154 protein-coding genes, 1 tRNA gene, 1 other RNA gene and 1 pseudogene are annotated in these 162265 nt (G+C 34.6%); 42 read left to right on the plus strand and 115 right to left on the minus strand.

All coding sequences use genetic code 11. The features are described from left to right. The first annotated feature begins 139 nt into the window (after positions 1-139). Complete coding sequence (locus tag AC000W_RS09190) at positions 140-808, plus strand: hypothetical protein (RefSeq protein ID WP_474747767.1); 669 nt, start codon at positions 140-142, stop codon at positions 806-808. 1517 nt (positions 809-2325) lie between these two features. Here AC000W_RS09190 and rpsT read toward each other — a convergent pair. The 3 genes from rpsT to proS all read right to left on the minus strand — a co-directional run bounded on the left by rpsT (position 2326) and on the right by proS (position 4249). Then, entirely contained in the window at positions 2326-2577 is a 252-nt protein-coding gene (gene rpsT / locus AC000W_RS09195) for a 30S ribosomal protein S20 (RefSeq protein ID WP_474747768.1), read from the minus strand. 46 nt (positions 2578-2623) lie between these two features. Further along, positions 2624-2695 (minus strand) — tRNA-Glu (locus AC000W_RS09200). Positions 2696-2773: 78 nt separating this feature from the next. Then, positions 2774-4249 (minus strand): proline--tRNA ligase, encoded by a 1476-nt coding sequence (proS, locus tag AC000W_RS09205; protein WP_474747770.1) that lies wholly within the window; start codon positions 4247-4249, stop codon positions 2774-2776. A gap of 95 nt (positions 4250-4344) precedes the next feature. Between proS and AC000W_RS09210 the strand changes: the two genes are divergently transcribed. After that, complete coding sequence (locus tag AC000W_RS09210; protein ID WP_474747771.1) at positions 4345-5670, plus strand: hypothetical protein; 1326 nt, start codon at positions 4345-4347, stop codon at positions 5668-5670. Between the two features lie 33 nt (positions 5671-5703). Then, the gene (locus tag AC000W_RS09215; RefSeq protein WP_474747773.1) at positions 5704-7209 is read left to right on the plus strand and encodes an OmpP1/FadL family transporter; all 1506 of its coding nucleotides are present in this window, start codon (positions 5704-5706) and stop codon (positions 7207-7209) included. Positions 7210-7261: 52 nt separating this feature from the next. On the opposite strand, the gene AC000W_RS09220 is transcribed toward AC000W_RS09215, so the two are convergent. Both AC000W_RS09220 and AC000W_RS09225 read right to left on the minus strand, forming a co-directional pair. Beyond that, entirely contained in the window at positions 7262-8680 is a 1419-nt protein-coding gene (locus tag AC000W_RS09220) for a T9SS type B sorting domain-containing protein (RefSeq protein ID WP_474747774.1), read from the minus strand. A gap of 125 nt (positions 8681-8805) precedes the next feature. Continuing rightward, on the minus strand, positions 8806-10614 hold the full coding sequence (locus tag AC000W_RS09225; protein WP_474747776.1) for a T9SS type B sorting domain-containing protein: 1809 nt from the start codon (positions 10612-10614) through the stop codon (positions 8806-8808). 143 nt (positions 10615-10757) lie between these two features. Here AC000W_RS09225 and folE point away from each other — a divergent pair, with 143 nt between their 5' ends. The 9 genes from folE (at position 10758) to AC000W_RS09270 (ending at position 18462) form a co-directional block, all read left to right on the plus strand. Beyond that, complete coding sequence (folE, locus tag AC000W_RS09230) at positions 10758-11438, plus strand: GTP cyclohydrolase I FolE (RefSeq protein WP_474747777.1); 681 nt, start codon at positions 10758-10760, stop codon at positions 11436-11438. A 15-nt stretch (positions 11439-11453) separates the two neighbouring features. Next, positions 11454-12935 (plus strand): cysteine--tRNA ligase, encoded by a 1482-nt coding sequence (gene cysS, locus AC000W_RS09235; RefSeq protein ID WP_474747778.1) that lies wholly within the window; start codon positions 11454-11456, stop codon positions 12933-12935. Between the two features lie 23 nt (positions 12936-12958). Beyond that, on the plus strand, positions 12959-13180 hold the full coding sequence (gene yidD, locus AC000W_RS09240) for a membrane protein insertion efficiency factor YidD (RefSeq protein ID WP_474747780.1): 222 nt from the start codon (positions 12959-12961) through the stop codon (positions 13178-13180). Positions 13181-13268: 88 nt separating this feature from the next. Next, a complete protein-coding gene (gene lgt, locus AC000W_RS09245) occupies positions 13269-14231 on the plus strand; it encodes a prolipoprotein diacylglyceryl transferase (RefSeq protein WP_474747781.1) in 963 nt (320 codons plus the stop codon). A 6-nt stretch (positions 14232-14237) separates the two neighbouring features. Next, positions 14238-14726 (plus strand): DUF192 domain-containing protein, encoded by a 489-nt coding sequence (locus AC000W_RS09250; protein ID WP_474747783.1) that lies wholly within the window; start codon positions 14238-14240, stop codon positions 14724-14726. Positions 14727-14737: 11 nt separating this feature from the next. Continuing rightward, entirely contained in the window at positions 14738-15259 is a 522-nt protein-coding gene (locus tag AC000W_RS09255) for a GNAT family N-acetyltransferase (RefSeq protein ID WP_474747784.1), read from the plus strand. 217 nt (positions 15260-15476) lie between these two features. Beyond that, positions 15477-16727, plus strand: a complete 1251-nt coding sequence (locus AC000W_RS09260; RefSeq protein ID WP_474747786.1) for an ATP-binding cassette domain-containing protein — start codon at positions 15477-15479, stop codon at positions 16725-16727. Between the two features lie 58 nt (positions 16728-16785). Continuing rightward, positions 16786-17220: a hypothetical protein gene (locus AC000W_RS09265; RefSeq protein WP_474747787.1), complete on the plus strand. Its 435-nt coding sequence runs from the start codon at positions 16786-16788 to the stop codon at positions 17218-17220. Positions 17221-17367: 147 nt separating this feature from the next. Continuing rightward, positions 17368-18462 (plus strand): nickel-binding protein, encoded by a 1095-nt coding sequence (locus AC000W_RS09270; protein ID WP_474747788.1) that lies wholly within the window; start codon positions 17368-17370, stop codon positions 18460-18462. Between the two features lie 1472 nt (positions 18463-19934). Here the strand turns inward: AC000W_RS09270 and AC000W_RS09275 are convergent. The 3 genes from AC000W_RS09275 to AC000W_RS09285 all read right to left on the minus strand — a co-directional run bounded on the left by AC000W_RS09275 (position 19935) and on the right by AC000W_RS09285 (position 25232). Beyond that, positions 19935-21056 carry a YncE family protein gene (locus AC000W_RS09275; protein WP_474747790.1) on the minus strand — a complete coding sequence of 374 codons (1122 nt, stop codon included), beginning with the start codon at positions 21054-21056 and terminating at the stop codon, positions 19935-19937. Between the two features lie 132 nt (positions 21057-21188). Beyond that, positions 21189-24161, minus strand: coding sequence for a protein translocase subunit SecDF (gene secDF / locus AC000W_RS09280; RefSeq protein WP_474747791.1), 2973 nt, complete (start codon positions 24159-24161; stop codon positions 21189-21191). Between the two features lie 144 nt (positions 24162-24305). Beyond that, positions 24306-25232, minus strand: coding sequence for a malate dehydrogenase (locus AC000W_RS09285; RefSeq protein WP_474747793.1), 927 nt, complete (start codon positions 25230-25232; stop codon positions 24306-24308). A 259-nt stretch (positions 25233-25491) separates the two neighbouring features. Here AC000W_RS09285 and AC000W_RS09290 point away from each other — a divergent pair, with 259 nt between their 5' ends. Then, positions 25492-25863, plus strand: coding sequence for a hypothetical protein (locus AC000W_RS09290; RefSeq protein WP_474747794.1), 372 nt, complete (start codon positions 25492-25494; stop codon positions 25861-25863). Positions 25864-25943: 80 nt separating this feature from the next. On the opposite strand, the gene AC000W_RS09295 is transcribed toward AC000W_RS09290, so the two are convergent. From AC000W_RS09295 to asnB, 3 genes are all read right to left on the minus strand, one after another. Further along, positions 25944-26957, minus strand: a complete 1014-nt coding sequence (locus tag AC000W_RS09295; protein WP_474747795.1) for a DUF6588 family protein — start codon at positions 26955-26957, stop codon at positions 25944-25946. A 70-nt stretch (positions 26958-27027) separates the two neighbouring features. Then, a complete protein-coding gene (gyrB, locus tag AC000W_RS09300) occupies positions 27028-28974 on the minus strand; it encodes a DNA topoisomerase (ATP-hydrolyzing) subunit B (RefSeq protein ID WP_474747797.1) in 1947 nt (648 codons plus the stop codon). 275 nt (positions 28975-29249) lie between these two features. Further along, complete coding sequence (asnB, locus tag AC000W_RS09305) at positions 29250-30920, minus strand: asparagine synthase B (RefSeq protein WP_474747798.1); 1671 nt, start codon at positions 30918-30920, stop codon at positions 29250-29252. 241 nt (positions 30921-31161) lie between these two features. Here asnB and AC000W_RS09310 point away from each other — a divergent pair, with 241 nt between their 5' ends. Next, positions 31162-31692 carry a DUF2911 domain-containing protein gene (locus AC000W_RS09310; RefSeq protein ID WP_474747799.1) on the plus strand — a complete coding sequence of 177 codons (531 nt, stop codon included), beginning with the start codon at positions 31162-31164 and terminating at the stop codon, positions 31690-31692. 106 nt (positions 31693-31798) lie between these two features. On the opposite strand, the gene AC000W_RS09315 is transcribed toward AC000W_RS09310, so the two are convergent. The 7 genes from AC000W_RS09315 to AC000W_RS09345 form a co-directional block, all read right to left on the minus strand. Continuing rightward, positions 31799-33439: an amidohydrolase gene (locus AC000W_RS09315; RefSeq protein WP_474747801.1), complete on the minus strand. Its 1641-nt coding sequence runs from the start codon at positions 33437-33439 to the stop codon at positions 31799-31801. Further along, positions 33432-35255 carry a DUF885 domain-containing protein gene (locus tag AC000W_RS09320; RefSeq protein ID WP_474747802.1) on the minus strand — a complete coding sequence of 608 codons (1824 nt, stop codon included), beginning with the start codon at positions 35253-35255 and terminating at the stop codon, positions 33432-33434. The genes AC000W_RS09315 and AC000W_RS09320 overlap by 8 nt, the downstream gene beginning before the upstream one ends. A 144-nt stretch (positions 35256-35399) precedes the next feature. Further along, the gene (locus tag AC000W_RS09325; RefSeq protein ID WP_474747803.1) at positions 35400-35903 is read right to left on the minus strand and encodes a DinB family protein; all 504 of its coding nucleotides are present in this window, start codon (positions 35901-35903) and stop codon (positions 35400-35402) included. Between the two features lies 1 nt (position 35904). Beyond that, positions 35905-37473, minus strand: a complete 1569-nt coding sequence (locus AC000W_RS09330; RefSeq protein WP_474747805.1) for a serine hydrolase domain-containing protein — start codon at positions 37471-37473, stop codon at positions 35905-35907. Positions 37474-37642: 169 nt separating this feature from the next. After that, positions 37643-38536, minus strand: coding sequence for a hypothetical protein (locus AC000W_RS09335; protein WP_474747806.1), 894 nt, complete (start codon positions 38534-38536; stop codon positions 37643-37645). 220 nt (positions 38537-38756) lie between these two features. Further along, on the minus strand, positions 38757-39581 hold the full coding sequence (locus AC000W_RS09340; RefSeq protein WP_474747807.1) for a sterol desaturase family protein: 825 nt from the start codon (positions 39579-39581) through the stop codon (positions 38757-38759). An 88-nt stretch (positions 39582-39669) separates the two neighbouring features. Next, positions 39670-40755, minus strand: a complete 1086-nt coding sequence (locus AC000W_RS09345; RefSeq protein WP_476658674.1) for an OmpA family protein — start codon at positions 40753-40755, stop codon at positions 39670-39672. Positions 40756-40880: 125 nt separating this feature from the next. Here AC000W_RS09345 and AC000W_RS09350 point away from each other — a divergent pair, with 125 nt between their 5' ends. Then, the gene (locus AC000W_RS09350; protein WP_474747810.1) at positions 40881-41672 is read left to right on the plus strand and encodes an NIPSNAP family protein; all 792 of its coding nucleotides are present in this window, start codon (positions 40881-40883) and stop codon (positions 41670-41672) included. Here the strand turns inward: AC000W_RS09350 and AC000W_RS09355 are convergent. Together AC000W_RS09355 and AC000W_RS09360 are read right to left on the minus strand one after the other, a co-directional pair. Beyond that, entirely contained in the window at positions 41669-43417 is a 1749-nt protein-coding gene (locus AC000W_RS09355) for a TonB-dependent receptor (protein WP_474747811.1), read from the minus strand. The two genes, AC000W_RS09350 and AC000W_RS09355, sit on opposite strands and share 4 nt — an antisense overlap. A gap of 16 nt (positions 43418-43433) precedes the next feature. Further along, positions 43434-46454: a tetratricopeptide repeat protein gene (locus tag AC000W_RS09360; protein WP_474747812.1), complete on the minus strand. Its 3021-nt coding sequence runs from the start codon at positions 46452-46454 to the stop codon at positions 43434-43436. A gap of 152 nt (positions 46455-46606) precedes the next feature. Between AC000W_RS09360 and AC000W_RS09365 the strand changes: the two genes are divergently transcribed. From AC000W_RS09365 to ppgK, 3 genes are read left to right on the plus strand one after another with little or no spacing between them, the layout of a single operon-like run. Next, entirely contained in the window at positions 46607-47290 is a 684-nt protein-coding gene (locus AC000W_RS09365) for a cell division ATP-binding protein FtsE (RefSeq protein ID WP_474747813.1), read from the plus strand. Then, positions 47287-47724, plus strand: coding sequence for a hypothetical protein (locus AC000W_RS09370; protein WP_474747815.1), 438 nt, complete (start codon positions 47287-47289; stop codon positions 47722-47724). The genes AC000W_RS09365 and AC000W_RS09370 overlap by 4 nt, the downstream gene beginning before the upstream one ends. Positions 47725-47779: 55 nt before the next feature. Next, complete coding sequence (ppgK, locus tag AC000W_RS09375) at positions 47780-48529, plus strand: polyphosphate--glucose phosphotransferase (RefSeq protein WP_474747817.1); 750 nt, start codon at positions 47780-47782, stop codon at positions 48527-48529. Between the two features lie 73 nt (positions 48530-48602). On the opposite strand, the gene typA is transcribed toward ppgK, so the two are convergent. Beyond that, positions 48603-50402: a translational GTPase TypA gene (gene typA, locus AC000W_RS09380; RefSeq protein ID WP_474747818.1), complete on the minus strand. Its 1800-nt coding sequence runs from the start codon at positions 50400-50402 to the stop codon at positions 48603-48605. A 149-nt stretch (positions 50403-50551) separates the two neighbouring features. Here typA and kdsA point away from each other — a divergent pair, with 149 nt between their 5' ends. Both kdsA and AC000W_RS09390 read left to right on the plus strand, forming a co-directional pair. Next, positions 50552-51370: a 3-deoxy-8-phosphooctulonate synthase gene (kdsA, locus tag AC000W_RS09385; protein WP_474747820.1), complete on the plus strand. Its 819-nt coding sequence runs from the start codon at positions 50552-50554 to the stop codon at positions 51368-51370. A gap of 46 nt (positions 51371-51416) precedes the next feature. Beyond that, positions 51417-53387 (plus strand): DUF3857 domain-containing protein, encoded by a 1971-nt coding sequence (locus tag AC000W_RS09390; protein WP_474747821.1) that lies wholly within the window; start codon positions 51417-51419, stop codon positions 53385-53387. A gap of 5 nt (positions 53388-53392) precedes the next feature. Here the strand turns inward: AC000W_RS09390 and AC000W_RS09395 are convergent, their stop codons facing one another. Next, positions 53393-53770: a DUF1801 domain-containing protein gene (locus tag AC000W_RS09395; protein WP_474747822.1), complete on the minus strand. Its 378-nt coding sequence runs from the start codon at positions 53768-53770 to the stop codon at positions 53393-53395. An 86-nt stretch (positions 53771-53856) separates the two neighbouring features. Here AC000W_RS09395 and AC000W_RS09400 point away from each other — a divergent pair, with 86 nt between their 5' ends. Further along, entirely contained in the window at positions 53857-54969 is a 1113-nt protein-coding gene (locus tag AC000W_RS09400; protein ID WP_474747824.1) for an Sb-PDE family phosphodiesterase, read from the plus strand. Positions 54970-55073: 104 nt separating this feature from the next. On the opposite strand, the gene AC000W_RS09405 is transcribed toward AC000W_RS09400, so the two are convergent. Further along, positions 55074-56279, minus strand: coding sequence for an NAD(P)-dependent oxidoreductase (locus AC000W_RS09405; RefSeq protein ID WP_474747825.1), 1206 nt, complete (start codon positions 56277-56279; stop codon positions 55074-55076). Between the two features lie 294 nt (positions 56280-56573). On the opposite strand from AC000W_RS09405, the gene ssrA reads away from it, so the two are divergent. Both ssrA and AC000W_RS09415 read left to right on the plus strand, forming a co-directional pair. Continuing rightward, positions 56574-56969, plus strand: a transfer-messenger RNA (tmRNA) gene (ssrA, locus tag AC000W_RS09410). Positions 56970-57206: 237 nt separating this feature from the next. Next, a complete protein-coding gene (locus AC000W_RS09415) occupies positions 57207-58451 on the plus strand; it encodes a site-specific integrase (RefSeq protein WP_474747826.1) in 1245 nt (414 codons plus the stop codon). 20 nt (positions 58452-58471) lie between these two features. On the opposite strand, the gene AC000W_RS09420 is transcribed toward AC000W_RS09415, so the two are convergent. From AC000W_RS09420 to AC000W_RS09450, 7 genes are all read right to left on the minus strand, one after another. After that, positions 58472-61018 (minus strand): DEAD/DEAH box helicase, encoded by a 2547-nt coding sequence (locus AC000W_RS09420; RefSeq protein WP_474747828.1) that lies wholly within the window; start codon positions 61016-61018, stop codon positions 58472-58474. Beyond that, positions 60999-61760 carry a DEAD/DEAH box helicase family protein gene (locus AC000W_RS09425; protein ID WP_474747829.1) on the minus strand — a complete coding sequence of 254 codons (762 nt, stop codon included), beginning with the start codon at positions 61758-61760 and terminating at the stop codon, positions 60999-61001. The genes AC000W_RS09420 and AC000W_RS09425 overlap by 20 nt, the downstream gene beginning before the upstream one ends. Positions 61761-62755: 995 nt before the next feature. Continuing rightward, the gene (locus AC000W_RS09430; RefSeq protein ID WP_474747830.1) at positions 62756-64012 is read right to left on the minus strand and encodes a hypothetical protein; all 1257 of its coding nucleotides are present in this window, start codon (positions 64010-64012) and stop codon (positions 62756-62758) included. A 143-nt stretch (positions 64013-64155) separates the two neighbouring features. After that, positions 64156-65067 carry a hypothetical protein gene (locus tag AC000W_RS09435; protein ID WP_474747832.1) on the minus strand — a complete coding sequence of 304 codons (912 nt, stop codon included), beginning with the start codon at positions 65065-65067 and terminating at the stop codon, positions 64156-64158. A gap of 108 nt (positions 65068-65175) precedes the next feature. Next, positions 65176-65793 (minus strand): response regulator, encoded by a 618-nt coding sequence (locus tag AC000W_RS09440; RefSeq protein WP_474747833.1) that lies wholly within the window; start codon positions 65791-65793, stop codon positions 65176-65178. Further along, on the minus strand, positions 65790-67622 hold the full coding sequence (locus AC000W_RS09445; RefSeq protein WP_474747834.1) for a sensor histidine kinase: 1833 nt from the start codon (positions 67620-67622) through the stop codon (positions 65790-65792). Before AC000W_RS09445 ends, AC000W_RS09440 begins: the two co-directional genes overlap by 4 nt. Before the next feature lie 37 nt (positions 67623-67659). After that, positions 67660-68166 carry a hypothetical protein gene (locus tag AC000W_RS09450; protein ID WP_476658675.1) on the minus strand — a complete coding sequence of 169 codons (507 nt, stop codon included), beginning with the start codon at positions 68164-68166 and terminating at the stop codon, positions 67660-67662. A 774-nt stretch (positions 68167-68940) separates the two neighbouring features. Between AC000W_RS09450 and AC000W_RS09455 the strand changes: the two genes are divergently transcribed. Both AC000W_RS09455 and AC000W_RS09460 read left to right on the plus strand, forming a co-directional pair. Next, positions 68941-69330 (plus strand): hypothetical protein, encoded by a 390-nt coding sequence (locus AC000W_RS09455; RefSeq protein ID WP_474747837.1) that lies wholly within the window; start codon positions 68941-68943, stop codon positions 69328-69330. Then, positions 69327-70016, plus strand: coding sequence for a nucleotidyl transferase AbiEii/AbiGii toxin family protein (locus AC000W_RS09460; protein WP_474747839.1), 690 nt, complete (start codon positions 69327-69329; stop codon positions 70014-70016). Before AC000W_RS09455 ends, AC000W_RS09460 begins: the two co-directional genes overlap by 4 nt. Positions 70017-70307: 291 nt before the next feature. Here AC000W_RS09460 and AC000W_RS09465 read toward each other — a convergent pair whose 3' ends face one another. The 11 genes from AC000W_RS09465 to AC000W_RS09515 form a co-directional block, all read right to left on the minus strand. Continuing rightward, positions 70308-72644 (minus strand): GumC family protein, encoded by a 2337-nt coding sequence (locus tag AC000W_RS09465; RefSeq protein WP_474747840.1) that lies wholly within the window; start codon positions 72642-72644, stop codon positions 70308-70310. Between the two features lie 162 nt (positions 72645-72806). Continuing rightward, complete coding sequence (locus AC000W_RS09470; protein WP_474747841.1) at positions 72807-73877, minus strand: DUF1972 domain-containing protein; 1071 nt, start codon at positions 73875-73877, stop codon at positions 72807-72809. Beyond that, the gene (locus AC000W_RS09475; protein ID WP_474747843.1) at positions 73874-74851 is read right to left on the minus strand and encodes a glycosyltransferase family 4 protein; all 978 of its coding nucleotides are present in this window, start codon (positions 74849-74851) and stop codon (positions 73874-73876) included. Before AC000W_RS09475 ends, AC000W_RS09470 begins: the two co-directional genes overlap by 4 nt. A 13-nt stretch (positions 74852-74864) precedes the next feature. Continuing rightward, complete coding sequence (locus tag AC000W_RS09480; RefSeq protein ID WP_474747844.1) at positions 74865-76187, minus strand: phenylacetate--CoA ligase family protein; 1323 nt, start codon at positions 76185-76187, stop codon at positions 74865-74867. Between the two features lie 58 nt (positions 76188-76245). Continuing rightward, the gene (locus tag AC000W_RS09485) at positions 76246-77568 is read right to left on the minus strand and encodes a phenylacetate--CoA ligase family protein (RefSeq protein WP_474747845.1); all 1323 of its coding nucleotides are present in this window, start codon (positions 77566-77568) and stop codon (positions 76246-76248) included. Further along, a complete protein-coding gene (locus AC000W_RS09490) occupies positions 77561-78679 on the minus strand; it encodes a glycosyltransferase family 4 protein (RefSeq protein ID WP_474747847.1) in 1119 nt (372 codons plus the stop codon). Before AC000W_RS09490 ends, AC000W_RS09485 begins: the two co-directional genes overlap by 8 nt. Then, a complete protein-coding gene (locus AC000W_RS09495) occupies positions 78660-79838 on the minus strand; it encodes a glycosyltransferase family 4 protein (RefSeq protein ID WP_474747848.1) in 1179 nt (392 codons plus the stop codon). The genes AC000W_RS09490 and AC000W_RS09495 overlap by 20 nt, the downstream gene beginning before the upstream one ends. A gap of 3 nt (positions 79839-79841) precedes the next feature. Continuing rightward, the gene (locus AC000W_RS09500; protein WP_474747850.1) at positions 79842-80828 is read right to left on the minus strand and encodes a hypothetical protein; all 987 of its coding nucleotides are present in this window, start codon (positions 80826-80828) and stop codon (positions 79842-79844) included. A 217-nt stretch (positions 80829-81045) separates the two neighbouring features. Beyond that, positions 81046-82464 (minus strand): oligosaccharide flippase family protein, encoded by a 1419-nt coding sequence (locus AC000W_RS09505; RefSeq protein WP_474747851.1) that lies wholly within the window; start codon positions 82462-82464, stop codon positions 81046-81048. Then, on the minus strand, positions 82465-83421 hold the full coding sequence (locus tag AC000W_RS09510; protein ID WP_474747852.1) for a glycosyltransferase family 2 protein: 957 nt from the start codon (positions 83419-83421) through the stop codon (positions 82465-82467). 179 nt (positions 83422-83600) lie between these two features. Beyond that, on the minus strand, positions 83601-84668 hold the full coding sequence (locus AC000W_RS09515) for an MraY family glycosyltransferase (protein ID WP_474747854.1): 1068 nt from the start codon (positions 84666-84668) through the stop codon (positions 83601-83603). Positions 84669-85343: 675 nt separating this feature from the next. On the opposite strand from AC000W_RS09515, the gene AC000W_RS09520 reads away from it, so the two are divergent. Then, on the plus strand, positions 85344-85514 hold the full coding sequence (locus AC000W_RS09520) for a DUF6747 family protein (protein ID WP_474747855.1): 171 nt from the start codon (positions 85344-85346) through the stop codon (positions 85512-85514). 59 nt (positions 85515-85573) lie between these two features. Here AC000W_RS09520 and AC000W_RS09525 read toward each other — a convergent pair whose 3' ends face one another. The 20 genes and pseudogenes from AC000W_RS09525 to AC000W_RS09620 form a co-directional block, all read right to left on the minus strand. Next, complete coding sequence (locus AC000W_RS09525; protein WP_474747856.1) at positions 85574-87865, minus strand: FdhF/YdeP family oxidoreductase; 2292 nt, start codon at positions 87863-87865, stop codon at positions 85574-85576. A gap of 9 nt (positions 87866-87874) precedes the next feature. After that, positions 87875-89002 carry a lactonase family protein gene (locus AC000W_RS09530; protein ID WP_474747858.1) on the minus strand — a complete coding sequence of 376 codons (1128 nt, stop codon included), beginning with the start codon at positions 89000-89002 and terminating at the stop codon, positions 87875-87877. A 34-nt stretch (positions 89003-89036) separates the two neighbouring features. After that, positions 89037-89204 (minus strand): annotated as a pseudogene (locus AC000W_RS09535) (alpha-hydroxy-acid oxidizing protein); the annotation flags it as partial. Positions 89205-89216: 12 nt separating this feature from the next. Next, positions 89217-89552 (minus strand): L-rhamnose mutarotase, encoded by a 336-nt coding sequence (locus tag AC000W_RS09540; RefSeq protein WP_474747859.1) that lies wholly within the window; start codon positions 89550-89552, stop codon positions 89217-89219. Positions 89553-89560: 8 nt separating this feature from the next. After that, positions 89561-90880 carry an L-fucose:H+ symporter permease gene (gene fucP / locus AC000W_RS09545; protein WP_474747861.1) on the minus strand — a complete coding sequence of 440 codons (1320 nt, stop codon included), beginning with the start codon at positions 90878-90880 and terminating at the stop codon, positions 89561-89563. Between the two features lie 21 nt (positions 90881-90901). Then, positions 90902-91681: an L-fucose dehydrogenase gene (locus tag AC000W_RS09550; protein WP_474747862.1), complete on the minus strand. Its 780-nt coding sequence runs from the start codon at positions 91679-91681 to the stop codon at positions 90902-90904. Then, positions 91682-92509 (minus strand): amidohydrolase family protein, encoded by an 828-nt coding sequence (locus tag AC000W_RS09555; protein ID WP_474747863.1) that lies wholly within the window; start codon positions 92507-92509, stop codon positions 91682-91684. Positions 92510-92511: 2 nt separating this feature from the next. Beyond that, positions 92512-93366 (minus strand): fumarylacetoacetate hydrolase family protein, encoded by an 855-nt coding sequence (locus AC000W_RS09560; RefSeq protein WP_474747865.1) that lies wholly within the window; start codon positions 93364-93366, stop codon positions 92512-92514. 69 nt (positions 93367-93435) lie between these two features. Then, positions 93436-94203: an SDR family NAD(P)-dependent oxidoreductase gene (locus AC000W_RS09565; protein ID WP_474747866.1), complete on the minus strand. Its 768-nt coding sequence runs from the start codon at positions 94201-94203 to the stop codon at positions 93436-93438. 4 nt (positions 94204-94207) lie between these two features. Beyond that, positions 94208-95536 (minus strand): alpha-L-fucosidase, encoded by a 1329-nt coding sequence (locus tag AC000W_RS09570; RefSeq protein WP_474747868.1) that lies wholly within the window; start codon positions 95534-95536, stop codon positions 94208-94210. Between the two features lie 12 nt (positions 95537-95548). Further along, the gene (locus AC000W_RS09575) at positions 95549-96847 is read right to left on the minus strand and encodes an L-fuconate dehydratase (protein ID WP_474747869.1); all 1299 of its coding nucleotides are present in this window, start codon (positions 96845-96847) and stop codon (positions 95549-95551) included. 221 nt (positions 96848-97068) lie between these two features. Next, positions 97069-97275 (minus strand): YgaP family membrane protein, encoded by a 207-nt coding sequence (locus AC000W_RS09580; protein WP_474747871.1) that lies wholly within the window; start codon positions 97273-97275, stop codon positions 97069-97071. A gap of 169 nt (positions 97276-97444) precedes the next feature. Beyond that, complete coding sequence (locus AC000W_RS09585; protein ID WP_474747873.1) at positions 97445-98854, minus strand: MBL fold metallo-hydrolase; 1410 nt, start codon at positions 98852-98854, stop codon at positions 97445-97447. Between the two features lie 67 nt (positions 98855-98921). Then, positions 98922-100652, minus strand: a complete 1731-nt coding sequence (locus AC000W_RS09590; protein WP_474747874.1) for a SulP family inorganic anion transporter — start codon at positions 100650-100652, stop codon at positions 98922-98924. Between the two features lie 56 nt (positions 100653-100708). Beyond that, positions 100709-101851 (minus strand): MBL fold metallo-hydrolase, encoded by a 1143-nt coding sequence (locus AC000W_RS09595; protein ID WP_474747875.1) that lies wholly within the window; start codon positions 101849-101851, stop codon positions 100709-100711. Continuing rightward, a complete protein-coding gene (locus AC000W_RS09600) occupies positions 101848-102303 on the minus strand; it encodes a tRNA (cytidine(34)-2'-O)-methyltransferase (protein ID WP_474747877.1) in 456 nt (151 codons plus the stop codon). Before AC000W_RS09600 ends, AC000W_RS09595 begins: the two co-directional genes overlap by 4 nt. Before the next feature lie 20 nt (positions 102304-102323). Next, positions 102324-102965, minus strand: a complete 642-nt coding sequence (locus AC000W_RS09605) for a Crp/Fnr family transcriptional regulator (protein ID WP_474747878.1) — start codon at positions 102963-102965, stop codon at positions 102324-102326. 2 nt (positions 102966-102967) lie between these two features. Continuing rightward, positions 102968-103747, minus strand: a complete 780-nt coding sequence (locus AC000W_RS09610) for an aldose 1-epimerase (protein WP_474747880.1) — start codon at positions 103745-103747, stop codon at positions 102968-102970. A 3-nt stretch (positions 103748-103750) separates the two neighbouring features. Beyond that, positions 103751-105043, minus strand: a complete 1293-nt coding sequence (locus tag AC000W_RS09615; RefSeq protein ID WP_474747881.1) for a M20/M25/M40 family metallo-hydrolase — start codon at positions 105041-105043, stop codon at positions 103751-103753. Positions 105044-105062: 19 nt separating this feature from the next. Then, positions 105063-106304, minus strand: coding sequence for an ABC transporter permease (locus AC000W_RS09620; protein WP_474747882.1), 1242 nt, complete (start codon positions 106302-106304; stop codon positions 105063-105065). Positions 106305-106307: 3 nt separating this feature from the next. Between AC000W_RS09620 and AC000W_RS09625 the strand changes: the two genes are divergently transcribed. Continuing rightward, a complete protein-coding gene (locus AC000W_RS09625; protein ID WP_474747884.1) occupies positions 106308-107546 on the plus strand; it encodes an exo-beta-N-acetylmuramidase NamZ family protein in 1239 nt (412 codons plus the stop codon). 3 nt (positions 107547-107549) lie between these two features. Here AC000W_RS09625 and AC000W_RS09630 read toward each other — a convergent pair whose 3' ends face one another. The 4 genes from AC000W_RS09630 to AC000W_RS09645 form a co-directional block, all read right to left on the minus strand. Continuing rightward, positions 107550-108311: a DUF1828 domain-containing protein gene (locus AC000W_RS09630; protein WP_474747885.1), complete on the minus strand. Its 762-nt coding sequence runs from the start codon at positions 108309-108311 to the stop codon at positions 107550-107552. A 17-nt stretch (positions 108312-108328) separates the two neighbouring features. Further along, positions 108329-108826, minus strand: coding sequence for a DUF6978 family protein (locus tag AC000W_RS09635; RefSeq protein WP_474747887.1), 498 nt, complete (start codon positions 108824-108826; stop codon positions 108329-108331). Between the two features lie 74 nt (positions 108827-108900). Continuing rightward, a complete protein-coding gene (locus AC000W_RS09640) occupies positions 108901-109731 on the minus strand; it encodes a sterol desaturase family protein (RefSeq protein ID WP_474747888.1) in 831 nt (276 codons plus the stop codon). Positions 109732-109754: 23 nt separating this feature from the next. Then, positions 109755-110246, minus strand: a complete 492-nt coding sequence (locus tag AC000W_RS09645) for a YkgJ family cysteine cluster protein (RefSeq protein ID WP_474747889.1) — start codon at positions 110244-110246, stop codon at positions 109755-109757. Positions 110247-110286: 40 nt separating this feature from the next. Between AC000W_RS09645 and AC000W_RS09650 the strand changes: the two genes are divergently transcribed. Continuing rightward, positions 110287-111003: a class I SAM-dependent methyltransferase gene (locus AC000W_RS09650; protein ID WP_474747891.1), complete on the plus strand. Its 717-nt coding sequence runs from the start codon at positions 110287-110289 to the stop codon at positions 111001-111003. Between the two features lie 44 nt (positions 111004-111047). After that, on the plus strand, positions 111048-111932 hold the full coding sequence (locus tag AC000W_RS09655; RefSeq protein WP_474747892.1) for a hypothetical protein: 885 nt from the start codon (positions 111048-111050) through the stop codon (positions 111930-111932). A 24-nt stretch (positions 111933-111956) separates the two neighbouring features. Here the strand turns inward: AC000W_RS09655 and AC000W_RS09660 are convergent, their stop codons facing one another. Beyond that, positions 111957-112589 (minus strand): 7-carboxy-7-deazaguanine synthase QueE, encoded by a 633-nt coding sequence (locus tag AC000W_RS09660; protein WP_474747894.1) that lies wholly within the window; start codon positions 112587-112589, stop codon positions 111957-111959. 113 nt (positions 112590-112702) lie between these two features. Here AC000W_RS09660 and AC000W_RS09665 point away from each other — a divergent pair, with 113 nt between their 5' ends. From AC000W_RS09665 to AC000W_RS09690, 6 genes are all read left to right on the plus strand, one after another. Beyond that, entirely contained in the window at positions 112703-112897 is a 195-nt protein-coding gene (locus tag AC000W_RS09665) for a cold-shock protein (RefSeq protein ID WP_474747895.1), read from the plus strand. 125 nt (positions 112898-113022) lie between these two features. After that, a complete protein-coding gene (locus AC000W_RS09670) occupies positions 113023-114531 on the plus strand; it encodes a helicase HerA-like domain-containing protein (protein WP_474747897.1) in 1509 nt (502 codons plus the stop codon). An 8-nt stretch (positions 114532-114539) separates the two neighbouring features. Continuing rightward, a complete protein-coding gene (locus AC000W_RS09675; protein WP_474747898.1) occupies positions 114540-115091 on the plus strand; it encodes a hypothetical protein in 552 nt (183 codons plus the stop codon). A 13-nt stretch (positions 115092-115104) separates the two neighbouring features. Continuing rightward, entirely contained in the window at positions 115105-115917 is an 813-nt protein-coding gene (locus AC000W_RS09680; protein WP_474747899.1) for a tetratricopeptide repeat protein, read from the plus strand. 73 nt (positions 115918-115990) lie between these two features. Beyond that, positions 115991-116947, plus strand: coding sequence for a YybH family protein (locus AC000W_RS09685; RefSeq protein WP_474747901.1), 957 nt, complete (start codon positions 115991-115993; stop codon positions 116945-116947). A gap of 110 nt (positions 116948-117057) precedes the next feature. Then, positions 117058-118575 (plus strand): TolB family protein, encoded by a 1518-nt coding sequence (locus tag AC000W_RS09690; protein ID WP_474747902.1) that lies wholly within the window; start codon positions 117058-117060, stop codon positions 118573-118575. A gap of 48 nt (positions 118576-118623) precedes the next feature. Here the strand turns inward: AC000W_RS09690 and AC000W_RS09695 are convergent, their stop codons facing one another. Continuing rightward, positions 118624-119052, minus strand: coding sequence for a winged helix-turn-helix transcriptional regulator (locus AC000W_RS09695; protein WP_474747904.1), 429 nt, complete (start codon positions 119050-119052; stop codon positions 118624-118626). Positions 119053-119151: 99 nt separating this feature from the next. On the opposite strand from AC000W_RS09695, the gene AC000W_RS09700 reads away from it, so the two are divergent. Continuing rightward, positions 119152-119991: an alpha/beta fold hydrolase gene (locus tag AC000W_RS09700; RefSeq protein ID WP_474747905.1), complete on the plus strand. Its 840-nt coding sequence runs from the start codon at positions 119152-119154 to the stop codon at positions 119989-119991. Positions 119992-120021: 30 nt separating this feature from the next. Next, positions 120022-120450: a VOC family protein gene (locus AC000W_RS09705; protein WP_474747906.1), complete on the plus strand. Its 429-nt coding sequence runs from the start codon at positions 120022-120024 to the stop codon at positions 120448-120450. A 5-nt stretch (positions 120451-120455) separates the two neighbouring features. Here the strand turns inward: AC000W_RS09705 and AC000W_RS09710 are convergent, their stop codons facing one another. The 3 genes from AC000W_RS09710 to AC000W_RS09720 form a co-directional block, all read right to left on the minus strand. After that, positions 120456-121493 carry a glycoside hydrolase family 43 protein gene (locus AC000W_RS09710; protein WP_474747907.1) on the minus strand — a complete coding sequence of 346 codons (1038 nt, stop codon included), beginning with the start codon at positions 121491-121493 and terminating at the stop codon, positions 120456-120458. A 36-nt stretch (positions 121494-121529) separates the two neighbouring features. Beyond that, on the minus strand, positions 121530-122966 hold the full coding sequence (locus AC000W_RS09715) for an MFS transporter (protein ID WP_474747909.1): 1437 nt from the start codon (positions 122964-122966) through the stop codon (positions 121530-121532). 346 nt (positions 122967-123312) lie between these two features. Beyond that, on the minus strand, positions 123313-123678 hold the full coding sequence (locus tag AC000W_RS09720) for a VOC family protein (protein WP_474747910.1): 366 nt from the start codon (positions 123676-123678) through the stop codon (positions 123313-123315). A gap of 83 nt (positions 123679-123761) precedes the next feature. On the opposite strand from AC000W_RS09720, the gene AC000W_RS09725 reads away from it, so the two are divergent. Next, positions 123762-123902 carry a hypothetical protein gene (locus AC000W_RS09725; RefSeq protein ID WP_474747911.1) on the plus strand — a complete coding sequence of 47 codons (141 nt, stop codon included), beginning with the start codon at positions 123762-123764 and terminating at the stop codon, positions 123900-123902. A gap of 6 nt (positions 123903-123908) precedes the next feature. Here the strand turns inward: AC000W_RS09725 and AC000W_RS09730 are convergent, their stop codons facing one another. The 3 genes from AC000W_RS09730 to AC000W_RS09740 form a co-directional block, all read right to left on the minus strand. After that, complete coding sequence (locus AC000W_RS09730) at positions 123909-124793, minus strand: bifunctional 5,10-methylenetetrahydrofolate dehydrogenase/5,10-methenyltetrahydrofolate cyclohydrolase (RefSeq protein WP_474747913.1); 885 nt, start codon at positions 124791-124793, stop codon at positions 123909-123911. 48 nt (positions 124794-124841) lie between these two features. After that, the gene (gene ffh, locus AC000W_RS09735) at positions 124842-126170 is read right to left on the minus strand and encodes a signal recognition particle protein (RefSeq protein WP_474747914.1); all 1329 of its coding nucleotides are present in this window, start codon (positions 126168-126170) and stop codon (positions 124842-124844) included. Between the two features lie 142 nt (positions 126171-126312). After that, positions 126313-128070: a hypothetical protein gene (locus tag AC000W_RS09740; protein ID WP_474747916.1), complete on the minus strand. Its 1758-nt coding sequence runs from the start codon at positions 128068-128070 to the stop codon at positions 126313-126315. Positions 128071-128192: 122 nt separating this feature from the next. Between AC000W_RS09740 and AC000W_RS09745 the strand changes: the two genes are divergently transcribed. The 3 genes from AC000W_RS09745 to AC000W_RS09755 all read left to right on the plus strand — a co-directional run bounded on the left by AC000W_RS09745 (position 128193) and on the right by AC000W_RS09755 (position 132231). Continuing rightward, entirely contained in the window at positions 128193-128690 is a 498-nt protein-coding gene (locus tag AC000W_RS09745; RefSeq protein ID WP_474747966.1) for an RNA polymerase sigma factor, read from the plus strand. An 87-nt stretch (positions 128691-128777) separates the two neighbouring features. Continuing rightward, positions 128778-129689 carry a FecR family protein gene (locus tag AC000W_RS09750; RefSeq protein WP_474747917.1) on the plus strand — a complete coding sequence of 304 codons (912 nt, stop codon included), beginning with the start codon at positions 128778-128780 and terminating at the stop codon, positions 129687-129689. After that, positions 129670-132231 (plus strand): TonB-dependent receptor, encoded by a 2562-nt coding sequence (locus AC000W_RS09755; RefSeq protein ID WP_474747918.1) that lies wholly within the window; start codon positions 129670-129672, stop codon positions 132229-132231. The genes AC000W_RS09750 and AC000W_RS09755 overlap by 20 nt, the downstream gene beginning before the upstream one ends. Positions 132232-132307: 76 nt before the next feature. On the opposite strand, the gene AC000W_RS09760 is transcribed toward AC000W_RS09755, so the two are convergent. From AC000W_RS09760 to argS, 3 genes are all read right to left on the minus strand, one after another. Beyond that, positions 132308-132883 carry a hypothetical protein gene (locus tag AC000W_RS09760; RefSeq protein ID WP_474747920.1) on the minus strand — a complete coding sequence of 192 codons (576 nt, stop codon included), beginning with the start codon at positions 132881-132883 and terminating at the stop codon, positions 132308-132310. Positions 132884-133005: 122 nt separating this feature from the next. Further along, positions 133006-133830, minus strand: coding sequence for a zinc-dependent peptidase (locus tag AC000W_RS09765; RefSeq protein ID WP_474747921.1), 825 nt, complete (start codon positions 133828-133830; stop codon positions 133006-133008). A gap of 40 nt (positions 133831-133870) precedes the next feature. Further along, entirely contained in the window at positions 133871-135655 is a 1785-nt protein-coding gene (argS, locus tag AC000W_RS09770) for an arginine--tRNA ligase (protein WP_474747923.1), read from the minus strand. A gap of 124 nt (positions 135656-135779) precedes the next feature. On the opposite strand from argS, the gene AC000W_RS09775 reads away from it, so the two are divergent. Continuing rightward, positions 135780-137270, plus strand: coding sequence for a BCCT family transporter (locus AC000W_RS09775; RefSeq protein WP_476658676.1), 1491 nt, complete (start codon positions 135780-135782; stop codon positions 137268-137270). An 8-nt stretch (positions 137271-137278) separates the two neighbouring features. Here AC000W_RS09775 and AC000W_RS09780 read toward each other — a convergent pair whose 3' ends face one another. From AC000W_RS09780 to rpsL, 39 genes are all read right to left on the minus strand, one after another. Then, on the minus strand, positions 137279-137674 hold the full coding sequence (locus tag AC000W_RS09780; protein WP_474747925.1) for an ACT domain-containing protein: 396 nt from the start codon (positions 137672-137674) through the stop codon (positions 137279-137281). 6 nt (positions 137675-137680) lie between these two features. Continuing rightward, positions 137681-138613, minus strand: a complete 933-nt coding sequence (gene ctlX, locus AC000W_RS09785; protein ID WP_474747927.1) for a citrulline utilization hydrolase CtlX — start codon at positions 138611-138613, stop codon at positions 137681-137683. A 1-nt stretch (position 138614) separates the two neighbouring features. Further along, complete coding sequence (locus tag AC000W_RS09790) at positions 138615-139529, minus strand: dimethylarginine dimethylaminohydrolase family protein (protein WP_474747928.1); 915 nt, start codon at positions 139527-139529, stop codon at positions 138615-138617. Positions 139530-139617: 88 nt separating this feature from the next. Next, entirely contained in the window at positions 139618-140901 is a 1284-nt protein-coding gene (locus AC000W_RS09795; RefSeq protein ID WP_474747929.1) for a citrate synthase, read from the minus strand. Between the two features lie 111 nt (positions 140902-141012). Further along, the gene (locus AC000W_RS09800) at positions 141013-142554 is read right to left on the minus strand and encodes a glycogen synthase (RefSeq protein WP_474747931.1); all 1542 of its coding nucleotides are present in this window, start codon (positions 142552-142554) and stop codon (positions 141013-141015) included. Between the two features lie 111 nt (positions 142555-142665). Further along, on the minus strand, positions 142666-143958 hold the full coding sequence (eno, locus tag AC000W_RS09805) for a phosphopyruvate hydratase (protein WP_474747932.1): 1293 nt from the start codon (positions 143956-143958) through the stop codon (positions 142666-142668). Between the two features lie 119 nt (positions 143959-144077). Next, on the minus strand, positions 144078-145190 hold the full coding sequence (gene carA / locus AC000W_RS09810; protein ID WP_474747933.1) for a glutamine-hydrolyzing carbamoyl-phosphate synthase small subunit: 1113 nt from the start codon (positions 145188-145190) through the stop codon (positions 144078-144080). Positions 145191-145287: 97 nt separating this feature from the next. Next, entirely contained in the window at positions 145288-145788 is a 501-nt protein-coding gene (rplQ, locus tag AC000W_RS09815) for a 50S ribosomal protein L17 (protein ID WP_474747934.1), read from the minus strand. A 63-nt stretch (positions 145789-145851) separates the two neighbouring features. Next, positions 145852-146844, minus strand: coding sequence for a DNA-directed RNA polymerase subunit alpha (locus tag AC000W_RS09820; protein ID WP_474747936.1), 993 nt, complete (start codon positions 146842-146844; stop codon positions 145852-145854). Positions 146845-146859: 15 nt separating this feature from the next. Next, the gene (gene rpsD, locus AC000W_RS09825) at positions 146860-147465 is read right to left on the minus strand and encodes a 30S ribosomal protein S4 (protein WP_474747937.1); all 606 of its coding nucleotides are present in this window, start codon (positions 147463-147465) and stop codon (positions 146860-146862) included. Positions 147466-147559: 94 nt separating this feature from the next. Further along, positions 147560-147952 carry a 30S ribosomal protein S11 gene (gene rpsK / locus AC000W_RS09830; RefSeq protein WP_167966068.1) on the minus strand — a complete coding sequence of 131 codons (393 nt, stop codon included), beginning with the start codon at positions 147950-147952 and terminating at the stop codon, positions 147560-147562. A 12-nt stretch (positions 147953-147964) separates the two neighbouring features. Next, positions 147965-148339 (minus strand): 30S ribosomal protein S13, encoded by a 375-nt coding sequence (gene rpsM / locus AC000W_RS09835; protein WP_167966070.1) that lies wholly within the window; start codon positions 148337-148339, stop codon positions 147965-147967. Between the two features lie 2 nt (positions 148340-148341). Next, entirely contained in the window at positions 148342-148458 is a 117-nt protein-coding gene (ykgO, locus tag AC000W_RS09840; RefSeq protein ID WP_013621733.1) for a type B 50S ribosomal protein L36, read from the minus strand. Position 148459: 1 nt separating this feature from the next. Further along, a complete protein-coding gene (gene infA / locus AC000W_RS09845; protein WP_011710675.1) occupies positions 148460-148675 on the minus strand; it encodes a translation initiation factor IF-1 in 216 nt (71 codons plus the stop codon). Positions 148676-148678: 3 nt separating this feature from the next. Further along, complete coding sequence (gene secY, locus AC000W_RS09850) at positions 148679-150022, minus strand: preprotein translocase subunit SecY (protein ID WP_474747939.1); 1344 nt, start codon at positions 150020-150022, stop codon at positions 148679-148681. A gap of 8 nt (positions 150023-150030) precedes the next feature. Next, entirely contained in the window at positions 150031-150489 is a 459-nt protein-coding gene (gene rplO, locus AC000W_RS09855; RefSeq protein WP_474747941.1) for a 50S ribosomal protein L15, read from the minus strand. A 14-nt stretch (positions 150490-150503) separates the two neighbouring features. Beyond that, entirely contained in the window at positions 150504-150683 is a 180-nt protein-coding gene (gene rpmD / locus AC000W_RS09860) for a 50S ribosomal protein L30 (protein WP_474747943.1), read from the minus strand. A gap of 6 nt (positions 150684-150689) precedes the next feature. After that, positions 150690-151214 carry a 30S ribosomal protein S5 gene (gene rpsE, locus AC000W_RS09865; RefSeq protein ID WP_474747944.1) on the minus strand — a complete coding sequence of 175 codons (525 nt, stop codon included), beginning with the start codon at positions 151212-151214 and terminating at the stop codon, positions 150690-150692. Between the two features lie 9 nt (positions 151215-151223). After that, positions 151224-151580: a 50S ribosomal protein L18 gene (gene rplR, locus AC000W_RS09870; RefSeq protein WP_474747945.1), complete on the minus strand. Its 357-nt coding sequence runs from the start codon at positions 151578-151580 to the stop codon at positions 151224-151226. Positions 151581-151590: 10 nt separating this feature from the next. Continuing rightward, complete coding sequence (rplF, locus tag AC000W_RS09875; RefSeq protein ID WP_474747947.1) at positions 151591-152133, minus strand: 50S ribosomal protein L6; 543 nt, start codon at positions 152131-152133, stop codon at positions 151591-151593. A 20-nt stretch (positions 152134-152153) separates the two neighbouring features. Next, positions 152154-152552, minus strand: a complete 399-nt coding sequence (gene rpsH / locus AC000W_RS09880; protein ID WP_474747948.1) for a 30S ribosomal protein S8 — start codon at positions 152550-152552, stop codon at positions 152154-152156. Between the two features lie 21 nt (positions 152553-152573). Then, a complete protein-coding gene (gene rpsN / locus AC000W_RS09885; RefSeq protein WP_027880200.1) occupies positions 152574-152843 on the minus strand; it encodes a 30S ribosomal protein S14 in 270 nt (89 codons plus the stop codon). A gap of 1 nt (position 152844) precedes the next feature. Further along, the gene (rplE, locus tag AC000W_RS09890) at positions 152845-153396 is read right to left on the minus strand and encodes a 50S ribosomal protein L5 (protein WP_474747949.1); all 552 of its coding nucleotides are present in this window, start codon (positions 153394-153396) and stop codon (positions 152845-152847) included. 2 nt (positions 153397-153398) lie between these two features. After that, positions 153399-153710 carry a 50S ribosomal protein L24 gene (gene rplX / locus AC000W_RS09895; protein ID WP_474747951.1) on the minus strand — a complete coding sequence of 104 codons (312 nt, stop codon included), beginning with the start codon at positions 153708-153710 and terminating at the stop codon, positions 153399-153401. 18 nt (positions 153711-153728) lie between these two features. Next, complete coding sequence (gene rplN / locus AC000W_RS09900) at positions 153729-154097, minus strand: 50S ribosomal protein L14 (protein WP_167966124.1); 369 nt, start codon at positions 154095-154097, stop codon at positions 153729-153731. A 2-nt stretch (positions 154098-154099) separates the two neighbouring features. Continuing rightward, positions 154100-154357 carry a 30S ribosomal protein S17 gene (gene rpsQ, locus AC000W_RS09905; RefSeq protein WP_167966126.1) on the minus strand — a complete coding sequence of 86 codons (258 nt, stop codon included), beginning with the start codon at positions 154355-154357 and terminating at the stop codon, positions 154100-154102. Positions 154358-154370: 13 nt separating this feature from the next. Next, a complete protein-coding gene (rpmC, locus tag AC000W_RS09910) occupies positions 154371-154562 on the minus strand; it encodes a 50S ribosomal protein L29 (protein ID WP_474747952.1) in 192 nt (63 codons plus the stop codon). Positions 154563-154581: 19 nt separating this feature from the next. Beyond that, positions 154582-155001 carry a 50S ribosomal protein L16 gene (gene rplP / locus AC000W_RS09915; RefSeq protein ID WP_167966130.1) on the minus strand — a complete coding sequence of 140 codons (420 nt, stop codon included), beginning with the start codon at positions 154999-155001 and terminating at the stop codon, positions 154582-154584. Between the two features lie 19 nt (positions 155002-155020). Then, complete coding sequence (rpsC, locus tag AC000W_RS09920; RefSeq protein WP_474747954.1) at positions 155021-155740, minus strand: 30S ribosomal protein S3; 720 nt, start codon at positions 155738-155740, stop codon at positions 155021-155023. 9 nt (positions 155741-155749) lie between these two features. Continuing rightward, positions 155750-156157 carry a 50S ribosomal protein L22 gene (gene rplV, locus AC000W_RS09925; RefSeq protein ID WP_474747955.1) on the minus strand — a complete coding sequence of 136 codons (408 nt, stop codon included), beginning with the start codon at positions 156155-156157 and terminating at the stop codon, positions 155750-155752. A 3-nt stretch (positions 156158-156160) separates the two neighbouring features. After that, on the minus strand, positions 156161-156439 hold the full coding sequence (rpsS, locus tag AC000W_RS09930) for a 30S ribosomal protein S19 (RefSeq protein ID WP_474747956.1): 279 nt from the start codon (positions 156437-156439) through the stop codon (positions 156161-156163). Positions 156440-156453: 14 nt separating this feature from the next. Then, complete coding sequence (gene rplB / locus AC000W_RS09935) at positions 156454-157278, minus strand: 50S ribosomal protein L2 (RefSeq protein WP_474747957.1); 825 nt, start codon at positions 157276-157278, stop codon at positions 156454-156456. Between the two features lie 9 nt (positions 157279-157287). After that, entirely contained in the window at positions 157288-157578 is a 291-nt protein-coding gene (rplW, locus tag AC000W_RS09940; RefSeq protein ID WP_167966151.1) for a 50S ribosomal protein L23, read from the minus strand. A 7-nt stretch (positions 157579-157585) separates the two neighbouring features. Next, complete coding sequence (gene rplD / locus AC000W_RS09945; RefSeq protein ID WP_474747959.1) at positions 157586-158215, minus strand: 50S ribosomal protein L4; 630 nt, start codon at positions 158213-158215, stop codon at positions 157586-157588. Further along, positions 158215-158832 (minus strand): 50S ribosomal protein L3, encoded by a 618-nt coding sequence (rplC, locus tag AC000W_RS09950; RefSeq protein WP_474747960.1) that lies wholly within the window; start codon positions 158830-158832, stop codon positions 158215-158217. The genes rplD and rplC overlap by 1 nt, the downstream gene beginning before the upstream one ends. 162 nt (positions 158833-158994) lie before the next feature. After that, positions 158995-159300: a 30S ribosomal protein S10 gene (rpsJ, locus tag AC000W_RS09955; protein ID WP_007094989.1), complete on the minus strand. Its 306-nt coding sequence runs from the start codon at positions 159298-159300 to the stop codon at positions 158995-158997. Positions 159301-159313: 13 nt separating this feature from the next. Next, positions 159314-161440 (minus strand): elongation factor G, encoded by a 2127-nt coding sequence (fusA, locus tag AC000W_RS09960; RefSeq protein ID WP_474747962.1) that lies wholly within the window; start codon positions 161438-161440, stop codon positions 159314-159316. A gap of 12 nt (positions 161441-161452) precedes the next feature. Beyond that, on the minus strand, positions 161453-161929 hold the full coding sequence (gene rpsG, locus AC000W_RS09965; RefSeq protein ID WP_474747963.1) for a 30S ribosomal protein S7: 477 nt from the start codon (positions 161927-161929) through the stop codon (positions 161453-161455). Between the two features lie 22 nt (positions 161930-161951). After that, positions 161952-162265 (minus strand): 30S ribosomal protein S12 (rpsL, locus tag AC000W_RS09970; protein WP_474747964.1); only part of this gene is annotated, 314 nt, incomplete at its 5' end.

Genomic DNA, 162265 nt, shown 5'->3' on the forward strand with positions numbered 1-162265 from the left:
CCAATGGATAACCATTGGGGCTTTTTTCATCGTTTTTAGTTAAAAAAATTTTTTTAACAGCCTTATAATAGGTAATTTAATTACCTGAAATCCCCCATTTCATAAAGAACAATTATTATAAACCATTAAAACCACACCTATGAAAAGAGTAAAAAAAATAGCCCTTTCCTTTTTATGCATATCTATCTTAAGTTTTAGTATGATTGGCTGCAAAGAAGTAAAAGACCCTAAAGATGAGGAGATTCCCATGGAGGAAGAAATTGCTGAAGTTGACCCTCCAAAACAAATAATCACCAACCAAGAAGCCAAAGATTTATATGATGATTACGACAGAAAAGTTATTCCATTATTAGAAGGCATTGAAGATGCTGTAAAACCAGCAGCGCGTTTTGTAGAATATGATTTGGATGCTATTAAGCAGTATATTGCTTATGTTGAACAAGAGGCTGCCTTAGCCGATAGTACCGATGTTAAAACCTTACGTTTTTATTTTGGAAAATATAAAAAATCCAAAAAAGATGGTAAAAATACCATGTTCATTGTTCCTACAACGCAGTTTGCTGGAGTTGATTATAACCAAGGTTTTTATATAGAAGTATCTGAAGATGGCAAAAAAACTGCTGCTCCAATCATTAATTCTATTAAAGAAAATGAAAAGGGCATGGGGAGCAATGGCAATACAGTTTCAAAAAAATCGTATGCATCCATGTTACCAATTACAAATACTAAACCCACATATTTTGCCTCACAAAGTTTAACTATGAATCGCGGTACTGAAGGTCCTCCTCCAGATTCGGATTATCAATAATTACAAACTTTTGAACATAGACCAAATTATATCATTCTTTAAAGAGTTTCCTTTTTTATTGTTCTATTTATCTGCCTTTGTACTTTCGGTATATAGGTATCCTAAATACTATAATAGTCCCCTAAAGTTTTTCCCTATCATATTACTATATACATTGGTAACGGAAACACTAGGGGGTTTTATTTTGAGTTTTAAGGAGTTTAGCTTCTATTTAAATGACTTCTACCACAATAATAATCATCTGATTTTCAATATTTATGGTATTATCACTTCTCTTTATCTATTCTATATCTTCTATAAATTTATTCACTCTAAGGCCTATAAGAAATATATTATTTACGGAACTATTTTGTATTTAATTGGAAGTATAATTAATGCATTATATTCTAGCTTTATATATGAATTGCAAATTTTGGCTGATTCTATCGGAGGCGGTATTTTAATAATTTGTATCGGACTTTATTTTAAGCACAGAAAAAAACAAAATCTCCCATATTTTGGTAGTCGTGATATTTTATCTTGGATAGGATTAGGTTATGCGACTTTTTTTGTTGGATATTTACCATTGACCTTTTGCAGATATAACATATATAATTTTGGAAGAGCTTCCGAGCCTACATTCTTCAAACCACTACATTTTGCATTGATAATGATTATGTATAGTTGCATAATTATTGGTTTTCTCAGAATGAGAAGATTAAAACCACCTTCATACTAAAATTATTTGCCCAATTAAATCATGTATTTCCAATATTGATTATGATTCTGGATTTAGGAACTTTTTTAGTGTATACAATGTTGGCTTGCTATGCTATAACTTTTATAGCTTCCATGGTTTATCTGCCAAAATACCATGATACACCATTAAAGTTTCTTCCTTTTATCTTTCTATATACTTTTCTTAATGAAACCTTGGGATATATAATTTTCACCTACCCTGAATTTAAATTGATAGATAAATTAGGCTTTGAACACTATAATATCATCATTTTTAACATATATGACCTTATATTCTTTCCCTACTTTTATTATATATATTGGTCTTACATTAACTACGAAAAGTATAAGAAGATTATTTTATTGGGAGGGATATTTTTCTTTTTTATAAGTATTGTAAATATGTTCATTCAGAACCCAATGCTATCAGCACAAAATTTGACATATGGATATGGAGGTCTTTTTTTAATCTATTGTATTTTTTTATATTTTTCAAAACTGCGGTATTCAACAAAAAAAGGAATAAGACAAGATTTATTGTTTTGGATAAGCTGTGGTTTACTTATCTTTTTTATGGGATACCTTCCAATTGAAATAAAACGTTATTTCAACAAAATCAACAACATTTATGAGAGCCCATATGTTAGATATATTCATCACATAGTAATTATTATCATGTATGTTCTTATAACAATTGGTTTTACAAAAATGAAGCGTAGAAAATCATTCTCAGAAACCTTATAAAAACAAAAACGCCCTTCTAACGAAGAGCGTTTTTAAATATTTTCTAGAACAAGAGCTTAAAGAGCAGCTACTTTTCTTGTCAATTTACTTTTAAGGTTAGCAGCTTTATTAGCATGTATTATATTACGTTTTGCCAATTTATCAATCATACCAACAACATCTGGTAATAAAGCCTCAGCAGCTTTTTTGTCTTCTTCACCACGTAATTTTTTAATTGCGTTACGAGTTGTCTTGTGCTGATACCTATTACGTACACGTACAGCTTCGTTTCTTCTAATCCTCTTTAATGCTGACTTATGATTTGCCATACTTTTCTTTTGTTACTTTTTTAAATGGGGCTTTTCCCATGTTTTGTAGCCCGTAGGGGAATCGAACCCCTGTTACCAGGATGAAAACCTGGCGTCCTAACCCCTAGACGAACGGGCCATTATTTACATAATTGCGGATGCAAAAATACAACTATTTTTTACTATTGCAACTTCTATATATATTTTTTTGCTCTATTTAGTATGCCTTGGCAAACAACACCCGTCTATTTGAAGATTTTCCTGTCACCATACAGCTTCCGCTCTCTTCTTTTATATTCAATGGAATACATCTAATTGTGGCTTTTGTTTCTTCTTTTATACGATTCTCTGTCTCAATGGTACCATCCCAATGTGCTGAAACAAATCCTCCTTTGCTTTCTAAAACCGATTTAAACTCGTCATAAGAATTCACCTCTGTAATATGTTCTTTGCGGTAATCTAGTGCTTTTTGATAAATATTCCTCTGGATATCCCCCATCAAAAATTCAATTTTAGATACAACTTCATCAGCATTTACTATTTCCTTTTCCAAAGTATCTCTACGGGCAACCTCAAAAGTACTATTATCCATATCCCTTTGACCTATGGCCAAACGCACAGGAACACCTTTTAATTCATATTCATTGAATTTAAATCCAGGTTTATGTGTATCCCTATTATCATATTTAACAGAAATACCTTTAGAGCGTAATTCTTTTACCAAAGGATTCACTTTTTCAGATATAGCATTCAACTGCTCTTCCCCTCTATAAATTGGCACAATTACAACCTGAATTGGAGCCAATTTTGGCGGCAGAACCAAGCCGTTATCATCACTATGTGTCATTACCAAAGCCCCCATCAATCTAGTGGAAACTCCCCAAGAAGTTGCCCATACATATTCTTGCTTTCCTTCCTTTGTTGCAAACTTAACATCAAAGGCTTTTGCAAAATTCTGACCCAAAAAATGAGATGTTCCTGCTTGTAGTGCTTTACCATCTTGCATTAAAGCCTCAATACAATAGGTCTCAACAGCCCCAGCAAAACGTTCACTTTCAGTCTTCACCCCTTTAATCACTGGTACTGCCATATGTTCTTCGGCAAACTCAGCATATATATTCATCATTTGTTCTGCTTCTTCAATAGCCTCTTTTTCTGTTGCATGGGCAGTATGCCCCTCTTGCCATAAAAACTCTGAAGTTCTAAGAAAAAGTCGGGTTCTCATTTCCCAACGTACCACATTGGCCCATTGATTAATCAACAAAGGTAAATCTCGGTAGGATTGGATCCATTTTCTATAGGTATCCCAAATAATGGTTTCCGAGGTTGGTCTAACAATAAGTTCCTCCTCCAATTTAGCATCTGGATCCACAATAATACCGCTACCATCTTCCGCATTTTTTAATCTATAATGGGTAACTACGGCACATTCTTTAGCAAAACCTGCAACATGGCTAGCTTCTTTACTTAGGTAAGATTTTGGTATGAATATTGGGAAATAAGCATTCTCATGCCCAGTCTCTTTAAACATCTTATCCAATCCCGCCTGCATCTTTTCCCAGATAGCATATCCATAGGGTTTAATAACCATACAACCCCTAACTCCCGAATTTTCAGCTAAATCTGCTTTTACGACCAATTCGTTATACCATTTGGAATAATCCTCACTTCTACTGGTTAAATTTTTACCCATTTATGTTAGTTTGGCACAAAACTTGTGACTTAATTAATAAAAATATTCGGTAAAACTAACTATTTTTAAAGTGTTCAACAATTAATTTTAATACGATGATACAATCCCACATCCCAACAAATATTAAAACTGGAGCTCTATTTGCCTTTTTAGGCATTTTAGTGGTTTCTTGCGGTTCTTACCAACAAGCTTCCTATTATGACAATGATGGAATTTATTCTAGTGGCAATAATGAAGTAGCCGTTGAGAGTAGACACAATCCTCAGAAGCAAGTTCAAAAAAATGAAACCAATGCATATGGAGATTATTTTGAACAAAGAGCAGGTGAATATGATGAAATATTGGATAGTGAAGTCTTTACAGATATTGATGAATATTATGGCGAAGCTGAAAATGATAGTTTGGCCTTGGCACAAAAAGATGATTATTTCAGCTCAGAAAATGATTATAACGGTTATGCAGGTTGGGGAGACAATGCAACATCAGTAAGTATTAATATATATAGTGGACTTGGATATGGTTTCTATAGCTTTGGAACTCCTTGGGGATGGAACAACTGGGGCTATGGTGGATACTATGGTTATGGCTTGGGATATTACAACCCCTGGAGATGGAACAACTGGGGATGGGGAGGATATTACAGTCCGTGGAATTATGGGTATGGTAATTATTACGGATATGCCTACGGTCCTTATTATAACAACTATTATAATAATTTTTATAATAATAGATATAGACGCTATGGTTTTAACAACAGTAGAAGAGGATATTATAATAGAAATGCACTAGCAGCAAATTCTTTAAGAGGAAGATCTAATATTAACTCAACAAGAAGTAATTTAAATTCTTCAAGATATAGAACTACAGGTACACGTTCTAATATAAACAGAAGAGCAACAACTGCAAGAAGTAGTACTGCATATAGAACAGGATCAACAAATAGAAGAACTGTAAGTGTTGATGGTATTGAAAGAAATACTGCATATAGAACCAGTAGAAGCACCAGAGCTGTACCAAGATATAATAGCAGTAGTAGATCTAGCCAAACATATAGAAGCACAACACCAAGAACAAGCACGTATAGAAGCGGCACATCTACGGGTGCAAGAAATGGATATTCAACTTCAAGAAGTAGTAGTACTCCAAGAACATCCACATATAGAAGTTCTAGAAGTTCCTCGGGGAACAGTGGCACCTATAGAAGTAGTAGAAGTACACAGACATATCGTAGCAGCTCTCCAAGAAGCAGTAGCTATAGAAGTTCATCTAGTGGTAGAAGTAGTTCTAGTAGTTATAGAAGCTCTTCTCCTTCACGGAGTTCATCTAGCGGAAGCTATAGAAGTTCTGGGTCATCATCTAGTGGTAGATCATCTTCTGGCAGTAGTGGTAGATCATCCAGTGGAGGAGGAAGAAGAAATTAAGAATCCATCAATCCAAATAAAAAAATTGCAAAAATGAAACTAAAAATTACTTTCATAATGGTATTGGCATGTGCGGCTATAAGCGCACAGAACATAAACGAAGTTCTCCAATACAGTACAGAAAACTTACAGGGAACAGCTCGCTTCCAAGCAATGGGTGGAGCATTTGGGGCATTGGGCGGAGACCTATCTGCATTAAATATTAATCCAGCTGGTTCCGCAGTGTTCAATTATAGTCAATTTACTATTTCTGGCACTAACTTTAATAGAAATAATGGTGTTATATATTCCAATACAACAAACAACACTCAAATCAATTCATTGGATTTAAACCAAGCTGGAGGAGTGTTTGTTTTTAATAGTAGAGGAAATTCACCTTGGAAAAAATTGGCATTTGCCATTAACTACGATATGGTGCAGACTTTTGATGATGATTATTTTATTTCTGGAAACAACACTCAGGGTATAGATAATTACTTTTTAAACTCTGCCCAAGGAGTTCCTTTTGGTTCGTTATTATTGAGAGATGGTGAATTTATAGAAGATGCATATTTGGATATTGGATCTAGTCTTGGCTTTAATCAGCAGCAAGCATTTTTAGGCTATTTTGGTGGAATTATAGACCCTGTTGATTTTGATGATGATAACAACACGGATTACATTTCCAATGCTCAATACAGCAGTGTTAATCAAGAATTTTCTCAAATCACATCTGGCTATAACAGTAAATTCACGGTAAACTTTGGTGGGCAGTATCAAGAAAACTTGTACATAGGAGCATCAATGAATTTTCATACAATATTATATGATAAAATAACTGAGTATACAGAGACAGGTTATGATGCAGCATCAGAAATTCAATTTACACATTTTGATAATCTTTTGCATACAGAAGGTGATGGTTTCTCTTTTAGCGTAGGTGGTATTGCTAAATTAAATGATAATGTTAGAATTGGTGGTAGCTATCAATCTCCTACTTGGTATCGTTTGACCGATGATACTTCACAAAGAATTAATTCTGATTTAGCGGATAGCGATATTGGTTTTATAGATTATAACATCATCAACCTATTTGAAGCATATACTATAAAAACACCTAGTAAACTTACAGGAAGTGCGGCAATTGTTTTTGGCAAAGAAGGTCTTTTAAGTTTTGACTATGGGTACCAAGATATGTCACAGGCAGAATTACGCCCAAGCAGTGACCCAAGTTTTACTTCTGAAAATACTTTTATTTCTAATGAATTAGGTGCAGTTTCCACTTATAGGATTGGTGGAGAATATAGAATAGATGCTGTGAGTTTAAGAGCTGGGTATCGTTTTGAGCAAAGCCCTTATGTTGACGGTATTACCATTGGCGATTTAACAGGGTATTCGGGTGGTATTGGTTATAGTTTTGGTGGAAGCAGGCTAGATTTATCTGTAAACAGATCCGAGCAAGACATAAACAAACAATTGTTTGATACTGGTCTTACCTCAACTGCTTTAATAAACAATATCAATACCAATGTAACTATAGGCTACACGGTGAACTTCTAGAATAGAGAGAACATAATTAGACAAAAAAACCGCCAATTGGCGGTTTTTTTGTCTATCTCAATAATGAAAAATGTTTTCGTTGTGTCTTGGCAACTATAACACCATCGTTTTGCTCGTCCTCACCATACTCAAACCTAAACCAGTAATCTGAAGAAGGCATGGGTCTACCATTAAAAGTACCGTCCCATCCTATGGTGGTATCGTCAATTTGTTTTAACAGTTTTCCATAACGGTCAAAAATAAAGACCACAGGGTTATCAAGTGTTTCTATTCCCAAAACATTCCATGCGTCATGAAATCCATCGGCATTGGGTGTAAAAAACTTGGGGTAAGCAACAACCAAAAATTCTATGGGCTCCGTTGTTCCACAACCATTTTTATCATTGATGATTACCGTATTTAAACCTGGTGGAACATCCAAAAATATTGGGTCGTCCTGAAATTCACCACCATTAATGGCATATTCATAATCTCCATCTCCAGCGACTACAAACTCTACATCATTCTGGTCAATTTCTGTTGATAAGTTGGTTTCCAAAATCTCAACACTATCCAAAACTGGAATTCCGTAAAAGGTTATTAAAATATCATCAGGGTATGTAACCCCAAAATCATCCAGCACGCTTACATAATAACGGCCAGAATTTGGGCTGCTAACCACCAATTCCGCACCATCAGGGCCAGTTCCTGTCAATGTATCATCAATAGTTCCATCATCATCATAATCAACAGTCCAAACAACACTTGCAACATCTGGTCCCGCAGGCGTACGTAATGCACTTAATACAATATCTGGATCACCTTCGCAAGCAACAATATCCAATCCTAAAAATTCGTCCCTTAAAGTACAATCCAAAGCCGTGTCTTGATCATCTTCTACAGACTGACCTGTAAATGTCAATGAAAATGGTTCTGGGTCGCCATTAAAATTGGTATTAAAATTATTTATTAGGATAAAATATATTTCACCTTGTATTACATCTATATATTCATCATAGGTATTTTGACTGCCTACTACAAAAGGTGCACCTACTCTGCCATCTTCTGGATTTACTCCAAGTCCCGTAAAAGATGTTGTATTTACCTCATAATTACAACGTATAGGTTGAGCAGTACCATTGCTAATATCTCCACAATCCACATCTGGACCGTAAACAGCAAAATCCCATTCAGCAGTATCGGACAAGGCTTCAATGTCAAAACCTACTTGACCATCGGTCCCTGCTCTAAATACATACCAAGATGTATTGTTTTCTATATTGGCAGAACTTACACTTCCTTTTTCTAAACAACCGGTTTGACGGATTACGTCTGGGTCAAAATCATCTATATCTCCACTGCCATCCGCAAATGAAAGAATGGGTGCATCTGCACAAACAGGTATGGCACTTCTACAATCTGGTGAATTTTGGGCATTTACTCCAAAGACAAAAAGGAATAAACAACACATACAACTAAGGAGTGTCCGCATAGATTTAGGGCTAACATTATACTACAATCATTAGTATAACTCACTAAGCCCTTATTTAGTATGTTTTTATCCCATAAATTGGACAGTTAATCGATGAAATGAATCTTAGAAGTAAAAAAAAGAGTCTATCTCCTCAAAGAAAAGTGATTTTCAACATATTTAGCCTCTACACGTTGACCATCTGAGTCTATATAGGTAAGCTTAAACCAATAATCGGTAGAAGGCAATTGTTTGCCATTATAAGTACCGTCCCATTCCATATTGTTTTCATCTATTTGTCCCAATAGCTTGCCAAACTTATCAAACACAAATACTATTGGATCCTGGAGTTCTGTCATTCCTATAATTTCCCATCGGTCATTAACACCGTCACCATTTGGTGAAAAATACTTTGGAAAACCAACAACCATAATGTTTTCGGAAACGGAACCACAACCATTTAAATCATTTATGCTTACTTGATGTTCCCCGGGAAAAACGTCTTCAAAAACATTTGAAGCTTGATAAGCTCCATCATCCAAGCGATATTCAAAATCTCCTTCAACATCAGTAAGTATAGTCACAGTGTTGTATTTCTGCAAATCATCTATCAATACATCTGTAATTGCAGGTGCCTTGGAAATATATACTGCTATAGAAAATGTTTCCGCACATGCTCTACCTGATTGTTCATTTGTGATGGTCAAATCATATGTTCCAGCCACTGAAACATCAATAGTAGGAGTAACTGCCCCAGTACTCCAAAAATAAGTATACCCAGCAGTTGGGGTATCATCCCCAATTGGAATAGATACAACATCATCACATAAGAAAACTTCTAATGGGAAATCCGATACTGGAGTTTCAACACTTGTCAATTCAAACTGACGAGAAGCATCATAACATATGGGGTTGGTCATAGATGTAGTCCTAACATAAATAGTCTCAGTACCAGCTTGTGTGGTATATTGTTCTGGTAATTTATTAAAACCATTCATTGCATCAGAAAGAGAACTATGATAACTAACTGTGTATTCCGATGGGCTTTGAGAACCTAAAGCTTCATTGTTTTTCTGAGATAAATCGTAAAAACTATTCATTTCCAAACAGTAGGAATCATCTGTAACCATAAAAGTGATGGGCGCATTTGAAAACTCTACCTGTACATCACTATAAATATTTCCTGTTGGCGTTACGACCTCCACTCTATATAATGCAGAAATAGTTACACTTAACGTTGGATTAGTTTGCCCAACCATTTGTTGAAAACCCGAACCCGTGTCCATAAACCAATTATAAACTGTGGCATTAGATGTGGTGGCATCCAAAACTACAGGGTCGCTATCACAAGCGGCAATAGGTGAACCCAAAAGGTTACTAATTATAGAGCAGTCTAAGGCATCGTATGGGTTGGTTTCAAAAATAGAACCTGAAAACTGAATTGAAAATCCAGAATTGTTATTACTAAAATTATTGACCAATAAATAATAATCCTCACCTGGAGCAACCTGTATCCAATCCTCATATTGTATAGAATTCGTTATGCCAGTCGGGTCATCACCAACTCCAATAAAAGAGCTATTTTCTGCATTATCAAAGAAATTACAACGAATAGGGTCGCCCAAATTGTTACAATCGTTTGTTTTGTACAATGCAAAATCCCAGTCTTCATAAGAATCAAAACCAATATTAAACCCTAACTGACCAGAAGCGTTGGTTCTAAACCTGTACCATCCAGAATTAGATTCAATTGTTCCTGCAGTAGTCGCTTGCTCCAAACATCCAGATTTGGTGGCTCCGTTAAAGTCGTCCACTCCAAAATTATATGCCCCTCCATTTACGGGCGTATTGTTACAAATTGGAATTGCACTGGAACAGTCTGGTGAGATTTGGCCAGAAACACCAAATAACCCCATAAGGAGTATTGATAAAATATGAAACACATATTTTTTCATAAGATTAGGAATCCAATTTTTTTTGAACACTAAAAATAAACCACCCATTTCCTTAACACTAATTTATGTTGTGTAACCCCTTTAAACGGATATAAAGTGCCATTTTATGTATATCTTTGCTGTTTCTATTTAAACAGTATTTAATGAAATTTGATAGTGCACTGGAAGAGCAGTTTGAAGAGCTTGGGGATGGACATGTATCATCCGCAGAGGACACTCCTTTACGAAAAGATGCTTTTTTATTAAATGATGAGGAAAAGATTGATATCATTAAGAAAAATGTAAGGGAAATTATGTTGACCCTTGGTTTGGATTTGGAAGATGATAGTCTAAAAGGAACCCCAAACCGAGTGGCAAAAATGTTCGTGAAAGAGATTTTTGGAGGTTTGCATCCAGACCGTAAGCCAAAAGCATCCACATTTGACAATAAGTACAAGTATGGCGAAATGTTGGTGGAAAAAAACATCACCTTATACTCTACTTGTGAGCACCACTTGTTACCCATTGTAGGTAGAGCACATGTGGCCTATATATCTAAAGGAACAGTGGTAGGGCTTTCTAAAATGAACCGTATTGTAGATTATTTTGCTAAGAGACCACAAGTACAGGAGCGCTTAAACATTCAAATTGTAAAAGAGCTTCAAAAAGTACTGGGGACAGAGGATGTTGCCTGCGTTATAGATGCAAAACATCTTTGTGTAAATTCCAGAGGTATTAGGGATATAGAAAGTAGTACTGTTACTGCAGAATATGGTGGCAAATTTAAGGAAGAAGCCACTCGTAGAGAGTTTTTGGATTACATCAACATAGAGACCAATTTTTAACTGTTTTTCCATAGAATGCAACTGTACAAAGACCAATCCCTAAAGCTTTACAATACCTTATCTAATAACAAAGAAGCTTTTTCTCCCATAAATGACGGCCATGTAGGTATGTACGTTTGTGGCCCTACCGTTTATAGCAATGTGCATTTAGGAAACTGTAGAACTTTTATGTCTTTTGATATGATTTTTAGGTATCTAAAACATCTGGGATATAAAGTTCGGTTTGTGCGCAATATTACGGATGCAGGGCATTTGGAGAATGATGCTGATGAAGGAGAGGATAAAATTGCAAAAAAGGCACGATTGGAACAGATAGAACCTATGGAAGTTGTTCAACGCTACACCGTAGATTTTCATAACACATTACAAAAATTCAACCTTTTACCTCCAAGCATTGAGCCTACTGCAACTGGCCATATTATTGAGCAAATTGAAATCATAAAGGATATTCTTGAAAAAGGATACGCCTATGAAATTAATGGCTCTGTTTATTTTGATGTTGTAAAATTTAATGAAACCAATGAGTATGGCAAGTTAAGCGGTAGAAAATTGGAGGATATGATTGCCAATACAAGAGAGCTTACGGCACAGAACGAGAAAAAAAATCCTCAGGATTTTGCCCTATGGAAAAAAGCAGAACCGCAACATATAATGAGATGGCCTTCTCCTTGGGGAGATGGTTTTCCAGGCTGGCATTTAGAGTGTACTGCTATGAGTACCAAGTATTTGGGAGAACATTTTGATATTCATGGGGGTGGAATGGATTTAAAATTTCCTCACCATGAGTGTGAAATTGCCCAAGCAGAAGCTAGTAATGGACAATCACCTGTAAAATATTGGTTACATGCCAATATGCTTACCCTTAATGGTAAGAAAATGGCAAAATCAACAGGGAACAATTTGTTGCCCAATGAAATATTTTCTGGTGAGAATACAATTTTAAGTAAGCCTTTTGCTCCTTCAGTTGTTCGGTTTTTTATGATGCAGGCACATTATGCAAGTATTTTAGATTTAAGCAATGATGCCTTGCTAGCATCAGAAAAAGGATATCATAAATTGATGGAATCCCTTAACACATTAGAAAATCTTGAAACAGGCGACAAATCAGATTTTGATATTGCAGCATGGAAACAAAAGTGTTACGATGCCATGAATGATGATTTTAATACCCCAATTCTCATTGCTCAGCTATTTGATGCTGTAAAACATATCAACTTAATCAAAGAAGGAAAAGAAAGTATCACTAGAGAGGATAAAACCTTATTAGAAGAATATTTGAATGCCTTTGTTTTTGATGTCTTGGGGTTGGTTAATAGTAGTGCTTCGGATAATAATTCTGAGAAGTTATCTGGTGTTGTTGAACTATTGATTGAATTACGAAATGAAGCCCGAAGCAATAAGGATTTTGCAACCTCAGATAAAATTAGAGACCAATTGGACACCATGGGTATTCAATTAAAAGATGGAAAAGATGGAACTACCTTTAGTCTTTCCTGAAATTTTTTTACCTTTTTAGGGAAATGAAAAAAATACTCATAGCTCCGTTTGTTCTTTTGGTGAAATTATACCAATATCTTATTTCCCCATTGACGCCCGCAACCTGCCGATATTCACCTACTTGTTCACATTACACACTCCACGCATTAAAAAAGCATGGTCTTTTTAAAGGCGGGTGGCTTTCAATAAAACGTATTTTTAGTTGCAACCCATGGGGAGGCAAAGGGTATGACCCTGTGCCATAATAAGATACACCCAAAAGGTGTTAATTTAACCTCAACACAAAATCCTTTTCTATCTAAATACCTATATTAGCTCTCCAAAACAACCGCTATGTACTTTTTAGGATTTAATTGGAACCCAAACGAAACCTTGTTTAATCTTGGGCCTTTACAGATAAAATATTACAATCTTTTATGGATTGCCGCCTTTGCATTGGGATGGGTCATCATGAAACGGATTTTTAACAATGAGAAAAAATCCATGGAACAATTGGATTCCCTCTTTATTTATACAGTTTTAGCGACCATGCTGGGAGCAAGATTGGGTCATGTTTTTTTCTATGATTGGCCATATTATCAAAATCATTTAATGGAAATATTATTGCCGATTAGAGAAAACTCAAACGGTTCCCTATTTGGTTTTATAAAAGGGTATGAGTTTACTGGCTTTGCTGGTTTGGCAAGTCATGGCGCGGCCATTGGTGTCATTATTGGTATGTATTTATACACTCGAAAGTTTCCAGAATTTAAATTGTTATGGGTTTTGGACCGTTTGGTAATCCCTACGGCAATTGGCGCCTTCTGTGTTCGATTGGGGAATTTCTTTAACTCCGAAATAAATGGAAAAGTAACTGAAGGAACTTTTGCACTTGCTACACGTTTTATTCGAGATTCTGATGATATGCCAGCAGCAAGAGCTATGGCAATTACCAAAGAAAAAAGCGCTAGTGCTGCTTATTCTGCCATAGAAAACAACCCAGAATTTGCTTCAATTTTAGAAGGTATTCCATATAGACATCCTGCTCAATTGTATGAAGGGGTATGTTATATTTTTGTCTTTTTAATATTATACTACCTATATTGGAAAACGGATAAGAAAAACCAATCAGGGTTCCTATTTGGGCTCTTTTTAGTTCTGCTTTGGACCATTCGCTTCTTTGTAGAATACGTAAAGAAAAGTCAAGGCGGGTTTGAAGAATCCCTTGGACTTTTATCTACCGGACAGTGGTTAAGTATTCCTTTTATATTGATTGGACTGTTCTTTATGTTCAAATCTAAAATCATAAAAAAGTAATTTTCAATGAAAATTAGATTTCTTTTTTTATTGTTTATTTTTGGGGTTCTTCTTCAAACTTCATGTAAGGAAAAATCAAAAAAAGAAGTAAAAACTGAAACTATTTCCTTCAAAAAAGAAGGAGAGCTTACCGTCTTTAAAACGCAGACTGATTCTATTTTAGCTCAAGTAAATATAGAAATTGCAGATAGCGATTATGAGACCCAAACTGGTCTTATGTATAGAGAATCCATGGAAGAAGACCAAGGCATGCTCTTTATTTTTCCAAATGAATCTATGCATTCGTTTTATATGAAAAATACCAAAATACCATTGGATATTGTTTTTATAGATTCGGACTTAAAAATTGCAAGTTTTCAGAAGAATGCGAGCCCCATGGATGAAACTGGTCTTTCCTCTCAAGTCCCTGTGCAATATGTTTTGGAACTAAATGCTGGACTTGCCGAAAAATGGTCCCTGCAAGTAGGTGATAGCATAGCCTATACCAAGAAGTAAATCGCCATTAAATGAAATTCCTTCTAGAAGGTGAAGAAACACAACGGCTTCTTTTTAGAAAGCTAGAGCCTACAGATTTTAATCTGTGGCTTCCTTTTCATAAAGAACCTTTATCCACTCAATTTTGGGAAGGGGAACAGGCTGAGCCTAAAGTTGCGTGTCAAGAATGGTTTAATAAAGTTTTTTACAGATACGAAAACAATTTGGGCGGTATGAATGCTCTTATTGATAAAAACACCAATACTCTTATTGGTCAATGCGGTCTTTTAGTACAAACAGTCGATGGCATAGAGGAATTAGAAATTGGATATTCCATCTTACCTAAATATTGGAAAAAAGGGTACGCCACAGAAGCTGCTATAAAATGTAAAACTATTGCTTTTGAAAAACAATGGGTACCTTCATTAATTTCCATAATTCATGTGGATAATATTCCTTCACAAAAAGTGGCCTTAAACAATGGGATGCATTTAGATAAAACAACAAGTTACAAAGACAATCCCGTGGGCATTTATAGGGTTTATGCCGAATAATGCATAAATTTCTCTTTCTAAAATAATGTATGTTAGATCTAAATAAAATTCAAACAATAAGCTTTATCTTATTCACTTTAAATTGCCCTTTAGCAAAGTCGAAAGGTCAGCATGTCCATATAAAAAAGGTCTCGACTCCGCTCGACCAGACAAACTGTTGTTTTGTTTAAATAGACAATAAAAGTCACGTTGAACTTATGTTAAATAGTCATATTGTATGAACTCAAAAAAGCACTGGGTCCTATTTATAAACAACCAATCCAACAAAGAGCATTTTATCCAATCGCTTTTAAAGGAAAATGTCCCAGGTTTTGAGGAATTAAGCAAATTAAAAGGGGCTTTGTTCTCAAAATTAGCATTGGTGAAATTTATAGATGAAGAAGAGCGGCACGGGTTTAAGGAAATTACCAAAGAGACTCCGCAGTTATTAAAAACCATGTCCAGTGGAGAACAGAAAAAAGCACTTCTAAAATACTTATTAGATTCCAAGCCAGACTTTTTAATTCTTGACAATCCGTTTGACAACTTGGATGTCGATTTTCAGAAAGAATTAAAACAAATTCTTAGTTCCATATCCCAAGAAATACATATTGTACAACTGGTAAGTAGAAAGATAGATGTGTTGCCCTTTATTACCCATTTTGCCAATCTGGATAACAAGAAAGTACATTTTCTTAAAGATTCATCCGCTTACTTGGATAATAAAAACGAGGGCGATATCCATTTTAAAAAGACCATTCCTCTACCCCTTAAGGTTATTCACTATTCTAATGATGTTTTGGTTGCTTTAAAAAATGTATTTGTAAGTTTTGAAGGAAAACCAGTGTTACAAAACATTAATTGGGAAATAAAACAAGGTGAGTTTTGGCAACTTATAGGAAAAAACGGAAGTGGAAAAACCACTATTCTATCCATGATTACAGGAGATAGTAGCAAAGGGTATGGGCAAGACCTCTATCTTTTTGGGCAAAAAAAAGGAAGTGGAGAAAGTGTTTGGGACATTAAAGAAAAGATAGGTTACTTTACCCCTTCCATGACCGATAAATTTACGGGGCATCATTCTTTGGAGAATATGATAATTTCTGGCATGCACGATTCTATTGGATTGTATAAAAAACCGACAGAGACCCAAACCCAGTTGGCAAAAGAGTGGTTAGAACTCATTGGCATGTGGGATTATAGAAAAACTTATTTTCATGATTTATCCATGGGACAAAAACGACTTATTATGACTGTAAGGGCCATGATAAAACATCCATTACTATTGATTTTAGATGAGCCCACTGCTGGTTTGGATGATGAGAGCGCCCTATTATTTGTACACTTGGTAAACAAAATTGCCCAAGAGAGCACAACGACCATCCTCTTTGTATCGCATAGAACAGAACCAGGGCTACAACCCCAATTTGTGTATGAATTAGAGATGAATCCAAAAGGTTCTTTAGGAAAAGTTACTAAAAACAATTAATTTGTTCCGAACAAACTGTATATAAGAACTTTAACAACTAACATAAAAACTATTAATTATGACAGCTGAACTTAAAAAAGTCCCAACTTGGTTTTGGGTAGTATCCATTATATTTTTAATATGGAACCTTATGGGCGTTACTGCATTTTTTGCAGATATCATGATGTCCGATGAAGCCATACAGGCATTGCCAGATAGTGAAAGAGAGTTATATGGTAAATATCCTCTTTGGACAAAAATTGCTTACGCACTTGCCGTAATAGGAGGATTCTTGGGTTGTGTAGGTCTTTTGCTAAAAAAGAAGTGGGCAAAACCTATTTTTATTATTTCCCTTATTGGGGTTCTTGTACAAATGGTGCACAGTCTATTTATTGCAAAGGCCATGGATGTATATGGGCCAGGTGCCGCAATAATGCCTGTCATGGTTGTTCTTTTTTCTGTCTTTCTAGTTTGGTTTGCTGGCCATTGTATTAAAAAAGGGTGGATTGGGTAATTACCAATAAATGAAGCTTTTTAACAATATAACGTGTAAGATTGAATATAATCAATGGTTATATTCCCAAGTATTGGTTATTAATTATATCCCATTGTTAGCCATAATACCTCCACAAAAATAACTGATTCAATAACTTAAAATATTATGCCAATATACATAGATAGGCATGTAATGCAAGACAAAATTACAGCTGAAGATATCGCTCGTATGCATCAAGAGGACTTAAAAATTGAACATCTCTATAACTGCAGAGGTCTTACTTATTGGTGTGATGAGGTTAGAAGGACAGCTTTTTGTTTAATTGAAGCTCCTAATGCGCAAGCTATTCATAATATGCACGCTCATTCGCATGGTTCAATGGCGCATAGTGTTATTGAGGTGGATTCTTCTGTAGTTGAGTCGTTCTTAGGAAGAATAGTAGACCCCAAAAAAGAAGTAGGTGCTAGCCTTAATATAATTGATGAGCCTGCCTATCGATTTATAGCACTTATTAAATTTCAATTTATAAAAGAAAGACTTAAAATATCATCTAAACTAAATGATGAAGCTATAGCTACCATAAAAGAATTAGTATCTATATCAAAAGGAATATTGGTAAAAAAGCATTCAAATCATTTACTGGTATCATTTAAAAGTATTTCTCATGCGGTAATGTCATTGTTAGCTATCAAGAAATATTTTAACAAGCAAAAGTTATCAAATGTTACTTTGTCTATTGGGCTTAGTTCTGGGTCTCCCATTGAACAGCATGAGAATGAAATGTTTGAAAATACGATTAAACAATGTGAGTACTTTTGCAATCTAATACCTCATAATTTTGTGGTAAGTGCCACTGTAAAAGAACTTTTTGATTCAGAAAATAACACTTTAGATGCCGCATTATTAAATGACACCAATAGTTTTTCTTTATCTAAAACACAAGAATCGTTTTTTACCTCTTGCCTTCACGTTCTAGAACAAAACTATACCGATCCGGAGTTTAAGGTATTAGATTACGCAACTAAAATAGGACTTAGTAAAGCGACACTCAACAGGCGACTTAATAATTTAATTAAAGAATCTCCAAATTCGTTTATAAGAAAATTTCGACTTATAAAGTCCTTAGAACTAATCTGTAAAACTGATTTATCTATTTCAGAAATAGCTTATAAATGCGGATTTAGTACACCTTCATTTTTCACAAAAAAATTCAAGGAATTTTATAAAATTGCGCCTTCTGCAATTCGAGTAGAAGCATAACAACTCGTGATTCAAAAATTGCATTAGTTGAGATATTACAACAAGTCTCATCTATCGGTATAGATTAATTTTGCTAAGCAACTCGGGCTCGCTTACGAGATGTTTAAACGAAAAATACAATTAAAATGCAATTATCATCAAAATTTTCAATTACATCTCGGCATGTAAGCATACTCATTATTGCTATTATGTCTTTTACTTTAGACTATAACACTTTTTCTTATAAATCGATTTTTGTAGGGCTTCTATTTTCTCATTTTTTTTACGGTGCGGTTTATTCAAAAAAGAACTTAATTCAACTTAAGAAAAAGAAAGTAGCATTAATATTGGCATCAATCATTCTTTTATCTGGCCTGTATTTTTCTTTCTACTGGATAAAATATGCACCTCATTTTTTGGTTGTCCATGCAGCCTTATCCGATGCTTATTTACTACCTTTTAAAAGTCGAAATAAAGACAATGAATATTTGAAAATAGGAAGAACTATATTCTATTCCATTTGCTTCGCCCTCTTGTTTATTCCTATGAACTCAATGGTTCTTAGCATTTTTATAGGTATTGGAATATTTAGTTTAGGGTATATTTTATATGTTACAAGCGAACTAAAAAGTCTAGTTTATTTTGAGCTACCTCTCGTCCTTATTGTAATTTATATGCTTCTAAAAAATGCCGTTTTTGATATTCATTTTTTAGGATTTTACCATATACTAACTTGGTATGTGTTTTCTTACTGGATTTTAAATGTACTGGAAAAGAACACCAAAAAAACGGCACATTTCTTTCTTAAAATTGGCTTCGTATCTCTATTGTTTGTCCTTTTATTCGTTTTTTTAGTGGATACTTCCATAACACAACCTAGCTTTAAAAAAATTATAGGGTTTTGGTCTATAATTCATATTGCAAGTAGTATTTTCTTATCAAAATTTAATCCTCGTTTTTTATTGCAATTATTTTATTCTAAAAATTGATAATAAAAAATAATACTATGGCTAACAACGACTATAAGTAATTACTCGTTCTCACTTACTTCTGAACATCCGAAAAATATATAGATGAAGGGTTATTAACCATCTTTAGTGTTTTATTTGCCTTATTGATCAATAAATTATTTGATGACTATAAAAGCAATAAGAAAAAGATAATTGCTATCGAAAGTATTCAAAAAGAGTTATTTCGGAATTCAGAAATAATTGCTAACTGGAAAGAGCAACATATAAAAATTAGAAATAGAATTACGGAAATTGTTGAAGGCAAAAGTGACAGTTTGAAAAGCAAATTATTTAAATATTAGATTATTGTTCCGATACCAATGCCCACAATATGGAAGATATTGACCAAATTCTTGTGCAATTTCAATTAAGGTTTTGGGAATTAACTGGGCAAGAAGAACTAATGACCAATTTATATAAAGAAACCATTATTGAGGTAAAGAAATAACACAGTGGTTAACGAAGATCCCTATATAGATTTAATCATTCCATCTCTTTCAACCTCCCCAATCCAAATTGGTCCCCAATTTTAGTTGCTTTTCCATCTTTCATAAAGACTTCAATCATTTTTTCACTGGAAACTGTATTGTAGTCATTGTCCTTTAGTAGATAGAGAATCTCTCTGGTTTTAACATCTATTACCTCTCCACTGGAAGGATAGGCATACTTTCCGTCCATACTAAAGGTAACCCAACCTGGCATATCGCTCAATGCAATTGTTGTCAACTGTTGGTAAGGAGCTGTTGCGCTAAAAATATGCATTCGCATATTATGCCCATCGCACACCCAAACTTCTTTTTCGTCTGGAGTAAGGCCAATACCATGAGCAGGATTTCCATGCCTTCTTACAGGGCCTTTATCCCATCCTTGAACTTCAATACTCGCCAGCTTCTCCCCAGTTTTTAAATCCCCAACTTCAAAACCCAATAACTCGTTTACATTTACAAATACAAGTGATTCATCGCTATTGATCGTAAAAGGCCTGATACCGGCACTAAATGGCCCAATCTTTTGAGTTAATGTATGTGTCTTGGTTTCTGCAACATGTACAAAAGGAGAATTAATGTCTCCCATATAAACCTTGTCCCCAGAGGAGCCATAAAGCGTATTGTGTGCCCTGTTATGTACATTGATTTTGGTTATGACCTCACCGGTCTTACAATCCACTACATTCCAAAACTCTTTTTCCAAGGAAGGTAAATACATGGTCATTCCATCTGGTGAAATCGACATGCGGTCACAACCACCTTCTATAGGAATTTCCCAAATCAATTCTTCCGTTTCTAAATCTATTCTTTGCAAGGTTTCCCATGTAGAAATATATATACTATTGAGCTGTGCACTTACAGCAATGCCTTTAACATTGGATGGCGTACCATCTTCATGAAAGCCCTTTGTCTTAATTCTTTTTACAAATTTATGGTCGTTGTCCATATCAAAGACCAAAAGCCCATGACCTCCATACCCTAAATAATCCCTAATACCAGGAGTAGCCACGTATAAATAATGTCCTGTATTTTCATTGGTAGTCGAAGTTGGTAGTATCCATGCCGTACAAAGCAATATTATAAATGCGAATAAAAAGGTTCTGGTTGGTTTTCTCATAATAGGTGCAAATAATTAAATCTGGTTTTTATTGAAACCTAAAGTTACATTATCTATTGAAAAACAGACAAGTAAGAGCATAAAAAAGCCACTTTTTTAAAGTGGCTTTAATTTATATGTGAAAGAATAAGCTTATTCTTTTCCAGATTGGATACTTTTTTTCAAAGTATCAAACATTACTGGAGTAGCAATGAACAAAGATGAGTATGTACCTACAATAACACCTATGATCATGGCGAACATAAACCCTCTTAGGGATTCACCTCCAAAAATGAAAATGGCGAGTAATACAACCAAAGTGGTCAAAGAAGTATTCAATGTTCTACTTAATGTACTGTTCAAAGCTTCATTTACATTTTCACCATTTTTCCATCCCTTGAGTCCTACAATTTCCCTAATACGGTCAAATACCACCACGGTATCGTTCAAGGAGTACCCAATTACAGTCAAAATTGCCGCAATAAAAGCTTGGTCAATCTCCATGCTAAACGGCATAATTTTGCCCAATAAAGAGAATATACCCAGTACAATTAATACATCATGGAAAACGGCCACAACTGCACCCAATGAGAATTGCCATTTACGGAAACGTAACAAAATGTACAGGAATACCACAAACAAAGAACCTATGATGGCCCAAACTGCATTCTTCTTAATATCATCGGCAATGGTTGGCCCTACTTTTGTGGACTGTAAAATTCCAATAGACTTTTCAGAGGCTCCAACAGTAAAATCAGAGAAGGATGTACCATCTGGTAAGTATTTTTGAAGTGAAGTATATAATTTATCTTGAATCTCATTATCCACTTCTATACCTTCTACATCTACCTTATACGGAGTTGTAATCTTAATCTGATTGGCATCTCCATATGTTTTCACATTGGTACCACTACCAAAAACGGTATTTAACTCAGAGGCTATTTCAGAAGGATTAACCGCATGCTCAAAACGAACTTGGTAAGAACGTCCTCCAATGAAATCTACTCCTTGTTGTAATCCTTGAGTAAATAAAGAAAACAAACCTATACCTATTAAAATAGCAGAAATAACATATGCAATCTTACGCTTGCCCAAGAAATTAATCTTCGTATTCTTAAACAGGTTCTTAGTCATAGAAGTTGAGAAATCCAACGACCTTCCTTTTTTACTAATGTACCATTCTATCAACAATCTTGTAATAAAGATGGCTGTAAAGAGTGATGTTAGTATACCTATTAATAGAGTAGTAGCGAATCCTTTAATTGGACCTGTTCCAAAAATAAATAGAATTAAAGCTGTAAGGCCCGTAGTAATGTTGGCATCTAAAATAGATGAAAGTGCATTGCTAAAACCATCTGATATGGCCAAGGCCTTTCCTTTTCCTTTTGCTAATTCTTCTTTTATACGTTCAAAAATAAGTACGTTGGCATCCACCGACATACCAATAGTTAATACAATACCAGCGATACCAGGCAATGTTAATACTGCGTTTAAGCTTGTTAACACTCCAAAAATTAAAAGAATGTTCAACAAAAGAGCTATATCCGCAAAGATTCCGGCTTTTCCATAATAGAAAATCATCCATAACAATACAAATGCCATGGCAATCATAAAGGACATAAAACCACTGTCAATAGCTTCTTGTCCTAAGGATGGTCCCACTATTTCTGATTGAATGATATCTGCTTTAGCAGGCAATTTACCTGCCCTTAATACATTCGCAATATCTTTGGTTTCGTTTACTGTGAATGTTCCTGTAATTTCTGTTCTTCCCCCAGAAATTCCACCAACAACGGAACAACCAGGAGCAGTATATACTTTATTGTCCAAAACAACTGCAATACCCGTTGCATTAACATTGGCATCACTTGTTAGTTTTTGCCATTCTTTGGCACCTCTGGTGTTCATACTCATGGTTACTGCTGGTCTACTAAACTGATCGTAATCATCTCTAGCATCGCTCACCACATCTCCACTTAATCTTGGAGCGTTATCACGATTGGATTTTAACGCATACAAATCTACCACCTCTGAATCAGTAGATGGGCGTTCCCAAGCAAACTTTACAAATTGGATTTCAGCAGGAATTAAACGCTGTATTTCCCTCATCCTAAGGTATTCTCCAACCTGCGCAGTATCCTTTATAGCAACACTGGCAATTGCAAAAGTTTTACCTGGTCCTTGTATTAATCCCAATAAAGGATTTACCTGTCCAACCAAATCCGATGCATCATCTGCAACATCGGACAATAAAGAATCTATTTCAGATTCTGGCTTAGAAATTTCTTCATCTACAACAACAGTAGAATCGGTTTCTACAACAGATTTTAAATACTCATTGGCAGCAACCAAAAAAGTACCTATACTCTGGTTATTTGGCTTATACGTTTCCCAAAACTCTAATTGAGCAGTACTGGACAATAAATCCTGTGCACGTGATATATCCCTAGCACCTGGTAATTCTACCAAAATACGACCAGAATTTCCTTCTCTTTGGATATTTGGTTGTGTAACACCAAAACCATCAATACGTTCTCTTAATACTTCAAAAGCAGATACAATGGCTTCATCAATTTTAGTTCTTATGATTGGCTTAACCTCATCATCACTCATTTGGAAGTTAACAACATCGCTCAACTCCTTATTGGCAAAAATTTCTGGGCTTGCCAATTTAGTATCGCCTTTAATGTCATCAAAAGCATCAAAAAACAATTCCAAATAGGTATCGTCGCTATTTTTAGATGCAGCATCAGCATCTGCCAAAGCTTTATTAAAAACAGGGTTTTTAGTATTGTTGGCCAAACCTTTAAGAATATCCTTAACAGATATCTGCAAGGTAACATTGATACCTCCTTTAAGGTCCAATCCTTTGTTGAGCTCCTTCTTCTTAGCCTCATTATAATCCGTAAATCCAAAAATTGGATTACTTCCTATAGAGTCCAAATATCTAGCTTCTAAAGCCTCTCTTTTGGCCACATAATCTTCTTCAGCTTCAGGAATTGAGCTGAAAGCAAAAGTTTCTGCTTCTTTTTCAACCTTATTAGTAATGAATGTATAGGAGAGTTGGTAGATACTTACAATCCCAAACAAGAAAGCAAAAAGCTTTATAAGTCCTTTATTTTGCATTGTTTAAATAAATTTATAGATGTTTTCGTAAACAGCGTGCAAATATATCATTTCCCATAGGAAATGACAATATATTTAGCAGTTTTATAAAAGGAAAGCATCTCGTAGTTTACGGGATGCTCATGAATTTTTATTAGCTTTTTCTTACAGTTCTAAAAGACCGTTTGTTTTTTTGACCCCAGCAGCACTTTCCTGCATTTTGGCTTTTTCGGCATCGCTTAGGTTAATTTCCACAATTTTTTCTATTCCATTTTTACCAAGAATTACCGGTACTCCAATGCAAATATCATCCAAACCATACTCACCATCCAAGAAGGTAGAACATGGGAACATTTTCTTTTGATCACAAGCAATAGCCTGTACAAGACCAGATACTGCAGCTCCTGGAGCATACCATGCGCTGGTTCCTAATAATTTAGTCAATGTGGCCCCACCTACTTTGGTGTCCTCGGCAACTTGTGATAATCTTTCTTCTGTTAAAAATTCAGAAACTTTTAAACTATTTCTTGTAGCATGGCTGGTTAAAGGCACCATTCCTTTATCACTATGCCCTCCAATTACCATTCCGTCTATATCAGAAATAGGTGCTTCCATTGCTTCTGCCAATCTATATTTAAAACGGGCACTGTCCAAAGCTCCACCCATTCCAATAATCCTGTTTTTAGGAAGATTTGTTGTTTTATGAACCAAATAAGTCATAGTATCCATAGGGTTACTCACAACAATAATTGTTACGTTAGGAGAGTGTTCAATTAGATTGGAAGAAACAGTTTTTACGATTCCTGCATTTATGCCTATCAACTCTTCTCTTGTCATTCCAGGTTTTCTAGGAATTCCGGAGGTAATGACTGCAATATCACTATTAGCCGTTTTAGAGTAATCACTTGTACTACCCATAATTTTGGTATCAAAACCGTTTAAAGAAGCTGTTTGCATTAAATCCATGGCTTTACCTTCGGCATAACCTTCTTTAATATCTAGCAAAACAACTTCCGATGCAAAATTCTTTATTGCAATATATTCTGCGCAGCTTGCGCCAACTGCTCCTGCTCCTACTACCGTAACTTTCATTTTATTGATTTTAAGTAAATTTTTAGCGCTTCAAAAATAGGAATTTTAAAGGGATTTTTAGACTTTATAAGTGCTTAAAATGACCGTTATCGTACTGATTTTATAATTCACATTTAAATTTATAATGAATGTAAAGTGTTAATTAAAAATGCGGTTCAACGAAGAAATTTAAAAAAGTAAGCATTACATCGAATTTTTTCAATACAGATTCCTTTTCTAGCGTTAAAACTTATACCAAAACTTTTTTAACCTACGATTGATGAAGAGGATTTTATCATTTTTGGCAATAATTGCTATTTTTTTAGTCAGTAATTGCTCTAGAATTCCGGAAAACAACGATCCAATACTTGGAGTATGGATCGATGAAGCTACAAATTTAACCAGCAGTACAAATAAAAACTCCAACCGCTTGGAATGGATTTTCAATGATGCTTATTTAGGTAGACACCATAGATACAATGGTAATGTTATTGAGATGCAAACTGATTTTAAGTGGACCCAAAAAGATGACAAATATCTTATTTCTTACCCAGGCACCAACTTACCAGATGATTTGGTTATCCTAAAAGAAAGTGATACACATACTGTTTTGGAAGATACTGCAGGTAATATTTTAGCTGTTAGAGAATAAAACCCCAAATCTTTAATACAAAAAAGCCCCATTGGAAAAATCTAGTGGGGCTTTTTTATATGTATTATTTATAAATATTTCTACCTAAAACCAAAGTTAACACCTAAAGAAAGGTTGTTAAATTGACCTATTGAGTAATCGGCATTTAATCTAAAAAAGCCTAGCTTTAATTTTGTCCCCACATTGGCCACAACACCACTTACGTCCTTGTTTATAGAAAATGGGTCCGTATATGTTTGTTGAAATGGTCCCGTTTGCACAATGTACGTTCCCAAAACATCTGTTTCTGACTTTCCTGTAAGATATCCTATGCCACCATAAAAATTGATAATGGGAAGCTTAGTTGACACTACTGCTTGAAAAATCCATGAACTCATTTTAGTATCAATCTTTTGATTTTCACCAGCTATAACATCAGAATTAGTGAAATCATATGTGCCATTTAAGTTAGTGTAACCAATAACTCCGGAAATTGCTATAGGTAATATTTTATCTGCAGGTAAATGTTTGGTAAATTCATGCTGAATACCCAAACCAAATAGCCCTACAGAAACCTCATCAGTGTTTATTTTTGGTAAAAATCTAGCTTTTACCTCCGTCCCTTTTATCAATCCAACACTTGCTTGCACATAACCAGATGGAACAAAATTAATGTTCTCTGAAGCCAATCCTGTAGGTAATTCCAATTGTTCCGAAACAGTAACACCTGGTGAAACTTCTGCTGCAATTAGAATGTCAACGCCTTCAATATCTCCTAAAGCTGTAGAAACAGTTTTAGATGTACTACCATCTAAAAATTGTATGTTTTCATAGTCGGCTGTATTTAAAACAAAGCTCTTTTTATCTTCCTTATTCTTAAATCCTGCCATATTTCCAATTATGGAAATTTCAAAACCACCAAGGGGTTTAGCATCCGCAGTATTGTACCAGCCACCAGAAAAACTATATACTGCTCCTTCTGAAACAGGGGACATGTACTCAGTGGTAAAACGTTCTGCATCATTTAAGCCAGCTGCTAATAATTCATTAATACTAGATTGGGCACAAGCATAGGAACCTAAAAATACTGCAAAGAGAAAATATATTGCTTTCATAATTTATGTTTTCCCCAAAACTAAAAAACTCGCACTGGCGGTGCGAGTTTTTGTTGTGAAACGCCGTTACTTATACATCAATGTTTGCATAAACGGCATTTTTCTCTATAAATTCCCTTCTTGGAGGTACTTCATCCCCCATAAGCATAGAGAAAACCCTATCCGTTTCAGTGGCGTTATCAATGGTGATTTGCCTCAATGTTCTAAACTCAGGATTCATAGTAGTATCCCATAATTGTTCAGCATTCATTTCACCTAAACCTTTATAGCGTTGTATCCCAACACTACCATTAAAGCTTTCAGCAATCTGATCTCGTTCTTCATCATTCCATGCATACTTCTTTTTTGCACCCTTTTTAACAAGATACAGTGGTGGAGTCGCTATATATACATGACCACCTTCTATAAGCTCTCTCATATACCTAAAGAAGAAAGTAAGAATCAATGTTTCAATATGGCTACCATCTACATCGGCATCACACATAATAACTACTTTATGGTATCTTAATTTCTCTAGGTTAAGCGCTTTGGAATCATCTTCTGTTCCAATTGTCACCCCAAGGGCAGTATAAATGTTCTTTATTTCCTCATTTTCAAAAACTTTGTGCTGCATGGCTTTTTCCACATTCAATATCTTACCACGCAAAGGAAGAATGGCTTGGAAATTTCTATCGCGTCCTTGCTTGGCAGTACCCCCTGCCGAATCTCCCTCAACCAAGAAAACTTCACACAACGTTGGATCTTGCTCAGAGCAATCTGATAATTTCCCAGGCAAACCACCAATACTCATTACTGTTTTACGCTGCACCATTTCACGTGCTTTGGTCGCTGCATGCCTTGCCTGTGCCGCCAAAATCACTTTTTGAACAATTGTCTTGGCATCATCTGGATTTTCTTCCAAATAATTGGTCAACATTTCTGATACCGCCTGGCTCACAGCCGCCGAAACCTCTCTGTTACCCAATTTTGTCTTAGTCTGGCCTTCAAATTGAGGTTCAGCAACTTTAACAGAAATAATAGCAGTTAAACCTTCACGAAAATCATCTCCTTGAATATCAAACTTTAATTTATCCAACATTCCAGAAGCATCTGCATACTTCTTTAAAGTACCAGTAAGACCTCTACGAAAACCAGATAGGTGTGTTCCTCCTTCATGTGTATTAATATTGTTAACATAGGAATGTAAATTCTCTGTATAGGAAGTATTATAAACCATGGCAACCTCAACAGGAATACCATTTTTTTCTCCTTCTATAGCAATTACATTACGTATTAATTGCTCTCTATTGCCATCCAAAAACTTAACAAATTCCTTTAAACCTTCATCGGAGTAAAAAACTTCTCCTACATATCCTGTCTCACTATCCTTATCTTTTTGGCGTTTGTCCATAATACTAATGGTAACACCTTTGTTTAAATAAGAGAGCTCACGCATTCTATTTGAAAGCGTTTCATAGCTATATTCAATGGTTTGGGTAAAGATGGTTTCATCTGGTCTAAAAGTGACCACAGTACCTCTTTCTGTTGTTTCTCCGATGCTTTTTACAGGATATAAAGACTTTCCTCTTTCATATTCTTGCTCCCAAACTTTACCATCTCTATGTACTGTAGCTCGTAAATGGCTTGATAACGCATTTACACAGGAAACACCAACACCGTGCAATCCACCTGATACTTTATACGAATCTTTATCAAATTTACCCCCGGCTCCAATTTTGGTCATTACAACCTCCAAAGCGGAAACACCTTCTTTTTTGTGCAAATCTACCGGAATACCCCTACCGTTATCCTTTGTGGTAATGGAGTTATCCTCATTGATAATAACACTAATGGTATCACAGTGCCCTCCCATTGCCTCATCAATGGAGTTATCCACCACTTCATAAACCAAGTGGTGCAGTCCTCTTACACCAACATCCCCAATGTACATGGATGGACGCATTCTTACATGCTCCATTCCTTCTAGGGCCTGAATACTATCAGCCGAATAATTCGGTTTTTTTGCTTCTTCGCTCATATAATTATTTGAGTTGTTTCAGTTAAAATTTTGCAATCTTACAAATATACGGAAAAGCCCATGAAATATAGTACTCATCCCCTTTTCGCCCTTCTAAGTTATCAACAATAATTGTGGAAAATATATTGGTATAAAAGAGCTATTTTTTGTAAAAAAAATTTGGAATTTTAAAACAGTTTTTTAAAGCAAAGAAGCACCTAACGAAAGGTGCTTCTTATCGACTAATTAAAATAAAAACTGAAAAACAGAATCTACTTTCTCTTTATAATAATTTATTACTTTTTATAGGCATCATCATGTACGTTTGCCACTGCTCTACCAGATGGGTCGTTCATGTTTTTAAATGCCTCATCCCACTCTAAAGCAATTTTTGTACTACAGGCCACAGAAGGTTCTTGTGGCACACATAATGCAGCAGCATCAGAAGGAAAATGTGATTCAAAAATAGAACGATAGTAAAATTCTTCTTTTGTTGTTGGTGTTTGTAATGGAAAACGGAATTTTGCATTTTCCAATTGCTCATCAGAAACCTCTTCGGCCACTACTTCTTTCAAAGTGTCTATCCAACTATAGCCCACACCATCCGAAAACTGCTCTTTTTGCCTCCAAACCACACTTTCTGGCAACATATCTTCAAAAGCCTTGCGAACCACCCATTTCTCCATTCTTTCACCATTAATCATTTTATCTTTTGGGTTGATGCGCATAGCGACATCCATAAATTCCTTGTCCAAGAAAGGTACACGCCCTTCTATTCCCCAAGCAGCTAAAGATTTGTTGGCTCTTAGACAATCATACATATGAAGTTTATCCAATTTACGGACTGTTTCTTCATGAAAATCTTTTGGACTTGGAGCCTTATGGAAATATAAATACCCTCCAAACAATTCATCTGCTCCTTCGCCTGACAATACCATTTTTATCCCCATGGATTTAATGACTCTGGCCATAAGGTACATGGGCGTGGAAGCCCTAATGGTTGTAATATCATAAGTTTCCAAGTTATAGACTACATCTTTAATAGCATCTAACCCTTCTTGAATGGTAAACTTTATTTCATGGTGAACGGTTCCAATATGATCGGCCACCTTTTGGGCAGCTGCCAAATCTGGTGACCCTTCTAATCCAACCGAAAAAGAGTGAAGTTGTGGCCACCAAGCATCTTTTGTATCGCCAGATTCAATTCTTTTTTGTGCATATTTCTTGGCAATTGCCGAAGTAACCGAAGAATCTAACCCTCCTGATAGCAATACGCCATAAGGAACATCAGACATTAACTGTCTGTGCACGGCAGCTTCCAATGCTTCCTTTATTTCCTGAATACTGGTTTCGTTTTCCTTAACCGCATCATACTCCATCCAATCACGGGAGTACCATTTTTTTAATTCACCATCACTGCTATGCAAATAATGTCCAGGTGGAAATAATTCAATTTTTGTGCAAGTACCTTCCAATGCTTTTAATTCTGAAGCCACATAAAAGGTGCCGTTTTGATCCCATCCCATATACAATGGAATAATACCCATATGATCTCTAGCAACAAAATATTCATCCTTTTCAGCATCATAAATGGTGAAACCAAAAATTCCGTTCATTTCATCCAAAAACTCAACACCTTTTTCTTGATACAAAGCCAAAATAACCTCACAATCAGATTCGGTTTTAAAATTATATGTTCCTTCAAACTGCTTTCTTAACTCTCTATGGTTATATATTTCACCATTAGCAGCCAAAATAAGTTTTCCATTTTCACTTAATAAAGGTTGTTTTCCTGATGCTGGATCTACAATGGCCAAACGCTCATGGGCCAAAATAGCATTGTCATCTGAATATATACCACTCCAATCCGGTCCTCTATGGCGGATTTTTTTAGACATTTCCAACAATTGAGGTCTTAATACCTCTGTACTTTCTTTCACATCAAAAGCACATACAATTCCACACATATCAATCTTTTTATATCAATTATTAAGCAAAGATGATACTTAACTTTCATATTACAAACCATAAAGAGGTATTACATTTCATATTGAAACAACGAACAACTAATTTTATTCATAATGTAATTGATTATTGCGTATTTTAAAACTGAATCATCATATTGTAAGCTTAACAAATTTTAACGACTTTTTATAAGAATTCCACAGGAATACTAATTAGATTTGACAAAAACTAAATCACAACATTATGAAAAGAGTACTTACGCTTGCCATCATAGCTTTTACTATGGTGTTTTCAACTGAAATGGTTGCACAAGAATTTAGCGGATTGGACAAAAGTCCTGCCGATATTGCCATCTACCCAGGTAGAGCTGCAGATAAAACTGTTAAGGTTACATACAGCAGACCTCAATTAAAGGGAAGATCGTTATCTGACCTAGCTCCCGCGGGAAAAGTATGGAGAACTGGTGCCAATGAATCTACCGAAATTACTTTCTTTAAGGATGTAACATTTGGTGGTACAGCTGTTAAAGCAGGCACTTATTCCTTATTTACTGTTCCTGGTGCTAACGAATGGACTATTATTTTGAACAGTAATCTAAACCAATGGGGAGCATATTCTTATGCTGAATCTGCAGATGTTGTACGAGTTACTGCTTCTGCAAGCACAGATGGAAAATCTTTAGAAGCTTTTTCCATTGCTTATAAAGAAGTTGATGGTGGTGTACATATGGTTTTAGGTTGGGGAACTACAAGAGTTGCCGTGCCAATTATGTAATCATAAAACTGAAAATTATATAATAAAAAACCCGAAGCAATTGCTTCGGGTTTTTTATTGTTTATGGATTCCTGTTTTTACAGGAAAGACAGACTAAAGACGTTATCTACTTTACTTTCTCTCCATCTATAAAAACTTGCTTGGCGGTAATTTTGGGAATTTCCTGTTCTGGCACTTCCATGATGTCATCACTAAGAATTACAAAATCTGCCAATTTACCAACTTCAATACTTCCCTTTTCATTTTCCTCAAAATTGGAATAGGCCGCCCAAATTGTCATTCCCTTTAGGGTTTCTTCTCTAGATAGGGCATCTTTCATTTGATAACCACCTTTTGGGTAATTCTCCAAATCTTTACGTGCTACCGCAGCATAAAATGTAAGGAATGGACTTACCTGTTCTACTGGAAAATCAGTTCCCAAGGCTACCAGACCAGCCTTATCCAACAAGGTTTTGTATGCATAAGCACCTTGTTCCCTTTCTTCTCCCAATCTATCCCCTGCCCAGTACATATCACTGGTAGCATGTGTGGGTTGTATGGATGGAATAATCCCGTTTTCAAAATAATCAAAATCTTGCATGGAAATTACCTGAGCATGTTCTACCCTCCATCTCCTATTCTCTTTACCATCCAATGCTTTTGTGTAGGCTCTTAAAACCGATACATTGGAAGAGTCTCCAATGGCATGCGTGTTCATTTGATAGTCTGATGATGCTATTTTTAACGCCAGCTTCTCCAACTCCTCAAATGGAGTTATCATGGCTCCATAATGACCTGCTTGGTCAGAATACGGTTGGCGCAGTGCTGCCCCTCTGGAACCTAAAGCCCCGTCTCCATATACTTTTATGGAACGTACATTTAACCTATTCGTTTTTATAATGCCTTTATCCAAAAAATAATCTACCTCAGTAGAATTATTACTCACCATGGCATACACCCGCATGGACAAGTCCCCCGTCTGTTGTAGGCTATCAATCAATTCAATTGTATTTCTACTTATACCTGCATCACTTACGGTTGTTAAACCATAATCAACACATAATTTTTCTGCATCTTTTAGAGCCTGTATTTGTGTTTCCAAAGATGGTGACGATATAATATTCCCAATAAACTGCATAGGGCTATCCACTAAAACTCCTGTTAACTCCCCGTTTTTAAGAATAACTTCTCCCCCATCTACTTTGGTCTTGTTGGTAATCCCTGCCATATCCAATGCCTTTTGGTTTACTAGGAGTGCATGGCCGTCCACTCTTCTCAGGGCAACCGGAACATCTGGAAACAAATCATCCAATTTCTCTTTGGTGGGGAATTCCTTTATTTCCCAATCATTTTGATCCCATCCCCTACCTTGAATAAAATTTGTCGGATTGTTTTCATGAAAATCCTTCACTTTTTGTAATACCTCATTATAACTTTTGGTGCCTACCAAGTCTACAATTTGTTGACTCAATCCCAGTCCATAGAAATGACAATGCGCATCAATCAGTCCTGGGACAAGGGTTTGCCCTTGAGCATCAATAATATTTTCTGAAGCAAAAGCATCTAAAATTATATCCGAACTTAAAACAGCCACAAATTTTCCATCTTTAACGGCTAATGATGTCGCCTTAGAAAACCCATCATCTACCGTATAAATATTGGCATTATGTACAATTAAATCCACTTGATTTTTTTCCTTGGAGCAGGAAAAACAAATCAACATCACCAAGCTTAGTATGCCATATTTGATATACTTTTTTCTATTCATCTTTCTTTGTATTAGCTATCCAACTATCTATTTTTTCTTCTAACAAAACCAACGGCAAACTACCGGAATTCAATACTTGATTATGAAATTCCTTAATAGAAAAGGCTTCCCCAAGTGCATCTTCGGCTCTTTTCCTAAGCTCTCTAATTTTTAACTGACCCATCTTATAGGACAAAGCTTGTCCTGGCCCCACCATATAGCGCTCAATTTCTGATGTAATTCCAGCTTCTGACTCTGCTTCATGGTCCAAAGAATATTGTATGGCCTGTTCCCGCGACCATCCCATGGCATGCATTCCAGAATCTACCACCAATCTAATGGCCCTATGCATTTCTGCACTCAACATTCCAAAATATTGATATAGGTCTGTATACAACCCCAATTCTTTTCCCAAAGATTCTGAGTATAATGCCCAACCTTCAACAAAAACACCCATGCCCTCTGCATGCTGAAAAGTTGGCAATTCTTCATTTTCTTGCTGAAGGGACAATTGATAATGGTGCCCAGGAATGGCCTCATGCAAAAACAGTGATTCATCCTGAAATTTATTATAGGCCATTACATCTGGAATGGGCACATAAAAAGTTCCTGGCCTAGAGCCATCCTTGGAGCCTGCAAAATACTCAGCAGAAGCGGAAGCCTCTCTAAATGCCTCTACCCTACGCACCTCAAAACCAGCTTTTGGTTTTAAATCAAAAAGGCGGCTTAAATTATCTTTCATCCTAGAGTGAATGTCATTAAAATTAGCAATGACCTCCTCTGCCTCTGTAAATGGCATTTGTTCTGGGCTACTTCTCACGTGGTCAAAAAAGGCCTTTAAATCTCCCTTAAAGCCAAGTTCTTCCTTTACTTTTTCCATTTCAGAAGAAATTCTTTCTACCTCCTGCAATCCAAGGGCGTGTACTTCTGCGGCGGTCATATTAGTTGTGGTATGGTATTTTATCAAATATTGATATATTTCCTGTCCGTGTGGCAAGGCACCAATTCCTGAAGTTTCAGTCCCAGCTGGCAAGTATGTTTCTGTTAGAAACTGCTTTAATTTTTTGTGGACAGGGTCCAATCTGGTAGTAATAATTTCTTTAAAAGAAGCATCCAATTGTTTTTTATCATGCTCGGAGAAATCATCAGGTAATAACTTTATAGGGCTATAAAATAGATGGTCCTCAATCGTAGTAGGCAAATAACTATCTAATTGAACAATTAATCTTTTAATAATAGCTCTTGGCATTACGACACCTTTTTCAATCCCTTCCTCCATATTGGTAATGGCAGTTTCCATCCATTCCACATAATCTACCAAACGTGCCATCCAATTTTCATAATCCTTAAAAGTCTTAAAGGGCTGAGCACCTTTTCCACTTCCCAACAGTCCCATTTCTAAATGAAAAGAGAATATTTGATTGATGGGCATCAATTCAAAATTAGGTAAATCGAACATAGGCGATGCAATGGTTACCAGCTCATTGGTGAGTCCCTCCTTCTTTATTTCACAATCCCACTTCATTACATCCAAACTTAATTTCTGTGAAGCTGACAAAGCAGATGCGTCGATTTTTGCAATACGTTCTATAAATTGGGAATATTTTTCAATCAATTTTTGTTGATGCGCATCAGAAATATAATTAGGTAAATAATCATTGTACGTAGCATCTCCAGAACGCGTTGCTTCCAAAGGGTTAATCTCTAATTTAAGGGCATGAAAATCTTCAAAAAGACTATCGACCACCATAGCCATATCCATATTTGTGGTTGATTTTTCCTCTTTACAACTTAAAATGAGGGTGAAAAATAACAGTCCGAGAATGCGTAATTTCATGTTATTGGGTTTTCATCAAATTTAGGGAAATTGGATGGATTACCACCTCCACAGGAATGACAAAAAATTACGAAATAAAGAAGTTAGAATTCCATAACAGACAGACCACCACGTTTTGCCAAAAGGCAAAGCCCATAGAGGTAATTACTCCATATTTTTCAACACGCTCATAGTCACCAGCAATTGCCCAACATGCCTTTGGCTATGCTCCGCAGCATGAAACAACAATCCAATTACGGTAGATGGCAGTTGCTTTCTCCCAACTGTTCTAGGTTCTGTGAGTATGGCTTCTGGAACGGTCTTAAAATATGCAAAGGCTTCGGCAACTTTTTCTACGAAAGCTGCTATCATTTGGTGCATGGTGGTACACATTTCAGGATTGTTTTCATTCTTTAAAAAAGTGAATTGTTCTTGGGATAAGGATTCCCCTTTGGCGTAAGTCAGCATACGGTCTATAACTCCGGTAAGGTGCTGTAAATGAAAACCTACTGATGCTCTCCCTGCTGGTTGTTTCCATAACAATTCCTCGGAAAAACCAATCGTATATGTAGCCACCTCTTCTTTAGATTGCACCAAAGCATGTGCTGCTGGTTGCAACAAAGCAGGAATTCCATCAATGGGTCCACGAAGCCATGCTTCTACATTCATGTTACTTTTTTAATTCTCCATTTAAATCTATCCTATCATCTTCTTCTCCTCTTTTTCTGGCAAGGCTATAACTGAACTTTACATTCACCGTTTCCTCATCAAAGGTGCAAATAAGTTGGTCGCCATGTGTGGTTTCCATAAAACGCCAGGTTAAAATCAAGGTGTTTTCGTCTTTCCATGTGGCACTGGCAGCCATTTTGGAATTAAAATCTATTCTACGTAGGGAAAACAGTGAATGCGCCTCTGGCTTATAATTGTCATCTCTTATCCATTCGTTAATGCCACATTCCACCACAATATCTGCCTTATTTTCAGTTTCCAAAGTAAAGAAAACTTTATCATCCTCAAATTCAAAAGAAATGGCCTGAGCATTAAATTTGTTCTCATCCAACAAATAGGTTTTTCCTGATATTTTTTCCGCCAAATCCGATATCTTGCTCAGCATTGGCGGGTCGTACTTTAGATTTTTTAATTTTGTTTGCAGTTTTGCAAAAGCTACTGGGTTTTCTGGCATAGATGCCTCCACATCTATTTTCTCTACCATATCCCACATCATTTGCATCACTTTGGCAGTATTTAAGCTTTCACTTGTTATGGCTATGACCATATCTTTTTCGGGGAACACTAAACTAAATTGACCAAATGCTCCATCGGCTCTAAAACCACCTAGCGGACACATCCAAAATTGATATCCATACCCATAACCCCAACTATGGTCATTCTCACCATTATTAATTTGTTTGGAAGTAGCTGCCGTTGCCCATTCTTCAGACAGCAATTGTTTTCCGTTCCAATTTCCTTTTTGTAGATAAAACTGTCCAAATTTGGCAATATCATTTGTGGTTAATCTTAGGTGCGATGCACCCATATTATTACCTTCATTATTTTCTGTCCATGTAACATTGGTAATGCATAAGGGGTCGTATAATTTATCTTGTATGTACTCGTGGGCTGACATTCCCGTAACTTTCCGTACAATGGCCGCCAACATATAACTGGCACCTGAATTGTACATAAACTGGGAACCAGGTTCAAAAACTACAGGCAGACTAAGAAAAGTACTGGCCCAAGTTTCTCCTTTGGGTGTAGCCTCCAAAATACGAATAGCATCTTTGGCATGACCAACGGACATGCTCAACAAGTGTTTTACTTTTAAATTGGCAAGGTTGGCACTTATAATATCTGGCACATCTTCTGGGAAGAATTTTATAATGGGGTCTTCTGGACTTAATAACCCTTCATCGGAAGCAAAACCAATGGCACTAGATGTAAAGCTTTTACTAAGAGAATATAATTGCTTTTTATCTTCTGCTTGATAAGGAGCCCATTCTGCCTGGGCAATAACATGCCCATGACGCAATACCATAAGACTGTGAAATTCTTCACCACTATTTGCTATAGTATCTAAAAGATTGATAAGCATATTTGAGGCTATGCCTTGCTCTTCTGGGCTACTTGTTGGTAATTCTGAAACACAAGGTGTCTCTATTTCTTCTACAACTTCTTTTGTCTCTTTTTTACAGCCAATAAAAGCAACTATTAGGCAAAGAGATAAAATGGTTTTTTTCATGGGCTTGATTGGTTTTTTTACTTTATAGAAGTAAAAATTTAAGGTATTATGAACAATTATTTGGATTAGTAAAATATTTACAAACACACTACAAACTGAAAATCATAACGAATTTTCAGAAGTAACAAGAGCAAACAATTACCCTTAATCTTGTAAAGCTTAGTAGTTTTTAATATTCAATTCTTTTTCCATTTTCAATTGAAGCTATAACTCTATTTACAACAGTATTAGTTGTCTTTATTTCTCCATCTTGATTTATTTTTCTGTTTTGAGTCATTTCCACTTCGATTGAAAATTTATTCGAAAAGTGTATATTTCCATTCAGAACTTGATTTTTAAACTGAAAATCATCCATTAAAAAATTGATAATTTCTTTATTAAAGAACCCTTTCCATCGAAAATTACCTCCTTTGATTGCTGGTGAAATTACATCTATAGTAGCATTTTCTAATTCTAATTTTGGCAATTCATCTGTTTTAAGGATAAATTTAGAAAAACTTTTTCTAGGCGTTTTTCTAGGTTCTCCAACAGGCTTATCATCATCATATCGCAAAATTTCGATAGAATCTACTTTTTTGTAATTATTCAATTTTTTATATAGATTAGACTTTCTCCATGATATTTTGTAATTCTTATTTACCAGTTCTACAGAATCTTTTACTGTATCTCTTTTTAGGACATCTTGTTCTTGTAAAAAGTCAAGATTTAATTTTTCTAGCTCTTTTCTTTTAATTTCATTATCCAATCTTAAGTTTTCGATTTGTAGTTTTGTCAATTCTTTATTTTCAACAGGAAAACGAGAGACTAAAATTGTAGCTACGCTTACAATTAAAGTTATCTGGACTGAGTTTTTCCCAAGAAATTTCCAAGTCTCTTTAAACCCACCTTCTTCAGGCGGTAATGTTATTATGTCTAGTTTTAATCCTAGAGTATTTGAAATTTCTTTATAAATATATAACAGTTCCTTTTCACACTCATTTCTCAAAATAGAATCAATAGAATGACTATTATCTTTAAAGAAATAGTGAAATTGTATACCATTTGATTTTTCTATTAATTCCATGGGGTGGTTTTAATTAAGAGATACAAACTAACAATACTACTTATATGTTTCACTCTCATGTTCTAAATCAATTAACAACCAGCAATTTAGAAATAATAACCCCACTTAAAAAGTTGATTTATAAACAGTTGTTAACATAGACCTCTCAACTAAGCACGAGGTGACAAAATTCATCATCATTACGAATCACTTAAAAGTATATTGGAAACAAAAAAGTGCTCTATTTCTCATCAACCTGTTCAGTCAACTTTCTTTTTATATTGATAAAAGGGCTTTTCATTAGATACAAAAACTGTTGTTTCTTGTCTTCATCAAACTCCACCAAACCATATTTCATTTTCTCAACGGGCATTATTTTATATGTTCCAAATATCCTGTCCCAAAGAAAAAAGATATCCGCATAATTAGAGTCCGTATAAAATTGGTCTTGTTGGTGGTGAACCCTATGATGGTCTGGCATTACAAAAACGAGCCCCAATGTGGTATTCAACCATTTTGGGTACTTAAGGTTCGCATGCTCAAAAAAGAAGAATATATAGAGTATAAAATAATACAGTGCCATGGACAATACATCGGTACCAAAAAGAGCCGCCGTGACCATGTTCCCCGTTTGGTAAATGAGAATGAGTTCCAAAGGATGAAACCTGAACACGGTAGAACTATCCATGGAAGTATCACTATGGTGTACCCTGTGCAATCTCCAAAGCAAGGGTATTTTATGTGATGCCCTGTGAATCCAATAAGTAGTTACATCATAAAAGGCAACACTAACAAAGAGCTTAGTCCAAAATGGTAGTTCTACCAGATATAACAGTCCTATTTTATTCGCATTCAACCATTCTATAACATTGACCAATACAGCAATAAAGAAAATATTCAAAGCCACCAGAACAATCTGAAACAATATATTTTGAAAAAGATGCTGCCATCTGTCCTTAAAATTAAAAGGGTTGTTCACAAGCTGTTCCAGAGAAAAGAAAAAGGCAATTAACCCTATTACAATATAATTTGGGTCTATACCCAATAACTGATCTAAAAAATCCATGGTGGTCTTACTTTGGTTGGTTTATAAAGGTGGGGACTTTTTGGTTCTGCTAAAGATAATCAATTGGAACGAGCTTAAGTTTTAAAATTTACTGCTTGGATATTACAAACTCTGCCCTACGGTTTTGTTGGCGCCCTTCTTCGGTATCATTTTCTGTTATGGCTTGTTCTCCACCATGGCCTTGCCAACTAACTTGGTCTTTATCCATGCCCAATCTAATTAAATAGTTAGCCACGGCTTTAGCTCTATTGTTAGACAATCGTTTGTTGTGTCCCTTAGAACCCTGGTTATCCGTATGCCCATGAATGATAATGTGTAGGGTTTCATTATTCTTTATTTCATTGTACAATTGTTGTAAGCTTTGTATAGCTTCTTCCTTAAGCTCATACTTATCAAAATCAAATAAAACTTTCTCAAAAACATTGATTTTGTCCAACTCTAAATCTGCACTAATTTTATTGGGGTTATCTGGTACCACGGAAACCAAATCCACATAGTAATACGCTCCTTTTTTTACTTTTTTCCCCATTTTTAAACGTCTTGTGGCAGAATTAGCTTTAAAATTACCTAGAATCAAAAAATTCTCTGTCCCCTTTGCTACCATTTCCGTGCTCACTATTACCCAAGTATCCTTGTTATCATAAAAATTATCATTCTCAACATCTAACATATGATAAGCATTGTCCCTTATTTTATAGCGTTGTTGACCAGAAAGTGTTTTTTTTGTGGATAGTTGCAATTTTTTTTCTGAAAACAGAACACCAAAATCTCTGATAGCCATATCGGACTCATCTGCCCAACTCACATAAAAAGAAACCGTATATTTTTCACCTGCAATCAATGTTGATTTTAATTCCGCCTGTAGATACTCGCGATATTCCTCTGGAGCATGCATATACAAACCTGCATACCCTTGTCCAAAATCTGCTGTTTGCCTGCCTTTAAAGTTTTGTGGAGCGCCCATAATAGTGCTACAAGTATTAAAATAATCGGTGGTTCCACCCGTTGGAACCGACCAATTCTTTACATCAACCCCAAAATTTCCCATTTTTTTTGGGCAGTCATTATATGCTTCAAAACTGGGATTTTTTATCAAATTTTGCCCCATGACAAGCATGCCTTGAATCATAAACAATGCAAACAAAAAACAAATTTTATTTAAAGTTTTGGGCATATGATTTTCACTTTGTTGCTACTCTAATTTACCAATTTTAAAATTGTAGGGTAAGAAATAGCTTTTTAACTGTGATTTTTGGTACAACTTGTTTAAGTTTGGTTTCAATTTAAATAGTATTTCCCATGAAATCCAAAATCCCAGCTTTATTCACTTCAATAGTTTTGCTTTTTGCTTTAATGGCAACCAATGTATCACAAGCACAACGCAATGAATTTTATCAGTTAAAAACATACATTTTTGATACGGATGAACAAATGGCAACAACCGATGCCTATCTGGAAAATGCTTATTTACCTGCATTAAAAAGATTGGGAATAGAACACGTAGGGGTATTTAAATTCCGAGCCATAGAAGGTGAAGAAACACCAAAAAAAACCTTGGTACTTATTCCTTCTCCCTCTTTGGATGTATTTAGTTCGTTGGATTATGAGTTAAGTAAGGATAAGATGCATTTGGCAGCTGGCAGTGATTATTTAGATGCTACTTATGACAATCCTCCGTATGCTCGTATAGAATCCGTTTTAATGGAAGCATTTGATGATATGCCAAACATGAAGCCTTCATCTCTTACTGGTGCGAGGGAAGATAGGGTGTATGAGTTAAGAAGTTATGAATCCGCTACAGAAGCTATTTACAGAAATAAAGTACATATGTTCAACGAAGGTGGGGAGGTAAAGTTATTTGATGATTTGGAATTCAATGCTGTTTTTTATGCCGATGTAATTTCCGGACCAAAAATGCCAAACCTTATTTACATGACCACACATGCCAATATGGAAATAAGGGATGCGAATTGGAAAGCGTTTGGAAACTCCCCAGCATGGAAAAAAATGTCATCTGATTCCAAATACCAGAACAATGTATCACACGCTGATATTTGGTTGTTGTATCCTACGGCCTATTCGGATTACTAAAAATCAAACTTGTAGGTAACCCCTCCCAATATTTGGAATCCTTGCACAGGATAATTAGACCAACGGTTATAATTATTATTGGCAATATTAGCTGCTTTTGCAAAAACAGATAATTGCTCATTAAAACGGTAGCCAATATGCGCATTGGCATCAAAGTAACTATCCAAATTAATAATTGTGTTAGGAAAATTTTCTGGCAACACATTCTGGACAAACAAGGTGGTAAAATCTTCTCTTTCGCCTACATAAAATAAATTAAGGCCCATATACCACTCTTTCCCTATTTGGTAATCCATAAAAAGAGATCCTTTTATATTTGGCAAGTTCCAAGCAGGGTTGTCGGTTTCCGTATCATAATCATATACTTCAGCATTGATACCAAAAGTAAAATTGCGGTTAACATCTATATTCAATTCTCCAAAAATGCCCAATGTTTTTACATCATCATAAAAGAGTTCAAAAGAGTTACCATAGTAATACCCCTTTTCATCTGTCCTAAATACATTTTGCGGATTTAATTTGAATAATGGTTTTCTATTTTCTGCCATATAAGAACCTTTGATGTTATAACTTACATTGGAGAACAACTGTCCTTTTAAACCAATATAGGCATCATATTGTTGGTCTGTTGGTACTATAGATAGGGTAGGTGATACATAGGGATTTTCCTCAACAAAACCATAATAGGAATTTTGTTTTAGTTCACCTTCAATTCCGCCATAAGCAATAACATTATCATCCATTAAACGATAAGATGCTGTTACAGCTGGATAAATGAAAAAGTTACTATCGCTATTTTCTAAATCTACACCATAAACAAAATTAGCTCCTAAATTCAGGGTTAAATCATCTCTAAGAATTAAAAGACTGGGATTTACACCTACTTGAAAATGGCTATAATCAATTCCTGGAATATTGGTTTCATTGGCTAGGTTAGAGTTCATAAAAGTACCGCCTACATAATCCAACTTAAAATTGATGGTTACCAATTCCTCTGTTAGAGGAAGTTCTATTGTGGGTGTCAATACTACTCTATTTTCACCAGATTCTACTCCATCCCAAAAACGTCTCAATAATAACTTACCACTTTTAAAAAAGGAATCCTCCAAGTTTACATGAGCTCCTGCCTGTACCTTATAATAATTTTGGCGCTCGTCTATTGCAGTTATTGTTGCATCATCAAAGATTCCCTCTGGAATGCCATACCAATTGTACAACTGGTGCTGCAATCTTAAATTTACGCCCCAATCATAATCCCTATCCTTTTTAGCATAGGACCCTTCTAGTTTGGTATTGTAAAATATATTATCCAAGGCAGTGCCATCTATTTCTCCTCTAGATGAGTGGTGGTTAAAACCAACATCCAACAAATCTTCTCCCCTATTAAAACTTCTACTTGTATAAAAATCCGCAAGGGCGTTATTGTAATTTCCCAAACCAATAGATGCATAAGAATTGAACAATATAGGTGGCGGTGTTTTCTCTACATTAGCTGCTTTTCCTTTTGCTGGAGTAAAAGTTGATGCCACTGGTACAGAAAAAATATTGTATTCGATTTCTTTCTTCTGAAGCACGATAGAATCATTTAAATTTGGGGTTGATTTAATTTTAAAGGCATCTGAAATAGTAGGTGTGTACGCCTTTGTAACAGTAACGGTTTCCGTACCAATGGTTTCTTCCTGAGCTTGCACCCAAACAGACAATCCCATAAAAAATGCCAGTACTATCCTTATTCTCTTCTGCATCATGTGTTCGTTTAATTTAATTTTGGTCTGGATTGATTGATGAATTACTTTCTGATTCCTTGGCTTTTATAATAGACAACTCTCCTTCAGCTTCAGCCACTAGTTCACCATAGTCTGAAAAATTGGTGATAACGCTTTCCAGAATGTAAGTAGCCTGAAAAGCATCTCCCAAGGCATAGAAATTTTTTGCCATGATAATTAAACCTTTTCCTCCCCATTCTTTGTATGCGGCATAATCCTTTGCCAATTTTTGTACAGAGGTGTTGGATGGTTCATAATCACCAGACTTATTTTTAAAATAAGCATCGTAATACCAAGCCTCAGCAGCCAATTCACCTGTTGCTATTTTTTGTACTTCTTTATAGGCACTTTCGGCTCGGTTTTCATCATTGGTCTGTATGGCAGAACGAGCAATCATAGTATGCGCATCACTCTTAATACGATTATCTATTTTTGATGATGCCAATACTTTTTCTGCATATGAAATAGTCCGGTTATAATCCTTTTGACCATAATATCCTTTCATTAAATTAGACTGTGCAAACGTAACATTCTGTTGAATTTGCGCCATATTCTCTAAACGCTCCAAAAATGAAATTGCTGTGACATAGTCCTTTTTACCAATATATATCTCGCAAACCCTTGTTAAGGCTTGCTCTTGGTATTCACTTGTTCCCCTATTTGCAACATTTTGGTAAAATGTAAGTGCTTTATCTCGCTGTTCTTTACCAAAATATAGCTGTGCCAAATTAAAATTGGCATTGAGCGCATGCAAGCCATTTGGAAATTGTTTTATATAACCTTCATATCCTTTGATGGCCGCATCATGTTTTCCCTCTACATACTGTTTATCTGCAGATTCAAAAGTGGCATTGTCCAGCTCAGTATCTGTTACTTCAACAAAATCCAATCCCCTTACCCAATCCGCATATTCGTTCACACGGCCTAAATCCACATAAATCAATTTCGCTGTTGCCACAGCTTGTACAGCCTCTTGTGTTTTTGGGTATTTATTTACTACTGTTTTAAATTTACTCAACGCCTCTTCATTTCTATTAGAGTTGTAATGTACCAGTCCTTGACGCATTAAGGCCTGCGGTGCTAAAGAACTGCCCCTGTACTCATCTACCAACCTATCATAGGCATTCATTCCCTCACTTTCTTTGTTTGCTTTTATGTACGAATTTCCAAGTTCAAACAAAGCATCATCCTTTAGACTTGATCTAGAAAACCTATCTACAAACTTGTTGAGCTCTTCAATTTTTCTAGCATTTCTATCCACAAAACCATAGCTTATTGCTTTTTGAAAAGCAGCATAATCTCGTTCAGCACCATTCATTTCCAAGGCTTTGTTATAAGCTTCAATTGCTGGCCAATATTTACTTGTCACAAAATGACTATCACCCAAACGCAAATAACTATCATTCAATCTTTCATCATCATCCCCAGATTTTGCAAAACTTGTAAAATAGGTAATGGCACTGCCATAATCTTTCATTTTAAAAAAACTATAACCTAAATTATAATCTAACTCCTTAAATTCTTCAGTGCTAGCTGCAATCGGATTTTTTTGAAATTGCACAAAATCTGCCAATGCTTCATCAAATCTGTTCAATCTATAAGCTGACTCCCCTTTCCAATAATGTGCTCTAGCTTCAAACAATCTATCCTCAGCACCTTTTAACGATTTTTCAAAGGCACCTATAGCACCTGCATAATCAGTATCCAAGAAGAGCTCCACCCCTCTGTAAAAAGCTACTTTTTGATACGTGGTTTTACTAGCATAATTTTTGTTTTCTTCCAACAAGGTCATAGCGCCTTCAAAATTTTTGGAAGTGATATAAGAATCCACCAACAATTCTTGCATCTCTTTTTGATGCTCATCGTTTGGATATTTTTTTAAATAATTAGAAAGTACTTTGGGAACAGGCTCGTAGGCATTCCCTATTTCATAACTTAATCTGGCATAGTTTAAATAGGAATCCTTTTCTATTTCTGGACTAAAATCCATCTGTGAGGAATTCCTAAAAGCATTCAATGCCTCTTGTTTTTTATCTAGTTTTAAATAGCATTCCGCCAAATGATAGTATGCATTTTGGGAAACGCTATTGGTACCCCCAATAATTTTATTGAATTGCTGAATAGCATTGGCGTAATCTCCCTGTTTATAATAACTGTATCCTATAAAGTAAAAATCTGTATTGCTCCATTTACCTCTTTTACCCTTATACTGTTCCAAATACGGAATGGCGTCCGCATACTGTTCCAAATTAAAATAACTCTCTCCTATAATTTTATTCAGTTCAGAAACTTCTCTTCTATCAGATTTAGGCAATTGTTTTTTAGCCAAAGCAATGGCTTCTTCAAAATTGCCCAGCTTAAAATTCATATCTGCCTGAAAATAGGAAAGCTTTTCATCCAAAACCGTCTGATCAGTAATTTCATCAAAACGTTCATTGGCCCCTTCATAATCATCTTGTTGATAGGCTATGTATCCCAAATAATACTTTGCTTGCGAACCATAGGTTGGTGAGTTTTCTACTTTGCTTAAGTATCTCTCTGCGTCTTTTGGCTTTTTAGAGGAAAATAGCGCATACCCATTATTAAAATTAAAACGCTCTTTATCCTTTCTGGACATGGCGCTTTGGTCCACTTTTTTATACCATTTTAAGGCATAAGGGTATTTTCCTGTTTCAAAATAATAATCTGCAACATCTATAAAAGCTGAATTTCTTTTGGTGGACGTTGGATAACGTTCCACAAAATCTTCCATAAGTCTATCTGCCCCTAATTGATTTAATCGAATAGCTGCATTGGCCATATAATATGCACTATTGGCCTCAGTCTCATAATCCTTTGTGGTAGATTTTACTCTCGCAAAAATAGTTTGCGCTGCTTGGTATTGTTCACTATTATACAATGCCAAAGCGTCTTGATATTCTTTATCAAGATGTGTGTATATTTTTGTTTCTTGGGAGGTGCTCCATAGGAAAATTCCCATAAAAATGGGAAGTAGAGCGGTGATTTTTTTATGCATAGCGTTCTCTAACTATTGTGAATTACCGATATTACTACCAATAACGTCAAATATTGTACCTAAGTATGTTTTTAAAGAAAAGAAAAGATTTTTGAGACCTATTGATTTGTTTTTATTATGAACTTCTTACATTTATGACAACAATAACAAATATGTCCGAAAGCATTTTAAAATTAGATAAAGTAGCCGTATTTCAAAAAGAAAGTTTGGTGTTGAACGATATTTCCTTGGAAGTGAACAAAGGGGAGTTTGTATACCTGATAGGAAAGACGGGTAGTGGAAAAAGTAGTTTTATGAAGACCCTTTATGGCGATCTTCCCTTAAAACAAGGTACTGGCTCTATCGTAGATTTTAATTTAAAAACACTACAAGAAAAGGATATTCCTTTTTTGAGAAGAAAACTGGGTATTGTTTTTCAGGATTTTAAACTGTTGCCAGATAGAAATATAAACAACAATCTCATTTTTGTTCTTAAAGCTACTGGGTGGAAAGACCTTGCAAAAATGAACCTTAAAGTTGAAGAGGTTCTGGATAAGGTGGGTATGAAAACCAAGGGCTTTAAATTTCCTCATGAACTTTCGGGTGGGGAGCAACAACGAATTGCCATTGCAAGAGCCTTACTTAATGATCCGGAATTGATACTTGCAGATGAACCAACAGGAAACTTAGACCCACAAACCAGCGTGGAGGTCATGAAAGTGTTACAGGATATAAATAAAACAGGGCGGACCATTCTTATGGCAACGCACGACTATGCGCTTATCTTAAAATATCCCTCCAAAACATTAAAATGTGATGGCAGCAAAGTATTTGAAGTCATACAAAAAGCGGTATGATTTTAAAAAAACAAGTTTATCAACCCAACAAAAGAACCAATCCCTTTATAGGGTTTCTGCTTTTTTTAATTTCTATTATCCTAATGATTATTACAGGTCCTTTGGGATTTGTTTATGGTATTTTTCATTCACTTTTTAAAAAAGGATTTTCAGGAGCTGGGGAATTCTTTTTGAAAATTGCCATTTCAATAGACCAATTAGGTAATGTATTGATGCAACATCTTTTAAACCTACTCTGGGTAAAAAAAGGAGGGTATAAATTTGGAAATAGGGATGAAACCATTTCCAGTGCAATTGGTAGAAACAAACAATTGGGAACCTTGACTTCCTTTGGAAAGGCCATAGATAAATTCTTGGATTTTATAGACCGAAATCATTCGTTGGATTCAATTGACTATTATATTGAACCTCTTGGCGATGAGGAAATAAAATAAGAAACCTACTCCAAAACTTTTGTTACTTTTGCTTGCTCAATTACAATTTATATAAATGGAAGTCCTAGGTATTGATATTGGTGGATCAGGAATAAAAGGAGCATTAGTGAACTCCGTAACAGGAGAAATGTTAACCAAGCGTTTTCGCATTCCCACCCCTGAATCCCGAAAGCCAAAGGCAATGGCGGAAGTTGTAGCACAGATTGTAGAGCATTTTGACCATAAAGGTCCTATTGGAGTGGGTTTCCCAACCGTTATAAAGCACGGTATATGCAAGTCTCCTGGCAATCTTCATAAATCGTGGCTCAACTGCAATGTAAAAGAGTTATTTTCTGAATATACTAAACTACCTGTAACGGTAGTAAATGATGCAGATGCAGCTGGCTATGCAACTATGAATTATGGTATTGGAAAAGGCAAAAAAGGGTTAGTGGTTATGATTACTATAGGAACTGGTCTAGGTAGTGGAGCGTTTCTAGATGGAGAACTTATTCCCAATTTTGAATTAGGGCAAATTCCTTACAAAAAATATAACAAAATAGAACTTTGGGCAGCAAATTCCGCTAAGGAACGCGAACAGCTCTCTTATAAAAAATGGGGCAAACGCTTCAATACCTTTTTAGAATATGTAGAATTAATCATTGCACCAGATTTGATTATTCTTGGAGGTGGTGCATCTAAAGATTTTAAAGAATATAAAAATTGTATAAAAATTGAAACTCCTGTAATTCCTGCAGAGCTACGCAACCAAGCTGGTATTGTGGGTGCGGCAGCAGCGGCATTACATCAAGCCCCAAAGGATTAAAAATAAAGTTGTAAAAAACAAAAGCCCCAAACTAAGTTTTAGTTTGGGGCTTTTTATTATTTAAAAGATGAACTTAAGCAATCTTATTGCGCTTACGGTCTACCTCAGTTAAATATATCTTACGCAGGCGTAAATGTTTAGGTGTAACCTCCACATATTCATCCTTTTGGATATATTCTAATGCCTCTTCCAAAGAAAATTTAATTGCCGGAACAATCTTCGCTTTATCATCAGCTCCCGAAGAACGTACATTGGAAAGCTTTTTTGTTTTGGTAATATTGATGGTCATATCATCACCACGAGAGTTTTCTCCAATTACTTGGCCTTCATAAATATCTTCTCCTGGGTCTACAAAAAACTTACCCCTATCCTGTAATTTATCAATAGAATAAGGAATAGCTTTTCCTTTTTCCATAGATACTAAAGAACCATTTTGTCTTTGTGGAATATCTCCTTTCATAGGTTGGTATTCCAAAAATCTATGTGCCATAATAGCCTCACCAGCAGTAGCGGTCAATAATTGATTTCTTAAACCTATAATACCTCTTGAAGGAATCATAAATTCACAAAGCATTCTTTCTCCTTTTGCCTCCATACTGGTCATTTCTCCTTTACGGATAGAAACCATTTCAACAGCTTTACCAGATACATCTTCTGGCAAATCGATAGTCAAATGTTCAACTGGTTCACATTTTACACCATCAATTTCTTTGATTATTACTTGCGGCTGACCAATTTGTAGTTCGTATCCTTCTCTACGCATGGTTTCAATTAAAACAGAAAGGTGTAACACCCCTCTACCAAAAACCATAAATTTATCAGCACTATCAGTTTCCTCAACTCTAAGAGCAAGGTTTTTTTCCAATTCTTTTTCTAGTCTTTCTTTAATATGACGAGACGTAACAAACTTACCATCTTGTCCAAAAAATGGACTATCATTAATAGTAAAAAGCATACTCATTGTAGGCTCATCTATGGCGATTGTTTTTAATCCCTCTGGATTTTCAATATCGGCAATGGTATCTCCTATCTCAAAACCTTCTAAACCAACTAGAGCACAAATATCCCCCGTAGCAACTTCAGTCACTTTTTTTCTTCCTAAACCTTCAAAAACAAACAGTTCCTTTACTTTAGATTTTACAATACTACCATCCCTTTTTACCAAAGAGATTTGTTGCCCTTCTTTTAAGGAACCTCTTTGCAATCTACCAATAGCAATACGTCCTGTAAAAGATGAAAAGTCAAGAGAAGTAATCAACATTTGTGTGTTTCCTTCTTCAGGCTCAAAAGTTGGAATATGCTCAATAACCATATCTAACAAAGGCTCAATAGAATCAGTTGGAACTTTCCAATCTTCTCCCATCCAGTTGTTCTTTGCAGAACCATATACTGTAGGAAAATCCAATTGCCATTCCTCAGCACCCAATTCAAACATCAAATCGAACACTTTTTCATGAACTTCTTCTGGAGTACAGTTTTCTTTATCAACTTTATTGATGACAACACAAGGTTTTAACCCTAAATCAATTGCTTTTTGCAACACAAAACGTGTCTGTGGCATAGGTCCCTCAAAGGCATCAACTAACAATAGAACTCCATCAGCCATATTTAATACGCGTTCTACTTCTCCACCAAAATCGGCGTGACCAGGAGTATCTATAATATTGATCTTAGTATCCTTATACACAACAGAAACGTTTTTAGAGGTAATAGTAATTCCTCGCTCCCGCTCCAAATCATTATTATCCAAAATTAGGTCTCCTGTATTCTCATTTTCACGAAACAAGCTACATTGGTACATAATTTTATCTACCAAAGTGGTCTTACCATGATCAACGTGTGCTATTATTGCAATGTTCTTCGTATTGGACATCATCTTTTATTTTAAGCCTGCAAAGATACTTCTATTTTTCTCTTCTCAATATAAACTTGTGTTATTTTTATCTTATTGATTATGAGGTAGTTTAACACATAACGAATCGTTCTAAAAACTAGTATCTTTGTAATGATAATTCGATTTTCATGAAACTGAATCAAATTCCGCAAATTAAACATACAAATAGTGGTAATTTTTTCCTCCTTTCTGGTCCTTGCGCCATAGAAGGAGAAGAAATGGCATTGAGAATTGCCGAAAAGATTGTCACTGTAACGGATAAACTAAATATTCCTTATGTTTTTAAGGGAAGTTTTAAAAAAGCAAATCGCAGTAGAGTTGATTCCTTTACAGGTATTGGTGATGAGAAAGCACTAAAAATATTGAGAAAAGTATCCGAAACTTTTGAGGTTCCCACAGTCACAGATATTCATGAAATCTCTGATGCAACAATGGCAGCGGAATATGTAGATGTATTGCAAATACCAGCTTTTTTAGTGCGACAAACAGATTTGGTAGTTGCTGCAGCAAAAACAGGAAAGACCATCAACCTAAAAAAAGGGCAATTTATGAGTCCAGAAAGCATGAAGCATGCTGCAAAAAAAGTAACAGATTCTGGAAATGAACAGGTTCTTATTACTGATCGCGGTACTATGTTTGGATATCAAGATATGGTGGTAGATTTTAGAGGAATCCCAACAATGAAAAAATACGCACCTGTTGTTCTAGATGTGACTCATTCGTTACAGCAGCCCAACCAAAGTACTGGAGTTACTGGTGGAAGACCGGACATGATTGAAACCATTGCCAGAGCCGGGATTGCAACTGGAGTAGATGGTATTTTTATGGAAACCCATTTTGACCCTTCCATCGCAAAAAGTGATGGTGCAAATATGTTGCATTTAGACCATTTAGAGCAGTTACTTACCAATTTGGTGGCTATTAGGAAAACTGTCAACCAATTATAATTTTATCTTTCTATTTTCGTTTTTCATTCAATAATCAACCAATATTGTGAAAAATAACATTCTAAGTTTTATTCTATTCGTTTTTGTAATTGTCCTTTCTTATGGGCAAAAAAGCGGGCATCCCTTTGGAGAACTTACTGTAAAAGAAAAAAACCTAGAAGTTTATGAAAAGGATAAGGAAGCTTATGCGGTTGTACTGTATGAGAGAGGAGATAATTATTTTCAAGTTGTTAAGAACAGAGTTACACTAATAAAAGAATACCATACTAAAATAAAAATTCTTGATGAAAGAGGTTATGATGAGGGAACAATAGAGATTCCTTTTTATCATAATGGCACATCTACCGAAATTATTTCTGGAATACAAGCGGTAACTCATAATGGTGACAAAAAAATTAATGTATTACCATCTCAAATCTATACTACAGATGTATCTGAAAGATGGAAAGAAACCACCTTTACTTTTCCTGACTTAAAAAAAGGGAGTATTATTGAATATAGATATAAAATGATTTCTCCTTATGTCTATAATTTCGAAGGTTGGCAATTCCAATCCAATATTCCAAAAATTTATAGTGAATTCAATGCTAAAATTCCGGGAAACTATATATATAATAGGGATATATATGGAACTTTAAAATTAACTACCAATGAGGCTTCCATATTAAAAGAGTGTTTTCATATAGATGGTATTATAAAGAATGCGGATTGCGAGGTACTTAAGTACATTATGGAGGATATTCCGGCCTTTAAAGCGGAAGAGGAATATATGCTATCCCAAAGCAATTATATTTCCCATATAGAATTTGAGTTATCAGAATATCGCCGCTTGGATGGAACAACAGATAAATATGCTAAAACATGGAAAGATGTTGATAGAGAATTTAGGACAGACAAGGATATTGGCACCCAGCTAACAAAAAAAGGTTTTTTTGAAAAAAATGTTCCTGAGCATTTACTATTGGAAAGTGATGAACTTACAAAGGCAAAAAACATATATTCCTTTATCCAAAAACATTATACATGGAATGGTAATTATGGAATATATTCTGATAACAGAGTAAAAAAAGCATTTGAAGAAAAAACAGGAAACATTAGTGAAATAAATATCTCATTAATTAACTTATTGAATTCTGCAGGTATTAAAACCAACTTAATGCTTCTATCAACAAGAAATAACGGGCTTCCAAAAACCAACCATCCAGTCATGTCTGACTTTAATTATATTATTGCCAAAACAACAATAAATGGACAGGAGTATCTTTTAGATGCATCGGACAAATTTATTCCTTTTGGAATGTTGCCGTATAAGTGTTTAAATTATACGGGAAGAGTAATGGATTTTAAAAATGAAAGTTATTGGCATAACATTATTCCAGCCATAAATAATAAAAAAGTGATACGGGGTAAGATGACCTTTGATATAGAGAAACAAAAGGCAATCGTAATGTCAGATGAGTTAAATACTGGATATAATGCCATTTTTAGAAGAAAGGAAATTAACACGAAAACAGAAGATGGATACATAGAAGATATTGAGAATAATACCAATGGAAGTATAAACATTATTTCATATGAACTCCTTGAAGAAAGAAGCAATGAAAGAAAAGTAACAGAAAGATTAAAGTTTGAAATTGAGGGAGCCGTAAATAATGATTTAATTTATTTTAACCCTTTTTTAATAAAATTCTTTGAAAAAAATCCCTTTTTGTTGGAGGTACGGCATTACCCAATAGATTTTGGTTTTAAAAGAAGTTATGTCTATAGTATGAGCATTGAAGTACCAGAAGGGTATGTGGTTAGTCAACTTCCAGAAAAAACCGAAATAGCACTCCCTGAAAACATGGGGTTGTTAAAATTTGAAACCTCTCAGACGGGAAAAAATATAACTGCTTACTTTAATTTGTCATTAAACAGAACCCATTATCTCCCTGAACACTATATAGCGTTAAAAGAACTATTTGCAAATGTTGTAACTGTTCAAACCAACTCCATTATCCAATTAAAAAAGGAATAATATTTTTATCCCCAAAACTTTTTATCCTTAACGGAATACGCATCTTGGAGCACATCAATAAGAACGGTGTCATTTATTTCTTCTAGGGTTTTATAACGTAAAGATTTCATTACTTTTCTACCAGCTGTGGTCATATGTTCTAGGTGAACCGTTAAATAAGAAGCTTTCCAAAAGCCTACATCTACATAATCTTTACTCTTGTTTAAGTAGCAAAAGGGTTTCCCGTTTATATAATAAAAGGGAATTTTATATTTATATTTTAGGTCCAGATTGGGAACTGTATTTTCAATGACCGCTTGCAGATGCATCAATATACTTTTAAAAGGTTCTGGTTGATTAAAAATATAGTCTTCTGCTGGATTCATGTAAACAGTTTCTGTCATAAAAATAAACATTTCTTAACCCAAAGAAATAATTGCGTAACTTTTAATGGCATTTTATCCAATACATTTGAGTAAACTTTTTTATTATGAAAAAATTAGTCCATATCCTCGTTTTTCTTTTAAGTTCCTTGACCCTTTTCTCCCAAACTCACTCTCATGTTGCCGAACCTATTACCTATCCAAATATTGAAGGTTATGTAACCCTAAAAACTGATTTGCACCAACACACCGTTTTTTCAGATGGTAATGTATGGCCTACCATTAGGGTAATGGAAGCACTAAATGAAAATATGGATGCCATTTCCTTAACCGAGCACATAGAATACCAACCCCATAAAGAAGATATTCCTCACCCAGATAGAAATAGAAGTTATCAATTGGCATTGGAAGAAGCAAAGGAGCACGACCTTTTAATTATTCATGGTTCGGAAATTACCCGTTCTGCACCAGTGGGCCATAACAATGCAATATTCATCTCAGATGCAAACAAATTATTGCTAGATAATGCCGAAGATTCATTTGCTGAGGCAAAAAGACAAAATGCCTTTGTCTTTTGGAATCACCCTGCATGGTATGCCCAAAGTTCAAAGGGAAACCCCATTTTAAGTAATTTTCAAAAAGAACGAATTAAAAATGGTGAGTTACATGGGATAGAGGTTATAAACACTGGAGATTATGCCGAAGAGTCATTGGCGATAGCTTTAGAAAACAACCTCACCATAATGAGTACCAGTGATATTCATGGCCTAATAGATTGGGACTACATAGATAAAGGCAATCATAGACCTGTAACCTTGGTCTTTGCCAAAGAAAAAAGTGTAGAAAGTTTAAGTGAGGCATTATTTGCGGGTAGAACAGTAGCGGTTTACAATTCTCTTTTAGTAGGAAAACCGGAGTTTTTAAATCCACTGATACAAGCAAGTATTCAAGTTAAAAAAGCAACGTATATTAATAAAACTGAGGTGGTGGAATTAGAATTGGAAAACGTTTCTAGTAGTGACCTTTTGTTTGAAAATGATATGTCCTATACTTTTTACAATAGTTCCCCAGTATTTGAAATACCCGCTGGAGAAACCTATACTCTTTTGGTTAAGACATTGGACAAAATAGAAATATTACCTTTAAAATTAAAAGTCTTGGGAGCCTATACCGCCCCTAAAGAACATCCTATTATTAAGTGGCAAGTAAAAATAGAATAAAGGGCAACGGCAAACCTGGTAGAATTGTAATTAAAAAATCTGTTTTGAGTATTTTTTTAGGCTTAAGCAGCAACTTTTTAGAACATATACCCGGTTTAAACTATTTACTCATTCCCATCCACATAATCCTGCAAATAACTATATCTAGCTGTAAGTTTTCCATTTTGTGTCATTCTAGCACGTTCTAAAACTCCATCTTTATCTCCATTAAAAAAAGCTGGTATTACATGCTGTCCAAAAGCATCTCCAAAGCCGACGCTTGCATCCTTGGGAAGTTCACATGGTAAATTATCCACGGCCATAACTGCTATGGCCTTAGGGTTCTTATAATCGGTTTCGGACTCCGTTTCTGGGGCATATCCATAGATGGGGTCAGCAATTGTAGATGCTCTAAGTGTTGTAGCTACAGGTCCATCAATATCACAACTGATATCTGCCACTACTTTAATATTAAAATCAGGATTTTTTACATCCTCACGAGTATATAAATAAGGTGCTCCATCACCGTAAAAATGCCCAGCGATATAAAAATCGGTTACTTTAGCAAATCTAAAAAAGTTAGACTTGTACTCCTCAGGATGGTCAAAAAAGTCCTGCATGTTACCTTTTATACCATCTTTTCTAAGATTATATTCTGACACATCTTCTTGGCAGTACACAGGCTCATCAAAATCCTTTTCCAAATAATCTTTAACACCAACCTCTCTAAGGTTCATACCATCTAACATCTCTTTGGCTCCATTACCAACCCTACCTTTTCCTGTTAAAAATATTTTGATGTTTGGAAGCTGAATTTTCTTAAGTTCAAATATTAGTGCCTGCTGATCCACCAAGGTTTCGGCTTTTGGCAAATTATATAAACCAAATTTTAATCCATAGGTTCTAAATCCATTATACGCTCCAACAATTCCTGCATACCTTCCAAAGGCCACTAGTCGTTTTCCATTTTCTGCAGTTATTACTTCATGGTCATAGAGTTCTATATTCTTATCCAAAATGGCTCTAAGTAATTCTCTATTATAGGATTGCTTTTTAATAGTATGTGAAAAGAAAAAGTATTTCTTATTTGGAATCAACGCCTCAATAGGAACTTCTTTTACACCAATAAGAACATCACACTGCCCCATATCGGAACTTAATGGTAAGCCAAAAGCTTTATACTCCTCATCCTTAAAAACACGTATTGGAGAAGATTCTACTACAATTTCGGACTGTGGATACTTATCTCTGACTTTTTGGCAAGCTTCTGGCGATAGTACTACTCGCCTATCTGGTGGATTTTTACGCTCTTTTATGATTCCGAATTTCATGTATTTAATTTGGTACAACTTTTGACCTAAAATTAAGGCGAATTGTAAGGGTGCACAAACTTTTTATGTCATTGACAGATAAATGTTAACTTTGCTGCCCCTGCTATAGAAAGTTGGGTAGGTGCGTTAGGGATTAAGGTAAGTACCGTGTACTGCCGAAAGCCCGACCCTGAACTTGTTTTAGGGTAACGCCCAAAAGAATTGTTCATTGAAAATAATAATAAGTTAGAGGAGTTCCCAAGATAAACTTGGGGTTAATTTGTTACAAAAAAACAAGTTTTTCTAACTCATTAAGGGGCCGACTGGTTTTGACAGCGAGACCAATTGGAATGTAAGCATGCCGAGCGCTGATATATAGCTCGTAAATCTCATATTTCACACTTTTAATTGGCGATAATAACTACGCTCTTGCCGCTTAATCTGAATTATAGTAAGATTAGCCTCGTCTCTACTAGGTAGGGAAGCGAGATGTCCCTGAATAGCCCTTGTTGACGGCGATTCATTTTGGGGCACCATAAAAGTCAACATAGAAACTGTGGAGCTTTGACATGGTTTTAAAACTAAAAAAGCTAAGTGTGTATTAGGCAGTTTTTAGTCAGGTACGCATCGAAAATTAAATAAAAACTAAGCGTGTAGAAAGCATTGTAATTGCTTGTTTGGACGAGGGTTCGAATCCCTCCGGCTCCACTTGTTGACCATCAAATAAACACAAAAACCTGTAAATAACTGATTTACAGGTTTTTTAATTTTATATGGTTCCAAATAATATCAAATAATACGATATAAAAAGTCACCAAATCGACACCTATTTAAAAAAAACAAAAGTGGTGTCGATTTATTTGTAATTTACTCTTTTTTAGACTATTATAAATTTATTTATTTTCTTTTTTATACCTTTATTAGGTAATAATCGACACCTAAAAAGCTATGAATTCATTTTCAACTCTTTTTTACCTTAAAGACGAACGCCGAGATAAAAACGGAAAAGCTGGCTTATACCTAAGGATTACGGTAGATGGGCGACGAACCTCTTTTAGTCTGCATCGTAAAATAGATCCGTCCAAATGGGACTCTCGAATGAATAAACTAAAGGGTAAAGGCGTTGAAGCAGAAGAATTAAATCGTTTTATGGCCACTATTCGGCATAAGGTAAATAAGATTCAACATCACCTTTTGGAAGAAGGCAGACCTTTTACAGTACATGATATCAAGAATAAGTATCTGGGTAAAGATGCGAAACTAAAAATGCTGCTGGAACTTTTTGATGAGCATAACCTGCAAATGGAAAAATTAATCGGAATTGAGTTTGCCTTGGCAACGTATAAACGATATCATACAACACGGAGTCATGTATCGGAATATATACAAACCGAATATAACAAAAAGGACATTCCTGTAAGGGATGTGAATTTGAAGTTTATAAAGGGCCTTGAATACTTCTTAAAGGTTACGAAGGCATGTAATCACAATACTGCATTAAAGTATGTCAACAACTTTAAAAAGATTGTCCGTATTGCCGTAGCCAACGATTGGATTTCCAAAGACCCCTTTTACAATTACAAGGTGCAATTTAAGACTGTTGAGCGGGAGTTTCTAAACAAAGAAGAACTCCAGCAGCTTATGGGCAAAGAAATAAATGGGGAGCGCCTAAATGTGGTTAGGGACATGTTCGTATTGTGTTGTTTCACAGGAATGGCCTACATTGATATACAAACATTGAGGCCTGATGAAATTTATGAAAATGAAGAAGGTGGTTTTTATATTAAATCCAAACGTTCTAAAACAGATACTGGTTTTACCATTCCGCTTTTGCCTACAGCAGTAGCTATTATTGAAAAATATAAAGACCATCCTAAAGTATTGAACAAAAATTGCGTGATTCCAGTATTAAGTAATCAAAAGTCCAATGCCTACCTTAAGGAAATTGCGGACCGCTGTGATATCAAAAAGAACCTCACCACTCACCTTGCCCGCCATACTTTTGCGACTACGGTTACTTTGACCAATGGTGTACCCATAGAAACCGTTGGCAAAATGTTGGGGCATAAGAATTTACGGACTACGCAACATTATGCTAAAATCATTGATCGGAAAGTGATTGATGATATGGCACTGTTAAAAACCAAATTATTGGACAAAGAAAAAGGGATGATTTCTAAAAAATCAAACTAATAATTTATCAAATTATCAATTCACTTACTACCTATTACTTTCAAATTTAGATTGCCTTCCTTTTGAAGATGATTGGCAGTTACTCCAAGTTGATAAAGTATATTATCTGAGACGTTTGCTTTGGATAATCCTGGCTGAACTATATAAATTTCAAAATTTATGGGTTTTGTTTTTTTTATCACCTCTAACATCCTATCGAGGTCATCAATAGTTCCCTTTTTAAGTCTAGTCTGTTCTTTTTTATTCTTTTTGAACTCCCTCTTTATGAGATGGTCAATGAATTCTTTTCCTTCCTTGTATTTCCAAATGAGTGATTTTTGCGCTTGTCCACAGACTTCATAAAAATTCTTGATTTTATTGGAGACCTCCCCATCTAGAGCAAACTTCAGATGATATAACTCTATTTCAACACTTTCCTCTAAGTTTTTAATTGTTAAAATATCAGCAATTTCTCCCTTGTCATCATCATTATAAATGATATCATAGTCTTTTAAAAGAAACTTCTGAAAACAATAATGCTGAATTGATTTGGTACGGATAACGTCAAAATGCTCTGATTCTTCATTTAAATTAACACCTTCCCAATCCCATACAATAATTTTTTCTTTTGATAAAGGGGTTACATCCTCGCGGAATTGAACATATTCATAACCCTCCAAATAAGACCCATCTGCAAACCAGAATTTTGGAGGATATTTATTAAAAAATTCATCTATCGATTTAAAGATTTCGCTACCAAACTTAATGGAGGCCTCAACTTGTGTTTCTTTTTTAATCTCATAATCGTACACATCATTATCACCGATTACTCTCATAGATAGTTTCTTTGTAAAAACCATTTCATGTTCTGCATTTGTTTCCAATACAAATTTCAATTCCCCGTCCAAACTAGGCTCATAAACATTCAATTCAGAATTCGATAAGTCAAATTCTTTGCCTCCCAACTTAATAAGCGTTACATGCTCCCCTTCTTTATACATCCTGTAGTTCCAATCAACAGTAATTGGGAATACTTCAGGTCTTTTACTTAGCTTCTGTGTCTTAATTGTGTTTTTAAGGATTACTTTATGGGGGTCTATATTAGGATTTGCCAATTTGTTACCAATGACCTTACACCAATCGACAAATTCATTAATTGTTCCTCTTGAATAAGACCAAATACGACCTCTTCTTGAACAACCTACTGTCGTCACATCTCCATCTTCAAATCCACTGCCAAAAAGATTATTCTTAATGCTGGACTTTTCATCTAAGTCCGATAAACCTTCGTGAACATTTTTTCCGTAGTAAGCTTGAAAAGAGATATCCTTACCTAAACCTTTGCGAAATCCTCCGTTATAGAGCTTTATTCTATCAATATTATGGAAGACTTTGAAAACATTTTCTTTGTCAATTAATATAGCATCATCTCCAATTATTGCTTTTGCCAACTCTTTATAGACCCCACTGTTTTCTGAGGAGTGAATAAATAATAGATTGTTCTTTTGTTCCCAATAGGCAATTACAAGACTCCATTCAAAGTCATATACATCTTTAAAACTCCCCCAATCAACATTTTTTTGATTTCCTGCTAAGAAAATAAGTGTGTGATTTTGAGTGTTAACATCAAAAAACTTAATATCGAAATTGTCGTAACCTTTGATGCCATTTGAAAAATTCTTTGGATACCATTCATCTGTTTGGTTTTTATAAACCACAGAACTGAATGCAGGTTTGATGTCTTGATAAGGAACATTCGATTTCTCGATATTTTGAAACCCCTTCAAAAATTCCTGTAAGTCAATCTGTTCCTGTGTTGCCTGATAACTAAGAGTTGGCAAAATACTGTTCCAATTGGACTGTTTCATGTAGAGCAAAGCCAACTCATCGTTAATATCGGGCTGGTATAAATTAGCTACAAAACTTGCATTTCCTAATTTGGAATCCCTACTTGTTCTTGTGAATCTCCCAGCAAATTGAAGAGTTATAGGAAGACTTTTTCTTACATCATGGAATGCTGCTATTTTTAATTCTGGTAAATCAAACCCTTCACCAAGCATATTAACGCATACAATTATCCTATGTTTCTTCTCTTTTACTCTACGCTTAATATCATTTTTGCCATTGACCTTAGAATGAAGAACTTCTGGATTAAGGTCAGAATACTTGGCATAAATCTTAAACACCTCGTCAGCTCGTGTACTGTTTTCACACCTAGCCATTAGAATATGGTCATACCCTTTTTCTAAATCCTCTCTTAATTTTGCAACAGCGGTTTCAGCAATTTTTAAATCAGCAGTTTGCTGTTCATATTCTCGTATAGGTAAGAAATCAATAGTCTTAAAATAACCTTGTTCTTGTGCCTCTTCAAGCGTAAAATTATATGTAGTCGTTCCATCTAATAGTTGTCCATCGTTCCTGTATGGGGTTGCAGTAAATTGGACTACCTTCTTTTTGTCAAATCTCTTTATGAATTTATCCCAACTTTTAGCTTTGGAGTGATGGGCTTCATCTACAAAAAAGTGTGAACATAAATCAGCAATCTCGTATTGCATTGAAGCATCAAAACTAGCTGCGATAAGGCGCATAGTTGTAATAATAAACATTACATCTTTCAAAAAAGTTTCTAAGTTCTTTTATATTCTTGAAGCCAGTGTTCATTATACCGACAATCGGATATTCCGCTTTCGGGTCTAAAATTGAATTACCATCTTTGTCCTTTACTTTAAGAAGTCCTAGATTATAAAATTTATCGGCAAGCTGTGTTCTCAAGGCATCAGATGGTACCGTAACCAATAATTTGTTGCATTTATTTGCCACCAGTATAGAAAGCATCGTTTCTGTCTTACCTGTACCAGTAGGGAGGACTACGGTAGCAATATCTTTTGCACTAGTTAGATGACCCAGCAAGGAGTGAATCGCTCCAAGTTGAGGTTCTCTCAAACCAAGTATCTTCTCAGCCTGATTCTCTTTTTTAAAGTTGAATGTATTTTCCCAAGTATTAATTATTTGACTAGGCTTAAACTCCTTTTCACTGGGATGTCTCAACCAGTCTTTAATCTGAATCTTTTGGTTTGAAAAATCTTGTTGGGAATATTTATCACAAAGAAGAATATATTGCTTGTTTTCTGGTATGAAATGTTTGTCGCTAGTCAACAGGTATTTAATGCCATCTTCATCCTGAACCTCAAAATTGGTCGGTTTAACCGAAATCAAATTTCCGTTGATTTCCTGTGACGGAGATACTAAATGTAAAATTTCATTTTTAGTGGAAAGGTTCCCTACTTTCTGTTCTAACTTTAGTTCAGGTAGTTTTAGTTCAATTTTCATTTAATCTAAAATTTACGATACTCGCTCATTATTCTTAAAATGATTGTATCATTCTAAACTATGGCGACAATAAAATTGTAAGGTAAAACTTAAAAGTAATGTTAAGATATCTTAATTGCAACTGATTCATTATCAGATATTGGAAATGAAAAAAAATAATAGACTTGTTACAAAAGAACAATAATCAGATTTCACAAAACCCCCAAATCTGTCCATAACTTACCCTGCGTGGGATCCTGTGTCGTTTTTATCGAGTTCCAGCAGATAATCGATCAATAAAAACGACATAGGGCGCAGTACTTGTTCAGCCAAGTTTCATTAAAGTTACTTGGTTCATTGCTGCTTCAAATTACAACAAACCGCAACAAATTTTATGTAGTGATTTTGAGGCGTCAGAATCCACCAAATCGGTATAAATAATATTTTTTACAGTAAAAATTTCCCATGTTTATTGACTTCCCAACGTTTTTACAGTAAATTGGTTTTTTGCATGGCAAATACAAAAATTCTATTTAGCTGCATATCAGTTGTTTGCAAAACTATGTTTTTTCTGTTGTGACATTTTTGTAGCAAACTTTTTCAATGTTTACTGGGGTTTCCAGAGTTTTTGCAGCAAAATTGTCACAATCACAAATTTTGATATGTTCATAATTAATTGAATATCAATTAATTAAAAATCATAACCCCGCTTTAGCGTGTTATCCTCTTGCTTTACATTTCTAACTCACAAAAGTTCGTTTAATAATGCAAACGTTCCACGCCTTAGCCTACTATCAAAATCACACAAAGGACTTTAAATTTTATTATTTCCAAATGCTCTTGAAGAAATCGTTCGCTATAAATAAATTATCATTCATATTGATATAAGTTAGTTTCAAAATGGTTAGCCAGATGGTTTTGATGTCAATTAATTAGCAAAATAAGCTAGGAAAAGACCCTTGTAAATAAGTTTTGAACAACCCCTAGCCTATTTATAATGATAAAAAAATGTAGAGTTAAATACCGGTAGGCGGCAATGATCTAATAACTATATTTCCATTATTTTTTATCACTTTTAAAACCCCATCTGAATAATCATTGGTTATTATGCGCTCTTTACCGTCGAACAATTTAACTTTAAGTTGAAACGAAGCAAGGTCATTTGGAATCTCAATAGATTGGTCTATATCCCACTTTATTGAGCCTTTTATCTTTGGAAAGGGTTCGGTAGCATCTAAAATTCGATAAACAGGGCCTTCAACTCCACAATGTATGTACCCGGCCCTATACCTTACATCTGGAAACCTAACTTGTCTTATTTGGTCACATCTAGCTTGAATGGAAATTCCATGTTCATTCGAATCATTCCAATTAATTATTTGACATCTACCTTTTTCTCCGCCGCCAGTCGTTACAACCTTAAATTCTCCTCTCGATTCTTCTCCCTTTCTCAAATCCCACTTGTAACCCTGTAATGGGCTAGCAATTTTAAATACGTTACTATTTGTCGCCTCGAATCTTCCAGCGTTTGCACGATACGACTGTCTTTCTTCTGTTTTGAAGTTTCTATTCCCTATTAGTTCGAAGCTTCCAGATTCAAATGGGAGACAACTAACTAATAATTTTCGTTTAACATCTTTATATTTTGGTATTATCCATAAATAACTACCATCTCTGGTTTCGTGCTCTAATTCTATTTCAAACCGTTTAGGCTTTTCGGCATCGAAGGTTATATCCGCCATTGGAATTTTAAAACTAGCAGTTGTTGGCCCAAGAATATCTACATCAAAATAAGTTCCATTCTTCATTTTAAATCTTGGCTCTGCTTTGTCAAGGTTTACACCTTTTATAGTTATCAATATCTCATCATTATTCGTGGGATATATAACTTTTGGAGAATAGTCAAGAATAAAGGATCTATCACCTGCCAAAGGCAAACTCTCTGAAATCTGGTTTGTCTTTATGGCTAATTCGTTCGCATTAGCGAGATGCTGCTCAAACCCAGAGTTAATTTCATTCGACAAAGTCTCCATCCGAGAAAACAGGTTCCTAGAGGCTGCATCTATTTCGGTAAATGCTTTATCTAATAGCTCAGAATTTGTTTCTTTCCATGCATCAAGAACTGACAAAGCTTGAATAGCCGCTTTGGCAACAGTATAGTCGGCCCTATTCATCGCTTCATCAATTGTTTGAGTTAAACTTTTGGAGATCTCATCTAATGCCAATTTAGTTGTAATAATTTCTCCTTGTGAATAAGTTTGGATTGATGCCATTAGCATCAAACTAAGAAGTAATTTTTTCATGATCGTATTTTAAAGTGATTAGTAATGTGACAAACATAGGACACTCGATTGCATAAAAAAATACCCATTCAATGGTATTTTTTATCGATAATCAGAGAATTAGCTCCGCCTGGCTATTGGGTTATTTTTCCGATTTTAAGTAAATCGACACCTATTGAAAGTCCAATCCAGGGTGCTCCATCGTAGTCCCAAATATTACTTCCGTTACCTACACCATGATCCCATCCTAAAAAAGCACCAAATCCAAGTGTATTATAAGTATATGTAAAACCCATTCCAAAGGAAAAAAGTCCCTTAGTAATCTCCTGACCTTCTTCCAAAGCTCGACCAGAAGGAGCGTTAGCTGTGTTTTTTGGGTTAAGTTTCAATGTAGAACCGCCTATGAAGGCACCCAATCTTAAATTATGATCTCTGATACTATTATCATTGTTTTTCAAATATGTAAATTTCGTTTTACCCCAAATAGTAGTGGATAAAAACAAATTCGCATTGAAGTCTGTCACGAATTCTTCTTTAATTTTATTGCCTTCCTTGTCTGTTAGTGGAGGCCTATATTTAATTGGAATGGTCAAAGCCGATAAATAGACGCCCTTATGGTTAAGAGAGATGGTTTCTCTGTTCTTGAGTTTAAAATAATAAGTATTATTACGGCCTTTGTCTTGGCCATTAGCATCAAACAATAGATACCTATTAACATATAGTTTATCCTCCTTGAATTTTACTGCGGCCTTATTCACTCGCCAGTTTTTAACAGGTTGGATTTTCATAACTTGGGTCTTAACATCTTTTTTAATTTTTATTTGTCTGCCAACGGAAAATTCCATTCCTTCTATTAACAATTTTTGTTGAGCATCAATTAAATCTCCTTTATTAAGGATTTTCCTTTTGGTTGGAGTTTCAACTATTATGCAATTGGAGCCATAACATTTCTTTACTTGGTATACTGTACTTAGTTTTAGATTCTCTTGAGGGTATACGAAATAGCAAAAGAAAAGAAAACAAACTGGCAAGAGAGAAAATTTCATATCAAATAGGTTTAGGTTAATAATTACCCTAAATCTATTTTGATGCGACACTTAAAGAAATACCCATTCGCAGGTATATTTTTTTAAAATCAAGGTATTACGTAAAACTTAAAAGTTGTATTTACTCTCCAGGGCGTACCGTAGTAGTTCGCCAGCGCCCTTGAGATTGAGTTTGCGGATCATGTTTTTACGGTGGGTCTCTACGGTGGCTTTTCCAATAACTAACTCGTCCGCAATTTCCTGGTTGGTTTTGCCCAGAGCTACTAATTTGAGTATTTCAAGTTGACGTTTGGTTAAAACTCCTTTCGGCCGTTTGTTAGAATCTCGATCAGGTAATACAAGATTCGGATCGTAATACGTTTTGCCATCGTATACTCTCCTTATTGCCAAAAGTAATTGGTCTAGACTGGAGTTTTTGAGAACATAACCTTTTGCTCCAGCTTCGATCATCTGGTTAACAGCTTCCTCCTGATTGAACATCGTAAAAGCGATGACCTTAATATGTTTGTCAAGGGCAAATATTTCTTTGGCAAGTGTTATCCCGTCCTTAATTGGCATCCGAATATCGGTAATCACCATATTCGGCCGTTTCAATTTTACAAGATCAAATAAATCCTGTCCATTATTAGCATAACCTACAATTTCAATATCGTCCTCGTACTTCAGGAACAGTTTAATTCCGTCAATCAAGGAATTATGGTCTTCTGCAATGGCCAAGCGTATCATGCTAAAGGTATATCTATTATGATGGATGTTCCTTTTTTCAGTATTGACTCGAAGGTAACTTGTCCATCTAGGTTTTCCACGCGTTTTTGTATGGAATAAAGCCCCATGCCCTCTTTTTTATTCATCTCATCCAGCTCAAATCCTTTACCGTTGTCTTCGACCATAATATTAAGGGTATGCTTATGATTAGTCAAATGCACCGTACATTCTGTGGCGTAGGCGTGTTTGGCTACATTGGTCACCAACTCCTGGATAATCCTAAAAATGGTAATTTCTAAGGAATTTTCTAGTCTTTCGGTCATCCCATGTTCTTCAACATTAACTGCTAATTTATCTAGAACACTAACCTTTTTTACAAAAGTATGGACAGCAGGCAGCAAACCTTGACTAGCCTTTAGCCCAGCATTTCGAACATGGGCTATACCACGTACTTTTTGGTATGCTTCTTCCATCAATGATTCTGTTTTCTTGGTGATTTCCTTTTGTTCTTTTTGGCTTAGGTCCTGTTTCAAACTTTGGAAATGCATCTTCACAGAAGTCAACAAACTTCCTAGGTTGTCATGCAAATCATTGGCTAGGCGCTGCCGTTCTTTTTCCTGTCCAGAGATCATAGCGTCTATACCGATAAGCTCTTGTTCCTTAAGCAAATTCTCTACTCGTTGTTGCTTTAAAAGCACTTCCTGCTCGGCCAATTTTCGCTTTTTGGCAGTATTTTTTTGAAACAGAATAGCTATTCCGATACCCAAGAAAAGTGCTAAAGTGGCAGCAATTAGCCAATTACGATTAGTTTCAGCCCTTTGTTGTTCTTTTAGGATTTGTTTTTCTTTTTCGGCAGTTCTGTAGAGAACATTTAAACGAGTAATTTCTAGAGAATTCCTTTTAAAATCTAGTTCATATTCCTGTTGAATTGATTTCTTTAATAAGAAATATGCGGAATCATATTTAACAAGCCTCTCGTAAGTACTCGCAGCGTATCTATTTATGTGAAACTTTCCTCTGATCGAGTCATTGGTACTTACATATTTTTTCGAAGAATCTAACTTTTTTAATGCTTCCTTATAAAACCCATCCTTAGTATCTAACTCAGATAACCTAATATATGAACCAAATCTCATGTATTTGGAAAATGGTTTATCAGAAATTTTGATTACTCTTGCATAGTATTTCCGAGCCAGGTCATTACGTCCATCAAATGCAGTATGAATCGCCTTTTCGTAAAAGTATCTGGCCTGTAAATCTTGGGATATGGACGTTGTCCTTTCCATTATTGAATCCAGCGAAATAAGATTTTCAGAAGAAAGTTGCTCCATATTAAATATGGTCTTCGATCTTAATATTGCGTCATAGAGATAGTACCAAAACCAATCACTTGAATCTTCTATTCGGCTTTTGTATAATTCCAAATAATTCAAGTACTCTTTGTTACTCTGTAATATTTCACTATGATATAGTTCTAAAATACCAAGTAAACACTGCTTTGTTAGAGGGTTATAGTTTAAATCTAAAGAGATTTTATATGCCTTTTCAAAATTTACAAACGCATTGGATTGTGTTGAGTGATAATACAAATGTCTAAATCCAGTAATGAGATGGGATAGAGCTAACTCAAAATCACCTCGGAAATCTTGTTTTAAAATGAAATCATTCTCGTCACTATTCTGTCCTGCATCGTAAAGAATATCAGACAATTTAATCATTAATTCTGATAATCTATGATTGCTTAGGTTTTCTGAAATTTCTTGTGCTTTTCCAAATTCTAGGGATTTGATATGTATAAAATATTGGTCAATATGATTCTGATCTTGGCATAGAATCGGCTGGATACCCAAAATAAGTATCAGAAAAACACAAATGAAATAATTAGAACTAGAATATGACAATCCCTTCAGATTTTGGACATCTTCCTCCCGTAGTTTTGTGCTTTTGAATAGGGTCAATATCAACCTCTTGGCCTTCAATATACTTTATCTCATCACGAACTATAAACGCAACAGCCTCTACAGCCTTAGGTTTATACCTCCTTCCAGTCCTACTATTATAGCCCCAGTCCGACCCATCATCAGGTTCTTCGTCTAATCTGAAATATCTTTTTCTATTGTACAAACCATCTCTTTCGTAAAACTCCATATCATGAGCACCATTTAACACTCCTGTTTCATTATCCATACTTAATCTATCTACATATCTTTTAAAGATAATTTTGTTGACATTGGAAATATCAACGCTTTCCTCAAAAGTATATGTTCTTAGTACTGGCGGACTCTTTAGCGCTTTTACCTTAAAATTTATAATCAAATCACTACCATCCTTCAAAGGATTGCTTACACCGGATATATCAAGATTTATGAGCCCCTTATAGTTTATTAGTCTCATATAAACCCCGGTAAGTTTAAGTTTGTTTGGATTTTGTCGGTTCAATTTAAATGAGCCGAAAACTCCAAAAAAAGTATGGTAGAGTTGTGATGCATAGAATAACTGCATTCTATCTTCATCTTCTTCTTTCAAACTAAAAGTTAACGTTAATGAGTGTGGATTTAAGTTCTGATTTACTTCCATAATAGTTATTTTTCAATAATCAAATTTTATAATCAATTTCCAGCAAAGAAATCCCCATTCATGGGTATCTTTTACTAATACTGTAAAATTGTAGGTGAAAACTTATTTAATCACTAGGGGAAAGTTGCAATTAAATTAGGAATAATTTTCTAAAATGCAAATAATAAGGAATGTAATCTAACTAGTGAGAGGGACTATATTAATTTAGGTCTGTTTATTTTTATTTGCACTTTTCTCATAACTTCGAAAGTTAATAGTCACCTATCTGGTGAGCACAAATCCCCTGCTCTCTCAAAACTATTGTACACAGGACCTTTCAACCTAAGGTTCTGGTTCCTTCGCATCTATTTTTCCTTTCGATGTATGGAAAACCGAAAAAACTTTACATTTTGGGCCTGTTTTGTGTGGATATTTTAATAATTATCGTAGATTTGCGTATCGCGATTCGCGAATTGCAAATTAATTAAAATGAAAAAGCATAGTGGAATGAGGCCGCATGATGTGGTCATTTTACTGAAAATTATAGCCAAAGGCGATGAACCGTGGTATAATAAAGACCTAGCCTATGAGCTTCACATCAGTCAGAGCGAAGTGAGTGAGTCGCTAAACCGCAGCAAATGGGCAGAACTTATCTCCTATGATAAAAAGACAGTTCATAAATTAGCATTACTCGATTTTCTTACCCATGGTCTCCGTTACGTATATCCAGAACAACCTTCTTCCTTAACACGTGGTGTACCAACATCTCATAGTGCTCCGCCCCTTAACAAATTAATACGAAGTGAGCAGAACTATGTCTGGCCATATGCCAAAGGTTCAGTTAGGGGATTTGCCGTAGAACCTCTGCATCCAAATGTCCCCAAAGCTTGTTTACAAGATTCTAAACTCCACGAGCTATTGGCCTTAACAGATGCTTTACGCTTGGGCAAAGCAAGGGAGCGTAATTTGGCCATTGAAGAACTGGAAAATCGAATCAAATGAAGAATACGCTTATCAATAAAGAGATTATCAAAAAAGTGGCGTCGGCTTTAGGCGATTTAAACAAAGAAGTTATCTATGTAGGCGGTGCCGCTGTAAGTCTCTATATCAATGATCCAGCGGCGGATGACGTTCGACCTACAAAAGACATTGACATCAGTTTACAAATTCTTTCCATTCCACAATTAGAAGAAATCAGAGAAAAGCTTGTAGGCAAAGGTTTTAAGCAATCAGCTGACCTTGGCGTGATTTGTCGTTTTAAATTGGATGACATCTTGGTTGATGTGATGAGTACTAAGGCTGTAGGATGGGCACCCGCCAATCCATGGTTTGATGATGGATTTAAACAAAGAGAGACGGTTGTCATTGATGATATCACAATCCAAATCATGCCCCTCCCTTATTTCTTGGCAAGCAAGTTTTCCGCTTTTACTGATAGGGGTGGTAATGACCCTAGACTAAGTAAGGATTTAGAAGACATCACTTATATTTTGGACAATCGGACAGACTGGCATGAACATTTGGCCCCCTCTCCTGATAAAGTGAAGGAATTTTTAAAAGCTCGTTTTCAGGAAATACAGGACAGTTCCAAATTACAAGAAGCCATGAAGGGATTTTTATTTTACGAGGGGCAATCCGAACGCTTTGAAATGATTGTGGAAAAAATTAAATCATTTCTAGAAAGCTGATATTTCAAATGTTCCTATTGGGTAAATGAAAAAGTCAAGTTATTCTACTTCAAGATATAAATGTAATGTAGTTATCTTTCCAATGTTACTCTTTGGTGTCCTATGGACCCAAAAGAACTTTGTAAAGTTGTTTTTTATATCAAAGTCACCTATTCGGTGAGTACCAATCCCCATTCCTCTCAAAGGCCCTATTAACAGGTTCTTTGAACATTAGGTTCTGGTCCCTCCGGCTCCACAATAAAAAAACCACGCAAATGCGTGGTTTTTTGTTTTCTTAATTATTGAAGTTCTTTAAACATTTCCATACCCATATTCATAGCCATAGTTATAATCTTTAACTTTTCCATGACCAATATCATTTAAAACGTACGCCATATTTTTTAATTTTTTCTTTTTGTTTAGTTTGGCAGAAAATTCCAATAGCTTTTTATCGGTCAAACCAGCTCTAACAACAAATAATGTTACATCTGCATACTTGGATATTAGCAAGGTGTCTGTAACCAGTATAGTTGGAGCTGTATCTATAATAATATAGTCGTACTCTTTTTTTGCTAGGTTAATTAATTTTTCGAAACCTTTTCCTGCTAACAATTCCGTTGCGTTGGGTTGTATAGCACCACTAAAACAAACTTTGTGAAACTCATCCTTACTGAATCCTCCATTATGAATACATTCTTGCCAATTCATATCTGGATTTCTTAAAAAATCTGAAAGACCTTTAATTTTTTTATTATTATCAAAATAATCATTCAACTGGGGATTTCTTAAATCTGCACCTATTAACAGCACTCTTTTTTTAATGCTAGCATAAGACAAAGACAAATTGTATGCTATAAGTGTTTTACCTTCCCCTTTTATTGCAGAAGTAACAAAAACAACCTGTCCTTCCTTTATATTTTTTTCTAAAAGCAAATAATTTACATTTGTGCTTAGTATTCGAAAGGATTCTGCCAAAACGGAACGATCCTTAGCACCTTGAAAACTTTTACGTTTCTTAATAAAAGGAATTTCCCCCAATACTTCCAACTCTGGATTAATCTTTTCAATTTCTGTTCGGTTATAAACTTTTGTGTCAAATAAAAATCGGGTGTATATAATTCCAAAAGGAATCAACATTCCTAGTAGTAGTGACAAAGAATAAATAATTCTTTTTTTAGGTGAAACAGGGATGCTATTGGTAAGACCATAATCCACTACCTTTATGGATGGTGTTGTTGCAGCCAAGCTTATTGCGGCTTCTTCTCTTTTTTGTAATAAAATAAGAAATAAATTTTCTTTAATACTTTGTTGGCGCTCAATTGCCCTTAATGCTTTTTCTTTTTCGGGAAGTCCCGAGAATATGGCTCCAGTAATGGCCTTTTCTTGATTTTGTTGTCTTAAGGAAATTCTTAACTGTGCTTGATATACATTTATAGTCTTTAGTATATTAACTTTCCCCCTTTCTAATTGCTCGGTCAAAGACACTAATGTAGGGTGGTTTCTACCAACATTCACCATTAATTTATCTCTTTGCAAGGCCAGTTCATTATAGGTATTTACAAGATTGTTCAAATTGCTATTTTCCAAACCAATATCTGCAGGTAATAAACTATAATCTGGTTGGTTCACTACTGTCTTTTTTAAGAGATCAGATAATGATACCTGTGTCCTTAAATTAAACACCTCATCCTCTGTGTTAGACTTTCGTTGTAAGGTCAGCCCAGCATCTGCTTCTATATAAGAAAGGTTATTAGATTGTTTAAAATCTTGCTTACCAATTTCTATGGAATCTAACTCCCCTGACAAAAAAACAAATCGTTTATCTATAACATCCAAGGTCCTTTGAGATATTAATTGCCTATCCAATATTCCATCCTCATCAAACTTCCTAATGATAGTATTTAATATTACCTCGGAATAAGCTATATTACCACCAACCAATGATAATTCTAAGATTTCACTTGTCTTATTAGTCGCTTCGACATTTAAGTCTTTTGCAAGCTGCATAACAGCTTTTTTTATAGGGCTTAGTACAACTTTGTATTCTACATCTTTATAATCACTTAAATTAATATTATCTTGTAATTTAATAGCAAAAGGAAGCTTAGTTTCAAGAGTATCCAACTGATTTATACCTAAAGTAAGCAAATTATTATATTCATCTGTAACTGTAATAGCATTAGGTTTTAATGTAATAGTATAAGACATAGGCTCAAAGGATTCCCATATGCCATTTTCTAAAGCTTTCTTTACAACCTTAAAAGGGGGGTACCATACTCTTTTGGCAAAAAACTCCTTTTCATCGTAATAAGAAATATCCAAATCTAGCTCAGCAACAACTTGTTTTAACAGCCTATATGATTTTATTACCTCTATTTCATTGTCCAAATTAATAGCACTACTTCCATTAAGAAAAGATACAGCATCAGTGACCACATTTACTTCTTTGGCATCATCTATAATCTTAATCTTGGCGATAGATTCATATGCAACTGGTTTAAAACGGATATAGAGATACCCCAAACCAACACATACAATGACCGATAATAAAAACCAAGACCAATAGCGCAGATATTTTAATACGATTTCTTTAAGGTTAAATGATTCCTCATCCTCATTAAAATCCATAATAAATGGTGCTTCTTTCATTCTTACAAAAATAGTTTGAAAAAAAGTTGATATAAGGTTAACGTTCTTATGGGGGTCATAAAAATTATATTTGGGGTTTAGGTAATGGCAATTTAATTATTAATTTTGATATACCAACTTGTATTGCAATCTGCTTTTTGTACTATTAGAAGTAAATAGCTATTAAAACAAGGAAGCGTATTGATTTGCTATAATTTCCCATGAATATTTTTCGTTTGCTATCTCTTTCATCTCTTTGGCTACAACTCTTATTTCTTTGTCTTTAAGACCAGTCAATAACTTTATCAATTCATTTTCACTCCCAAAGTATATTGCCTTATTTTCTGTAGTTTCTATGTTATAGTTTACATTATACGCAATAATTGGAAGTTCCAAATACATGGCCTCTACCAAGGACGGATTAGTACCTCCAGCACTATGGCCGTGCACATATAAATAACTATTACTCCTTAATTGGTTTAATATGCTTTGATTATATATGGCATCTAAAAGGTAGATATTATAATATTTCTCAAATTGTTGTTTCATTTGCTTACCGTATTCACTGTTTTCCCAATTACCAACTATTACAAGGTTTAAAGATGGGTATTTAGTAAAAGTTTTTAATATTATATGAATATTATTTTCGGGTTCTATTCTACAAACTTTAAAAGCATATTTATCTTTTAAAAATGGGTATAACTCAAGTACATCAACAGTAAATTTTTCTTTCTTGGCATGGTCAGCTCCATAAGCAATTAACTTACTATCAACATTATAAGTATTTTTAACATATTGCTGAATTACTCTGTTATCAGAAACTACTATGTCTGCATATTTCACAGCCAGTTTCTCCGAGTATTTTAAAAACCATTTTGCTATCCTACCCCATTTATCCCTTTTCCATTCTAGGCCATCAATATTTACAATGATTTTTTTTCTTGAAACTAATTTTACAAAAGGTAGAATTATACACCCTGAAACACCCAATATTAATAAGGTATTTGCATATAGCAATGTACTAAAAATAGATACAATATCATACAAAATACTTTGGGGACCATTTGCATGCAATGGCAGATATTTTAAATTAGCTCCATTGTGTTCTTTTAATTTTGAAACAACCTTTTTACTACTACAGTAAACCGTAATTTGGTAGTGTTTTGAAAGATTCTTGGTTAAGTACTCCGTTAAGGTTTCAAAACCACCGTAGGAGGCAGGAATACCAGCAGTTCCTATAATTGCTACTTTCAACTTACGTTAATATTTTTATATATTTCTACTAATTCTTCTGCTTTAGAATCCATATCCAGTTTCTTTGAATAAATATATTGTCTTATGTTATTTTCATCAGAAGAACTTAAAAGTGTTTTTTTGCACATTTCAGCCAACTCAACTTCATCAAAAGAATCAGAAACATAACAATTATCAATACCTTCAATCATTTTTTCAACATTACCTACATTAGTAGAAACCACTGGTGTGTTGCAAGCAATAGACTCCTTAACCGAATTTGGCGACCCCTCAAAATCAGACGACAATAAATGCAATTCGACAGCATTAAAATAGTACATTATTCTATCTCTAGGCTCATTCACTAATATTAATTCTTCTATATCGTTAAAACTCTCTTGTAGCAGTTTAATAATTTTTACAAACCGATCATATCGCTTTTGTTTACGGTATTGATCTTTAGAACTCACAAAAAGGATGTATCTTTTTTTTAAATCAAGATTCAAATAATTTTTTGCAACATTTTTATCTATAGGATAAAATTTTTCGACGTCTACACCATTAGGCAAATAATGACTTCTTTCTATAAGCTCTTTTGGAATTTTATCTTTAAAAATTTTATATACACTCTTTTTTCTAATAGATAGTTTTGTAAAAAAAACAAGAGGTTTGGTAGCAATTTGTTTTTCTCCATATTCATTCTCTATACTATTCAAAAAAGAAACTACTATTTTTTTTGAAGGGCGCAATGCAAATACCAACAAAAAAGATATCCCATGAAAGGCATGAATAACATCAAAATCTTTAATTTTTCTTCTAAGCTTTGGTATCGATTTTAAATATTCTATTACCCCTTTTTCCCTAGCGTTTATAAAAAAAAGCTCACCTTGTATTTCTTTTTTTTTTAAAACACTAATTATTTGTTCTTTTGTAAAAACACAATATTCTGGATTAATCTCTGTAGGATACCCATTAGTGACAAATAATATTTTCATTATAAATTAACGATTAAATTTCAAGATTAAATGTTCGTTTAAACATTAAGCGTTTCCCACTTTTTTCTATAGGTATTTTTAAAACATTGTTAAATTTTATTGTAGTATTCTTGCCAAAGCACTTTTCTATACAATGAGTAATCTCACTATAATATCTATTAACATTAGTATCTTTAAGAGAAATAAAATTAACTTCAAATTTTTTGTAATTATGCTGAATTATTTGATGCTCTTTAATTCTTAAATCTAGTGTTGCCATATAACTCCCAAGAGAAGATGTTGATATTTTTCTATTTTTATCAATTAAAAAATTATCCGTAATTCTTCCTATTTTTAAATTAATCTTTGGAAATGGAAATTTATTATCGTTGAGATTTACACCATGTACTTTTCCTACATCACCAACTTTATAATTTATTAATGGAAAGCCAAAAGAATACAGTGCTGTAAGTAAAAATTGGTTTTGTGAATCGGTTTTTACTAAAACCACATCATCTGTAAACACCATTTCATTCCTTGCATGTTCTATTCCTACAGCAATTATTTCGCTACAACCGTATTGATCATACAATGGGCAATTAAAAGCAGCCTCTATAACTTCTCTTTTTTTTAACTTTTCTGTAGTAGTAACTACCAATTTTACAGTTGAAAATTTTAATTTATTTTTTATTAAAAAAGTTGAAAATTCTAATATTACACTAGGGTTTCCAAAAACTACTTTTGGTTTAAAACTAGAAATTTTATCATACCAAACAGGAAAATCATCTTCTGAATAGTTAAAAGCATCCATAAAAATCCTTCGATTTAAAAACATTCCTATTCTGCTAGTCAACTTCTTTAATACATTTTTATGCTCAGCAGGTGAGGTCCATATCCACACAGATTTGTCAAAAGGCATCCAACCTATCATAGAGTTATTGCGCAACCAAGAAGCCCTAGACATGGCTTCGTAAAATTTTGATCTATATATTACACCTATCTCACCTGTTGACCCACTCGAAGTTACTTTCTTTAGGGTTTTACCATGGTAATCATTAGACTTTAATTTGTCTATATTCTCTTTAATTAATTGTTTGGTTAGCGGAGGTAATTTATTTAAATCTTTTCTGGTCTTAACGCTTTCGGGTTTTATACCATATTCATCTAATAGATTTTTATAATATTCTGTTGTGGTATAAGCATGGATAATTAATTCTTGTATCGACTTGTTTTGATTTTCAAGAACCTCTTTTCTAGAAAGGTGTATATTGGCTCGTAGTTTCTTATAATATGCATAACGCCTGTCTTTTTTAAAAAACTTATATAATATAGAAAGTACTAATTCATATCTCAACATTTCATTTTTTCATTTTATATGACAACTTTTGACTATATTTCTCGTTTAGAGTTAAATATTAGACATCAAGTTTAAAAGTTCTTTTAAACAATAAACGTTTACCACTTTTTTCCATAGGTATTTTAAATACAGAATTAAATTTAATCTTTAATTTTTTTCCAAAATATTTTTCAAGACTGGCGGTTATCTTTTTTCGATATATACCTTTATCTGTACTACTAGTAGCAATATAATTAACAGTAAACTCTTTATAATTGTTTTGTATAATTTGGTGCCTTTTAACACCCAAATTCAAAGTTGATAAATGACCACTATATGCTACTGATGAAACCTTTCTATTATTTTCCATTAAAAAAAAGTCACTCATACGACCTATTTTTAAATTCATTTCAGGAAAAGGATACATACTATTTATATGAACTCCACTTTCTATTATACCAACATCTGCTACCTTATAATTAATTAAAGGAAAACCAAACGAGTGTAACGGAGTAAGTAAAAATTGATTTTCACTATCTGTATTTGCAACCACTACATCATCGGTAAAAACCATTTCATCTTTATTTAATTCTATTCCAATCGCTAAAACTTCTCCACAGCCATATTGGTTATATACTGGGCAATTAAATGCCTGCTCCATTACCTCTCTATTTTTTAATTTTTCTGATGTAGAGACAACCATTTTTACAGATGGCAATTGTAAGTTGTTTTTTAATAGAAATTCAGCAAACTCAAGAATAATACTTGAAAAACCATAAATTACTTTAGGCTTAAATTTTAATATTCTTTTATGCCAATTAAAAAAATCTGATTCAGCATAATTATAAGCATTAAAAAAAATTCTACGATTTAACAACGTACCTACTCTTGCTCTTATATTGCGTTCTAAATTACCATACTCTGTTCTAGATGGCCATACCCAAGCTGATTTATCCGTGGGCATCCAACCAATCATAGAGTTATTGCGCAACCAAGAAGCTCTAGACATGGCCTCATAATATTTAGACCTATAAATTACAGCTTGTTCTCCCGTAGAACCCCCAGAAGTAACTTTCTTCAATCTTTGGCCAAAATCATCATTTGAAGTAAGTTGACTTATATTATCTTTTACAATTTGTTTTGTTAAAGGTGGGAGTTTAATCAAATCTTCCTTAGTCTTTATGTCGGTTGGCTTAAGCCCAATAGAATCCATCAATTCTTTATAATATACAGTGGAAGTATAGGCATGCTTAATGAGTTCTTCAATCGCCTTATTTTGCAATTCAATAACTTCTTTTCTATTAAGCTTTAAATTTGAACATAGAGATGTGTAATATTCATAGCGTTTGTCTCTTTTGAATATTTTATAAAAAAAAGAAATTATAATTTCATATTTAATCATATTTTTTTTCTTTTAAAAGATTCTCATAAAGGGTTAGGTAAGAACTTGCACATCTTTCTATTGAAAAAAAATCTAAATAAGTTTTTCTTAGGACCGATTTATTAAAACTATCATAATTATCCATATATCTTTCTATTGCAGCTAAATATGAATTTTTAGAAAAATTCTCTGAAATAAATCCATTGCGACTATCAACTATTATATCAGACGCACCACTTGTAGGAGTACATATTGGGATACATTCACAAGCATAAGCTTCAATTAAGGATATAGGCATTCCTTCAAATACAGAAGACAAACAGAATGCATCTGCTTTTAAAAAATAATCTGCTATATTTATTTTAGTACCCAAAAAATAAACGTTTGGGTTAGCCATCTTTTTAATCTTTTCACCCAATTCTGAATCAAAATATGCACCAAACATGAGTAAAATAAAATTAGTTTTCTTTAAATATAAATCATTGAATGCTTGAATAAGCATTTGTTGGTTTTTTTGATATGTACATCTCCCTATGTGAATAAAAATTTGATCATTCTTATTTTTTTTCATACTTTCTATTTCCTTATTAACCTGATTTGACAAAACTGATGGTAAAGGATTAGATCTACCGTTATATATTAATGTAGAATCATATATCTTACATTTTTTTTCTAGCGACAATTTATTATCCCCACTAATTGTTATTATTTTAACAAACCCTAATTTTATTAAAGGAATAGTAATAAACGAATATCTTTTAAAAGAAAATATAACTTCTGCTGTATTATGAAGAGTTTCAACATATTTAGGTTTTCTATTAAACAATATAGAAGGAAGAAAAAATTTAACTATACCCCCTCCATGAAAATGAACTACATCAGCTGCTATCTTTTTTACTAGACTATTTATTCTTTTATTTTTACTTAATCTAAAACCTCTTTCCTCTTTTGCACAATGATAATTTACAGTGGGAATAAGTTGATTCTTATAGAAACCATTATCCCCAACATTATCATCTAAAATCGTTAGTATATGTACTTCATTTTTTTTAGCCAATTCGTTGGCTAAATCTACTACAAGACGTTCTGCACCACCAGAAGTAAGAGAATAACTAATTTGTAATATTTTCATAACATAAGGAATTATAAAAATTATTCAAATCGGCACAAATTACATCCCAGCTTTTATTTCCTGAGCTATATTTGCTAAAAATATTTTTTTTAATCTTTTTCAAATAATCCGGGTTTTCAATTAACTCTTTAAGTTTTTTTGTAAGAGCATTATTATTAGGTTGTATTAAAAACCCAGTTGTACCACTCTCAATCATTTCCGAAAAACCTCCAACATCAGTAGCCAAAACTGGTGCGTTCAAGGCAAAAGCGGACATAAGAACTCCACTTTGTGTGGCATCTTTATAAGGACATACAACGAGTGTAGTATTGGTTATCAATTCAACCAATTCTTCATTTGGAAGATATCTATTTAAAATTTTAATTTTAGAATGATTATAATAATTAGTCATATCAAACCAAAATTTTCCTTTCCCAGCAATTGTCAATTCAACGTTGGGGTGTAATTTTTCTATTTCAGTAAAACTTATAAGTAATTCTTCAACTCCTTTATATTCAGAAATTCTTCCAAAAAAAAGAATTTTAAATTTGTCACTTTCCTTTTTCTCAACCTTAAAATCTAATAAATACTCATAAATACTTAATGAAGAATTAAATACATTTCGAAATTTATATTGTTTCGTACTTTCTATAAAAGATTGTTTTTGTGAAAAATTTAAAATCACAAGATTCTTAATAAGGCTAAAATTAAAATGTCTAATCAACGAATTTCTATTTGATATTTCTCCTGAATGAGGAAAAGGGTCATGAACAGTTAGAAGTATTTTTCTTTTATTTTTCATAAGCATATAAAAGAAATTAAAATTTAACAGACCATTACAATGAATTATATCAGGATTCATTTTATTAATAAAGTGAACAACTTTCAACTGCAATTTTAAATTTGAATACGAATAACTTTTTTTTGAAGGGCGATTAATTACATAAAAGCTCTTCATTTGTATATACTTTTCAAATTTTAGCAATTCCTTAAATTTGGCAGCAGAAAATATACCTCCTACAGAAAGTTGATTATCAATACTAAATGCTGATGATTTCAAAAAATAAGGTGGTAAATCCAACAAATAATTCACTTGACATTTTTTTGACAAATGATTAACAAGAGATAAATCCATATCAAAATATGGTGGGCTAGATATATATAAAACTTTCTTATTCATAAATTATTTATGCTTTCTATGCAATGCTAAAATTTTATTTTGATGTTTATGAATTGTATCAAAAGAATAAATAGCTAGCACTGTGAAAATTAAAAAGCTATCGCTATAGGCATAATCAGATGTAAAAAAGGTCAATAATAAATACCATAAATAATACTTAAGGTATTTAAAATTTTTAGGCAATTTTATTTTAAAACTCTTAACCCATAATAAGATAAAACCTAAGATAGCTATTAGTCCAAACATTGCATAAACAGCTATTACACCAACATCTTCCATATAAAAATGAGAAAATTCATTTAATTCAGAAACATATTTTCCATATTCAGATTTGGTTCCATAGGGAACACCATTACCAAACGCCCTACTTACATTATTAGGGCTAAACTCGGTTAAAAAAAATTCTGCAGACAAAACCCTAATATAGTCTTCTCCTTGCTCCATAGTGCTTTTCTGCGTTTCTATTAAACCTATAACTAGGGAATTTTGAACATTCTTTATAATAAAGAACCCAATTATTAAAGACACAATTATAATTGATTTCTTTAGAAAGCTATATTCTTTTATGATATGAAAAAGAATTAAAACAAAAATGGCTCCTATTGTTTGTCTGGTAGCTTGAAGTAAAATAACTGTTACCCCAATAGCTATCAATAAATACCAGATTGTGTTTTTATTTTTATTTGATGTTATTTTATTTAGGGCTAAAAATATAGCATATATTAACCCTCCCAATCCATTTAATATAAACCTTCTAACTCCTCTACTAAGTTCAATTTCATCCTGCCAACCAAAATATACAGTATCAACATTTAGATATTGAAAAAAATAAACAATAATATAAACAACACTATAAACAACAACTATTTTTTCAATTGATATAATCGAAACTCTATAATCTTTAAGAAAGAAAAAAAATGGCCAAAGAAGATATCCTGAAAGAGCTATTGTACTATGTGAAAAACTCTGCCCCCATGAATAATATGCCATAATAATAGAAAAAACTTGTGCACAAATAATAAGCTTTATAGGAAACACAAACCCTCCATTATATTTAAAAAAGCTAGCAATGGAAATTAATATTGTAAATAATAAAAATAAAAATCTAACATATTTAAAAACTCCATCTCTCAGTATAATTAAATCAAAAAAACTAATTGAAAAAAAAATCAATATATATATATATACAATGATTAATGGTTTTTTTTTAATCATTATTATTATGGCTTAACATCACTTTATCATTTTTCTTATATAGAAAAATAGAGATGCATAATATTACTGATAAACTCACAAGAAAACGTATTAATAAAGAAGTGTCAACTAAAATAAAATAAGAAATTACAAATAAAATTATTGATAACCACCATAAATATTTTTCTTCCTCAATTTTGACATTGATAGACTTTTTAAATACATTCCATAAATAAAATTCGAATATTACAAAAGAAATAACGTACCCATAAGAAATACCTAAAGCTCCATATTTACTACCATAATAGAGTAATGGAGTTGTAATAATCGCATTAATTACTGAGCTTTTAAATATCAGTTTTTCTTTATTAACAGCACCCCAAATAGTACCTATAATACTATTCACTCCCATTAAAAAAACATACCATATTTGTAATTGGCTTACTTTAACTGCTGGCAAATATTTTTCGGAAAAAAGTATAACTACAATTTCTTTTGCAAATAATGTAAACAAAAAAGATAACAGCAATGTAATTAGCATTACATATTTAAAACCAAACGAAATTCTATCGCAAAATTTCTTTTGATCTTTTTTCCAAAGTATTGATAGATTAGGAAATAAGGCAGAAAGAGCAAAAGCCACCACTAAATTAATCGGAGACATTAATTTATTAGCTAAATTAAAATATCCAACTTCTATGTTTGTTGAATTTATTTCTAAATAATTATTAGATAAATATATAATTGGAATCATCATTAATGTTAAACTAAAATATGGCCAACTTTCCTTAAGAAGTTGAAAAGAAGATTGTAAAAAAAGCCCACTCTCTCCTTTTAATAAATTATAATGCACCAATAATATATAAAGCAATATAGCTTTAAGTAAAGTAATAATTGAAAATAGCACAAAGAGCACTATCACATTAATTAGTTCATCAGGTAAGGTTAATATAACTATAAGCCATATAAGACTCCAAAAAATATTAGTGATTGATGTTATAAACATTTTTTGGTAAGCCCAAAAGATTGATTCAAATAGATTTGTTGAACAGTTAAAAAGAATAAATAATGAAATAAGAATAAGCTGATTATGGGTTAAACTACCCCATATATGATTGTAAACAACATACAATCCTGCAAGTAGAATAATAGCTAAAATTTTTAATTTCAACCCAGTAAATAATAATCTTTTACTTTTATTATTATCACGGGAAACATTACGAATAATAATATTTCTAAGACCTAAATCTCCCAATGTTATTAACAACTGTCCTTGAGCTAACATAAAAGTATATTCACCATAATCATCAGGCATAACCACACGTGCAATCTTAATTAAAGCAATAAGACCAAGTATTTGTGATATTATACTTCCAACTGTAAGAAACGAGAAGTTTTGAAATACTCTATTTTGTAGTATTTTTTTAAACATTTATGAAGTAGAAAAAAATAATTTTAATATTTTAATTTTCATGAATTTTAATACAGAAATGAAGATTTCAAAAATGCTAATTTTATAATTATTCTTATTCAAAATCCAATATTTTAAATAATAAATAAAGCGTATAGAAAATGACTGAATAATAATTTCAGACTTTTTTTTAATTACATATTTCTTTAGCATATTTTTTAATAAACCATGAACAATTTTATCTCCTGAAGTAAATGGTTCTTTTTTCAAAAAAATTTCTAACCAATTATGCTCTATAACAATAGCTTTCAATTTAAGCTTAACATTTCCACTTGTAGAAATAGTTTGTTCACTTTTCCTATAATTAAACAAAGGCTTATTAATGTGTGCTATTCCTTTATTCCCAATAGCAATATATGAGGATATATCATCAGACGCCCAAGCTAATGGCAACTTATGGAACCCTCCTACTTTTATTAATTCATTTGTTCTATATACAAAATCAGATATATATTGCAGTCTTAAGCCAGACATTCTATGCCAAATATTTTCATAAACGGACTCAAATTGTGGCCATGAAGGAGTTATTCCTATTTTTTCAGACATTTCATTAATTATATAAGATTTACAATGAAAAACATCTAACTGTGGGTAACTCATAATCAATTGCTCAAATTCTTCTAAATAATTTGGTTCCAAAAAATCATCGTCTCCCATTAAAACAAAATAATCTCCTTTAGCAAAGGACAAACATTTATTCCAATTATCTACAACATGTTCAGCTCCAATATTATTTTCGTTTTTAAAATATCTTATTCTATCATCGTCAAACTGATAAATAACTTCCTCAATATTTTCAGGTGAGTCATCGTTAACAATAATCAATTCAAAATCATCATAAGTCTGATTGAGAATGCTTTGAATACATTCTTTTAAAAAAGACACCTTATACGCAGGTATACCAATTGAAAAGAGCATTTATAAAATTATATTATCATTTAGAACCGCAAACAATTTATTATTCCAATGCCAAACTAGCAACCTATTTCCATCAAACATTCATCTAATACAGTTTACCTCTTTAAAACTTATTTGATGTACTAAAAAACTACAAACACGAACATAATAATCAACCCCTGAATCTAACACACAATGAACTATTTTTTTAAATTCTGATGTTTCTTTGACGAAGAACCAGCTCTTAATTTCTTAAACTCTAACAATCTTTTTGAAAAGATTTTTTTCATTTTTAGATTTATTTCCTCTTCAATATGCTCCTCTTTTACATACAATTCCTTTTGAGTACTTTTATATGCTACATACTGAACTGGCACAACTGGTATTTTTTGAGTTATCTTTGTTTCGCCAGTTACCATTTGTATATCTTCTTCAATTACAGAAACTTCATTTTTATACGGCATTAAAAACGGTAATAAATATATAATTGACCCTAGCCCAACACATATTACCAGTTGAATATTAATGTTAAAATCTAAAACTAAAAAACTTAATGTGATAATAAGAATATTGCACATGGATATTAATAGTGAAGCCTGTCCGTGTTTAAGCCCCATATTTAATAAACGATGATGAATATGATTACGATCTGCGTTAAAAGGGCTTAACCCCTTTCTTGCCCTAACACTAAAGACCCGCAATGTATCAAGTAATGGAAATGATAATACTGCTAATAGCAGTATAGGTGCATTTGGAATAGCATATTGAGAAGTTTCTATGCCATTTAATGCTAAGAATCCTATTCCTTGGTAAGCCAACAAATAGCCAACAAACATAGAACCTGAATCTCCCATGAATATTTTTTTTTCACGAGATAAGTTATATCTTAAAAAACCTATTAAAGCCCCTATCAAAGTAAAAGAAATCAGCGACATCAATCGGTTATCATTCAATAAAAAGAAAACTCCAAAAGATAAACTAGATACAATTGCAATTGACCCTGCTAAGCCATCAATTCCATCAATAAGATTATAGGAATTTATAACTAGCAAAAAAACAAAAATTGTAAATAGTATTGAAGCGATATAAGACAGTTCATAAATACCCAAAAGACCAAAGAAGCTTGTTATCCTTATATCCGTCATAAAAACAACAATGAAGGAAGAAACAAGCTGTCCTCCAAATTTTTTAATTGGTGATAAATTCAAAAGATCATCTTTAGCACCTAAAAACATTAGAATCATAGTTGCGGCTACTAATCCCAACATTTTTGACAAGTCTTGGTGTCTTAATCCAATAAAAACACCCAATAATATAATTGAGAGTGAAAAGACTATAAACAAACCCACTCCACCTAAAGTAGGTGTTCTATTTTTATGTATACTATGATTCTTACTGGGCTCATCCATTAAATTTTTAACCTGTACAATATGAATAATTGTTGGGTATATTTTAAGGGAGAACAGAAATGCAGCTAGCGTAGTTAAAAAAGCTAAAATAAATGGGTTAAAAAACAAATCTTGGAAGTAGGTCATGGATTTGAAAACTTTAAATCAATATTCTTTCTATGTATTGCAAATACATTTTATGGACTTAGGGGGACATCAAATGTGTTTGCAAGTTATTTCATAATAGCATTTTAGCTACTTAATGTATCATGAACATATCAACAAAGTATTAACAATATTATTCTGATATAAGATATAAGCAAATATTGTATTATGAACTACATTTAATTAATAAGCTTCTTTTACTTAACAATAGCAACATGTATTTCGTCGAACATCCCTTTAAAAACAAGAAATAAGCTCATCTATATAAACATACCATTAAACGATTAGTAGGTTAATTAACCCAAAAAAACTTCCCCTTATCTATTTCTTTAATGGAAACAACAATTGTAATAGATATTTGACCTAACAAATCACAAAATGAAAGAGGGTATGAAAAAACTACTACTTATTAGAGAACTTTATATTGAAGCATTCAAAAGCTTTGGAAATATAATCATTAGAAATTCTTTTAAAATATATTCATGGTTATGTATAGCACTTATTTTTGTTGTACTATATGCCTTTATATTTAGACTTTCTACAGGATTTATTTTTGATTAAGACGAAAAGGAATTTTTAATTTAGGTTATGCCCTGGACTTGCCATGTTCTAGGGCTTTTTTATACCCTTTTCTCAACAGAAACTACTACCGATTTACTAATTGGTGTATTGCTTTTAGTTGCAAAATGGTCAATGGGAACCAATACATTGGTTTCTGGAAAGTACGATGCAAGATTTCCTTCTGGAATGTTATATGCAATAACTAAGAATTTTTTAGCCCTACGTTCTTTGCAATCATAATTGCTCACCAAATCAACAATTTCCTTGTTTTTTAGTGAAAGTCTACTCATGTCCTTCTTGTTCATTAGTACAACTCTACGCTCATTATAAATACCACGATATCTATCGTTTAAACCGTAAATTGTAGTGTTAAACTGGTCATGAGAACGAATGGTCATCAATAGGAACTGGTTTTTTGTTAATTGGTGCTTGGGCAAACTACAAACACTAAACTGTGCTTTTTGATTGGGTAGTTTAGCAAAATCCAAATTCCTAACATTATTTGGCAAATAAAACCCCGTGCCTTTGGATTTCTCATTAAGGTCTTTAAATCCTTTTAAAACTAAAGCAATTTTTTCTCTTATTAAATTGTAATCCGTTCCTAAAGTTGCCCATTCTACTGTATGATTTCCAATAAAATAGGCATTTGCAATGTTTCCAATAATTTCTGGTTCACTTTTTAACTGGTGTGAAGCCGGCTGAAGCAACCCTTTAGTTCTTTGTACCTTGCCCATACTATTTTCTACGGTTAAAAAACCTGTTTTATCTTGCTCAGAACGACCTAAAGTAGGTAAAATCAAGGCCGTTTTACCAGTAACCAAATGACTACGATTGAGTTTTGTACTTATCTGAACTGTTAGCTCACAATTTTGCAAAGCTTCACCTGTATATTTTGTATCCGATGCAGCAGACAGAAAATTTCCTCCCAATGCAACAAATACTTTGGCTTTACCATTGTACATGGCTTTTATTGAATGTACCGTATCCAAGCCTTCTTTTGTTGGTGGTATAAAACCAAAAGTGTTTTTAAGAGCGGTATTTAGCTCGGGCGAAACATGATGCATTATACCTACTGTTCTATCTCCTTGCACATTACTATGCCCACGAACAGGGCAGGTGCCTGCTCCTTCTTTACCTAAACTACCTTTTAGCAGTAGAAGGTTTACACATTCTTTTATATTTTCTACTCCATTTCTATGCTGAGTAAGTCCCATAGCCCAGCAAACTATGATTTTACTTTTTTGAGCAAGCAGCTCAACCGTTTCATTAATCAAATTATCTTCTACACCACACAATTCTAACAATTCAGTTTCAGAATAGGTACTCAAATCATTTAAAACTGCTTCATAGCCTTGTGTATATTTATTGATAAAATCATGATCAAAAACAGATTGATTGACCTTATCTAAAACAGCCAACTTCTTTTGTATCAACTTTAGTAAAGCAACATCCTGATTTATTTTTACCTGTAAATGAATATCCGTAAGTGCTTCGCCTGAAAAAAGAGCACCCTTTATTTCTTGTGGGTTTTTAAAACGGATAAGTCCAGCTTCGGCCAATGGATTTACACTAATAACTTTTCCTCCATTCTCTTTACATTTTTGCAAAGCGGATAACATTCTGGGATGGTTAGTACCCGGGTTTTGACCTATAACCATAACCACATCAGCTTTATCAAAATCTTCTAACTTTACGGAACCTTTTCCTATCCCTAAGGTTTCACTCAGTGCAACGCCACTAGATTCGTGGCACATATTGGAGCAATCGGGCATATTGTTGGTGCCAAATGCCCTAACAAAAAGTCCATATAAAAAAGCTGCTTCATTACTAGACCGCCCAGAGGTGTAAAAAATTGCTTCGTCGGGTGAATTAAGCTTATGTAACTCCTTTGCAATAAGTTCATATGCTTTTTTCCAAGAGATAGGTTCATAATGTACACTATCTGCCCTTAAAACCATAGGGCTGGTCAATCTGCCACTTTTTCCAATTTGATAATCAGACCAGTTACTCAATTCCTCTACCGAATATTTAGCAAAAAAGTCTGTATCTATCCGTTTGTTGGTGGCTTCCTCAGCCAAGGCTTTTGCTCCATTTTCACAATACTCACCAAGTTTTGATGGCTTTTCTGGGTCTGGCCAAGCACAGCCTGGGCAATCAAAACCATCATTCTGATTCATCTGTGCAAGGCTACGTAAAGACTTTGCAATCCCCATTTCCTTAAAAACATGTTGTAAAGCCACCTTTACCGCAGGAAGCCCTGCTGCATATTCAGCTGGTTTTTTTACTTGAATCCCAGTAAAATCGGTTGGGCCTAATACAGAAATATTTCGCTTTACGGCCTTTTCACTCATGAATAAATTTTAGAACAAAATACAAACTGGTGTTGGGGCTTCAATTTCTGAGACAAAGGTCAATTTTCCCGTTGTAGCATCTCGCTTAAAAGAAACCAAGTTACTGGTGTCCTGATTAGCAACAATTAAGAAATCCCCATCAGGAGAAAGTGAAAAATTACGAGGTGTTTTTCCCTTTGTAGATTCATGACCAACCAAAATCAAAGAACCATCTGTTGCATCAACCTCATAAATTACAATACTGTTGTGTCCTCTATTGGAAGCATATACATATTTACCATCAGGTGATATATGAATGTCCGCACAAGAATTGTTTCCTTCAAAACCATCTGGTAAGGTAGAAACAGAACTTCCTCTTGTAAAAACCCCATCGTCACTTATGTTAACTTGGGTTACTGTATAATTCAATTCATTTACTACGTATAACCATGGTTTATTAGGGTGAAAAACCATATGTCTTGGCCCTGCACCTTCTTCAAACAATAATTTTTGTGGACTTGCTGGAACTAACTTTCTTGACTCAGTATCTAACCGAGAAAACCAAAGCTCATTGGTTCCTAAATCGGCAGATACTACATCATTTCCGTCTCCATAATACCAAGCCGAATGGGCGTGCGGTTTATCTTGTCTTTCTGTACCGCCATTTCCTTTATGGTTTTCAGTAAACAATAAATTCGAAAGTTCTCCGCTTTCTTGCAATTGCAATAACCCAAGATTACCACCGGTATAATTAGAAACTACTACAAAACCGTTTTTATTTACGCTCAAATGGCAAGGGTGTGCACCATCAGAAATTCTTTTACTAAGTGATTGCAAACTATCCCCTTCAATCTTAAAAGACTCTACATAGCCCGTTCCGTTGTCATCCAATTCATTTACCGAAATCAAGAATTTACCATCTGGACTTTTAATTAAAAATGATGGGTTATTGGCTTTCACAGAAAGACCTATTTGTTCCAAACTGCCATCTGCACTCAAAGCATATTTATAAATTCCTTTACTATCTCCACCCGTATAGGTGCCTACATAAAATTTTTGCACTGGTACCATCTCCTCTACTTCTGTGATTATTTCTTTCTTCTTTTCCTTGCAACTGACAACTGCAAAAAGAGCTAATATGAATATTTTAAATTTCATGGTTTGGATTGTTTTTATCGAAGATACTGATTTTCTATGGCACCAAATGATTTGGAAAATCTTGAGCTTTTTCACATCCAATCTGTTCCATAACTTGTTGCAATTGCGTTTTAATAAGTGAAATGGTATGATTACCGCCTTTATTGCCCAAAGCGCCAACTCCGTACATAAACGAGCGACCCATGAAGGTAAACTTTGCAGCCCTACTCATACTTTACTTTTTAAGGTCAAATATCTTATCCATTAACAACCACTTTTCTCCTCCTTTAGCATGAGGTAATGCTTGTTGGTATTTCCACATTAAATCTTCCCATTTTTGTACTATTGGGTTATTGGAATCTGCTTTTCCTTTTTCATCAAATGAAAAAGAATCTTCTGTTTCTATGAGCATTACCATACGGTTCCCCGTCCTAAATATTTCCATTTTGGTTATCCCGGAATCAAAAATACTTTGTTCAATCTCTGGCCATACTTTTTTATGATACGCTTCATACTCCGCAATCAAAATTGGGTCGTTTTTTAAATCTAGCGCCAAACAATACTTTTTCATTAAACAAACTATTTTATAGCATACACTTTATAAGTTCTATAGCCATAGATAGCCACAATCACAAAACAAATTAGAGGTAGTATAAAAGAGAAATTCACCTCTGGGACTCCCATTATAGTAGTATCTGCATAACCAGAACCTCCTATATCTAAAAACATTCCTTGAAAAATTGGCATAAAAGCACCACCAACGATAGCCATGACCAAAAAGGCAGATGCTGGTTTGGCATCATCTCCCAACCCGAACAATGCAATTCCATAAATAGTGGGAAACATTAAGGACATACAGAAAGAAACACATACCAAACTATATAATCCTCCCATTCCTTGAATAAATATAGTGCCCAAACAAAAAACAATGGCCAATATGGAAAGTATCATCAATAATTTACCAGAATCAATAAATTTCAATAGGAATGTACAGATAAATCTAGCTACTAAAAACAGCCCCAAAGCAGCATATGCATAATTAACGGCATTTTGATTGTTAATACCCAAATTCTCCGCATATTGATAAATATAGGTCCAACACATAATTTGTGCGCCTACATAAAATGTCTGGGCAATTACACCTCCCACAAAGCGTTCTTTTTTAAAGATTCGTTTAATGGAATCCCACATATTTGAAGCTCCTTCGGACTCTTTTTTTTCGGGCATTTTTACAAAAGCAATAAGAACCAACATAAAAATCACAAACAATCCCAACGCCACATAAGGATTACGAATTACCAATAAATCAGAAGTCTTAACGGCTGCTTTGGCGGCACCTTCCAAAGTTTCATAAATACTATTTCCATCAGCATCCAAATTATCTGATTGTAAAGCTCCCAACACAAAGGTCTGGGCAACGAACAATCCAGACAAAGCTCCAATTGGATTAAATGCCTGGGCCAAGTTTAAACGTTGGGTTGCGGTTTCTTCATCTCCCATACTCATGATGTAAGGATTGGCAGTTGTTTCCAAAAATGCCAAACCAAATGTCAATACATACAAGGCTGCTAAAAAGAAAAAGTAATTTTCCATTGCTGCAGCGGGGAAAAATAATAAAGCACCTACAGCATAAAGGGCCAACCCCACCAAAACCCCTATTTTATACGAATATTTTTTTACCACAAAAGCCGCTGGTAGAGCCATGGTAAAATAGCCTCCATAAAAGGCGGCCTGTACCCACGATGCCTGTGTATTGTTCAACTCCAATATTTTTTTAAAAGCTGAAACCATGGGATTGGTTATGTCATTTGCAAAACCCCACATGGCAAATAAAGAGGTAATCAATATAAAAGGTAATAGTACTTTTTTAGCTACTATTGGTTTCTTGGTTGCATTCATAAGTTGGTTTGATTCTAGTTATTATAAAGATCTATCTAAATGGGTGTAACCACCATCCACATAAATTAATTGACCTGTGGTATGACTGGATTTTTCTGAAAGTAAAAACACCACGGTATTCGCAATTTCTTCGGCAGTTGTCATGCGTTTTTCTAGTGGGATTTTATCTGTAATTTCTTTTAATTTTTCTTCTGGATTGGGTAAGGTATTTATCCAATTTTGATACATATGGGTATAGCATTCAGCTACCAAAACTTCGTTGGTTCTAATACCATAAGGAAGTAATTCCACCGCCCATTCTCGAGTTAGTGAATTGCGCCCTCCATTTGCAGCGGCATAGCCAGAAGTTCCCCCCTGGCCAGTAACAGATACTTTTGAACCAATATTTACAATAGCACCCTTACTTTTCTTAAGCTCTGGCAATACATAATGAGCCATCATATAATAATGGGTTAAATTTTTGTTTATAGATTCTAAAAAAGTATCATAACTCCCATTTTCTAGATTTACACCATCATTTACTCCTGCATTGTTTACCAGCCCATTAATATGTCCAAACTCTGATATGGTTCTAGCCACAGCTTGTTGGCATTGTTTAGGGTCCGTTAATTCCGCTAAGGCATAAAAAGCTTTGCCTCCATTTGCTTCAATTTCTTTTACTGCACTTAAAACATCATGCTCCTTTCTACCCACAATCACAGGAATCGCCCCCTCATTTGCCAACACAGAACTTATTCCAAATCCTATTCCCTTGTCACCACCTGTTACTATGACTACTTTATTCTTGAGTTGTAAATCCATCTACACCAAATTATAAAATTCTGTGGCATTGCCACCCATTATTTTGTCCATATCATTTTGCGAATAACCTGAAAAATAACTTTCCACAACACCCAAAACCTCAGCATATTCTGCAGCAACAAGACATACAGGCCAATCAGAACCAAATAGCACTCTATCTACCTCAAAGGCCTCCACTACTACATCCATAAAAGGAGTGAAATCATCTGTATTCCATTGATATTTCTGCGTTTCTGTAACCATCCCAGACAACTTACAATATACATTTTCATACTTTGCCAATTCTTGCATACCATGTACCCAAAATTCGTCAAAACCCATGGAAATAGCTGGTTTGGCAATATGGTCAATTACAAATTTTTGATTCGGAAATTTTTGTACCAGTAAAACTGCAGATAACAACTGGCTCGGATATATTAAAATATCATACGTAAGCTTGTATTTAGCTAATTTGCTAATTCCATTTTGAAAATCTGCTCTAAGCATAAAGTTGTCCCCTTCTCCTTGAACAATATGCCGAATCCCTTTTAGATGACTGTTCTTTGAGTGATGTTCTAAACGCTCATCCACATCATTAGCCAACAAATCTACCCAGCCCACAACACCCTTTATAAATGAGTTTTCTGATGCCAATTGTAATAAAAACTCCGTTTCAGTTTCAGTTTGGTCAACTTGAACTAAAACACAACCATCCATATTATTTTCTTGAAGTATTGGCGATAAATCCGAAGGCAAAAAATCGGTTCTGATTTTACGCATACCCTCATCTAACCAGTTATGGCGACTAGGGTCATATTCCCAAAAATGTTGATGGCTGTCAATCCTCATGTTTATTGATATGCTTTTACATGCTGTTTGGAACTTCCTAAACCTTCTATTCCCAACTCCACTACATCACCAGCTTTTAAAAACCTTGGTGGATCAAAACCAAGACCTACTCCAGATGGTGTTCCTGTTGAAATAATATCGCCGGGAAGCAGCGTCATATACTGACTAATATAACTTACCACTTCCTGTATATTAAATACAAAATCTGAAGTGTTACTATCCTGAAGCATTTCATCATTCAGTTTTAACCATAAATTGAGGTTATTAGGGTCTTTTATTTCATTCTTAGTTGCTATAAAAGGTCCTAAAGGTGCAAACGTATCACAGCTTTTTCCTTTTACCCATTGCCCTGATTTCTCTAACTGAAATTCACGTTCACTATAATCATTGTGCAGCACATACCCAGCCACATGGTCTAGGGCATTCGCCTCAGAAACATAAGAAGCTTTTTTACCAATAACCACCGCAAGTTCCACCTCCCAATCGGTTTTTTTACTGTTTTTAGGGATTATTAAATCATCATTAGGGCCAACAATTGCAGATGTTGCTTTAAAAAACAGTACAGGTTCTTCTGGAATGGCCATCCCACTTTCTGTGGCATGTTTAGCATAATTTAAACCCACACAAACAATCTTGGAAGGTCTAACCAAAGGCGGCCCCAAACGGACATCATTCCTAACTACTAGACAATTGTCCTTATTTTCTGTTACCCATTTATCCAGGCGCTCTAAGCCGTCCCCGCCAAAAAAATGCTCGTCATAGTCACTCCCAAAATCGGAAACGTCCAAACGTGTGCCATCTTCAAGTTGAACACCTGGTTTTTCCTTTCCTGTATTACCAAATCGTATTAGTTTCATTTTTTAGTTTTTATTTACAATAATAGGTCTCTACTTTACTTCGACTACTTTTCCAATCAATACCCATTCTCATGAGTTTAATTTTATAAATCCTCCGTCAATGGGGAAATCTGTTCCTGTTATAAAAGATGCCGCATCCGAACATAAATACAATGCTAAACTTGCCACTTCCTCAGGAGTACCCATGCGGCCAATAGGCTGCGTTTTTGATAATTTTTTAAACATTTCATCCTCATTTCCAGGATAGTTATCTTTTATAAAGCCATCCACAAAAGGGGTGTGTACTCTAGCTGGTGAAATGCTATTGCAACGAATACCATATTCCAAGTAATCCTTGGCAACAGAATAAGTCATAGTGAGTACAGCACCTTTGGACATAGAATAGGAAAAACGGTCTGCAACTGCCACAGAACCAGCGACAGAGGCCATATTTAGAATAATACCTCCCCTAGTTTTCATATGCTCCACAACGGCATGCATGCAATTATATACTCCTTTTACATTTACTTGAAAAATTCTATCAAAATCTGATTCAGAAGTATTTTCCAAACTTCCGATATGTGCAATACCAGCATTGTTAACCAAAATATCAATTGGAGTTTTTTCTATAATACCAGAGATGATAGTATGTACTTCTTCTTGATTGGCAACATCACATTGGTGAGCTATAACATTTTTGCCAATCTCGTTAGCAGTTTTTTGAGCTTCATCCTTATTAATTTCTATTATATGGACGAATGCTCCTTTCTGAACAAATTCATTTGCTATTGCTTTTCCTATACCACTGGCGCCTCCCGTGATAATGGCAGTTTTACCATCCAATCGAAATTCAGACATCGTTTTATTTTAAAGTAATTTCTACAATTGTATCTATCTCATTTTTATCTTCCTTAGGCAGTTCCAAAAACAGCCCAAACTCATTCACTTTATAACTTATTTTTTTACCATTTTTAAAGAGTTTGGTACTTTTAATTTGCCCATCAAAACCTTCAATAAAGTACAACTCCTTTTTATTATCCAATAAATGTATGTAAACCACATTTCCTTTTCTAGTTGATGACATTTCATCTGTTGGTCTAAAAGGTCCTTCGGAAGTTCCATAAATGGTTTCTCCATTTTCTCTCATCCATGCGCCCACTTTTTTTAGTGATTCTTTATGCTCAGACTGAATGTCACCATTAGGCATAGGACCTACATTGAGCAATAAATTACTCCCATAACCCGCAGATTTTACCAACAAATGAATAAGTTCTTTTTCTGATTTATGCGCTCTATCTTGAATATTAAAACCCCATGAACCATTAATGGTTTCGCACACTTCTTTGGGTAATTTCCCTATATCCTCTGCACTTGTTCCCCAACCTGTTGTATTGTTTCCAGGTAAATCTTTTTCAAACATTTGAAAATCCTCTCCAGGAATAGGAGCCAAATGGTGGTTGTTCCCAATGAGAGCCTGTGGCTGAAGTTCATGAATCAGTTTATATATTTCTTCATAGTGCCAGTCTACTTTTACTTTACCAAACTTTTTTCCGTCCCATTCTTTTTGGTCCCAATGACCATCGAACCAAATACCAGCAATATCTCCATAATTTGTGAGTAGCTCAGTAAGTTGAGTTTTCATAAAAACAATGTACTTTTCCCATTCACCTTTTCCCCTACCTTCTATCCCTGTACCTGTACGACCTCTTGGGTAATAATCATCGTGGTGCCAATCTAAGGTTGAGTAATAAAAAAATAGTTTTATATCGGCTTTTCTACATGCCTCAGCCAATTGTTTAAGTACATCCTTACCATAGGGTGTTTTCTTTACAATATTATAGTCTGTCGCCTTGGTATCAAACATAGAAAAACCATCATGGTGACGACTTGTAATAGTAATGTATTTCATCCCTGCGTGTTTTACCATGTTGACCCATTCGTCTGCATTGAAAGCAATAGGGTTGAAAAAACTTGGCAGTTTTTCATACGCACTTATAGGAATATTTTGTGTTTGCATCACCCATTCCCCATCACCCAACACACTATATACGCCCCAATGGACAAAGAGTCCAAAACGTGCTTCTTGAAATTCTTTACGCGCTTCAAGGTTTTCCTTAGTTGGTATATACTCTTGAGCAATGGTAGATTGCACAAGTAAAAGTATTGTTAGAAATGTTAGTAATTTTTTCATGATTTTATAATTTTAATTCCAAATTTTTCCCTTGGGAAATTCATAATCCATAAGTGATTGTTTCTTCATCTGTATACTATAACCTGGTAATTGGGGTGGCATATAAGCTCCATTTTTTATCACCACTGGGTCCAGAAAATGTTCGTGTAAATGGTCTACATATTCTATAATTCTATCATCCATAGAGCCTGTTATGGACACATAGTCCAACATGGATAAATGTTGTACATACTCACACAAGCCAACTCCTCCTGCATGGGGGCAAACGGGAATTTTAAACTTTGCGGCCATCAACAAAACTGCCAAGACTTCATTAACACCACCCAATCTACAACTATCTATTTGGCAAATACCAATTGCATTAGCTTGCATTAATTGCTTAAAAATTACCCTATTTTGACAATGTTCACCTGTAGCCACATGAATGGGTGCCACTTCTCTTGCAATTTTTGCATGACCTAAAATATCATCTGGACTTGTTGGTTCTTCTATCCACCATGGGTCAAATTGTTTTAAGACTTTCATGTTAGCAATAGCCTCATCTACATCCCATTTTTGATTGGCATCCATCATAAGGCGTAAATCTGTCCCTATTTCTTCTCTAATTATAGTAGCTCTACGTACATCATCCTCCAAATCGGAACCTACCTTAATTTTCATATGGTCAAAACCCTGTTCTTTTGCTTCTTGGCATAGACGTCTCATTTTATCATCAGAATATCCCAACCAACCAGCTGAAGTAGTGTAGGCGGGGTAACCGTTTCGCAAAAGTCCCTCTATACGCCTTTGTTTTGTGGGTTCTTGTTTCTTTACTATTTCTAGGGCTTCCTCTGGTGTAATGGCATCTGTGATATAAGTAAAATCTATACAGGAAATCAATTTCTCAGGAGACATATCAACCAATAATTTCCACAAAGGTTTCTCTTCAACTTTTGCATACAAATCCCATACGGCATTTACTATTGCAGCGGTTGCCAAATGTATAACTCCTTTTTCTGGACCTACCCAACGTAGCTGACTATCGCCAGTCACCATTTTCCAGAAAGCACCCATATTACGAGTAAAACTTTCCAATGTTTTTCCATGTACTAAATAGGACAGGGATTCTATAGCGGCCACACAGAGCTCATTACCTCTACCAATGGTAAAAGTAATTCCGTGACCTTCCAATCCATTTGAATGGTCAGTTTTTAGAATAACATAAGCGGCGGAATAATCTGGGTCTGGGTTCATGGCATCTGACCCATCTAAAGAGGTACTGGTAGGAAATCGAATGTCTTTGACTTCTATTCCTGTAATAGTTGTTGGCATTTTCCGGTAGTTAGTTGGTATTAAGAATTTTAAAAATTCCCAAGACTTGAAAATACGCTAACTAGGATTAATATACAAGAGGTTTAACAATCATCATATTGAGGGGTAAGACAAAACCCAATCAATGTTATTACGAGGAATTTACGATGAAGCAATCTGTTTGATTCTGACTCCAAAACCAAAGATTACTTCATCCCTCTTTCAGGGAATGTCTAATGATGCTACTTTTTGGTCTTACAAGTGCTCAACCCAAATGGGGCGTATAATGGACAAAAGTTAAGCAAACTCGTTAAAAGAAAAACAACAGCAACAACTAAGAGTACTGTTGCCAAAGTACCGCTAACCACATTAAAATAATAAAGACCAGCAATTACTAATGCAATTAAAATGCGTACTAATTTATCTGCACTTCCCATATTTTTTTTCATAACTCTGTTTTTATTGGTTAAACGTTTCAATTAAGACAACAATACTGGTAACCAAGCCTATACATACCATGCATACTAGTACCAATTTTATTGCTTTACTATATTTCATACCCTAAAAATATACTTTCTATGTATTCTAAAACATGAGAAATATCATATAATCAATTTGCTATAAAGTTGTAGGACATACGTAATCTGTCACCTTAAAGCCTGCATTTTTAATGGCTGTAAACCCGCCTTGAACATCAATTAAATTATGAATTCCTCTACTCTTTAAAATAGATGCTGCAATTACAGAACGATACCCCCCAGCACAATGCACATAAAATGGTTCATTTGATGGGAACTCGGCTAGATGGCGGTTCAACTCACTCAAGGGTGTACTATTTGCACCAACCAAATGCTCGGACAAATATTCACTTTCCTTACGGACATCAAAAACGGGTGCTTTATGCTCCATTATAGCTTCCTCCAATTCCTCAACTGGAAGTGAAGCAATATTATCTATTTCTTTTCCTGCTTTTTTCCATGCTTCTATACCACCTTCTAAAACACCTAAGGTATTATCAAAACCAACACGTGATAAACGAGTAACCGTTTCCTCTTCTTGACCTTTGGGTGTAATTAGTAAAATGGGCAGTTCTACATCGGCAATTAAAGCTCCTACCCATGGGGCAAAATCCCCATTTAGCCCAATAAAAATAGAACGGGGAACATGCCCCTTAACAAAATCATTTTGATGACGTACATCTAAAACAATGGCGCCTGTTTCATTTGCTGCAGCTTCAAAAGCATTTGGTGATAATAGAGCCGTACCCTTTTCTAAAACCTCAGCAATATCTTGGTAGCCCTCCTTGTTCATTTTTACATTCAAAGGAAAATATTTTGGCGGAGGTAGCAAACCATCCGTCACTTCTTTTATGAATTCCTCCTTGGTCATATCTGCGCGTAAAGCGTAATTAACTTTCTTTTGGTTGCCCAAGGTGTCAACTGTCTCCTTCATCATGTTCTTGCCACAGGCTGAGCCAGCTCCGTGTGCAGGATATACAATTATATCATTAGCTAAAGGCATTATTTTGGTTCGTAGGCTATCAAACAAAATACCTGCTAAATCTTCTTGGGTCATATCTGCAGCCTTTTGCGCTAAATCTGGTCTACCAACATCACCTAAAAACAATGTGTCTCCAGAGAAAATTGCATGGTCCTTTCCATTTTTATCCTTCAAAAGGTAGGTAGTACTTTCCATCGTATGCCCTGGAGTGTGCAATACTTTTATAGTGATTTCACCTAGCTTGAATTCTTGTCCGTCTTCAGCAATAATAGCCTCAAAAGAAGGATTGGCGTTGGGTCCATATATAATTGGCGCTCCAGTTTCCTTGGATAAAGTTACATGACCACTCACAAAATCCGCATGAAAATGTGTTTCTAAAATGTACTTTATTTTAGCATCATCTAACTTTGCTCTATTAATGTATGGATGTACTTCACGAAGTGGGTCAATGATAGCCACTTCTCCTTTACTTTCTATATAGTAGGCTCCTTGCGCCAAACATCCTGTATAAATTTGTTCAATTTTCATTTTTAATCTTCCTTAAAAATTAAGATTTATAAAAGTTTTATTATTATTATTAAAACCATTACCTAAGTTACATTGTGCAATTTTTAGATTGTAATGCTATCTTATTCTGCATTTCAGTTTTAGTGCTACGTTCCATACAATAATCGCAAGCTTCAAAGGTTCTCACAAAAATATTTTCTTTACCAATATCATTTATGAGCCCCGTTTTATATAAAAGATCTCGTGTTGGTCCATTTACTCTGGCCCATTTAAATTCTATGTCTTTTAACTTTAAGTCTTTTATAAGATCCCTAAGCATAAAAGTGGCAGAACTATCAATATAATTAATAGCTTCAGCATTTAAAATAACATACTTTAACTGATCTCCTTTTCTTTTAATATGACGATATAATTCTTTTTTAAAATAATTTTTGTTACCAAAATACAATTGGGCATCAAAACGAACAGCCAATACTTCGTCTCTAATTTCAATATTCTCTGAAAAGCGATCAATATTTTTAAAATAATTAGTACCCTTGACTCTTCCTAAAACAGCAAAATGAGGTTTTGATATACGGTAAACAAGTAATAAAAGTGAAATAAGCACTCCAAGTACAATACCCTCTTTTATACCTATTGTTAAAGTAATTAAAAAGGTTGTCAGCAATAAAAAGAATTCTTCTCTACGCGTTTTTAATAATTGCATGGGGTATTTTACATCTATTAACCCAAATACTGCTACCATAATTATAGAAGCTAAAACAGCCTTAGGTAAATAATAGAACATTGGCGTTAAAAATAGTAAGGTAAGACCTATAACCAACGCACTTACCAGATGTGCTACTGTGGTTTTTGAACCTGACTGATCATAAATTGCGCTTCTAGAAAACCCCCCTGTTGTTGGATAGGATTGAAAAAATGATCCAATTATATTTGATGCTCCTAAGGCTATTAATTCTTGATTTGGATTTACTTCATACTCATTCTTTTTTTCTTCTATGGCTTTAGCCACCGAAATTGCTTCCATAAAAGCAATTAATGCCAAAGTAACAGCAATAGGGAAAAGTTCAGAGATTTTAGAAAAATCTATAGTTGGCACTTTAAATGAAGGTAACCCTTCCGGAACTTCTCCTACAATTTTTACTCCCAAATCATTAAGACCAAAAAAGAAAATGGTTAATATTCCCAAGACAACCACTATTAAAGCACCTGGTATTTTTTTACTGATTTTTTTAGCTCCAACGATTAAAAGCATTCCTACAACGCCAATAGTTAATGTTATTACATTAACATCTGCCAACGAGTTTACCGCATTTTTTAATAAAACGTGAATCTTATTACTCCGTTCTATATTAGTCCCTAACAAATGTTTTAATTGGCTTAAACCAATAATGATTGCAGCAGCAGATGTAAAGCCACTAATTACCGGTTTGGATAAAAAATTGACTAAGAAACCCATTCTTAATAACCCTAAAAGCAATTGAATAACCCCCATAAAAAGGGCTAAAAAAATTGCCATAGAAATATACTCATCTATACCAGAAATTGCCAAAGCACCTAAGCCCGATGCCACTAACAAAGAATCCATTGCTACAGGCCCCACACCCAATTGACGCGATGTGCCTGTGAATGCATATATAATTTGAGGAATTAGTGCTGCATATAAACCATAAACAGGTGGTAAGCCAGCTATCATAGCATATGCCATTCCCTGTGGAATCAAGATGATTCCCACAGTTAAACCAGCCACTAAATCTTTAGAAAAAAAACTCTTTTTATAGTTTGGCAGCCATTCCAGAAACGGAAAAAATCCTTTCATGAGAACAAATTTACCATTTAATATAGAGACCAAACGTAACTTGGGTTACGGACTTGTTAATCTATATACTTTTGGTCTTTCCACCAATCAGAAAATTTCTGCTCTTCACCAATGGTAATTTTCTCTCCTATAATTGGTGTTGCCAAGTTTATACTCCTATCCATACTCTCTTTAGACAATCTCTTTATTGGGTCATCCCAGTCATGATTTGCCAAGGAGAATCCTCCCCAATGTATTGGAATAAGCATATTCCCTTTTAAATCTATATGTGCTTGTGCTGTTTCTTCTGGCATCATGTGAATGTCGCTCCAAAGTTCATCGTACTGACCACATTCCATCATACAAACATCAAAAGGGCCATACTTATCTCCTATTTTTTTAAATCCATCAAAATAACCCGAATCCCCACTGAAGAATAGTTTCTTATTTCCATCAATTACCCAAGAACACCATAAAGTTGCCATTTTATCTGAGAATCCTCTTCCTGAAAAGTGTTGCGCAGGAGTGCAGGTCAATGTAATATCATCTATTTGGATACTTTCTTCCCAATACATCTCAGAAATTTTACTGTCTTCCACTCCCCATTTTTTTAAATGTGCTCCAACACCTAGCGGCACAATAAACTGTTTTGTTTTGGGTTTTAACTTTTTAATAGAACCATAATCTAAATGGTCATAATGATCATGGGAGAGTATAATTATATCAATCTCTGGTAAATCGGAAATCGCAATGGGCAATGTATCATTAAACCTCTTAGCAATGATATAGGGAACTGGTGAAGGATAATCCCCAAACATAGGGTCTATCAATATATTTTTGCCATTCAATTTTAAATAAAAGGTCGAATGTCCGTACCACACCAGACTAGTTTCTAAATCACTTAATTTATCAATTTGTGACTTATCCCATTTTATTACTGGCAAAGCGTTGCTGGGTTTCTTGTTTGGGTTTCCTTTGAACATCTTCGCAAACATTTTCTTATAGTCGTCCCAACTAAAATCTACTTTGGTTTTTTCTCTGTTCGTAAATTTTCCATTACTATAATTAGTTGCTTTTTCCATTTTTTTTAAATTTTTTCCAGTTGATTTTCCACCAAATGCTGGATGAAAATTTACAAACAATACTATTGCCAAAACGAACACTAAAATAACACCTAGGAATCTTAGTAAGATTTTCTTGAGTACTTTTTTAAGTTTCATTTTTTGCCAATTCTTATCCCCTCATACACCACAACACTAACAGCATTGGCTAAATTTAGGCTTCTAATATGGGGGCTTAACAATGGTATTTTAAAAACTTTTTCTTTATTCTCTTCAATGATATTTTTGGGCAATCCCACTGATTCTTTTCCAAAAACAAAAAACATGTTTTCTGTAAAACTGATATCATAATACTCCTTTTCTCCATGACTGGATAGAAAAACCATTTCTGCGTCCTTATTTTTTTCAAAGAACTCTTCAATGCTGTCGTAAGTGAATAAAGAAATATGTTTCCAATAATCAAGTCCAGCACGTTTTAAGCGTTTGTCATCAATTTCAAAACCAAAAGGTTTCACAAGGTGCAAATTACATCCTGATGCCAAACTTAAGCGGCCTATATTACCCGTATTAGTAGGTATTTCTGGTTCTATAAGGACTATATTTTGGGGCATTATATGACTATTCTAGGTGATTACAACTCCAACACTTTAATCTTATTTCGGTGCATTTCTATTTTTCCTTCTTTTTCCAATTGCTTTAAAAGTCTAGAGACCACAACTCGCGAAGTGTGCAAATCGTAAGCAATGTCTTGATGGGTAGTGTGTATCTCATCATCATGACTCACTTTAGCCTTGTCCTGTAAATGCTTTAATAGACGCTCATCCATTCTTAAAAATGCCAAGGTATCCACGGTTTCCAATAGTTCCATCATTCTGGTATGGTAACTTTCCAAAATGTAATTTTGCCAGCTTTTATATTTGGTCATCCAAATATCCATCTGCTGTACAGGAATAAATAACAATGAGGTATCTGTTTCTGCGACTGCACGGATTTCACTTTTCTTATTGCCAAAGCAACAAGAAAAAGTCATAGCGCAAGTATCACTTTTCTCAATAAAATACAACAACAATTCATCTCCGCTCTCATCCTCCCTAAGAATTTTAATAGCGCCTTCCAAAACCAAGGGCATCATATTGATGGCATCCCCAATCTCTATAAGTTTTTCACCCTGAGATATTTTTTTATAAGTCCCTATTTTTTCGATTTCTTCCAAGAGTTCGGGCTCAAAAAGATAGCCGTAACTCTGTTCTAACACCTCTTTTAATGAAGACATATTTAGTTTTTTGGTTTAATGGATACTTTAAACTCTTTTTTATCCGTGTCCAAGTATTGAAACCCCTTATACAGGTCTCTTTGTGCCACTTCATAGGGATAAAAAGTAATAGGCTCAATACACATCATATTTCTAACGGGTGCCCAAAGCATAAAATTACCGAATCCTACAGTAGAAATCTCAAGGTTCTTTTCATCTTCTAACGTAATGGATTCGCAATCCGAAATCTGATAAGCTCTGTCCCCAACTTCCAATACCTCATCCAATGTAATTTCATTCTCATTGGCAAGGACCACAGGTTTTTCTGAATACAATTTAAAAGCTGGATGATAGCCCAACATAAATGGCATATCTTTTTCTCCCGAAACGGTAAAAGTTATGAAAAGTCCATCCTCTTTAAGTTCGTACTTCTTTTGAAATTCAAAACTAAAAGGCCACATAAGCCACTGTTTATTAGATTTTTCTGGAAACTTTGAATTCTTTACAATGGTCCCTGCTTTATAGGTTTTTTGAAAATTGACTGAAGTCTCGGTTTCAGAAATCAGTTCGTAATCCATCTCTCGCAATAAGCCATGTTGGTCTTGTACCGCATTCCCTTTTGGCACTTGCACCATAAAATCGGTCTCATTAGTTGGACCAATAATGGGAAACATTTCTGCATCCGAACTTCTCCACCCAGGACTTCCTTTTTGATGGATAAATTCATGCCCAGCAACCAAATAATTTACCAATTCCCCAGCATCTATCTGCACCGTTTGCTTATCTAATGAAAGTTCTATCATGAATTACTGATTAATAAGTCTATAAATTAAAACTGCCGTCCTTTTCGTTAAAGCCTCTATGGTATTAAGATTAACCGTTTCCTCTGGTGTATGTGCGCCTGTTCCCATTGTACCTAGGCCATCCAAACAATCTACATATTCTGCAACAAAAGACACATCGGCAGCACCTCTTTTTCCAGGATCATATGCCAGTACTTCTCCTTGACCCAAACTTAAACTAACTTCGTTTAATTCTTCCAACAATTTTATATTCCCTTCTTTAGGTCCCATTGCAGGATAACTGTCTGTAAAATGAATTTCTGCCGATGTTTGAGGTAGGTTATTGGCAACAATTTCCCTCATCTTTGCTCGGGCATTTTCTTTTTGCTCTTCGGATATAAATCGTAGGCCACCCTTTACAATCGAAGTTTGCGAAACGACATTGCTCTTTCCAAAAGCATTGCCTTTTCCTGTTTTGGAATCATAATCCAAAAAAGTGCCTCCAAGTAATACACCTGGGTTAAAAGTGAGAAATTCTTCCCCACGAACTTCATTATAAAATCCATTCAAAATACGTGACATTTCAAAAATGGCTCCCGCTCCTGTCCTTTCACTAAAAACACCTGAGGAATGGGCACGTTTTCCTTCAACTTTAACTTCCCAACCTGATGCCCCTCTTCTAGCAACAGTTGCATAATTAAAACCTGTGGAAGTTTCGAAACCTAAAGCAATATCACTTCTTTTTGCAGCCTCAATCAAATCTTTGCGACTTATATCCAATGGTTTTCCTGTGCTTTCTTCATCCCCCGTAAAGGCAACGATAATCTGAGCATTTTTTAACAATCCATTTTCTTCTAATGCTTTTAATGCATACAGCATAATAACATCCCCGCCCTTCATATCATTTCCTCCGGGAGCATGGGCAATACTATCATTCACCATTTCAAATTTTTGAAACGGACTATCTTCTTCAAAAACAGTATCCAAATGACCTATTAACAACAGCTTCTTTCCCTTTTTTCCAGAAGTTTCTGCAAATAAGTGCCCAGCTCTATTGAGTTCGGCAGGCATTTCTATCCAGTTGGTCTTAAAATTGATTGCATCAAAAGCATCCTTAAAAACCATCCCCACTTCCTTAACTCCTTCTGCGTTGAGTGTTCCACTATTAATATTAACCACCTTTTCCAAAAATGCAATGGCCTCTGAATTATTGTTCTCAACAGACTGGACCAATTTTTTTTCTGCCTTAGATAATTTTTGGGCATTTAAAGAAAGTATACAACTGCAAACAATGAGCAATACAAAATGTTTTTTCATTTTTCTAACATTTAAAGGTTCATTCAAATTTAATAGCCTTTACAGGAGATATTTTGGTGATGATATAAGATGGAATCAATAGCATTAATAAGCACAATAACAGCACTCCAATATTTAATCCTAACACCATCCAAAAATCTATATGTACAGGAATATAATCTATATAATATTCTTTTGGATTTGGGAATTTAAACAGCCTAAACTTGTGCTGCAACCATAAAACCCCTAATCCAATTATATTACCCCATAACAGCCCAACCCCAATTAAATAAACAGCATTGTACAAAAATACTTTTCTAATACTCCAGTTGGCTGACCCTAATGCTTTTAATATACCTATCATTTGGGTGCGTTCCAAAATCAAAACCAAAAGCGCTGTAATCATATTGATGCCGCCAACAATAATCATAATCCCAATAATGAGAGCAATATTGAAATCGAACAGGCCAATCCATTCAAAGATTTTATAGTATTTACTTTTAATGTTTTGTGAATCCAGCGAGGATACTGTTTTTCCGTAAATCTCTTTACTTTTCTCCTCCAGTTCATTAAAATCATTTAAAAAAACTTCAAAATTTCCTACTTGGGTTTCTTCCCATTTGTTCATTCTTTGAATATGGCGAATGTCCACAAATAAGTACTTGGCATCAAACTCCTCAAAACCACTATCATAAATTCCCACTACTTTAAACCGTCGTTGATTTGGTGTTTCAGTAGTATTTCCATTCTTTAAAAAGAACGTAAAGAAAGAATCATCTAGCTTTAGCTTTAATTTGTTTGATAAAATTGTAGAAATCAGCACTTCTGTATTCAACTCATCCATATAATTTGGCAATCTACCCTCTACCAAATATTCGTTAAAAGCATTCCAGTTATAATCTTTACCAACACCCTTAGCAATAACGCCCTCGAAAGTTTCCTCCGTTCTTATGACACCTCCCTTACTTGCCACTGCCTGAATATGTGAAATACCACTTACTGAAGTAAACTCTGGATAAAAATCTTGGTTGGTTGATACTGGAACTACCGAAACCTCTGAAGTGTTGTTATCATAGTTATATATTTGAACATGGCCATTAAATGCAGCTACTTTTTCCCGAATCTTATGTTTTAAGCCAACGCCAGAAGCTATAGCAATCAACATCATAACAATACCAATTGCTATAGCTGCAATGGCTATTTTTATTATTGGTGCGGAAATGCTAATTTTATGCTCCTTGCCCGTTATAAGACGTTTGGCAATAAAAAACTCTAAATTCAATCCATGTCATTTTTATACAGTTTCAAAAATACAGTTTTCATCTGGGTTTTAATGCTCACCGCATGTGGAAACCAAGTAAAAATGAACAAAAACCAAAAGGAAGCAAAACTCACTGAACCAGAATCCATAAAAAATGTTCAAATAATTGTAGCAGCCAACAGAACCAATGCATACCTCCCAAAGCTGCAAGGAAAAAAGGTTGGGGTTGTAGCCAACCAAACCAGTGTTATTTTTAAGGAAAATGGATATACACATCTTGTAGATTCTCTTATTTCTTTGGATGTGAACCTGTTAAAAGTATTTGCCCCTGAACATGGATTTCGTGGTAAGGCAGATGCTGGCGAAGCTGTACTTGATGACGTAGACACAAAAACCGGACTTCCGTTAATTTCTCTTCACGGAAAAAACCGAAAACCTTCGGCCGAAACCTTAAAAGACATTGAAATTGTTGTGTTTGATATTCAAGATGTTGGCGTTCGCTTTTATACCTACATCGCCACTTTACAATTGGTAATGGAAGCCTGTGCAGAAAACAGTATTCCAATCATTGTTTTAGATAGACCCAACCCAAATGGGCATTATATTGATGGTCCAACTATGGAAAAGGAACATGTAGGGTTTTTGGGAATGACAACCATTCCCTTAGTTTATGGAATGACAATAGGGGAATATGCAAAAATGCTCAATGGCGAAAATTGGTTAGAAAATAAAGTGAAAGCCGATTTAACTGTAATTCCCTTAAAGAATTACATACACGATTCTGAATATCATTTACCCATACGTCCTTCTCCCAATTTACCCAATGATAAGGCAATTAATTTATATCCCAGTTTAGGTTTGTTCGAAGGAACCAATGTAAATGCAGGTAGAGGAACGGAGTCCCAGTTTCAGCGTTATGGCGCTTCTTTTTTGGACAGTACAGCCTATGGTTTTAGTTATGCACCGCAACCCAATTTTGGTTCAAAATATCCTAAGGAAGAAGATAAAATTTGCTTTGGAAATGATTTATCCAAAACACCTAAAATGAATAAAATGTCTTTGCGTTGGGTTATTGATGCCTACAAAAACTGCCCTGATAAAAGTAAATTCTTTCTCACAGCTGGATTTACCAAACATGCTGGCACAAAGAAATTACAACAACAAATTGAAGCAGGATTATCCGAAGAAGAAATAAAAGCCACTTGGCAACCTGACTTAGAAAATTTTAAAAAAATACGTGATAAGTATTTGATTTATGAGTGAAATTTATGCCACCAGAAGCTCCTGATTACTTCTTGTGTCTCTCTCTGTCCATAAAATATAATTTGCGTTTTTTGATTTTAAAGCATCTAAAAATTCTCCTTTTACACTTTTTTCCGAATCATTTATTATCGCAATAGCGCGAACATCTTTTTTAGTAGACTTTTCACGAACAGGTTTAATGTCCTCCCATGAGAATAGGAAAGTGGATAAATTCTGTTTATTAACTGTATTAAATGATTTAATTACAATTTCTTTATTCTTTTGAGCTATCTGAAAATCGAAATTAAATTCTAATCCAGTTGCGCCCTTAGAAATGAAATCAGCCGTATAAATAATATCTTGCGAATCAAGATAATTTCTCACATCTTCTTTAAAAATAGATGCAACATTGCTATTAGATAAAACATAAAGGTCATTTACTTCGATAATTGCTGATAAAAAATTATGCTTAGATTGTGAAAAATTTTCAAGATTCGTTTCTATTAATAATTCATTTTTTACTGAGTGCAAGCCATAATTCAATAAAATAGAATCCAACAAGTCCCTTCTTTTTTTTGAGCCTTGAATATGAAGTCCTTGTAATTCAAGATTAGCAATTGTTTCACCGTTATCACTTAGAATTAATTGTTCTCCATTTCTTTTCGCATATATCTCTATAGAATCATTAAAAGCACCCATAAAAGGAGTACTAATAAGAAACCAATCCGTAGTAGTTCCTTGTTGGATAAAAGTTTTTTCTCTTAACCAATTATAATAATCATCCACGTATGAGTTAACCCAATTCAAAATATTGTCTGTTGAATGTTAATTTGAGATTTAAGATTTATTAGTGTTGCGAAATTAGTTATTAAATCAGACAAGTCTGAAACATCATTTATTTCTTTAATAGGAAAATCAATGTCGGCTAAGGGAATCGCCCATGCAAGAGGTTTATAACCCTCAACAAACACATGCATATGATGTTCATTTATATTAAACCATTTCCCAGCATATGGCTTTAGATATGTAGGTAGTGTGCTCTTAATTCCTTCAGGATTTTGATGAGTTCCTTTAAAATCTATTCGCAAAAGACCAATGAAAGTGTTACTCTCAAGATGATGAATAGATGTTTTGAGTATTATCTTTTTATTAGAAGTCATTTCTACCCAAAACTTGCGCTCAGAGTCTTCATGTGAAATTAATTCCAATCTGTTCTTTTTATTTCCTAAGTCAATTATCTGCTGTGGGTCAGACAAGACTTTTTCCAGTTTCATCAAATATTCTGCTTCGTGATTGGTCAACTTTTCAATTTTAATATTCCTTACAGCAAAAATACATATTATGTACTACAAGAATTTTATTCTAAAAAATTAGATTAGTATTCCGTAGTCGGTTTTCTATACTTATGAAAAGGTTGTTTTAATAAGACATCTATTTTTCCATTAGCTTCCTCATCATAAAATGTATCTACACCGTACACAATTGCTTCTCTATTTAACTCCATATACGTACCAAAAATCCTATCCCAAATAGAGAAAATATTCCCATAATTACTGTCCGTATAGGGTAATTTATAATGGTGGTGTACTTTGTGCATATCTGGTGAAACCAAAATATAACTCAGCGCTTTATCCACTTTTTTTGGCATTTTTATATTTGCATGGCTAAACTGCGTAGCAACCAATGACAGAGACTGGTAGAGCATTACAATACCAATGGGAGTTCCAACTACGAATACGCCTAAAAGTGTAAATGCAAACCGAATAACACTTTCTAAAGGATGATGTCTATTCGCCGTAGTCGTATCAACTTTATGATCCGTATGGTGTACCAAATGCACCATCCATAGAGGTTTTACCTTATGCTCAACAAAATGAGACAAGTATGCCCCAAAAAAGTCCAGAAATAATACTCCCAAAATAACATATGCCCAAAATGGCAGACCAGGTATCCAGTTTATAATTCCAAAATTATTAGCAACCACCCAATCACTGGTATTCAACAGTAAAAATGCCAAGGTAAAATTTATTAGAATTGTCGTAATGGTAAAAAATATATTGGGCAACGCATGCTTCCATTTTTTATAATTGAACTTAAAAAGAGGAATACCTCCCTCCAGCAACCAAAAAAAAGTTAGACCACCAATCACAATCAAAGCTCTATGTGGTGATGGAATATTTGCAAAATATTGTATAAGCTGTTCCATGCTTAAAAATAATGATTTTTGGATTATTGAATTCTTTTTTTCATTTCCTCAACAATATTGTAAGCTGCTGGGCATATTGCTACATTCTTTAAAGTAAGGTTACTTATTTGTTGAAATTTCTTCCTATCTGTATGTGGAAACTCCCTACACGCCTTTGGTCTTACATCATAAATGGAACAATAATTATCTATTCCCAAAAAAGCACAAGGTACTTGTTGCAATACATAATCGTTATCTTCATCAACCTTTAAATAGTTCTCAATAAACTTTTGAGGTTTTAATTTAAAATGCTTAGAAATACGTTCCACATCTGCATTCGTAAACAAAGGTCCTGTAGTTTTACAGCAGTTGGCACATGTTAGACAATCAGTATGTTCAAATTCAGATTCATGTAATTCCTGCATTAAATAATCTAAATTTTTGGGTGGTTTACGTTTTAGTCTTGTAAAGAACTTTTTGTTCTCTGCATGTTTTTCTTTTGCCTTTTTTGACAATTGTTGCAACTCTTCTTCCATCCCACTGCAAACTTAAAAAGAAAAGTCCCAAATTTGTAAGATGGCTCAAGATATCATTGGCGAAGCTCTTTTGGATTATCAATCTAACAACTATACAGAGGATATTATCACTTATTCATCACTGGACGAAGAAGATAAAATTCCGATTCCCTATTTTTTTAGACCATTTGATAAAATGCCGGTATTGGAGCAAAGAGCATTAAAATTGTGCAAAGGAAGCATTCTTGATGTTGGATGTGGTTCTGGCAGTCATAGTCTTTATTTACAAGAAAAAGGTAGCAATGTTACTGCATTGGATTCCTCTCCAGGAGCCATTGAAGTGTGCAAACAACGTGGGATAAAAAAAACCGTGCATTCTAATATCTATGATTACAATGGAATGAAATTTGATACACTTCTTATGCTAATGAATGGTATTGGAATTGTTGGCAAACTAACTAATTTGAATGTCTTTTTTACTCATTTAAAATTGTTGTTGAAGTCCAATGGACAGATATTATTGGATTCCAGTGATATCATCTATATGTTTGATGAGGAAGATGATGGGGGTTATTGGGTTCCAGACAATGGAAATTATTATGGTGAAGTTGAGTTTATAATGGAATATAAAGGAAAGAAAGGAGAATCTTTTTCTTGGTTGTATTTGGATTATAATACATTGCAAAGAGCGGCTTTGGCTAATGGCTTTAAATGTGAATTAATAAGCGAGGGAGACCATTATGATTATTTGGCAAGGCTCACAAGAACAAAACAATAGAAAACGGGTACGCTCGTTTTATATAAACAAAATAAAATTGCAGCATGAAAAAGTATAGTCAAGTATTATTTATTTTATTCTCAATTCTTCTTATAAATTGCTCTAAAAGCACCACAGATGATGGGGGTACTAACCCTCCAGATATCGAAACAATTGATAAATCTGCCAATCTATTGGCAACTGGAGCATCCGCAAGTGACATTTTAGGCAATGCTAATTTTGATGATTTACTAATTGAGGCGGCCTATGTAGAAGGTTTTAGACCTACAGCAGAGGCAATGGATGCGTTTGTTGCTTTTTTATCTGAAAGAACTTTTAAGCAGAATATCAGCATCCAATACAAACAGTTGGATAGCCCAGATGAAGAAACATTGACACTACAAGAGGTAGATGATTTGGAAAAAGAAAATAGGACTGCTTATAATACTGGAAAAACATTGGCTATTTATATCTATTTTGCTGATGCACCTTCTGAAGATGATGATGAGGAAGAGGGTTTAGTAACCCTTGGTGCAGTATACCGAAATACATCTATGGTCATTTATGAAAAAACCATAAAATCTTTAGCAGGTAGAAGTCTTGCTATAACTACAGCCGATGTGGAAACTGCTACTTTAAACCATGAATTTGGACATTTGTTTGGTCTTGTTGATTTGGGCACTACGCCAATAAATGACCATGAAGACCCAGATGCAGCAAACCATTGTAATGTTGAAGGTTGCCTAATGCGTGCAGAACTTCAATTTGGTGGTCTAATAGGCAAGAATGGGCTCTCCAATAAAACCACTAATGGTGCCATTGCTTCAGGTTGTTCTTTAAGCGGAAATAGTGTCTTGAAAATGTTAGAACATAAAACTTCTAAAAGTATGGCTGCTGTTGATTTGGATGCAGAATGTATTTTGGATTTGCAGTCCAATGGCGGAAAATAATTTCTATTAACTATTGTAAATAGATTAAGGGATATTCAAATATTTATGGGTCTGCAGAGAGACTTTCCATTTAGGGTTTTTCATCACATAATCCACAATCATGGGAACCACTTTATCACTAACACTCCACTCTGGTTGCAGATATAAAATGCAGTCTTTATTGGTTAGTGCAGCTTGCTCTTCAGCAAAGATAAGGTCGTGCTTATTATACACTATTACTTTTAGTTCGTGGGCATAATCATATATAGGCGCAACAGGTAATTTATTCTTTTTGGGAGACAAACAAATCCAGTCCCATGTTCCAGTTAATGGATAAGCCCCAGAGGTTTCTATATGGGTTTGCAGGTTTCTCTCTTTTAATGCTTGGGTTAAAGGAAGCATGTTCCATGTTAAAGGTTCGCCGCCTGTAACCACAATGGTGTCAGAATATTTTGCAGCGTTTTCGGCAATATTTTCTATGGCAGTGGGAGGATGCGTTTCTGCATTCCAGCTTTCTTTAACATCACACCAATGACAACCTACATCGCAACCACCTATTCGGATAAAATAGGCAGCTGTTCCTTTATGATAACCCTCTCCTTGGATTGTATAGAACTCCTCCATAAGCGGAAGCATTTCTCCTTTATCAACCAATGTCAACACCTCATTTTTTACCATGGAGCAAAGATAAGGTTTCGATATGAGTTAACTTTTATCCTAAAAGACAAGAATTATTATTTGTGGCATCATACTTGTAATACATATGGTAATTAATATTTTAAATTTTTATAATGAGTAAAGGAACAGTAAAATTCTTCAACGATTCTAAAGGATTCGGGTTTATAACAGAAGAAGGTTCAGACAAAGAACATTTTGTACACATCTCTGGTTTAGTGGATGAAATTCGCGAAGGTGATGTAGTAGAATTTGAACTTACACAAGGAAAAAAAGGATTAAACGCGGTAAACGTGCAAGTTATAGATTAACACTTTTTAATTTCTAGTAGAAAGCCCATCAATATAAGATGGGCTTTTTTTATATCCTTTTTTAAATTAACATCCATTTTCCCTTGAATTAAAAATCCCTTATTTTTATCAAAAAAATTTACCAGATGAGTTCCAAAGAAGAGTTCTTTGCGCATATAGAAAAAGGATATACAACAAAGGGTGATTTTATCACCATGGGAGCAGCCATGTTAGATGGAGAAACCGTAACAGGTGCCCATGTTAAGGTACCTCTAAAAACGCTGAATAGGCATGGATTGATTGCTGGTGCCACTGGAACAGGTAAAACAAAAACTTTACAGGTACTGGCAGAGAACCTTTCTGATAAGGGAATTCCTATTTTGTTAATGGACTTAAAAGGAGATTTAAGTGGTATTGCCCAGCCTAGCCCTGGACATGCCAAAATTGATGAACGCCATGAGAAAATTGGCTTGCCATTTGAACCAAAAAGCTTTCCAGTAGAAATTCTTTCCCTATCGGAACAAGATGGAGTAAAATTACGTGCAACAGTTTCAGAATTTGGACCTGTCCTTTTATCAAGAATTCTGGACCTTACAGTAACACAAGAAGGTATTGTGGCCGTTGTTTTTAAGTATTGCGATGACAACAAACTACCATTATTGGATTTAAAGGATTTTAAAAAAGTATTGCAATATGCCACTGGTGAAGGGAAAAAGGAGTTTCAAGAAAGTTATGGGCGTGTATCTACAAGTTCTACGGGAACCATTCTTAGAAAAATTATAGAATTAGAACAACAAGGAGCAGATTTATTTTTTGGAGAGAAATCCTTTGAAGTAGATGACCTCACTCGTATTGATGAAAATGGTAGAGGATACATCAATATTATTAGATTGACTGATATACAAGATAGACCAAAATTGTTTTCCACTTTTATGTTGAGCCTGTTGGCAGAAATCTATTCTACTTTTCCAGAGCAAGGGGATAGTGATAGACCAGAATTGATTCTTTTTATAGATGAAGCACATCTTATTTTTAAGGAAGCATCTAAAGCTTTGTTAAATCAAATAGAAAGTATTGTTAAATTGATTCGTTCTAAAGGAATTGGCCTTTACTTTGTAACACAGAACCCGACCGATGTCCCTGATGATGTCCTAGCGCAATTAGGTTTAAAAGTACAGCACGCTCTTAGAGCTTTTACTGCGAAAGATAGAAAAGCAATAAAACTAACGGCCGAAAACTATCCAGATTCGGAATATTATGATACAAAGGAAGTATTGACTTCATTGGGAATAGGAGAAGCTTTAATTTCTGCTCTGGACGAAAAAGGAAGACCTACTCCCCTAGCAGCAACAATGCTACGAGCTCCTATGAGTAGAATGGATGTTCTTACGGATGGTGAGTTAAAAGATGTTATTACCAGCTCTAAAATGGTAAAAAAATACAATGAAACCATTGATAGGGAAAGTGCCTATGAAATTTTAAATGAAAAAATAGACAAGGCTGAAAAAGAAGCTGAAAAAGAAAAAAGTAGAAGTACTACTACAAGAAGAAAAAGCACAAGAAAAAGCACTCGTATGAATCCTGTGGTAAAAGTTTTGACAAGCGCTACTTTTATTAGAGGGGTTTTGGGAGTCTTAAAGAAAGTTATTCGTTAAAAATTGATATGAAAATAAAATATATAATTGGAATTGCTGTAATAGCCTCTCTCTTCACAAAATGCCAAAAAGAAAAAGACACCACATTTTTAATTACTAGTGATAGTGTGGGAAAACTCAATAAAACTTCATTAGTTAGTGATTTGGAAACTATTTATGTCATGGACTCCATTGTACAAGATACAACATCCATAAGTGTAGGCACATCAACTAAAAAAATACTTATCTATGAAAAGGGAGGCAAACATTTGCTGACTCTCACACCTAATAAAGACAGTATTCCAACTATTGAAAATATAAGAATCTACGATTCTAGGTTTGTATCCGAAAACGGAATAGGTCTCAATAGTACGTTTAAGAATATTAAGGATAAATACACTATCCAAAAAATAATTACATCTATTAATAACCTTGTTATTTTGATTAAAGACAGCCCAGTTTATTTTACAATAGACAAGCAAGAATTACCATCTAGTCTTAGATATGGTGTTTCTAACATAGATGCTGTGCAAATACCAGATGACGCAGCAATTAAGTACTTAATGGTAGGTTGGGAGTAACATTTTGAACTTTATGAAATACAAATTATTATTTCTCTTATTGCTCACTACCATTTCTCTGAAATCCCAAAATATTCAGCAAGAATTATTATACGTGAATCAAGCAATTCAAAGGGAACAAAATAATTTCAACCATTATCAATACAGGGCATATTTACACTTAAAATTAAAAAGATATAGTAAAGCTCTTACCGATATTGATGATGCAATTAAATATTGCAATACAAAAGACTTAAAGAAAGTATCAGAATTGTATAATTTAAAAGGAGGTATATATAAAAGCTCTTACGAGGATGATAAAGCCATAGCACATTTTTTAATGAGTTTTGAGTTTGATAATAACAATACTGGAGCTCTTAATAACTTAGGCAGTGTATATATTAGGCGAAAAGATTATGAAAATGCAGAAAAATATTTAAAAAAAGCTTTGGAAATACACCCCAACAATAATTTTGCCAATGGGAATATTGCAAGATTATATGCTAAGAAAGGTGAGTATGAAAAAGCAATGAAATATCTGGATTTACTTTTTGCGCCTGGAGTGGATAAAGAATTGGGAGCAGATAATAAAGGTTACAAATACGCCGAAAGAGGTTATATTTATTATAAAACCGGAAAATTCACAGAGGCAATGGAAGATTTAAATAAGTCCATAAAACTTAATTCCCAAAACTTTGAAGCATTTCTGCACCGAGGTCTTTTAAAAATAAAGCTAAGTGATACGGAAGCCGCCTGTAAAGACTTTAATAAAGCTAAAAAACGAGCTGAATCTGATGAAGAAATTCAGGAAATTGAAAATTTATTGAGCAGTCATTGCAAAAATTAATAGAATTAATTAATTCTTAATTTCAAAATCTGATGCGGCACTTTTAATTCATTTATGACAAAGCTATACCCTTATGAAAAAATCAGTCATATTTTTATCTCTATTTCTAACTAGTTTCTTTGGTTTTTCCCAATATGATTATGAACCATCCATTGAACATCCTTTTGGGCTCCCCAATCCAGAGGCACCACAAGAATTATTGGATTTTGCCCCTTTGATTGGTGAGTGCAACTGTAAATCCACTGCTAGAAAAGCAGATCAAACGTGGGCCGAACCCGTGGACATGCTATGGCGTTTTAAGTATATTATGAATGGAATGGGAATCCAGGATGAGACTCTAAAAGCAGATGGTAAACACTCTGGCAGTATTAGGCAATTTATTCCTGACAGTACAAAATGGTATGTTCACTACTATAGTTCTGGTGCACCAACGGCTAAATTGCCAGTCTGGGAGGGAAATAAATCTGAAGATGGAAAGATTGTATTGTACAATGAACAAAAAGCTCCAAATGGTGCAGAAGGTTATTACAGACTTACCTTTTCAGAAATATCTAAAAAAGGATATAATTGGGTTGGCGAGTGGGTATCCAAAGATAAATCCATAGTGTACCCTACATGGAAAATAAATTGTACAAGACCTGAAGTTTTTAGTTCTGAAAAAGAGAAAATAATTTCCGCTTCCAAATCTTTTTCAAAAGCCTATATGGATGGTGATTATGAAACAATGACCAATATATATACCCCTGATGCAAAAATATTTCCTAACAATACACAAATTATTGAAGGTCACGAACTCATAAAGAAAAGGTGGGTGCTTCCAGAAGGTGTTAAAATCCTAAATCATCAATCTATTCCCAGTGAAATTAATATTGTTGGGGATATTGCCTATGACTACGGGTATTACAATGGAACAACTTTGAGGAAGGACAAAACTGAAATAAGTTGGAAAGGGAAATATGTAATTATTTGGAAAAAAATAGGTGCGGATTGGAAAATGTACCTGGATATTTGGAACAATGTAAAAGATTGACTTTTCTGTTAAACAAAACTTAATTTTTCTACATTAAAATTTAGTTTTCGATATATTCGAAATCGATTTCGTAATAATATCATATTTCCACCAACCAAAAAATATTTAAAATGAAAGTTACTTTTAAAAATACTTCAGTCTTTATATATACCATTCTACTAACCATGACCATGACACAAGCACAACAAGTAGGGATTTTTGAAAATCACCACGATATAGGAAATGTAAAGCATGAAGGCTCTGCCACATATAATTCTGAGTCACAACAATACACTTTAACAGGTTCGGGAACCAATATGTGGGCCGCAGAAGATGAGTTCCATTATCTATGGAAATCCATACAAGGAGACTTCATCCTTAGAGCACAAATGTCCTTTGTAGGTGAGGGTGTGGATCCACATAGAAAAATTGGATGGACCGTTAGAGATAATTTTCATTCAAATGGGAAACATGTAAATGCCACCATTCATGGAGACGGATTGACATCATTACAATATAGAAGAACAATTGGTGGGGAAACAGAGCAAGTGGAGTCGCCGGCAGCTGGTTCTGATGTTGTGCAACTGGAACGTAGAGGAAATACTTACATCATGAGCACTGCTAAATTTGGTGAAACTTTTACTAGTGTAGAAGTGGAAATGGATTTAAGGAATGAGGTTTTTGTTGGGTTATCAATATGTTCCCACAATCCTGATGTTGTAGAAAAAGCCATATTCAAAAATGTTAGGATTATAAAGCCAACACCAGAGGATTATCAGCCATACCGGGATTATATTGGCAGTCACTTAGAGATTATGAATGTTGAAACTGGGGACAGAAAAATATTGATGAGTTCTGCTCATAGTATTCAGGCTCCTAACTGGACTCCAGATGGGAAAACACTTATTTACAACTCCAACGGTGTATTGTACAAGTATGATTTGACAAGTGGTAAAGTATCTATGCTAAATACTGGTTTTGCTAATAATAACAACAATGACCATATATTAAATGCTGACGCAAGTAAAATTGCAATCAGTCATCATAATGCAGACGATGGAGGTACTTCATCCATTTACTATTTACCAATTGAAGGAAGTGACAATCCAACAAAAGTGACTAAAGATGGTGTTGGGGCTTCCTATCTTCATGGATGGTCGCCAGATGATAAAAAAATGATTTTTACTGCTAATAGAAAAAATCAATATGATATTTATGAGGTAGATGTGGAAACAGGTGAAGAAAAGCAATTGACCAATTTGTCTACATTAGATGATGGTTCCGAATATTCTTCCGATGGAAAGTATATTTATTTTAATTCTGACCGCACTGGTGCCATGCAAATATGGCGAATGAAAGCCAACGGAAAGGACCAAACCCAAATGACTTTTAATAAAGAGCATTATGATTGGTTTCCACACGTTTCACCAGACCAAAAGCAAATCTTCATGATATCTTTTCCAAATACAATAGACTCTGATCAGCATCCTTTCTATCAGCATTGTTTACTTAGAATAATGCCTATTGAAGGTGGGGAACCAAAAATACTAGGGTATGTATATGGAGGGCAAGGAACCATTAACGTGCCAAGTTGGTCACCAGATAGCAAATATGTTGCTTTTGTTACCAACTCTGGAACTGTAGAATAGTGTTAATATATTATTGAAAACCCTTGGCTTTTACCGAGGGTTTTAACTTTATGACCCTTCGTATTTTAATCTATTTTCGCTAATAGTATCCTTATAAATGTCTACCCATTCGGTTAAATCTAGTAGTTTTTGAAGGTATGAATGGCCAAAGTTTGTTAGTTGATATTCAACCCTAATAGGCACCTCTGGATACATTTTCCTAGAAAGATAGCCATCCCTTTCCAACGTTTTTAAACGTTCGCTCAATACTTTGTTGGATATTCCATATACTTTTTTTTTGAGTTCATTAAAGCGAAGCACTGGAAAATAACCCAAGTATAAAAAAATTAATATACTCCATTTATCTGATGCCAAAGCCATAATATCTCGTATGGGGCACAAATCCATAGATGTTCTAGGGTTAATATGTCCAAACATTTTTTTTATTTTTTTTGCAACCTTAACCTTCTGATAATCAGTAATAGTTTCTACTTCCATACCAACTTTGCGTTTAGAAACGTCTTTTTTATTTAATACGAATGTTTATTTTTGATATATAATAAAGAGCAAGTTACATAAAGTTACCTACTTTTAAAAATGAAAAAAATACTCAACAAATACATTCCCCTAGCATACGGAGCTTATTTTAATAGTACTGCCATTTTTTCTGAACAAAAAACGGCTGAAAAAGCTTTTAGTCTATTTTGCACCGTACGAAAAGGAAAAGTTCTACCACACCAAGAAGAGTATTTAGAAGCAGCAAAGGATAAAACTCATGAAGTTCTAGGACATAAAATACAATCTTATAAATGGGCAGGGAAAAAAGATACAGTCCTTTTACTACATGGCTGGGAAAGCAATACATTTAGGTGGAGAAACCTTATAACCAAGCTCAAGGAAGCTGATTATAGTATTATTGCCTTTGATGCCCCTGCACATGGTTACTCAACTGGCAAAGAATTAAATGTTCCTTTATATACGGAATGTACTCAGTATTTTATTGAAAAATATAAACCACAACATCTTATTGCTCATTCTATTGGTGGAATGAATGCTCTCTATAATCAATATAAATATCCAGATTCTACTATTGATAAAATTGTAACTATTGGTTCTCCATCAGACTTGTCAGAATTAATGAATCAGTACAAAATCACATTAAGATATAACAGTAAAGTAGAAAAGGCCTTAGACGATTATTTTATGGAACGATTTGGTTTTAATGTGGATTGGTTTTCAACAGCAAAATTTGCACAAAGCAATGTTAAAAAGGGATTAGTTGTTCATGACGAATTGGATAAGGTTGCACCCTTTCATGCTTCAGAAAAAGTACATGCCAATTGGAAAAACAGTACTTTCCTAAAAACCAAAGGATTAGGCCATTCCATGCATCAAGAAGAAGTAAACAATCAAATTATTACGTTTTTAAAATCATAAAAAAGAAGTATTTTTATTAAAAGTACTTTTATGTCAGCATCTTCCATTTCTCCCTTTCATTTGGCCATTCCCGTGCATAATTTAAATGAATGTAGAACTTTTTACAGGGAAACACTGGAATGTGAAGAGGGTCGTAGTAGTGACCATTGGGTAGATTTTAATTTTTTTGGGCACCAATTGGTCATACACTACAAGCCCAAAACAGAAGAAGAACTGCATACTAATCCTGTAGATGGTAAAAATGTACCCGTGCCACATTTTGGCGTAGTGCTGCCATGGGAGGTTTTTCAAGATTTTTCAAAAACACTTCAATCAAAAAATATTGAATTTATTATAGAACCCTACATTCGTTTTAAAGGTGAAGTGGGAGAACAAGCTACTATGTTCTTTCTGGACCCAGCAGGAAATGCGCTAGAGTTTAAATCTTTTAAGGATATGGGTCAATTGTTTGCCAAATAATAAATTTAATCTCGATAAGGATCCAAAGTTATAATAGAGCCATCTTCTCGATATGTAATCTCAGCTACTTTAACAGAACGAAGATGTGTTACCCCTTTTGACAAGGAGGAATCATGATAAAACAAGTACCACTTACCTTCTATTTCGCAAACTGAATGGTGGGATGTCCAACCCACAACTGGATTAAGAATGCGTCCACCATAAGTAAATGGTCCATAAGGATTATCCCCTACTGCATAGCATATAAAGTGTGTATCTCCTGTTGAATAAGAAAAATAATATTTCCCATTGTACTTATGCATCCAGGCTGCTTCAAAAAATCTACGGTCATTATCTCCTGCTAAAAGTAAATCCCCATTTTCATCTAAAATTTGAATCTCTTTAGGTTTTTCATCAAATTCCAATAAATTATCTGTCATTTTAGCGACAAATGGCAATAATGCTGGTTCATCATCAGCTGGTATATGGGCAGTTGGGCTTTCTGGTTGATCGGCATTAAATGTTCCCGTTCTCCAACGTTGCAATTGTCCACCCCAAAGACCTCCAAAATACATATAGTAGCTCCCATCCTCGTCTTCAAAAACTGCAGGATCTATTGAGAAACTGCCCTTTATGGCCTCAGGTTGTGGTGTAAAAGGCCCTACAGGGGAATCACTAACTGCAACCCCTATTCTAAATATTCCGTCGTGAGCTTTTGCTGGAAAATACAAATAATATTTTCCGTTTTTATGTGCTGCATCTGGTGCCCACATTTGTTGCTTTACCCATGGAACATCATCCATGTGCAAGGCAACACCATTATCTACTGTCTCACCACTTACACTATCCATAGAAAGTACGTGATAATCCTCCATTGCAAAATGACTTCCTAAATCATCAAATGCTTCACCCGCATCTACATCATGTGAAGGGTATATATATATTTTGCCATTAAAATAATGTGCCGATGGATCCGCAGTATAAATATGCTTTACCAATGGTTGCGAAATGGCTCTTTTATTTAAATCATCAAAATCAATGTGGTCTATTGCTTCTTCTGGCATGACTTTTATTTTATTCTTTTATAACTATTATTTGTATTAAGCGACTCTTCTTTCTTTAAGGTCCGACTCAATTTTAACTTCCATTTTCTTGTTTATTTCATAGAAAAATAACAGCCCAACTCCGATAAGAAAAGGAATTGCAGGATATATGCTCACTAACAGTTTTGTACCGTTAATGGCACTTTCTGCCTGTGATTCGGCATTGGGAACATAGTTGTATAGCCCTAGTATACCCGATACCAACGCACTACCAATACTTAGACCTCCTTTTAAACCTACCATCATGGCCGAAAAAATAATTGCAGTGGCACGACGGTTGTTTTTCCATTCAGAATAATCTGCCACATCTGCTATCATAGCCCATAATAATGGAATAGTAATACCATAAAAGAATCCATGTAATATTTGGGAAACAAACATTAGTTCCACTGATGTATCTTTAAAAAAGTAGAAAAAGATTATAAAAAGGGTAGAAATAAACAATGCTATTCTAAAAACATCCCGCTTTCCATATTTATCTGCTAATTTCTTTGAAAGCGATATTCCAACTATCATAAAAATAATGCCCCCAGCATTGAACAATCCGAAACCGGCAGAAACAGGATTATCTCCAAAAAAATTAACGCCAATGGCAGATAGAGAATCAAGTATTGGTTGAATAAAAACAGTCAATCTTTCTGCATTCACGTAATTTTCAAAATAATAAACATAGGAACCACCCTTCATGGCCAAGGTCACAAATACCAATATGGTAAGTACCAGCATTATTACCCAAGGCTTGTTCTTAAACAAATCTCCTAAATCTTCTTTAACACTGGATTTTTGCTCTGGTTTTGGAACAATACGCTCTTTGGTTGTAAAGAATGTTATCAATAACATAATAGTACCGATAATAGCCAACCAAGTCATTACAATTTCTATTCCTACTGCCTTATCTCCTCCTCCTGCAGATTCAATTATGGGCAACATAAATACTTGAACAAAAAACTGTGCAAACATTACCGCTACAAAACGATATGCAGAAATACTATTACGCTCTTTCATATCTCCTGTGATAACCCCACTTAATGCAGAATAAGGAAGGTTATTGGCAGCATATAAGAGCAACAATAATGTATAAGTAACTACAGCATAAATAACTTTTCCCTTATACTCAAAATCTGGCGTACTAAATGCCAGCAAAGAAACTACACCAAGCGGCACGGCAGTCCATAAAATCCATGGTCTAAACTTTCCCCATTTACTATGGGTTCTATCCGCTATGGCCCCAACAATTGGATTAAAACCAAATGCGGCAATCAACCCAACAATTAAAATAATTGCTGAAGCATGGTTAGCCTCAAGTCCATAAATATCAGTGTAAAAGAAGGCCAAATAGGTTACTAAGGTCTGGAAGACCAAGTTTGCCGCTAAATCGCCTAAACTATATCCTATTTTTTCGCCAATTGAAAGCTTTTGATTATTGGTACTCATGGGTTCATTTTTAGTTAGTTAAACTGTAATAACTTATTTAAAGCAAAAACAAGATAATTTTGCCGCAGGTAAATATAAATCAATTTTTTATATGATTCATTAAGAAATAAGTTTTCGCAATCGATTGTCAAATGAATTATTTTAAGAATTTCATAATTACTTCTAAATATCTATTCCAATATACGGTCCATTAAAAACAATAATTTAGATACTCTTTCAATAATTTTATAAACCAAAGTGTAGAATTTTTACTAGGAAAGCTAGTAGATAAATTTAATCCGTAGGATTGTTTTCCCATTTTTTTAGCCTGTCTAAATAGAGATATTGTTTAACCTAGCTATTTTAACTATAAATCTTCAACAAAAAATATAGCATTATTGTTTAAATCATAAAAACCAAATTCATTGGTATTCCACGGTGTCCCTACTCTCAATTTATCTTTTGCTATAAATCCACTTTCAACAAATTCATTAAAAATAGAATCTATATCCTTCACAAAGATTTTTATGACGGAACCTCCCAAAAGTGGGTCACCCTCTGTGCCCCCATGCCACTGCAAATGAATGCATAGATTGTCTCTTCTTAGTACGGCATACATTGTATCCGCAGAAATAATATTAAAACCAACATTCTTTGTATACCAAGCTACATCCCTTCTTATATCTGATGAAGGTAAAACAGGTTCAATCCCTATAAAGTTCTGTTCTTTCATTACACTAGTAATTTACAAGAAAAAAGAATTACAAACGTTATAAAAATATACGTTAGATACAAAAACCTATTAAATTACTGATCATGAAAAAGGTTCTCTCTATTATATCAATTGTATTACTATCATTGATTTATGCTAGTTGCACCAATGACGAAGGCTCTGAAGATATAGATGTGCTTAATCCAGATGACGAACAAGAAATAGTAAAAGATTCTATAAACTAAAGTCTATCACTTTTTACTTCTGTGACGTTCTCTTGCCAAAAGTGTGTTTTTTAAGAGCATGGCAATTGTCATTGGACCTACACCACCTGGAACAGGGGTTATATAAGATGCCTTTTTACTAACATTTTCAAAATCCACATCACCAGTTAGGTAATATCCTCTTTCCTTTGTTTCATCTGGAACACGGGTAATACCAACATCTATTACAACTGCATCATCCTTTACCATTTCTGCCTTTAAAAAATGGGGTACTCCCAACGCAGAAATAACAATATCAGCCTGAGAAATTATTTGCGTAATGTTTTTAGTTCGGCTATGGGTTAATGTTACCGTGGAGTTTCCCGGCCAGCCTTTTCTACCCATTAAAATACTCATGGGTCTACCCACAATATGGCTTCTTCCTATAACAACTGTATGTTTTCCTTGGGTCTCCACATTGTATCTCTCCAACAACTCTAAAATACCAAAAGGAGTAGCAGGAATAAATGTACTCATGTCCAAAGCCATTTTACCAAAATTTGTTGGATGAAAACCATCCACATCCTTATCCGGATCAACAGCTAAAATCACCTTTTGTGTATCTATTTGAGGAGGTAAAGGTAACTGTACTATAAAACCATCTATTTCATCATCATTATTAAGTTCTTCTATTTTATTCAGCAACTCAACCTCACTTGTAGTAGCAGGCATTTTAATTAGAGTAGATTCAAAACCAACTCTTTCACAAGACCTTACTTTGCTCCCCACATAGGTAAGACTGGCTCCATCATTCCCAACTATTACAGCTGCCAAATGAGGTACTTTCTCTCCTTTTTCTTTCATTTTTGCCACCTCAACGGCAATTTCTTCTTTGATTTGGTTCGATATTTTTTTTCCGTCTAGTATTTCCATTTCCTCAGTTAGTTTCTAGTTGGTAGATGATAGTTTTTGGTTTTAAAATTATTTCATATTCTGCATCATCTGCATCATTTTTTTACCTCCGCCCCCTTGCATCATTTTCATCATCTTGCCCATTTGGTCAAACTGTTTTAAAAGTTGATTTACTTCTTGTATTGTTCTACCACTACCTTTTGCAATTCTCTTTTTTCTACTAGCATCCAATTTAGAAGGAGTTGAGCGTTCTTCTGGTGTCATAGAATGGATAATGGCTTCAATATGTTTAAAGGCATCATCATCAATATCCAATCCTTTTAAGGCTTTTCCGGCACCAGGAATCATTCCCATTAAATCCTTCATGTTGCCCATCTTCTTAATTTGCTGTATCTGACTTAAAAAGTCGTCAAAACCAAATTTATTCTTGGCAATTTTCTTTTGGATTTTTCGGGCTTCCTCTTCATCAAACTGTTCCTGAGCTCTTTCAACAAGAGAAATAACATCCCCCATTCCCAAAATACGGTCAGCCATACGGGATGGGTGAAAGACATCTATGGCCTCCATCTTTTCACCAGTTCCAATAAATTTAATGGGCTTATCTACAACCGATTTAATCGATATGGCCGCACCACCACGGGTATCACCATCCAATTTGGTAAGGATTACCCCATCAAAATTCAAGATATCATTAAAAGCTTTAGCCGTATTTACAGCATCTTGACCTGTCATGGCGTCCACCACAAACAATGTTTCTTGGGGAGTTATGGCTTTGTGGATATTGGCAATCTCATCCATCATCTCCTCGTCCACTGCCAAACGCCCAGCAGTATCTATAATCACCACATTACATCCTAAAGATTTAGCGTGAGCGATACCTGCCTTTGCAATCGCCACTGGGTCACTATTTCCTTTGTCTGAATACACCTCAACATCTACCTGTTCACCTACGATATGTAATTGATCTATCGCGGCAGGCCTGTAGACATCACAAGCTACCAATAAAGGCTTCTTGGATTTCTTTGTTTTTAGATATTTGGCAAGCTTTCCAGAAAATGTTGTTTTACCAGAACCTTGAAGACCAGACATTAAAATTATTGAAGGATTACCAGATAGGTCTATTCCTTCAGCATCGCCTCCCATTAACTCGGTAAGCTCATCTTTAACGATTTTCACCATTAATTGTCCAGGTTGCAAAGAGGTCAATACATTTTGACCCAATGCTTTTTCTCTAACTCTATTAGTGAACTCCTTAGCTATTTTAAAGTTGACATCGGCATCCAATAAAGCTCTCCTTACTTCTTTAACCGTTTCAGCAACGTTAATTTCGGTAATCTGACCATGTCCTTTGAGGACGTGAAGGGCTTTATCTAGCTTTTCGCTTAAATTATCAAACATAATCTTCCATTATTAAAGGGAAAGGCAAATTTAATAATAACAATGGGAAGTGGGAAGTTTGACTATGGAAATATGCAAAAACAAAAGAGCACCCATTCATAAATGGATGCTCTTTATCAAGATTGAGGGCAAAAAAGGCTAATTATTTTTCGAAAACCAATATTTCTACTGAACCATCTCCACCACTTACACTTTTAAGCTCTATTCTATCACTTGTAATTGAAACTAAATCCCAATCATCTGTAAGTTCGTTAAATGGCTCCATATCAACACCAAAATTTAAATACACCTGTAGTTTTCCATCACTATCTCTAACTGCTCTCCAGATACCATCCAATAATGGGTCGGCGTTTGTAGATACCGTAACTTTATGCTCAGCAGAGAAAGAAAAATCATATCCTTCAAAATCATCTGTATTATCCATATCTCCATCTGTATAGTTGGCCACCATCCAATCACCACCCATCATGATGTTTCTGATTTCCATAAGGTCACCATCCATATGGTCGTTTTCACAATTTCTTAAAAGAATCAACTCCCATCCATCAACTTCAAACTTCAAACGCTTGTCATCTAAATCTCTCAACGGCCATTCAAAACTTACACCTGGCTCAGATCCCATTGTAATAGCCATTACAAGCACACCTTCTTCATTTGTTGTTATTTCCCAAGTTCCTTCTGAAGTAGTTGTACCATTGCTCAATGTTACCACACCTTCACCCATAAATTTAAACTCATAACCTAACAATCTCTCTACTTCCTGATTTTGGTTGTACACTTTTTTGATTACCCAGCTACACCCTTTTAAGATTTCTCTTAAAGTATCTGTATTTGGTAAATTATCTATGTCACAGCCCTTGTGCATAATTATCTTATCACCATCACCAGCGTACAATTTAATTTTACCTTCTCCAAGCTCATAAACAGCCCATTCTAAAGTAAAGTCAACCAATTCACTAAACTCTAAGTTCAAGTGTATTCTATGTTCGCCAACTCTAGTGCTCCATTCTCCTTCCAAAGTGTTTCCTTCTCTATCTTTAACTAGAACACTTCCGTCTTCTCTAAAGTTCATTACATAGTCTATATACTGCTCCGTTTGCTCCTGATCATTTCTCTTTACTTCATGAACTAACCATGGGCATTTTACCAAGTACTCATTTAAACGTTCTTGGGTAAAATCATCATCATTATGGTCATTGTCATCATCCTCATCACAAGCATCTTTTGCAGTTTCAATAGCATGAGCCAATTCAGCATTCGTATTCACTACAACTTCAGTTCCATCATAAAGAGCCAACGTTACAGGAAAATCTATACTGATTAAATCATTTTCTCCTCTTTCATGGAAAAATCTTCTTAACTCCATATCGCTATTTACAGTTACACTACCTGTTTTTTCCAAATTGGCATCAAACGTGTACAATGTAATTGGGTATACAAAGTCTATACATTCTATATCATCATCGTCTCCACCTTCTTTACATTCTTTAGCAATCTCACGCAAATCTTCTTTATTATTGATTACGATTTCATCAAAGTTTGCAGAAGTAATAGTAATTGGGAATATAATTTCCAAAATATCTTCATCTGTATCAGCAGAATCAATAACCTCTTCTATCAATCTTAAATCTTCAATAGAATCAATTGTAAGTTCCAGTCCATTTACCTCAACAGTATAAGGGAATTGAACAGCAAAACAACTGGTACCATCTACAATATTATCATAGGAACCATCATTAGAAGATGTTTTTTCCATAAGCAACGCAGTAGAAGAACTGGCAGATATGGTTTCTTGCTCATCACCATTTGGCAATGGCTCTATTTCTTCTTGACAAGATGTAAAACTAAGTGCCACAGTAAATAAGGCAGTAAACATTAAGTAACTAATAAACTTTTTCATAACGATTTGGAATTTTTTTTGTTCGTATGGTTATAAAACAACTAACTTTTAAAATACCCTACCACATTTTTAATTTTTTTTAAAATATCTTTGAAAAAACCAACTAAGTGAATAGTAATAAGATGGACAACGTATGTGAAGAGAAGGTATTTAGCTCGCTCTTTGAAACTAATTCCAAAACGATTTTTAATTACATATATTATAAGTTTGGTAATGAAGAAAAGGCTTATGATGCTGTACAGGAAGCTTTTGTAAAGCTTTGGGAGAATTGTGCCAAGGTTGCACCAGAAAAAGCAAAATCCTATGTTTATACGGTTGCCAATAATTTATACCTTAATGTATTAAAGGCAGAAAAGGTGCGAATGAAGTATGCGGATACATCTAATGACCGCACAAATGAATCCCCAGAATTTTTATTGGAAGAAAAAGAATATCAAGAAAAACTGGATAGGGCACTCAACAGTTTACCAGAAAACCAACGAACCACTTTTTTATTGAATAGGATTGATGGAAAAAAATATGCAGAGATTGCAGAAATGGAAGGTGTAAGTATAAAGGCTATAGAAAAACGAATGCATTTGGCATTAAAAAGTTTAAGAGAGCAGATTGATGGAATATAATCACTGTTGGAAGTTGGAAAAAAAAATAAATTATAAAGTAGGGTATTTTATTTCTTAGTTGTTATAAAGATGTAAAGCATAGAAATCATGCAAGAAAATTATTTAGCAAAATGGCTTAACAATGAAATCTCTGGGAAAGAGCTAGAGGATTTTAAAAAATCCGATGAGTATGCTTCTTATAAGAGATTGGCCGAAGTTTCTAAAACTATGGAGGCTCCGGAATTTAATGTTGAAAAGGCCATGAACGACTTTAAAGTCACCAACTATAACAAAGATGTTAAAGTGGTGCAATTGAACCCTATTAGAAAGTTCATGAGAATTGCAGCAGCTGTAGCGGTTATTGCTGTTAGTTCCTATTTTTACATAAACTCTCTTGATGAAACTGTTACTACGCAATATGCAGAAAACACACAGGTTATTTTACCAGACAATTCACAAATTGCACTTAATGCAGACTCTAAAGTTTCTTATAGTGAAAAGAAATGGGATAAAGAACGTAATGTTTCTTTAGAAGGGGAAGCTTTCTTTAAAGTTGCCAAAGGAAAACGTTTTACCGTAGCCACAGAGGATGGTTTGGTAGCCGTTATGGGGACTCAATTTAATGTAGAAAATAGAAGAGGATATTTTGAGGTTTCTTGTTATGAAGGCTTGGTAAGTGTAACATATAATGGTAAAGAAACCAAACTACCAGCTGGTAATTCTTTTGTAGTTATCAATGGAAAAATAATGAATGCTGAAGTTCAAAAAAACACACAACCATCTTGGATAAATAAAGAAAGTACATTTAAAAGTACTCCATTGTACTATGTGCTAGATGAATTTGAAAGACAGCATAATATTGTGGTTGAAACAGAAAATATAGATGTAAATAAATTATTTACAGGCACTTTTAGCAACACCGACGCAGAATTAGCGTTAGAAAGTATTAGTGTTCCCTCTCAAATAAAGTTTAAATTAGAGGGGAATAAAGTACTCTTCTATGCGGAAAACGCACAGTAAATACATAAGCTGTCTTTTATGCTTGTTTTTCTTTCTTACCATTTTCATTGGTAGAGCACAGGAAACATCAACTGTACCCATTAATCTTGTTGCTTACTTACAAGAATTGGAAAAGGAGTATAACGTTAAATTTTCCTTTGTTGATGATGATATTCAACCCATTTCCATCAACAAACCAAAAGGTGAAGCTCTTGAGGTTTTATTGGACGACATTAAAAACCAGACTCAACTTAAGATCCAAAAAATAAACAATCGTTATTATTCTCTTTTTAAAAACAATACAGTTACTATTTGCGGACAGGTACAGGATAACTACAAAAATCTTTTACAAAGCGGGGCAACCATTGAAGTTTTAGATAGCGATATTGCCATTCTGACCGATTTTGATGGTAAATTCTCTTTAGAAAACATACCACAAGACGCAACCATTCGTATTCGTCATATTGGATACAAAACCAAATATATTAGTGCTTCGGAATTAACGGCACAAAACCCCTGTATATCCATTCCGCTAGGTCTTAGTTATGAGCTATTGGACGAGGTTATTCTTTATGAATTTTTAACTACAGGACTTTCCAAACAAGCAGATGCCAGTATCCAAATAAATATGGAAGAACTAGGCATTCTTCCTGGTCTTATTGAGCCAGATGTTTTACAGACCATACAAGCCTTACCTGGCATTAAAAGCATTGATGAAACAGTTTCTGACATTAACGTACGTGGGGGTACCAATGACCAAAACCTAATTCTTTGGGATGGCATTAAAATGTACCAATCCGGTCATTTTTTTGGTTTGATTTCTGCTTTTAACCCCTATTTAACGGATAAGGTAACGATTATAAAAAATGGCACCAGTGCCCAATATGGTGATGGTATCAGTAGCGTCATTAGCATGGAAACCAAAAACGAGTTAAAAGACACTTTTTTTGGTGGAGCTGGTTTTAATTTAATTAGTGGCGATTTATATGGTCAAGTCCCTATAAGTCAAGATTTAGCTTTTCAGTTTTCCGCAAGGCGTTCTACTACGGACTTTATAAATACCCCAACATATAACCGTTTTTTTGGTAAAGCTTTTCAGGATAGTGAAGTCAAAATAGGAAATAGCGCATCTGCAGACAGGAATATCATAAGAGACGAGGACTTTTACTTTTATGATTTTACGGCAAAACTATTATATGACATTGATGAATATCAGAAAATACGATTGAGTTTTATAAACATTAACAACCACCTTGATTATCTGGAAACAGTGGATGATAATAATACCACACAAAGCACACTTAACCAAACCAATGTCTCTTTTGGCGGCAGTTTGGAGAGTCAGTGGACCCGCAATTTCTCCTCTTTGTTAAATGTGTATTATACGCAATATAATTTGGATGCAGAGAACATACTAGAAAATCAAACACAGCAACTCTCACAAAAGAATGAAGTGTTAGAAACTGCTATAAAACTGAATACCACCTATGAAGTGTCTGGGCAACTAAAATGGCTCAATGGCTATCAGTTCAATGAAGTGGGCATTACCAATTTTACCAATGTTACATTGCCTTTTTATAACAGCAACTTAAAAGGTGTTATTAGAACACATTCTGCATTTTCGGAACTGAACTATATTTCTCCCAGTGAAAAATTGAACCTTAGAGGTGGTACACGTCTTAACTATATTGAAAATTTAAACACGTTTAAGGAATTTATTATTGAACCCAGATTTAATTTAAGTTATTCTCTTTCCAAGAATTTTAAAACCGAAGTGCAAGGCGAATTTAAAAATCAGACTACCAATCAAAAAATAGACTTGGAACAAAACTTTTTGGGTGTGGAAAAACGCCGTTGGATACTTTCTGATAACGATTCCATCCCCATCACCAAAAGCAAGCAGGCTTCCATTGGCATTAATTATGATAAAAAAAGCCTATACGTTGGTCTAGAGGGCTTTTACAAAGAAGTAACTGGTGTAAGTACTATTACACAGGGTTTCCAAAATGAAAATCAATTTAATGGTGAAATTGGCAGCTATGATGTTGTGGGAGCAGAATTCCTCATCAACAAAAAAACAGCTCACTACAGTACGTGGTTAAGCTATACCTACAATGTGAACAATTATAATTTTGAGGACATTGTCCCGAATAGCTTTCCGAACAATTTGGACATTAGGCATCATGTCACTTTTGCAGGAATCTATACCTTGAAAAACCTAAAATTAGGTGTTGGGTTAAATTATAGAACAGGAAAACCTTATACACAACCTCTTGATGGAGACCAAGCCATAAATACTTCAACTTTTCCAAATACCATAAATTATAAAGAACCCAATAGTGATAGGTTGCCAAACTATATTAGAGCAGATGCATCTGCCACTTATAATTTTACAATGGGTGATAAGGTAAAGGCAACGGTTGGCACCTCCATCATTAACTTTTTAAACAGAAAAAATATTTTAAATACCTATTACAGACTAAATGAGGACAACCAAATTGAAACAGTGGAAAGTATTTCTTTGGGCATTACGCCCAATGTAAGTTTTAGGGTACGTTTTTGATTACCATATAGCTAATTCCATATTGCCGAATACATCCTCTCATTAATTTTTAACACTGGTTATTTTTCCTCTACTATCAATCTTCTATGATATTCCAGTCGTAAAAAGTATATACTATTTCCCATTTGTTATTCTCCTTTTTCAAAATATAAATCGGTGCTTGGTTTTCATATACTTCCCGATAAACTGCAATATTGTCAATAATAATAGGAATTGTAATCCTAAAGGTTTGATTTTTAAAATCTTTAGATCTATCAAATGATTTAGAAAGTACCACATTTGACCCAAACCATTTTTTATTAAGTTTTATAGGTTTTAGTCTTATTATGTTCGTCCAAATCTCTTTCTGAACCGATTGAGTTAAAATCTGCCTTAATTGGTCATCCTGAATTATAGTTGGGAAATCAACTTTATCAAACATCAAATTAAGATTTTGGTCAAAATACATACTCCAACCTTTATCAAAATAAGTTGTCTCATAAATATATTTTTTTCCTTTACCCGATTCAAGCATATAATTTAAAATACTTTGTTGTTCTATACTTAAATTAAATCTTTCTTTACTTTGTCCAAAACAGTATATAACAGTGAGACAATAAAAAATCAAAAACAATCCATTAGCATTTTTCCCCTTTTGAATTTGAATAACCATATCTTTCTGATTTTATATTTTTTTGTACCACTCAAAACACTAGACCTTTCACAAAATACTTTATAAATAATTATTAAAAATCATAAAAAGTGTTTCTTTAGGCATTACTCCCAATGTAAGTTTTAGAGTAAGTTTTTGATTCTTAATTTCCAAGTAGGTTCATAAAAATCAAAGTTTAACATCTTTCTAATTATATCATATAAATCTGGAAATTTCTGTTTAAACTCCGATGGACTTTCAACATAATTTTCTACAGCCACAGCAAAAAATTCGTGGATATTGGTTTTAGAATACTCTCTAAAATAATTCATAGAATCCAGTCTACTTTTAAATTTTTCATCTAAAAGCAGTTTTTTTATAGCTCTTAAGCCATATCTATATTTACGGGCCTCCCAAATATTTTTATTAAAAGATTCAAAACTAAGTGCATGAGCAAATTCATGTACGGCCAAATTTAAATTATCATCGCTTACATCAAATCCCTCTTTTAAATTTTCAGCAGAAAAAACCAATGTTTTTAATCCTGGGTTATACTCTCCTAAATGATGTTGTTTATTAATTCTAGAATAATACTGTGAAGGATAAATTACAATTCTAAGAACAGAACGCAACATTCGGTAATTATTTAATCCCAATGTTAACAATGCCGCTGTTGCACTTAACAATAATGTTATTTCTTCTTCTTTCTCAATTGAGCCATGAAAAACAAACTTTTTGCGACTTCTAAACCACGCCAGCCTTTTTTTAAACTTTTCTTTGAATCTCTCAGGAAGACTGGTGTAAATTGGAAAATTATTCTTTAAATAAAATTCCTCATCTCTAGTTATTTGCTTTATTCTATTAAATGGGTTTATATGAAACAAGCCCAAAGCATAATAGATAATATAAGATAGATAGCAAACAAAATACAGTACTGCTAGAGTCCCAAATATTTCAGGTGTTGACATTAAGTTGGTGTTGGTACAATGAAAGTAATCAAATATTTAATTACATCCTCTCTGGCACCTTAATTCCCAATAACTTAAATGCAGACTCAATTACTTCTCCCACTTTCTTTGAAAGTTGTACACGCAAAATTTTCTTTGCCGCATCCGTTTCTCCCAAAATGGATACTTGTTGATAAAAAGAATTGAACTCCTTTACCAAATCATAGGTGTAGTTGGCAATTAAAGCCGGACTATAATTCTCCGCCGCCAATTGAATGGTTTCTGGAAATAACTGAATTTGCTTTAGCAGCTCTTTTTCTTTTGAATGCAACTCTAATGTCGCCTCGAGCGGAGTCGAGAGGTCAACATTTACACTTTCAGCCTTTCTAATTATTGATTGAATTCTTGCGTACGTATACTGAATAAAAGGTCCTGTATTTCCTTGGAAATCTACTGATTCTTCCGGGTTAAAAAGAATGCGTTTTTTTGGGTCTACTTTTAAGATATAGTATTTTAACGCCCCAAGACCTATCATTTTATATAATTCTTGCTTTTCAATGTCTGAGTAATCTTCTAACTTACCCAATTCCTCAGAGATTTCTTTAGCGGTTTGGGTCATGTCATTGATTAAATCATCAGCATCTACAACTGTACCTTCCCGACTTTTCATTTTACCACTTGGTAAATCCACCATGCCATAACTTAAATGATGCAACTGTTCTGCCCATGAAAACCCAAGTTTCTTAAGAATTAAGAATAATACTTTAAAATGGTAATCTTGCTCATTCCCTACTGTATAAACCATTCCGTTTACATCAGAATAATCTTTTACACGTTGTATGGCTGTACCAATATCTTGGGTCATGTAAACTGCTGTACCATCGGAACGCAATACTATTTTCTCATCCAGACCTTCGTCAGTTAAATCTATCCAAACGGAGCCATCTTCTTTCTTGAAAAACACTCCTTTTTTGAGTCCGTCTGCAACAACATCTTTACCTAATAAATAGGTATCGCTTTCATAATACAATTGGTCAAAATCTACTCCAAGATTTTTATACGTTTCTTCAAAACCTTTATAAACCCAACCGTTCATCGTTTTCCAAAGGGTAACAACCTCATCATCTCCAGCTTCCCATTTACGAAGCATTTCCTGAGCTTCAACCAATAACGGAGCTTCTTTCTCTGCAACTTTCTGCTCAGTTCCATTTGCTACTAAATTGGCAACCTCAACTTTATACGCTTTATCAAAAGCCACATAATAATTCCCAACTAGCTTATCTCCTTTTAAACCTGTACTTTCTGGAGTTTCTCCCTTTCCAAACTTCTGCCAAGCCAACATACTTTTACAGATGTGGATTCCACGGTCATTTATAATTTGGGTTTTGTACACTTTTTTTCCTGAAGCCTTTAAAATTTCAGCTACGGAGTATCCTAATAAATTGTTTCTAATGTGTCCTAAATGAAGTGGTTTGTTTGTGTTAGGCGAAGAATATTCCACCATTACTGCTTCTTTATTTTCAGTAACAAAACCATAATTTACTTCATCTTTAATTGAAGTAAAAAAATCTAAATAAAAAGCATCACTGATAACAATATTTAAAAAACCCTTTACAACATTAAAGCCAGTAACCTCTTCCACATTCTCCTGTAAAAACGCACCTATTTGCTTTCCAATTGCTTCTGGATTGCCCTTTACAACCCTAAGCATAGGAAATACCACAATAGTAATATCACCTTCAAAATCTTTACGTGTAGGCTGAAACTCCACAGTAGGAAGTTCTGCATTAAAAATGGAGTTAACCGCTTCTTTCACCTTGGCCGTAAGTACTTCTTGAACATTCATTAATTTGGACGTATAAGCCTGCAAAATTACGGAAATTTTAAGCTAATCCCCTAAAAGGAACAAAAGCCTTCTTAAGGTTTTAAAAATTGGCTAACTTTAGAACTTACACAGATAAATCTTGTCCTTGCTCTTAAAAAAGAACACCCTACTAACAACATCTATTTCAATACTATTCCTATGCTCTTTGGTTACCTTTATTTGGACAGAGGAAAGTTATAATGCCGTAGAATTTGCCTCCATTTGGGTCCGTAACCATTTTGGATATTTCTATTTGTATTTAGGCTTTGGGTGTGTTCTATTTCTTTTAGGCATTGCATTCTCTCCACTAGGAAAATTAAAATTAGGGAAGAAAAATAAAAAACCTGAACATTCATTGTGGAGCTGGGTAGCCATGCTATACAGTGCAGGAATGGGAGCAGGCATTCTACTTAGAGCAGTGCAAGAACCAGTTTTTATGCAGCAGCATCCTCCTTATGCCTCCAATTTGAGTGCAAACACTATAGCCTTAGAATACACTTTTTACCAATGGGGATTTACCGCTTGGGCATTTTATGGGCTTTTTGCCATGGTTGTTGGTTATGCCCTTTTTGTTCAAAAGAAAAAAGTAAAAGTGAGTGCTACTATTGAAGATGTAATACAGAACAAACCTGCTAGGATTGGTATTGATATCATGACCATTATTACTACAGTTTTTGGACTCATAGCAGCAATAGGATTAGGCACAGCACAAATAAATGGTGGACTAAATCATGTGTTTTCGACTGATTTGGGAATTGGAACAACCATTCTTTTAGCAATTCTGGTTTCTACGCTTGCCTTTATTTCTGCTTGGAAAGGAGTAAATAAAGGCATTAAAATGCTATCTAAAATAAATATTCTAATAACGCTAGTACTACTATTCTTTATTTTCTTTACAAGTGATATGGCTGCTATTTTAGTTTCTTTTGGAAAAGCTACGTTGAATTATCTTTTGGATTTTATCCCAATGAGTTTGGCGCTGGGCAACTACAATCCAGGAATTGGCTTTCTAACAGATTGGACTTTCTATTATTGGGCTTTTTGGTTGGCGTGGGCACCTTTTACAGGAATCTTCATTGCACGAATTTCCAAAGGAAGAACATTGCGACAATTACTTTTAGGCGTTCTTATTATTCCTTCTTTGGGAACGTTTTTTTGGTTCTCGGTTTTTGGAACTTCAGCCTTTCAACTGATTGAAGGTTGGGGAACTTACAACAATGAATTTGGAAACGTGTTTTCCTCCATCTTTGTGTTTTTTGAACATTATCCTATGACGACGTTCCTAAATGCTATAACACTTATTTTGTTGATTGGGTTTTTAGTTACCTCGGTAGATTCTGCCGTTTTTGTACTGAGTATGTTTACCGACAATGGCAAAAAGAACCCTAAGAAAAAACACCGTTTAATTTGGTCTGTTTTTATTCTTTTGGCAACCATTGCGTTGCTCCTTTTGGGCAATGCCAAACCAGATATTGATATTCTAGTTGCCGTTCAAAAATTATTGATTATTACTTCGCTACCCTTCGCTTTTTTTATGGTAGTAATGGCTGTTGTTTTTTTGAGAGGTATTATAAGATCTCAACTCCGCTCAACCTAAAAAGAATTCTACCTAGTAGTTAAAAGAGTTAAAACCTCAATCGCTCTTTGTCCATCATTTATATTGACAAAAATATGGTCATGATAATAACCTGAAATTACGTTACAACTAATATTTTGTTTTGCTAAAGCATTTGAAAACATAGCTGTTAAGCCCACAGCCTCTAGAGAAGAATGTACATTCAGTGTAATCCATGACGCTAGGTAATCATACTTTAAATTGTATAAGTCCGCATAGCGTTGCTCTAAAATTAAGGTTATTCCTTCTTTTTCTTTAAATTCAGATTGTATATGTTCTACAAGAATCCCTTTAGTAGAATTAACTGTAGTAAATACGTATGTGCCGTCATGCAATTCTGGTTGCAAGGCCTTAATCAATTGTTCAAGGTTTGTTTCTCCTGTCATCACCAATTAGCTTTTAGGTAAAAACACTTCCGCCATCATACAGCGGGCACTTCCACCACCACAAGTTTCAATAGTTTCCAAAGAACTATGTATAATTTCACAATGTTTTTTTATCGCACTAATTTGACTGGTCGTTAAACTGTTATGGGCAGAAGAGCTCATAACCAAAAACCTTTCACCATCTTTCCCCAGCACTTGAAGCATATTCCCAGCAAATTGATGCATTTGTTTTTCAGAAATAGAAATGATTTCTTTTCCATCTTGTTTTAAATGACTTATAACAGATTTTTTTTCTTTTTTGTCATCAATAGTATCCAAACAAATTACTGCAAAAGCATCTGCTATGCACATCATTACATTGGTGTGATATATAGCTGCTCGTTGTCCATCAACTGTTTGGTTTGCAGTGAATATCACAGGAGCATAATCAAAATCCTCACAAAACTCAATAAACAGCTCCTCATCCGCTCGTGGTGATAAAGCGCAATAGGCTTTTTTGTTAACTCTGTCCAATGCAATACTTCCAGTAGCTTCTAAAAACAATTCCTCTTCCTCGGCAGAAGAATAATCTATTACGTTTTCTATTAAAAAACCTTTTTCCTCTAAAATATCCAAAATATCTTCTCGCCTTTCTTGCCTTCTGTTTTCAGCAAACATTGGATATAGTCCTACGGTTCCATCGGCATGAAAAGAAACCCAATTATTTGGAAAAATAGAATCAGGAGTATTTGGTTCCAAAGTATCTTCTACAACAATCACATTCACTCCCTTTTTCCTTAATGCAGCTACAAAGGCATCAAACTCGGCTTGAGCCTTTTTATTAATTTCTGCATTCTTAAGATTAAGGTCTTCTTGAAAATAATTATTTACCGCAGTCTGCTCGTTCATTCTAAAACTTACAGGGCGAATCATTAAAATTGTATTGGTAATTTGACTCATTTCATTCGCGAATTAATGGCAATGTACTACAACGCAATAACCCTTCTTGTTTGGCAATTTCGGCATAGGGTATTTCTTCCACTATAAAACCTTGTGCTCTCAACCAAGTATTTAACCTAGTAAAATTTTGTTCAGAAACCACCACATCAGGAGAAATAGAAAACACATTACTGTTCATATTGTACATTTCCTCTTTGGTGATTTCAAAAATATTTTCTTCCCCAAAATAATCTACCAGCCATTGGTATTCCTCATCAATTAAAAATCCATTTTTATGTAAAATGGCCTTATTTTTTCCTACGGGCTGAAAACAACAATCCAAATGTAGTGCGTTTTCCTTTGCATTGGTATTAGATTTCCTCAACTCAAATGACTTTACCTTCTTGTGTGGAAATTGTTCAGCAATAAAATCCACCCCTTCTTTATTAGTCCTTGCCGTAATAAAATCTGCATAATCATCACCTGTATAAGTGCCTATAAAAATATATTCGTTCCACGGCATAACATCCCCACCTTCTATATGGACCTCATCTGGCGGGCGAATATTCTTGTCTGGGGCAATTCTGTCTAGCACATGTAAAATAGCATCAAATTCGGCCTCCCTATGTGGCAAAATATTGGCATGTATTATTTTATCTTCAATAACAAAAGCAATATCTCTGGAAAAAATCTGGTTACAATCTTGAAGTACTTCAGGCCTAAAAACTTGAACATTGTATTTTTCTAAAACTTTAGCAAAAGCATCCATTTCCTTAATCATATCCATTTCGGTAGGGTAAGTTCCTGCCAAAATATGCTCCACTGATTTAGGATCATAGGCTTCCTCAACTTTGGGCACAGGACCGCAACTTTCTGCAGTACCCAAAACAACTGCTTTTAAAGTTGATGTTTCATCATTGATATGTAATTGGAGCATATTCTAATTTTGGACAAATGTAGAAATAAAATTGCCCTTTACTGAGAAAACAGAAAGGGCAATAAAAAAGTTATAGATAGATTGTAATTTATCTTATATCCAACTCTACAAATGGTCTGGCATTCTCACCAATATAAACTTGTCTTGGACGGCCAATTGGTTCTCCTCTTAGGCGCATTTCTCTCCACTGGGCAATCCAGCCGGGCAATCTACCCAAAGCAAACATTACGGTAAACATTTCTGTTGGTATTCCTAATGCTCTATATATAATCCCAGAGTAGAAATCTACATTGGGATACAATTTTCTATCAACAAAATAAGGGTCTTCCAAAGCTTCTTTTTCTAGTCCTTTAGCAATATCAAGAATTGGGTCATCTATACCCAAATCTGCCAATACTTCATCTGCAGCCTTTTTAATGATTCTTGCTCTTGGGTCAAAGTTTTTATATACCCTATGTCCAAAACCCATTAATCTAAATGGATCGCTTTTATCTTTTGCTTTGGCCATATATTTTTTGGTGTCACCACCATCCTTTTCAATTGCTTCCAACATTTCTAAAACTGCTTGATTTGCTCCCCCATGAAGTGGTCCCCAAAGTGCAGAAATACCAGCAGAAATAGAAGCAAATAACCCCGCATGAGATGATCCTACAATACGAACCGTAGAAGTTGAACAATTCTGCTCGTGGTCTGCATGCAAAATCAACAATTGATCTAAAGCGTCAATTACAACTTTATTTATTTTATAAGATTGGTTGGGTCTCTTGAACATCATCTTATGAATATTCTCTACATAACCTAAAGAATCATCACCATAATCCAACGGCAATCCCTTTTTCTTTCTTAATGCCCAGGCTACTAATACCGGGAATTTTGCCAATAATCTAACAATGGCATCATACATCTCTTTATCTGATGATACATCTACTGTCTTAGGGTTAAAAGCTATTAATGCACTGGTCAATGAAGATAACACGCCCATTGGGTGCGCCGATTTTGGAAAACCATCCAAAATTTTCTTCATTTCCTCATCCACATGAGACTCAGCTTTAATATCATTATGAAATTTTTCAAGTTTCACCTTATCTGGCAATTCTCCAAAAATAAGCAAGTAGGCAACTTCCAAAAAATCAGCTTTCTCTGCCAATTCTTCAATGGAATACCCTCTATATCTAAGCACCCCTTTTTCACCATCCAAAAAAGTAATGGCACTCTCACAGGAGCCTGTATTTTTATACCCAGGATCTATTGTAATAATGTTGGTTGATCCTCTTAGTGTTTTAATATCAATTGCAACCTCATCCTCCGTTCCTTTAATAACAGGAAACTCATATTTTTTGCCTTGAAATTCTAATGTAGCTATGTCTGACATTGGTGCTTTTTAGTGTTTTAAAAATAAGAAAGTAAATTTACGAAAAAGACACCATCTTAACAATTTGGGGCCCTGATAATGCAAATAAATTATTTGCTTAAGATATTCTTTTTAAGAATTTAACAAATAAAGTTCATCATAGTACTGGTCAACAGACTTTTCCCAAGTAAACTTCATTTTTTTGGCATTGGCCTGAATCTTTTTCCATGTAGGTTTATCATTCTGAAAAATATCCAAAGCAACATCAAAACATTTTAGCATATTCTTTATTTTTTCATCATACGTTTCACCATCAAAACTAAAACCAGTTTTCATATGCTCCACAGTATCTTTTAAACCCCCAGTATGATGAACCAAACAAGGATTACCATTTCTCATAGAGAGCATTTGGCTTATACCGCACGGTTCAAAAAGACTGGGCATAAAATATAAATCGGACTCCAAATAAATTGAATCAATTAAATCTTCAGATTGTCCGTTTGTAAAAATAAAGTTTTTGTGATTGTAGCTTAAATCTCTAAATAGATCTTCATATTCTGGAGCTCCCGTACCCAAAAGCATAAAAATGCCATCTATTTTTTCTAGTTTTTTCAATATTTCTACAAAAGCCTCTGGTGAACGCTTAAAAAAGTAAAATTTTTGCTCCGTTAGTCTTGCCACACTAGATACAATAAATTGGGGACGATTTCCAACATACTCCATTACTTTTTCCCCTGTATGTGCCAAAAAATCGGCTTTATATTTTTTAGATTCTTCTTGCAACCATCTAAACAACGCTTTTACAGTATTACGGTATATAAAACCAGTATCTGCTGCACGTATATTTTTATAATTGCAGCCATTGAGAATGCCAAATAATCTTCCTTCATTATCAGCCTTTTTTAAATCCTCTTCTAAACCTTCACCTCCAATAAATTCCGGTGGTCTACTAGACAATAGCACATCTTCTTTATAGGAAGGAGAAACTGTATGCACAGCATCGGCCAACCGTATACCAACGGCCATAAGGTTAATACAATCTTGATACCTATAATCCATTAATCCTTTATAATCTATCGGGATTTCTGGAAACCAGTTTCTAAGGGATGAATAATTATTCTCAAAAGGTCGAATCCCTTGAATAGCCAAATTATGTATACTATATACAAAACGAAGTTTCTTTAAAGACTTATACGAACCGTGGTATTGCCTTAAATATAACAACAAGCTAGAATGCCAATCATGTAAATGCACCACATCCAACTTACCAAAAGCTTCCTTTTTAATAGCTTCGGCTACAGCGGTACAAAAAATAAAATACTTTATAGCATCTGTAAAAAAAGGCTCTTTGGGATCATTGTGATAAATATGAGCTATATCTCCAGCTTCAATCTCTGGGTGATGAATCACATAATGGTATATATTCTTGAACTCTTTTTTTGGAACAACCTCATACAGCTCAGCAATGTAAGTTGTATTCCTTAACTGAAAATTTAATTTTGTTTTTAATATGCCTTTTTGATGAAGCCTACCATAAGAAGGAACTACAATGTGAACTTTGTCTCCTTTTTCTGAAATTTTACGGGGAACGTCGCGAACAACATCTCCCATACCCCCAGCTTTACAATTGGCAATGGCGTCATTTTCCGCAGCTGCAAAAAGAAAATTATTCATTAAGATTTAGATACTAGGTTAGATTACCAATATATCAATTAAATTAATATTTCATTAATGATTCTTCAAAAAAAATCCTTTTTGGTTACAAAAAGGATTTTACATTGGCTTTTATCTTATTTTAAATGCTTTTTCCTTAGGGTAATAAGCCATGCTTCCCAGTTCTTCTTCTATTCTTAAAAGTTGGTTATATTTTGCCATCCTATCTGATCTAGATGCTGAACCTGTTTTAATCTGTCCTGTATTTAAAGCAACAGCTAAATCAGCAATTGTGTTATCTTCAGTTTCTCCAGAACGGTGAGACATTACAGATGTATAACCTGCATTCTTGGCCATATTAACTGCAGCAATAGTCTCAGTTAATGTTCCAATCTGGTTTACCTTAATTAAAATTGAATTGGCAATTCCGTTTTCTATACCTCTAGATAAACGTTCAACATTGGTCACGAATAAATCATCTCCAACTAATTGTACTTTATCACCAATTTTTTCAGTTAAAGATTTCCAACCTTCCCAATCGTTTTCATCCATACCATCCTCAATAGATATTATTGGGTATTTGGCAGAAAGGTCTGCTAAGTACTGTGCCTGTTCCTCAGAAGTTCTTATTACACCTTTATCACCTTCAAATTTAGTATAGTCATATTTTCCATCCACAAAAAATTCTGCAGAGGCACAATCCAATGCTATCATTACATCATCACCTAAAGTATACCCTGCATTCGACACAGCCTTAGCTATGGTATCCAATGCATCCTCTGTACCACCAGCTAAATTAGGGGCAAAACCACCCTCATCACCAACCGCAGTACTTAAACCTCTATCGTGCAACACTTTTTTAAGATGATGAAAGATTTCTGTTCCCATTTGCATGGCATGAGAAAAATCATTCGCCTTAACTGGCATCACCATAAATTCTTGAAATGCAATTGGAGCATCAGAATGGGAACCTCCATTGATAATGTTCATCATTGGCACTGGCAATGTATTAGCACTAACCCCACCAATATATCTATATAAAGACATTCCTAGTTCATTTGCTGCAGCTTTAGCAACCGCTAAAGAAACACCTAAAATGGCATTGGCTCCCAATTTTGATTTATTTGGAGTCCCATCTAAATCTATCATGGTTTGGTCAATTAAGTTTTGTTCAAAAACTGACATTCCAACAACCTCTTCTGCAATTGTAACATTTACATTGTTCACAGCATTACCAACTCCTTTACCCATAAATGACTTACCACCATCACGAAGCTCTACAGCCTCATGCTCACCTGTTGAAGCTCCAGAAGGAACCGCAGCTCTACCCAATACCCCATTTTCTGTAATTACATCTACTTCTACCGTAGGATTACCTCTTGAGTCTAAAATTTGTCTTGCATGAACATTAATGATGATACTCATATTATTTTCTTTTTTTATTGTTGATTTTATGTGCGCAAATATACAAAAGCGCATTGTTATTGTATTTCCTAGTAACCTTATATTGTGTTGGAAATAACTATTATTTAACCTAAAACGTTTTAATTGGAACTAACCTTTATCATTTGGAAAAACTCATCAAAAAGATAGTCAGCATCATGTGGTCCAGGGCTTGCCTCTGGGTGGTATTGAACCGAAAACACTTCTTTGTTCTTCATTCTAATCCCAGCAACTGTATTATCGTTTAAATGTGTATGCGTAATTTCTAAATCTGTATTGGCCTCTGCCTCTTCTCTATTGATTGCAAACCCATGATTTTGAGAGGTAATTTCCCCTTTCCCTGTTTTTAGATTCAACACAGGATGATTTATACCTCTATGCCCATTATACATCTTATAAGTGGAAACTCCATTTGCCAAGGCAATTACTTGATGCCCTAAACAAATACCAAAAAGAGGTTTATCACTTGCTATAATATCTTTAGCAGTTGCAATAGAATCATTTAATGGTTCTGGATCACCAGGACCGTTGGAAATAAAATACGCATCAGGTTTCCATTCTTTCATTTCATCAAAAGAAGCATTGTATGGAAATACTTTAATGTAGGCATCTCTTTTAGCCAAGTTCCTTAAAATATTCTTTTTTATTCCAATATCTAAAGCAGAGATTTTATAAGTAGCCTTTTCATCGCCATAAAAATATGGCTCTTTTGTTGATACTTTAGAAGCCAATTCTAAACCTTCCATACTTGGTACAGAAGCTAATTGTTTTTTTAATCCCTCAATATTTTCAATATCGGTAGATATTACAGCATTCATTGCTCCATTATCACGAATGTAACTTACCAAAGCTCTTGTATCCACATCGGAGATAGCAAAAAGATTGTTGTCATTTAAAAAATCCAATAAACTTGTATCTGAATTTGGCCTTGAATATTCATAACTAAAATTCTTGCAAATTAAACCCGCAATCTTAACCGAATCCGATTCTATTTCTTCTTTGTTTGTCCCGTAGTTGCCAATATGGGCATTGGTAGTTACCATTAACTGTCCAAAATAAGAAGGATCAGTAAAAATTTCCTGATATCCAGTCATTCCAGTATTAAAACATACTTCTCCAAAGGAAGTTCCTTCTTTTCCCCCAACAGCTTTCCCATAAAAAATAGTACCGTCAGCCAATAATAACAGCGCCCTTTTTTTAGATAGATACTTCATAAATTATTTTCAAAAATTTTGGTTTCACAAATAAACATAAAAAAAGGATAAGCTATTAGGCCTATCCTTTTACAATTATTAAGTTGTTATAAACATCTTATTCTTCAGAATCATCAGTTTGTGTTTCAGCAACAACAGGTGCAGCTTCTTTTTTAGCTCCTCCGCCTCTTCTACTTCTTCTAGTAGTTTTCTTTTTAGGCTTACCGGCATTGTATAGTTCATTGAAATCTACAAGCTCTATCATAGCCATATCGGCATTATCGCCTAAACGATTTCCTAACTTTATAATTCTTGTATATCCTCCAGGTCTGTCACCAACTTTTTCAGCAACTTCACTGAACAATTCTGTTACAGCATATTTATCTCTAAGATTCTTAAATACAATACGTCTGTTATGAGTCCCTTTTTCTACTGTTTGATTATTCTCTGTCTTAGACTTCGTAATCAAAGGCTCTATAAACTGTTTCAAAGCTTTAGCTTTTGCAACAGTTGTATTAATTCTCTTATGCTCTATTAAAGAACAGGCCATATTAGCCAACATAGCTTTTCTATGAGCTGTCTTTCTTCCTAAATGATTAACTTTTTTACCGTGTCTCATATTTACATATTATCATCTTGCTACCAAACCCGTTCATATGAACGAGGAGCAAAATATGATTAATTAATCTTTATCTAATTTATATTTTGACAAATCCATTCCAAAACTTAAGCCCTTGTTGATTACCAACTCTTCAAGCTCAGTCAATGACTTCTTACCAAAGTTTCTGAATTTCATTAAATCATTTTTATTGAAAGAAACCAAATCTCCCAATGTATCAACTTCAGCAGCTTTTAAGCAGTTTAATGCACGAACAGACAAGTCCATATCAACCAATTTGGTTTTAAGCAATTGTCTCATATGTAATGATTCCTCATCATATGTTTCAGTCTGCGCAATCTCATCAGCCTCCAATGTAATGCGCTCATCAGAGAACAACATAAAGTGGTGAATCAATACTTTTGCAGCCTCAGTTAAAGCATCTTTAGGATGAATTGAACCGTCTGTAACGATTTCAAAAACCAATTTCTCATAATCGGTCTTTTGCTCTACCCTAAAATTTTCTATGCTATATTTTACATTCTTTACAGGTGTAAAAATAGAATCCACAGCAATTGTTCCCAATGCCGCATTGGACTTTTTATTTTCCTCTGCAGGAACATACCCTCTACCTTTATCTATAACTATCTCCATATTGATAGCCACTTTAGCATCCATATTACAGATTACTAAATCTGGATTCAACACTTGGTAGCCAGAAATGAATTTTTGGAAATCCCCAGCAGTAAGCTGGTCTTTTCCACTAACAGAAATAGAAACTACCTCTGCATCAACATCTTCTATTTGTCTTTTAAAACGTACTTGTTTTAAGTTTAAGATAATCTCAGTAACGTCTTCTACGACACCTGGGATTACAGAAAACTCGTGCTCAACTTTATCAATTCTAACCGAAGTAATAGCAAAACCTTCCAAGGCTGAAAGCAATACTCTTCTTAGTGCGTTCCCAACAGTAAGTCCATAACCAGGTTCCAAAGGACGAAATTCGAATTTCCCTTCGAAATCAGAGGAATCTATCATTATAACTTTATCGGGTTTCTGAAAATTAAATAATGCCATATTGGATCAGGTTGTTTATTTAGAGTATAACTCGACGATTAATTGTTCTTTTATGTTTTCAGGAATCTGAAGTCTTTCTGGTACAGAAACAAAAGTTCCTTCCTTTTTTTCAGAGTTCCATGTAATCCACTCATATACACTGCTACTTGCAGCTAGTGAGTCTTGTATTGTTTGTAAAGACTTAGATTTTTCTCTAACTCCAACAACATCTCCAGCTTTTAAGCTATATGATGCAATCCCAACCACTTCACCATTAACAGTAATATGTCTATGTGATACTAATTGTCTTGCTCCACTTCTAGTTGTAGAAATTCCCATTCTATAAACTACATTATCTAAGCGGGATTCACATAATTGCAAAAGCACCTCACCGGTTACACCTTTACTACTATTAGCTTTTGCGAATATGTTTCTAAATTGTTTTTCTAATATACCATATGTATATTTAGCTTTTTGCTTTTCCATTAACTGGACAGCATATTCTGATTGTTTTCCACGGCGTCTATTCTGTCCGTGTTGCCCTGGAGGGTAACTTTTCTTTTCAAAAGACTTATCGTCTCCAAAAATTGCCTCTCCAAACTTACGTGCAATTTTACTTTTTGGTCCTGTGTATCTTGCCATTTTCCTTTTTAAAATTTGAAAGTGTGATTATGAATTAAGGCTTATCCTTCGATAATCGCAACTACACTTTCGTGAAAATTAATATATAAATTGATTAAACTCTTCTTCTTTTTGGAGGTCTACACCCATTATGTGGCATTGGCGTAACGTCAATAATTTCAGTTACTTCTATTCCAGCATTATGTATTGAACGGATAGCAGATTCTCTACCGTTACCTGGGCCTTTAACATAAACCTTTACTTTTCTTAAACCAGCTTCATGTGCTACTTTGGCACAATCTTCTGATGCAACTTGAGCTGCATAAGGTGTATTCTTTTTAGAACCTCTAAAACCCATTTTCCCAGCTGACGACCAAGAAATAACATCACCTTTTTTATTAGTCAAAGAAATAATAATGTTGTTGAAAGAGGCTGTAACATGGGCTTCACCCACAGACTCTACAATAACCTTACGCTTCTTTGCTGCTTTTGCGCTTGTCTTTGCCATAATCCTTACTTATTACTTAGTTGCTTTCTTCTTGTTAGCAACAGTTTTTCTTTTTCCTTTACGAGTCCTAGAGTTGTTCTTAGTTCTTTGACCTCTTAGTGGTAAACCAGATCTGTGACGGATACCTCTATAACATCCAATGTCCATAAGACGTTTGATGTTCAATTGAGTTTCTGAACGCAATTCTCCTTCTATTGTAAAGGAAGAAACAGCATCACGAATGCGACCTATCTCATCATCGTTCCAATCCGATACTTTGGTATCTTCACTAACTTGAGCAATTTCTAAAATTTCTTTAGCTCTACTTTTACCAATACCAAAGATATAGGTAAGGGCTATTACGCCTCTTTTCTGTTTTGGTATATCTACACCTGCAATTCTTGCCATAATTACCCTTGTCTTTGTTTAAATCTAGGATTCTTTTTATTAATTACGTACAATCTGCCTTTTCTACGTACAATCTTGCACTCGGCACTTCTTTTCTTTATTGATGCTCTAACTTTCATCTTAGTATCTATATGTAATTCTTGCTTTAGTCAAGTCATAAGGGCTCATTTCCAGTTTAACCTTATCACCTGGAAGTAATTTAATATAATGCATACGCATTTTTCCAGATATATGAGCCGTTACTACGTGACCGTTCTCTAATTCTACCCTAAACATTGCATTAGACAATGCTTCTATTATGGTTCCATCTTGCTCTATTGCTGCTTGCTTTGCCATAACTTAAGCTACTTTTCTGTTTTTACCAGATTTCATTAATCCATCATAATGTCTATTCAACAAGTATGAATTCACTTGTTGTACAGTATCTATTGCAACCCCTACCATAATCAATAGGGAAGTACCTCCATAAAACAATGCCCAACCCGCTTGTACATCCATAAGTTTAACCACTATTGCAGGTAAAACTGCTAACAATGCTAAAAATACCGACCCAGGCAATGTAATCAAGGACATAATCTTATCCAGATAATCTCCTGTTTCTTTTCCAGGTCTAATCCCTGGAATAAAACCACCACTCCTTTTTAGGTCATCTGCCATTTTGTTTGTTGGAACAGTAATAGCGGTATAGAAGTATGTAAATATGATAATCAATAAGGCAAACAAAATATTATATGCCAAACCAAATATATCCGCAAACTGAACTTCCATCCACTGACCAAATGCTGTATCATTAAATGTTCTACCTATTAATCCAGGTGCAAACATAATTGCTTGTGCAAAGATGATTGGCATTACTCCAGAAGCATTTAACTTTAATGGAATGTATTGCCTAGACCCCATTACATTTTTTTCATATCCTCCAGATGCAGTCCTACGTGCATACTGAACAGGAATTTGGCGTGTTGCCATTACCAACAATACACTTAATAAGATTACAATAAACCAGATGATTACTTCAATAAGAATAAACATTAAACCACCATTGTTATTGGCAGTTCTAGAAACAAACTCTTGAAGGAATGATTGAGGCATCGTAGCAATAATTCCCACCATAATCAATAATGAAATACCATTACCAATACCTTTGTCTGTAATTTTTTCTCCCAACCACATTGCGAACACACATCCTGTAACCAAAATGATAACAGAAGGAACAATAAAGTTTAGGCCTTTACCTAATAAGAAAGCACTTTCTGGAACACCCAAAGCACTTAAACTATATAAATAGGCAGGAGCTTGTACAATACAAATACCAATAGTCAACCATCTTGTGATTTGATTAATAGTCTTTCTTCCACTTTCTCCTTCTTTCTGTAATTTTTGAAGATAAGGAATAGCTATTCCCATTAATTGAACAACAATAGATGCAGATATATATGGCATAATTCCCAATGCAAAAACCGAAGCATTTGAAAAAGCTCCACCTGTAAAGGCATTAAGAATTCCTAAAATACCTTGGTCAGTACTATCAGATAAACCACCTAATTGAGCAGTGTCAATACCAGGAAGTACTATCTGTGCACCAAAACGGTATACCAAAAGCAAACCAAGGGTAACTAAAATTCTACCCTTAAGTTCATCTATCTTCCAAATATTGGATATTGTCTCAAAAAATTTCTTCATAATCTATGTTATGCTTCTAAACTTATTGCTTCTCCACCTGCGGCTTCAATGGCCGACTTAGCAGTTGCTGTAAATTTATGTACGGATATTTTTAGAGTAGCCTTTAATTCTCCGCCACCTAAAATTTTAACCAAATCGTTTTTACCAGCCAATCTATTTTCAATTAGAGTTTCCAAAGTAACCGCATCTTTAACAGTCCCATTATCCACTAATTCTTGAAGCTTATCTAAATTAATACCAGTATATTCTTTTCTGTTAATGTTCTTAAATCCAAATTTAGGAACACGTCTTTGCAAAGGCATTTGACCTCCTTCAAAACCTATTTTCTTAGAATAACCAGATCTAGACTTAGCACCTTTGTGACCTCTTGTAGCAGTTCCTCCTTTTCCAGAACCTTGACCTCTACCGATAGTCTTGCCTGCTTTCTTAACTGAGCCCTCTGCTGGTTTTAAATTACTTAAATTCATTACACTAAATTATATTAAGCTTCTTCTGTAGAAACTAAGTGTTTTACTTTATCTATCATACCAAGGATACTGGCCGTATCATCATGTTCCACAACTTGACCAATTCTTTTTAAACCTAAAGCTTCCAATGTTCTTTTTTGGTTTTGTGGTCTCTTAATACCACTCTTTACCTGTTTAACTTTAATCTTTGCCATAATCTCTTATCCTTTAAAAACTTTTTCCAAAGAAACCCCTCTTTGATTTGCTACAGTTCTAGCATCCCTTAATTGTAAAAGCGCATCAAAAGTAGCTTTTACCACATTATGAGGATTAGAAGAACCTTGAGATTTAGACAATACGTCATGTACTCCAACTGCTTCTAATACCGCTCTCACTGCTCCACCAGCAATTACACCTGTACCATGTGATGCAGGTTGAATATAAACTCTGGCTCCACCAAATTTACCTTTTTGCTCATGAGGTAAAGTTCCTTTGTTCAAAGGTATTCTAATCAAATGCTTTTTAGCATCTTCAATAGCCTTAGCAATGGCAGTGGCAACTTCTTTGGACTTACCCAAACCATGACCCACAACACCATTTTCATCACCTACAACAACAATTGCAGAAAAACCAAATGCTCTACCACCTTTTGTTACTTTGGTAACACGTTGAACGCCAACCAAACGATCTTTTAATTCTAAACCTCCTGGTTTAACAGTTTCTACGTTTTTATATTTTTGGTACATACTCTTATTTTAGAATTTAAGTCCTGCTTCCCTTGCTCCTTCAGCTAATGATTTTATTCTTCCGTGATACAAATTACCACCTCTATCAAAAGCAACTGTTTCTATCCCAGCCTTCTTTGCCTTTTCAGCAATAGCTTTTCCAACGGCATTGGCAACCTCTATTTTTGTTCCTTTTACAGAACTTAGTTCTTTATCTCTAGATGAAGCTGATACCAAAGTGGCTCCAGAATTATCATCTATTATTTGAACATAAATTTCTTTATTACTTCTAAAAACAGATAATCTAGGTCTGTCCGCTGTTCCAAAGGAAACCTTTCTAATCCTATTTCTAATTCTCTGTCTTCTTTCTATCTTCGATAATGCCATGATACTATAATTAAGCTGATTTACCTGCTTTTCTTCTTAATTGCTCTCCAACAAACTTCACACCTTTTCCTTTGTATGGTTCTGGTTTACGGAAAGATCTTATTTTTGCTGCAACCTGTCCCACCAATTGTTTATCGTGAGAAGTTAATTTTACGGTTGGATTCTTACCTTTTTCAGAAGTAGTTTCAACTTTAACTTCTGGAGCAATATCTAATACGATATTATGTGAAAAACCAAGAGCCAATTCTAATTTTTGACCTTGATTACTGGCTCTATATCCTACACCAACCAATTCTAATTCTTTTGTCCATCCTTTTGATACTCCCTCAACCATATTGGTAACCAATGATCTATACAGACCATGCTTTGCCTTATGCTCTTTGGAATCTGAAGGCCTTGCAACAGAGACTTCTCCATCTCCAACCTTAATTTCAACTCCAGAAAATTCTTGGGTTAATTCCCCCAATTTACCTTTAACAGTCACAACATTGTCCTTTACCTCAATGTTTACACCTTCTGGGATTGCTACTGGATTATTACCTATTCTAGACATTTTCTAACTCTTTGCTCTTATTAATAAACGTAACACAAAACCTCACCACCAACATTCTCTTTCTTGGCTTGTTTGCTAGTCATTACTCCATGAGAAGTAGATACAATAGCAACTCCCAAACCATTAAGCACTCTTGGTAACTCATCAGAAGCAGCATACTTACGCAAACCTGGCTTACTGATTCGTTGTATTTTTCTAATTACAGGTTCTTTAGTAGCTTTATCATACTTTAAAGCTATCTTAATTATTCCCTGTACTGCTTCTTCCTCAAATTTGTAACTTAAAATATATCCTTGATCAAATAATATTTTAGTCACTTCTTTCTTTAAGTTAGAAGCTGGTATTTCTACTACTCTATGTCCAGCGCTGCTGGCATTTCTAATTCTTGTTAAGTAATCTGCTATAGGATCTGTAACCATTTTCTTTTACCTTTTAAAGTCTTACCAACTTGCTTTTTTAACTCCAGGAATCAAACCTTTATTTGCCATCTCTCTGAACATTACCCTAGAAATTCCAAAAGTTCTCATATATCCTTTTGGTCTACCAGTTAATTTACAACGATTGTGCATACGAACTGGAGATGCATTTTTTGGTAATTTTTGCAATGCTTCATAATCACCCGCTTCTTTTAAAGCTTTTCTCTTCTCTGCATACTTTGCTACAGTCTTAGCTCTCTTTACCTCACGGGCTTTCATTGATTCTTTAGCCATACTAATTCTTTTTAAAAGGTAGTCCCAATTCTGTTAATAATGATTTTGCTTCCTTATCCGTTTCAGCAGAAGTAACAAATGTAATGTCCATTCCATTGATTCGGTTTATCTTATCTATATTGATTTCAGGAAAGATAATCTGTTCTGTAACTCCAAGGCTATAATTACCTCTACCATCAAAACCAGTAGCTCTAATTCCTTGAAAATCTCTTACCCTTGGTAATGCAGAAGTTATCAACCTATCCAAAAATTCATACATTCTCTCTCCACGTAAAGTAACTTTTGCCCCAATTGGCATACCCTTACGTAATTTAAATGCCGCAACATCCTTTTTAGACATAGTGGATACTGCTTTTTGTCCAGTAATGTTGGTCAACTCATCCACCGCATGGTCAATCAATTTTTTATCTGCAACAGCAGCACCAACTCCTCTACTAACCACAATTTTTTGCAGTTTTGGAACTTGCATTACATTTTTGTAACCAAACTCGTCCTTAAGCGCAGTAACTACACGCTCTTTATATTCTTCTTTTAATCTTGGAACGTACCCCATAACTAAATTACTTCATTGGATTTTTTGGAAAATCTAACTTTTTTTCCATCTCTTATCTCATACCCAACCCTTGTTGTATCACCAGATTTAGAATCTATCAATGCCAAATTGGAAATATGGATTGGAGCTTCTTTCTTAACGATACCACCTTGAGGGTTTTTAGCACTCGGCTTCTCATGTTTAGACACCATATTAGCACCTTCAACTATCGCTTTATTCTTCTCACGGTCAACAGTCATCACTTTACCTTCAGTCCCTTTATGGTCCCCAGCAATGATTCTAACTGTATCTCCTGTTTTTATTCTTAATTTCATCTTCTTACCAAATAAATATTAAAGTACTTCCGGCGCAAGAGATACAATTTTCATGAATTGTTTATCTCTAAGTTCTCTGGCAACTGGTCCAAAAACCCTTGTTCCTCTCATTTCCCCTGTTGGGTTAAGCAGTACACATGCGTTATCATCAAATCTGATATAAGAACCATCTGGTCTTCTTACTTCTTTCTTTGTTCTAACAACAACTGCAGTTGATACAGCTCCTTTTTTAATGGCTCCATTAGGAGTAGCTTCTTTTACAGTAACTACTATTTTATCGCCAATAGATGCGTATCGTCTTTTTGTACCTCCAAGCACACGGATAGTCAAAACTTCCTTTGCACCCGTATTGTCCGCTACCTTTAATCTAGATTCTTGCTGTAACATAATTATTTAGCTCTTTCTAGGATTTCAACCAATCTCCAACACTTAGTCCTACTCAACGGTCTTGTTTCCATTATTTTAACGGTATCACCTTCGTTGCAATCATTCTTTTCATCATGAGCAACGTACTTTTTTGTCTTTAAAACGAATTTACCATACATAGGGTGTTTTACTCGCTTTACTTCAGAAACCACTATTGATTTCTCCATTTTGTTGCTGGTGACAACGCCTATTCTTTCTTTTCTTAAATTTCTATTTTCCATAAGGCAGAATCAATTATTGTAATTCCCTTTTTGTTAATTCTGTTGCCAATCTTGCCACAGTTCTTCTTACTTTTCTTATTTGAAGAGGATTCTCCAATGGTGTAACTGAATGGGCAATTTTCAAATCTGCATGTTGCTTGCTAAATTCAGCTAATTTATTTTTCAGTTCCTCAACTGATAATTCTTTTACTTCTGTTTGTTTCATAATCTTAAAGCCTTAAAAATTAAGCTGAATAATCTCTTGCAACAATAAACTTAGTTTTCACCGGTAACTTCTGTGCTGCCAATCTCAAAGCTTCTTTAGCAACATCCATTGGTACTCCAGCAACCTCAAACATGATTCTTCCTGGTTTAACAACAGCTACAAAATATTCTGGTGCTCCCTTACCCTTACCCATACGTACCTCAAGAGGCTTCTTAGTAATAGGCTTGTCTGGGAAAATTTTTATCCACATTTGCCCTTGCCTTTTCATATATCTAGTAGCAGCTATACGAGCAGCTTCTATTTGACGAGCAGTAATGAAGTGTGAATCCAATGATTTTATACCGAACATACCATTGGAAAGTTGGTGTCCTCTCTGGGAATTACCCTTCATACGTCCCTTCTGGGCTTTACGGAATTTTGTTCTTTTCGGCTGTAACATTTTTCTTTACTTTAAAAAATTACTTTCTACGACGTGGTTTTTTTCCTCCATCATTCTGCTTTCCTCCTTTTCCTTGACCCTTGGTCATACCAACCAATGGAGAAAGCTCTCTCTTACCATAAACCTCACCTTTCATAATCCATACTTTAATTCCCAATCTACCATAAGTGGTATGAGCCTCATGCAATGCATAATCTATATCCGCTCTAAAGGTTGACAATGGAATTCTACCATCTTTATATGATTCTGAACGTGCCATTTCAGCACCGTTCAAACGGCCAGAAATTTGAATTTTAATTCCTTCCGCATTCATTCTCATTGCCGCAGCGATTGCCATTTTGATAGCACGTCTAAAAGAAATTCTACTTTCTATCTGACGAGCAACACTTGCAGCTACAAGATTAGCATCTAATTCTGGTCTTTTAATTTCAAAGATGTTTATCTGTACTTCTTTATCTGTTATCTTTTTAAGTTCCTCTTTTAACTTATCAACCTCTTGACCACCTTTACCAATAATTATACCTGGCCTTGCAGTAGTAATTGTTATAGTTATAAGCTTTAAAGTACGCTCTATGATAACTCTGGACACGCTAGCTTTTGCCAAACGAGCATGTACATATTTTCTAATCTTGTCATCTTCAGCCAATTTATCACCATAGTCGTTACCACCATACCAGTTGGATTCCCACCCTCTGATGATACCTAGACGATTTCCTATTGGATTTGTTTTCTGTCCCATACTATTGTTCTAGCTTTCGATGTTATTGTTAGATCCCAAAACCAATGTTACATGGTTGGAACGTTTTCTTATTCTATGTGCTCTACCCTGTGGAGCTGGTCTCAATCTTTTCAGCATGCTACCACTATCTACCATAATCTCTTTAACAAATAGATCTGCATCTTCTATATTGGCCTCCTCATTTTTAGATTCCCAATTTGCAATTGCAGAAAGTAATAACTTTTCCAATCTACGAGAAGCTTCTTTTGGGCTAAATTTTAAAATAGCCAATGCTTTTTCTATTTGTTCTCCTCTTACCTGATCTGCAACTAAACGCATTTTTCTAGGTGAGGTAGGGCAATTATTCAACTTAGCAAAAGCAATTTGCTTTTTTTCAGCCTTTATTTTTTCGGCCATCTGTCTTTTTCGAACTCCCATAGCTTACTTTTTACCTTTATTTTTTGCACCAGCATGACCTCTAAAAGATCTAGTAGGTGAAAATTCTCCCAATTTGTGTCCCACCATGTTCTCTGTTACATAAACAGGAACAAATTGTCTTCCATTATGAACAGCAATGGTCAAACCAACAAAATCAGGCGTTATCATTGATGCTCTAGACCAAGTTTTAATAACAGTTTTCTTTCCAGACTCAACATTTTGTTGAATCTTTTTTTCTAAACTGAAGTGAACAAAAGGTCCTTTTTTTAGTGAACGTGCCATTTCTTTCTACTTTTTTATTTCTTTCTACGTTCTATTATATATCTATTGGTGCTCTTTGTTTTAGAACGAGTTCTAAAGCCTTTAGCTGGTATACCATTCTTAGATCTTGGATGACCACCTGAAGCTCTACCTTCACCACCACCCATTGGGTGATCAACAGGGTTCATCGCTACTGGTCTAGTTCTTGGTCTTCTACCCAACCATCTACTTCTACCAGCTTTACCAGATACCAATAATTGATGGTCAGAGTTTGAAACCGCACCAATGGTAGCTAAACAGTTTACCAACACCAATCTAGTTTCACCAGAAGGTAATTTTACAGTAGCAAACTTGCCCTCTCTTGCCATTAACTGAGCAAATGTTCCAGCACTTCTTGCCATTACAGCTCCTTGTCCAGGACGCAACTCTATACATGACACAATTGTTCCCAAAGGAATATTACTTAATGGAAGTGCGTTGCCAATTTCTGGAGAAGCATTCTCTCCTGAAGAAATCTTTTGACCCACTTGCAACCCATTCTGAGCAACAATGTATCTTTTTTCACCATCGGTATATTCTACCAATGCAATAAATGCTGTTCTGTTTGGATCATATTGTATAGACTTAACTTCAGCAAGAACATCTTGTTTCTCCCTTTTAAAATCTACGATACGATACCTTCTTTTATGACCTCCCCCTCTATGACGAATGGTCATTTTTCCTTGACTGTTTCTACCTCCGGACTTTTTTAACGGAGCAAGCAAGCTTTTCTCCGGCTTATCAGTAGTAACCGAGTCAAATCCGTTTACTACTCTAAAACGCTGTCCAGGAGTGATTGGTTTTAATTTTCTAACTGACATTTTTTGTCTTTATAGATTACTGTAAAAATCAATAATATCTCCTTCTGCCACATCTACAATTGCCTTTTTAATGGCATTTGTTTTCCCATGCTGCACACCTGTTTTGGTGTAACGGGATTTACGACTTGGCCCATAATTCATGGTACGAACTTTTTCAACAGAAACACCATAAGCAGCTTCCACAGCTTCTTTAATCTGAAGCTTGTTTGCTTTTGGATCTACCATGAAGCCATAACGGTTATATAATTCGCTATCAGCAGTCATTTTTTCTGTAATAATTGGCTTTATCAACACACTCATGATTTACCTACTTTTTTAAGTTCGCTTCTATTCCTTCCAAAGACCCTTCCAAAAGCACAATATTATTTGCATTTAATATTTTGTAAGTGCTTAATTCTGAGTTGTTTACAACCTCGGAACGCTTCAAATTGCGTGACGACAAATATACATTATTATTTGAATCGCCCAACACAAATAAAGATTTTTTGTTTTCTAATCCTAAAGACTTTAAAACTTGGATAAAATCCTGTGTTTTTGGAGCTTCAAAATTGAAGTCTTCAATAACTAAAACAGCTTTTTCTTTTGTCTTAATACTCAAGGCAGATTTTCTTGCCAAACGCTTCACATTTTTGTTAAGCTTTTGAGTATAATCTTTAGGTCTAGGTCCAAAAATTCTACCACCACCTCTAAAAACTGGAGATTTAATACTACCAGCACGAGCGGTACCTGTTCCTTTTTGTTTCTTTATCTTTCTAGTACTACCTGCAATCTCAGCTCTTTCCTTAGATTTATGAGTACCTTGTCTTTGATGTGCCTGATACTGTTTTACATCTAAATAAATAGCATGCGTATTAGGCTCTATTCCGAAAACATCGTCAGAAAGGTTTGCCTTTCTGCCTGTTTCTTTTCCTTTAATATCTAAAACTGCTACTTTCATTACTTCTCAATAGTTATGTAAGCGTTTTTATGACCAGGAACACAACCTTTAACTACGATAAGGTTCTTTTCTGGAACTACTTTTAAAACTCTAAGGTTTTGAACAGTTACACGTTCACCACCCATTCTACCGGCCATTCTCATTCCTTTAAATACTCTTGCAGGATAAGAAGCAGCACCAATGGAACCTGGAGCTCTTAATCTATTGTGCTGACCGTGCGTTGACTGTCCTACACCTCCAAAGCCATGTCTTTTAACAACACCTTGAAAACCTTTTCCTTTAGATGTTCCAACAACATCTACAAATTCTCCTTCTACAAAAAGATCCACTCCAATGGAGTCTCCTAATTTGTATTCACCTTCAAAACCTTGGAATTCTACGACTTTCTTTTTAGGAGAAGCACCTGCCTTTTTAAAATGACCCAATTCGGGTTTATTTGCACGTTTTTCTGCCTTGTCATCGAAACCAAGTTGAAGGGCACTGTACCCGTCTACCTCTTCGGTTCTGACTTGGGTAACTACGCATGGTCCAGCTTCGATAACTGTACATGGGACATTCTTCCCATTTTCATCGAAAATGCTGGTCATACCTACTTTTTTTCCTATTAACCCAGACATATTTATATTTATTAATTATTCAAACTCTTTTTTTGTTTGTCAACTTTGTGACAAAAAAACAGGGTCAAAAATAATTCGACCCCGAATATATTTTTTCTCCATTTTTCCTTTGCGAAACGCGCCGGACATGTATTTGAAAGCAAAGCCTTCAATTTAAAAGCACTATACCTTAATTTCAACCTCAACTCCACTTGGCAATTCAAGCTTCATTAAAGCATCAATTGTTTTTGATGAAGAGCTATAAATATCCAACAACCTCTTATAGGAACTTAATTGGAATTGCTCTCTAGACTTCTTATTTACGTGCGGTGAACGCAAAACTGTAAATATCTTCTTATGCGTTGGTAAAGGTATTGGACCTGTAACCACAGCACCAGTAGTCTTTACCGTCTTTACAATCTTTTCAGCAGATTTATCCACCAAATTGTGATCGTATGATTTAAGTTTTATTCTAATCTTTTGACTCATCTTACCTATTAGTTTAAGCGGTTACACCTTTAGCTGCTTTAATAACTTCTTCCGCAATATTGGATGGTGTTTCTGCATAATGTGAAAACTCCATCGTAGATGTTGCTCTACCAGAAGACAATGTTCTTAACGATGTTACATAACCAAACATTTCTGAAAGTGGCACTTCACCTTTTACAACTTTAGCACCAGCTCTGTCTGACATATCATTAACCTGACCTCTTCTACGGTTCAAGTCACCAACAATATCACCCATATTTTCTTCTGGTGTAATAACCTCCAATTTCATAATTGGTTCCATAAGAACAGCACGCGCAGCTTTTGCAGCGGCTTTATATCCCATTTTTGCAGCCAATTCAAAAGATAGTGAATCAGAATCCACAGCATGGAAAGAACCATCTTTTAAAGTAACTTTCATACTATCCATTTCAAATCCAGCCAAAGGACCATTCTTCATAGCCTCTTTAAAACCTTTTTCTACTGAAGGAATATATTCTTTAGGAATGTTACCACCCTTAATAATATTTACAAACTCCAATCCAGATGCACCTTCTTCAGCAGGTTCCATTGTAAATACAATGTCTGCGAATTTACCACGTCCACCAGATTGTTTCTTGTAAACTTCTCTATGATTAGCAACAGCTGTAAGAGCTTCTTTATACTCAACTTGAGGTTGCCCTTGGTTTACTTCAACCTTAAACTCACGTCTTAATCGGTCAACAATAATATCTAAGTGAAGCTCACCCATTCCAGAAATAATTGTCTGCCCAGATGCTTCATCAGTCTTTACTTGAAAAGTTGGGTCTTCTTCAGCCAATTTAGCCAAAGACATACCTAACTTATCAACATCTGCCTTTGTTTTAGGCTCAACAGCAATACCAATTACTGGATCCGGGAAATCCATAGATTCCAATACAATTGGGTGTTTCTCATCAGACATGGTATCACCAGTCTTAATATCTTTAAACCCAACTGCTGCACCAATATCTCCTGCTTCAATATAATCGATAGCATTTTGCTTATTAGAGTGCATTTGGTAAATACGAGAAATACGTTCTTTTTTACCAGACCTATTATTCAATATATATGAACCAGCATCCAACCTACCTGAATAAGCGCGGAAAAATGCCAAACGACCTACGAATGGATCCGTAGCAATTTTAAATGCCAAAGCAGCAAACGGCTCTTTAACATCTGGTTTTCTTGAAATTTCAGCATCCGTATCAGGATTAATCCCAACAATAGCATCTTTATCAATAGGAGAAGGCAAATACCTACATACAGCATCCAACAAAAACTGAACTCCTTTATTTTTAAAAGAAGAACCACATATCATTGGTATGATGCTCATATCCATTACAGCAGCTCTTAATGCAGCATGCACTTCATCCTCGGTAATAGAGTCTTCATCTTCGAAGAATTTCTCCATCAAGTTTTCATCGTATTCAGCAACAGCTTCAATCAAAGCAGCTCTATACTCTTTTACTTCAGCCTTCATATCTTCAGGAATGTCAACCGTATCAAAAGTTGCCCCAAAGTTATCCTCATGCCAAACAATGGCTCTATTCTTTACTAAATCTACTATGCCTTTAAAGTCAGCTTCATCTCCAATTGGCAAAACAATAGGCACAGCATTAGAACCCAACATTTCCTTAACCTGCTTATTTACCATAAGAAAGTTAGCACCTTGTCGGTCCATTTTATTTACAAAACCAATACGTGGCACTTTGTAATTATCTGCTAATCTCCAGTTAGTTTCAGATTGTGGCTCAACACCATCAACTGCACTAAACAAGAAAACCAACCCGTCTAAAACCCTAAGGGAACGGTTAACCTCAACTGTAAAATCAACGTGACCTGGAGTATCTATTATATTAAAATGATACCCTTTTGTTTCATTTGTAGGTTTTGCGTTTTCTAAAGGAAACTGCCATGTACAAGTAGTAGCAGCAGAGGTAATGGTTATTCCACGTTCCTGTTCTTGCTCCATCCAGTCCATTGTTGCAGCACCATCGTGCACCTCACCAATTTTATGACTTACTCCTGTATAAAAAAGTATACGCTCTGTTGTTGTTGTTTTACCAGCATCAATATGAGCTGCAATACCTATATTTCTTGTGTACTTTAAATCTCTTCCCATTTCTATATCTGATTAAAATCTAAAGTGAGAGAATGCTTTATTTGCTTCGGCCATTTTGTGAGTATCCACTCTTTTCTTAACCGCAGCACCTTCTTCTTTTGAAGCAGCTAATATTTCTGAAGCTAATTTCTGAGCCATGGACTTTTCATTTCTCTTTCTAGAGTAACTAATAAGCCATTTCATAGCAGTAGAAATTTTTCTATCTGGTCTAATTTGCATTGGAATCTGAAATGTAGCACCACCTACTCTTCTACTTCTTACTTCTACATGTGGCATTACATTAGATAATGCATCTTTCCATATTTCCAAAGCTGCTTTCTCGTCATCAGTCTTTTTTTCCTCTACAATATCTATGGCATCGTAGAATACTTTAAAAGCGATTGATTTTTTTCCATCCCACATCATCATGTTCACAAAACGAGTTACCAGCTGATCATTAAATCTTGGGTCTGGTAAAAGCGGTCTTTTTTTCGCTTGTTTTTTTCTCATGTCTTCTCTTTAAAAGTTTTAATTACTTTTTAGGTCGTTTTGCTCCGTACTTAGATCTTCGTTGAGTTCTTCCTGCAACACCTGCGGTGTCCAAAGCTCCTCTAACAATGTGATAACGTACTCCTGGCAAATCTTTTACCCTTCCGCCTCTTACTAATACTATCGAGTGCTCTTGCAAATTGTGTCCTTCACCAGGGATATAAGCATTTACTTCCTTTCCATTGGTTAACCTTACCCTTGCAACTTTACGCATTGCAGAGTTTGGTTTCTTTGGAGTAGTTGTGTAAACACGCGTACAAACCCCTCTTCTTTGAGGACACGAATCCAAAGCAGCCG

Source organism: Saonia sp. (genome assembly GCF_056326165.1).

Bases quoted from the DNA above. Each gene is read 5' to 3' on its own strand.
- AC000W_RS09190 (WP_474747767.1), top strand. From the start codon at position 140: ATGAAAAGAGTAAAAAAAATAGCCCTTTCCTTTTTATGCATATCTATC.
- rpsT (WP_474747768.1), bottom strand. From the start codon at position 2,577: ATGGCAAATCATAAGTCAGCATTAAAGAGGATTAGAAGAAACGAAGCT.
- proS (WP_474747770.1), bottom strand. From the start codon at position 4,249: ATGGGTAAAAATTTAACCAGTAGAAGTGAGGATTATTCCAAATGGTAT.
- AC000W_RS09210 (WP_474747771.1), top strand. From the start codon at position 4,345: ATGATACAATCCCACATCCCAACAAATATTAAAACTGGAGCTCTATTT.
- AC000W_RS09215 (WP_474747773.1), top strand. From the start codon at position 5,704: ATGAAACTAAAAATTACTTTCATAATGGTATTGGCATGTGCGGCTATA.
- AC000W_RS09220 (WP_474747774.1), bottom strand. From the start codon at position 8,680: ATGCGGACACTCCTTAGTTGTATGTGTTGTTTATTCCTTTTTGTCTTT.
- AC000W_RS09225 (WP_474747776.1), bottom strand. From the start codon at position 10,614: ATGAAAAAATATGTGTTTCATATTTTATCAATACTCCTTATGGGGTTA.
- folE (WP_474747777.1), top strand. From the start codon at position 10,758: ATGAAATTTGATAGTGCACTGGAAGAGCAGTTTGAAGAGCTTGGGGAT.
- cysS (WP_474747778.1), top strand. From the start codon at position 11,454: ATGCAACTGTACAAAGACCAATCCCTAAAGCTTTACAATACCTTATCT.
- yidD (WP_474747780.1), top strand. From the start codon at position 12,959: ATGAAAAAAATACTCATAGCTCCGTTTGTTCTTTTGGTGAAATTATAC.
- lgt (WP_474747781.1), top strand. From the start codon at position 13,269: ATGTACTTTTTAGGATTTAATTGGAACCCAAACGAAACCTTGTTTAAT.
- AC000W_RS09250 (WP_474747783.1), top strand. From the start codon at position 14,238: ATGAAAATTAGATTTCTTTTTTTATTGTTTATTTTTGGGGTTCTTCTT.
- AC000W_RS09255 (WP_474747784.1), top strand. From the start codon at position 14,738: ATGAAATTCCTTCTAGAAGGTGAAGAAACACAACGGCTTCTTTTTAGA.
- AC000W_RS09260 (WP_474747786.1), top strand. From the start codon at position 15,477: ATGAACTCAAAAAAGCACTGGGTCCTATTTATAAACAACCAATCCAAC.
- AC000W_RS09265 (WP_474747787.1), top strand. From the start codon at position 16,786: ATGACAGCTGAACTTAAAAAAGTCCCAACTTGGTTTTGGGTAGTATCC.
- AC000W_RS09270 (WP_474747788.1), top strand. From the start codon at position 17,368: ATGCCAATATACATAGATAGGCATGTAATGCAAGACAAAATTACAGCT.
- AC000W_RS09275 (WP_474747790.1), bottom strand. From the start codon at position 21,056: ATGAGAAAACCAACCAGAACCTTTTTATTCGCATTTATAATATTGCTT.
- secDF (WP_474747791.1), bottom strand. From the start codon at position 24,161: ATGCAAAATAAAGGACTTATAAAGCTTTTTGCTTTCTTGTTTGGGATT.
- AC000W_RS09285 (WP_474747793.1), bottom strand. From the start codon at position 25,232: ATGAAAGTTACGGTAGTAGGAGCAGGAGCAGTTGGCGCAAGCTGCGCA.
- AC000W_RS09290 (WP_474747794.1), top strand. From the start codon at position 25,492: ATGAAGAGGATTTTATCATTTTTGGCAATAATTGCTATTTTTTTAGTC.
- AC000W_RS09295 (WP_474747795.1), bottom strand. From the start codon at position 26,957: ATGAAAGCAATATATTTTCTCTTTGCAGTATTTTTAGGTTCCTATGCT.
- gyrB (WP_474747797.1), bottom strand. From the start codon at position 28,974: ATGAGCGAAGAAGCAAAAAAACCGAATTATTCGGCTGATAGTATTCAG.
- asnB (WP_474747798.1), bottom strand. From the start codon at position 30,920: ATGTGTGGAATTGTATGTGCTTTTGATGTGAAAGAAAGTACAGAGGTA.
- AC000W_RS09310 (WP_474747799.1), top strand. From the start codon at position 31,162: ATGAAAAGAGTACTTACGCTTGCCATCATAGCTTTTACTATGGTGTTT.
- AC000W_RS09315 (WP_474747801.1), bottom strand. From the start codon at position 33,439: ATGAATAGAAAAAAGTATATCAAATATGGCATACTAAGCTTGGTGATG.
- AC000W_RS09320 (WP_474747802.1), bottom strand. From the start codon at position 35,255: ATGAAATTACGCATTCTCGGACTGTTATTTTTCACCCTCATTTTAAGT.
- AC000W_RS09325 (WP_474747803.1), bottom strand. From the start codon at position 35,903: ATGAATGTAGAAGCATGGCTTCGTGGACCCATTGATGGAATTCCTGCT.
- AC000W_RS09330 (WP_474747805.1), bottom strand. From the start codon at position 37,473: ATGAAAAAAACCATTTTATCTCTTTGCCTAATAGTTGCTTTTATTGGC.
- AC000W_RS09335 (WP_474747806.1), bottom strand. From the start codon at position 38,536: ATGGAATTAATAGAAAAATCAAATGGTATACAATTTCACTATTTCTTT.
- AC000W_RS09340 (WP_474747807.1), bottom strand. From the start codon at position 39,581: ATGGATTTTTTAGATCAGTTATTGGGTATAGACCCAAATTATATTGTA.
- AC000W_RS09345 (WP_476658674.1), bottom strand. From the start codon at position 40,755: ATGCCCAAAACTTTAAATAAAATTTGTTTTTTGTTTGCATTGTTTATG.
- AC000W_RS09350 (WP_474747810.1), top strand. From the start codon at position 40,881: ATGAAATCCAAAATCCCAGCTTTATTCACTTCAATAGTTTTGCTTTTT.
- AC000W_RS09355 (WP_474747811.1), bottom strand. From the start codon at position 43,417: ATGCAGAAGAGAATAAGGATAGTACTGGCATTTTTTATGGGATTGTCT.
- AC000W_RS09360 (WP_474747812.1), bottom strand. From the start codon at position 46,454: ATGCATAAAAAAATCACCGCTCTACTTCCCATTTTTATGGGAATTTTC.
- AC000W_RS09365 (WP_474747813.1), top strand. From the start codon at position 46,607: ATGTCCGAAAGCATTTTAAAATTAGATAAAGTAGCCGTATTTCAAAAA.
- AC000W_RS09370 (WP_474747815.1), top strand. From the start codon at position 47,287: ATGATTTTAAAAAAACAAGTTTATCAACCCAACAAAAGAACCAATCCC.
- ppgK (WP_474747817.1), top strand. From the start codon at position 47,780: ATGGAAGTCCTAGGTATTGATATTGGTGGATCAGGAATAAAAGGAGCA.
- typA (WP_474747818.1), bottom strand. From the start codon at position 50,402: ATGTCCAATACGAAGAACATTGCAATAATAGCACACGTTGATCATGGT.
- kdsA (WP_474747820.1), top strand. From the start codon at position 50,552: ATGAAACTGAATCAAATTCCGCAAATTAAACATACAAATAGTGGTAAT.
- AC000W_RS09395 (WP_474747822.1), bottom strand. From the start codon at position 53,770: ATGACAGAAACTGTTTACATGAATCCAGCAGAAGACTATATTTTTAAT.
- AC000W_RS09400 (WP_474747824.1), top strand. From the start codon at position 53,857: ATGAAAAAATTAGTCCATATCCTCGTTTTTCTTTTAAGTTCCTTGACC.
- AC000W_RS09405 (WP_474747825.1), bottom strand. From the start codon at position 56,279: ATGAAATTCGGAATCATAAAAGAGCGTAAAAATCCACCAGATAGGCGA.
- AC000W_RS09415 (WP_474747826.1), top strand. From the start codon at position 57,207: ATGAATTCATTTTCAACTCTTTTTTACCTTAAAGACGAACGCCGAGAT.
- AC000W_RS09420 (WP_474747828.1), bottom strand. From the start codon at position 61,018: ATGCGCCTTATCGCAGCTAGTTTTGATGCTTCAATGCAATACGAGATT.
- AC000W_RS09425 (WP_474747829.1), bottom strand. From the start codon at position 61,760: ATGAAAATTGAACTAAAACTACCTGAACTAAAGTTAGAACAGAAAGTA.
- AC000W_RS09430 (WP_474747830.1), bottom strand. From the start codon at position 64,012: ATGGCATCAATCCAAACTTATTCACAAGGAGAAATTATTACAACTAAA.
- AC000W_RS09435 (WP_474747832.1), bottom strand. From the start codon at position 65,067: ATGAAATTTTCTCTCTTGCCAGTTTGTTTTCTTTTCTTTTGCTATTTC.
- AC000W_RS09440 (WP_474747833.1), bottom strand. From the start codon at position 65,793: ATGATACGCTTGGCCATTGCAGAAGACCATAATTCCTTGATTGACGGA.
- AC000W_RS09450 (WP_476658675.1), bottom strand. From the start codon at position 68,166: ATGAGACTAATAAACTATAAGGGGCTCATAAATCTTGATATATCCGGT.
- AC000W_RS09460 (WP_474747839.1), top strand. From the start codon at position 69,327: ATGAAGAATACGCTTATCAATAAAGAGATTATCAAAAAAGTGGCGTCG.
- AC000W_RS09465 (WP_474747840.1), bottom strand. From the start codon at position 72,644: ATGAAAGAAGCACCATTTATTATGGATTTTAATGAGGATGAGGAATCA.
- AC000W_RS09475 (WP_474747843.1), bottom strand. From the start codon at position 74,851: ATGAAAATATTATTTGTCACTAATGGGTATCCTACAGAGATTAATCCA.
- AC000W_RS09480 (WP_474747844.1), bottom strand. From the start codon at position 76,187: ATGTTGAGATATGAATTAGTACTTTCTATATTATATAAGTTTTTTAAA.
- AC000W_RS09485 (WP_474747845.1), bottom strand. From the start codon at position 77,568: ATGATTAAATATGAAATTATAATTTCTTTTTTTTATAAAATATTCAAA.
- AC000W_RS09490 (WP_474747847.1), bottom strand. From the start codon at position 78,679: ATGAAAATATTACAAATTAGTTATTCTCTTACTTCTGGTGGTGCAGAA.
- AC000W_RS09495 (WP_474747848.1), bottom strand. From the start codon at position 79,838: ATGAATAAGAAAGTTTTATATATATCTAGCCCACCATATTTTGATATG.
- AC000W_RS09500 (WP_474747850.1), bottom strand. From the start codon at position 80,828: ATGGCATATTATTCATGGGGGCAGAGTTTTTCACATAGTACAATAGCT.
- AC000W_RS09505 (WP_474747851.1), bottom strand. From the start codon at position 82,464: ATGTTTAAAAAAATACTACAAAATAGAGTATTTCAAAACTTCTCGTTT.
- AC000W_RS09510 (WP_474747852.1), bottom strand. From the start codon at position 83,421: ATGCTCTTTTCAATTGGTATACCTGCGTATAAGGTGTCTTTTTTAAAA.
- AC000W_RS09515 (WP_474747854.1), bottom strand. From the start codon at position 84,668: ATGTTGGGATTAGTAGCCGCAACTATGATTCTAATGTTTTTAGGTGCT.
- AC000W_RS09520 (WP_474747855.1), top strand. From the start codon at position 85,344: ATGAAAAAACTACTACTTATTAGAGAACTTTATATTGAAGCATTCAAA.
- AC000W_RS09525 (WP_474747856.1), bottom strand. From the start codon at position 87,865: ATGAGTGAAAAGGCCGTAAAGCGAAATATTTCTGTATTAGGCCCAACC.
- AC000W_RS09530 (WP_474747858.1), bottom strand. From the start codon at position 89,002: ATGAAATTTAAAATATTCATATTAGCTCTTTTTGCAGTTGTCAGTTGC.
- AC000W_RS09540 (WP_474747859.1), bottom strand. From the start codon at position 89,552: ATGAAAAAGTATTGTTTGGCGCTAGATTTAAAAAACGACCCAATTTTG.
- fucP (WP_474747861.1), bottom strand. From the start codon at position 90,880: ATGAATGCAACCAAGAAACCAATAGTAGCTAAAAAAGTACTATTACCT.
- AC000W_RS09550 (WP_474747862.1), bottom strand. From the start codon at position 91,681: ATGGATTTACAACTCAAGAATAAAGTAGTCATAGTAACAGGTGGTGAC.
- AC000W_RS09555 (WP_474747863.1), bottom strand. From the start codon at position 92,509: ATGAGGATTGACAGCCATCAACATTTTTGGGAATATGACCCTAGTCGC.
- AC000W_RS09560 (WP_474747865.1), bottom strand. From the start codon at position 93,366: ATGAAACTAATACGATTTGGTAATACAGGAAAGGAAAAACCAGGTGTT.
- AC000W_RS09565 (WP_474747866.1), bottom strand. From the start codon at position 94,203: ATGTCTGAATTTCGATTGGATGGTAAAACTGCCATTATCACGGGAGGC.
- AC000W_RS09570 (WP_474747868.1), bottom strand. From the start codon at position 95,536: ATGAAAAAATTACTAACATTTCTAACAATACTTTTACTTGTGCAATCT.
- AC000W_RS09575 (WP_474747869.1), bottom strand. From the start codon at position 96,847: ATGCCAACAACTATTACAGGAATAGAAGTCAAAGACATTCGATTTCCT.
- AC000W_RS09580 (WP_474747871.1), bottom strand. From the start codon at position 97,275: ATGAAAAAAAATATGGGAAGTGCAGATAAATTAGTACGCATTTTAATT.
- AC000W_RS09585 (WP_474747873.1), bottom strand. From the start codon at position 98,854: ATGAAAATTGAACAAATTTATACAGGATGTTTGGCGCAAGGAGCCTAC.
- AC000W_RS09590 (WP_474747874.1), bottom strand. From the start codon at position 100,652: ATGAAAGGATTTTTTCCGTTTCTGGAATGGCTGCCAAACTATAAAAAG.
- AC000W_RS09595 (WP_474747875.1), bottom strand. From the start codon at position 101,851: ATGAAACTTAAAAAAGTACTCAAGAAAATCTTACTAAGATTCCTAGGT.
- AC000W_RS09600 (WP_474747877.1), bottom strand. From the start codon at position 102,303: ATGCCCCAAAATATAGTCCTTATAGAACCAGAAATACCTACTAATACG.
- AC000W_RS09605 (WP_474747878.1), bottom strand. From the start codon at position 102,965: ATGTCTTCATTAAAAGAGGTGTTAGAACAGAGTTACGGCTATCTTTTT.
- AC000W_RS09610 (WP_474747880.1), bottom strand. From the start codon at position 103,747: ATGATAGAACTTTCATTAGATAAGCAAACGGTGCAGATAGATGCTGGG.
- AC000W_RS09615 (WP_474747881.1), bottom strand. From the start codon at position 105,043: ATGAAAAAACATTTTGTATTGCTCATTGTTTGCAGTTGTATACTTTCT.
- AC000W_RS09625 (WP_474747884.1), top strand. From the start codon at position 106,308: ATGTCATTTTTATACAGTTTCAAAAATACAGTTTTCATCTGGGTTTTA.
- AC000W_RS09640 (WP_474747888.1), bottom strand. From the start codon at position 109,731: ATGGAACAGCTTATACAATATTTTGCAAATATTCCATCACCACATAGA.
- AC000W_RS09645 (WP_474747889.1), bottom strand. From the start codon at position 110,246: ATGGAAGAAGAGTTGCAACAATTGTCAAAAAAGGCAAAAGAAAAACAT.
- AC000W_RS09650 (WP_474747891.1), top strand. From the start codon at position 110,287: ATGGCTCAAGATATCATTGGCGAAGCTCTTTTGGATTATCAATCTAAC.
- AC000W_RS09655 (WP_474747892.1), top strand. From the start codon at position 111,048: ATGAAAAAGTATAGTCAAGTATTATTTATTTTATTCTCAATTCTTCTT.
- AC000W_RS09660 (WP_474747894.1), bottom strand. From the start codon at position 112,589: ATGGTAAAAAATGAGGTGTTGACATTGGTTGATAAAGGAGAAATGCTT.
- AC000W_RS09665 (WP_474747895.1), top strand. From the start codon at position 112,703: ATGAGTAAAGGAACAGTAAAATTCTTCAACGATTCTAAAGGATTCGGG.
- AC000W_RS09670 (WP_474747897.1), top strand. From the start codon at position 113,023: ATGAGTTCCAAAGAAGAGTTCTTTGCGCATATAGAAAAAGGATATACA.
- AC000W_RS09675 (WP_474747898.1), top strand. From the start codon at position 114,540: ATGAAAATAAAATATATAATTGGAATTGCTGTAATAGCCTCTCTCTTC.
- AC000W_RS09680 (WP_474747899.1), top strand. From the start codon at position 115,105: ATGAAATACAAATTATTATTTCTCTTATTGCTCACTACCATTTCTCTG.
- AC000W_RS09685 (WP_474747901.1), top strand. From the start codon at position 115,991: ATGAAAAAATCAGTCATATTTTTATCTCTATTTCTAACTAGTTTCTTT.
- AC000W_RS09690 (WP_474747902.1), top strand. From the start codon at position 117,058: ATGAAAGTTACTTTTAAAAATACTTCAGTCTTTATATATACCATTCTA.
- AC000W_RS09695 (WP_474747904.1), bottom strand. From the start codon at position 119,052: ATGGAAGTAGAAACTATTACTGATTATCAGAAGGTTAAGGTTGCAAAA.
- AC000W_RS09700 (WP_474747905.1), top strand. From the start codon at position 119,152: ATGAAAAAAATACTCAACAAATACATTCCCCTAGCATACGGAGCTTAT.
- AC000W_RS09705 (WP_474747906.1), top strand. From the start codon at position 120,022: ATGTCAGCATCTTCCATTTCTCCCTTTCATTTGGCCATTCCCGTGCAT.
- AC000W_RS09710 (WP_474747907.1), bottom strand. From the start codon at position 121,493: ATGCCAGAAGAAGCAATAGACCACATTGATTTTGATGATTTAAATAAA.
- AC000W_RS09715 (WP_474747909.1), bottom strand. From the start codon at position 122,966: ATGAGTACCAATAATCAAAAGCTTTCAATTGGCGAAAAAATAGGATAT.
- AC000W_RS09720 (WP_474747910.1), bottom strand. From the start codon at position 123,678: ATGAAAGAACAGAACTTTATAGGGATTGAACCTGTTTTACCTTCATCA.
- AC000W_RS09725 (WP_474747911.1), top strand. From the start codon at position 123,762: ATGAAAAAGGTTCTCTCTATTATATCAATTGTATTACTATCATTGATT.
- AC000W_RS09730 (WP_474747913.1), bottom strand. From the start codon at position 124,793: ATGGAAATACTAGACGGAAAAAAAATATCGAACCAAATCAAAGAAGAA.
- ffh (WP_474747914.1), bottom strand. From the start codon at position 126,170: ATGTTTGATAATTTAAGCGAAAAGCTAGATAAAGCCCTTCACGTCCTC.
- AC000W_RS09740 (WP_474747916.1), bottom strand. From the start codon at position 128,070: ATGAAAAAGTTTATTAGTTACTTAATGTTTACTGCCTTATTTACTGTG.
- AC000W_RS09745 (WP_474747966.1), top strand. From the start codon at position 128,193: ATGGACAACGTATGTGAAGAGAAGGTATTTAGCTCGCTCTTTGAAACT.
- AC000W_RS09750 (WP_474747917.1), top strand. From the start codon at position 128,778: ATGCAAGAAAATTATTTAGCAAAATGGCTTAACAATGAAATCTCTGGG.
- AC000W_RS09755 (WP_474747918.1), top strand. From the start codon at position 129,670: ATGCGGAAAACGCACAGTAAATACATAAGCTGTCTTTTATGCTTGTTT.
- AC000W_RS09760 (WP_474747920.1), bottom strand. From the start codon at position 132,883: ATGGTTATTCAAATTCAAAAGGGGAAAAATGCTAATGGATTGTTTTTG.
- AC000W_RS09765 (WP_474747921.1), bottom strand. From the start codon at position 133,830: ATGTCAACACCTGAAATATTTGGGACTCTAGCAGTACTGTATTTTGTT.
- argS (WP_474747923.1), bottom strand. From the start codon at position 135,655: ATGAATGTTCAAGAAGTACTTACGGCCAAGGTGAAAGAAGCGGTTAAC.
- AC000W_RS09780 (WP_474747925.1), bottom strand. From the start codon at position 137,674: ATGACAGGAGAAACAAACCTTGAACAATTGATTAAGGCCTTGCAACCA.
- ctlX (WP_474747927.1), bottom strand. From the start codon at position 138,613: ATGAGTCAAATTACCAATACAATTTTAATGATTCGCCCTGTAAGTTTT.
- AC000W_RS09790 (WP_474747928.1), bottom strand. From the start codon at position 139,529: ATGCTCCAATTACATATCAATGATGAAACATCAACTTTAAAAGCAGTT.
- AC000W_RS09795 (WP_474747929.1), bottom strand. From the start codon at position 140,901: ATGTCAGACATAGCTACATTAGAATTTCAAGGCAAAAAATATGAGTTT.
- AC000W_RS09800 (WP_474747931.1), bottom strand. From the start codon at position 142,554: ATGAATAATTTTCTTTTTGCAGCTGCGGAAAATGACGCCATTGCCAAT.
- eno (WP_474747932.1), bottom strand. From the start codon at position 143,958: ATGAGTATCATCATTAATGTTCATGCAAGACAAATTTTAGACTCAAGA.
- carA (WP_474747933.1), bottom strand. From the start codon at position 145,190: ATGAAGTATCTATCTAAAAAAAGGGCGCTGTTATTATTGGCTGACGGT.
- rplQ (WP_474747934.1), bottom strand. From the start codon at position 145,788: ATGAGACACGGTAAAAAAGTTAATCATTTAGGAAGAAAGACAGCTCAT.
- AC000W_RS09820 (WP_474747936.1), bottom strand. From the start codon at position 146,844: ATGGCATTATTTAATTTTCAGAAACCCGATAAAGTTATAATGATAGAT.
- rpsD (WP_474747937.1), bottom strand. From the start codon at position 147,465: ATGGCAAGATACACAGGACCAAAAAGTAAAATTGCACGTAAGTTTGGA.
- rpsK (WP_167966068.1), bottom strand. From the start codon at position 147,952: ATGGCAAAGACAAGCGCAAAAGCAGCAAAGAAGCGTAAGGTTATTGTA.
- rpsM (WP_167966070.1), bottom strand. From the start codon at position 148,339: ATGGCAAGAATTGCAGGTGTAGATATACCAAAACAGAAAAGAGGCGTA.
- ykgO (WP_013621733.1), bottom strand. From the start codon at position 148,458: ATGAAAGTTAGAGCATCAATAAAGAAAAGAAGTGCCGAGTGCAAGATT.
- infA (WP_011710675.1), bottom strand. From the start codon at position 148,675: ATGGCAAAGCAAGCAGCAATAGAGCAAGATGGAACCATAATAGAAGCA.
- secY (WP_474747939.1), bottom strand. From the start codon at position 150,022: ATGAAGAAATTTTTTGAGACAATATCCAATATTTGGAAGATAGATGAA.
- rplO (WP_474747941.1), bottom strand. From the start codon at position 150,489: ATGAATTTAAGTAATTTAAAACCAGCAGAGGGCTCAGTTAAGAAAGCA.
- rpmD (WP_474747943.1), bottom strand. From the start codon at position 150,683: ATGGCAAAGATTAAAGTTAAACAGGTAAAGAGTGGTATTAAGAGACCA.
- rpsE (WP_474747944.1), bottom strand. From the start codon at position 151,214: ATGTACCAAAAATATAAAAACGTAGAAACTGTTAAACCAGGAGGTTTA.
- rplR (WP_474747945.1), bottom strand. From the start codon at position 151,580: ATGGCATTATCGAAGATAGAAAGAAGACAGAGAATTAGAAATAGGATT.
- rplF (WP_474747947.1), bottom strand. From the start codon at position 152,133: ATGTCTAGAATAGGTAATAATCCAGTAGCAATCCCAGAAGGTGTAAAC.
- rpsH (WP_474747948.1), bottom strand. From the start codon at position 152,552: ATGGTTACAGATCCTATAGCAGATTACTTAACAAGAATTAGAAATGCC.
- rpsN (WP_027880200.1), bottom strand. From the start codon at position 152,843: ATGGCTAAAGAATCAATGAAAGCCCGTGAGGTAAAGAGAGCTAAGACT.
- rplE (WP_474747949.1), bottom strand. From the start codon at position 153,396: ATGGGGTACGTTCCAAGATTAAAAGAAGAATATAAAGAGCGTGTAGTT.
- rplX (WP_474747951.1), bottom strand. From the start codon at position 153,710: ATGAAATTAAGAATAAAAACAGGAGATACAGTTAGAATCATTGCTGGG.
- rplN (WP_167966124.1), bottom strand. From the start codon at position 154,097: ATGTTACAGCAAGAATCTAGATTAAAGGTAGCGGACAATACGGGTGCA.
- rpsQ (WP_167966126.1), bottom strand. From the start codon at position 154,357: ATGGAAAATAGAAATTTAAGAAAAGAAAGAATAGGCGTTGTCACCAGC.
- rpmC (WP_474747952.1), bottom strand. From the start codon at position 154,562: ATGAAACAAACAGAAGTAAAAGAATTATCAGTTGAGGAACTGAAAAAT.
- rplP (WP_167966130.1), bottom strand. From the start codon at position 155,001: ATGTTACAGCCGAAAAGAACAAAATTCCGTAAAGCCCAGAAGGGACGT.
- rpsC (WP_474747954.1), bottom strand. From the start codon at position 155,740: ATGGGACAGAAAACAAATCCAATAGGAAATCGTCTAGGTATCATCAGA.
- rplV (WP_474747955.1), bottom strand. From the start codon at position 156,157: ATGGGAGTTCGAAAAAGACAGATGGCCGAAAAAATAAAGGCTGAAAAA.
- rpsS (WP_474747956.1), bottom strand. From the start codon at position 156,439: ATGGCACGTTCACTAAAAAAAGGACCTTTTGTTCACTTCAGTTTAGAA.
- rplB (WP_474747957.1), bottom strand. From the start codon at position 157,278: ATGTCAGTTAGAAAATTAAAACCAATCACTCCTGGACAGCGTTTTAGA.
- rplW (WP_167966151.1), bottom strand. From the start codon at position 157,578: ATGAGTGTGTTGATAAAGCCAATTATTACAGAAAAAATGACTGCTGAT.
- rplD (WP_474747959.1), bottom strand. From the start codon at position 158,215: ATGAAAGTAGCAGTTTTAGATATTAAAGGAAAAGAAACAGGCAGAAAG.
- rplC (WP_474747960.1), bottom strand. From the start codon at position 158,832: ATGTCTGGGTTAATAGGAAAAAAAGTAGGTATGACCAGCATTTTCGAT.
- rpsJ (WP_007094989.1), bottom strand. From the start codon at position 159,300: ATGAGTCAAAAGATTAGAATAAAACTTAAATCATACGATCACAATTTG.
- fusA (WP_474747962.1), bottom strand. From the start codon at position 161,440: ATGGGAAGAGATTTAAAGTACACAAGAAATATAGGTATTGCAGCTCAT.
- rpsG (WP_474747963.1), bottom strand. From the start codon at position 161,929: ATGAGAAAAAAACAAGCGAAAAAAAGACCGCTTTTACCAGACCCAAGA.